Here is a 229684-nt window from a genome sequence, read left to right as displayed (position 1 = left end):
ACATGTACGGCACGTGGCTGGAAGAAATGACGGCGATGACGATGGAAGATGTGCTGTCCAGCCAGATCGACCCGAGCTTCAACAACGTGCGCGACAGCCGTTTTCCGGCCTGGCTGCAAAGTTCCTACAACTGTTCGCTGACGGCGTTCGACCCGTCGCTCTCGTCGTCGTGCCCGGGGTATCCGATCTCGGGCAGCCTGGGTGGCTTCCTGCTGCGCCAGTACGGCGTACCGTACTACAAGAACCTGCTGCAGAACTTCTCGTCAACGGATTCGGCCACGGTGCTGAGCAGCGCCATCCAGGCCGGTGGCGGCACGGGCCTGGGCGATGCGCTGGGTCGTTGGGGGACGGCGGTGGCACTGCTGCCGGTGCCGGGCAGCCCGGCAGGTTTTGCGTATCCGGCGCGTTCGGACACCGGTTTCTCGATCCCTGCCGTCAATGGCCAGAACTACAGCAGCCAGCGCTCGATGCCGAGCTCCGTGCCGGCCACGCTGCAGGGCTTTGGCCAGTTCCCGGTGGGGCGCGGTTTCAAGACCGGTACGTATAGCGAGACGATTACGGTGCCGGCCAATTCGACGGTGTCGATCATCGCGAACTAAGCGCGCTTGGCGGTGCCAGCTGGTGCCGCCAGTCCCCCTGCGATGCAGGCGCTCAGCCGGCGCATCGCAGCGGAAATCGGCGCAATGATCGGTACGTCGAATCGCTGCGCCAGATGCACGGCGGCCTGCCCCAACGGCCCGCCGCCGATGATCACGGCCTGCGCGCCATCCTTAAGGCAGGCGCGCACGGCATCACTCAGTGCTTCCTCCAACGCCCCAGCATCGGCTGCCAGCCCACGTGGCTCACCGGGCGTGAGTTGCACACCGGTATAGAGCGCGCCCAGCCCAAGCGCATGCGCCTTGGCATCAATCGCGGCCACCAGATCGGGCGTGACCGTGGCTACACCAAAGCGGCGTCCGCCTTCCGATGCCTCCAGCATCGACGCCTCACAAATGCCGACCACCGGTATGGGCCGGCTTGCCTCGCGAACCTGCATCACGCCGGGGTCGCCAAAGGCGCTGATGATCACGCCCGCGTGCGGCACCTGCGTGCTACGCCAGGTGGCCTCCACCTCGGTGGCCGCTGCGGCCAGCTCCACCTCGTTGATGATCATCGACGGCCCATTCGCAGCCGTGGCACCCACAACCGTATAGCCGGCGGGTGCGTGCTCCTGTGCGATGCGCACCATCATGTCGGTGGTGGCCCGGGACGAATTCGGGTTGATCAGAAGAATGTTGGGCATGCGGATGCGGCGTCAGAACAAGTCTGCGCACAGCGTACCCCACGCGGGCACGCCATCGGCAATGCGCTACTTGTTGATCGCGGCAGAAAGAATCCGCCCGCTGCGTGCATCGAGCCGCACATCGAAAATCCGGCCAGCCTTGACCACCGTGACGTCGTAAATCAAGCCCGATGCCGAGCGATCGAGCCCCGCCCGGATCGCCTTGCCATGCAGGTAGTTTTCTGCCGTGTCCACGGCCGATGCAAGCGGCCCATTGGCAAGCGTCGGGCGGATGGCCGGCCCACCCGGGCGGCGGGCGATGAGGACGGCCGCAACGGCCATCAGAACCGCCAGCGTGAGGAAGGTGAGTGTGCGACGTCGGCGCATGCCATGTCTTGGAAAACCGAAGAGATCGCAAGACTAGACGGCTGGACTTAGCGAGCGCTGAGAGCGGTTGATCCGAGGGGTGTGATGCGCGCGCATCAAATGTCTTCAGCGGTGCAAACGGTGGCTCGGGTATCTCCGGAAGCGCTGCACGCGGGCCAATCACAGGCCAATCCTGGGGCTGAGATAATGGGCGCCTTCTGGATTTCCTGCCGATTCCCATGCCCTCCGCTGCGCCCCTGCCGTCACGTATCAGCCCCCTTTTCGAGCTCATGCCTTTCCTGCGCCCGTACGCGCGGCGCTGGGCGGTTGCGTTCCTGGCGCTGGTGATTGCGGCTGTTGCAACGCTGGCGCTGCCGGTGGCCTTCAAGTTTCTGATCGACCGTGGATTCGCCAGCGGCGAGCGGTCGCACATCGACCGCTACTTCATCGCCCTGTTCGTCCTTTCGCTGGTGCTCGCCGGTGCCACGGCGCTGCGCTTCTATTGCGTCTCGTGGCTGGGCGAGCGCGTAACGGCCGATCTGCGGCGCGCTGTGTACCGGCACATCGTCGGCTTGAGCCCGGAGTTTTTCGAGACGACACAAACGGGTGAGGTGCTGTCGCGGCTCACGACCGACACGACGTTGATCCAGGCCGTGGTGGGGACCAGTCTGTCGCTCGGGTTGCGCAACACGCTGCTGACGGTCGGCGGGGTGGTGATGCTGGTCGTGACGAGCCCGGTGCTCTCGGGCTACATCATCGCCACGCTGATCGTGGTGGTTGCGCCCATCGTCATCTTTGGGCGTCGCGTGCGGCGGCTCTCGCGTGACAGTCAAGACAAGGTGGCAAGCGCAAGCGCGCTGGCCGGCGAGGTGCTCAATGCCATGCCGACCGTGCAGTCGTACACGCAGGAAGCGCATGAAGCGAAGCGTTTCAGCGCCGCCGTGGAAACGGCGTTTGACACCGCACTCACGCGCATCCGGGCCCGTGCCCAGTTGACCGCGGTAGTCATCGTCTTTGTATTCGCTGCGATCGTGTTTGTGCTCTGGCTCGGCGCAAAGGCCGTGCTGGCTGGCGAGATGACGGCGGGCCAGTTGTCCCAGTTCATCCTCTACGCGGTGTTCACCGCGGGCGCGGTCGGTGCAATTGCGGAAGTGTGGGGAGACCTGCAAAGAGCCGCCGGTGCCACGGAGCGCCTGCTGCAACTGCTGGCAACCCGCTCCCCCATTGCGGAACCGGACACTCCTGTGGCGCTGCCCGCGCATGCCGAAGGGATCCGCTTCGACAATGTCACCTTCCACTATCCGTCGCGTCCGGGTGCCGCTGCGCTCTCCCACTTCACGCTCGATGTTGCGCCCGGGGAGCACGTTGCGTTGGTGGGGCCTTCCGGTGCCGGCAAGACGACGCTGTTTCAACTGCTGCTGCGCTTTTACGAACCGCAGTCCGGAAGCATCCTGATCAGCGGCGTCCCAACGCGGCAAGTCTCACTCGCAGCGCTGCGACAGGCCATTGGCGTCGTGCTGCAAGAATCGGTGATCTTTTCAGGGAGCGTGCTCGACAACATCCGCTATGGCACGCCCGACGCCACGCTCGCGCAGGTTCAGCGCGCCGCCGAGATGGCTGCCGCTGCCGACTTCATCAACGAACTACCGCAGGGCTACGACACGCAGCTGGGCGAGCGTGGCGTCAGGCTGTCGGGTGGGCAGCGCCAGCGGATCGCCATTGCGCGGGCCATTCTCAAAGACCCGCCCATCCTGCTGCTGGATGAAGCCACCAGCGCACTCGATGCCGCAAGCGAGCGGCTGGTGCAGACTGCCCTGAACAATGCCGCGCGAAACCGCACCACGCTGGTCATCGCGCACCGCCTTGCCACCGTGCAGCAGGCCGACCGGATCGTTGTGCTTGAGCAAGGCCGTATCGTTGCGCAAGGCCGCCATGCTGAGCTTTTGCAGCGTTCGCCGCTTTATGCACGTCTTGCGGCGCTGCAGTTTGGTGGGGTGTCTATGGAGACCGAAGGGCTCGGTGCGCCATCCGAACTGACAACAGGAAGTGCCGACAGATCACATTGAAACCCGCACCCGACGCGGTTCGGGTTGATGCTGCATAATTTCGAACGTTTTTTTGAACGGGTGTTGAACACCCCCGCTTTGCTATGCCGTACGTCGTCACCGAATCCTGCATCCAGTGCAAGTACACGGACTGTGTTGCCGTCTGCCCGATGGACTGCTTTCACGCCGGCCCGAACTTCCTGGTGATTGATCCGGATGAATGCATCGACTGCTCGATCTGCGTGCCGGAGTGCCCGGTGGGGGCGATCTACCCCGCCGCCGAGGTGCCGGCCGATCAGCAGGACTTCATTGCACTGAACGCGCAGCTCTCGCGCCGTGCAGATTGGCCGCGCCTGACCCAAGTGCAGGCCCCGCTGGCCGACCACGCCCATTGGGCGCAAGTCAAAGACAAGCGCGATGCATTGCGCATCGCGCCCGAGTCACCACCGTCAACCTGACGACACGGCTGCCACGGCGCTGGGTTTCAATCAGCGCCTGCAGCACGTGGCGTCAAGTCAACCGGGCTTAGATCGACATCACCGCGTTCACGAACCAGCCGCGATACCGGTATCCAGGCTTGGCCATGTCGTCACTGAACCTGGTGAAGTTGTAGCCCACGCCCAGGCGGACATGCTTGGCAACGTCGTAGTCGAGGCTGGCCAGCCAGCCCTGCCGGGTCCCGCCATCGGTTGCGCGCAGCACGCGGTACTCGCCCATCGCGCTCAGGCCGCCGTAGACGTAGCGCCGCACCTGCCCTGCCATCAACGTTGCGCGGTTGCTGTACCAATCGCCGCTGCCACGATCCAGGCGGGCTTCACCGGTTCGGGTGGCGAGCTTGGCGGCAAATTCCCAGTTGGCATCCAGCCGGTAGATCCCTTCCAGCGACCAGATCGAGGAGCGCTGATCAGGCAACAGGCCCGCACCCGTGCTGCCGTCCACCTGCCCCGCCGAGGCAAGGTTGTACAGGTACGTGTACTTGCCGATGACCGTCCAACGCGCGCTGTTCCACGGCCGCCAGGCGAAGCCGAGGCTGGCTTCGGTGTAGCGCGCATCGTTGACCGGCTGATTGGCATCGCTGGTGTTGGCCCAGTTGAAGCGTCCGCCCAGGCGCAATGACTCGTTGATCTCGTAGCCGACGCGGTTGGCAGAAACCCACTGCCGGCGCTGTTCGGCACCCTCGTCACTGCGGTATTCCAGCTTGCTGGCCCAGGTGGTGCCGGGCTGGGTCAGGCCCACGTTCACGCTGGCGGCTTGCCGATGTACCTTGCCCGCGCCGCTTACGGCATCGAGTTCTGCCTGCTGCAGGCTGAAGCCCGTCGTCCAGCCGCGTGCGGGGTAGAAGTCCATACCAAATGTATGCCCCACGCCCGTGCTGGGCCCGCTCTTCAGGCTTTGCGTCTCGTTGTAGAGATTGGTCGTGTTGGAGATGCGCCAGCGCTGACCCAGCGTAATGCTGCTGGGCGCCTGCGAAAGCAGCGGCGACTGGTCGTACACACCGGTCGAGTCGATCAGGCGGGTGTAGTTGCCGTACAGCGAGTGATCGGGGCTCATCCGGTATTCACCCGTGAGCTTGGCCGCGTTGCCCCGATTGCCCGCCGTGTATTCGGCGCCGGCCGAAGACTGATTGGCAAACTGGTACTTCGCACCCACGGTGGCGGCGTTGTTGCGCGGGTAAGCGCCGCCATCATCATCGAGCGTGATCTGCCCGGTGCCGTACACGTCAAGCGTGCCGATCAGGCGGCGGGTGTAACCCAGCGCCGCCAGCGTTCCGGTGCCGCTGTTCCCCTGATACGTCTCGGTGACGCGGCGGATCTCGGCAATCAGGTCGGAGTGCTCTGCCAGGCGCCAGTCGATCTGCGCCTGCGCCTGCTCCAGGGCATCCGTGCCGCGCTCGGATTTGCTGTAGCGGCCGGCGATCCGAATGTCTTCGCGCACCTGGCCGGCATATTCGAAGCCGTATTCACGGACGGGGTAGCCCAGGTCGGCACGCGCCACGGAATACCCCGAGCTCACGTCCCGCCACCAGGCACCGACGGTCCAGTCGCGTGACGTCCACCCCAGCTCGCGCAGGTTGGCACGACCTTCGATGGCGGTGGCGTTACCGCTGCGATTGGTCTGCGTTTGCGGGTTGATCTGCATGAAGCTCAGACCACCGTTGTCGGAGTAGAAAATGGGCGCCATCGCAGCCTGCGTCTGCGAGTGCTCCATCTTGAGGTAAGTCCCGCGTCCGGCCTGCAGCGTCGCGTCCACCCCCTTCATGGTGTACGCCTGGTCCGAGCGCCCTTCGTTCACGTAGGTGCCGCCCACGGCAACGTGCTCGCCAAACCAGTGCTTGGCGCGCACGCCACCCGCGACGTTGTTGCTGTCGAATCCGCTCGGCACGTATTCGTAGTCCGCCAGCAGGTGGTTTTCGTAGCCACCGGTCGGGCGATCACGGAACAGCGTGCTGGTGTTCTGGTCGGCAATCTGGGCAAGCGGCTTCGTCATCATGATCCGCCCCTGCATCTCGTTGATGTCGTAGTCAATGCCGCGCACCAGCGAGATGCGATTGACCACGCTCCCCGTGGAGGGATCGCGCACCTCCAGCACGAGCTGATCGGAGCCCGGCAGCAGATCGGTATGGCGCAGGTAGTACAAGCTGCCGCCCGTGCCGAGGAATTCCGAGTGCCCCGCCACCGTTTGCGCCTGCGAGGCAAACACCTTCACCTGCGTGCTCGGATCGCCCAGCGGCGTGCTGGAGCGGCTGCGCCAGTCGATCGCAGCGCCGTACAGACTGCGCACGTATTGCGCGTACTGCGTGCCCGTGAAGCCGGTCTGGTAGTTGCCCCACAGCGCCTGGCTCTTGTCCCAATCCACCCGCAGGTACAGCTTGCCCTGCGTGTCGATGTCGCGGTACGTCGTGGAGTCATCGCCGTACACCGGGTAGTACATGTTCGGGTCCAGGCGACGGAAGACGTCGCGCGGGTCCGCCTTGAACAGTCCGTCAAAGAGGTTGCCGACGTTGCGTTCGGTCGTATCGGCCTGGGCGGTGAACAGGTAGCGCCCATCCACCTTGCCCTTGGTGTAGAAGGCCAGCCGCCCCTCGTCGAGGAAGCCGTTGCGATAGCGGTCGTCCACGGTCAGTCCCGATGCACCGTCGCCGCTGATCGAACTCTTGGACATCGTCAGATCGGCAATGGCGACGACGAACAGGTAGTTCTCGCGCACATTGATGTTCAGCGGGTAGCTGGTGCCCTCTCCGTTGGGGCCTTTCACGTCGACAGCAAACCGATGCATGCCGGTCGGCAACAGATACTCGGCCACGAACTTGCCGCGCTGGTCGACGGGTACGGTCTGACCGTCGATGGTCAGGCCATAGCCCTCGGGCACGTTCTGCCCGAACACACGCACCCGCGACCCGCGGATGATGATGTTCTGCTGGCGTAGCGCGTTGTTGCCGAACGTGCTGTCGAGCAGCGCGCGCGACTCCAGCTCGCTGGCGCTCAGCGCGCGCAGTGGGCCGCTGGCGTTCTGGTGCATCTGGTCAAGAATGCGCTGCCGGTCTGCCGGCGCCACCAGCAGCAGACTGCGCGGATAGGTCTCGTCGACACTGCCATCGGCCGCCGTGGCGCGCAGGATGTAGGTGAGCCGATCCCCGGGGCGCACACGCGTGCCATCGGGCAGGCTGCCGTCCCACGTTGCCTGGACCACGCCACCGGGCGCAATGTCCACTGTCGCCAGCGGCGTCACCAGGTCCGTGTCTTCGGCGCGGTAGATGCTGATCTGCATCCGCTTGATGAAGGCGGCGTAGTTGCTATAGACCTGCAGCTTGACCGGCTCGACGATGCGGCCACCCTCGACCGCCGCTTCGGACCCGGCCTGCACGCTCAGTACGGGCGTCGTCTGCGCGGGGTCTTCGGTTGCCCAGACCATCCCGCCGTTGGGCAGGTCGATGCTGAAATGGGTGGCCACGGCTTCTTGTCCGATGACCGCGGGTTGTTTGTCGGCAGACAGTGTCTGTGCCGAGGCGGGCATCCCATAGCCCACGAAAAGGATGCCGGCAATGGCTGCATCCAGCGTTTTGAGTCGCATGGTCTTGGTGGCCTTCGAGCGGGTTCGGGACAAGGTTTGGGAGGCGAGACGCGTGTTCATTGCTGTCCCTCCTTGCCACCGGTGCCCTGCACCGCTGCGCCCGCTTGGGCAGGTGCAGCCGTCGGCAGCCTGACGCCGAAGTCAAAGCGCGCCGGCACACCCTGCGTGATCCGCTTGACCAGCGGATTGGCCGTGGTGAACTCGCTGCGTGGCGGCAGCGTTGCCGGGTCCACCTTCATGATGAAGTTGCGACCGCGTGCGATGTTCGCAACGTCGATGCCCTCCAGGTGATATCGCCCGTAGGCATCCGTCTCGATGATGTTGCCCTCGACCGTCGCGATGCGGACACCAGGAATGCCGCGCTCTTCCAGGCCACTGTTGACGATGATGTAGTCGACGCGCAGCGTGCCGCCGTCTTCCTTCGTGACTTGGCGCTCAACGTTCAAGGCTTGTGACGAGAGCTGCTTCGCCACATCGCCGCTGGGCGTGCTTTCCGTTCGGCCGTCTGCGTAGAGGCGAACCTTGCTGCCTTCTGCCGTCGTCAACGTGAAGTCGTCGTTAAAGGCGGCGTCGCGCAGGCGCTGCGAAATGACGATGCGATGCTTGTTCACGGGCTGCGCCATGCTCAGGCGCCCTGACAAGCTGCCCAGTGAGATGCCGTGCAGCAGCGGTGCGCTGGCGTCGGGCTCGGGGCGCGGGCCATCGCCACGGTCCACCGTGGTGGAACCCGGTACATAGGCGTCCGGATTGAAGCCACCCTGTACGCGCAGGCTGGTCGCATTGGCGCTGGCTTGCCAGCCATCACCGTTGCGGTCATCGAACACGGTGCCAAAGACGCGGGTTTCTTCGAACAGCGGATCGGCATCGCGGCGCACGGTTGCCTGTGCCTGGTTGCTGACACGCATGCCGTTGAGTTGCATCAGCGCGGTATTGATGTACTCGCCGCGCGCTGATGCCCCTGGCCCCACACGCAGCATGTAGACCACCGTCATCGATGCGCCTGCGGTGAGGTCAATGCCTTCGATCCGGATCGGGCTGGTACCGGCCAGACGGCCATTGCTCCCTGTCACCGTGAGCGAGTTGGCGATCAGGCTAAAGCCGACCGGCGGCGTATCCACCAGAACAGCGCCCTGGATGTTGGTCTTGCTGGGGTTCTGCACCGTCAGCGTGTAGCGCACGACATCGCCCACGTTCACCTTCTGCGGTGCCGCCTGCTTGTTCACACGCAGCAGCGCGTCATCGCTCACGGCAAAGCGGATCGCGGCGTCGCTGCAGTTTGTCGGCGCCATCCGGTCGCAGATGCGATAGCGCAAGGTGTAGCTGCCGCCGGGCGTGCCCGGGGGCACGATCACGGTACCGTCCGGACGGAGCGACAGCCCCGGCAGGCCGCCGTTGTCGAGCAGCGTCACGTTGATGTTGCTCGGGTTGGTGATCGGCTTGCCGCCCTGGGTGTCGTTGCCCAGGACGATCCCGATCGGGCCGCCGGTCGCGCCGTTCACCGGAGTCTGGCGGTAGTCGTCATCGGTCGCCTGCAGCGGCTGCGATGTCACCGTCACCGAAACGCTGGCCGTGGCGCAGTTGGCCGGGTTCAGCTTCTCGCAAATCTGATAGCCGATCGTGTAGGTGCCAGCCGGCGTGCCCGGGGCCACGGATACCAAGCCGGTATTCGGGTCGAGGCTCACCTTCGGGTTGCTCGACGGCGTCGTCACATTCACGTTGACGTTGCCCGGCGTTGCCTTCGCGCCGTTGAGCGTGTCGTTGTCCAGCACATTGCCGACCTGCTGGTTGCCACCCGAGCCATCGACGCCGGTGTAGCTGTCATTGCCCGCCGCGATCTTGCCCGGCGCCACCGTGACCGTTGCAGTCGCGTTTGCGCAGTTGCTTGCGTTCAGCTTCTCGCAGATCTGGTAGCCAATCGTGTACGTGCCCGCCGGCGTGCCCGGTGCCACCGACACCAGACCGGTGTTCGGGTCTAACGTCACCTTCGGGTTGCTCGACGGCGTCGTCACGCTCACGTTGACGGTGCCCGGCGCCGTCTTCGTGCCATTCAGCGTGTCGTTGTCCAACACGTTGCCCACGCTGCTGTTGCCCGCGTTGCCGTCGATGCCGGTGTAGGTGTCGTTGTTGGCAACGATCTTGCCCGGCACCACCGTCACGGTTTCCGTGGCGTTTGCGCAGTTGGTCGGGTTCAGCTTCTCGCAGATCTGGTAGCCGATCGTGTACGTGCCCGCCGGCGTGCCCGGCGCCACCGACACCACGCCGGTGCTCGGGTCCAGCGTCACCTTCGGGTTGCTCGATGGCGTCGTCACGCTCACGTTGACGGTGCCCGGCGTGACCTTGGTGCCGTTGAGCGTGTCGTTGTTCAGCGCGTTGCCAACGTTGCTGTTGCCCGCGTTGCCGTCAATGCCGGTGTAGGTGTCGTTGCCGGCAATGATCTTGCCCGGCGCCACCGTCACCGTGGTCGTGGTGTTGGCGCAGTTGGTCGGGTTCAGCTTCTCGCAGATCTGGTAGCCGATGGTGTACGTGCCCGCCGGCGTGCCCGGTGCCACTGCCACCAAACCGGTGTTCGGGTCCAGCGTTACCTTCGGGTTGCTCGACGGCGAGGTCACGCTCACGTTGACGGTGCCCGTTGTCGCCTTGCTGCCGTTGAGCGTGTCGTTGTCCAGCACATTGCCGACGCTGCCGTTGCCGGCATTGCCATCGATACCGGTATAACTATCGCTACCCGCGGTAATCGGGCCCGTCACCACCGTCACCGACGCGGTAGCGTTTGCGCAGTTGGTCGGGTTCAGCTTCTCGCAGATCTGGTAGCCGATGGTGTACGTGCCTGCCGGGGTGCCCGGTGCCACTGCCACCAAACCGGTCGTCGGATCCAGCGTCACCTTCGGGTTGCTCGACGGCGAGGTCACGCTCACGTTGACGGTGCCCGGCGTTGCCTTCGTACCGTTGAGCGTGTCGTTGTCCAGCACGTTGCCGACCTGCGGGTTGCCGGTGGCGCCGTTCGTCCCGGTGAAGGTGTCATTGCTTGCAATGATCTTGCCGGGTGCCACCGTCACGGTGGCCGTGGCGCTCGCACAGTTTGTCGGGTTCAGCTTCTCGCAGATCTGGTAGCCAATGCTGTACGTGCCCGCCGGCGTGCCCGGTACCACCGACACCAGACCGGTGTTAGGGTCAAGGCTCACCTTCGGGTTGCTCGACGGCACGGTCACGCTGATGTTGACCGTGCCCGTTGTCGCCTTGGCGCCGTTGAGCGTGTCGTTGTCCAGCACGTTACCGACACTGCTGTTGCCTGCAGTGCCGTCAATGCCGGTATAGGTGTCGTTGCTGGCCGCAATGGGCGCCGCGCCCACCACAATGGTGGCCGTCGCCGAGGCGCAATTGGTCGGGTGCACGGCGTCGCACACCGTGTACGGAATCTTGTACGTACCAGCAGGCGTGCCCGGCTTGACCGTGATCGTGCCGTCAGGATTGAGCGTGAAGCCCCCGGTCGACGGCGTGGGCGTGGTGCTGCCCCAGGTCAACGTCACGTTGCCCTTGCCGGTTCCGCTCGTCGGACCATTCGCGCTGCCCAGCGTGTCGTTGACAAGCACGCTGCCAAGCGAGCCCCCTGCCGCGCCGCTGGGCACGGTGTAGTTATCGTTGCTGGCAGCGATCTTCGGGTCGCCAATCGGCGTATCAACAACGCCCGTCGATGTGACGGGGCTACCGCCGCCCGAGGGCGTGGCCGTAACGGTCGCAACGTTGTGGATCGGCACGCCGGCATCCACGTCAGCCTGCGTCACCGTATAGGTAAAGCTGCCGCAGTTGGCGGAGCCACCCGGGTTGATCGTTGTGGGCGTACACGCCAGTGCGGTACTACCGGCTTTCGGGTCCGACACCGTCAGGCCAGTCAGCACGATGCTGCCGCTGTTGACGGCGGTGATGCTGTAGCCGATGGTTTCGCCTACATCCGCCTTGCCGTTGCCATTGGCGTCATTGAGCGTGGCCGTCTTGGTGACCGACATGGCTGGCGTGCCCTGCACGGTGGTCGATGCCGTTGCGCTGTTGTTGCCCGTTGAGGGTTCCGCCACCGTGGTATCGGTGGTGGCCAACTGCACGGTCGCGGTGTTGCTGATGTTTCCAGCCGCGCCCGGGGCGTTCACATTGATGGTGATCTGTACGCTGCTGCCGGCCGGCAGGCTCTGCACCGCACCGGTAATCACGTACCCCGCGGCATCGCTGCCCGTAACGCTGGTACCCAGCGCCCCGCAGATTGCACCGCCGGTCGGGTTGCCGCAGCTCACGTTGCCGGCAGTGACACCCGTGATGCCCACGGGCATCGTGTCCTTGAAGGTGGCGCCAGTGGCGGGGTATGCGCCGGTGTTGGTGATGGTCAGCGTGTAGGTCATCGGCTGACCTGCCTGCACCGTGGCAGGCCCTACCTTGGTGATGCCCAGATCTACCACACGCGGGATGTTCGTGAGCGTGCAGTCCACCCGGTCGGCCAGTTGCAGCAGGTTCAGCGTCGGCGGATTGGCGGGATCGAACGAGCCGCTGGGCAGCACCGTGCTCGAAGCCGCATTGCCGTTGGTACAGGCAATCGTTCTGTCGTACTGCGCCAGCGTGTAGCGGCTGCCCGGCGCCATCTGCTCGATCAGGGTGAGCACGTTGCCCGGCATGACAGCCTGGCCGCTGATGTACGGATAGTTGCCGGTACCGGTGCCCGATGTGGAGGTGTTAATGACCTCGCTACCCTTGGCATTCAGCACGCGGTAGGTAAATTGATCCGATGGGTCCAGCCGGCCGCTCGGCAGCGCCTTGCGCAGTCGCACCCCGCCCCAACGCACGCCAAACGCCATGCCTTGCAGGCTGGAGCTGTTGGTGTGGACTTGCCCCATCACGGTAAACGGGGAGCCGGTGCGCGTGGTGGAGAACACCGCGGCGTTGGCGGTGCCGGATTTGCCCACCAGCCGCTGGCAGTCGGGCATGCCAGAGCAAGCCGATACCGGCGAGGCCGGGATCGACCCCGAGCCTGGCTGGCCATAGTTGAGGTTGTTGCTTGGCGACGCGCCCAGCCACTCCACCAGATGGAGCGCGCTTCCCCCGGACACCACCCCGAAATCCAGGTTTTCGCCGCTGTTCGTGCTCTCACCGTCCGCCAGCACCATTTCGAAGCTGTTGGTCGCTTCCTGGCCCGCCGGGTTGTAGATGTGAATGTCCTGCAGCGTGACCGTGGTGTGGTTCGCGACGCTGCCGTTGTTGGTATAGAGCGCGGCCTTGTTAGGCTGGTAGATGGTGTAGTAGCCGCTGGAGCCGCTGAACTGAGACCCGGTCCAGGAGGGCGCCTGTACGCCGCTCAAGCCCGAACTCGTCCCGATGTTGCTCACGACCGCCGTCAGGGTCAGGGTCGAGCCATCCGGCAGATCAAACGTGAGCGGCGTTGAGCCGTTCGACGTCAGCGATACGCCGTCGAGTTGCAGCCAGCAGATCTCGTCAACGTGCACGCCCTTCGAGTTCGGGTCGGCCATTCGACACAGATTGTTGGCAAATGCCGGCAATGCCAATAACCAACCCAGTGTTATCAGCAGCAGCTGGTTACAACGTCTCCACCACGCACGACTAGAAACACCAGGCGTGCGGCAGCCTCGGTCCAGAAAACCCATTTTTGGAACGCCCCTTAATCAACAGACGACAACGTGCCGCCGGCAATGCGCCGGCCAGACCCGCTTGTTCGGTAATGGATGTCGCTACCGCACATGCGCATGCGGCAACGAGCAAGGCGGAAAGACAGGAGGAAAAACGCGGATATTCAGAAAACTAGGGACGAGCGAAGCCAGCACGGTAAACCGTGGCGACAAAACCCATTAAGCGGTTTAGATAGCGGCGAATGGTCATTGCACTTTGCGTGCAGACCGCATGTAAACCCGACCGGCTGGAGTAGAACACCCACAGCAACGGCAAGTTCAACCTAGAACGCCCCCGCTCATTGACCCACTGCCTGATCCCGCAACATCAATGGCCTGGTAATACGCGGCGAATCACTCTGTTTGCCGCGCCCCGACTTGCTCCACGACCGCACCACCACAGCATGCGACGCATGGAACAAAGCAAGAGATTCCCAGCCCCCCCTGACTACCGCCAATCTTCTATTTAATTCAATGGCTTATGTAAAACGCGATACCCATGGCACTTTGCGCCGCACGGTCGCGGCAGCGCCTTATTCGTCATCGTCGGCACGTAATGTGCCTCTTCTTGCGAGGGCGGATCATAGCGCATTCACATTGTGCATTCAACAGTGAATTATTTAAAACACACCAAACACCGTTTCGACATCATCCGCCCATGGATAACCAATATCCCAGGCCAGAAAAACACCCCCTTTCGTTTTCATTTTTTTAACATTGGGTGCCGGCAATGTGCTTAGAAAAATGTCCCGCAAGCAAAACAAATAAGCATTCATTCAAACATGCAATGCAGTTTAGAGCCGCTCATAATCAATAGACGTCTCGCGAGCAATTCCATCTGATGGTTTAAACCATTCGTGCACGCAACCCAGCCAAAAGAAGCTCCCTCGACTTACCGACGGCCCATGGCCACCTTCCGCCCGCAGTGGCAGGGGCGATAAGATGCGGCAGACCCCGACACCCGACATCCCCGCCATGACAGAACGCATCCTCCTCAGCATCGACGCCGGCGTGGCCGAAGTCCGGCTCAACCGGCCCGAGAAGATGAACGCCATCGACCCGGCCATGTTCGAGGCCCTGGTCGCAACCGGTGAACGCCTGATGAATGAACCAGACTTGCGCGCCGTGGTGTTGTCCGGCGAAGGTCGCGCGTTCTGCGCCGGGTTGGACATGGGCAGCATGGCAAGCCTCGGCAAGGGCGACAGCGGATCAGACATTGGCGCTGGCCGGTTGGCTCGGCGCACGCATGGATCGGCCAACCTGCCGCAGTACGCCTGTACGGTCTGGCGCGAACTGCCAGTGCCGGTGCTGGCGGCAGTGCATGGCGTCGCTTACGGCGGTGGGCTGCAGATTGCGCTGGGTGCAGACGTCCGCTACGTGCGCGCCGACACGCGCATGTCAATCATGGAAGTCAAATGGGGCCTGGTGCCCGACATGGGCGGCATGGCCCTCACGCGTGGCCTCGTGCGGCCCGACCGGCTGCGCGAGCTGATCTATAGCGGGCGCGTTGTCAACGGTGACGAAGCCTGCGCCCTGGGTCTGGCAACCCACGTGGTCGACGACCCGCATGCGGCAGCCCTGGCGGCAGCGCGAGAAATTGCGCATAAGAGCCCAGACGCCATCCGTGCAGCCAAGCGCCTGATGCGCGTTGTGGAGGATGGCGATACCGCTGCCATCCTGCTGGCGGAATCGATTGAGCAGGACCGCCTGATCGGCGCGGCTAACCAGCGTGAGGCGGTGCTCGCCGGCATGGAAAATCGCGCACCGGCGTTTCAGCCGGCCGCGAAGCACTCGAACAGCTAGTTCAACGGAAGCGATGCACTCAGGCGGCGACGGGCTTGCCGCCGAGCGCCGCACGCATGGCGCGCGAACGGCTGACCACCTCGTCACGCAGCGGCGCGCGCAGGCCCATCGCAAAGGCGGTCTCGGCCACCAGAAACAACGGGCCAACCACCAGCCCGACCAAGTCATCGACAAAGGCCGGTTTGCGCCCTTCGTAGTAGTGGCCGACAAACTGGATGATCCAGCCGATCACAAACGCGCCGATGCCCGCTGACAGCCAAGCCGCCACGGAATGCCCGGCCACCTGCTGGCCAACCCACACGCACAGGCCGATCAGCACAAACATCACCACGCCAAACGCCACATCCAGGCGCAGGTAGAACACCGTGACGGCCGCAAGTAGGAACAGCGCCGGCGTTACAGCCACCCCGCCGGGCAATGCTGCAAACACGGGGCGGGACAGCAGAATCGCCACCGCCAGCACAATGGCCGGGATGCCGACAAAGTGCGTGGCGATATTCCGGCCGTCCTGGTGGTAGGCCGCGTAATTGGAAAGGTGGTCTGACAGGCTGCGCATTGTGGTCTCCGGTTTTGTGCGTTTGCAGCATGGACGCTGCAGTTGCCCCCTCGTTATCATCCTTTCATCTTAGTCAGCAGATGGAACGGCGCTCTGTCACATAGCCGACAAATTCGCCTTGTCCGTTGCCCCTCCACTGCCGGCCCTATGGACCGCTCCGCTCCCCTTCACCCACCCGCAGATGCTGCGTCGTACCGTGAACGCCTGCATGCCAGCAGCTGGTTCGGCGCGCTCGACGTATCGCTACAAGACGCGTTGATTGGCATTGCCGCCGTGCGCCGCTTGGGCGCGGGCGATGTGCTGTTCCGGCGCGGCGATCCACCCGACGGGTTGTATTGCGTGGTGGAGGGCACGATCTGCATCGGCGCCACCAGCGCAGAGGGGCGCGAAGCCCTGTTGGCGGTGCTGGAACCCGTCAACTGGTTTGGCGAAATTGGTGTTTTCGACCGCCAGCCGCGCACCCATGACGCCCGCGCCGACGCCAGTACCACGTTGCTGCACATGCCGCAGGCTGCGCTGATCGCCCTGCTGGACAGCACCCCGGCCCTGCTGCATGCCTTCGCCCTGCTGCTCACGCACAAGCTACGGCTGACCTTCACCGTGCTGGAAGAAACCGCCCTGCTGCCCGCCTCCGTGCGCGTGGCCCGGCGCTTGCTGTTGATGGCCGACGGTTACGGCGACCTGCGTCTGGGCACCCGCCGCGTGCTGCGGGTGCCGCAGGAGCAGCTTGCACAGTTGCTGGCGCTGTCCCGCCAGACCGTCAATCAGGTGCTCAAAGACCTGCAGGCACGCGGGATACTCAAGGTGGCTTACGGCGAGATTGAACTGCTGGACTTCGCCGGATTGCGTGATCTAGCCCGGGGTGAGGGTTGAATCACCAACCAATGCCCCTACATGCGGTCAGATAGGACCGATCCTATAATGTGTTCCCACTCGCACATTCGCCCTTCGCATGGTGTGGAGGGCGTGAAGCGAGACTTTCTCCAAGAGATCCATCATGCCCCGCCAGACCCCCATCGAGCGCTATCGCAACATCGGCATCTCAGCGCACATCGACGCCGGCAAAACCACCACGACCGAGCGCATCCTGTTCTACACCGGGGTCAATCACAAGATTGGCGAGGTGCATGACGGCGCGGCCACGATGGACTGGATGGAGCAGGAGCAAGAGCGCGGCATCACCATCACGTCCGCCGCCACCCACTGCATGTGGAAAGGCATGGCGGGTAACTACCCCGAGCACCGCATCAACATCATCGACACCCCCGGGCACGTCGATTTCACCATCGAGGTGGAACGCTCTATGCGCGTGCTGGATGGCGCGTGCATGGTCTACGACTCCGTGGGCGGCGTGCAGCCGCAGTCGGAAACCGTCTGGCGCCAGGCCAACAAGTACAAGGTGCCGCGCATCGCGTTCGTCAACAAGATGGACCGCATCGGCGCGGATTTCTTCCGCGTTGAGCGCCAGATGCGCGAGCGCCTGAAGGGCAACCCAGTGCCGATCCAGATTCCCGTTGGCGCGGAAGACGGTTTCCGTGGCGTGGTCGACCTCGTCAAGATGAAAGAGATCCTGTGGGACGATGCCTCGCAGGGCGTGAAGTTCGAGTACGTCGACATCGACCCGGCGCTGCTGCCCATCGCCCAGGAATGGCGCGAAAAGATGGTCGAAGCCGCAGCCGAGGCGAGTGAAGAGCTGCTCAACAAATACCTCGGCGGCGAAGAGCTGACCGAGGAAGAGATCAAGCGCGCCCTGCGCAAACGCACCATCGCCGGCGAAATCCAGCCGATGCTGTGCGGCTCCGCGTTCAAGAACAAGGGCGTGCAAGCGATGCTCGATGCGGTGGTTGACTACCTGCCCTCGCCGGTGGACATTCCCGCCATTGAAGGCCACGGCGAAAAGGACGAGCCGCTGGAGCGCCATCCGAGCGACAGCGAGCCGTTCTCCGCGCTCGCCTTCAAGATCATGACCGACCCGTTTGTCGGCCAGCTCGCGTTCTTCCGCGTGTACTCGGGCAAGATCAACTCGGGCGATACGGTCTACAACTCGGTCAAGCAGAAGAAGGAGCGCCTGGGCCGCATCCTGCAGATGCACGCCAACCAGCGCGAAGAGATCAAGGAAGTGCTGGCCGGCGACATTGCCGCCGCCGTGGGCCTGAAAGACGTGACGACCGGCGAGACGCTGTGCGACCCCGAAAACGTGATCGTGCTGGAGCGCATGGAATTCCCCGAGCCCGTCATCAGCCAGGCCGTGGAACCCAAGACCAAGGCTGACCAGGAAAAGATGGGCATCGCCCTGAACCGCCTGGCACAGGAAGACCCGTCGTTCCGCGTGAAGACGGATGAGGAATCGGGCCAGACCATCATTTCCGGCATGGGCGAGCTGCACCTGGAAATCCTGGTCGACCGCATGAAGCGCGAGTTTGGCGTGGAAGCGACCGTCGGCAAGCCGCAGGTGGCGTACCGCGAAACCATCAAGAAGGCCGCCGAAGACGTCGAAGGCAAGTTCGTCAAGCAGTCGGGCGGGCGCGGCCAATACGGCCATGCGGTCATCACGCTGGAGCCGAACGAGGGCAAGGGCTACGAGTTCGTCGACGAGATCAAGGGCGGTGTGATCCCGCGCGAGTTCATCCCGGCGGTGGACAAGGGCATCCGCGACACGCTCAACACGGGCGTGCTGGCCGGCTACCCGGTGGTGGATGTGAAGGTGCGCCTGACCTTCGGCTCGTACCACGATGTCGACTCGAACGAAAACGCGTTCCGCATGGCCGGTTCGATGGCCTTCAAAGACGCGATGCGCAAGGCCGGCCCCATCCTGCTCGAACCGATGATGGCCGTGGAAGTGGAAACGCCCGAAGACTACATGGGCAACGTGATGGGCGATCTCTCTTCACGGCGCGGTATGGTGCAAGGCACGGAAGACATCGCGGGTGGCGGCGGCAAGATCGTCAAGGCCGAGGTGCCGCTGGCCGAGATGTTCGGGTACTCCACCGCGCTGCGCTCCGCCACACAGGGCCGCGCGACGTACACGATGGAGTTCAAGCACTACGCGGAAGCCCCGCGCAATGTGTCTGAAGCGGTGATCTCGGCCAAGAAGGTCTAAGGCTGTTTTGCTTCATCCGCTGCGGCCGCCTCGTGCGGCCGCAGTGCTTTGCGGGCTAACCCGCGGGCAGGTTCTCAACACAGAAATCGATGAACGCATGCACCTTGGCCGGCAGGTGGCGCCGCGATGGGTACAGCGCGTACAAGGCAAAGCGTTCGTCCGGCCAGTCGGGGAACAGGTCGACCAGTTGGCCGCTGCGCCGCAGGTCTTCCGTACCCAGCGCCATCACCTGGGCAATGCCCGCCCCCGCCACGCACGCCGCGTGCATCGTGCGCACGTCCGACACCATCAACCGCCCGGCGGGCCGGATCTCGATGCGCTCGTCCTTGCGCCAGAACTCCCACTCGTAGGGGCGCCCCGTGACCGGGTTGTAGAACAGGATGCGCTCGTGTGACGGCACATCGCGCGGGTGCGCGGGTTTTCCGTGACGGGCGATGTAACCCGGCGACGCCACGGTCACGATGCGCGTGTCGATCAATTTGCGCGCCACGAACGAGCCCACCGGCGGTGGCCCGAATCGGATCGCCAGATCAAACCCATCGGCCACCAGATCGCCCACGTCGTCACGCATGATGAGCTCCAGCGACAGATCAGGATGGCGCTCCAGGAAACCTGCCACCGGCGTCGCCAACGCCATCCGCGAGAAAAACGGATCGACGTTCACCCGCAGTCGGCCCTGCACAGCGCCCGCTGCGCCCGAAGCCATGGCAGCGGCCTCGGCGATACCCGTCAGGTGCGGGCTGACTTGCTCGTAGAGGCGTCGGCCCTCATCAGTCAACGTAAGCGAACGCGTAGTCCGCTCGATCAGGCGCACGCCAATGCGCGCCTCCAGCCGACTGACCGCACGGCTCACCCCGGACGGCGACAACCCCAGCGCATCGGCCGCACGTACGAAGCTGCCGCTTTCTGCCACGGCTGCCAGCAGCGTGATGCCAGAGAACAATTGCCCATCGAACGTCATGCAAACCCCTTCTGCCCGTCGTCATTACGTGATTTTTTTCACGAATAATTTGCATGTTACGCACTTTATTCAAAGCTGAGTGATCGGCACCATGGCGGCCTGTTCACCCGTTGGTCCCTCCGTTCACTCATCAAGCAACCCAAGGAGCCGCACATGCAGCACGCATTGAAGACGCAAGGTGTTTCCATCCCCCGGCTGGGGCTCGGCACATTCCGCGTGCCCAATGAAGATTGCCAGCCTGTGGTCGAAAGCGCGCTGGCGCTTGGCTATCGGCACATCGACACCGCCGCGATGTATGCCAACGAGGCCGCCGTGGGCGCGGCCATCGCAGCCTCGGGTCTGCCACGCGACGAGATCTTCGTCACCACCAAGGTCTGGCATGACCAACTCGCGCCGCAGGCCGTCCCGCAGGCGCTCGAACAGAGCCTCGCCAGGTTGAAGCTGGATTACGCCGATCTGTATCTCGTCCATTGGCCGGCACCAGGCATGGACATGGCGGCCACCATGGAAGCCATGATGGCGCTACGTGAGAGCGGCCGCGTGCGTGCCATCGGCGTGTGCAACTTCAACCTGCCGATGCTCAAGACCGCCATTGACACCATCGGTGCGCCGCTGGCCTGCGTGCAGGTGGAATACCACCCGTTTCTGGATCAGTCGGCGCTGCTGGCTTATCTGGGTGGCAGGGGAATTCCGCTCACTGCCTACGCTCCGCTGGCACAAGGGCGCGTGGCGGAGGATGCCATGTTGCAGGCCATCGGCCGCAAGCATGGCGCGTCGGCAGCCCAGGTGGCCATTGCATGGCTGATGGATCAGCCCAACGTGATGGCCATCCCCAAGGCCCAGCGGCGCGAAAGCCAGCAGGCGAACCTCGACGCATTGAACCTGCGCCTGGACGACGCAGACCGCGCCGCCATTGCCGCCCTGCCCAAGACGCTGCGCTACGTGCAGCCAACCTTCGCGCCGGATTGGAATGCGGTGTCCGCCTAACGCTTCAGCGTAACCAAGTCAGCCACGCGTACACGGCCCCCGCCGCAACCACCAGGAACGGGATCGAGTACGCGTGGAATGCCAGCCAGGCACGCCGATCCCCCGCCATGCGCAGCGCGATCAGGTTGGCCAGCGAGCCAATGAGCGTGCCAAACCCGCCCACGCTCACCGCAAAGGCAATCAACGGCCAATCGTGCGAATACTCGGCCAGCAGGATCGCGGCCGGCACGTTGCTGATGACCTGCGACACGCCAATGCCGGCCCAGTACAAATGCATCGGATTGGCCAACGCCAATGCATCCAGCGTCTGCCGTACCACGCCAAGCTGAGCCACCAGACGCAGGTCGATGAACATCAACACGAACACCAGCAACAGGCCCCAGTCCACCCGCGCCAGCACGTAGCGCGCGCCAATAAGGTAGAGCACGACCAGTCCGGCCAGCGCTGCAAGCGGATACCCCAGGTCAGTCAGCACCAGAAACGGCACGTACAGCGCCAGCGCTGGCAGCAGCAGGCGCTTGTGCACTTCCACATCACCCGTTTCGGCGTGCAGATGGATTTCGTGCGATGGAAACGCCAGCCACGTGGCCACCAGCAGCAGCACAGTCAGCAAGGCGACCATCGGCGCCATCTGCCAGACAAACGCCCCGAAGGACAACCCAGACTGGTGCCATAGGAAGAGGTTTTGCGGATTGCCGATCGGTGTGAGCGCCGAGCCTGCATTGACAGCCAGCGCCTCAAAAATAACCAACCGCGTGACCGGCAACTTCGCCACCTGCCGTAAGCCGACGGTCAACGGCACGATCACGAACAATGCGACATCGTTGGTCAGCAACGTCGACAACGCCGCCGACGCGCCCACCAGGCTGAGCGCGAGCACGCGTTCGCTGCTGACGGCATCAACCAGACGCACGCCAAGCAATTGCAGCATGCCGCTGGACTCAACCGCCTTGGTCAGGATCAGCAAGCCGGCCAGCGCAGCAATCGTGTGCCAGTCGACCAACGATGGATAGTCGGCCACGCGCTGCGGCGACACGATCGAAAACGCACCGCAGACGAGCAGCAGCAGCCAGAAGAAAACGTCGCGTTTGAGGTGGTGCCAGAACGGCGGGTGATGCTGCGCGGCAGAGGCCGGATGGGGCGCCGGCATGGCTTGTGCCACGCGCGTACGAGACGGACTGCCGTGCATACGAAAAAACGGAAAGGGAAACGTTGGCGCAGATGCGCACAAACCAACCGGGCGTGGTTTGCCCGGCCGATTGTACGTGCAGCAGCCTCAGTCGCTCAACGCAAGCGCGCAGCCGCAGACCGGGCGCGCGGGGCGCACCCGATCAAGGCTTGCCAGCTCGCTTACGACTCGCGCGAGCCGCCCGGACGATCCGAGCCGCCAGACGAACCCGTACCGCCAGCGCTCGGGCGATCGCTCGTGCCGCTGGCGCCACTCGGGTGGTAGGCCGCCTGCGGGGTACGCTCCGGACCGCGATACTGGCCTGCCAGGCCGTGACCGCCGGTCGAGCCGCCCATCGAACCGGACTGGCTGGCCTCGGTGCTCGACACACCGCCTTGCAGCGGCTGGGTCGGATGGCTGGCAATCACGCGCTCGATCTCGGCAACCGCCTCGCGCGGGGCCAGCACGACTTCCAGCCCCAGCGCGCCGGCCACGGCCATCAGCGTCGACAGGCGCGGGTCGGCGCGACCGGATTCCGCGCGCAAATACGCTTCGCGGGAGATGCCGGCCATCTTGGCGACGTCTTCCTGTTTGAGCTTGCGCGACTTGCGCAGACTGTGTAACTGCTTGAAGGGCTGTTCCATCTGTTCGCTCCTGCACCTGAGATGGGAAACACCGCCGGGCCGGGGGGACCCGCACGATGGGCTGAAAACAAAGCGAATGTCGGGTGCGCTGCACCTTGATTCGCGGTCGTACACATGTGTGCGGTCGGTGTCGTCGTTCTATTGCACACCGTTGCACACGCTTTGGGTGGCGGCCTCCGCGATGTGTTTTCTACAGAGTAGACGTAATTTCGACTGCACCCAACATTGACGCGTGATGAAAGCGCATCCCGTCATCTGTGTTTACCGTGACAAGCCCGGTAAGGGGTCGGTTCCCTCGCAGATGCTGTTTTCTTCGCTTGGTGTGTCACATTTGTGACGCCTCATGCGCAAATCCTTGCACTCACACCACGTTTCGTCGATCCGCGCTTGCCCTATCCACCAATTGGAGGGGTCTCGGGTGGGCGCCTGAAATCGGCAACCCCGGCGTCACGGGCGCATCTTGGGAGCGGGCGGCACACGCCTTTCGTCACGCAATTGCCGTGCCGGAAGGTGACTCGGCGGTCAGTTGGCGTTGGGGGAATCAACCGGCGGGTGCCGGTTCAGTGGAAATCGCGGCTGGAGGTGGCCAGACGCCCCAGAAGTGGCGTCAGATCAACCAGGTGCTGGGCGACCAAGTGCCGCGTCTCGCGCTCACACTGCCATGTGCCGTAAACGCCCAGGAGTTGGGCGTTCAGCACCTCGCGGCGCTGGCGCTCGATCAGGCGCGGCCAGAGCACGACATTGATCGTGCCGGTCTCGTCTTCAATGGAGACGAAGATGGTGCCCTTGGCCGTGCCCGGCCGCTGGCGCACCGTGACGATGCCGCAGGCGCGTGCGAGCTGTCCGTTGCGATACCCCGCCAGCGTGGCGGCGGTAACAAAGCGCATGTCGTCAAGCCGGGGCCGCAGCAAGCTGATGGGGTGACGCTGCAATGACAGACCCAGGCTGCTGTAATCGGCCACCACCTCCTCACCGATGGGCGGGGCGGGCAGCACAAGCGAAGCTTCCACCGGACGCGCTTGGCGCAGTAGCGCATGGTCATGCCCGGGCTCCTGCAGTGCGAGCGTCTGCCACAACGCTTGGCGGCGATGGCCAGCCAGCGGCTTGAGCGCGTTGGCGGCGGCGAGCACATTCAGGTCGTGGCGATCCAGTTCCGCGCGATATGCCAGGTCGTCCACGCTGGTGAATGGGGCCTGTGCCCGGGCCGCTTCGATGCGCTGGGCGGCCGGTTGGCGCATACCACGGATGCGGTTGAAACCGAGGCGGATATCCGGTTGCGCCCTCTCCTCGCCTGCCGCGCCCGGACGTTCGTGCAACGTGCTGTCCCACACGCTGGCCGTCACGTCCACCGGCAGCACGCGTACCCGGCTGCGCCGTGCCTCCTGCACCAACTGTGACGGCGAGTAGAACCCCATCGGCTGGCTGTTAAGAAGCGCGGCAAAGAACGCCGCCGGCTCATGACACTTCAAGTAACTGCTGATGTAAGCCAACTTGGCGAAACCCGCCGCGTGGCTTTCGGGGAAGCCGTATTCGGCAAAGCCCTCCATCTGACTGCACAGCGCATCTACGAAAGCCGGGTCGTAGTTCCGCTCTTCCACCATCACCTGTTTCAGCCGCACCTGATGCTGCACCAGATTGCCCTTGCGCTTCCAGGCAGCCATGTCGCGTCGCAGGCGGTCAGCCTCGTCGGGCGTGAAATCCGCAGCATCAATGGCGATCTGCATGACCTGCTCCTGGAAAATCGGCACGCCGAGCGTGCGCTTCAACACGCCCTCCACTTCCTTGCCGGGATACGTCACGCAATCGGTGTTGCCGTTGCGCATGGCCTCGCGCCGCTGCAGATATGGATGGACCATGCCGCCCTGGATCGGCCCCGGACGCACGATGGCCACCTGGATCACCAGGTCGTAATACTTGCGCGGGCGCAGGCGCGGCAGCATCGATTGCTGTGCGCGCGATTCGATCTGGAACACGCCGATGGTCTCGGCACGGCAGATCATGTCGTAGGCTTCTTCGTCGCCCTCTGGCAGGTCTTGCATGGCGAGCTTGTCAGCCGTCTTGTAATACGCACGACGACCGGGCAGCGCGTCGACCATATCGAGCGTGCGGCGAATGGCCGTCAGCATGCCCAGCGCCAGCACGTCCACCTTCAGCAAGCGCAGCGATTCGAGGTCATCCTTGTCCCACTGGATGACGCGGCGGTTCTCCATGGCCGCGTTCTCGATCGGTACCAGGCGCGAGAGTTTGTGCTGCGCGATCACGAACCCGCCCACATGCTGCGACAAGTGGCGCGGAAAACCGCGCAACTCGCTCACCAGTTCAGCCCAGCGCTGCACCAGCGGGGATTCCGGGTCCAACCCCTGCTGACCAGCGCGCTCGGCAAACTCCTTGCGGCTATCCCACCACGCCTGCCCCTTGGCGACCTGCTCGATGATGCCGAGATCGATGCCGAGCGCGCGCCCAACGTCACGCAACGCACTGCGCGTGCGGTACGTGATGAGCGATGCGGCCAGCGCGGTGCGTGTCACGCCGTATTTTTTGTAGATGTACTGGATGACCTCTTCGCGGCGCTGATGCTCGAAGTCGACGTCGATGTCAGGTGGCTCGCTGCGTGCGCGTGAAAGAAAGCGTGCGAACAACGCATTGCCACTGTCCGGGTCCACCTCGGTGATCCCCAGGCAGTAGCACACCGCAGAATTGGCCGCCGAGCCACGCCCCTGGCAAAGGATGTCTTGGCTGCGAGCAAATTTCACCACGTCGTAAACGGTCAGGAAGAACGGCTCGTAGCCGAGATCGGCAATCAGATCGAGCTCCATGCCGATCTGCTTGAGCACCTTCTCGGGTGTGCCTTGTGGGTAGCGCCGCTTGGCACCGGCGTGGACCTCGGCGAGCAGGTACTCGGCAGGCGTCATGCCCTCTGGCACGACCTCGCTCGGGTATTCATATTCGATTTCATCGAGCGAGAATTTGCACAAGCCGGCCAGCTCCACACTGCGTTGCAGAGCACGCTTGCCACGCTCGCCCTGGTAGAGAAACGCGAGCTGCATGCGCGTGCGCATGGCTTGCTCGGCGCTGGGTGACAGCTCCAATCCACACTCGGCAATCGGCTTGGACAGGCGAATGGCCGTCAGCACATCGTGCAATGGCTTGCGCTGCCGCGTGTGCATCTGTACGCCGCCGGTGGCAACCATGGGCACATCGAGCTGCTCAGAGACTGCCGCCACCGTGCCGCGATGGCGGTCATCCGCATGCCGCAACGGCAACTCCAGCGCAATCGATAGCCGATCGCCAAATACGCCCCGGCACCACAACGCCTGCATGCGTAGTTGTTGCGGATCGGCGTCATAGTCGGGCAGCAGAATCGCCAGGCAGTCAGGCACACCGCGCAGGTGGGCCAGCTCACCCTTGGGCGCAGCCAAGTCATCGGCCAGCAGGCGGTATTCCCCTTTGGGCGCCGCCAGCCGCGCGTGTGTGATGACCTCGCTCAGGTTGCCGTAGCCCTCGATGTTCTGCGCCAACAGCACCAACCGCAGCCAGGGCTCGCCCTGTGCATTGCGCACGGTAAAGCGGCTACCGATGATGAGTTTGAAGTCCTGCTCCTTAGCCGCCACAAGCGCACGCGCGGTGCCGGCCACGGAGCATTCGTCGGTCAACGCCAAGGCCTGATAGCCGTATTGCTTGGCGCGCTCCACCAATTCTTTTGGATGCGACGCGCCCGTCAGGAACGTGAAGTTGCTGATGCAATGCAGCTCGGCATAGTCAGGCAGGCCGATGGAGGGCAATGTGCTTGTCGCCATGGCACGCTTAGCCGAACAGGCCGTGCAGATACCAGCGGGCGTCTTCCTCGCTGGCCGATGCCGAAACACGCTCGCGGTAGACCCAGTAGCGCACGGCGCCATCGTCACCCCGGCCTTCTGCGATGAAGTAGTCGCGCTTGATGAGGGCGTCGTCCCACCAGCCGGATTCAATGCGTTCGGGCAAGGACACCAGCCGTAGCAGTCCGCGGTAGTACGGATAGTGCTGGCGCGTCAGCAGCGGGATGGGTTTCTCCAGCAGCCACAGCGGCCGCTCGGGCTGCTGCGCGTGCCATTGCGCCAGCGCCTGACGCACAGCGGCGCGGCTATGCGCGGTGGTAGCAGCGTTCACCTCAACCCAGTGGTTGGCACGTTCGGGGCGGTGGTCAGCGCATGGCTGCGGGTGGCGCACGTTGTCTGCACCCAGCCGGGCGATGAGCGTGTCGATCAGGCGGGCTGCATCTTCCGCGCGGCCGCCCGGCTCGGGAAACAAGGATTCGGTGGGCGGCGCCAGCGGTGTGGCGTCTGTCACCGTCAGGCGCAGCTCGACCACCGGAGCGATCAGCGTGAGCCGGTGCACACGCTCGTGCAGCACGCGTGACAGATGCGCCAGCGTACGGACCGGCTGCGCCAGTGCGATCTCCACCGGCGTGGAAGACACGGCATCGTCACTGCTCCGGCCGCGCCGCCGCTCGTGCTCCAGCGTGAGCCGGTAGGTCTTGGCGCCCAGTTGATGCGCCGACAGCCAGCCGACCAGTTGCAGCAGCAGTTGCTCAGACGCCGCTAGCACGCCTTCGGCGCTGTCGATACGACCGGGCAGCTCCAGCGGCACATCAAAGCGCAGCGGCGCAGCAAACCATGTGAAGCTCTCGTGCCCATCGCCATAGGCCGCGTCGAGCGTATCAACCAGCAATGGCCCGCAGCGGCGGCGCAGGCCCGCACGTGGCAGCCCGCGCAAGTCGGCCAGCCTGCGGCAACCGAGGCCCTCAAGCCAGTCCGGGCGTGTCAGGCGAACCACGGCATCGATCGACAATGCATCCAGCAACGTCGACATGCGTTCCAGTCGCACCGCCCGTCGTACGCCACCTTGCAGGCCGCCTGAAGTTGCGGTGCGACGCCCGCGCACCGGTCGCGTGCTCGCCAGCCATGCGGCGCCGCGCGCCGTCGGTCCGGCGCCGAGCACGGGCACGGCACCTAACCGGTACGCGCAATACTTCACCGCCCGACACAGTGCGCGATGCCCGCCGAACAGGCGCAGGCTTGCCTCCACCTCCAGCAGCACGGTTGCCTCGTCGGCCACATCCAGCGTCACGTGTGGTGTGAATGCCAGCAGCGCCAGCGCCAGCGATTGCATCAGCCGTGCTTCAGCCGCCGGATCACGCTCAAGCTGTACAGCGTGCGGTACCAGCGCCTGCGCACCCGCCCGGCGTAGGCCCGCATGCACGCCTTCCCGCACCGCCAGACGGTTGGCCGATACCACGCGCTCCTGCTCCAGCACCACCACCGGCAGGGGCAGCGCGGCCCGGTCAGACCACCGGGGTCGAAGCGCGTCCAGCGGCAGTCGGGGCAGATGCACCGCGATCCAGAACGGCATGATCAGAAGCGTCCGACAGAGCATCGAACGCAGAAGAAGACGACAGCGCGGCCAGCAGCGACGCGGTGGCCGGGTCCATGGTGAAGGGCTCGGCGGGTTGTGTTGGCAACGCACGAACGGAAGCGCGCCCCGCCTGCAACGGATCCGCCAACGGCAGCAGCAACGGCGTGTCACGCAACGGCCCGCGCCGCTTGTGAAAGACGATGGACAACGCATCGCCACCCGCCGGCACCAGCCCAAGGCGCAGCACCGCCGGCGACGACTCGCGCAACGCCTGCGCCGGCCGGAACACCCAGATGGCGCTCTCGCCTGCTTGTGCCAGCACCTGCAGCCGGCGCAGTGCTCCAGGGCGCGCCTGGTTCAGCCAGATCAGCACGCCGCCGAATGCTTGGCTGCGCACGATCTGCTCGGCGGCCCACAGCAGGTCAGCAGGCTTGTCGGCACGCACCCAGACGATCTGTTCAGGAGAAAAATCCCAGCCGACCAGCCGCACGGCGTTGGGTAGATGTGGAGGGCCGACTAGCGCAATCCGTCCACCACTCAGCCCTGCCCCCGCGCACAGTGTGGACAGCGCCGGGCGCAGCAAACGACACTCACCGATACCGGGCTGAGGACACAGCAACTCGGTCAGCCCGCCCAGCGGCCAGCCGCCACCGGGCAATTCGGTGTTCAGCGTGTCATAACCGGTGGCCAGAACGCGGCCACTGGCGCGTGCCAGGCTGCCTGCACGCCACAGCGCCGGGTGCAGCGTCTCGGGCGCTGGTACTATCCGGGCTCTTTGCGCAGGCAGGCGCGACGCACACACCGCCGGCCCAGTGGCGACAGGGTGTTCCGCGACACCTTCAGCGGGAAAAAGAGACGGGGACGGCGCAAACATGGAAAGCGCGGGAGAAAATCGCGAATACTGTATGGATATACAGTATCACAACTTTCGCTCTGCGCTAGCCTGTTTCTAACCGTCCTTGCCGTTGCCCCATCTTGTCGCCCCATCCCACCTTGCCACCAACGGTGCGCAACCGAACCCATCCGGAGAAAACCGTGTTCACTTGCAAAAACCAGAGCTGCGGCACGCAGTGGGAACTGTCCGAAGTCGTTATCAAGGACGAAGGCCAAGGGCCGCTGTTCCGCTGCACGCTCTGTGGCGCGCGCAACTACGTCGAGCGTTTCGAAGCCGACGACGGCACGGTCGTCTACGAGCAAATCGAAGGCCGGCCGCTCAATTGAATTGACCCGACGCAACAACATGACCACCGAACCGACCGCCACACCTTTCAGCACCCTTGCGCTCGCCCCCGCCGTGCTCGCGAATCTCGCGCAGCTCGGCTACACCGACATGACGCCGATCCAGGCCGCGAGCCTGCCGATCACGCTCGCGGGCCACGACCTGATCGCACAGGCGAAAACCGGCAGCGGCAAGACCGCCGCGTTCTCGCTCCCACTGCTCACGCGACTCGACGCACGCAGCTTTGACGTGCAGGCGATGGTGCTGTGCCCGACGCGCGAACTCGCCGATCAGGTCACGCAGGAAATCCGCCGCCTCGCGCGCGCCGAAGAGAACGTGAAGGTGCTGACGCTCTGCGGCGGCACGCCGATGCGTCCGCAGGCGGAGAGCCTCGAGCACGGCGCGCATATCGTCGTCGGCACACCGGGTCGAATCATGGACCACCTCGAGCGCGGCAATCTCACGCTCGGCGCGCTGAAGACGCTCGTGCTCGACGAAGCGGACCGGATGCTCGACATGGGCTTCTTCGACGACATCGCCACGGTTGTGCGCCAGTGCCCGACCGACCGGCAGACGCTGCTGTTCTCGGCGACCTACCCGGACGGCATCGCCAAGCTGTGCCGCCAGATCCTGCGCAATCCGAAAGAGGTGAAGCTCGAAGAGCGCCACGACGACAGCAAGATCCGCCAGCGCTTCTACGAGGTAACGGATAACGAGCGACTGCATGCGGTCGGGCGATTGCTGAAGCACTATCGGCCGGTCAGCACGCTCGCGTTCTGCAACACGAAGCAGCAATGCCGCGACCTGCTCGACGTGCTGCGCGCGCAAGGCATCCACGCACTCGCGCTGCATGGCGAGTTGGAGCAGCGCGAACGCGATCAGGTGCTGATCCAGTTCGCGAACCGCAGTTGCTCGGTGCTCGTCGCAACCGACGTTGCCGCGCGCGGGCTCGACATCGCGCAGCTCGAAGCGGTCATCAACGTTGACGTAACGCCTGACCCCGAAGTGCACGTGCACCGGATCGGCCGCACGGGCCGCGCCGACCAGGACGGCTGGGCGCTGAGCCTGGCGAGCATGGATGAGATGGGGCGTGTCGGCAATATCGAGGAGGTGCTCGGGCGCGAGGTCGAATGGCACAAGCTTGCCGAGCTCGACAGCGGCAGCGAAGCGCCGCTGCTGCCGCCGATGGAGACCCTGCAGATTCTCGGCGGACGCAAGGACAAGATCCGCCCCGGCGATGTCCTCGGTGCACTGACCGGCGACGCGGGCTTTCGCGCTGACCAGATCGGCAAGATCAACGTGACCGAATTCTCGACCTACGTTGCCGTCGAGCGCGGCATCGCACGCGACGCGCTACGCAAGCTCAACGGGGGCACGGTAAAGGGCAAGAAGGTTCGGGTTCGGTTGATGGACGAATGACGCCTGCGCCGTCCTCAAGGCTCAAGGCCGCACTGTCAGTGCTTGGCTGGCGCCTTGCACAACCCCTGGTTGTAGAGGATGGCCTTGCTGGTGGAGGCGTAGTTGTCGGCGTCGCACGGCGGCAGGAAGCTTGAGCTGTCGCCCTGCATGCGTACGGCCACGGTGTCGGACAACGCCGTCAGACACTGTTGGTTGTCGCCACGGTGGTATTCCGTTACGGCCAGGTCGCTACGCGCCTTGTCGCGCTCGATCCAGTCCATGAAGGTGTCGCATTCGGAGAGCAGTGCACGCAGCGTCGTGCGGGCGCCGTCATAGTCCTTGGCAGCGTATTGCTTGTGCGCCTGGCCGATGCGGACCGTACGTTGGCGATCAGTGCACGCAGCGGGTGGACGGCGATACTCGCCATCGAACCCGGCGCGCATGCCGCAGAAGTCACGGCAAGCTTCCTGCGTGGCGGACGTATCGAGCTTGAGCACGCCGTTATCGCCCGACACCGCGATGCGGCATGCATCGGCCACGCCGGTGCGGCCCTTGAACGTACCGCTGACGGCGCAGGTATGGCAGTTCGCGCCCATGGTTTCGATGTTGAAGCGGTTGCCCTTGACCGACATTGCGCCGTGGCTGCTGCCGCCTTCCACATAGATGTACTCGCCCGGCTCAACTGCCGGGCCAGCTGCCATCGCCAGCACGCTGGCCGACAAGCCCAGGATTGCCACTGCGCGCCGTATCCACATTCCGCGTGTCATGGTGTTCGTATCCAGTTTCGGGAGGCGGGCTGCCTCCTGCACGGGCGACATTCTGGCGGCAGCGCACATGGCGGCGCAACCACCGCATGATGAACGGATGAACGATTGCGCTGGTCTAGATGTGCAACACCGCCAGCACGGCCAACACACCACCCAGCCCACCCACACCATACGAGATCACCTGCAGCCAGCGCCGGCGCGACAGCAACGTGATGGCCGCCAGCGCAATCGACACCTGCATCGCCACCACCGCCTGTGCCCAGCGATGGTGGTGATGCACGGCGCGCTCGCTGGCTTCGTCGGCTTCCTTGGCCAAGCGTTCCTGCTCTTCAGCCTGGCGGCGGATGTCTTCCTTTTCGGTGGCGTAGCGCTGGGCTTCGCGCTTGGCGGCCGCCTGATCGGCGCCGGGCAGTTGTGCGGTCAGCTCGGCAATCGCCTGCTTCTGGCCCTTGGCCTGGTAGTAGGCCCAGCGGTTGGCGGCTTCCGTCTTGTGGATGGCGGCTTCATTCTTGGCAAGCAACGCTTCGTTTTGTGTGGCACCACCCTGGTAGCCGAAGATGGCGCCGGCGGTCGACAGAATGGCCGTCATGACGGCGATGCGGCCGGCAAAGCTGTCGGCGTGGCCGGTTTCTGCGGCGTGTTCCAGCACATGGTCGTGTGCGCCGTGTACGTGAAATCCTTCAGACATCGTTGCTCCCCGTTTTGGTCTTGTGTGGTCATGCGCCCCGTCAGGCGCGGGCCTCACAATGCATGGACTTGTACGGAAACGCAACGCCCGGCAGTGCAGGTATCCAACGGCATGGGACACCCTTCCCTAAGGTATCCGTCTGGGTGTCAGGTCAGATTTCCGCGACGATTTCGTGGCGCAGGCCAACGAAACCGGGCGGACCTGATCGTGTTTGTGCCGCCGAAAGCACGGTTCGCAAGACCAGCCAAACTTGTGCTGATGGTTCGCAGCCAGGTTGAGGAGGAACGGGGGCGATATTTGCCCCCTAAGTTACCCCCTTAAGTTACCCCCTAAGGCGCCACGATCGACACCCCATACCGGGCAAAAATGCGCTGCAATTCACCGCTCTCGCGCAGGGCTTGCAGTGCACTTTCCAGCGCCTGCGCCAGCGCGCGCTGATCCTCCTTGACCGCCATGCCAATGGCCCAGCCACGCGGAGGCAGAACGGGCGACTCAAGTTCAGTGACGAGGAAGCGTGCGGCAGACTTGCCCTGCGTTTTCAACGCGCTTTCGTACTGCGAGCGCGTCACCATCACCGCGGCGATTTCGCCGGAGAACAAAGCGCGCAATGCCGCGTCAGCTTCAGCGTAGATCTTCACCTTGTCGCGCAGCGCGCCTTGGGCGCCCGAGAGCAAGGCATTGGCACCTGCCGACCCCTGTTCCGCACCGGTCGGCTGGCCGGCCAAGTCCTCGAAGCGGCTGACCTGATGGATACGGTCATGATCGTAGGCCAGCACGAACCCCTCACGGTGATACGGCGCGAAGATCAGCACCTGGTGGTTCTGGCGTATGAACGCGGGGTCAACCGGCACGTGCAGCATGACGTCGGCCGGGCCGTACCCCAGGTAGTGCCCCTTCCAAACCATGTTGCGCAGGTCGCCCGACATGCCGTCGTCGTCGGCATCGAACGGCAGCAGCGCGGCAGACAACCCCATCTGCTTGCTGAGTGCGTTCGCCAGCGCAACGTCGATGCCGGTGAACTGGCCGCCAACGTTGTCTGAGAATGGCGGCAGGCCTTTGTACAGCGCGACCTTCAGGCTGCCGCTCTGACGAATCTTTGCCATGTCGGCATGCGCCGGTGCGGCGCCCACCCAAATGACTGCCGCAGCAACTAGGAAGCTGGCAAGGCTCCGGCCAAGACGACAAAAGAACCGAGCCGTGTCCAACCGAAGACGGGCGTTCATGAGACCTCTCCTGGCGGATAGATAGACGAGCCGACGCAGCACGCAGACTGGGACAGCGCCGGCTCGCGAAACTGCAAACAACGGGACGGCCGCTTAATCCTGCACGCGGCGCGACTCCAGATAGGTCTTGATCGCCCAGACGGCTTCCTGGCTCAGCACGCCGTCAAACGGCGGCATGTAGACGCGGCCGTCACGCGTACGGCCATGGCGCACGGTGCTCGTCATGTACTGCGAGACCTCTGCGAAACAAGCGTCCTTCTTCTTCCCGTCGGCCAGCGACATGCAGTCGGTATCGAGCTTGCGCAGGTCAGGCGCAATCCCACCGGAGATGGCTTCCAGCCCGTGGCAGCGCGCGCAGTTCTGGTTGTACGCCGAGGCCCCGATGCGCAATGCCTCGTCATGTGCAGGGCCTGCGCGGTATGGATTGTCCTGACGCCAATCGGCGCCCAGTTGCGGTAAGGTGTGCGTGTCCACGGCCTGCGGCGTGACATCGCCATGCGCGGTTGCGGTGGCGGGCAATCCCCCAGCCAGAAGTGCGCAGGCAGAAAGCAGCGCGAACAAGTTGCGAGGCGTTTTCAAGAGTTGTCTCCTTAGTGTCGTTAAAACGATTTTTGGAGACCTTTCTGCAAGACCCATACCAAGGCGATAAAGCGACCGGCAAATCGGGGAACATCCGCGAAGCGGTCTGGAGATCCGGCGCGTGGATTGGCAACAGGTGCTCAGGAATGCAACACCCTGGCAAGGGTCTTGCTTCATGGCGCAACACTTCCGGCTTGTTCCTGGCGATCGCGACCAGGGCGAGCCGGGCGACCCGCACACAGATTGCGGGCGAGTTTAAGGAGACCGACCATGATCCCTCACGCGGCAGCCGACTCGCGCGGTTCCGAAAGTGCTCTGGCAGATCAGCCCGAGCTGATCGCGCAATCGCACGAACGATCCAAGTCCTATGGCTTGCGGCCCTATGAGTCGCCCGACTTCTGCCCGGTGCTGCAAAGCGAGCTGAAAACCGAGATCGAGCGCAGCCAATCCTTGTTTGCGCATGCACTGCCCGTGATGGAGACGCTCTACAGCCAGATCGTCAACACGCAGAGCATGGTGATCCTGACCGACACGTCGGGCCTGATCCTGCATTCGCTGGGCGATGACGATTTCCTCGCCCAAGCCAGCAAGGTGGCCTTGCAACCGGGCGCGTCATGGTCGGAGGAAGCCCGGGGCACCAACGCCATCGGCACGGCGCTGGCCGATGCCAAACCCACGCTGGTCCACGGCTCTGAACACTATCTGCAGGCCAACCAGTTCCTCACCTGTTCCTGCGCGCCGATCTTCGATCCGTACGGCGCAACGGTGGGCGCGCTGGACGTGACGGGCGACCACCGCGGCTTCCACAAGCACACCATGGCGCTGGTACGCATGTCTGCGCAAATGATCGAAAACCAGCTGTTTGCCAACACGTTCCAGGACGTGGTGTGCATCCATTTCCACTCACGCCCGGAGTTCATCGGCACGCTGGTCGAAGGCATTGCCGCCTTCACGCCGGCGGGGCGCTTCCTGTCGGCCAACCGCAGCGGCGAATTCCAGCTTGGGTTGTCGAGCCGCTCCCTGCATGCGCATACCTTCTCGTCACTGTTCGGGCTGTCGATGTCGCAACTGATCGACCGGGAGCGCAGCGCGCCGGCGGGCATCGTGCAGTTGCAGTTGCCTAGCGGCGTGAAGGTGTTTGCGCGTGTGGAATGGAAGCGGCCTGCAAACCGCATCGTGGGCGGTGCAATTGGCACAGATATGCCAATCGACCGTGATACGGCGCCGCGTCGCCCTTACATCGAGCCGGCCAGGCAACCCGCCAGCCTGGAGGCGCTGGACACGGGCGATGCCCAGATCAAGACCGTCATCGGCAAGCTGCGCAAGGTGATCGGCAAGGGCATCACCATCATGGTGTTGGGCGAGACCGGCACCGGCAAGGAACTGCTGGCACGCGCCATCCACGCCGACAGCCCGCGCCACGCCGGGCCGTTTGTCGCCGTGAACTGCGCATCGATTCCGGAAGCGCTCATCGAATCGGAGCTTTTCGGCTACGAAGAAGGCGCTTTCACCGGCGCGCGCAAGAAAGGCGGCATCGGCAAGATGGTGCTGGCCAACGGCGGCACGCTGTTCCTCGATGAAATCGGCGACATGCCGCTGCACCTGCAGGCCCGCATGCTGCGCGCGCTGCAGGAGCGTGCGGTGTCGCCGCTGGGCAGCAACAAGCTGATCCAGGTGGATGTGGCGGTGGTGTGTGCGACGCACCGCAATATGCGCGAGATGGTGGCCAGCGGCCAGTTCCGCGAAGACCTGTACTACCGCCTCAACGGCCTCGTCGTGCGCCTGCCAGCATTGCGCGAACGCAGCGACCTCGATGTGGTGGCCAGCAAGCTGCTGCAGCAGGAACAGGCAGACGCGCCACCCATCAGCGAGGCCGTGATGCAGATGTTCCGCAGCTACCACTGGCCCGGCAACATCCGCCAACTCGGCAACCTGCTGCGCACTGCCCGGCTGATGGCCGATGGCGCGCCAGAAATCACGGAAGACCACCTGCCCGACGACTTTCTTGAAGACTGGCAGGCGCGCCATGGCGACCAACCTGCGCCGGTCAGTGCAACGGCTGCGGATGTGCAACCAGCCGCTGTCGCCCCCGGCAACGCTCACCCCAAGCGGCTTGCCGACGTGGAAAGCATGGCCATCATGGCAGCGGTGAAGGCGCACAACGGCAACATCTCGGCTGCCGCCAAGGCGCTCGGCATTTCGCGCAACACCATCTACCGCAGGATCGACGAGGCCGGCGGCCTGCCCTCAGACACCGTCTGACCACGCCGACGCGCGAATGGCGGCGCCCAGCGCCTGCGCCATCTCGCCCTCGGCCAGGTGCCCGCCCTGCACCCACACCAACCGGGCCTGCGGCATCGCTGCAGACAGGCGCAGCGCATTCTCCGGTCGGCAAACGTTGTCTTGCCGGCCATGCAGCAGCGTGACCGGCACCCCACGTGCGCCGATACGTGCAGCCGCCCTCAGCAGCGCAGACTTGCCCAGCCCCGCCCGGCGGTGGAGGTAATGCGCCTGCAGCCGGTATTTGCGCACCAAGCCCATCTGTTGCGGCCACGTTGGGTGCCCCGCCTGCGGCCGTAGCCCCAACAACCGACGCTCTGCGCGCTGCCACTGTGTGGCGATGTTCCATTTCTGAACAGTTGTACCAACCTGCAACAAATCTGTTGCAACGAGCAGGCGCCCACGCCCGCCGGGAAAACCCTCGCCCCGTCGATCAATTCCACGCAACAGATCACGGCCGGCGCCGCGCGCGTTGAACAGCGCCTGCACATCGTCAAAGCCGGTCAGGAAGGTGCCGCGCAACACCAGCGCCGCCACCGCATCGGGAAAGCGGTCCGCATAGGCCAGCGCCAGCGCCGCACCCCATGACCCGCCGACCACGCCCCAGCGCGCGATGCCCAGCGTGGCGCGCAGTTGTTCCAGATCAGCCAGCAGCGCCGTCACCGTATTGCGCCGCAGGGTGCCGGCCGGGCGCGAGCGTCCTGCGCCGCGCTGGTCCGGTAGCACGGCACGATGCCGCAGTGGATCGAACCACGCGGCCATCGAAGGCGAGCAGCCGCTGCCAGGGCCGCCATGCAGCACCAGCCAGGGCTCGCCGCTGTCCGGCCCGCATTGCCGCACATGCAGGACATGACCGTCCGGCGTGCGCAGGTCAAGGCGAACGGAAGTAGCGGGCCAGTCTGGAGTGGGCATGGATGTTGCCTTCATGATGGGCGGCTGCGTTCGGCAAAACGCCTGCGTCAGCTGCAGAACATTGCACTCACTAACTATGCCAACCCTCACGGAGGAGACATGAACTGGACAACGCCCGCCTACACCGAACTGCGACTGGGGTTCGAGATCACCATGTACATCGCGAACCGCTGATGTCGCACGACTGAGCACGCAAAGCCCTCTAAGCCCGCTGGTTTTTCACGGCGGGTTTTTTTTCGCCCGCCGACTTCCTCGTGCATCTTCCTGGCCGAATTCTTGCTCAATCCGCTCAACACGTTGGGCTCGCATCATGACGATACTCAGAGTTCTTGGCTCGGCCGCCGGCGGCGGTTTCCCGCAGTGGAACTGCAACTGCCGCAACTGCGACGGCGTGCGGCGCGGCACCGTGCGCGCCACCCCGCGCACGCAATCTTCCATCGCGCTGGGCGATGGTCTGCACAACTGGATCGTGGTGAATGCCTCGCCGGACATCCTCGCGCAATTGCGCGCATCGCCGGCGCTGCAACCGGCGCGCACGCCGCGCGATACGGGCATCGCGGGCGTGGTGCTGATGGATGCGCAGATCGACCATGTCACGGGTCTGCTGATGCTGCGCGAGCACCGGCAGCCGTTGCCGCTCTATGCCAGCGCGGCAGTGCTGAGCGATCTGTCCACCGCGTTCCCGCTCACACACCTGCTGTCGTATTACTGCGGGCTGGATACCCACACGCTTTCGCTGGACGGCACGGCGTTCTCCGTCCCGCCGCTCGACAATCTGGCACTGACGGCGATCCCGCTGGAGAGCAAGTCGCCGCCGTATTCGCCCAGCCGCAATGCCCACCGCGTGGGCGACAACATAGGCCTGCGCATCGTCGATCGCAAGAGCGGTCGGCGCGCCTTCTATGCACCGGGCCTCGCACGCATCGAACCGCACGTGTTCGACGAGATGGGTGCCGCCGATGTGGTACTGGTCGATGGCACCTGCTGGCGCGATGACGAGATGCTCGCCCTCGGCTTCTCCACCAAGACGGCCGCTGACATGGGACACCTCGCGCAATCCGGCCCTGGCGGCATGATCGAGACGCTCGACCAGTTGCCGGCCGCACGCAAGATCCTCATCCACATCAACAACACCAACCCGATCCTCGACGAAGACTCCCCGCAACGCCGGGAGTTGGATGCGCACGGCATCGAGGTGGCTTACGACGGCATGGAAATCGCGCTATGACACACCCTGTTGCCTGGAACGCCCACGAGTTCGAAGCCCGCCTGCGTGCGAAGCAGGCCGGCTACCACATCCACCACCCGTTCAACCTGCGCATGCGCGCCGGGGAATGCACGCCGGAGGAGATCCGCACCTGGGTTGCCAACCGCTTCTATTACCAGGTCAACATCCCGCTCAAGGATGCGGCCATCCTGTCCAACTGCCCCGACCGGGAAACGCGCCGCGAGTGGATCGTCCGCATTCACGATCACGACGGCGACGATGACCGGCCTGGCGGCATCGAGAGCTGGGTGCGTCTGGGTGAAGCGGTTGGGCTGAAGCGCGACGCGTTGTGGTCGCATCAGCATCTGTTGCCGGGTGTGCGCTTTGCTGTGGACGCGTATGTCAACTTCGCGCGCCGTGCACCGTGGCAGGAGGCCGTGTGTTCTTCCCTCACAGAGATGTTTGCACCGGACATCCACAAGGAGCGGTTGGCCGGCTGGCCCGAGCAGTATCCCTGGGTGCAGCCGGAAGGGCTGGCCTATTTCCGCTCGCGTATTCCGCTGGCCTCGCGCGATGTTGAACACGGCCTGCGCGTGACGCTCGACTACTTCCGCACGCCGGAGCAACAGCAGCGCGCGCTGGACATCCTGCAGTTCAAGCTCGACATCCTCTGGTCGATGCTCGATGCCATTCAACAGGCCCACGCTCATGACGCCATCCCTGCCTGATCCCAGCCACCCCACGCTACACCGGACCTTCCGGCTGCAGTGGGAAGACATGCAGCAGAGCTGGGTGCTGCTCTACCCCGAGGGCATGGTCACGCTCAACGACAGCGCCGCCGCGATCCTGCAGCGCTGCGACGGCGCCCATACCCTCGACATGCTGATCGATGATCTGCAGTCCGCCTTTGGCGTGCAGGGCATCGCGCCGGAGGTCCACGCCTTTGTCAAACATGCATTCGAACGCGGCTGGCTCGTTTGAGGCTGCGCCGCCTCCGCTCCCGGGCCCGCCGCTCTGGCTGCTGGCGGAGTTGACCTATCGCTGCCCGCTGCATTGTCCGTTCTGCTCGAACCCGGTCGACTACACGCAGCACGATCGGGAACTCACCACCGAGCAATGGTGCGATGTCTTCACGCAAGCACGGGCGCTGGGCGCGGTGCAGCTCGGCCTATCCGGTGGCGAACCGCTGATGCGCAAGGACCTCGAAACGCTGGTGTCGCACGCGCACAAGCTCGGGTTCTACGTCAATCTGGTGACCTCGGGCGTGGGCCTGACCGATGAACGGCTCGGCGCATTGCGTGCCGCTGGGCTCGACCACATCCAACTGTCGTTCCAGGATTCCACACGCGAGCTGAACGACTTCCTGTCGAGCACGCGCACCTTTGATCTCAAGCGCCGCGTGGCCGACCTGATCAAGGCGCACGGCTATCCGATGGTGATGAACTGCGTGATGCACCGGCACAACCTGCCGCACGTGGGCGCCATCATCGACATGGCGCTGGAGATTGGCGCCGAGTACCTGGAACTCGCCAACACGCAGTACTACGGCTGGGCATGGGAGAACCGCCTGGCGCTGATGCCGACGTTCGAGCAGCTGCGCGACGCCGAAGCCGTGGTGAACGAGTACCGCACTCGCATCGGCAAACGCTGTCAACTACTCTACGTGGTGCCGGATTATTTCGAAGACCGTGCCAAGAAGTGCATGAACGGCTGGGGCACGACATTCCTTGGCATCGCGCCCGATGGTATGGCCCTGCCATGCCATTCGGCGCGCATGCTGCCGGGCTTGGAGTTGCCCAACGTCCTCAACCAGCCGCTGCGCGAGATCTGGCAGACCAGCGATGCCTTCCAGCGCTTCCGTGGCACGCATTGGATGCCCGAGCCGTGCCAGTCGTGCGAATCGCGTGAGCAAGATGCCGGCGGTTGCCGCTGCCAGGCCTATCTGCTAACCGGCGATGCCACACGCGCCGACCCGGCATGCGGCCGCTCGCCCGATCACGGGACCTTGCAGACCGTCGTGCTGCAAGGCCGGATGGCTGCGATGAACGGCTTCGGGAAGATGCGCGACACCCGCACCGGCGAAGTGCCCATCGTGTTCCGGACCGATGCCAATTCGCGCCACCTCACACCGTCATAGCGGGTAGCCATGAAGAAGGGCCGGACAATGCCGGCCCTCTTCCTTCGCAAGCAACGCAGAAAATCAGGAGCCTGCGCTCAGCACCCAGGCCACCAGTTGCTTCGCCTCGTCTTCATTGAGGTTGGGGTGCGGCGGCATCGGAATGCGGCCCCACACACCCTTGCCGCCTTCACGTACCTTCTTGGCCAGCTTGGCGGGCGCGTCTGCGTCGCCCTTGTATTTCGCAGCCACATCGACGAAGGCCGGCCCGACAATCTTGGTCTGCACGCTGTGGCACGAGAAGCAGCCGCTCTTGTCAGCCAGGGCCTGCATATCGGGGGCGGCATGCGCACCAGCCGCGCAGAATGCTGTTGACGCAAGGGCCAACAGCGAAACAACTCCATTGCGCATCATCACGTTCTCAACTCCATGACGCTGTAAATCGGCCGCGCTGCGCTGTGCACTGTTGGGAGCGCACAGCACACCGCGGACTCGCTTAGTTCTTGTGCAGCTTGAACACCCAGACCGAACCGCCCTGCTCCAGGAAATTCACGCGCTTGGCCACCTCACCGCCCCACAGCGGCACGGCGCCACCCCAGCCCGACACGACGGCGACGAACTGCTCGCCGTTGTCTTCCCAGGTGACCGGCGGCGCGACGATGCCGCTGCCGGTCTGGAATTCCCACAGTTCCTTGCCGGTCTTGGCATCGGCCGCCTTCAGGTAGCCCTCGGGCGTGCCCCAGAACACCAGGCCGCCGGCGGTGGTCATCACACCACCCCACAGCGGCGCGTTGTTCTTGATCTGCCACTCGATCTTGCCGGTCTTCGGATTGATCGCGCGCAGGGCGCCGATGTAATCCTCATTGAGCGGCTTGATGGTGAAGCCGGCACCCAGGTAAGCGGCGCCCTTTTTGTAGCTGATCGGCTCGTTCCAGATGTCCATGCCCCACTCGTTGGCAGGCACGTAGAACAGGCCGGTCTGCGGGCTATACGCCATGGGCATCTGGTTCTTGCCGCCCAGGAAGCCCGGCTCGGCAAACACCGACTTGCCCTTCTTGTCCTCACCTGTAGCCTCGGACGGGTCGCCCGGACGGTGGTCCGGTGCGTAGTTCGGCCGGCCGGTCTTGAGGTCAATGCTGGTGGCCCAGTTGACCTTCACGAACGGGAACGCGTTGAGCAGCTTGCCGGTCTTCGCGTCGTTCACATAGAAGAAGCCGTTGCGATCAGCCTTGCCGCCCACGCGCTTGCCGTCCATGTCGAACGTGACGAACTCGTTCACGCCGTCGAAATCCCAGCCGTCGTTCGGGGTGTTCTGGTAGTGCCAGACGATCTTGCCGGTGTTCGGGTCGATGGCCAGCGTCGACGACGAATACAGGTTGTCGCCCTTGCGGATGTGGCTGTTCCACGGCCCCGGGTTGCCGGTACCGAAGTAGGCCAGGCCGGTCTGTGCGTCGTACGTGCCGCCCAGCCACGTCGATGCGCCACCGGTCTTCCACGTCTCGCCGGGCCAACTCGCGTTGAGCGTGCCGGTCATGCCGTTCTCGGTCTTGTTGCCGTCTTTGTCGTACTTGTAGCCCATGTGGCCTTCGACGGTCGGACGGGTCCAGATCAGGTTGCCGGTCTTGGCATCGCGCGCTTCCACACGGCCCACCACGCCGAACTCGCCGCCTGATACGCCGGTCAGCACCATGCCTTTGACGATCAACGGTGCGGCGGTGCTTGAGTACCCTGCGGCGTAATCGTCGATCTTCTCTTTCCAGACGATCTTGCCGGTGTCCTGGTTGAGCGCGATCAACTGTGCATCGAGCGTGGAGAAGATGACCAGGTTGTCATACAGCGCCGCGCCGCGGTTGACGACGTCGCAGCAGGGCATGATGCCTTCGGGCAGGCGCTGCTCGTACTTCCAGAGCTTCTTGCCGGTCTTCAGGTCGATCGCGTAGATGCGCGAGTACGACGCCGTGACGAACATCTTGCCGTTGTAGATCAGCGGCTGGGCTTCCTGCCCGCGCTGCTTCTCACCGCCAAACGAGAACGACCAGGCCGGCACGAGCTGGCTGACGTTCTTCGTGTTGATCTTGGTGAGCGTCGAAAAGCGCTGCCCTTGCGTGCCCATGCCCCAGGTCAGCACGTCGCCCGCCGATTTGGCGTCGTTGTCGATCATGGCGTCGGTGACGGGGGGCGTTGCCGCGTGCACGGCAACACTTGCTGCCGCCATGGCAGCCGCAAGTGCAATCACTCGTAGTGTCCTCATTCTTATCTCCTCTACCTCTGTCTTTATGGTCCGGGTCTGGCAGTGTGATGTCACACCGGAGGGACCCAGGGCAAATCCCGTGCCATCGGAAAACGCCGTGAAACTGCGGTTTCACACGGGGCGAACCGCCACGGTGCGTGCCATACCGGAACACATCGTGTGTTCTGTTGCGAAATGGAACAGCGCAACCGAACCAGGGTTCTTCATCGATACCTCGGCCTACAGGGTGGGGGCGCCACGACCGGGCAACATGCGCTGCACGCAGCGCTGCGCATCGAACCACTGATGCTTGATCACCCCAGAAACGTGGAACACAACCAAACCGAGCAGCAGATAGGCAGTCATGCCATGCAGCGTGGTGAACAGGTGCTGCAGTGCGCTATCGACCCAACCCCAGCGCGGCAGCGGCACACCCCAGAAGCGTGTTCCGTACTGGTTGAACGAAGAGCCCAGGTAGCCGGAGAGCGGCATCACGACCATGCACATGTAAAGCAGACGGTGGGTGATGCGCGCCAGCTCCGTCTCCCAACAATGCAGGCCGGGAATCGGTGGCGGTGTGGACTGGCGCATGCGCGCGATCACGCGCCACGCAATCACCAGTGCGGCCGTCAACCCGAGCGACTTATGCAGATTCACCAACGCCGCTTTTCCAGGGGCACCCTTCGCCAGACTGGTCATGTAGTAGCCCAGTGGAAACAGCGCGAACAGCAGCAAGGCGCTGGCCCAATGCAATGTGATCTGGAGGCCCGCATAGGTTGTGGCAGCGCCTCGCATCAGCGGGCCAGCGGGTCGGTTAGCGCGGCGCATCGAGGCTTCCGACCGAGGTTGGATAGGTCACCACACCCCATGGCAGCTTGTAGCCGGGGAGCGTATCGACGACCTCGCACTTCTGCGGGTCGATCACCTGCACGCTGTTCGATCGGCCGCAGGCCAGCAGTAGCTTCTGTGCATCGGGCGTGAAGCTGAAGTGCCAGCAGCGTTTGCCGACCGGAATGGCGGCCACCGGCGCAAAGGTGCGCGCATCGAACACCTGCAGCTGATCCGCACGGCTGGCCGCCACCCAGAGGTATCGGCCCTCGCGATCGAACGCCACACCATAAGGGCCCTGCCCGGTCGGCACCGCCCGGATCGGCTTGAAGCCGGCATCGAGCAACAGCAGGTTGTTCGAGTTTTCCAGCGTCACCACGTAGGTTTTGCCATCCGGCGCGATCTTGATGCCGCGCGGCCGATTGCCGAACGATGAGACATCCACCGACTGCATCTGCTTGAGCGTAGACAAGTCGTACACGCCGACCGTGTTGTCGCCCTCGTTGGCCACCAGCAGCAACTTGCCGTCCGGCGAGAACTCGATGGCCTCTGTTTCCTGCGCCGCCTTGATACGGCCAACGACGGCCCATTGACTGAGATCGATGATGGCCACTTCGGCCGGGGCGTCATCCTTGTCGTCTTTCTTCGCCTGATCGCTCTTGCCAGGCGGCCCGCCTTCCGACGAGGGCTCGTAGGTCACGAACGCCCGGAGGCCATCTGGCGAGATACGCATGAACTCCACATTCCGGCCGACCGCGATGCGCTTGATTTCCTTGCGCGTGCCGGTATCGACCACGGACACGTCCGCGCTGCCCTGATTGGCCGTCAGCAACCAGCGGCCATCCGGAGTTACGGCAAGCCCGCGCGGGTCCTTGCCCACGGCAATCTCGGCAACGGGCTTGAGCGTGCGGGCATTCAGCATGGTCACGCCACCCCCTTGGTTCGTGACATAGGCGACGGGATCGGGCACCTCTGCAACGGCTTGGACAGTGGACAGCAAGCCTACGCAGATCAACGTGGCTATCTGAACGGTGTACGTGCGTGTTTTCATGATCGTGTCTTCTTCAATGCGTTCAGTCCTTGTCCGCGCTGGAAGCCTTGCCGCCAAACGAGTAGGTCAGTCCAATCCAGACCGCACGCGGGGGTGCTGGCGTCATGAACTGCTGCGTCGCCAGCGTGTAGATGCTCGTGGTGCCCGACAGGCCATACGTGGAGTAGCGCTTGTTGAACACGTTGTTGATGTAGGCCGAAATCTCGAGGTTCTTCATCGGCTTGTAGTGCACGTTCAGATTGACGAGACCGTAGCCAGCCACCACGCCATTCGGGTCCGCATTGCTTTCGTTGCCATGGGCAAATTGCTTGCTGACCAGCATCACGTTCCCGCCCACCGAGAAGCTGGGGCTGAACGCATACGACGCCCCCAGCTTGAGCGTCTTGGCGGGGATGCCGGGGATCTTGTTGCCGCTGACCACGTTCTGTCCGCTGGCGGTGGTGAATGCCGACTTGTAGATCGCATCGACGTAGCCGAAGTTGGCCGACAGGCTCAACTTGTCGATCGTCGTGCTGGCGCCCACCTCGAAACCACGCCGTTCGGTCTTGCCAACGTTGGCGAAGTAGCCGTACGTGTTCGACGTGGCAATGAACTGGATGTCGTTGCTGAGCCGCGAGTCGTAGACTGACGCGCTCCAGTAGGTGGACTTGCCCACCTTTCCACGCCCGCCGAACTCGATGGTTTTAGCCACCACGGCCTTCAGGTCAGGGTCGCCATTGAAGCCGGTAGGCAGCGAACACGGGCTGTTCGGATCGGCGCACGAGAGCTCGATCGAGGTCGGGGCCCGCATCGATTCGCTGTAGCTGCCGAAGATGCCCTGCCCTTTGCCAAGGTCGTAGTTGAACCCCAGTGCCGGGTTGAACCGTTGATAGTGGTGCGAACCGGCAAGGCCGTTGGTTTCCGGCCCCGCCACCGACCCCGCCGGAACGCCATTCGGGCTGGATGCGACACCCGACCCCGAGTTCGCATACCGATAAGCGCCCAGGTAGTCGGGGTTGTAGTACGACGTGCCCGATATGCTGTCCGTCCAGGTGTAGCCGCCGTCTTCGTTCAGGAATTTGCGGTTTGCACCGCCCTGGTTGAGCACGGTGTAGTTGAAGCTGCCGGACGCGGTCACGCTCAGCTTTTCCGTCACGCTGAACGTATCGGTGAAGTACGCGCTGAAGTTGTTGACGTTGGACGTCAGGTTCACCGCCCCGATGACGTTGCTGCCGGTAAACGACGCGGGGTTCGATGCGGACGGTGCCAACCCATTGGCGGTGAAGCCGTATTCCTGATTGGGGATCACCACCGTCTGGTAGTTGATCAACCGGGCCAGGTAGGTGGTCTGGTCATAGGTGATGCGCGAATGGTCAAACGCGCCGCCCAGCGTGAACGCGTTCTTGTGCCCTGCCAGGTTATCGAAATTCGACCACTGGAGGGACGAGCCCACCGTGTCCTCATGCGTGGCGGAATCGACCAGGCTGGTATTGATGGAACTGGTCCAGCGGCCATAGCCCAGCGCCAGCGCTCTGGCACCCGTCACGGAATTCACGGCGGTGCCATTCGGCGCCTTGTTCGCGCATTTGTAGGTGGTGGCGCCGCGGGCCGTGGTCGTTGCCAGCGAGCCATCGTCGTTGAAACAGCCGTCGTCCAACTGCGCGTTGCTGTTGACGTTGTGCAGGTTGGCTTTGCGGTAGTAGAGGCTGCCGGCAAGCTGATTGTTGTCGTTCAGCCAATGGCTGCCTTTCAGGTTCAGCAGCGCCATCCGGTTTGAGATGGTGTCCGGCCAGGTATAGGCGGCGCTGCGGTTCGACATCATGTCTGCTGGCAGCGACTGCGTGCCGTTCAGCGACGTGTCCGCCAGCGCCGCAGACAGCTCCAGTTGGGTCGCGCCTTCATTGCCGCGCCACCGTGCCTTGCCGAACAGTTGCTTGACCTCCGAACCAGAGTGGTCGCGAAAGCCGTCCTGCTTATCGAAGTTGCCGGCCGCGAAATAGTCGAGGTTGTGCGCCTCGTCGACACCGCCGGTCTCGAAGCTCACGGCTTTGCGGCCGAACGATCCGCCAAGCACGTCGATCGACGTTCCAGGGTAGTCCTTTCCATTCTTCGTATTGACGACGAGTGCCCCGCCCAGGGTATTGAGCCCGAACATCGGGTTAGAGCCCGGCAGGATGTTGACGCTGGACATCGCGTTCATAGGAATGAGATCCCAATTCACGATCGAACCGAAGGGCTCGTTCATCCGCACGCCGTCAAAGTAGACCGATACTCCGATCGGCACGCCCAGCAGCGACGACACCTGGAACCCACGGTAGTTGACGTCGTTCTGGTACGGGTTGCCGGATCCGTTGCTGACGCTGACCTGGCCAAGGTTGTCGTTCAGCGCGTCTGCCAGATTCGAGCTGCGTTGCTCGCGGATGTCCTTTGCGCTGATGCGCTGCGCGTTGGCCGGAAACTGCGACAGCGGGACGCCAATGCTGTCGATCGGCGTCGAGCCAACGACCTCGGCCGTTGGCAAGGCCACGGCAATGATCCGGTCCTCGGCCAATGCCGGCGAATGCAGCCCGGCAGCGGCGAGCGCCAACACCACACCGCTCGCGCGGGGTGCGGCTTGGCACAGATGGCGAGTGCTTGAATGCACAGCGTGTCTCCCTGGTTTTTCTCTTTCGCCGTGCCCTGGGTGTGCAAGCGGACATCCCAAAGGAAAAGAAAGGCGTGGCGATGGCGATCCCTGATCAGGAATCAATGGCAACAGGCAGACACCCGCCGTCACGCGACAGCGTGTGTGATTGGCGCATGGCCCTGTCTCCTCTTCTCTTGTATTTGCCTGCGAAGTCATTGCCCCGCAGGTCAGCGGCAGGCGCGCGGGTGTCGATGACCGCGCGCCTGCCTGTTCCTGCTAACTACCCGCTGCTACACCATCAGAAGAAGCCCAGCGGCTTGGTGTCGTAGCTCACCAGCAGGTTCTTGGTCTGCTGGTAGTGGTCGAGCATCATCTTGTGGGTCTCGCGGCCCACGCCCGACTTCTTGTAGCCACCGAAGGCCGCATGCGCCGGATACAGGTGATAGCAGTTCGTCCACACGCGCCCGGCCTTGATGGCGCGGCCCACGCGGTAGGCGCGGTTGATGTCGCGCGTCCACAGGCCGGCGCCCAGGCCGAACTCCGTGTCGTTGGCGATCTGCACGGCCTGCGCTTCGTCCTTGAAGGTCGTCACGGCAATCACCGGGCCGAAGATTTCTTCCTGGAACACGCGCATGCTGTTGTCGCCCTTGAGCAGCGTCGGCTTGATGTAGTAGCCCTTGGCGAGGTTGCCGGGCAGCACTTCCACATCGCCGCCGACCAGGCATTCGGCGCCTTCTTCCTGCGCGATTTCCAGGTAGCTGCGGATCTTGTAGAACTGCTGCTCCGAGGCTTGCGCGCCAACCATCGTTTCCGTATCGAGCGGGTCGCCGCGCTTGATGGCAGCCACCTTGGTCATCACCGCATCCATGAAGCGGCTGTAGATCGATTCCTGCACCAGCGCGCGCGACGGGCACGTGCACACTTCGCCCTGGTTGAAGAAGCCAAGCACCAGGCCTTCGGCGGCCTTTTCGATGAAGCTCGGCTCGGCCTGCATGATGTCTTCAAAGTAGATGTTGGGCGACTTGCCGCCCAGCTCCACCGTCGACGGGATGATGTTGTCGGCTGCGCACTTCATGATGTACGAGCCCACCGGCGTCGACCCCGTGAAGGCGATCTTGGCGATGCGCTTGCTGGTGGCCAGCGCCTCGCCGGCTTCCTTGCCGTAGCCGTGCACAACGTTCAGCACGCCGGCCGGCAGCAGGTCGCCGATGATTTCCAGCAGCACGCAGATGCCCAGCGGCGTCTGCTCAGCCGGCTTGAGCACGACGCAGTTGCCGGCGGCCAGCGCGGGGGCCAGCTTCCAGGCGGCCATCAGCAGCGGGAAGTTCCACGGGATGATCTGGCCGACCACGCCCAGCGGCTCGTGGATGTGATACGCCACGGTGAATTCGTTGATCTCCGCCGCCGAACCTTCCTGCGCACGGATGCAACCGGCGAAGTAGCGGAAGTGGTCGGCCGCCAGCGGGATGTCGGCGTTCAGCGTTTCGCGCACGGGCTTGCCGTTGTCCCACGTCTCGGTCACGGCCAGCAGCTCGAGGTTCTGCTCGATGCGGTCGGCAATCTTCAGCAGGATCAGCGAGCGGTCCTGCACCGAGGTGCGGCCCCAGGCGTCGGCCGCAGCATGCGCGGCGTCGAGCGCGAGGTTGATGTCTTCAGCGGTCGAGCGCGGGAATTCGGCAATCGCTTCGCCCGTCACCGGGGTGGTGTTGGTGAAGTACTGGCCCTTGACCGGCGCGACGAACTCGCCGCCGATGAAGTTGCCGTAACGCGACTTGAACGAAACGATGGCGCCGGGGGTACCGGGATGGGCGTAACGCATGGGTTGTCTCCTGATGTTTGAGTGATGACCGCAGCGTCATGTCTGCGCTGTGTCCGGTCGTCATCTGCAAAACCCGGGCCACCCCCTGCGACAGATGTTTCATCCCCCCGGCATCGGCTGTTCTGCGTTGTCCGCCCGTGGGATTGCTCCAGAATGGAACACCGGGTGTTGCAAAGCTCAACGCCCCATCGCCTGAACACCCAATGCAGCCGCATGTGAGCACCCCGGGCGCATGGCATGACTTTCGCAATCCCAGCCGTTCATCCGAACCCTCAAGGCAAACGATGAGAACGGCTCCACTCCTTGTCGCCGCCGCGCTGCTCCTTGTGTGTCAGTCCTGGCCGGTACGGGCTGATACGAACACCGACCCTGCAGGCTCACCGCTCTGGCCATTGATTCATCAGCAGATGTTCGGCGCCGCGCGGGCCACGTTCGACAACCGCATCAAGATCACCGGGCCCGCGTTTGCAGAAGACCCGATGCAGGTGCCCATTGCGTTTGACGCATCTGCGCTGGGCTCGGTCGAACGCGTTGTTGTCGTCGTGGATCGCAACCCGATCCGCAAGGTGCTGGAGTTCGAACCGATGCGCGTGCGCCCGGCGCTGTCGTTCCGGTTCAAGCTGCAGGAGGCATCGCCGGTGCGCGTGGCGGCACGCACGCCGGATGGCGTCTGGCATGTCGGCACCTTCTTGGTGGATGCCACCGGCGGCGGCTGCACACTGCCCGGCGCCACCCGCAAGGATGCGACCTGGAGCACCACGCTGAACCAGGTCGAGTCGCGCGTGTTTCCGGGCTTCAACGGCGCGGGCAGCCGCATCCGCCTGCGCGTGATGCATCCGATGGACACGGGGTTGGTGGCGGGCATCCCGTCCTTCCACATCGAACAACTCGACCTGCTCGATGCACGGCGCCAGCCCATGCTTCGGCTGGCGCTGTACGAGCCCGTGGCCGAGAACCCGATCTTCTCCTTCGATCTGGACGGCCCCGTTGAGCACGGCATCAGCGTGGCCGGCGTCGACAACAACGGCAACCGCATCCGCGCACAGGTGACACGATGAGCTGGCTGAACCAACGGTTGGGCATCCTGCTATGTCTGGCGATGTTGATGACCAACGCATACGCGCAAGGGCTCGACTACCACCTCGTACCGCGCGCGGTTGCGCCCGATATCTGGGTGCTGGAAGGTGCCAATGCGGACTTCTCCGTGCGCAACGGCTGCAACATCATCAACACCGGCTTCATCGATACCGGTGAAGGCGTGCTCGTCATCAACACGGGGCCGTCCGTGCTGTATGGCGAGCAGCAGCGGCAGGCCATCCGCCAGGTCACATCGGCACCCGTGCGCTGGGTGTTCAACCTGAACCTGCACCCCGACTATTTCTTCGGCAACCAGGCCTATGCCGATGTCGGCGCGCAGGCGCTGCCAGGCACCATCGCCGGTGCACAACGCGAGGGCGAAGCCTATGCGGACAATCTCTACCGCCTTTGTGGTGACTGGATGCGGAACACGGCGTCGACACCGCCCAGCCAGCCGTTGACGCCGGGCGAGCGCGCCCTGGGCCGCCACCGCATTGACCTCATCCGGCTCGAAGGGCATACCGGCGACGACCTCGTTCTGGTGGACCGGACGCGCGGTGTGGTCTTCGCGGGCGGCCTGGCGTTCCGCGACCGGATTCCCACCACGCCGCACGCCGACATTCCACATTGGCTGGCCAGTCTCGATCGGCTTCAGGCCATCGTTGCCGAGAGCGGCGCGCGCATCTTGATCCCCAGCCACGGCCCGGCGCTCGGCCAGGCAGACGCCATCGCACAAACGCGGCAATACCTGCTCTGGCTGGACGCACGCATGCGGCATGCGGCGCAGGAGGGGCGCGATCTGGCCGAAGTCATCACGATGCCGGTGGACACGCCCTATGCGCAATGGGGCGGCATGCCCGCGGAGTACGTGCGTAACGTCACCCGCTTCTATCCGCGCTATGAGAACGCCGCGCTGGCGCCCTGACATGGCGCCAGACCCTGCCCGGCGACGCTGGATGCGCCTGATGCTCGCGACCCTGATCAACCCGGCCCTGGCTGCGTCCGCAACGCCCGCGCGTGTCACGCTGTTGCGCCTGCAGGACGGCCTGTACGCCGCGCGGGCCGACAACGCCGAAGCCTCGCGCGCCAACGCCGGTGAAGTCGTGCCGACGCTGGTGCACGTCACCGGCAACGGCGTGCTGGTGGTTGACCCCGGCCCGCATGCGCGATGGGGCGATCGATTGATTACCGCCATCCGGCACGTCACCGCGGAGCCCATCCGTTGGGTGGTCAACACGCACGCGCACCCCGAACACGTGTTGGCCAACGCGGCCTTCGCGCAACTGCAGCCGCGCCCCGCGTTTCTCGCCTCGGCTGCCACCGCCAGCCTGATGCGGCAGCGCTGCGAGACCTGTCTGGCCAGGTTGACCGCCATGCTGGGCGAGCGCGTCATGCGTGAGACGCAGATCGTCTATCCCGAGCCCGCACTGCGCGATGGCGATTGGCTGCACACCGGCAAGACGGCGTGGCAAGTTCTCGTCTACGCGGCGGCGCATAGCGCGTCAGACACGGTGTTGTATGCCCCGCAGCGGCGCGTGCTCTGCGTGGGCGGCCTGGCCTATCGGCAGCGCATTCCAGACCTGCAGGAAGGCTCGCTGGTGGGATGGCAACACGCGTTGCGTGCCTTGATCCCGCTGCCCGCCGGCATCGTCGTCGGCACGGCCATCGGCACCCCGGCGCAGATGCTCCACCCCACGCTGTCCTATCTCGACATGCTGGATGGCGCGGTCACCCAGGCCATCGAGGCCGGCGCAGACGCGGCCCGCGCGCTCGACTACGTGCCGGGTGATGCGTATCGCGACTGGCGCCACTTTCATCCTCGACACGCATTCAACGTGGCGCGCGCCTGGCGCGAACTGGAAGACCGCTGGATGCAGAACGCGCCCGCGGTCTGATCAAGCCCGCTCCATTGCTGAACAAACGCAGCACAGGTGTTGCACCGACTGTCCCGCCACGCCACAGCACCCATCCAGCGCTCAGCACCCGCAAACGTTGCCCACCCGCTTGCAATGCACCGCAAACGGCCGCATGCGCGTTGGTACGCGTATTGCAAAAGCCCCCGCCGGCGTTGAGCGCGCTTCGCGCAATTGGCGTCCATCCCAATGCGTCCGAGCCGAATCCTTAGGCGCATCACACAAAGACAATACGGAGACAACATGCAGAACAAACGCGTTCGCCAATGCGCCCTGGCGGCCCTGGCAACCGCCCTCGGCAGCGCTGCGAGTGGGGCTATCGCACAATCGTCCGTCACGATCTACGGCACGGTCGACGCCGGCTTGCAATACCAGAACCGGAGCGCAGCCGGCGGCAGCATCACAGAGTTGCATTCGGGCGGTATCAGCCCAAGCATCTGGGGCCTCAAGGGCGTGGAAGACCTGGGCGGTGGCCTGAAGGCCAGCTTCAACCTCGAAAGCCATTTCAGCAGCGACACCGGCACGCTCACCACCGGCCCCGGCTTCAGTTCAGAACTCTTCCGCCGGCAGGCGAACGTTGGCCTCAGCGGCAACTGGGGCGCGATCACGCTGGGTCGCCAATACAGCCCGGCACTCATCGGTACGATCGGCACCGAAGCACGCGGGTTCAAGGAGCAGTTCTCGAACCTGTACGGCTGGGCCTACAACCAGCTCCCCGCCCCAGGCAACGCGATGGGCGCCGGCACGAACCCCGGCAACGATGTGGGCGTGTTCATCGGCAACGCCGTGCAGTACGCCAACAACTTCGGCCCTGTGTGGCTGGGTGTCGCGTATTCGTTGGGTGAGACGGCAGGCAGCTTCAAGCGCGGCAACGAGCTCTCGCTGGGGGCCACCTATACGGGCCCGGTGACGGTCGGCCTCGGCTATCAATCCACGTCGGACAGCGGCACCGGCCAAACACTGAGCCGGCTGTGGAGCGCGGGCGTAGCGGTGCCGTTCGACGCCTTCACAGGCAGGGTGAACTACATCGGCGTCACCAACAATGCACCCACGGGCGCACGCGTGTCGGACGTCAAATCGCTCGGCGTCGGGCTCGACTACAGGTGGAGCCCCGCCAATACCGCCACGCTGGCCGGCTACTACAGCAAATACGAAAGCAGCACGCACGACAGTTCCACCAAATCGGTCGTGCTGAGCAACGACTACTCGTTCTCCAAGCGCACCACGCTGTATGTGCAACTCGTGTATGTGGACGCCGGCGCCGTGGGTACGGCAGATCCGCTCGAAAGCATCAAGACGTCGATTGTTGCCGGAGGCACCGCCCCCGGTGCGAAAACGGTGCTGGCTGGGGTTGGCCTGAAACACGCATTCTGATCAGTTAAGCGCGCGCCCCCTCTTCCGCGGCGAATGGGCGGGTCAGGAATGACCTTGCCTGAAGGAAGAGGGGCGGCAGGCTGAAAAGCACTGCCGCCGCCCGCTCAACCGCGTCCCCGCACGCATCGGGCACCGTGCTGGGCAGCAACCCACTCCTCGTTGGTCGGCTCCACCGCCACGCGAATCCGGCTGGCCGAACTGGAGAGGATGGCGGCATGCGCCTGGTTGGCCGCGTCATTCAAATCCGCGCCCAGATAGCCGAGCGCACGCACGATGCGCTCACGCAGCACGGCGTTGTGTTCGCCAATCCCCGCCGTGAAAACCAGCAGGTCCAAACCGCCCAGAACAGCCACCAGGGCTCCGATCTCGCGGACGATGCGCCGCACGTAGAGTGCCAGCGCCGCCTGCACACGCGGGTTGTCGGCTTCCTGCGCCAATAGGTCGCGCGGGTCAGATGACACCCCCGACACGCCCAGCAGACCGGATTCGTGATACAGCACATGCCCCACCTGCGCCGGAGAAAGATGCTCCGTCTCCATCAGGTAAAGCACCGCACCTGGGTCCAGCGCGCCGCAGCGTGTGCCCATCATCAGGCCGTCGAGCGCGGAAAACCCCATCGTGGTCGCCACGCTCTCCAGCCCGCGCATGGCACATAGGCTGGCACCGCTGCCAAGGTGCGCGACGATGGTCCGCCCACGGGCAATATCGCCATGTCGCTCGGGCAAGACGATCGACATGTACTCGTACGACAGCCCGTGAAAGCCGTAGCGCCGCAATCCGCGCTCCCACGCCGCATACGGTAGCGGCAGCATCATTTCAACTTGCGGCAGCGTGTGGTGGAACGCTGTATCAAAGCACGCGACCTGCGGCACTTCGGGCAGCTCTGACAGAAGCGCCTCGATGGCCTCCAGCGCAAATGGCTGGTGCAGCGGCGCAAGCGGGATGTAGCTGCGCAGATCAGCAAGCACCTCCGCGTCCACACGCACGGGTGCGAAGTACTTGGCGCCGCCGTGCACCACCCGGTGCGCCACGGCAACCAGACGACGGTTGCCGAGCATGTGCTCGACACGCTGGCGAATGTGCAGCAGCGCCGCGTGATACGGCTGCGCGGTGTCAAGTTCCACAGCCTGTGCTGGCGCCCCGGCTTCTGTCGCCGTGGGATGAGCGGTGCCGATGCCCTCCACCTTCCCGCTCCACACGGGGGTACGGGGCAACGGAAGCTGCGCGGCATCGAACAGCGCAAACTTGATGCTCGACGAGCCGCAGTTCAGTACGACGATGCAATCGGTCATGGCGGCAGGATGCGGTAACGGTGTGCCAGCAACGTGGCGATGGCACATGAGGCAATGCGTGATTCGCGTGAATCAGCACGGCTGGTCAAGACGATGGGCACGCGGGCGCCGAGCACAATGCCAGCGCTGGCGGCTCCGCCAAGGTACTCCAACTGCTTGGCGAGCATGTTGCCACTTTCCAGATCCGGCACCACCAGCACATCGGCCTGCCCCGCCACCTCAGAAACGATGCCCTTGATGCGCGCAGCAGCGGCCGATACCGCGTTGTCGAAGGCCAGCGGCCCGTCCAGCACACCCCCTTCGATCTGGCCGCGGTCGGCCATCTTGCATAGCGCCGCCGCGTCGAGCGTGGCGGGCATGTGCGGGTTCACGGTCTCGACGGCCGCCAGGATCGCCACGCGCGGTCGCGCCACGCCAATCGCATGGGCCAGATCAATGGCGTTGCGGATGATGTCGGCCTTCTGATCCAGGGTCGGTGCAATGTTGATGGCGGCATCCGTCACGATAAACGGGCGCGGATACGCTGGCGTCTGCATGACGAAGCAATGGCTGATCCGGCGCTTGGTGCGCAGCCCGGCTTCAGCGCGCACCACGGCCGCCATCAGTTCATCGGTATGCAGGCTGCCCTTCATGAGCGCCTCGGCCTTACCCTGCGTTACGAGCTCCACGGCGCGCGTGGCCGCGGCGCTGCTGTGCGGCACGTCTTCGATTTCCATGCCGCTCAGGTCAAGCCCGGCCTCAGCAGCGACGCGCATCAACTTGTCGCGCGGTGCGACCAAGCACGGCACGATGAGCCCTTCTGCACGCGCATCCAGCGCGGCGGACAGGCTCAGCGCGTCGCACGGGTGCACGACCGCCATGCGGATCGCCCCCAGGGGCCGCACGTGGTCGAGCAGCCGGTGGATTCCATTGCCACCGGTGGTGATGCGTACATCGGGCAGCGTGGTGCGTGGCCGCTCGATCCGTTCGGTGGGCGCGATGACTTCGGCCTCCCCCGTGATGGCGACGGTGCCACTGTCGTTCGTGCAGGAGCACGCCAGCTTGAGCCGTTTCCTTTCGTCGTCCTTGCTGGTCACCGTCACGCGGATGGTCAACGTATCGCCAATGCGCACCGGCGCATGAAACTGCAGTGTCTGCCCAAGGTAGACCGTGCCGGGCCCAGGCAGGCGCGTTCCGAGCACGGCGGAAATCAACGCGCCGCCCAGCATGCCGTGGGCAATCACGCCGTGAAAGCGCGTGGATGCCGCAAACTCGGGGTCCAGGTGCTGCGGGTTGACATCGCCCGACAGCACGGCAAAGAGCTGGATGTCCTCCGCTGTCAGCGTGCGCAGGATGGCGGCGGCATCACCAACGGCGATTTCGTCGAACGTGCGATTGCGCACCACGCTCAGATCGCCACCCGGCAGTGATGCCGGCGGAGCCGGCAGATGATCGGGGCCCATGCGCGCTCCTCAGGAAGCCGTACGAAGTTGACCGTTACCCTTGACGCGCGCGGGTGCCGTGCTTGGCGACACCGTTGCCGCACGGATGAACACATCGGCCGGCGCCCCCAACGACGACAGCATGCCCTGCAGCGCCGTATGCACCGGCATGGCATTGCCAGCCGCGCTCAGCGCCTGCACCGAAGCTTGTTGCCATTCCAGCATGGCGCGCTGGTAGTCCGTGGCAAAGCTGGCTTGATTGGCCATGGCGGTCTGCATCACGCCCTGCAGCACATTCATTGCGCGCTGGTTGGCCTGCCAGAAGGCGTTCGGCAGCCCTGCTGCCAATGCGCTCCAGTCTTCAACGCCTTGCAGATCGGTCAGCGCAGATTCTGTGCGAGCGACGTCTTCGGCCAGCAATTCTGCACCCAGTGCATACCAGCGCTGGCGCGCTGTCTTGAGCAAGCCCAGCGTTTGCAGCCCGAGTGCGGCTTGCGCCTTGAAAAGCGCGAGAGGAAGGTTGGCAGGTGTGTCCATATTGGCTCCTTAGGCCATCTCTTAGGCCATCTGACTGATGGTTTTGCGAAAGCGCGTCAATGATGCGACAAACAGTACGGCGCCGATTGCGCAGATGGCCAGGCACTGCGGCCACACCACGGACAATCCTGCGCCCCGATAAAGAATCGCTTGTGACGCAGATACAAAATGCGTGGTCGGCGCGGCCAGCATGATGTCCTGCACGAAAGCGGGCATGCTCTCGCGCGGGGTGGTACCGCCCGAGAGCAACTGCAGCGGCAGCAGCACCAACACCAGCAGCATGCCGAATTGCGGCATGGACCGCGCCACCGTCGCAAGGAAAATGCCCATGGAGGTGGTGGCAAACAGGTGCAGCGTGGCCACCAGCATGAACAGCAGGATCGAGCCTTCAATGGGCACATGCAGGGCGCCTTGCACCACGAACACCAGTGCCACCAGCGCGGCCAGCACCACCACCAGCCCCATCGACCACACCTTGGCCGTCATGATCTCGAACGGCGTGACGGGCATCACCAGCAGGTGCTCGATGGTGCCGTGCTCGCGCTCGCGGATGAGCGCGGCGCCCGTCAGGATGATCGACAGCATGGTCACGTTGTTGATGATCTCCATCAGCGAGCCGAACCACGTCTGTTCCAGGTTGGGGTTGAAGCGCGTGCGCATCACCAGATCGACTGGCGCGGTGGGTGCGGCACGGTGGCGCTGCAGGAACTCGTTCACCTCGCCCGAGACGATCTGCTGGATGTAGCCGTTGCCCGTAAAGGCCTGGCTCATGCGGGTGGCGTCTATATTGAGCTGGATGGCCGGTGCGCGCCCCGCCAGCACGTCTCGCTGGAAGTTGGGCGGGATGTCGAGCACAAAGGTGTAGCGCCCGCTGTCCATGCCGGCATCCATCTCGGTGAGCGGAATGAGCGCGGGCGTACGGAAATGCGGTGGATAGAAACTCGAGACAATGCGCGCCGACAGCGGCGAGCTGTCTTCATCCACGATGGCGATCGAGGCGTTGTGCAGACTCTCCGGCATGGCGGTGGCTGCCACGTAGATCGACAGCGTGAAGGTGTAGGCGATCAGCACCAGCATCATCGGGTCGCGCACCAGGCTCCACAGCTCCTTGACGCCCAGGCGGAAGATGTTGCGCAGGCGGGCTGCGCGGCGATCTGTCGGATGGTCTGACATGGCGGCCCCCTACCGATCCTGCTTGCGCAGCATCAACAGCGTGGCGGCCAGGATGACTGGCACCGCCGCCAGCAGCGGCCAGAAGGCGCTACCCAATGCGCTCACATCCAGCGCCTTGCTGAACACGCCCCGGCTGATGGTCAGGAAATGGGTGGCCGGGTACACGCGCCCGATCATGGCCCCCACACCCTCCAGCGACGACACGGGGTTGAGCAAGCCCGCAAACTGCACACAGGGGATGATCGTGCCGATCATGGTGACGAACATGGCGGCAATCTGGCTTTGCGTGAACGTTGACGCAAACAACCCGAAACCCGTCGAGCACGTCACGAAGATCAACGCCCCCAGCGCGAGCGTCGCAAAGCTGCCCTTGATCGGCACACCGAACACCGTCACCGCCAGCAACGCCAGCAGCAGGAAGTTCAACATCGCCAGCACGATGTACGGCGCCTGCTTGCCCAGCACGAATTCCGCGCGGGTGACCGGTGTCACATAGAAATTGATGATGGAGCCCAGTTCCTTTTCGCGCACCACCGACAACGCCGCCAGCATGGCGGGAATCATCATCAGCAGCATCGGGATCACGGCGGGCACCATGGCGGGCAGGCTTCTCACGTCGGGGTTGTAGCGATAGCGCGTCTCAATCGTGCTGGGCATCGCAAGCCGCATCCCCAGCCGGTGCACGGCGGCATCTGCCAGCCAGAGCTGGTGGATGGCCTGCACGTAGCCGCGTACGGTTTCTGCACGGGTGGGCATGGCACCGTCCACCCAGGCGCCAATCTGTACGACCGCGCCGCGCTCCACATCGCGCGCGAAGCCTGGGGGAATTTCAATCGCCAGCGACAGCTCGCCGTTACGCATGCGACGGTCCAACTCAGCGTAGTCGCGAATCGGGGGTTTTTCGATGAAATACCGCGAGCCGGCCAGATTGAGCGTGTAATCACGCGAGATGGCGGTCTGGTCGCGGTCGAGCACCGCGTAGGTGAGGTTCTCCACATCCAGGCTGATGCCGTATCCGATGATGAACATCAGGATGGCCGTGCCCAGCAGGGCCAGCGTGGCGCGCACCGGGTCGCGGCGCAGTTCCAGCGCCTCGCGTTGCGAGTAGCTCAGGGCACGCGCAAGGCTGAAGTGACGGCGGGCAGACGTGCCGGTTGATGCGGCGGTGGTTGCTGCGGGTGCAGGTGCCGGCGCGGCAATCTCAGTGGCACCGGGAGCCACGTCGGACACCGTTTCAGACGCCTCCCGCAGATAGGCAATGAACGCCTGCTCCAGCGTCTGCGTGCCGCGCATACGTACCAGCGCGGCAGGCGCATCGCTCACCAGAACACGACCGGCATGCATGAGCGAGATGCGATCGCAGCGCTCGGCCTCGTTCATGAAGTGCGTGGAGATGAAGATGGTCACGCGGTCCTGCCGTGCGAGGTCGACCATCAGGCGCCAGAACATGTCACGCGCGACCGGGTCCACGCCGGAGGTAGGCTCATCCAGGATCAGCAGCTCCGGCTTGTGCACCATCGCCACGGCCAGTGACAGGCGCTGCCGCATGCCCAGCGGCAGGCTCTCGGGCAGGCTGTCGGCCACCTCCTGGAGCCCGAAACGGGCGAGCATCTCTACCGCACGCGGTTGCACCTCGGGTTCGGGCAACTGGAACAGGCGCGCATGCAGTACGAGGTTCTGGCGCACGGTCAACTCGCCGTACAACGAGAACGCCTGCGACATGTAGCCCACGCGCCGGCGCGTGTCGATGTCCTTCGGGTTGACCGGATGGCCGAACAACCACGCCTGGCCCTCGCTGGCGGGCAGCAGGCCGGTGAGCATCTTCATGGTGGTCGACTTGCCGCAGCCGTTGGAGCCGAGAAAGCCGAAGATCTCTCCACGGCGGATGCGGAAGTCGACGTGGTCGACCGCCACAAAGTCGCCAAAACGCATGGTCAGCCCGCTCGCCTGCACGGCCACATCGTCGTCCGCGCCGGCCACCAGCGGCGGCACCACCACGGCTTGGTGCCCCTGCCGGCGTGCAGGCGGCAGCAGCGCAATGAACGCGGCCTCCAATGAATCGGTGCCCGTGCGGCTGCGCAGGGCGGCCGGCGTGCCGGTGGCAAGCACCTGCCCAGCGTCCATGGCGACCAGCCAATCGAAGCGCTCGGCCTCTTCCATGTACGCGGTGGCCACGATCACGCTCATGCCCGGGCGCTCGGCCCGAATGCTGGCAATCAAATCCCAAAACTGGCTGCGCGAGAGCGGGTCGACGCCCGTGGTCGGCTCATCGAGAATCAGCAGATCGGGGTCATGGATCAGCGCGCAGCACAGCGCCAGCTTCTGTTTCATACCGCCCGACAGCTTGCCCGCCGGCCGCGAGAGGAATGGCCGCAGGCCGGTGCTGGCTGTGAGCGCATCAATGCGGCGGCGGCGCTCCGCTGCGTTGTGACCGAATAGGCGGCCGAAGAACTGCAGGTTCTCTTCGATCGATAGCGTGGGGTACAGATTGCGCCCCAGGCCTTGCGGCATGTAGGCAATACGCGGGCCGACCGCGGCACGTGCGCGGCGGTCGGCCATGTCGCTGCCCAGCACATGCACGGCCCCATCCTGCAGGGCCCGCGCACCCGCCATCAATGACAGCAGGCTCGACTTGCCTACGCCGTCGGGCCCGATCAGGCCCACCATGCAACCGGCCGGCAGGTCCAGCGTGACGCCATCCAGCGCCAGTGTCTTGCGGTAACGCAGGCGCACGCCGGCCAGGCTGACGACGGGTGGACCAAGCGGCGGCCCAAGCTGGGCATCGTGCTGGGTAAGCGGATTGGCGAACTGGGTCACTGCGGAACCTTGATCGCCAGTTTGGCCGGCCATTCGGCTTGGCCGTCGAGCTTGAGCCACGCCATGCCGGGCAGACCGGTCTTCACCAGCTTGAGGTGCTTGCGCAGCAGATCACGATCAATCTGCGCCTTGACACGGAACATCAGCTTCTGGCGCTCGGTGGCCGTTTCCACGGTCTTGGGCGTGAACTGCGCGGTGCTGGCCACGAATGACACGCGGGCCGGAATCACGTACTGCGGCGCGGCGTCCAGCACGATGCGCACCTCGCTGCCCATGGCAATGCGCCCGGCGTCCGTCTCTGGCACGAAGAAGGTCATGTAGACGTCGGACAGATCCACCAGGTTGAGCAACCGCCCGCCACCGGCCAGCACCTCGCCGGGCTGAGCGATGCGGTATTGCACACGGGCATCTCGCGGGGCGGCCAGGGCGCTGTCGTCGATATCCGCCTTCACACGCGACACCGTCGCGTCTGCGGCTTTGACGGTGGCATTGGCGCCGGCCACCTGCGTGCGGGCTGCGGCCACAGCGGCCTGCGCCGCTTCCGCCTGGGCGCGCGCGGCCACCAGTGCAGCCTTGGCGCCACGCACGCGGGCACGGTCGTCATCCAACTCCTGCATGGACGACGCCCCCTCGTGCGACAGGGTTTCAGAACGCGCCAGCCTGCGCTGTGCGGCATCCAGGTCGCTCTCACGCAGGGCGATCTGCGCCAGGGCCGCCTGCCGGTCTGCCTCTCGCACGGCCACTTGGGCCTGCGCGCTGGCCACGGCGGAGACGGACTGCTGCTGCCGCGCCTGGGCCTCGTCGCGCTGGGCCTCCAGCGTCTGTATCTGCATGTGCGCCAGCGGCTGACCGGCAGTCACGAAGTCCCCCTCATCCACCAGGATGTCCTGCACGCGGCCGGGGAGCTTGGTCGCCACGTCGATCTCAGTGGCCTCGATGCGGCCGTTACCGCTGGCAAAGCCCTTGCCGGGGCCGTCCTGCCGCAAGGCCTTCCATGCAAATGCACCACCGGCAATCACCAGGGCGGCAGCGAGCAATGCAATCCATCGTTGTTGGGGCGTTGTTGTCATGGTGTTGTTTCTCCCGATGCGCGCGCAGTGGGCGTCAGGCTCAGATGGGTATGGGGATCGGATGCGGATTCGACGGCCTGCGTGCCGCCGCCCAGCGCTGCGTATAGGCCAACACGGCTGGACAGCAGCGCGCGGCGCACCTGCACCAGTTGCTGCTGCGCGGCCAGCAGATCGCGCTGCGCGTCGAGCACCTCCAAAAACGTCGAGGCCCCCGCATCGAAGCGCAGTTGCGACAGCCGTGCACGCTCGGTCTGCGCCGCCAGTGCGGCCTGCGCAATGTCGAGCTGCTCGGCCAGCCACTTGCGCGCGGAGAGCGCATCGGACACATCGCGGAACGCGCTTTGTACGGTCTTCTCGTAGCCAGCCACGGCAAGATCACGGCGGGCTTCCGCCAGGTCGAGATTGCTGCGCAGCTTGCCGCCTTCGAACAGCGGGAGGGTCACGCTCGGCGCAAAGACCCAGGCGCGCGTGCCCGGTGCAAACAGGTTGCCGAGTTCGGGGCTGACCGTGCCGTACGCGCCAGTCAATGCCACGCGTGGGAAGAACGCCGCGCGTGCTGCGCCGATGCTGGCATGCGCGGCACGCAGCCGGTGTTCTGCAGCAGCAATGTCCGGGCGTTGCGTCAGCAGGTCGGAGGGCAGCCCTGCACGCAGTTCAGCCAGCATCCGGCGCTCATCGAGCGGCTCGGCCACCGGCGGCAGGTCGATCGGCTTGCCCACGAGCAGCGCCAGACCGTGTGCCTGTGCGTCGCGTGCCTGCTGTAGTTGCGTCAGTAATGCCTGCGCCTGGGTCAGCAGGGTCTCGACCTGGGTCTGGTTCAACCGCGATGTCGCCCCCACCGCCACGCGGCGCGAGAAGATGCGCAGGGTCTCGGTGCGGCTGTCCACGGTCTGCTGCGCCAGCGCGATGCGCTCATCCAGTTCACGCAAAACCAGATAGCTGTCGGCCACCTGTGCAATCAGCCCGAGTGCGACTGCACGGCGCGCCGCATCTGACGCCACGTAGCTTTCCAGCGCGGCGTCATTGAGATTGCGCACGCGGCCCCAGAAATCGATCTCCCAGCTGGAGACACCAGCGCCCACCTGGTACTGGCTCACCCGCATGGGCATGCCGAAGGGGCTCAGGTCTGCCGGAATGCTCAGGCGGTTGATGCCGGCCTGCGCATTGAGGTGCGGAAACGTTTCCGCCCGCTGGATGCCGAACGCCGCGCGTGCTTCTTCCACACGCAGCACGGCAGTCCGCAAGTCGCGGTTGTTTTCCAGCGCCTGGGCGATCAATGCCTGCAGACGTGTGTCCGTAAAGTAGGCTTGCCAGCCGACGGCAGCGGCGGACAGGCCATCACGGCCATCGTCGGCGTCATAGTGCTGGGCCACGGGCAGCGCGGGGGCTTGGTAAGGCGGTGCCATCGAGATACAGCCCGACAGCGCCAGTACGGCTGTGGCTGCGGCTATTGCGGCAAGGGTGGCCATACGCGTGCCGGCGTACCAGCCGCACGCCAAGGGTTGTTTCTGCACACGCATTTATTTCTCCAGCACGTAGGTGCCAGGCGCATCGCCCACAGGCGGCAGGCCTGGAGCGCCCATCTTGGGTGGCTTGACGGGTGTGGTACTGGATGCATGCGCCATCAGCCATGCCTGCCATGCTGGCCACCATGAACCGTCCGTTGTGGGGGCGGATGCCAGCCAGTCATCGGGCGCTGCAGAAACCGCGCCTGCGTGACGTGTCTGCATCTGGAAGCGCCGATGCGAGTTTGCCGGCAGGCTGACGATGCCGGCGTTGTGGCCGCCGCTGGTCAGTACGAACGTCAGTTCCGCCTCGGTCAGGTGATGCAGCTTGTAGACCGAGCGCCACGGCGCCACGTGATCCGTCAGCGTGCCCACCACGAAGATCGGCAGGTCCAGGTCGTTCAGAACCACGGGCTTGCCGTTGACGGGGTAGCGGCCCTCGCTCAGATCGTCATTCAGGAACAGGCGCCGCAGGTACTGGCTGTGCATGCGCGCGGGCATGCGCGTGGCATCGGCGTTCCAGGCCATCAGGTCATTCATGGGCGCGCGATCGCCCAGCAGGTATTCGCCCACCACGCGAGACCACAGCAAGTCGTACGACCGCAGCATCTGGAAGGCGCCAGCCATCTGGCTTGCACGCAGATAGCCGGTCTGCGCCATCTGCGCTTCAAGCAGACTGACCTGCGCTTCGTCAATGAACAAGCCCAGTTCGCCCGGTTCACAAAAGTCTGTCTGTGCGGCAAAGAGCGTCATGGACGCCAGCCGCGCATCGCCATCGCGTGCCATGGCTGCTGCGGCGATGGCCAGCAGCGTGCCGCCCAGGCAGTAGCCGGTGGCATGCACGCGCTGATTCGGCACGATGGCATTGACCGCATCGAGCGCGGCAAAGACGCCGAGCTTGAGGTAATCATCCATGTCGAGATCGCGGTCCGCCTCGTCAGGGTTCTTCCAGGAGATGCAGAACACGGTGTGGCCCTGCTCCACCAGATAGCGGATCAGCGAGTTCTGCGGGGACAGATCCAGGATGTAGTACTTCATGATCCACGCCGGCACGATCAGGATGGGCTCGGCCTGGACCTTGGGCATGACAGACGTGATGGGGGTGTACTGGATCAGTTCCATCAGGCGATTACGCAGCACGACCTTGCCGGGCGTCACCGCCACGTCGCGCCCCACCACGAAACACTCGGTGCCAGCGGCCGGCGCACCGCTCATGGCGCGCTCCAGATCGTCAAGCGCATTGAGCGCGCCCCGCACGAGATTCGTACCGTGCTGCGCAACGGTCTGACGCAGGACGACAGGGTTCGTCGCCAGCTGGTTGCCCGGCGACATCATGTCGAGCCACTGCCGCGCGGCAAAGGCCACCACGTCTTCATGGTGCCTGGCGACACCCCACACGCCGCGCGTGGCTGCCTCCCACCATTGTTCGGTCAGCAGAAAGGATTGGTGCAGGACGTTGAACGGCCACAAGCGCCACTCGTCGGCCGCAAAGCGACGGTCGTGTGCCGGCGGCAGAACGCAAAGCCCCGCCTGCTGGGGGCCAGCTGCCATGCAGTTCTGGATGTAGCGCCCGAGCTGTTCGGCCTGGGTCAGCGCCAGGCGGCACAGGTCGAGCCGCTTGCCGGGCGATACCGCCAGATGCAGGGCCCAATCGAGCAACGCCAGTTGCATCGATACCAATGACAACGAATTCGACGTACGAGCAAGGGCGGCGTGAAACGGCGGATCAATCAGCTCGGCGGCTGGGGAAGACGGCACGGGGGCGGTGCGCATGGTCGGGGGCGTCAAACGGTTACAAATATGCAACCCATTAGATGCCAGCTGCCGCGGCAGGAACTTGATGCATCTCAAACCGAGACAAGAGTGCCGACTCTAGATGCCCGTCACAGACATGACATGCAGCCTGGCGGATTGCGTGAGCGATTTGCCTGCTCGGCAGGTAAGGATGCATGGTGCCCGTCGGCCACGCGCTTCAGGCTGCAAGGCTTGACGCAGCAGGAGACCACCGCCCATCGTTCAGTGCCCTTGCTGACAAGCCGGTAGTACAGGCGAGTACACGCCAGCATGCTCAATTGGGGTTAGAGATACCGCCGAGTGCATCCGCGCATAGGCTGAGGAATACTCCAGCTCGCCCGACGCCTGGGCGTGAATGGCAAAGAGCGGCTGCCCCGCCTGAACCTGATCATGCAACCTCGCGTGCATTTCCACACCGGCCACTTGGCGTACCGGTGCACCGGCAAGCTTGGCGATACGGGCGAGATGCCGGTTGTCGATCTCGGTCACGATGCCATCCTGCTCAGCAACAACATCGTGACGGAAGATCGCTTCGCCCGGTACGCGCAGCCCGCCTTGCGCTTCGCAGATCTCCTCGAACTTGCGCCACGCAGCGCCACTGTCAAGCAAGCCCGTCGCCAGTTGAAGCCCCGCACCCTGCTCTGCCGCCTCACAGAACTCCAGCAGCACCGCGGCCAGCAGCAATGACCGTTCCCGCAAGTCAAACGGTGCCGTTGGCGAGCGCTGCAGCACGGCCAGAACGTCTCGCGCTTCAAGCGCCGGGCCAATGCCACGCCCTACGGGTTGAGCGCCATCGGTACGCACGATCATGACATGCACGCCAAACGCTCGCGCTACGCGTTCGAGCAGCATGCGCAAACGCTCCAGATCCTGCAGGCGGCGCACCTTGGCCGTTGGCCCCACCGGCACGTCGATCAGCACGTGGGTCGACCCAGCCGCGATCTTCTTCGACAGGATGGAGGCCACCAGTTGGGCATCGCTGTCGACATCCAGCGCCCGCTCCACGCGGATCAGCACATCGTCTGCGGGGCTCAGGCTCAGCGCACCGCCCCACGCCAGTGAAGCCCCCACCCGATCAACGACGCGCCGCAACTCCGTGGCGCTCAACGCTACGCGGGTGAGGGTTTCCATCGTATCGGCGGTGCCGGCAGGCGAGGTGATCGCGCGTGAAGACGTCTTGGGCAGCAGCAAACCCGCCGCCGCCGCAATGGCCACTACGATTGGGCTCGTGCGGTTGCCGGGCAGGCCGCCCACGCAATGCTTGTCCGCCACGATGGCGCGGTCCCATTTGAGACGCTCACCCGTGTCGACCATGGCCTGCGTCAGGTCGATGGTCTCTTTGACGCTCATGCGCTCGCCGCCGCAAGCGCTCAGGAATGCTGCGATGTGGACATCGGCATAGCGCTCCTTGGCGATATCGCTCACGACGCTTGCCAGTTGGTGCGTATCCAGATGCGCCCCGTAAATCTTGGCGCGCACCGCCCGCAACGACTCCAGCGCGGGGGCGTGGCTGACCGTCACCACATCACCAGGCCTTGCCATCAGCGACTCGCCGGCACTGACGGACAGGCTGACCTCGCACATCTCCAGCAGCCCTGAACCGACCATATTGAGCGTGGCAATCAAGGACCGCTGACCAATCCGTACCTCTACCCGCGCCTGCGCGGTGAACCCTTCCGACCGGCAGATCGCACAGTCCGGATGCATATAGATGACATGCTCCTGCCAGGTGTCGATGCCCAGGGGCTTGAAGGTCAGCCGGTCCGGCAGCGCCGCTACCTCAGGCGGAACAAGCATGGCGATGGCTCGTAATCGGCTTAGCGGCGCTTAGAGGCGAAAGCGGAAGTGGCCGCTGTGCAGGGTGATCTGTTTGGACCCGGTCATCTCAAACATGGCCCGTGCAACGGCCTCGATATCGTTGCGGTGGCCGGAGAAAGCCTGCACGAGATCTTCTGAACGGCACGACCGCGCGCCAAAGTGGTCTTCGAGTGCTTCTGCGGTAATGGCATAGGTGGCGTTATTGCCATCCACCGAGGCGCCGCACAGCAACGTTGGGCCCGCCGCGCAGTAGATTGGCTCGCAAGCCTGGAATTCGATCTGTTTCATGGTGCATCTCACACAGGGTTGGGGTCTTGCCTTCGTCAGGGTAGGACCCTGCCACTACCGTACAAGGCACCGCGTAGCGGTGGGCAGAGGTAGATCAAACATGTTTGAAATCGCCACGACAATGGGTTCCGTCAGCTCGATGCGGTTGGTGGGGTGGGCGATGGTGTCGCAGGTAACCACATCGGCTGCCACGGCACTCAGCTCGCTGTAGGCATCGGCGGAAAACACGGCGTGGACGGCTACGCATATGGGGTGCGGCAGCCCTGCCCTGCGTAACTGGTTGGCCGCTGCAATCATGGTGCGGCCGGTGGAGATGATGTCGTCGACCAATACAGGCGTGCGCTCCGCCTGCAAATCGGATCGGACTGCCGACACCTCCACGCGCCAGGCGCTGTGGCGCGTCTTGCTCAGAACCGTCCAGGGCGCACCGCAGAGGTTGGCCACGTGTTCAACCCATTGTCGGCTTTCCTCATCTGGCCCAACCAGCAGTGGTTTGGTGACGTGGGCCTGCACCCACGCAGCCACGGCGGGTGCCGCCTGCACTGCGGCAGCGGGCACACCATAGATGTCCGACAGGTTCGGAATGCGATGCAGGTGAGGGTCGACTGCGACCAACCAATCGAAATAGCGCGTCAGCAACTCGGCAAAATGCTGTGCCGCGCAGATCTCCCCCGGCTGGAAGATGGCGTCTTGCCGCATATAGGCCAAATACGGTGCGACCAGTCCAACACGGGCTGCCCCACCCTGGTGGGCGGCAATGGCAAGCCACAGCAGTGCCATGACCTTGTCGTCCGGCCTATCCAGCGTGCAGACGATGACCACGTCAGCGTCGCTCACGGGCGTTTGCAGCCTCACGTGGAATTCACCATCCGGAAAGCGTTTCAGCTCGGCGTGTCCGATTTCGGCTGCCAGCGGCACGGCGAGCCTGGCGGCTGCGGCCTGATTGCCTGGCAAAGCCAGTACGACGCGCCTTTGCGGCTTGCCCGAGAACGTACGAAGTGACGTAAGGGGTTCCATGATCAACTCAGCGCATAGGACTGCCGGTACTCCGGCATGCACACCGGCCATTGCAGTTCGCGTTCGATCCGCTGGCGCAAGGCGTCACTGGCGGCCGGCTCGCCATGGACGATGAATGTCTGCTGCGGTGCGCGAGAAAATCCACGCAGCCAGGTCATCAACTCGTTGGCATCGGCGTGGGCGGAAAGATTGGCGATCTGCTCAACCGTCGCACGGATGGCAACATCGCGGCCATGCACGCGCAACTGCCGCTGCCCGGCCAGCAGCGCCGCCCCACGCGTGCCGGCAGCCTGGAACCCTGACATCAGAATGGCATTGCGCTTGCCGCCGCCGAAGCTCTTCAGGTGATGCAAGACGCGGCCGCCAGTGGCCATGCCGCTGGCGGCGAGGATGATCTTCGGCGCGCTGTCGTTCGACAGATGCATCGACTGCTGCGGGCTTTGCACTGGAATCGCCAGTGCACAGGCCGCCTGGCAATCCACGGCATCGATATGCAGCTCGTCAACGTGGCGGGCAAACACCTCGGTGGCCCGCTCGGCCATCGGGCTGTCGAGATAAATCGGCACATGCGGAATCCGATGCGCCTGGATCAGCTTGTAGAGGCAGTACAGCAACGCTTGCGTGCGACCGACCGCAAATGCGGGAATCAGCAGCGTGCCGCCCTGCGCCAGGGTCCTGTGCACGATGCGCTCAAGTTCGTCGAGTGGATCGCCGGATGGATGCAGCCGGTCCCCATAGGTGGATTCCACCAGTAAGGTATCGGCCTCTGCCACCGCCTCTGGCGGACGCATCACCGGATCAGCCTGCCGCCCCAAGTCGCCCGAGAACACGATGCGCCGGCCTTCCGTCAGCACCGTCACGGTGGAGGCGCCGATGATGTGTCCGGCACGGTGGAACTCGGCCTCAACCCCATCGGCGACAGGAAAGCGTTCCCCATAGTTCATCGGATGCAACCTGCGCAACGCTTTGGCAGCGTCCTGCTCGTCGTAGAGCGGTAACGCAGGATGGTGACGCGAGAAACCCTGCGCATTGGCGTACTGCGCATCTTCAACGGCAAGCCGTGCACTATCGGGTAGCAGGATGTTGCACAGCTCGGCCGTGCCCTTCGTGCAGTAGACGGGGCCGCGAAACCCATTGCGGACCAGCAGCGGCAAGTAGCCGCTGTGGTCGATGTGGGCATGGGTGAGGACGACAGCGTCGATGTGGTGCGGATTGACGGCGAGCGCGTCCCAGTTCCGCAGTCGCAAGGACTTGTAGCCCTGGAACAGCCCGCAATCGACCATGACGCGATGCCCGCCTGTTTCCAGCACGTACTTCGAGCCGGTCACCGTGTCGGTGGCTCCGAGAAACTGCAATCGCATGCGCTGCTCCCGCACTTAACGAATCGTGATGCGTTGCTGCGGCGAAGCTTCCTTCTTGGGCAGCGTCACGCGCAGCAGCCCGTTCTCGTAAGTGGCTTCCACCTTGCCTTCGTCGATGGCGGCATCCAGCGTGAACATGCGCTGCATCGATCCGCTGTAACGCTCGCTGCGGATGACGCGCTCGCCCTCCTTCTTCTCGGACTGACGCTCCACCTTGGCAGAGAGCATGACCGTACCGCGGTCGACGGTCACGTCAATGTCTTCCTTCTTCGCGCCCGGGATTTCCGCAACGACGTTGTACGCGGTGTCGGATTCCGTCACGTCGACTTTGAACGGCAGCCCGCCGTCCACGCCACCGCGGAACGAACGCAGAAGCCCTTGAAACATGTCGCCCACCGGTTCGATGGCGAATGGGTCGTAACGCCTGAGTTGGCTCATGACAGCCTCCTGATGGATGGCCCCATCACGGGCGGGGCCGACACATTCATCGTGGCACGGCGGGTCTGGCGCGTTTTGCGGCAGATCAACACGTGGCGTCGTCATCCGGCGAGCGTGCACCATCATCGACGGGGCCGGCCAAGATCCCTTCTGGGTGCACCGCCTGAAGGCGTGTTCACGCGTCGTCTCACCAGGGCAATGGCCTCCCTGGGCAATGGCGCCGGCAGATCAGCCTGCGCGTGGGATCGCCCACACGGGCTTGCCGGCACAGTCTTGCGACACCACGTGCCACGTCGTGGGCATGGCCCGTGCGTGGTGCTCCCGCCGGGGCTGACGTGCATGACCCTCCGTGGCCGTTGTCACCTGGGTGCCCTAGGCGGCGATGATGACCTTGAGTGCATGTGACTCCCCCGCGTTGCGGAAGGTGTCGTAGGCGGAGAGGATGTCTTCCAGCGTGAACCGGTGCGTGATGAGTTGGCCCGGTTGGAGCTTGCCTGAGCGCACCGTCTTCAGCAGCATCGGCGTGCTGACCGTATCGACCAGCCGTGTGGTGATGGCGATGTTCTGGCTCCACAGTGTCTCCAGATGCAGATCCGCCTTCACGCCGTGCACGCCGATATTGGCAATCACGCCACCCGGTGCAACAAGGTCCTGACACAGCTCGAACGTGGCAGGCACGCCTACCGCTTCGATTACGCAATCCACGCCCACGCCATCGGTCAGCTTCTTTACTGCGGCAACCGCATCTTCATTGGTGACGTTGATGCACGCACTGGCGCCCAGCCGGCTCGCCACCTCCAGGCGGGCGGCGTTGGTATCGATCAGGATGATCTGGGCAGGCGAGTAGAACTGGGCGGTCAGCAGCGAGGCCAACCCGATGGGCCCGGCGCCGACAATCGCCACGGTGCTGCCCGGCTGCACGCGGCCATTCAGGACGCCGCATTCGAAGCCGGTCGGCAAGATGTCTGACAGCATGACCAGCGCCTCTTCGTCGATACCTGGCGGCAGCTTGTAGAGACTGGTTTCTGCGTGCGGTATCCGGACGTACTCTGCCTGCACGCCATCGATGCGGTTCCCCAGGATCCAGCCTCCCGTCTCGCAATGCGAGTACATGCCCCGTCGGCAGTTCGCGCATTTTCCGCATGAAGAGATGCACGAGATCAACACATGGTCACCCGGCTTGAGCGACGTCACGGCGGCGCCGACGGACTCGACGACCCCGACACCCTCATGCCCCAGCGTACGCCCGGGTTCGCAGGTGGGCACATCGCCCTTGATGATGTGCAGATCGGTCCCGCAGATTGTCGTCAACGTTACGCGGACCACGGCATCGCTGGGCGCCTGCAACTCGGGCTTCGGCTTGTCTGCCAGCGAGATCTTGCCGGCGCCGTCATAGACCAGTGCTTTCATGGAAATCATCCGTTGGAGTAGAGATTCCATGCTAGGCAACTGCCGCGCCCGACCATTGATCTGCATCAGCGGACCGTTACGCACGTTGATGTGCCGCAGAGGCGGCGCACGTCTTGCGCGTGGATGCGCTACAGGATGTCGTCGTCCGAGAACAGGCGATGGCGTATCGCGTAGCGCACCAGCGCGGCGTCGCTGGACACCTGCAGCTTGTCCATCAGGCGCATCTTGTAAGTGCTGATGGTCTTGGCGCTCACGCACAGGCTGGTGGCAATTTCCGTGAGCGGTTCTCCGCGTACCAGCCGGCGGTAGACCTCCATCTCCCGGTCGGACAGGCGGGTGTGGGCAGCCTCTTCGTTGGCTTCGCCCAGGCTGTGTGCAAGTTTTTCGGCCATGGGCGGACTGACATACGTGCCGCCGCGCGCCACTTTTTGCAACGCCGTCACCAATTCGGTCGCGGCGCTTTCCTTGGTCAGATAGGCCGCAGCCCCCGCGCGAAAGGCGCGCGCCACATACTGCTCCTCTGCGTGCATGGTCAGCACCAGCACCCGTACGGTCGGGTGATCGTCATGCAGCTGGCGCAGCAGCTCCAGCCCACTGCGCCCCGGCATCGACAGGTCAAGCACGATCACCTGCGGCTGGTACTCGCGCACGAGCTGCAGCACCTGGGTGCCGTCGGACGCCTCGCAGGCAACCTCGAAATCTCCAGCACGCTCCAGGATATGGCGTACGCCGTCGCGCATGACAGCGTGATCGTCGGCAATCATCACGCGGATCATCGTCCGGTCTCCTCGGTCACTTCGTGGGCAGCAGGAAAACGCACGCTCAACCGAAAGCCGCTGTTGGGCGTATGCGTGATGGAGGCCTGACCGCCCAGCAGACGCGCACGCTCGCGAATGCCGAGCAGCCCCAGCGGCTTGCGCTCACCCGCCGTGGGCGGCACCCCGCTCCAGCCACGGCCGTTGTCCTGGATCGTGAGTTCAAGCATGTCGCCTTGCTGCGCTAACCCGATATCAACGCGGGTCGCATCAGCATGGCGCACCACGTTGTTGAGCGCCTCCTGCACAATCCGGAACACCGAGATTGCCGCACGCTCCTGCAGCGCAGTCTCCTGGGCGTGTACGTTGACGATCAGCCCAAAGCGCTGACGGAAGTTCTTGGCGATCCACTCGATGGCCGGCACCAGCCCGAGTTCATCGAGCAGCGGCGGACGAAGATCCGCAGAAATCTGTCGGACTGCCGCAATGGTCTCGTCAATCACGCGTTGCATGGCCTCTGTCTGGGAGATCAGCGCCCTGTCACTTCCCCCGGCCTGCAGGTCCGTTGCCAGCAACGAGATATCCATCTTGAGCGCACTCAGGCGCTGCCCAAGGTCATCGTGCAGCTCCCGCGCGATGCGATGCCGCTCTTCCTCCCGCGACGCCAGAATGCTGTCCGACAGGTGCTGCAACTCTTCCTGCGAGCGCCGCAGCGCCGCTTCCGCCCGCACGCGCTCCGTGGTGTCGCGCAACATCACGGTAAAAAGCTTGCCACCATTCACCTCGACCTGCGAGATCGACGCCTCGATGGGGAATTCACGGCCGTCGGCATGCAGCGCGAACAACGGGCGCTGCTTGCCCATCTGGCGCTCGGATACGCCTGTCACGCCAAAGCGCCGCACGTGTGCCTCGTGTGCACCGCGAAACCGTTCCGGCATGAAATCGGACAGCGGACGGCCGATGGCATGCTTGGCCGGGCAACCGAACAGGGTTTCCGCCATGGGATTGAACAGAACGATGCGCTGCGCATCGTCCACGGAAATGATGGCCTCCATGGAGGAGCGGATGATGCCCGCCAACCGGGCCTCGCTCTTCTCCAGATCGGTCAGATCCTTGGCCACCGCCGCACGCAGCACGCGAAGTCGCAACCAATAGAAGACGAGCGCCAGGACGGCCGCCATGCTTGCCAGGGCCAACCATACAAACGGCGCATCCCGCGCCTGAATCGCCATGGCAAGCCAGGCGACCGACGCAGCCAGCAGCAGAATGGCCAACCCGCCCGCCACCAGTTCAGCCAGTGTGGAACGCGATAGCAACAGGCGCCTGCGCGACGCCTTTAAGGAATGGCTGTCTTGCTCCACCACAAATGCCACCAAAAAAGGCCGGGATGCACACAACATAGCCCATCCGGATGGCGGGAGATACTAGCCAAGTGATGGATGCGCCTCTGGAAAAGCCCATCGTCGCTGTCAGGGATGCCTGACAACATCGCAGCCTATGCCGACACACATCTCAGCGCCGCCTGATTTCGCGCAAACGCTGCGCCTCCGATACTGAACATACGGACACCGAACTGTGGCTGCATGCGGTGGCCGATGCTGCCTCGCCCAACCAGGCGCGAGACCACATACAGCGCGTGCCCTCCGGAGGCCCCCATGATTCCGAGCGCTCTCCAAGCCCAGACGTCCGTGGACGTTGTCCGCCCTACGCCCCTTCCCCAGCTCAAGCTGATCCGCGATGCAACACAGCGCTGCCAAACGGCTGGCCCGGCGCCGAGCAGCCGGTGCGCCGGCTGCATGATGCATTGGGCGTGTATCACCGCAGCCGTACCATCCGCGCTACAAGAACGGCTGGACCGGTTGGTGCATACCTGGCGCAAGGTCGGCAAAGGTGAATCGCTGTTCCGTGCTGGCGACACCTTTCATGCGCTGTATGCCATCCGCTCCGGCTCTTTCAAGACGGTCGTATCCCACCCCAATGGCACGAACCACGTGACAGGCTTCCAGTTGGCTGGAGAAACCCTTGGTCTCGATGGCATTGCCGCAGATCGTCATACGTGCGACGCCATTGCCCTGGAAGACAGCACCGTCTGCTCGATGCCCTTCCACTGTGTTGAAGACCTGTGCCAGGACATTCGCCCACTGCAGCGCCGGCTCCACCAACTGATGGCGGAGGAAATCGTGCGCGAATCCGGGTTGATACTGCTGCTGGCCGGGCTGACAGCAGAGGCGCGCGTCGCCACCTTCCTGCTCAATCTGTCCACACGCATGCAAGACCGGGGCTACTCCGGGTCCAGCTTTACGCTGCGGATGACGCGCGAAGAGATCGGCAGCTATCTGGGCATGCAACTGGAAACCGTCAGCCGCGCGCTGTCTCGGTTCCAGCGCGAAGGCTGGATCGCGGTGAGCGGCAAGCAGATTGCCATTGCCAACAAATCGGCGCTCAGTGAACTGTAGCCGCGCGATAACGGGCAACTACCGCCGTGACAGGGGCAGGCTGTGCTGCCCTGCCATCAAGTGGCGAGCGGCATCCACACCCACGCCTGCTGCATCCACCGCGGGCTCCCAGGGCGGCTCGTCATTGAGGTCTTGCTTGATACGCAAGTCGCAAGTCGTGAGTCAATTTTCATACCTCACGCCTACTGTGCTTGGGTTGCCCCCTAACCCCACTTGCGCTCTCGCAGTGCCTGGCAGCTCAGGCACCGCAGCGCAGTTGGTTGGGCTTGCAGGCGCAAGAAGGGAATCGCCTCGCCACAATCCACACAGATACCGTACTGCTGCTCCTGCATGCGTTGTCGTGCCGCATCGACCTGCGCGAGCTCGTTTCGGTAGTGAACGAGCATGATGTCGCTCGTCTGGTCTCCCGCTTCCTGTTCCGCCAGGGTTGCATGCTCGACTGGCGCCTCGCGAGAGGCGGGTTGAGTCGCGGCGCGCAGTGTTACCAGCTGACGCTGTGTGCGCGCCTCTTGTTCATCAAGCAATGTGTTGAGTCGCGTCCATTGCGCCTCGGTAAAGCGGTCCATGCACACTCTCCTGCCGTCGATCTGATGCGCAATCCCTACGCAGGTTTCAGGCCTCGGTCGGTGACAGCCATGCCGGCCGGCGCTTGGACTGGTCCCATTTGCCAGCGGTCTGTACTTGCTCGATAAAGCCCGAGATCTCTTGTTGAGAAAGACCACTGAGCACATCGCGCTGGCAAAGTGCCAGGACCGGGGCCGGATTGGTGGCGGTGATGCGCGCGACTTCTTCGATGGCGCTGAATGCCCCACGCGACGCCATGACGCAAATCACCGACAGGTTTGCCGAGAACGGCGATTGATCCGCCAGGAAATCCCGCATCGGCGAAGCCAGATGCCCCATCCAGATTGGCGCCAGCACAACAACCTGGTCGACCTCATCCAGTGGCGGTCCGGCGTAGTGATACTTGGCACGCTTGTGGAATAGCGTTTCGATCACGCAGCGCAGATCGCCAAGAAAGCCGGCACGCGGATACGCATCCGAAACCTCGGCAAGCTGCCAACCGCTTTGCGCCGCCATCAGTTCAGCCACCTGGCGTGCCGTGCCGGTGCGCGAGTAGTAAACGATCAGGTTTTTTTCCATGGCAGATGTCCGGAATGGAGACGGTTGGGCGGTGCGCCGCCGTAGGTCAGGTGCCCACCCAAAGATGGTCGATCACAGCACGGACACCTGGCGCGTCCATGGCGGCCTCCCGCGCGGCACGGCACTCATGCAGATTGCGCAAGGGCCCGTACAGCGTGACGGTGCCATCCGCCACCACCACATTGATCCGTGCGGCGTCGAGAACAGCCTGGCGCTGCAGTGCCTTGACGATGCGCTCAGACAGGTCTGCCGGGCCAGCGGCCTCCCGAAGGGTCAGCGCGTTGGCAATCGATGTCACCCCGCGCACGCGCTGTACGGCATCCAATGCCGCACGGCGCTGGAAATCCTGATCAACCTGACCCCGCAAGGTCACCGCACCATCCTCGACCGTGACGCGAATGGCGTCTGCTGGCACGGCAGTGTTCCAATGGAGGGCATGGCCGATGGCCTGGGCAATCTCCTCGTCCGGGCGCCGCATATCGGGCGGCACGCGCACCTGCACGTGCACAACGAGCGCGGTCACACCGGCAACCCGGCAGATGGCTTCCTCCGCGGCATGCTTGTCCGCAAAGCTGTCGGCGCTGCCAGAAATCGTCACGACGCCGTTCTTGACGCGAATGGCAAACCGGTCGGCATCCACCGCCGGATCCCATTGCAGTTCGTCTTCCACATCGCCCTTGAGCTGGATGTCGTTCTTCATGGTGGCCTCCTGGAACAACGTCCGGACTCAGTGAGACAGCAGGACGGGTACGGTCATGGTGTTGAGCAGCGTGCGCGTCACCCCACCCAGCACGAGCTCACGCAAACGGCTGTGCCCGTAGCCCCCCATCACGATCAGGTCAGCGCCGAAATCGGCGGCGCGCGATAGCAGCATCTCGCCAATTGCGATGTCGGAATCCACACAGCGCGCTTCCTCAACCGTGGGTTCAATCCCATGTGCCAACAGCGCGCGGGCGACTTGGCCAACCGTCGTGTCCTCCGCCCAATGTCGCGGGCGGTCACCCGTCATCTGCAGCACCCGTACGGTGTTTCCGGACATCAGCGGCATGGCATCGTGCAGCGCACGTGCCGACTCTCGGCCGCCGCTCCACGCCACCAGCACCCTCTGCGCCACGCTCGTAAAACGGCCTGCATACGGCACGACCAGTACCGGCCGGCCTGACTCAAGGATCAGTGTTTCAACAAAATCGGGGGCAACAAAACTCTCGGCGTCGCTGCCATCTTCCTGCCCGACAACGAGCAGGTCCGCCTCGCGCGCCTGACGCAACACCTCCGCCAGCGGATCACCGTCGACGGCCCGCCATTCCGTCTCAACAGGAACGGACTGCATCGCCTCACGAAAACGCGCGTGTACAACGTCCCGAACACGGTCGCGCCGATTGCGGTCCTCGTCCAGGTAATGGGCGGCGCCTTCCATCCGGTAAAACCAGTTCGGGCTTGGCGCAAAGCTTGCGTAGACAGCGATGAGCGTTGCGTGGTGCGCCTGCGCGTAGCGCGCGGCAAGACTGAGGCGGTGCATCGCACGCTCGCTGGCATCGAGGTGCACCATCACGCTGGCATAAGTCATGATCGAACCTTGTTCTGAGTCAGAAGAAGAACGCACTACGCAATGGCAATGTTCGTCAGCGGTTCTGTAACGGCGTGCTTGGTTTCGGTCGGAACGGCCCGCACCAGCAGCACCGGCAGCGTGCTTTGTCGCGTGACACTCTCTGCCACGCTGCCGAGCAATATCCGCCGAAAGCCGCGTCGACCATGCGTTCCAAGCACCAGCAGCTTGGCGTCGGCGTCGCGCGCAGCCTGCTCGATTGCATAGCCCACATCGAACGCACCAAGCGGGTCGTTGACGAGTGCCGTCTTGACGCGCGCGCCTGCCTTCTCTGCCTTGGCTTTTGCGCTCGCGACGATCTGCTTGCCGGACTCAATCAGCATTTCAGTGAATCCAGCCACGTCGATGTAGCCAACGTCGTACCTCAGGTAGTTGTTGTCGATCACGTGCGCAATGATCAGCTCTGCGTCGAGCTTCAGGGCGAGCTGAATGGCTTCGTCCAAAGCGCGATCTGCCGTTGGACTGCCATCTACCGCAACCAGGATCCTGTCGTACATGGTGTGCCTCCATATGGAATCGGCCCGAGCGCCCGAACACGGGCTGACGTGATTCCATGTTGGACCACCGGAGGGATTGCCCCTTGATTTACATCAGCGTTTTTCCACACGCAAAGAGATCAAGGCTGCTTGATCTACCTCAAGGGTGTTGACGCCCTTTTCTCTAGACTTTTTTGTCACCCGCGGCCACCCACACCCGCAATCGAGGGCGACAACATCTTGTGCAGGATCAACTTCCGGAACCTGTCCGTTCTTATAGTGAGTACGTACGCGTATCGGAGGTCAGCATGAGGGTCAGTGAGATTTGCTCCCGCCGCATCGTCCACGTTCCGGTATCCGCAACGCTGCAGACGGCCGCGCGCCTGATGCGAGACCAATGCCTGCGGGCGTTGTTCGTGACTGAGCACGGCGTAACAGGAATGCGGGTTGTCGGCATCGTGACCGACCGCGACATGGTGGTACACGGCATCGCCAGCCAGACCCATTGCGCGCAAACCTCCGTATCCGAAGTCATGACGCGCGGCGTGCTGACCATTCAGGGGCATGCGGTCATGAGCGAAGCCCTGCGCACCATGCTCGGTCACGGCCTGCACCGCCTTGCGGTGATTGACGATCAGCAGCTGCTTATCGGCATGCTGACACTGGACGACACCATCCGCGCAATCGGCGGTGAATGGACGCTGCTGGCCGGCATCCTCGGCCGCGACCGGTGCAGCGACGACGGTTTCGACACCCGATCTCCGTTAAGCGCTTCGGACGTGCGCCCGATTTCATGTCATCCGTAGGAGTGCTGCCATGTTTCCCAACGTAGGAACAGCCGACCGCATCGTTCGCATCCTGATCGGCCTCGTGATGATTCTGCTGGCGCTCTTCAGCAAGGTACCGGCCTGGGTTGGATGGCTTGGTCTGGTACCTCTGGTCACCGGCCTCATCCGCATGTGTCCGGTCTATTGGATGATGGGCATCGGCCGAGATTGAACGCTCCGCGTCATCCATACTGAACAGGTGCGTGCGTTTGGAGGTGCCGATGCCAGAATCCATGCGAGCCATGGTCCACGAAAGCGCGGGGGCGCCACTGCAGTGGCGAGAGGTGCCTGCGCCGATTCCCGGGCCGGGCGAAGTCCGGATTGCTGTGTCCGTGTGTGGCGTCTGTCGCACCGATTTGCACATCGTGGATGGTGAGCTTCCACATCCCAAGGCATCGCTCATTCCCGGCCACGAGATCGTGGGCGTGGTCGAGTCCTGTGGCCCTGGCGTTCCTTCGCCAGCGCTGGGCGAGCGAGTTGGCGTGCCCTGGCTTGGCTGGACATGCGGAGCCTGCCCGTTCTGCTTGAGCGGGCACGAGAACCTGTGTGACCACCCCGCCTTCACGGGCTACACGCGTGATGGCGGCTATGCCGAGTACGTGGTCTGCGATGCCCGATACTGCCTGCCCATTCCAGAGCGGTATGACGATGCGCATGCGGCGCCGCTGCTGTGCGCTGGCCTGATCGGCTATCGCACGCTGCGCATGGCTGGAGATGCGCGTCGAATCGGCATCTATGGCTTTGGTGCGGCAGCCCACTTGGTCACCCAGATTGCCTTAGCGGAGCAGCGCAAAGTCTTTGCCTTCACACGTGCCGGAGACACTGCCGCACAGCAACTTGCCCTGCAGACCGGCGCCAGTTGGGCGGGATCAAGCGATCAATCTGCGCCAGAGCTGCTGGACGCGGCCTTGATCTTTGCTCCGGTTGGGGCGCTGATACCACGCGCCCTGCCGGCCGTGGCCAAGGGTGGTGCCGTGGTCTGTGGCGGCATTCACATGAGCGATATTCCGTCGTTCCCGTACCGGCTGTTGTGGGAAGAACGCAAACTCATGTCGGTTGCCAACCTGACACGCGCGGATGGCCTTGCGCTGATGCGTGTGGCATCGGCAATCCCGCTGAAGGTTCATGTCACGCCGTACCGGCTGCAGGATGCCAACACCGCCTTGGATGACCTGCGCGCTGGGCGCGTTGCCGGCGCGGCAGTACTGAGGGTCAATGCCTGATCAGCGTTGATGTGGGTCAATGGGGCGCCCTCCATGCGGCCTACGCTGGTGACACGCGGCACCATTTCGCGTGATCCCATTGGAGACCACCATGTACCAACGCATCCTGCTCGCTATCGACGGAAGTCATGCATCGCTCCTCGCATTGCATCAGGCCATCGTCGTAGGCAAAGCCACCGGCGCAGAGGTCGAAGCCCTGTTTGTGGCCGACAGTTCAGACTTGACCTTCGACATGGTCGGCTGCGACTCGGTTGCCTACGCAAAGCGCGTGCTCGAGTTGGGCCGGGAAACCCTGGCCAGCGCAGCGACCAAGCTGGGGGCGGCTGGCGTCAAACACTCGACCAAATTGTTGGAAAGGGGGATCGAACCCGGCCAGATCTCGGCAACGATCGTGGCGGAAGCCAACGAAAACGGAGCGGACCTGATTGTGCTTGGTACGCACGGCCGGAGTGGGCTCAGCCATCTGGTGCTGGGCAGTGTGGCCGAAGGCGTGGTTCGCAAGACCAACAAACCTGTGCTGATGGTGCGCAGCGAAGCTGAGGAGTAAAGGGCGCTATCCGTCCTTTACCCGATGCAGGGCAAGGAACCGCTGCAGTGTGTTGCCCTCGCGCAGGGCATTTGCCGATGCTTGCGTCAATGCACGCGGATCAGCTTTGGCCGCGCCGCCATTGGCCCACGGCCCTGCACGGTCACCTTGCCGAACCCGGGAATGATGGCATCCCCCCGTTCAACGTCGCCCCTCCTACTTGCGCTGTATCCACGATGGTTTAGCGCCGTTTGATTTTTGTCATCCGGTGCTTCTAACTCACCCCTCAATTTCAGTCACCAGACGCAAAAGAACCGGTGCGATTTACATCGCGTACCGGTATATCATCCGGGGCGTTGCTTCTACGGAAAACCCGCTACAACAAGCGACATCCAAGCTAAAAGGGTTTTCGCGATAAGGCACATCGTTTGTTATCAAAACAAAATAAAACAATACGCGCGAGTCAGGTCCATGAATACCAACCATAAACCTTCGGCACCGTTGCCCGAAGAGGAACAACATCCCGTCATCGTCCGCGTGGCTGACGCCACGATCCGCGATGCCAACACGCTGCTGCACTCCAGCGGTGGCATGGTTTTCGGCCGCGGCATGATCGGCACCGTCCTGGCACTGGTGCTGGGCTTCCTCTGCCTGCTGGGCGTGCTGGCGTTTCATTTTCCGCAGTACATGACCACGCCGGAATTACGGCGTGCGTACTCTGTGGACGTGATTCGGCAGATCCTGTTTTTCTCGTTGCTGATCTCGGGCGGGCTGTCGCTGGCGAATATCGTGCTGGATAACCGTCGCCGCCTCAATTGCCTGGCGTTTGTGTTCGTGGTGATCGCAGTGGCACTGGGCGGCTCGCGGGTGCCGGTGGGCGACTTTCCAGACCATACGCCGTATATCGGCATGGACTGGTTCATTCTCGATCTGCTCGGCTCGACGGCCATTTTCGTGCTGCTCGAAAAGCTGTTCCCGCTCTACAAGAAGCAGCCGGTGTTCCGCGCCGAGTGGCAGACCGACATGGCGCACTTTGCGGTCAACCACTTCATCGTGGGGCTGGTGCTGCTGGTGGTGAACTTCCTGATCCACCGCGTATTCGGGTGGATGGTCCACGCAGACTTCCAGCAGATGGTGCAGCACATCTGGTTCATTCCGCAGTTGCTGCTGTGCATGCTGGTGGCCGATCTGATGGAGTACGTCACGCACCGCGCGTATCACGAGGTGCCGTTCCTGTGGCGCTTTCATGCCGTGCATCACAGCGTGAAGACGATGGATTGGCTGGCCGGCTCGCGCCAGCACATTCTTGAATTGATCGTGACGCGCGTGGCTGTATTGGGGCCGCTGTTCGTGCTGGGTTTCGACAAGGCCGTGGTCGACATCTACATCATCATCGTGGGCTTCCAGGCGGTGTTCAACCACGCCAACGTGCACCTGCCGTGGGGGCCGCTGAAGTACATCTTCGTGACGCCGGATTTCCACCACTGGCACCACTCGTCGGAAGACGAGGCCATCGACAAGAACTACGCTGCGCACTTCGCCTTCATCGACTACCTGTTCGGCACGGCGGTGAAATCGAAGAAGGCGTTTCCGGAAAAATACGGCGTGGTGGGCGACTACATGCCTGACGGCTTCATCAACCAGCAGCGCTTTCCGTTCCAGCGTCAGAAAGACTGAGCCGCAGAGGCCTCATCATCATGCCGATTGCACCCGCTGCGTTGCACCTCATCCGCCGGCTCGGTCTTGAGCCGCACCCGGAAGGCGGCTTCTACCGCGAGACCTATCGCAGCGAGGAACGCGTCCAGCGCGGCCGAATCGATGGCCGGGCCGCTGAACGTGCGGCTGCCACCGCGATCTACTACCTGCTGGCGGATGATGCATATTCCGCCTGGCATCGGATCCAGTCAGACGAGCTCTGGCATTTCCATACGGGTGATGCGCTAGACGTGCATGTATTGGAAGACGACGGTACGGTGCACACGCATCGCCTGGGCCATGCGGCCGAGGACGAGATGGCGGTGTACCAGGCGGTGGTGCCGGCAGGCCGCTGGTTTGCTGCAGAGCGTGTGGCCGGTGCACATGGCTACACGCTGGTTGGCTGCACGGTCGCGCCGGGCTTCGAGTTCAGTGAATTCGAATTGGCCGACCGCGCAATGGGCCGTGTGCTGTTGGAGCGTCATGCGGCACAGGATGATGTGATCCGCCGGTTGCTGCCGAAGTTGCCCGCTGAGCCACCGGCGCGCTAGTCAGCACCACACCACGCTTTCATAGCCGACTGTGCGGCGATAGACACTCATACCGCGCCAGGTGCTGTACTCCATGTACGCACATGTCAGGACGACGATCCAATTGGCTGCTGTGGCTGTGGCTGTGGTGGACATATCCCCTCCCATCTCTGCCGTGCCGATAGCTGTCTTATCGGCACGGATTCAGCTTATGAGAGGGCAGCAAAAAGCCATTGCACGAGCAATGACGGTTCTTGGGGCCAATTCTCAGTGGGATCTTTTGCATCACGCCACCTGGATGTGACGCGCGATTGACACCCAGCGCGGTGAGCTTGGCGCGCAGTCTGCGCAACTCGACCTGCAAGTGCGCAGACCCTGTCTTGATCAGCATACCTTGGCTGAAATCCAGGGTCTCTTGCCCTCGCAGAACGCCAATCACGCGTTGGCAGCGGAGGGCACATCACGCCCTAGCGTCTGCGCACGCGGCCTGACCAGCGTCCAAAGCAACGCCATGCCAATCAGGTCTCCGCAACCGAGTGCCACGAAGAACGGCGTGTAGCCGATACTGCTGACCAGCCAGCCAATCATCAGCGTAAAGCCGAGGTTGCCGAGGCCGGCCACAAAGCTGGCCATGCCGGTCACCGTCGCCACTTCATTCTTGGGGAACAGGTCCGCCGACAGCGAGATCACCGAGATCGACAACGTCTGGTGCGCAAAGCCGCCCAGGCACAGCAGGAAGATGGCCACGGCCGGATCCTTGACGAAGCCGACGCCCGCCATGCCGATCATCAGCACCGCACCCAGCGAGAATGCCACGCGCTTGCCGTCGACGATGAGGATACCGAAGCGCTTGTTCAGATAGGCCGAGATGGTGCCGCCCATCATGCAGCCGAAATCCGCCGCCACAAACGGCAGCCACGCGGTCAGCGCGATGGTCTTGAGATCGAACCCGCGCGCCTGGTACAGGTACAGCGGCATCCAGTAGACCAGCGTGCCCCACACCGGATCGGCAAAGAAGCGCGGCAGCGCGATGCCCCAGAAATTGCGCTGCGACAGGATCTGCCGGATGGGCGGCCTGCCGCCTTCCCTGGCCGGCCCTGCCCGCTCGCTGCCAGCGAATTTCTGGTCCTGCTCCTGCCCGGTTGCGATGTAGTCGGCCTCTTCCTGCGTGAGTGCGGGGTGCTCATCAGGGTGGCGATAGAAGATCAGCCACAACCCCGCCCAGCCCAGGCTCAACGCGCCGGCAATGATGAACGCGGTCTCCCAGTCGTACTTGAGGATCGACCATGCGATCAACGGTGGCGCCAGGATGGCACCGACCGATGCGCCCAGGTTGAACGTGCCGGCCGCAAAGCCCCGCTCGCGTGCGGGAAACCAATAGGCCGTGGCCCGCATGCCGGCAGGAATGAATGCCCCCTCCACCAGCCCCAGCAGGCCGCGCAGGATGAACAGGCCAACCCAGCCGCTCACGAACCCGTGCGCCATGCAGATCAGCGACCATGCCACCCCGCACAGCAAGAAGCCGAAGCGCAAGCCGATACGGTCCATCAGGTAGCCGGTCAGCGGTGCGCCAATCGGATACATGACCAGGAAGGCGCCCGTGATCCACCCATAGTGCTGCGTGGTGATGTGCAGGCTCTGCATGACCGTGGGTGCGGCCACGCCGAGCGAGCTGCGCGCCAGATAGTTCATGACCGTGCCGAGCGTCAGCAGGCCGATCATCCACCAGCGCAGTCCCTTGATTTTCATTGTCATTGCGGTCTCCCTAGGCCGGGAACAAAGTGCGCGCAACCGGCGTGGCATCCAGCCCAACCGATACGGCGCGGAATTGCGGATCCAGATGCGAGGCGATCCGGTAGAGGTCGGCAGCCTCGTTGCGTTGCCAAAGGCCTGCGTAGCCTTTCACGTTGGCAGCAGCACGACGCGCATCGAACTTGACGGTGCTGTGCACGAACTCCTCGTGCTGCCGCTCGCCGCGCGCAAAGGGGGCAAGCCAGTTCAGTGCGCTCGCCAGCCGGCCGCGAATCTCGGGCGCGCCATACCAATCGTGCCCATGCGCGGCCGCCATCGACGCCGCCATCAACAGCGGCTCGAGGTTGAAGACCACGTAGTGCATGGCATCGCGTTGGGCGAAATCGTAGGTGCTGCCGTCATCGCGCACGTTCTGTCGCACGTGGCCGATGAAGGCGGCGCGCGCAGCGTCGATCCAGCGCCTGTCTCCGCTCAGGTAGGCACCGGCGGTCGCCAGCTTGACGCGATGGCTCTGCCAGTTGTTGAGCAGGGTGCTGTCGTCGCCCACGCGCCGCGCGGGCGTCAGGTAAGCCTCGGCCAGTTGCGCGCCGAAGGCAGGAATGCGGGCAGTCAGTTCGGCCGACACATGCTCGCGCACCAGATCCAGCCCAAACAGGAATTGCACCAGCCCCGCCTCGTCCACCGGGTTGGAGGATGACCGGTACGCCGGCAGCCAGCCGGCGATGTACGCCACCGCCTTGTCGGCATAGGCGGACGTACTGGACACACGAAACGCCAGCGCCTGCACCAGCGTCTGCTGCCAGTCCTGCTGCGCCAGCACGCTCGCATCGCGGTCGCCTTCATGCGGCAACAGGCCCTGCGTATGCACAATGTCGCGCACGTGCAGCTCACGCGTCAGCCCGGCCTGTGCCAGCGAGATCAGTTGCGCAGCCACGGCAGGCGGCACGTTGCCCGCCAACGCCTCTGCACGCTGCGTTGAAAACAGTGCATAGGTGGCAGCAGGCGTGGCACTGGTTTTGGCGACGGCACCGTCTGCCCACGTGGTGCGATAGGCGCCTGCCACCGCCGTCAGCGGTGCCGCAAACATGCCCCGCAGCAGCAGGCGACGGCCCTGGAAGTGCCGGCCGGAAACGTCTTCGCAGCTCATAGCACCCCCGCGTATTCCGCCTCGGCCAACCCTCCCACGCCTGGGCGGACGGCGAAGACATGCCCGTCGTGCTCAGTGGCACCGGTGGCCGGGCGGATTGACGTGATGAACAGCGTGTCGAGATCGGTCCCGCCGAATGCACACATGGCCGGCTTGATGGCCGGCAGATCGATCCTGCGATCCAGCACACCCTGCGGCGTGAAGCGCAGCACCGCGCCGGCATCGTTCGCGCAGATCCAATAACAGCCATCGGCATCAACCGCGGCGCCATCGGGGCGCCCTACGTAGCTATGCAGATCGGCAAAGACGCGGCGGCGGCTGGGCGTGCCGGTCTCGGTGTCGTAGTCGAACGCCCAGATCAGCCGGCGCTGCGGGTGCGAATCGGACAGATACATCGTCGTGCCATCGGGCGACCACGCCAGCCCGTTCTGCACAATCAACTGATCAACCACGGGCGCCGACAACCGCCCCTGCGTGTCCAGGCAGAACAGTGCGCCGGCCGGGTTGGCGGCAGCCATGTCCTGCACCATCGTGCCCGACCAGAAGCGGCCCTGGCGATCACAGCGGCCGTCGTTGAAGCGCATGCCCGGCACGGGGAACACCGGTGCGGCAAGCTTGCGTGCGTAGGCCGGCGTTGCGCCATCGGCAGGCGCCGGTTCTGGCAACGCGACGGCAAACAGGCCCGTCTCCAATCCGGCCACCAACCCGCCATGGCGGCAGAACGCAAAACACGCAACCTTCTCCGGCAGCGCCCACTCCGTGCGCACTCCCAAGGCCACGTGCTGCCGCACGATGCGCTGCGCGGGAATATCGACCCAGTACAGCGCGTCTTCCTGGGCACGCCAGACCGGGCTCTCACCGACCGTGGCTGGTGCGTACCCCTCGTCAATGCGCTCGATACGTGCTTGCGAAACCACGTGCATCACTTTGGCTCCATCGGCCCGGCGAGCACGAACGGTCCGCCCTGAAAACGCTGCGTCGGGTCGTCGAGATCGGTGGTGGGTGCAACGGCCGGGAACAGATGTTCGAACTGGGCTGAGCTGTCCTGCGGGCGGAAGCCCAGAAAACCGGCCTTGGTGTTGTCCCCCCACTTGATGCGGTTGTCCGACACGCCATACACGATGGCATGGCCGACACGGTTGGTGAACAACGAACAGCGCACCAGCTCAATGAAATCGCGATAGCTCAGGTAGGTGACCAGCATGCGCGGGTTCTTCGGCGCCTCGAACGACGAGCCGATGCGCAGGCACACGGTCTCCAGGCCGAAGCGATCGAAGTAGTAGCGCGACAGCGCTTCGCCAAAGCACTTGGTCACGCCGTACAGGCAATCGGGGCGCAGCGGCGCATCGATATCCAGCACGGAGGTGACGGGATGGAAGCCCATCGCATGGTTCGAGCTGGCGTAGACAACGCGCTTCACGCCTTGCTTTTGCGCAGCCGCATACAGGTTGTACAGACCGAGGATGTTGGCCTGCATCAGATCATCGAACGGCGCCTCGACCGAGATACCGCCCAGGTGCACGACTGCATCCACGCCTTCGAGCAGGGCGAGCACGGCTTGACGGTCCGCCAGGTCGACGACCGCGCCCTCTTCGTGCGCAGCCAGCTCGCCCAGCGGGGCAATGTCGCTCACGCGAACCACATCTGCCCAGGCTGCCAGTGCGCCGCGCAGTTGCCGGCCGAGATTGCCGGCAGCGCCGGTCAGCAGCAGCCGCTTGAATGGCTTGCCTTGTGCGGCCGTGCCGCCTGCTTTGTCGTTGATTCCCATGCTTGAATGGTGTGGTTAGCGTTGATGTGACCGTGCCTGCTTGAGTGCCGCCTCGGCACCGCTGCGCATCAGGCTGATGTCGGTGGCCACGGCCACGTAGTCGAAGCCGTCGGCGATATAGCGGGCATTCAGCTCCGGATCGGCCATCAGGATGCCGATCGGCTTGCCGCAACGGTGAGCGCGCTCGCGGGCGTCATGGATGGCAGCCTGCACTGCCGCATGCCGGACGTTACCCAGGTGCCCCATCGTGGCGGCCAGGTCGGCCGGCCCGACGAAGATGCCGTCGATGCCGTCCACCGCGGCGATGGACTCGAGGTTCTCCAGGGCCTTGGGTGTCTCCAGTTGCACGAGCAGGCAGACCTCCTCGTTGGCGCGCTGGCCGTAGTCGGCATCGCGCCCGTAGCGGTTGGCGCGTGTGGCCAGCGACACCCCCCGAATGCCCAGCGGCGGATAGCGCACTGCCGCAGCGGCGCGCCGTGCGTCGTCCGCCGTATCCACCATGGGCACCAGCACCGTCTGCGCGCCAATGTCGAGCAGGCGCTTGAGCACTACCGCATCGTTCGTGTTCGGCCGGACCACTGCCGACATCGTCGTCTGGGCCACCGTGCGCAACTGGTCCAGCACCATCGGCACCTCGTTGGGTGCGTGCTCGGTGTCGAGGAGAATCCAGTCGTAGTCAGACTGCGTCAGGACTTCAACGACATTGCTGGAGGCCAGCATGCTCCAGATGCCGAGTTGCTGCTTGCGGGCGAGCAACTGTGCCTTGAACCGGTTGCGCTGCATGGAAAAGCCCCACCGAAGGTTAGAAGGAGTGGCGGATACCCAGACCCACACCGATTGGCGACCCGCCCGGTGTACGGCTTGCCACCGCAGTGACAACCGGGTTCACGTCATAGTCATAGGTGGCAAACGAGCCGTTGTGAATGCGGCTGACGTAGGCCTGCAACATGGTGCGCTGCGACAGCCAGTAGTGGTAAGCAAACACCATCTGCTGGGCGCCAGTGTGCTCACGCTGCGCATCCGAGCACTGGCCGAACTGCGCCGCGCCAGAGCATTTAAGCGGGCGCGCCACCGAGTAGCTGAAGATGAAATCCTGCGCGCCGACCTTCTGCATGACCGACACGCTGAAGGCGTCACGGTAGGTCTCACCGCTGCCAGTGGATGCGCCCGTGCCAAAGATGCCCTTGGAGCCCAGCCGATCCCAGCCCACCGAAAAGTTGGTCGAGCCTGCTGACAGCCACTTCGCTTCGTAGCGTACGGCCACGCGGTGTTCGTAATCGTTCGAGTAGCCTGCTGCGGCGACCCCCATGCCTGCGCTGGCTGCACCCGAGAGGCCTGCGCCCGCGCCCAGCAATGCCTGGCCACGTCGCGTTTCGTAAGCATAGGCCGCGTAGATCGGGCCGTTCGCGTACTGCGTCCCGGCGCCCCATGCATACATGCCGTTGATCGGCTTGCCCGCGCTGCCACCCACACTGCTGTTGGTGGGGCCGACGCCGCCCTCGCCCGGCGAATACACCACCTGCGCGCTCAATCCGCCCAGTATGTCGGGCGTGGTGTATTCAATGGTGTTGGCCAGGCGCGCGTTCAGGTTGGTTTGCGTGCCGTTGAGCGTAGTCATGATGCCAATGTTGTTGGCAATCGACGTGCTGCCCGGAATAAAGTTGAGCTTGCCGCCCAGGCCGCGCATCGGCGTTGTCATCAGACCCATCTGTACCGTGCCGAGCTTATCGCTGCGCAGGCCGACGAACTGGTCACGCCCGCTGGGGCCGGAACCCGTGTCGGCATTGAAGCCGTATTCAATCTGGAAGATGGCCGACAGACCGTTACCCAGATCCTCATTGCCGCGCAGGCCCCACAGCGAGCTGTTGCTGGAATCCTTCACCGCCATCGGCACGTTGCCGCCCACCTTGTTGGCGCCCGTGGTGCGAACAGCCTCGACCGTGTTGTCGATCACCCCATACAGCGTCACCGAACTCTGTGCATGCACGTTGACGGTCGCACACATCGCCGCCACCGCGCCCGCTGCGCAAGAGAGTTTCGTCTTCAAACCCATTTCCTTTCTCCTTGTGGATCTCTGTCTTCTTTGTGATTGCGTTGTGGTTTTCACCCGTGGCAGATCCACTGCGGGAAACCGGTCTCTCAGTTCAACCGCAGTTCAGTCGTGCGATCGAACAGATGCAAATGCGCCGCCGGAATGCTGAGACTGGCTTGCGCGCCGTGCTGCAGGCCATAGGCCTGGCGGTCGCGCCCGGTTGCGGCAAGTGCGCCGACCGGGGTGTCACAGACGAGCAGCGTCTCGGCGCCGTAAAACTCGCCGCTCTTCACGCGGGCGTTCACCCGGATGTCCTGCGCCCCATCGTCCGCACCAATGCGGATGTGCTCGGGGCGGACGCCACAGACGATCTCCTGGCCATCGTGCACGGGGGCGCGGTCCGGCAGTGCAATCTCGATGCCCTCCGCGCAGCGGATGGCGGCCTGGTCACCACGCACCTTGGCCACGCCCTCGAAAAAGTTGATGGCCGGTGAGCCGATGAACTGCGCGACGAACCGGTTCACCGGGCGGTCATACAGCTCGACCGGCGTGCCGACCTGCTCGACACGGCCATCGCGCAACACGACGATGCGGTCGGCCAGCGTCATGGCCTCGACCTGGTCGTGCGTCACATACACACAGGTGGTGCGCATGCGCTCGTACATCTCGCGGATCTCCGCACGCACGTGGTGACGCAGCGCGGCATCCAGGTTGGAGAGCGGCTCGTCGAACAGGAACACCGACGGCTTACGCACAATGGCGCGCCCCATGGCCACGCGCTGGCGCTGTCCGCCAGAGAGCTGGCGCGGATAGCGGTCCAGCAACTTGTCGAGCGCCAGCGAACGCGCGATCTCATTCACGATGGCATCGATCTCTGCTTTCGGCCGCTTGGCGAGCTTCAGGCTGAAGCCCATGTTCTCGCGCACGGTCAGTTGCGGATACAGCGCGTAGCTCTGGAAGACCATCGCGATGTCACGCTCCTTCGGGTGCAGTTGCGTGACGTCACGCCCGCCGATGCGCACGGTGCCGCCCGACACTTCCTCCAGGCCGGCGATGATGCGCAACAGCGTCGACTTGCCCGAGCCGCTCGGGCCCACGAGCACGCAGAATTCACCGTCGCGGATGTCTACCGAGACGTTCTTGATGATGTGCTGGTCACCAAAACGCTTGTCGATTGCGTCCAGGGTCACGGAAGCCATGGTTCGCTCCTCTTTCTGTTCTGATCGGTTACCGGGTTCAGCCTCAGCCCTTCAACGCGCCGGACGTCAGCCCGCGCTGGAAGTGCTTCTGAAGGCCAAGGTAGAGCCCCACGCTGGGAATCATTGCCAGCAGCGTGACGGCGATGAAGACGTTGGGCGAAATGTGTTCGTCCGTGCGCAGCGAGGCCAGCACCACGGGCAGCGTGTACAGCGTCTCGCGGTTGACCACGATGAGCGGCAGCAGGTATTGGTCCCAGATCATCAGGAAACCGAAGATGGCCGTGGTGCCCAGTGCCGGCTTGACCAGCGGCAGCACAACGTTGAAGAAGATCTGCCACTCGCTTGCGCCGTCGATGCGCGCGGCCTCTTCCAGCTCCATCGGCACGGCCTTCATGAACTCGGTCAGCACGAAGATCGAGAACGCCCAGCCGGCCACCGGCAGGATCATCCCGAGGTAGGAGTTCAACAGGCTCGCGTGCACCACCGGCAGCTTGCCGAGCACGAGGTACAACGGAATGGCGATGACCTCTTCCGGCAGCATCATGGTCGACAGGAACAACAGGCTCACGATGCCCGCGCCGACAAACTTCTTGCGGGCCAGTGCATAGGCCGCCAACGCGCTGACGGTCATCTGCAATGCCAGGCCGCCCACCACCACCACGCAAGAATTCAGCAGATTGCGCCACGCGCCAGCCTCGCTCCACGCATAGACGAAATGCTTGAGCGACGGGTGCGACGGCCACAACTGGAGCTGGCCCGGCTGCACGGTATCGGCATTGAAAGCGGTGGCGATCATTGCCCAGTACGGGCCGGCAAACACAGCCACGACCACTGCGTACAGCAGCCAGCGGACAGCCGTACCGGCCACCCCCGAAAGCCGAACGCCGGATTGCGCAGGCGCCATGGCAACGGGTTGCCCGGAAACGATCGGTTTAGCGCTCATGACGTTTGCTCCGCTGCCGCAGGGCCAAGTAGGTGACGGTGGTCACCGCCGTGAAGAGGAACAGCAGGCACGACACGGCAGAGGCATAGCCGTAGTCGAACTGCACGAAGCCGGCCTTGTAGACGTACGTCATGACGACTTCGGTAGCGCCGCCAGGGCCGCCGCCCGTGCTCGAATACACCTCGGTAAACACGCGCACACCGCGAATGAAACCGAGCACGCCCACGATCACGAAGGTGTGGCGGATGGCAGGCAGCGTCACGTACCACAGGCGGTGGTGCCAACGTGCGCCATCCACGGCGGCCGCGTCGTACAGCTCGCGGTTCACGCCGGTCAGGCCCGCGATGAAGATCATCATGTCGTAGGGCACGGTCTTCCAGATCTGCATGGCGATGAGCGAGCCGAGAGCGAGATCGGGGTCGGAGAAGAAGCCTGCGGGTGCCACGCCAAACCAGCCGAGGATCGTGTTGCCGATGCCCTCCGGCGTGGGCGCCAGCAGGATCTGCCAGATCTGCGCGACCACGGCAGCGCTCGTCACGGCCGGCAGGAACATCGCCGTGCGGATGATGCGCAAATGGCGCGCCGGGCCTTCCAGTGCCAGCGCCAGGAAGAAGGCGATCGCGGCGGAGGCGATGACCGACACCGCCACATACAGCGCCGTCTGCACCACAGCCGCATGCAGATCGGAGTCGGCAAAGGCGCGCTCGAAGTTCTCGAGCCCCACCCACTGCCAATCCGAGCCGAAGTGCACCTGGTAGAAGCTCATCTCCAGCCCACGCAGCATCGGCACGAACTTGAACGTGACAAACACCGCAATGGCCGGCAACAGGAAGAGCCACGGCACGATCGGATGGCGTGTGGCCAGCCCGCGCGCGTTGCGTTTCATGGTGAGTCGCATGACAAGCCCGCCATCAGTTTGCAGCCACGCGCTGGCGGGCCAGTTCCTGGTTGACCTTCTTGTTCAGGTCTTTCAGGCCGGCATCGATATCGCTGCTGCAGTTGGCCAGGATGCGGTTCAGGCCGTCGGCCGTGAGCTGGCGCATGCTCATCCAGTCAGGAATGGCAGGTGCGTAGTGCGCGCTCTTCTCGTACACGGTTTCGACCGTCTGCCAGCGCGGGTCGTTGTAGACCTTGCCGGCATCAACCGTCTTGTTGACCGGCAGGCGCACCACCGGAAAACCGCCCGGATGCATGCCCAACTTCTGCCCTTCCGGCGACGTGAGGAACGCGATGTATGACAGCGCCGCCTGCTTGTTGGCCGAACGCGTGACATACGCCAACTCGCCTTCGCCCAGGCTGTCCGCTTTGCCGGCCGGGCCCGGCGGCGGTGCAACCACCTCGATCTTGTCGCGGCCCGGCTCCTGATCCACGACTGCGATGTGATACGGGCCACTGAAGAAGATGCCCGTCTGGCCGGAACGGAAGCTGGCGATGGCATCGGCCGTGGTGGCGTTGATGGCGCCCGGCTGCGTCACCTTGTCGGTGCACAGCATCTGGCGGAAGTAGGCGACGGTCTTGGCGGCGGCGGGCTCATCCAGCGCGCCGCGGAACTTGCCCTTGCCATCCGGGCGGATGAAATCGCCACCCGCCTGCCACAGGAAACTGCTCATGAACCACGTGGTGTAACCACGCGTGGCCGAGGCGGGGAACGTAAAGCCGTAGACCGGTTTGCCGGCGCCTGCCGGTTGCATCGTGGTGAAGGCCTTGGCCAGCTTCGCCATGTCATCCCACGACTTCGGCTGCGGCAAGCCGAGCTTCTCGCGCCAGTCCTTGCGGATGAAGAACACGAACGACTGCACCGACACCGGCACCGCGTAGTACTTGCCGTTGTAGCCCTGCGCGCCCTGCCAGGCACGGTCCTGGATATCGGCGCCGCCGGGGAAGCCCGCCCGGTCGATCTCGGTAGCCACACCGGTCTTCATCATCAGACCCAGCGACGAGCTGTCGTTGATGATGACGTCGGGCAAGTCATTGCCGGCAATGGCGCGCGACAGACGCTGCTCGTAGTCCGTCATCGCATTGAAGTACTCGACCTTGATGCCGGTCTTCTTGGTGAACGCGGCTGCGATGTTGTCGTAGGTCGTGCGCGCATCCGGGTTGGAGCGCGTCCAGACACGCAGCGTGGTCTGCGCCTGCACGTGCGATGCGAATCCGAGCAGTGCCGCGCATGCCGCGCCAGATGCCATCAGCCGCGCAAACAGGCGCGTGCGTTCCCTGGTGATCTTCATCTTGTCTCCTGCTTGTTCTGTCGGCCCGGCGTCCAACGTATGTGGCGCCGTGCTCGTTCATCAACTTCCACGCCCCGGCTCGGGCAAGCCGCGCCAGCCCTGCACTGCCCCTTACCCTTACGCGGTGGCGGGCATCCGCAACTGCGCGAGCAGGCCGCCATCAACGGGCAACACATGCCCGGTGATGAACGACGCTGCGCTGGACGCCAGAAACAGCACCGGCCGCGCAGCCTCTTCCGCCAACCCATGACGGGGCAGCGGCAAGCCGCGTGCGGCAGCCGGGTCGACGTTCTTCGTGTGGGAATGCGGAATCTGTGCCGGCGCAATCGCGTTCACGCGAATACCGTGGTGGCCGAAGTCCACTGCCAGACAGCGCGTCATGGCATCCACGCCGCCCTTGCTGATGTCGTAGATTGCGTTGTTGCGGTGCGCACGCTGCGCCCCCGGCGACGACACGTTCACCACGACCCCCGGATGCGCGCGCCCGATCCAGCCGCGGATCACATCCAGGCTGAGCGCGTACATGGCACGGAGGTTGACGGAGACGATCTCGTCGAAATCCGTGAGCGTGCCGTCTGCCGTTGGCCTCTTGGTCTGGGTCATGCCGGCGTTGTTGACCAGCACGTCGATGCCGCCACGCTCTGCCGAGCGGTCGATGATGGCCTGGCGATGCGCACCATCCGCCATGTCACCCATGACGATGTCGCAGCGCTCACCCAGGCTCTTGCTCAGGGCATCGAGTGCTTGGCGATTGCGGCCGGTGGCGACCACGTGCGCGCCGGCACGGTGGAATTCGCGCGCGATGGCTGCGCCGATCGCGCCGCTGGCGCCGGTCACGACAGCCAACTTGCCGTGGAAATCGAACTGAGTGTGCATAGCGAGGAAGCGGTTGAAAGAGAACTTCTTGGAAAACGGTTTCCAAACTATAGGGACCGACCAAAATCAAGTCAACCGTTTTCCTAAATTTCCGCATTCGTGAAAACCCGCATCCGTCGTCAGAGGGCTTCCCCAAAGCGATTCGCTCGCCACCTTTCCGCTCATACCAACCGGAACGTACCGCCATCCTTGCATCACCACTCAGTCAAAGATGGCTTAGATACGCAAAAATTCTGTTTTCTCCTTCCCGCTTTCTGCCGAACTCAGCCTCTGTACTTTCTTTGCAAGCCAGGCAGCTGACCCCTCGGTTTACGCCTTCAGGAAAATTGTTTACGATAGGAAAACGTTACCCTAATATTCCTAGCGGCAGACCAGCCGCCCCATCCGCAACAGGAAGCCCGCCATGAAGATCACCGCCGTCCGCGTCACTCCCATCGCCATCAGCGATCCGCCTCTGCTCAACGCCAGCGGCGTGCACGAGCCGTTTGCACTGCGCTCCATCATCGAGGTGGAGACTGACAACGGGCTCGTCGGCCTGGGCGAAACCTACGGCGACAAGCCGGTGCTCGAAGGCCTGCTGCGCGTGAAGGATTCCCTCATCGGACTGAGCCCGTTTGACCTGAACGGTCTGTGGCAGCGTGTGGCGGCGGCAGGTGCTCCGGTGTCGCAGGGCGTCGAACTGGACGTCGCGCCGGGCTCCGCGGCCAGCAAGGGGGATCGCAAGGTGTTCGGCGGGTTCGAGGTGGCGTTCGTGGATCTGCAAGCGCGCTCGCTCGGCATTCCCGTGCACGCGCTGCTGGGTGGCGCCGTGCGTCGCAAGGTGCCGTTTTCCGCCTACCTGTTCTTCAAGTTCGCCAGCGATGTCGACCCGTCGTACAAGCCCGACGCGTGGGGCCCCGCGCTCAACGCCGAGCAGATGGTCGAACAGGCCCGCAAGATGATCGACGAGTACGGTTTCGGCAGCATCAAGCTCAAGGCCGGCGCGCTGGAGCCCGAGGTGGAGGTGGCGTGCCTGAAGGCGCTCAAGCGCGCCTTCCCCAACCACCCGCTGCGTATCGACCCGAACGCCAACTGGTCATTGGAGACGGCCAGCCGCATGGCCGAGCTTCTGCAGGGCGACCTGGAGTATTACGAAGACCCCACCCCGGGCCTGGAGGGCATGGCTGCACTGCACAAGGCCACCGGCCTGCCGCTGGCAACCAACATGGTGGTGACCGACATGGACGAGTTCCGCCGCAACGTGTCACGCAATGGTGTGCAGATCGTGCTGTCTGACCACCACTACTGGGGCGGCCTGCGCGCCACGCAGACGCTGGCGGCGATGTGCGAGACCTTCGGACTGGGCCTGTCGATGCACTCCAACTCGCACCTGGGCATCAGCCTGATGGCGATGACGCATCTGGCCGCCGCCGTACCCAATCTGACCTACGCTTGTGACACGCACTACCCGTGGCAGGACGACGAAGTGCTCAAGGGCGGCAAGATCGCCATTGAGGGTGGTTGCGTGAGCGTGACCGACGCGCCGGGCCTGGGCGTCGAGATTGACCAGGATGCGCTGGCCACCCTGCACGAGCAGTACCTGCGCTGCGGCATCACCAACCGCGACGATGTCTCGCAGATGCGCAAGTTCCGCCCCGACTGGACACGCAAAAAGCCGCGCTACTGATGCCACACTACGAATCCTCACCAACGCTGCACTGAACAACACGGAAGAACATCATGGCAACCATCGGTTTCATCGGTCTGGGCATCATGGGCGCCCATATGGCCCGCAACCTGCTCAAGGGCGATCACACGCTTGTCGTCAGTGGCAAACACTCGGTGCCCGATGACCTGCGTGCACGCGCCACGGTCGTCGCCAATTCCGCGGCTGTCGCCCAGGCGGCGGACATCATCATCGCCATGGTGCCGGATACGCAGGACGTGGCCAACGTGCTGTTTGGCGAAGATGGCGTGGCCCAGGGCCTGACCGCCGGCAAGCTGTTCATCGACATGAGCTCGATCTCGCCGATCGAGACGCAGGCCTTCGCCAAGCGCATCGAAGCGCTCGGTGCCGACTACCTGGATGCCCCTGTGTCGGGCGGTGAAGTTGGCGCACGCGATGCCACGCTCACCATCATGGTGGGCGGCAAGGCGGCGGCGTTTGAACGCGCCAAGCCGCTGTTTGCACTGATGGGCAAGAACATCACGCTGGTGGGCGAATCCGGCGCCGGACAAACCTGCAAGGTGGCCAACCAGATCATCGTGGCACTGACCATCGAGGCGGTGGGCGAAGCGCTGCTGTTCGCGTCCAAGGCCGGCGCCGACCCTGCGCGCGTGCGCGAGGCGCTGATGGGCGGCTTTGCCTCGTCGCGCATCCTGGAGGTGCATGGCGAGCGCATGATCAAGCGCACGTTCGACCCGGGCTTCCGCATCGAACTGCACCAGAAAGACCTGAACCTGGCGTTGGACGGCGCGCGCAAGCTCGGCATCGCCCTGCCCAACACCGCCAGTGCACAACAGCTCTTCAGCGTGTGCGCGGCCAACGGCGGTAAGGCATGGGACCACTCCGCCATGGTGCGCGCGCTCGAACTGATGGCGGACCACACCGTCGCCTGAGGGTACTGGCGCAGCACGGTGCGCCATCCACGCCATCCACGCCAATGCGCACCGGTGGAAAACGTTCTCCACCTATAATTCCACACCATTGGCCGCTGCCGTTTTCGTGCAGCGGCCTACTCTCTCGCCCCTCCCCTGCACGTACGTGCCACCCGATGAAAAAGAGCTCTCCGACCATTCGAGACGTTGCAGCCGCTGCCGAGGTATCCGTGGCCACCGTGTCGAAGTATATGAACGGCGCGCAGCGTTTTTCCGCGCCGGTGGAAGCCAAGCTCAAGGCCGCCATCGAACAGCTCGGCTACCGCTCCAACCCGCTCGCGCGCTCGATGATCACGGGCAAGACACGCACCATCGGCCTGGCCATCCTCGACATCCGCAATCCGCACTTCACCAACATCGTGAAAGGCGCCAACCGGATTGCCCTGCAGAATGACTACACGCTGCTGCTGGTGGATACGGAAGAAAGCCAGGAGCGCGAGCGACAGTTGATCGAAGCGCTTGCACAGCGCGTGGACGGCATGATCGTCAGCTCGCGCATGCCGGAAGAAGCGATTCAGTGGATGGTCGAGTTGAACAAGCCGGTGGTGCTGTTTGGCCGCACACGTGAACTGCAGATTCCCAGCGTCGGCTCAGACAGCCATCTGGCAGCCTACATGCTGGCGAAACACTTGCTGAACGAAGGCCACCGCCAGGTGGCTTACCTGGGCTTCGGCCAGTCACGCTGGAATGCAGAGCGCATTCGCGGGGTATCGGAGTGCTTTCAGGAGGCCGGCCTTACCGTCGACATTCACGACGCGCACGCCCCCTCGGCACAGGCCGGCGAACAGGCCTGTTCTGCCATCATGCTTGCGCCCAAACGCCCGCAGGCGGTGATCTGCTACAACGACTTGATCGCACTCGGCTTCATGAAGGAAGCGCGCGCACTCGGGTTCAACTTGCCTGATGACGTATCGGTGGTGGGCTTCGACAACGTGCCCTATGGGGAGTACTCCTCCCCCGCGCTCACCACGATGGACTTGCAGAGCGAGCGCATGGGTGAGGTGGCCATGCAGAAACTGCTCGACCTGCTGGCCGGCCAGGATGGCGATGGCGAATATGCGCTGCTCGAACCGCGCCTGGTTGTGCGTGAATCCACCCGGCGCCGCGAAGCGGTGGCAAACGCCATGCCGCTGCCTGCCGCCAAATCACGGCGCAAGGCCTAGAGAGCGCGCGGCGCCGCACCGCTAGACGACAGTCTGGCAGCGCGGCACCGCGTCAGACCATCAGAACGAGTGATGCACCCCGGTGCTGACAACGATCTGACTACGATTGGCCGACACGCCCACGCCGTTGATCGCCGCCGATTGCGCATCGCCTGAGGCGCGCTGATACGTACCCTGCAAATACACTTGCGTCCGCTTGGAGAACGCATACACATTGCCCACGCTGAACTGGTTCCAGCGTGCGCTTTCGTACTTGCTGAACGTGTAGCCGACATTGAGCGTATTCGCAGCGGTGTAGTGCCACGCCGTGCCCAGGTCGACGTTCTGCGAGCGGGCATTGGCGCCGCCCAGCGTGATGCGCGTCTGCGTGTAGACCGCGTTGATCTGCACCGGCAGGCTGCTGAACTGGTACAGCGTGCCCGCACCAAACGACTTGACCGAGCTCATCGGCGTCATCACGCCCGGCACCAGCGTCGTGCCCAGCGTGTTGGTGATCCCCAGACGACCGGCAATGTCCAGCGCGCGGTCGTTCGAGGCCGTGTACGCCGCTGCCGCACGGAAGCCGCCGTTGCTGTAGTACGCGCCCAGGCTGTAGCTGCGGCTCTTCGAGGGCGAACCCGGCACCTCGCCAAAACCGTACATGCCGCCCAGTTGCAGCCCGCCGAAGATGGGCGAGACATAGCGCACGGCGTTGTCGATCTGGAACTGGTTGGCCAGGTTGTCGAAGTTGCCCGGGTGGAACAGGTAGAAGTTGGTGAGCTGGAAGCCGTTGCTCAGGCGGCCCAGGTAGTCGAACATGAAGTCCGCCTGATGGCCGAGTTGGATGTTGCCCAGGCGCTCATTCGACAGGCCGACCCATGCGGCGCGGTTGAACAGCTTGCCCGCCACCACGCTGTTGCCGGTGTCGCCCAGAAAGCCCGATTCCAACTGGAAGATGGCTTGCGTGCCGCCACCCAGATCTTCCGAGCCACGGAAACCGAAACGGTCCGGCTGCATCGTGCCCGGGTCCACGCGCATGGCAGAGCCGCTGGTCGCACCGCTTTTCAGGTTGTTGATGTAGGCCACGCCCTGGTCGATGCTGCCATACAGCGTCACGTTGCTCTGCGCGGCAGCCGTACCGGCCAGGCTCATCGCCGCCACGGCGAACAGTGTCTTCCTCATTTTTGCTTCCTCCGTTGGCCGGGGTGTCGGGCCCCGCCAGTTGTTATCGCCCGCCTATTGGCAGACCGTTATCGATCGTTCCACCTATGAAACGATGTTTAAGAAATTGGCACCGTAAAAAAAGAGAGCGCGCGGCTGGTCAGGCCGGCGCTCAACTGCTTAAAGATCAACCACCAGCCGCTTACCCTTGCAGCCGGATACGCAGACCATCATGGTCTGGTTAGAGGCACGCTCGCTCTTGGAGAGCACGCTGTCCCGATGCTCGGGTTCCCCCTCCAGCACGCGCGTCTCGCACGAGCCGCACACGCCTTCCTTGCAGCTGTATTCCACCTCCACGCCCACTTCCAGCAGCGCATCCAGCAGTGACTTGCCGGCGGGCACACACAACTCCGAGCCGGTGCGCGCCAGCTTGACCGTGTACTCCCCCTCCTGCACCGACGACACTTCCGCATCCGCGGCAAAGCGTTCGATGTGGACATTGGTGTAGCCCAGCGCTTCGCATGCGGCCTCGAAGGCGCGCAGCATCGGGCCGGGGCCGCAGCAGTAGAAATGCGTCTCCGCCGGATGGCCTGCGAGCAGGGCCTTCAGATCCGGCGGGCCGCCGGCGTCTGCGTCAAAGTGAAAGCGCACGGCATCGCCATGTGCCGCCAGATCGTCAGCAAAAGCGGCTTCGGTGCGTGAGCGGGCGCAGTAGAGCATCGAGAATGTCTTGCCCTGCTCTGCCAGCCGGCGCGCCATGCACACGATAGGCGTCACGCCAATCCCACCGGCCACCAGCACCGTGCGCGGCGCGGCTTCATCCAGCGCGAAGTTGTTGCGCGGGCCGCCAATCTTGAGCGTCGAGCCCACACGCAGTTGCTCATGCACGTAGCGCGAGCCACCACGGCTGTTGCGGTCGAGCAGCACGCCGACCACATAACGGTCACGCACCTCCGGCGCACCGCACAGCGAGTAGCTGCGCACCAGGCCATTGCCCAGGTGCAAGTCGATATGCGCGCCCGGTGCGTACTCGGGCAGGGTCTTGCCGTCCACATCGCGCAGCTCCACGCTCACGATGCCCTGGGCTTCGTAGCGCATGGCATGCACGCGCAGGTTGAGGGGGGGATTCGTACTCATGACTGACACGTCTCTCAACTTCAGTTCAGCGCTTCTCGGTGAGGAACTTGCCCTCAACCTTGCCGGCATCCTTCTGCCGGCGCGTATTGCCGTCGATGCCGCCGTCGATAGCCCATTCGGCAAACACGGTCGGACCGGGCTCGAAATCGCGCGGCTGCCATTCGCCATTCAGTTGGTCTTCATCGGCGTAGTACTCGATCAGGCCGCCGGCGGGGTTCTTGAAGTACCAGAAGTACGCCGACGAGATCGGGTGACGACCTGGACCGAGCTGTGTATCCCAGCCGCAGCGCGACACATGCATGCCGCCGCCAAACACTTCGTGGATATCGCGCACGGTAAAGGCGACGTGGTTCAGCCCGCTCTTGGCCTGCGGCAGTTGCAGCAGGAACAGATCATGGTGGCCGCCTTCCGGCTCGCAGCGCAGGAAGGCGCCGCGGCCCGGATAGTGATCCGACGGTACGAAGCCGAGCTTCTCGATGTAGAAGCGCTCGGTGGTCTCCACGTCCTTCACGAAGAACACCACGTGCCCCACTTCGATGGGCGTAGCGCGTTCATAGATGGGGCTGGGTTGATTGAGGCGTGGCTTGTCTGTCCACGTGTTCATCGCGGCGCATTGCACATCGATGTCGTGCTTGGCGGTCAGTTGCACCCGCACAGCCAGGCCGTTGGGGTCGATACAGCCAACACGGCCATCCGCATGGATGTAGCCCGGCTGATCTGCCAGCTTGTCGGCCAGACGATCCAGCACGGCTTGCGAATCCGCACCCCAGATCACTTCGCGCAGCGTGGGGCCAGCCTCCATGGCCGGCGGCAGCGTGGCATCGTCGCTGCGCTTGACGCGTACGCGGCAACCGTTGAGTGTTTCGAACAGCAAGCCACTGGCGTCTTCTGCCTTCAGCGTGAGGCCCCAGTCCTGGAAGAACTGCTTACAGGCGGCAAGGTCGTCGGCACCGTAGACGATTTCGTCGATGCCTCGAATGGTATTCATCTTCATCTCCTGCTTGGCGCCGCGTGGCCTCGGGTGGCCGGCGAGCGCTGTGATTCGTTGCGGGTTGTCAGTGCGCGGCGTCCGGGACGGCACGCGTGACCGCCTCACCATTGCGCAGCAGAGCCAGGCCGCACAGCAACACGATCAGTTGGGTGCCCACCAGGCTGCCGAAACCGGCAGCAAGCCCACCGCCGCCCCCCAACCCGATCACAACCCCCATGATGGCCGGCATGAACCCCGCCACCAGGCTGCCCACACCATTGGTGACACCAAACGCGCACGCAACATGTTCTGACTTGGCGTTGAATTGCACGGTGCTGGGGATGGCCGGGCTCTGCAGGCCCCAGCACAGGCTGGCAGCAGTCAGCCAGTAAGCGGCGGCATAGCGATCGGTGCTATTGATGGCCAGCAGTACTGCCACCGCCACGCCCAGACTGCCAAACACAAAGATCAGCGGAATGCGACGGCGCGGAATGAGATCCAGCAACAGCCCGCCCAGCAGCACACCGAGCACCGCCGCGTATTGCGGCATCGATGCCATCCAGCCCATCTCGCGCAGGGAGAAACCACGCGCTTCCTTCAGGTAGGTCGGCAACCAGTTGCTGCTGCCCCACAGGTAGGAAAGGAAGGCGGCGGTCAGCACCGTCATGGTCAGGATATGGCGCGTGTGGAAGGCACCGCGAAACATCTCGCCAACCGTGCTCAGCGCTGCAGGGAGTGACTCCGGCTTGGGGATGGCCGCGTATCGAGCCGGCATGCGCACGAACGCCAGCACCAGCGGAATGCCCAAGAGCAGATTAAGGAGGCCGAGCAGATGGAACGACGCTTCCCAGTCGGCGCTGGCAATGGCGTAGCCCACCAGGGGATAGCCCACCGCCAAGCCGACACCTGTGCCCATATTGAAAATCGCGTTGGGCTTGCCGCTTTCCCGGCTGTCGAAATGGGCCTTGATGTAAGACGCGCCCAGCGAGAAGAGTGGCCCTTCGGCAAAGCCAAGCACGAAGCGGGACGTCAACAGCTCCATGTAGCTGTTGAACCAAGGCGAAACCATGGTGATGGCACCCCACAACGCCAACCCATAGATCAGGCTACGGCGTACGCCAAACAGCGCTGCACAAAACGGCGTAAACACAATGGCGGACAAGCCATAACCCGCCATGAACGCCGTTGCCAGCAGCCCTTGGCCGCTGCGGTCGTTGGCGGCAAGGCCGACATGCTGCAAAAAATCATGCTGCGTGATCAGCACCGCAATATTGATGCGATCGATGTACGAAATGGCGACGACCAGGAACAACACGACCACGCCAAACCAGCGTTGCGCACTTGAGTTCATTGCGAGCTCCTTTGCGCGTTGCGTTGATGCGATTTCATTCTTTTGTCTCCTCACACCTGCCCGGCTTCAATTCTTCAATTGGCCCAGGCCAGCGGTTGTTCGTTCAGGCCCCAGTAGAGGCTCTTTTGCTCCATGTACTGCAGGATGCCCAGGCGACCCTTCTCGCGGCCCAGGCCGCTATCGCGCCAGCCGCCAAACGGCGTCGAGATGGAGAACTGCTTGTACGTGTTGATCCACACGTTGCCGGCCTGCACCGCACGGCCAATGCGCCAGGCGCGCTTGTAGTCACGCGTCCAGATGCCGGCGGCCAATGCGTACACGCTGTCATTGGCCTGTTCGATGAGTTCCTCTTCATCATCGAACGGCATGGCGACGAGCACCGGGCCGAAGATCTCTTCCTGGCAGATGCGCGCGCTGTTGGTCAGGCCTTCGATGATGGTGGGCGTGTAGAAGTAGCCCGACTCACAACCGGAGATTTCCGGGCGCAGACCGCCGGTGCGCAGGTGGCCGCCCTCTTCCACGCCCATCGCCACGTACGACTCGATGGTCTCGCGATGGCGATCGGTGATCAGCGGCCCCATCTGCGTGGACTCATCCGCCGGGTTGCCGACACGCAGGCGTGCTGCGGCAGCCGCCAGGCGGTCCATGAACGGCTCATACAGCGAGCGCGCCACAAACAAACGCGAACCCGCGATGCACGATTCGCCCGATGAGCTGAAGATGCCGTACAGCACACCGTTGACCGCGTGGTCGAGATCGGCGTCTTCAAACACCATGGTCGGCGACTTGCCACCCAGCTCCAGCGACACCGGCATCATCTTGTCAGCCGCGATATGTGCGATATGGCGGCCAGTGTTCGTGCCGCCCGTGAACGACACGCGGCGCACCAGCGGATGCTTGGTAATCGCATCGCCAATAACCGAACCCTTGCCCGGCAGCACGCTGATCATGCCCTTGGGCACACCCGCCTCTTCGCAGATGGCGGCCAGTTCCAGCGCCATCAGCGGCGTGACTTCAGCAGGTTTGACGACGACGGCGTTGCCGGCGGCCAGCGCAGGCGCCATCTTCTGCGCCTCGCTGGCGATGGGGGAGTTCCACGGCGTGATGGCCGCCACCACGCCCATAGGCTCGTGCACGCTCATCGTCAGGCAATCGCCACGCGCAGGCGTCAGCGATTCTTCCAGCGTCTCGCAGGCAGCGCCGAAGAATTGGAACGTCGCGGCGGCACTCGCCACCAGGGCGCGCGTTTCGTTGATCGGCTTGCCGTTGTCCAGGCGCTGGCGCTGGGCCAGAGCTTCGCTGCGCGAGCGGATCAGCTCGGCCACGCGGTACAGCACAGCCGCACGCTCATGCGGCTTACGCTGTGCCCAGCCGCTGGAGAGGAAGGCACGGTAGGCACCGGCCACGGCCTCTTCCACATCGGCCACACTGGCAGCGTTGAGTTCAGCCACGACTTCGCCCGTGGCGGGGTACCGCGTGACATAGCGCTCGCCGGTGCCGAGGCGCCATTCGCCTGCAATGCAGATCGGCAGCAAAGCGGTTGCGGTTGGATTCAGGGTGGAGACAGTCATGGCGCAGTGGCCTCACTCAAATCGAAACGGCGTGCGCGCGGTTGCCCAGCGCACGCACCACGCTGAACACCGTCAGCGCAGAAGTCTTGGGATTGGCTGCCAGTGGCTTGCCGCGCATCGTCAATTCGAAGCCACCAAAGGCGCCGCGCGCCTCCACGTGATGGACGTTCTCGTCAACAGTCGGATCGGCCAGCAACTTCACATGCGTGTGATCGAGCCCCAGGCCAGCCAGCGACAGCGTGGCGGCCACGTTGGCGTTCTTCGGGAACAAGCGCGCAGCTTCGCGGGCGTTACCCTCAAAGATCACGGTCGGCTCACGCAGTGCGTCGAGGTCGAATTGCAGCTCGGCCGGCGTGTCCTTCCAGGCGCGCGGTGGTTTGCGGCCGGTGTAGATCACAGCATCCAACCCACCAACACGCGCCGCAGCCAGCGCATCAATGGCACCGATGGCACCCGACAGCAATTGCACCTGCGCATTACCGCGACGGGCCGCTGCTTCCAGCCGCTCGGCGACACCGGGCTCGGACAGCGCACCGACGGACACCACCAGGCAGTCGATACCTTGCTCCAGTGCAGGCAGCACATGCTCTTCGAGCGCGTCATGGCCAGCGCACTCGACCAACAGATCTGGATGCGCATCTGCCGACAGATGCGTCGTCACGCGCGCGTTCGGGGCAAACGGGGCGATGGCCTCGCGCGCCTTGTCCATTGCGTGCTCGGGCACGATCACGGCGTCGAAGCAGACGTCCGGATCGCTCTTGAGCAGCTCCAGCACGCCCTGCCCGATCGCTCCGCAACCGACCATCGATACATGCAGCATGTCCGGCTCCTTGGGTTGGCTCGGTTGCGGGCTCACGCCACCACCGTGGTGCGCTCGGCTGCGCGTTCGCCCTGACCGTCCTTGGCTTGCTGGTTGACCGGCGGGCCCGCAAAGATGGTCTTGAAGCTGCCGATGGAGAGCATGTCGATCTCCAACAGGAACGGGCCTTCGCCCGATGCTGCCTCGTTCAGTGCATTGCCCACGTCGGCCAGATCCGACACGCGGCGATGACGCAGTTGCAGGGATTGCGAGAGCGCCGCGTAGTCCGGCGTATGCAGATCCACGTAATGACGGCGGCCGCCGTACTGCGCGTCCTGGATGTTCTTGATGACGCCGTAGCCCTTGTCGTTCATCAGCACGATGACGAGGTTGGCACGCTCCTGCACGGCCGTTGCCAGCTCACCCAGGTTCAGGATGAAGCCGCCGTCGCCAGCCAGGCAGAAGGTGGTCTTGCCCGATGCGGTTGCCGCGGCACCAATGGCGGCGCCAATGCCCATCGCCAGGCCCTGGCCGATGCCGCCGCCCAGCGCATGCACGCCGGCACGCGAATCGAAAATGCGCAGGTGACGGTTGCCCCAGGTGCTGTTGGAAACGGTCACATCACGCACCCAGTTGAACTCACGGCCCACAGCAGCCTGCAGCGCTTCGACCAGCTTCGAGTACGGGCCGAGGCCATCGACCAATGCGCCAACTGCCGTCTCATGGGCACCACGCAGGTCGCCGGCAAATGCCGCATCGATCTGCATCTTCTTCTCCAGCCGGTCGGCCAGACCGTCCAGTGCGAGGGCTGAGTCGCCGCAGACGAAGTAGTCGCTGGCGTAGCAGCGGCCTTCTGCCGACGCATCTGCATCAATGCGGTACAGCGGACGCGGCAGCTTCAGTTCGTACTTGAGCGTTTCGTTGCCGCGCAGGCGCGAGCCGACCACGAGCATGGCGTCGCACGTCTGATAGAACGCTTCGACCGGCTTGTGCAGGTTGAAGGCACCGAGCGAGCGCGGATCGTCTTCCGGCACGATGCCGCGACCCTGTGTGCTGGTGACCACGCCAAAGCCCAGATCCATCAGGCGCTTGACCTGCTTTGCGGCATGGCGGGCACCACCGCCCAGCCACAGCATCGGACGGCGCACACGCGACAGGCGCTCGGCCAACTCATCCAGTGCATGCGCCGACGGCACATGCTGCGGCACGAGCAGCGGGCGCAGGTCGGTCGGCATCGGGATCAGCGCGGCCTGGATGTCGATGGGGATCTCCACGCTCACCGGGCCGGTCGGGGCCGTCAGCGCGGTCTGCACAGCCAGCTTCATCGTGCTGATGGCAGTGTCTGCGCTGCGGATGCGGAAAGCCGCCTTCGACACCGACTTGAGCATCGTGAGCTGGTCCGGCGCTTCGTGGATGTACGCGAGGCTTTGGTCCAGATACGGTGTTTCGATCTGGCCGGTGATGTGCAGCAGCGGCGTGCCGGCGGTCAGGGCTTCGACCATTGCGCCGGCGGCATTGCCCGCCGCCGTACCGGTGCTGGTCAGGCACACGCCCAGGCCACCCGTGGTGCGGGCATAGGCATCGGCCATGTTGGTGCCGCCTGCTTCGCCGCGCGCCATGATGAAGCGGATCTTGCCGCGCTCGCCCATCGCATCGAGGATGGGCATGTTGTGGATGGAGATCACGCCAAAGGCGGCCTTCACCTCGCAGGATTCCAGGAAGGCTGCAATCGCGTGGCCCACCGTGACCAGTTGTTGTTCCTGTTGTTGTCGTTTAAGCATGACGGGAGTGTCCTCCGGAGATATCGATGTGGCTGCCCGTGGTGTACGAAGACAACGGCGAGGCAAGGAACAGAATGGCGCGGGCTGCCTCTTCCGGCAGGCCCAGGCGGCCAAGGGGAATATGTTTTTGCGTGGCCAGGCGGCGCGTCCACGCGGCCCAGTCGAGGTGGCGATCCTCTTCAGCGCGTGCTTCGAAACGGCGGCGCCACTGGCCGGACTCAACCAGGCCGATCAGGATGCCGTTGACGCGCACGCCCTTCGGCGCGAACTCGGTGGCCATCGAGCGCACCAGGTTCAGCACGCCCGCCCGCGCCGCCGACGTGGCGACCATGTGCGGCTCAGGCTGCTGCGCGAGCAGCGAATTCACGCAGACGATCGCACCGTGCGCCGAGCGCTCCAGTTGCGGCATGAACGCACGCGTCGGGTGGATGACGGAGAAGAACTTGAGATGCAGCTCCTGCGTCCACGCGGCATCGTCGGTGTCGGCAAACGTCGAGACACGGCCCTGACCGGCGTTGTTGACCAGCATGTCGATGGGGCCAAGCTCTTGCTCCACCGCGTCGGCAAACGCGGTCATCTGCGCGGCATCGAGCACGTCGCAGGTTGCGGCGAACAACTTCGCGCTCGGGAATCGGTTACGCAGGTGTTGTTCAGCTTGTGCAAGACGTTCCGCATTGCGACCGCACAGCGCCACAGCAGCACCGGCTTCCAGCAGCAGTTCAACGGTGGCTAGGCCGATGCCCGAGGAGCCCCCGGTCACCACAGCGGTCTTGCCTGTCAGGTCAATCATCGGCATGGTCATTCCCGGAACAGGTTGACGACCTTGCCGCTGGCGGGGCGGTAGTCCAGCAGGTACGACAACTCACCGGCGGCGGCACGCACCTTGTCGATCATCGTGTCCAACTGGGCGGGCTCGATGCGCGGCGACGGGATCGTCGTGCCGAGCGCGGCGACCACCTTGCCGCCGCGGTCCAGCACGGGTGCGGCGATTGTGGAGATGTTGGCTTCGAAGAAGCCCTCTTGCAGTACGTAGCCGTGGTCACGGTCGCGCTGGACCATCTCGAACAGCTCTTCCACCGTGCGCGGCGTGTTGGCAGAAAACACTTCCAGCTGCGGCTCTGGATAGAGCTGGCGCAACTCAGCCAGTGACAGATCCGCCAGCAGCACGCGGCCCAGCACGGTGGCATGCGCAGGCAGGCGCGTGCCGACATTGACGGAGCTCGTGAACGGCGTGGGCGCCACCGATTTCGCCACATAGACGATCGAGCGGCCATCGCGCACCACGAGGTTGCACGGGTAGTGGATTTCATCGCGCAGGCGATCGAGCAGCGGACGGCCCAGCTCGGTCAGCTCCAGCGAGGCAAGGTACTCAAAGCCCAGGCGCAGCACCGCCATGCCGAGGCGGAAATCACGGCCACCGTCGACACGCTCCACAAAGCCCATGACTTCGAGCGTGGTGAGCAAACGGAACACAGTCGAGCGCGGCACCTTCAGCCGGCGCGCCAGTTCCGGTGCAGACAGCACGCGATCTTTGTGGCTGAACTCGCACAGCAGGCGCAGGCCCCGTTCGAGCCCGGGGACGATGTACTTTTCCTGCACGTCTTCGGAGATGAGGTCGTTGCTCATACGTGTTGGCGCTTACGCGTTTCGGGATTGAGAGAGGACGGCTTGTTCGATCCAGCCTGCAACCGCTTCAGGTGCATCGATATAGGAAGCGTGTCCGGCAGACGGCACGAGCGCGAACGGCAGATCGAACGTCTCGGCCAAGGCTTCGCAGCCTTGCGGCGGCGTGATGCTGTCAACATCACCACAGGCCACGCGAGCGAGTGTCGATGCCGGGCGCTTGCGCAGATAGGCGCCAATGTCGTCGCCGCTGAGCATGGCCACTGCCTGGCGGTAGCCCCCATCGTTCAGGCGCTTCATGTTCCAGCGCACCCAGGCGCGCTCTTCGTTGCTGGCATCGGGGCGAAGCAGATGCGCGTGGCGCGATTCCGCCATGCCGTCGATGCCCAATTGATCGAGCGTTGCAAGACGTTGAGCCTGCACAGTGCGGGACGCCTGTTCCTGCCCCGGCTGGCCGTAGCCCTGTGCCGGGTTCAGGAGCAACAAGCACTTCGGCTGCATCGCCGCCGGTGCATTGGCTGCATACGCAGATGCCATCAACGCGCCCAACGAATGTCCGACCATCACATCCGGCTTCACATGCAGGGCGGCCAGCCATGCGCGCAAGCGCACCGCATAGTCAGCCGCGCGGGGTGCCGGCGCTTGCAGCGATGTCGAATTGCCGTAGCCCGGCGCATCCCACGCGAACACGCGCGTGGTTTGCGAAAGGACTTGCGCGCAAGGCAGCCATGACGCGGCGCTGGAACTGATGCCATGCAACAGCACCACCACCGGCCCGCGCTCACCCCATTGCCGAAAGCCAATGCGATCGCCTTGCTCGTTGATCGCGACGGTGTGTTCGGCAAACTCGGCGCCGAGCACGGCAAGTGCATCAGCAACACGGAACGGGTGGGAGGACATGACAGCCTGCGTGCTCATGGCATCAACGCTTGATCTTGGTGAGCGGATGCTCGGGCGGATACGTCGGCGTGATCGGCTTCTTGGCGCCGAGCATCACGCACATCAGCGCGTCTTCATCACCGATGTTGATTTCTTCGCGATACACACCGGGCGGCACCGAGACGAGATCGCGATCGGTCAAGATGGTTTCGAAGCGCTCGCCGTCCTTCTCCAGCACCAGCTTGAGCTTGCCGCGGATGACGAAGAACACCTCTTCCACATCAGTGTGCAGGTGCGACGGACCTTCGTGGCCGGCCGGGATGACCATGGTCGAAAACGTGAAGTGCTCCGACGGCACCGTGTTGGTGTCCGCCGCAACGCCCGTGCCGCCCGTGCCCACGTAGCGCATCTGCGCACGGCGGTACTTCGGGTCGTAGTCGGCCTGGAATTTGAGGGCATCCCAGTCGTACCGGCGAGTGGCAAAGCGCGCCACGCGGCTGTTCATCCAGTCTTCAAACGACGCCCCTTCCGGGCGGTCCCAGGTGCGCTGCACTTGCTGTTGTTCGGAGAGATCGCTCATCGAATGCCTCTTCTGAATGGTGTGTGGTTGCAGAATGTGCTTGCGTTACTGCATGACAAAACCGCCGTTGACGGCCAGTGTCTGGCCCGTCACGAATCGGGAAAGATCGGACAGCGCGAACAGCACGGCGCCGCAGACATCGCCGGGCACTTGGTCGCGCGAGATGGCGCGCTGGTCGCGATACAGCGCGTGACGATGCGCCGGCACGTATTCGGTGGCTTCCACCAGCGTCAGTCCCGGCGCGATGGCGTTGACGGTGATGCCGTCTGCGCCGCATTCACGCGCCAATGACTTGGTCATGCCGATGACCGCGCTCTTGCTGGCCACATAGGCCAGCAGGTTCGGCGCGCCCCACAGCGGCGTGTCTGACGATAGGTTGACGATCGCGCCACGGCCCGACGCCTTGAGCGCCGGCAGGCAGGCCGTCGTCATCAGCCAGGTGCCGCGCACGTTGACGTTCATCACGCGGTCCCAGGTGTCGACGTCGATGGACGATGCATCGCGCCCGCCCGAGTTGGTGATGGCCGCGTTGTTGACCAGGCCGTCCAACCCGCCCAGTGCCTGTGCAGCCGCAGCAGCACAAGCCTGGATGGAAGCGGGGTCACCCAAGTCCAGCGTGAAGCCATGGGCTTCGAAGCCGGCCGCACGCAATGCTGCGGCCTCTTCCTGCACACGCTCGCCCAGAATGTCTGCCAGCGCGACCGCGCCACCCGCTTCGGCGATGGACTTGGCGAACGCCAGACCCAACCCACGCGCGGCGCCCGTGACAAGCACCTTGCGGCCGGCCAGCAGTCCGGTGGCTGGATTGCGCTCAGGCATGTTGGGCTTCCGAAGCAATGGGCTTGAGCATGGCGACCGGCGCATCGGCCAGTTCGGCGGCAGCGCGGCGCGCCAGCAGGCGGCGGATACGCGTGATGCCGATGTCGTGCTGATACAGCGTTTCGTGGTCGCGCGCCTCTGGCGCCATCGATTCGAGCACCACACGGTCCTGCTCGAGCACGTCCCAGTGCAGGCCTTCCAGGCGATTGCGATACAGGAAGCGCCACACGTCGCGCTCCCAGCCTTGCACGTGACGCGTGCGCCAGAAGTAGACGATGCAGTGTTCTTCATCCACCGGCGTGGTAATGCCGATGATGGTGAACGGGCCACCGGGGCCCACCTTCGGCTGATACGGAATCGACAGGCGCAGCCACATCGTGCCGGTCTCGCCAAACTCGGTCCAATCGAAGTTCACGCCGCGCTGGCCGGTCTTCTGGAACATGATCCCGTGCTCGGTTTCGACCACTTCCATCACGGCTTTCTTCTCGCCGCTGGCCATCGAGTGCGACACCGCATGCAGGTACGCGCCGTGCATCGGGTCCATGACGTTGTCGATGGCATAGCGGTAGTTGACGTTCCAGTGCGCGAAGCAGAGGAAGTGGCTGTGCTCTTCGTTGGTCAGCTCTTCCGGCAAACGCAGCGTGCCGACAGCATCGTCGTATTCCGACGGCGCCTTGTCGCCAAACCACAGGAAGATGGCGCCGGCACGTTCCTGCACCGGGTAGCTGCGCACGCAGGTCTTGCCTTCCATCGGGCAAGCATCGACAGCCGGCACGCTCGTGACCGTGCCTTGGCCGTTCACTTCAACGCCGTGGTACCAGCAGGCTACGTGGTCGCCCAGGTTCCAGCCCATCGACAGGCGTGCACCACGGTGCGGGCAGCGGTCTTCCAGTGCATGCACCTGACCAGCGGTATCACGCCACAGCACGATGTTCTGGCTCAGGCGGGTGATGCCCACCGGTGCGTTCTTCACGTTCCACGACGCCGCCACCGGATACCAGTAGTTGCGCAGACCGGTGTTGATGCGCGCTTCCTTCTGCGCTTCCTTGTTGCCTTCCATTGCTTGCCTCGCTTGATGGGGTTGCGCCGGCTGCCTCTGCGGGCAGTACGGCGTCGAATCGTGTGTGATCAGACCGGGCTGAACTCAGGCGCCCAGGCGGCGCATTTCGGCCAGGAACGCGTCTTCCGTCCAGGCCTCACCGCCAGCGGCGTTGCGCGGGCCACGTTCGTTCAGCACGACGACGATGTCGGCCGGCGTTTGCGCGCCACCCAGGAACGCCGCCTCCAGCGAATCGGCCAGTTGGTTCTCATAGGGCGTCGGCTCAGCAGCACGCGTCTGCCACACCAGATTGGCGACGTGGCCCGGGCGCTCAACACGGCCCTTGCCAGCGACGTTGTTTGGAGAAATCGGCTCCCACGGAGCGAGGTCGGGGTTGAATTGCGGCTGCATATTTGTCGACTCCATCACGTTTCACTTGTTTTACCTATGAAACGTCTGTTAATATCTGGAACACAGGTGCAACTATAGACCGCGTCTTCGAAATCGCAGATGCGGGAATACCCTATGGTTTTGTGAAAAGTTGGTGCGCCAGAAGCCGGCCGATCGGCCGGATGGCGCGCGGGGCGCTGGTCTTGGCGAGGTCGGCCAGCCCTGCATCAATCGACAGCGCCCCTCCTTCCTCTCCTACCCAAGACGCCGGCGCCAAAACCGGCAGCCATCTCCATCAATACCCGTACGCAGTAGCCGGTGTAGCCGGAAAGATGCGGCGCGCAGGCCCTCCCTCTTTCGAGGGACGTCTCTTCAGATATGCAACTGGTTGCCGTATCTCTATTCGTCGCACACAAGGGGCGGCTGGCTGGCGGCTGGCCGAAATGCGACGGAGACACGCACGAGACAACAACAACCACATGAAACGACTGACCTTGAACGCCAAGCTGTACGCGACGCTTGCGCTGCTGTGGGTAAGCCTGAGCGCGCTGCTGGCGATCGGCCTGCTGGCCAACCGCACCACCATGCTGAACGAGAAACGGCTGGACCTGCAGCACCAGATCGAAAGCGCCACGGCCGTCATCAAGTCGTACCAGGATCGCGCCGCCAAGCAGACCATGCCGGTGGACGACGCCAAACGCGCCGCGCTGGAAGCGCTGCGCCCCATCCGCTTCGGCAAGAACGGATACATCGGCGTGATGACGTCGGGGCAGATCATTCTGCTGTTGCCGGTCAAGCCGACCTCAGAGAATCAACACGTCGATAGCCTGAACGACCCGGCCGGCGTGCAGGCGGTCAAGCGCATCATCGGGGTCGGCACAGGCTTCATCGAATATGAATTTCCGCGCCCGGGCACGGAAAAACCGGTTCCCAAACTCACGTACGCGCAGTACCTGTCCGACTGGGATTGGCACGTCTATACCGGCGCCTATATCGACGACATCGACGCCATACTGCGCGACAACGCAATCAAGGGCACGGCCATCGTGCTGACCATCGGCCTGCTGCTGACGCTGCTGATGCTGGCGCTGATCCGCAACATCCAGCGCAGCCTGGGCGGCGAGCCCGGCTATGCCGCCGCCGTGTGCACGCAGATTGCCGACGGCGACCTGAGCGTGCCGGTTGCGCTGCGTGCAAATGACCGGTCAAGCCTGCTGCACGCCATGCATACGATGCAATCCACGCTGACTGGCACGGTGGCGCGCATCCAGTCCGGCATCGAGCAGATCAACGTGGCTTCCAAGCAGATTGCGGCAGGCAATGCAGACTTGTCGCAACGTACGGAAGAACAGGCTTCATCGCTGGAAGAAACCGCATCGAGCATGGAGCAGCTCACGGGCATCGTGCGTCAGAACGCCGATAACGCCCGCCACGCCAGCGCGCTTGCGGGCGATGCGTCCAGCACGGCCAGCCAGGGCGGCGAGGTGGTGGCGCGTGTGGTGTCCACCATGGGCGAGATCAGCGACAGCAGCCGCAAGATCGTCGACATCATCGGCGTGATTGAAGGGATTGCGTTCCAGACCAACATCCTCGCGCTCAACGCGGCAGTCGAAGCAGCACGTGCTGGCGAACAAGGCCGCGGCTTTGCCGTGGTGGCGGGCGAGGTGCGCACGCTGGCGCAGCGTTCCGCAGCGGCGGCCAAGGAGATCAAGGCGCTGATTGGTGAATCCGCCGAGCGCGTGGCGACGGGTTCCACGCTGGTGAGCGAAGCGGGCGCCACGATGGAGCGCATCGTGCAAGCGATCGCGCGCGTCACGCAGATCATGGACGAGATCAGTGCCGCCTCGGCCGAACAGAGCAGCGGTATCGAGCAGGTCAACCAGGCCGTCACGCAGATGGACCAGGTGACGCAGCAGAACGCCGCGCTGGTCGAACAGGCCGCGGCCGCGGCGGAATCGCTGGAAGAGCAGGCGCAGGAGCTGGCGCGGGCGGTCAGCGTGTTCCGCGTGGCGGGCTAGCGCGCGAGCGTTACAGAAACTTGCGGTAGACCACAAAGCCCGATTTTTCCGCGACCGTGTCGTAGAGCTTCATCGCCGTCGCGTTGGTCTCATGCGTCTGCCAGTAAACGCGCGGCAGGCCGGCCTCTGCTGCGCGGCGATAGACGGCTTCGATCAGTGCACGCCCCACGCCCTGCCCGCGTGCCGCCTCTACGGTGAACAGATCCTGCAGATAGCAGGTCATCTGCACCTGCGTCGTGCTGCGATGGAAGAGGAAATGCACGATGCCGAGCAACACGCCATCGCGCTCGGCAACCATGGCGTAGACGGGTTCGTGCTCGTCAAAGAAACGTTGCCACGTCGTCTGCGTGACGAAGTCGGGCAAGGCGGTTTCCCCGGCCCGGCCGTAGAAGGCGTTGTAGCCGTCCCAGAGGGGTTTCCAGGCGTCGTAGTCGTCTTGGCGGATGGGGCGGATCAGCAGTTCGGCAGATGCGGGCATGGTGGGCAGTCCGTGTGATGAGGCTGCCATTCTGCCGCACGGGGGCACGCACATGCGGGTAAGTCCTGAGCGCCTCCGAAAGTTTGACGAAAGCCGACGGGTCATACAGTGCAATCACTGCTTGGCGACGAACTCCGCCAGTGTGCAAGGTGGAGGCGGTCGGGTGTCAGGTAGGGCGCGTCGGGCAGCAATGCTTGGCAAGGATGGGCTTGCAGCGTGATTGGGGAATCCGCGCTGCGCGTTCAACCGAAGGTTGCCGAGTCAGTGTTGTCATGTGCGATTGGGTTGGTGACGTTGCGATTGAGACATGCGCATACCGCCAACCTGCGTGTCACACCGATTTTGGTCGGTCTTTCCTGCTGTCAACTTTCGGCCCACCGTCCTCCCGGTGGGCCGATTTCTTTTTCAGTCAGGGCTGCAGCGCATCCGGCAGCACCAGGCGTTGCGTCAGGCGCTGCACGGTGGGCGCGGCGATCAGCACGATGGTGAATGCTGCCGGCCAGGCCAGCACGAAAGCATGCGCCCAGCGGGCGACGAAGTCTGCGCTGAAGCCGGCGTTGATCCAGCCAATCCAGCCCGTCATCAACAGCGACATCAGGCCAGACATCAACCAGGCAAACGTGACACGGAGGCGCGTAGGTAGCGAAACAAGCATCGACATGGCGGTTCTCCTTGCAAGCCATCAAATGTGATTGACGGTATGCTAGACAACCGCGTTTCAAGAAACTATAGATGTTTATTGAAACTTAAATTCCAAAAATGGAATCATGCTTGACGACCTTGCCCTCTTCGTTTCCATCGTGGACCACGGCAGCCTGCAGGCAGCAGCACGCCAGGCCAACCTGCCTGCAGCTACCCTGACGCGGCGCCTGCAGAAGCTGGAGGCCACCCTCGGCTGCCAGCTCCTGCTGCGCAGCGCCCGCAGCCTGAAGCCCACGCCGGAAGGCCTGCTCTATTACGAGCAGTGCCGCCCGCTGCTGACCGCGCTCACGCAAGCCACCGCAACACTCGACGACGACCTCAACCAGATCAAGGGCACCCTGCGCGTGCTGGCGCCGCTGAACCTGTCACGCGGGCTGCTGGGGCCGGCCTATGCGAGCTTCATGGCGGCGTGGCCGGAGATCCGGCTGGAGCTGTCGCTGAGCAATCGCAATGAAGATGTCTGGCGGCATGGTGCGGACCTGGCCATCCGTGTCGGGCCGCAGGATGACCCCAAGCTGCGGCAGCGCCGGCTGGGGGTCATCGGGATCGTGCTGGTGGCCTCGCCCGCCTATCTGGCCGAGCACGGCGCACCGGCGCATCCGCACGAGTTGGAAACGCATCGTCTGATAGTGGCATCGCCCATTTCCACCTGGCGCTTCACCTCGCCGGATGGCAAGGAGACCATCGAGATGCAACCGCAAGGGCAATGCGACGTGAACGATATCGAGTTGGCGGCTTCGCTGGCAGAGGCGGGACAGGGACTGCTGTATTGCCCGCGCACGCTGTGTCATGCGGCGTTGGAAGCCGGCCGCCTGGTACGCGTGCTGCCGGAATGGCAAACGCCGCAGCGCACCATCTATGCGGTGTGGCCGCAGCAGCAATTGCCGCGCAAGGTGCGCGCACTGCTGGAGCATCTGGCTGAATTCGCAGCGGCCAACCCGCTGTTGCAAGACGCGCTGTTGCAAGACGGGCCGGAGTTGCCCGTCTGACCCTCACATCTGGAAGGTCGACACCGCACGGCGCTTGCGGCGGCCAATCACGATGTGCACCCACAAGGCGATGCCCACCACCGCCCCGGCCACCCAGTGCAGGATCTCCGCACCCTGGCGCGGCAGCTCGCCGTTGACGTAGTACAGCGCATAGCCCGTCACCACCAGCACGGCAGTCAGCGTGCCGAACACCGCGCCCGCCGCGCGATTGCGCCGTCGCACCCATGCATTGCGGATATGCGGGCCCCACAGCATGCCGAACAGATACAAACCCGCCATGGCCGCCGCGCCATGGAGCTTCATGCTCCACGCCAGCGCCAGCATGCCGCCCTCGCTGCCGTCATCCAGAAAATGCAGCGCCAGCCAGACCAGCCCTGTCACCAGCAGCACCGCAAACACGCCATACACCATCCAGCGCCGACGGCGGCTGAGGCGGAAGGCGCTTTCACGCAGATGGTGGGTAAAACGGGGAGAGGCGGACATGACGGACTGGGCAACCGGTTAACCCGGCGAGTATACGGCCACCGTCGCGCCGTACTGATTCAGAAGCGGATGCGTGACATCACCTGTGGCGAGCACGATCTTGGTCAACGCATCAGCCAGCATGCAGGTAGGTGCCTGCACGGTTGCCCCGGCAAGCGCTGGGAGATGAGTTCGATCGGCATCGTGAATGCGTGACACGCTGCCAGCATGCGCACCCAAACCACCCGCAGTGGAACTGGCGAGCGCCGCATTGTCGAGCATTACCGTCGTGGCCACATGCGCCGCATTGCGCGGGTCGCGCACCTGCACCGCCATCGGCCGTACACCGCAGTGGCGCAAGTCACCACCGGCATTGACGACTGCGCGTTCAATGGCATGCGCCAGCATCACCTCGATGGCGCGATCGACGGCATAGCCCTTGGCGATGCCACCCAAGTCCATCGATGCGCCAGTCTGTTTGATGAGCATGTCGCCCTCGAAGGCAACAGGAAAACGCGTGTCGGCCAACTGTTCAGGTGTGCCGACACGGCAGTCGAACGCGCGCGCCGATGCGTCATACAGCGCGGCGGCAAGGCGCAGCACCGTGACCGTTCGTTGATCAACGTGCAGCCGTGCGCCGGGCGCCGCACGGTTGATCAACTGCAGCTCGCTGTTCGGTGCATGAAAGCTCAGCAGCGTGTGCACGGCGGCAATCTCTTCGAATGCCACCGCCACGGCCGCCGGCGCGCCTGCCCCTTCGGCCTGCACATCAACCAACGTGCCCAGCAGCGGCCGCGCGCGCCGGCAGACTACCGGCTCCATCGCGGGCTCAGCCCTTGACCAGCGCCAGCTGCGCCATCACTGCAATGCGCCGGATGCCGTCGGTCAGGTGCGTGCACGACAGTGTCGCTCCGCTGATGTTGTTGATGTCATCCCCAACACGCAGCGCCGACTTGGCCGACTTGCCCAGGAACTGCGCACGCCACGGCTTGTTGCGGACTTCATAGCCGTGGCTTTCGCGATAGGTGAGGATTTCGACACCGCTGATCTCGCCCGCCGGGTTCAGGCCCACGGCGTAGTTGATCAGCTCGAACTTGCCGATGACAGCGTCGGTGACGACGTAGCCGACCGCCTTGTCGCCCTGCTTGGCCTGCCAGACGCGCCAAGCGCCGGGCTTGGCCGGGCCACCCGCGCGATCGGCCAACTGCTTGAGCTGGTCGACAGACAGAGCAAGCGCCACCGGCTCAAAGCTGGTGGCATCGGGAAAGATCGATTTCTGGGCCTCTGCAGCAGTCATATAGTCTGCGGCAAAGGCGTTCGTGACGACCACCCCCGGCGCACCGATGGCGGCGGCACACACGAGAACGATGGGCACTGGCTGATAACGCATGGCTTGCGCCTCCTTCGGTTCACTCAAAAAAATGGGGCGACTCAGAACCTGTTCACGATCCGTAGCGAGCGGCCCGAGGTTGGCCCGAGGTTGGCCCGAGAAGCGCAACCGCACATGGGTACGGTGAGCATTGCAGGGCCAAGATCGGGCCGCGCAGTAGGATCGTGAGCAGGTTCTTAGAACGACACGCCCAGGCCCAGGTCCACGCGCGAGAAATCGCGGTTCTTGGTGAAGCGCTGGTAGTCGACCTTGAACACCACGTTCGGGTTCAGGTAGAAGTTCGCGCCCACGGTGTAGACCGTGTCAGACAGCGACGGCCAGCCTGCCGGTGCCACAAAGCCCGGCACCAAGCCTGCGTACTTCTCTCCCATGTTGTAGCGCTCGTAACGCACGAACGGCGTGACACGGTAATCGCCTTTTTGCCACACGTTGTAAGCGCCTTGCACGAACCAGCCGTAGAACGCCGACGGCATCGGGTTGGCCGCGCCCGGGTTCAACTGGTTGGCCGCAGCCGTGTTGCTGATCATGCCGCGCGCATACAGGGCAGACAGGTCCCACTTGCCCGGCGTCCAGCGAGCGTGCGCCTCGTACAGTGTGGCGCGCTGTTCAGGCAGCGGGGCATCGGTGCTCGCACGGCTGCTCTTGCCTGTGAAGACCGAGCCGCCCAGCGTCACACCCGGAATACCCGAGTAATTGAGCGCCACGTACTGCGACAGGTTCTTCGCGTTGGCCAGCCCCAGTTCCTGGTGCGTCTGCTGCATCGGGCCCGCGCCGTTGTTCTGCATCTCCAGCGCGGAGTTGAACAGCGGGTTCTCCGGGTTGAAGTTCCACTTGGCCAGGTTCAGGCCCGTCGTCAGGCCCACGTTCCAATTCAGGCCGAAGTCGGTATCGCCGTACAACGACAGGCCACCCTCGCGCCATGTGCTCGGGATGATCAGCGTCTCGACAAAATTGCGATGCACGCCGTAGTAGTTGGTCGGCTCGTGGTTGCGGTTGATGAAGCCCGCCGGGATCAGGAACAGGCCGGCGTTCAAGCCGATCTTGTCGGTCAGCTTGTGGTCAATGTAGAACTGCTCGACCTCGAATTCGCCCGAATCGGACGACGATGCAATCGCGTGCTCAACTTCAAACTCGGAGTTGAAGCGAGTCTTGTCGTTGAACTTGTAGCCGATGCCGAACACCGCGCGCGACAAGTCCATCTTGGTGTCTTCGGAGCGGCGGGTCGGGCGGCTGTAGTTGATCTCGCCGTAGCCCCACAGCGTGAGGTTGTCCAGCGGCGAAGGTTTGGTCGATGCCAACTGCGCCGTCTGCACGGTTTGCTGCACGTCTTGCAGGGCTGCGGTCTGCTGTGCCTGGGCCTTGGCTTGCGTCTGCTGCTGCGTGGCCAGCGTCGCGTTCTGCGACTTCACTTCCTTCAACTCGGCCTTGAGCGCTTCGATCTGCGCGGCCATCGCATCGAGCTTTTGTTCAAGTTGCGCAGTAGTGGCGGCATTGGCTGCGCCAGCCCCCATCATCGCAATGGCGGCGGCGGCCGGAATGGCAGCCCGGGCGATTCGTTTCATGCTGTGACGCTCCCTGGTCTTTGAATCGATTTATTTGTTGATTGCCGTCTTGACCAGCGTGGCTCCGCTGGCAGAAACGGTCTGGATACGTGCTGCGCCCACGCTGGTCGCGGTGGAGCCGCATTGCGCCGGCACGTTGTAGGCCGACGGATTGGCCGGATCAAACCCATCGGTGAGCGTGCACAGGAAATGCACGAGATCGCTCATCTCCTGGTTCGTCATCGATGGCGCCTTGGCCGGGTTGTAAGGCACTTCCGCCACGTTCACGTTGCCGTCAAAGGCAACCGGCAGATCGTTGTAGGGCACGTCGGGCGTGCCGTCGGCCTTGACGTACCAGCGGCCGGGATCGGTATCGCGCGTGACGTACCAGGCGACCACTTGATCCAGCGTCTGGAACACGCCGTTGTGGAAGTACGGTGCCGTCAGCGCGATGTTGCGCAGCGTGGGCACCTTGAACTTGCCGCAGGTCGAGCCACCCACGCGGAAGTCCGTGCGCAGCGGGCCACAGATGCCGAGGTCGTAATAGCTGTAGTTCGGATCACCCAGCGCCGCACCGTTCTTCGGCACGTAAGGCAGCGTCGTGCCTTCCTGGTTGGCGGCAATGCTCCAGTTGCGCGGGATGCCGACGTTGTCGTAGGTGAAGTCAGTGAACAGCGCGGGCGTGGTCCCCGTTCTCGACGAAAGGTGGCACGCAGTGCAGTTGCCCTTGGTCGGGTTGTTGAACAGCAGCAGGCCACGCGTTTCCGAATCCGAGAGCGTGGTCTTGCCCGCGAGGTAGGCGTCGTATTTGCTGTCGAACGTATGGAAGCTGGGGTCTTCGGACTGGTACGCCGCCAATGCCCGTCCAATGCTCTGCATGGCTGTCGCGCTGTCCTGAATGCCGGCCTTGGTGAACACCGCGGTCAGTTGGTCGAGGTACGGGCGCGTCAGCAGCGTCTTGAATACGTCGTCAGCCGAAGCGTTCGCCATCTCGAACGGGTTGGTGAACGGCTGCTGCGCCTGGTCTGCCAAGGACGGCGAACGTCCATCACGGAAAAAGCCGCCAGACGCCTTGCCGGTCGCATCGATCTTGAAGTTGGGCGTGTACGACGCGTAGTTCAGCGACGGCGCATTGCGCAGGCCCGGCAGATCATGGTTCGGGCCGCCAAACGAGACCGCCAGGTTGTTCGGATCGGTAAACCCGCGCGCGGCATCGTGGCACGACGCGCACGACTGCTTGCCCGAGGCAGAGAGCGCCTGATCAAAGAAAATCTGCTTGCCCACCTGCGCCATCGGCGACAAGGCGCTGGCTGAGGGTGTGCTCGACGACGTTGTGCTGCTCCCGCCATCTCCGCCACCGCAGGCCGTCACCAGCACGGTGCAGGCTGCCATCCACATTGCACGCCACGACGCGCGCGCCAACAGACGAGTGCGCGCGCCGTCTCCTCCGCGTTCTTTTTTTTCTTGCATTTCCCTGATCTCGGCGGCTTGTAGGCTCACTCAGGCCGCTCAATTAATGGTAATAGGAACAATTCGCGTTCGCATTCTATGGAACTTTTTCACGAAAAGCTACGTTCTTTGTGGCGGTGCATCGATGCAACGTTAGTGAAGTTGCGCATTGCCAAACCGAGATAGCGGCGCCACCATGCCATCGATCAATGTCACCTTTGATCGACATGGAGACCCGCCGATGGCCACGCCTACCGCTCCCGCGCCCCCTGATGCGCATCCGGATTCGCGCCAACCGCGCGGCCTTCCCCAGCCCATCCAGCAGTCTTCCCATGTCGTCCGCTCGGGCGGCGTGCGCCTGCATGCGCGCCTGACCCAGCCCAGGGATGAGGCTGCGCGGCTGCGACCGGCGGTCGTCCTGGTCCATGGCTATCCGGATGACAGTTCGGTCTGGGATGGCGTGCGCGATGCGCTGGCGCGCCATAGCCGCGTCATCACCTTCGATGTGCGCGGCGCAGGCCTGTCCGACGCCCCCGCCGACACCACCGGTTACCGTATCCCGCAGTTCGTCGATGACCTCGCCGCGGTGGCGGATGCGCTGCTGCCGGGAGAACCGTTCCACCTGGTCGGGCACGACTGGGGCTCGATCCACAGCTGGGAATCAGTCACCACGAACAAGCTACGCGGACGCATCGCTTCGTACACGTCAATTTCGGGGCCGTGCCTCGATCACGTCGGCCACTGGATGCAGGCACAGCTCAACACCGGCACCTGGGCGGCCAAGCGCGCGGTGTGGAAGCAGCGGCTGCAGTCGTGGTATGTGGGGGTTTTCCACCTGCCGCTGGTGCCGGAATGGTCCTGGCGATTGTGGATGGCGCGCGCATGGCCGTGGTGGCTGCGCAAGACGGAGGGCATCCGCGGTGCGGCGCAACGGCCATCGCTGGTGCGCGACGCATGCAATGGTGTGCGGATGTACCGCGCCAATTTTCGCGAGCGGCTGGCCCGTCCGCAGGCACGTGCGCCGCATGCCCCCGTGCAGTTGATCGTGCCGACGCGGGATCGCTACGTGAGCCCCGCCGTCACCCGTGCGGTGGAGGCCTGGGTATCACACTACTGGCGGCACGAGATCGATGCCGGCCACTGGCTGCCGCTACGCCGGCCCGACTGGGTAGCAGACTGCATCCGCCGCTTTGCCGACTATGTGGAATCGGGCAACGAACCCGCTGCACTGCAACGGGCCCGTGTGGCCGGCACGTTGGCGCCGGCCTGATCATGCAAACGCGTTAATTGCCGCCCTCATCCTGCCAGCGCTGGTGATACTCCTCCAGCAAGCGCTGCAGCGTTGCGCCAATGCGGATGTAGTCCGGCTCGTTCAAGTTGGCCAGCGACACGCGCACCGATGGGTTGAGTGCGCCGAAGCCGTTGCCGGGCAGCAGCACCACACCGCTCTCCTTGGCCAGGCGGAACAGCACATCCGCCGGTTTGGTCTTGGTCTTGAACCACTGCACGAACGCCTCGCCATAGGTCTTGCGTCCAACGACTTCGGCATCGAGGATGTTGTAGTACGCGACGTCGTTCTCGTCTGCATCGCACTCGATACCGAGGGCCTGGTACAGGGCAGCCTTGCGCCCGCGCACCAGGCGTTTGACCGCGGCCTTGTAGGCATCCGGCTGATCCATGAGCGCGTACAGCGAGAACAGCGCCATCTGCACCTGCTGTGGCGTCGACAAGCCTGCCGTGTGGTTCAGCGCCACGGTACGGCTGTCCGCCACCAGGCGATCAATGAACTTGAGTTGATCGGGTTCGGTCGTGATGGACGCATAGCGCTGGTGCAGGATCTTGCGCTTGTCCTCAGGCAGTGCGGCCAGCTTATCGTCCAGCACGTTCTTCTCATGCGTGGCGATGGTGCCCAGGCGCCAACCCGTCGCACCGAAGTACTTGGAGTACGAATACACGAGGATCGTGTTGTACGGCGCCACCGCAAACAGCGAGACAAAGTCATCCGCAAACGTGCCGTACACGTCGTCGGTCAGGATGATGAGATCGTTACCGGCCTTGTGGCGCTCATCAATGATGGCCTTGAGCTTCTTTAAGCCGTCTTTGGAGATCTTGACCGACGGCGGGTTGCTGGGGTTGACCAGGAAGAACGCCTTCACGCTCGGGTCGCGCAGCTTGTCGAGCTCTTCGTCGGTGTATTGCCAGCCATTGAATGGGTCTGCATTGAGCTTGACCTCGACAAGCTGGAAGCTGTTGAGCTCCGGAATCTCGATGTAAGGCGTGAAGATCGGCATGCCCAGCGCAATCTTGTCGCCGGCATTGAGCAGGAAGTTCTCCTTGAGCGTGCTGAACAGATACGTCATCGCCGCCGTACCGCCTTCGACGGCAAACAGATCAAACTGGCCGACGAATGGCGCACTGCCGATCATTTCCTGCTTCAGGTACCGCGCGGCAATCTGCTCACTGATCTTCAGCATGCGGTCAGGCACCGGATAGTTGCAACCGAGAATGCCGTTCACCATCTCCGCCAGAAAGTCCTCGGCGGAAAGGCCAAGTTGATCGCGTACGTACGACACAGCGTGATGCAGAAACTTCACGCCAGGCACATCGGCATTGCGGCGTGCAAAGCTTTCAAAGCGCGCCTCAAAGCCTTGCTTGGTCGGGATGCCGCCAATCTTCTCGGCCAGGAACGAGAACGAGCGCTCGGACTCCTCCAGCGCGAACAGGCCAAGCTGGAAGAAACCGTGGCGTGGCTCCAATGCCAGGAAGTTTGGATTGCCGCGCCCGGCATTGAGCATGATGCGTTGCGAATCGCTCTGCGCGAGCTGGATCAGCACGTCCTTCAGTTCAAACGGGCTCAGTTGCCCAAGGGCTTCCAGCTCCTTGGATTTTTGCGTCGGATTGGTAGTCATCGCAGGTTCCCGTGGATGCGGCGTTGGCGAAGGGCAGCCCACCACGCCGGTGGCGGGCCGAGGAGACGCTCAGGCGAAGGCGATGACAAGCGGACCCAGCAGGGTCAGCAGCACGTTCGCCAGCGCGTAGGTAATGGCAAAGGGGATGGTCGGCACACTGCTCTCGGCTTTCTCCAGCACGCCGCCAAACGCAGGGTTGGCCGAACGCGCGCCTGACAGTGCACCCGCCAGCACGGCAACGTTGTCGTAGCGGAGCACATAACGGCCGAACAGGTAGGTCAGGATCAACGGCACCATCGTGACGATCACGCCGGCAATGAAGATCGACACGCCGCTCTTCTGCAGCGTCGCCCACGCCTGCGCGCCAGAGCCCAGCCCCACGCATGCGACGAATGCGGCCAAGCCCATGTCCTTGAGGATTTGCGATGCCGCGTTCGGCAACTGGCCAAAGGTCGGGTGCTTGCCGCGCAGCCAGCCAAACACCAGCCCCGAAAGCAGCGCCCCGCCGCCACTGCCCAGCGTGAGCGGAATGCCGCCCACCTTTGCCACCAGCGTGCCAATCAGCAGGCCGACGAGCACACCCAGGCCGAGATAAACAAAGTCCGTCTTGTCACCAGGCGGCACGGGATAGCCGACTTCGACAGACGCGCGCTTGATGTCGGACGGTGCGCCGTGCAGCGTGACGACATCACCGTGCAGCAGGATGGTGCCGTCCAGCAGCGGCACGGCCTTGCCCATGCGCGTAATGCGTGCGATGTACACGCCATGCTTCATGTCGCGCGTGGCCTGCGCTTTGAGTTCGCCCAGCGTCTTGTGGCTTGCGCCCTTGCGCGTGAACACGACGTCGCGCACCTGCAGCGGCTGGTCCATGTCGGAAGACATCGCAGACTCGTCACCCAGCAGCGTCCAGGCTTTGGCAGCGGCTTCCCGGCGGCCGATCAGCAGGACGCGATCGGCATGTTGCAGCGTCAGATTCGGCGCGATGGCGATTTCCTCGCCGTTGCGCAGGACGCGTTCGATGGTGATACCGTCATCCAACGTGGTTTCGACTTCCGCCACGGTCTTGCCCGCACCCGTGGTCACGTCGTACACGCGCCCGACCAGCGCCGGCAGCGACGCCACCTCGCCCTGCTCCAGCGGACGCTTGCCGCCGGCCATTTCAAGCTCGGCTTTCTTGGCATCGTCGCGCAGCTCACGCCCCATCAGGCGCGGCAGAATATTCACGCACATGATGATGGCGCCCAGGCTGCCGAACACGTACGTCACCGCATAGCCGATGGCCACGTTCGACTGCAGGCGTGCCACCTCATCGGCCGGCAAGCCCATGCGTGACAGGGCATCGCCCGCCGTGCCGATCACAGCCGACTGCGTCATGCCGCCCGCCGCAATGCCTGCAGTCAGCCCCTTGTCGAAGCCGAACAGCTTGCCGCAGACAAGAATGGTGACCAGGCCGCTCACCGCAAGAAACACCGCCATGGCGATCTCGCGCAGCGTGCTGCGATTGAGGGAGCTAAAGAACTGCGGCCCGCTTTCGTAGCCAACCGCATAGATGAAGAGCGCGAACATGATGCTCTTCACGCCAGAATCGATCGTCACGCCAAACTGGCTGATCAGCACCGCGGCAATCAGCGATCCGCCCACACCGCCGATCTGAAACTTGCCGAAATTGATCTTGCCGACCGCATAGCCAATGGCAAGCGACAGAAAGAGCGCCGTCTCCGGCACGCTCTTGAACACGGTGTGAATCCAATCCATGGGCAGCGACTCTCCGGAAGGTCTTACGGGCTTGTCTGCTTGACCAAACAAACAGACATCACATCAGGCGCCAAGTCATGCGGCGCACAACACGCCCGTGGACCTTAGAAGCTACACATCGGCGATGTCAATTTCACAAAATTTAACTGCTACGGCACATATTTAATGTTTTGCATTAGAAGATTGCGCCCAACGCAAACGTTGACGTGCCTGCATCTCACTGCAATCATCGTCCGCCAATAACACCGCTGACGGCCCGCCATGACCTGGCGCCCGGACAGCCCGAGCCGCCGGCCTCGTGCAAACCGCGACGCCCGGTCATCGATACAAAGACAGGGACAATACGATGAAAAGCAAAGTGGTGGTCTACGGACCGCTCTACGGGAAGTGGTACGCGATTCTGGTCAACGACGGCGTGGCCGAAGAATCGAGTCAGTTCGGATCGTACGAAGCCGCCATGGGCTTCGCCTCAAACCGATATCCGGAGCTTGAGCAGGAGCGACAGCCCTATGCGCGGGGCCGCGAGGAAGAAATACAGGTCTGAGGCAGCGCATCAAACGCTGCCTGTGCGCTTTCGCGTATCAGTGCGGCTGCACTGAGCAGAATCGCCCGGCAATCCAGTCAAACACGCTGCCCGCGTGAAGCGAGCGGCTTTGCGCATCTTCGCCATAGCGGATCTGGTAGAGCGGGTTACCGCTGGCGTTGCGTGTGCGATAGAGCGTCTGCGCAATCACCGTGTAGGTGCGCTGCGCGCAGTCGAGCACCACCTGCTTGACCGACGAACGGATCGGTTGGCCGTCCGACGTCTTGATCGTGAAATCGGGCAGGACGTTGCGCAACAGATTGAAGTGCACGGTGGGTGTGCCGGCTTGCGCCTCCACCTGCGGCTGGACGGATTGCTTGTCGACGTACGACACCACGCCGGTGGCGCCGACGAAGCGGCGCCAGCGAGTATCGTCGCTGGCACGCTCGGGCGTTGTGGATGCGGCGGGGGTTGCCGGGGTTGCGGACATGGCCGGCGCAGCCGCCGACGTAGATATGGTTTGAGCAAACGCGGGCATTGCTGCCCACTGCGCAACAACCAAGAGGGTTGCCGCGATGGCGCTTTGCGGGCGCCAGCCTCCTGTTTTCATGGGTGGTCTCGCCTTGCTGCAAAAACTGAGCGAGCGATTCTACCGCGTAGGCTCAACCGTTCTCGTCACATCTGGTCGACCGGTTCGGCAGCGTCAATACCGGCAAACCGCAGATACAGCGCGCGCAATGCCTGCGTCAGCGGGCCGGGCTGGCCATTCCCGATCTTCACACCGTCAATGGCCGCCACGGGCATCACAAACGTTGATGCGCTGGTGTAAAACGCCTCGGCCGCCTGTTGGGCTTCCTGCACGGTGAAGGTGCGCTCCTCCAGCGTCAGACCATGCTCGCGCGCCAGCGCCAGGATCGACACACGCGTGATGCCCGGCAGTACAGCGTTCGACAGCGGGCGCGTAATCAGTCGCTTGTCTGCCGTGATGATGAAGGCGGTGGACGACGCGCCTTCGGTCACACGGTCGCCATCGGTCATCCAGGCCTCGTTCGCGCCCGCGGCGGCGGCCATCTGCTTGGCCATCACCTGCGGCAGCAGACCGACACTCTTGATATCGCAACGCTTCCAGCGCAGGTCGGGCACCGTCACAACGGTCGCGCCCTTGCGTGCAAGCGGGCTGTCGACAATGGTCTTGACCTGCGTGAAGGCCACGGCTGTCGGCGTGATTTGCGCAGGAATGCCAAAGTCGCGCTCGGCCACGCCACGCGTGACCTGCATGTAGACGACACCCTCTTCCAGGCCGTTGCGCGCCACCAGTTCTTCGCACACGCGCGTCCATTCGGCTTCGCTGTATGGGTTCTCGATGTCGATGGCAGACAGCGAGCGCGTCAGGCGCGCGAGGTGCGCATCGCTGTCGACGAGCTTGCCGCGCGCCACGGCGGTCACTTCGTAAATGCCATCGGCAAAGGTGAAGCCACGGTCCATGATGGAGACGGTGGCTTCGGCGGCGGGCACATATTGGCCGTTCAGGAAGACGATTCGGGACATGCTGGGCGGGAGAGATTCGAGGCGGGCGGGACTGCCCTGCCAAGGAATCCAAAGGATACGTGGACTGCACCGCGAATAGCGTTGTGCGCCCGGGTTATGCGCAAACGGCATGAGGCGCCGGGACCGTCCGGTAGACTTGCGGGTTTTCCGGAGGCTTCCCGCCACCCTTGCCCGCCATGTCCGACCTCATCATCCGACCTGTTGCCGATACCGATCTGCCTGGCATTCTGGCCGTGCAGCAGGCGTGTTACGGCGATGGGTTCCTGGAATCCGGCGATGCGCTTGCCAGCCGCTGGGCACGCAGCCCGGCCATGTGCCTGGTCGCGCTGGATGGCGCCGCGGTGGTCGGCTACCTGCTCTCGCATGCGTGGCATGCATGGGCGCCACCCAAACTGCACGTCCCCCTGCCGGCGACAGATGCAGCGGACGTACTCTGGTTCGTGCATGACATGGCCATTGCGCCGGCAGGCCGCGGCCAGCGCCTGGGCGAGCGACTGTACGCAACCGCGTGCGCCAGCGCCCGGGCACAGGGCCTGCGCCAATCGCGGCTGGTGGCAGTGCAAGGTGCCGATGCCTTCTGGCGCCGCCTCGGCTACCAGTCCACCCACATGGAAAGCACGCAGTTGACGGCGCTGCGCAGCGTCTACGGCGACGACGCTGAGCTGATGGAACGCCCATTGCGCTGAGCGCTCGCCGCATCACTCCATTACAATTCGTAACACCCGTATATCTTCTGTAAGACTGCGCACGCCCCGTTCCACTACAGTGCGGCCGTAGCGAGGATTTCCATCATGCAAAAGAACCTAGCGCTGTGCGCGCTGGCCGCCATTGCGGCGCTGTCGTCCCAGGCTGCCCTGGCCCGAGTGAATGTTGATATCGGCATTGGTGTGCCGGGACCGGTGTATGTCGCGCCTGCGCCGGTCTATGCGCCTGCCCCCGTCTACGCACCGCCTCCGCCGCCCGCTTACTACGCGCCGCCTGTCTATGTTGCACCGCAGCCGGTGGTGGTTGCGCCGCCCGGCTACTACGAAGACCCGCGTGCCCGCGCATGGCAGGAACAGCAGTGGCGCGAGCAGCGCTGGCGTGAGCGCGAATGGCGCAAGCACCATCGTCGCGACGACTACGACGATTGATCCCGCGCCCGGCAGCACTCAGGCTGCCTTCTTTGCCAGGCCCAGGTAGGTCTCGATCACGCGCGGGTTGACGGCCAGTTCCTGCGCTGGGCCTTCGAGCGTCATGTCCCCGGTTTCCAGCACATAGCCGTAGTCGGCCACCTGCAGGGCGGCGCGCGCGTTCTGTTCGATCAGCAGCGTCGCCACGCCGGTTTTGCGCAGGTCACTGATGATGTGGAAGATCTCTTTCACGATCAGCGGCGCTAGGCCAAGACTCGGCTCGTCCAGCATCAGCAACTGCGGTTTGGCCATCAACGCACGGCCCACGGCCAGCATCTGCCGCTCGCCGCCGGAGAGCGTGCCGGCTTCCTGCACGCGACGCTCCTTCAGGCGCGGGAACAGGTCGTAGACCACGTCCATCTGGTCCAGATAGTTGCGCTCACCCGCGCGCTTGCGACGGTAGGCGCCGAGCACGAGGTTGTCTTCCACGCTCATGGTGGCGAACAGCTCGCGCTTTTCCGGCACCAGGCACATGCCGCGCGCCACACGCTTTTCCACTGGCAGCCCGGTCAGGTTGTGACCGAGATACGAGACCACGCCATTGGCCGAACCGGTGGTCGGCAGCGCGCCCATGATGGCGCCCAGCATGGTCGACTTGCCCGCGCCGTTCGGGCCGATGACGGTGACGATCTGCCCGGTCTCCACCTTCAAGTTGGCGCCGTGCAGCGCTTCCACCTTGCCGTAGCGGACATGCAGGTCCTTCACTTCGAGAATGATCGACATGCGCCCTCTCCTTATTCCACGCCGCCCAGATAGGCTTCCAGCACGGCCGGGTTCTGCTGCACTTCCTGCGGCAAACCTTCGGCGATCTTGGTGCCGAATTCCATCACGACAAGCCGATCGGTCAGGTTCATGACGAAATCCATGTCGTGCTCGACCAGTAGCACGCTCATGCCTTCGGCCTTGAGCTTGGTGAGCAGCGCGGCCAGGGCCTGCTTCTCCTTGTAACGTAGGCCGGCGGCGGGTTCGTCCAGCAACAGCAGTGCCGGGTCGCAGCACAGCGCACGGGCGATTTCCAGAATCCGTTGCTGGCCAAGCGCCAGGCTGCCGGCTTCCTGATACATGCAATCGGCCAGGCCAACGCGTTCCAGCTGGCGGCGTGCCTCGAACAGCAGCTTTTGCTCTTCCGCTTGATTCATGCGCACCACGCTGGCGAGCACCCCGCCCTGCGCCGCAAAATCGCCACGCAGGTGGGCACCGATGGCCACGTTCTCCAGCACCGTCATACCCGACAGCAGTTGCACGTGCTGGAAAGTCCGGCCGATGCCGCGCTTGACGATCTCGCGCGAGGGCTTACCGCTGATCTGCTCGCCTCGGTAAAGCACCTCGCCGCGCGTGACCGGCAGCACGCCGGTGACGAGGTTGAAGGTGGTCGATTTGCCGGCGCCGTTGGGGCCGATCAGACCGATGATCTCGCCGGCTTTCACCTGGAAGCTGACGTCGTTCACCGCCACCAAGCCACCAAACTCCTTGCGTGCAGCACGCACGTCAAGGATCAACTCGCCAGCCTGCGGTTTCTCGCGCTGCTTGAGCGCGGGCGCATCTTCCGGCGCGCGGGCCGTCGGTGCCGACGGAAACAGCTTGCGGATGAAGGGCCATACGCCATCGCGCGCGTGCTGCAACAACAGCACCAGCAGCACACCGAACACGATGATCTCGAAGTTGCCGTTGGAGCCCAGCAGCTTCGGCAGGATGCTCTGCAGGCTGTCCTTCAGGATGGTCAGCAAGCCCGCGCCCAGCACCGCACCCCACACATGGCCCACGCCACCGACCACCGCCATGAACAGATATTCGATGCCGTAATTCAGGCCAAACGGCGTCGGGTTGACCGCGCGCTGCAAGTGCGCATAGAGAAAGCCCGAGATGCACGCCAGCACGGCCGCAAACACGAAGATCACCACCTTCATCCACGCCGTGTTCACGCCCATCGCCTCGGCCATCGTGCCGCCGCCCTTGAGTGCGCGGATGGCGCGGCCTGGGCGCGAGTTCAGCAGGTTCTGCACCGCCAGCACGGCCACCACCACCACGGCCCAGATCAGGTAGAACATCTCGCGCCCGGTCTGCAAAGGCTTGCCAAGCACGTTCAGCACGGGAATGCCGTTCAGCCCGTCGTACTTGCCCAGAAACTCCAGATTGCCGAACAGGAAGAACAACGAAAGGCCCCAGGCAATCGTCGCCAGCGGCAGGTAGTGGCCCGACATGCGCATCGTGATGAGTCCGATCACATAAGCGCAGACCATCGTGATGACCAGCCCGGCGAGCAAGCCGAGCCACGGAGACAGCCCGTACTGCGTCGTCAAATAGGCGGTGCTGTATGCACCCAGGCCAACAAACGCCGCCTGCCCAAACGAGGTCAGCCCGCCCACACCCGTGAGCAGCACAAGACCCAGCGCGACAAGGCTATAGAGCCCGATGTAATTCAACAGCGTGATCCAGAACTCGGGCGTCGGCACCACCGGCACCAGCGCCAGCACGATCACGAAGAGAGCCGTCAACACGCGGTTACGCGAGAACCAGCCGCGCTGGCCGGTCTGGTCAGAAGATTTGGTGAGCGTGTTCATCGGCTTATTCCTCTTCTTCGACGTGCTTGGTGGTGAGCGACCGCCACAGCAGCACCGGGATGATGAGCGTGAATACGATCACCTCCTTGAACGCCGACGCCCAGAACGATGAATACGACTCCAGCAGCCCCACCAGCAGCGCGCCCAGGGCAGCCACCGGATAGCTGACCAGCCCCCCGACGATGGCCCCCACGAAACCCTTCAGGCCGATCAGGAAACCGGATTCGTAGTACACCGTGGTGAGGGGCGCGATCAGGATGCCGCACAGCGCGCCCAGCGCCGCGGCCAGCGTAAAGGCCAAGCGCCCGGCTTGCGTAGTGCCGATACCGACGAGACGTGCACCGAGGCGGTTCACCGCCGTGGCGCGAAGCGCCTTGCCTGACACCGTACGACCAAAGTAGAAGTACAGCGCCACAATCATCAGCACCGACACCGCTACCACCCACAGGCTCTGGCCCGACACCGAGAGCGCGCCCAGATCAAAGCGCGCGTCGGAAAACGCATCGGTGCGCGAGCCTTCTGCGCCGAACATCACGAGGCCCAGCCCCACCATCGCAAAGTGCACGCCCACCGAGACGATCAGCAGCACCAGCGTGCTCGCTTCGGCCAGGGGCTCGTAGGCCAGGCGGTAGATCATCGGCCCCATCGGAATGACGATCAGCAGTGCGAGCGCCACCTGTACGGCCATTGGCAGCGTCATCGGCGCGAGCATGCTGGCCGCGGCGTACACCGCCAGCGGAAAGACAAGGTACTTGCCCGCGTAGATGGCGCCCGTGCGCAACGCATGCAAGCGCAACTCGGGCTGCAGCAGCGTGCGGCCCATCTCGACGAGGAAGGTCAGCACGCCAAGGGCAACCAGCATCGACGCCGATAGCGGCGCCTTGTTGGCCTGAATGGCTGCCAGCGTGAGCGCGCCATAGGCGACGAACTCCCCCTGCGGGATGAAGATCACACGCGTGACCGAAAACACCAGCACGAGCGCCAATGCCAGGAGCGCGTAGATCGCGCCTGATGTCACGCCGTCCTGCGCCAGGATGGCGGCAATCGACAAGTCCATGAGTCTCCTCGTTCTTGTAGTCGTGGGATTCGCGTGGAAGCACAAAAAGCGCGAGGGGGCGCCACGAGTTACGAGATAGTAAATTTCTTACGAAAGGATAAAATTGGCGAGAACCCTAAGAACCGCTAACGCGTCGCACGGGCTCGACGGGCGCCCGCCTTGGCCGGTTCCGGTGCCGGCACCCGCAGCATGGCAGAAAGCTGTGTCACGAAGGCCCGCAGCGTGGCTTCCAGTTCGCCGCCGCGTTCCGCATGAAAGAGCGGCTGCAGGTTCAGCGCGATGAGTACCAGCTCCAGTTGCCCACGCTCGCCAAACACCGGTAATGACAGCGCGCTCACCCCGGGCAACAGGCTGCCCGAGACCCACGACGCGCCTTCCCGGCGAATGTCTTCGCATAAACGGTAGTAGTCCGTCAGCGAGCGCGGCAGGCCCGGCAGATCATCGCTGGCGCGCTCGTGCAGTTCGCGCTCGACCAGCGGCAGTGTCTGCTCGATCGGCAGATACGCACCGAACAGGCGCCCAGTCGCGGAATTGAGCATCGGCATGACGTCACCGATGCGCAGGTTCACCCCAGGTGCGCCACCGGCCTTTTCCCAGTGCACGACGGTTGGGCCGCGATCGCTCCACACAGCAATGCCGATGGTGTGGCCGGTCTGGTCACGCATGCCAGCCAGCAAAGGCCGTGTGCGGACGATGGCATCGGTGCGGTTCAGACTCGCCAACCCCAGACGCAGCGCAAAGGGCCCAAGCTCATAACGGCCGGTGAGCGGGTCTTGCGAGACAGCACCCACGCGTTGCAGGCTCACCAGATAGCGATGCGCCTTGGACGGATGCATGCCCGCTGCACGTGCCAGATCACCCAGCGCCATCGCGCGCATGGCGTGCGTCAGCGCAACCAGCAATTGCGTGCCGACCTCGATGGACTGGATGCCAGAACGGTCGCGATTTGCGCGCGCATCGTCAGCATCGCCATCGGGTGGCAGATCGTCTTCGACTTCAGTGGTCTCCATGTCCTCGTGGGGGGCGCAAGTTGGGGTGCACCGGGCGGTGCCGGAGGCGACAAGTGCTGCGAGCGTAGCATGCGGACCGCCGCCGCTAACGGTGTTTTAATTTTTACGCATTGTAGAAACAATGCTTCCAATCATAATCAACGTATACCCTAGGCGCGCCACCCAACCGTGCGGTCTATGATGGCCAACGTTCGGTCTTGCCTGACATCTGCGTGCCCCCAACCGCGCTTTCACGGCAACTTCGCCACCGAAAGAAATTCCCCCAACCGTAATTCACTACGACAGGAGTGACAGAATGGCCAAAGCCTTCGCCTCGCAAGCCGACCTCGAGGCCAAACAAGTCACCTTCACCCAGCTCTCTCCCAACGCCTACGCCTACACCGCCGAGGGCGACCCAAACTCGGGCGTCATCATCGGCGACGACTCGGTGCTGATCGTCGACACCACCGCCACCCCGGCGATGGCCCAAGACCTGATCGCACGCATCCGCGCCATCACCGACAAGCCAATCAAGCACGTAGTGCTGTCGCACTACCACGCGGTGCGCGTGCTGGGCGCATCGGCCTACTTTGCTGAAGGCGCACAGAACATCATCGCCAGCCGCGGCACGTACGAGATGATCGTCGAGCGTGGTGAGGCGGATATGAAGTCGGAAATCGAACGCTTCCCGCGCCTGTTCGCGGGTGTCGAAACCGTGCCTGGCCTGACCTGGCCGACGCTGGTGTTCGAGCGCGAACTCACACTGTTCCTCGGCAAGCTGGAAGTGAAGATCCTGCACCTGGGCGCCGGCCACACGAAGGGCGACACGGTGGTGTGGATTCCGTCGCAGAAGGTGCTGTTCTCGGGCGACCTGGTTGAATACGACGCCGCCTGCTACTGCGGTGACGCGCAACTCGAAGAGTGGCCCGCCACGCTGGATGCGCTGCGTGCACTAGGTGCCGACAAACTGGTGCCCGGCCGCGGCCCGGCGCTGCTCAACCCCGCCGAAGTCGACAAGGGCCTCGCCTACACCCGCGATTTCGTCTCGACGCTGCTCGAGCGCGGCCGCGAAGCCGTGGCGCAGAAGATGGACCTCAAGGCCGCCATGGCGCACACCCGCGCCGCGATGGACCCGAAGTTCGGCCACGTCTTCATCTACGAACACTGCCTGCCGTTTGACGTGACGCGCGCCTTTGACGAAGCCAGCGGCATCAAGCACCCGCGCATCTGGACCGCCCAGCGCGATCAGGAAATGTGGGCCGCACTGCAGAACTGACATAGCAGCACTTCTGCCGTGAACGGATTCCACCAACAAAGCGACGGCCACGACCGTCGCGGGTGCGAGCGAGACATGAACCCCGATTTCCAGAACCGCGTTTTTGCGTACGCGCCGTGCGCTGAACAACAGCCTGGCGCGGCGACCGAGCCCCGCCCCGTCGTGATCGTCGGCGCGGGGCCCGTTGGCCTCGCCACGGCCATCGACCTGGCGCAGCAGGGCGTGCCCGTTGTGGTCGTGGATGACGACTGCACGCTGTCCACCGGCTCGCGTGCCATCTGCTTTTCCAAGCGCTCACTGGAGATCTTCGACCGCCTTGGCTGCGGCGACCGCATGGTCGACAAGGGCGTGAGCTGGAACGTTGGCAAGGTCTACCTCAAGAACGAACTGCTCTACAGCTTCGACCTGCTGCCCGAAGCCGGCCACCATCGCCCCGCGTTCATCAACCTGCAGCAGTACTACGTCGAAGGCTTTCTCGCTGAACGCGCCCAGGCGCTGCCCAACATCGCGCTGCGCTGGAAGAACAAGGTGACGGGCATCACGCAGGATGCCGATGGCGTGACGCTCACCATCGAGACGCCCGACGGCACCTACACGCAGCGTGCACAGTATGTGGTCGCCGCCGATGGCTCGCGCAGCCCGGTACGCCACATGATGGGCCTGGAAGCGCATGGCCAGACGTTCAAGGATCGCTTCCTGATCGCCGATGTGCGCATGGACGCGCCGTTCCCAAGCGAGCGTTGGTTCTGGTTCGATCCGCCGTTCCACCCGAACCAGTCTGTGCTGCTGCACCACCAGCCCGACAACGTCTGGCGCATCGACTTCCAGCTCGGCTGGGACGCTGATCCGGTGGCCGAGAAGCAACCCGAGCGCGTCATCCCGCGTGTGCGTGCATTGCTGGGCGAAGGCGTCGACTTTGAACTGGAATGGGTCAGCGTCTATACGTTCTCATGTGAGCGCATGGACCGCTTCCGCCATGGCCGCGTGCTGTTCATCGGCGATGCGGCGCATCGTGTGTCGCCCTTCGGCGCGCGTGGTGCCAACAGCGGCCTGCAAGATGCCGAGAACCTCGCGTGGAAGCTGCGCATGGTCCTCAATGGCGACGCCCCCGCCGCGCTGCTCGACACCTATGCAAGCGAGCGCGAATTCGCCGCCGACGACAACATCCGTCACTCCACGCGTTCGACCGATTTCATCACTCCAAAGAGCGCCGTCAGCCGACTCTTTCGCGATGCCACGCTGCGGCTGGCCAAGCACTATCCGTTTGCGCGCACGCTGGTCAACAGCGGGCGGCTGTCGATGCCGACGGTGCTCGTAGACTCGCCGCTGCTGACACCTGATGATGCACCGTTCGCCAGCGCGCTGGTGCCAGGTGCGGTCGCTCTGGACGCGCCGGTACGCAGTGCCGATGGCCATGCTGACTGGCTGCTCTCCCATATGCGCGACGGCTTTACCGTGCTGCGCTTCTGCGGTGCCGGCGAGCATGTGGATGCGCTACCGCTGCCTACGCTGGCGATCTTCCCTTCCGGTGGCAAAGGCACGGTTTCGGCCAACGTGACCGCGCTCGAAGACGTCGATGGCCTTGTCGCACAACGCTATGACGCGCGGCCCGGCACGACCTACCTGATCCGCCCGGACCAGCACGTCTGCGCACGCTGGCGCGCGCTCGACCCTGCCAAGCTGACGGCTGCCGTGCTTCGCGCATGCGGCCACGCGGCATCCACCGCAACGCCGCGCGCCACCGCGATCGTCTGAACCCAGCGCCTGAGCGCAACGCCGACCACCATGCCGCTGAACACTCAACCCAACCTGCCCCGCCCCGACGACTTCTACGAGGCGTTGATCGACACGCACCGCAACCTGAGCGACGAGCAAAGCGCGATGCTCAACGCACAGCTCATCCTGCTGCTCGCCAACCATATCGGCGACATGGTCGTGCTGCGCGAGGCGTTGGCGGCGGCGCGGCTGGCATTGCCCGCAAGCACCGCGTAAGTCAGCGCCATCGCGTTTCAACAATCCAACACTCGCACGGCATCGCACTTGCGACCGCGCAAAGTGCGGTGCTAGTATCCGCTCCGCTTACCGATCAACCAATTTGCACAGGAGGAAAAAAAATCATGCGTCACCTTGCTTTCCCCTTTGCAGGCCCTTGCCTGGGTTGATCGAATCTCTCGCGCTGTAACTCACAGCGTCTTCGCATTGCCCCGGGCCCCGGCCTGCCACATCAGACGTTTTTTTCAGACCTGATATGGAACACTCATGGGCAATTGCATCTTGCATTTGTTCGATGGCGGCACCCTGATCGCCTCGGACGACACCTGGATCGAAGGCGATGCGATCCGACAACTTCAAACCACCAAAGCACTCGACGGCATGCGCCATGTGGCTGGCATGCCCGACCTGCATCCGGGCCGCGGCTACCCCGTGGGCGCGGCGTTCTTCTCAGTCGGCCGCCTGTATCCGGCGCTGATCGGTGGTGACATCGGCTGCGGCATGACGCTGTGGGCAACGGATATCGATGCCAACAAGGTCAGCCTGGACAAGCTCGACAAGCGACTTGGCAACATCGATACGCCGCTCGACGAAAGCTGGCGTGAACTGGCAGCGGCATTGGCTCCCCCGGACACCGGCTTTGACGCCGCACTGGGCACCATCGGTGGTGGCAACCACTTTGCCGAACTGCTGCGCGTGGATGACATCTACGACGAAGCGGGTGGCATTTCCTTGAACCCGCGTCAGCTTCTGCTGCTGGCACACAGCGGCTCGCGCGGGCTGGGCCAGGCGATTCTGGAGGAACAAGTTCGTGCGCATGGCCACAGCGGGCTGTCGCAGGACGACCCGGCGTGTGCAGCCTACCTGCAACGCCATGACACAGCGCTGCACTTTGCCAAGGCCAACCGCGAACTGATCGCGCGCCGCATGCTGGACCGCCTGCACGCGCAAGGCAAACCCCTGCTCGATGTACACCACAACTTTGTCGCACCGGCCACGGTCCATGGCGAACGTGGCTGGCTGCACCGCAAGGGCGCAACGCCGTCAGATGCGGGTGTGGTCGTCATCCCCGGTTCGCGTGGGGACTACAGCTACCTCGTCGCCCCGCTGCCGAGCGAGCACGGTCTGTTCTCGCTCGCGCACGGCGCAGGCCGCAAGTGGATGCGCAGCGACTGCAAGGATCGCCTCGTGCGCCGCTTCACGCCAGCGCAACTGAACCGGACCAAGCTCGGCAGCCACGTCATCTGCGAAGACAAGCAGTTGATCTACGAAGAGGCACCCGAAGCCTACAAGTCGATCGACAGCGTGATTGCACCGCTGGTGGACGCTGGCCTGGTGAAGGTGCTCGCGCGCCTGCGCCCGGTGCTGACCTACAAGACGCGTGGGGAGTGCTGCTGATGGTGCTACTGCAATTGTCTTCTGCGCAGGGGCCGGCGGAATGCGAACTGGCTGTGGCGAAAGCACTGATGCGCCTGCAATGCGAATCCGCAGACGCAGGCGTTCAACTCGAACTGGTGGAACAGGAGGACGGCGAACGTGCCGGCACGCTGCGTTCCGCGCTGGTCAGCCTGGAGGGCGATGCCGAAGACGCCGTGGCGCGCGCATGGGAGGGCACGATGCAATGGACGTGCCCCAGCCCCTATCGCGCAAACGGCACACGGCACGCACGCAAGAACTGGTTCTTCGGCGTGGCACGTTGCGCGGCGCCATCGGAAACGCTACCCGGCGAGATCCGCTTTGAGACCACGCGCTCGTCCGGCCCGGGTGGGCAACACGTGAACAAGACGGAATCCGCCGTGCGCGCCACGCACATCGCCACGGGCATCAGCGTGAAGGTGCAGACCGAGCGCAGCCAGCACGCCAACAAGCGGCTGGCCGTGCTGCTGCTCGCACACAAACTGGCGGACCATGATGCGGCGACGCATGCCGCGCAACGTGCGGACCGGCGCGCGCTTCATCACCAGGTGGCGCGCGGCAACCCGCGCCGTGTGTTCAAGGGCGAACGGTTCGAGCCTGCGTCCGGTGCTTAGCGACCGGCCTGCCGCGTGCCGGCAAGCTGGCCGCGCCGGTATTCACCCTGGCGCTCCAGCATCCAGCCGGGGTACTCGGCGGGGAGTTTGCTCAGACCATCGAGCTGCGCCAGCTCTTGCGCCGTCAGCTCAACCTGGGTGGCGGCGATGTTGTCGTCAAGTTGCTCGACCTTTTTGGCACCGACGATCACGCTGGTCACCACGCGCTGGTGCAGCAGCCAAGCCAGCGCAATCTGCGCGACCGACACGCCGCGCGCATCAGCCATGACGCGCATGGCATCGATGCAGGTATAGGCGCGCTCGCGGTCCACCGGCGGGAAATCGAACGTCGTGCGGCGGCTGCCCTGCTCGCCCTGTTGCTCACGGGTGTACTTGCCGCTGAGCAGGCCACCGGCCAACGGGCTCCACACCATCAGACCCAGACCTTCGCTCTGGAGCATCGGCACCAGCTCGCGCTCCAGGTCACGGCCGGCGATGGTGTAGTACGCCTGCAGGCTTTCGAAGCGCGCACAACCCAGGCGCTCAGCAATGCCCAGCGCCTTGACGATCTGCCAGGCCGCCCAGTTCGATACACCGACATAGCGCACATGCCCCTGCTGCACCAGCGTGTCGAGCGCACGCACCGTTTCTTCAATGGGCGTGGCCGGGTCAAAGCCGTGGATCTGATACAGGTCGATATGGTCGAGCTGCAGGCGCGCCAGGCTTGCCTTCACCCCATCCATGATGTGATAGCGCGACGCACCACGTGCGTTTGCGCCCTCGCCGGTCTGGCCGAACACCTTGGTGGCAACGACCACGCTGTCGCGCGACACCTTCAGGTTCTTGAGCGCCTGCCCGGTGATCTTCTCCGACACGCCGTTCGCGTACACATCCGCGGTATCGATGAAATTGATCCCGGCCTCAAGCGAGCGGCCAATCAGCCGTTCGGCGTCCGCCTGCTGCAAATCCCCGATGTGTTGCCAGATGCCATCATTGCCACCGAACGTCATCGTCCCAAGGCACAGTTCCGACACAAACAGGCCTGTCCGTCCCAACATGTTGTAGCGCATGTGATCCACTCCGGTACATGGTGATTGAATGCCGAGCACAGGCTCGCGCATTGGAAACAGCGCAGAGGATAGGACGGATTGGTCAACCGTGCAGGGCACATCATTCTGGTAGGTCTTGGGGGCTCGCCGCGCGATGCTTGCAAACCAACGCGTGGCGGCGAGTCGTGCTCTGTAAGTACCCGATCGGGAAGCTTGACGCTCCAACAAGCGCCCCTCCTGCACACCTTGTGAAAACCCAGTGCGATAATTCCTCGCGATTGTTGATCGGCGCGATGCGCACCCGTTTCACAATCGCCCCCTCCATCAGAACAAACAGCGATGAAAAAGAGACAACTGATGTCACTGGCTGCGGCATTGGCCTGCGCCACCACCGCATTCGCACAGCCCACCAAAGCGGCCAACGCCGATAGCGCCTTGCTCCAAGCCGCGCAACAGCGCAAAGATGCCTTCGTCAAAGACCTGGCCACGCTGGTCAATATCGACACGGGCACCGACGATGCCAATGGGCTGGCGAAAGTCGAGGCGATCCTCGCACAACATCTGAAAGACCTCGGCGCCAGCGTCGAGATCGTTGCCGCGCCGCCGGCCGCAGGCAAGGCCGTGATTGGCAAGCTGCAAGGCACCGGCACGCAGAACATCATGTTGATGATTCACTACGACACCGTCTTCGGTGTCGGCGAGGCCGCCAAGCGTCCGTTCAAGATCACCGGCAACAAGGCCACCGGCCCCGGCGTGGCCGATGCCAAGGGCGGTGCGCTGATGATCCTCTACGCGCTGGAGATCGCCCGCGCGCGCGGCTTCAAGGACTACAAAACGCTGACCGTACTGTTCAACCCCGATGAGGAAAAAAGCTCGCTCGGCTCACGCAGCCTGATCAGCAAGCTGTCAGCCGATCAGGATTACGTGCTGGTGTATGAACCGCCCGAGGCCGACGTGGTGACGGTGGCCACCAACGGCATCGCCTATGTGCATCTGGACGTCAAGGGCCGTGCATCGCACGCAGGCTCCGCGCCGGAAGCCGGCCGCAACGCCGCACTGGAACTATCCAACCAGATCGTGCAGCTCAAGGATCTGGGCGACCCGGCCAAGGGCACCACGGTCAACTGGACGGTGGTGCGCTCGGGCGATCGCGTCAACATCATCCCCGAGGCGGCCTCCGCCACCGCTGACATGCGCATGGCCGACGTGGCCGAAGTGCAGCGCGTGCAGGCCGATGCCGACAAGATCATCCAGAAAAAGCTGATTGCCGACACCGAGGTCAAGGTCAAGGTGGAGAACCGCCGCCCGCCGTTCAGCCGGAATGCCGACAGCGACCGCTTGGCCGCTGCTGCCGATGGCATCTACAAGGAGTTGGGCAAGTCGATCAAGCCGGTGGCCATGCGCTACGGCACCGATGCCGGCTTCGCCTACCACCCGAACAGCGGCAAGCCCGTCGTGCTGGACGGCATGGGCATCGTTGGCGATCGGCTGCACTCGTCAGACGAATGGGCCGACCTCGACAGCGTGGTGCCTCGCCTGTACCTGACGGTGCGCATGCTGGAGGTCATGGGCAAGGGCAAGCTCGCCGATTGATTCGGCCCGCCGAGTCATCTCCATGGATGCGGAGATGACTCGCGTTACCCCTCCAATTCTGCAAACTGCTGCGCAACCAGATTGCGCAACCACTGGTTGCCGGCATCCTGGTGGAAGCGCCGGTGCCAGAACACGTTGGTTTGCAGCGCCGGCAACCTGAGCGGCGGCGCCACAAACTGCAGCCCGAACGGCGGCGCGGCACGCTCGGCCAGCTTGCGCGGCACCGTCACCACCAGGTCTGTGGTGCTGACGATGTATGGCACCGCCACGAAGTGCGGCACCGAAAAGCGCGCGGATTGCGTGATCCCCGCCTTGTCCAGCAACGGCCCAATGGCGTTGTACGGACTAGCTGAGCTCGCCACCACTAGGTGTGATGCCGTGCGAAAGCGCTCCAGCGTCAACTCGCCCGCCCCCAATGGATGGCCGCGCCGGAACATCGTCACGTAGTCCTGCTGGAACAGGCGACGCTGGAACACGCTCTCGCCCGACAGATCATCGAACGCGCCGATGGCCAGGTCGATGGCACCCGCTTCCATCTCCGCCTTCATGTCGAACCCGCCGGCGCGCCGGGTGTCGATACGCACGCCGGGCGCCTGCTCGGCACACAGCTGCGCCAGCACGGGCATGAAATACACCTCGCCGACGTCGCTCATGGCAATGGTGAAGGTGCGCGTGGAGCTGGCCGCCTCAAAGTGCGTGCGCTGGCCCAGTGCCCGCTGCAAGGTGTCCAGCGCCGTGGCCACCGGTTCTGCCAATTGCTCGGCAAGTGCGGTTGGCATCATGCCGCGCGGGGTGCGCACGAACAGCTCATCGTCGAAGGTCTGCCGCAGCCGGGCCAGAGCATTGCTCACCGCCGGCTGCGACAGGCCGAGCCGGTCCGCCGCCACAGAAATGCGCTTCTCACGCAGGATTTCCTGAAAGACCACCAGCAGGTTCAGGTCCACATCGCGCAGATTGAGCATTCGACGCCTCAATATTCACAATATCAATAGCATGCATTCTCGCATTGATATTCCAAATTTTCACGCAATCCGGACAATACGCGCATACCTAGAAAGCCAAAACAGAGCGGCAACGCCGCCACCGGAGACCACCATGCGCCCTGCCCCCGCTGCGCCATCCGCCTCATCCGCCTCAATTGACCTCGCCCGCCTGATCGACCAAGGCAAAGTCGGCGGCTTCCAGATACTGCTGCTCGCCATCTGCGGGCTGTGCCTGATCATCGACGGCTTTGACGTGCAGGCCATGGGCTACGTGGCGCCGGCCATCATCAAGGATTGGGGGATCACCAAGGCGAGCCTCGGGCCAGTCTTCGGCGCGGGGCTGTTCGGCATGCTGGTCGGCTCGCTCGTGTTTGGCGTGCTGGGCGACCGCTTCGGACGTCGGCCGGTGCTGATCATCGCCACATTCTTCTTTGCAGCCTGCATGCTGGCCACCACGCAGGTGGAGACGGTACAGGCGCTGCTTGTTCTTCGCTTCATCACCGGCCTGGGGCTGGGCTGCATCATGCCCAACGCGATGGCGCTGGCCGGCGAATTCAGCCCGGCGCGCTCGCGCGTGACGTGGATGATGCTGGTGTCGTGCGGCTTTACCGTGGGCGCGGCGCTAGGCGGGTTCGTCAGTGCGGCGCTGCTGTCGCGCTTTGGGTGGCACGCGGTGTTTCTGGTGGGTGGGCTGGTGCCGCTCGCCATTGGCGTGATGATGGTGCTGTGGCTGCCAGAATCCCTGCAATATCTCGTTCTCAAGGGCGACCCGCAAACGCGACATCAGCGCCTCGCACGCTGGCTGGGCAAGCTCGCCCCGCAATTGCAAGTGAATGCGCAGACGCAGTTCGTGGTGCCGGAAGCGCCGGCACGTAGCATGCCGGTCTCAGCACTCTTCACCGAAGGTCGCGCCAAGGTCACGCTGGTGCTGTGGGTCATCAATTTCATGAACCTGATCGACCTGTATTTCCTGTCGAACTGGCTGCCGACGCTGATTCGAGATGCGGGCTACCCGACGGATACCGCCGTGCTGGTGGCGACCGCGCTGCAGGTCGGCGGTGTGATCGGCACGCTTACGCTGGGCCGCATGATCGACCGGCTGGGCTTTGTGCGCGTGCTGGCCGTGTGCTTCCTGATTGCCTGCGCCACCGTTGCGCTGATCGGCCATGTGGCGGCGCTGCTGCCGATGCTGGTAGCGGTGGTGTTTGTCGCCGGCTTCTGCATCGTCGGCGGGCAACCGGCCGTGAATGCGCTGGCCGCCACGTATTACCCGACCACACTGCGCGCCACTGGCATCGGCTGGAGCCTGGGCGTGGGCCGTATCGGCTCGGTCATCGGCCCGGTCATCGGCGGGCAACTGATTGCCATGCAGTGGAGCGGCCCGGCGCTGTTCTCGGCAGCGGCGGTGCCGGCACTGGTGTCGTTCGGCATGGTGCTGGCGTTGACGCTGGCCGCCAGTGGCCGGGACGCCGCACGCTTTGCCGCGCGCAAACCCGCCTGATGACGCTGTAACGACTACGCTTTCTTCTGACGCATCCCTCCAACTGAGGACTTCAACCATGAACATGCTCGCCCCGACGGCCAAGAACGCATTTACCCCCGCGTCGCTGGACCGGCCCGCTTACCAAAGCGGCTTCGGCAACGAGTTCGCCACCGAAGCCCTGCCGGGTGCACTGCCGCACGGCCAGAACTCGCCGCAGAAGGCGCCGTACGGCCTGTATGCCGAGCAGATCTCCGGCACGGCCTTCACCGCACCGCGTGCGCACAACCGCCGCTCGTGGCTGTACCGCATTCGCCCGGGCGCCGTGCATCTGCCGTTCGAGGCGATCGCACAGCAGCGCTTTCATAGCAACTTCAACGAGGTGCCGCCCTCGCCCAACCAGTTGCGCTGGGACCCACTACCCGCACCCGCTGCCGGCACAGATTTCGTTGACGGCATCGTCACGTTCGCCGGCAACGGCGGCCCCGATGCGCAAACCGGCTGCGGCATCCACCTGTACGCCGCCAACGCGGACATGACTGACCGCTTCTTCTACAACGCCGACGGTGAACTGCTGATCGTGCCGCAGCAAGGCCGCCTGCGCCTGCTGACGGAGATGGGCGTGGTCGACGTCGAACCGCTGGAGATTGCCGTCGTCCCACGCGGCGTGCGCTTCCGCGTCGAGCTGCCGGATAACGAAGCTCGCGGCTACATCTGCGAAAACTTCGGCGCGCTCTTCCGCCTGCCCGACCTGGGCGTGATCGGTTCCAACGGCCTGGCCAACCCACGTGACTTCCTCACGCCGCACGCCTGGTACGAAGACCGCGAAGGCGACTTTGAACTCGTCGCCAAATTCCAGGGCAACCTGTGGAGCGCCAAGATCGGCCACTCGCCGCTGGACGTGGTGGCCTGGCACGGCAACTTCGCGCCGTACAAGTACGACCTGCGCCTGTTCAACACCATCGGCTCGATCAGCTACGACCATCCGGACCCGTCGATCTTCCTGGTGCTGCAGAGCCCCTCCGACACGCCGGGCGTGGACACCATCGACTTCGTGATCTTCCCGCCACGCTGGCTGGCCGCCGAAAACACCTTCCGCCCGCCCTGGTTCCACCGCAACGTCGCCAGCGAATTCATGGGCCTGATCCAAGGCGTGTACGACGCCAAAGCCGAAGGCTTCGTACCCGGCGGCGCCAGCCTGCACAACTGCATGAGCGGCCATGGCCCCGATGCCGACACGTTCGAGAAAGCCAGCAACGGCGACACCACCAAGCCCCACAAGGTGGACGCGACGATGGCCTTCATGTTCGAAACGCCGGCGGTGATCCGCCCGACACGCTTCGCAGCCGAATCCGCACAACTGCAAGCCAAGTACTTCGAATGCTGGCAAGGCCTGAAGAAGCATTTCGACCCAACCAAGCGTTAAGCGCCCACGATCCACCGCATTCGCTTTGGCGCCAAGGCAAGCACCCAGAAGGTGTGGCCGTACCTGCCCTAGATGGCGCCTTGAATTTCTGTTGCAGAGAGGAAAAAGGAAGGGGAACTGTCTGAGCGCAGCGAGTTTTCCCCTTCCCCTCTCTGCGACATAAATTCAAGGGGAAGTCGCCATCTCGGGCGCGCCTTTCTTTGCTTACTTTCTTTGGCAAGACAAAGAAAGTGAGTCGCCCCCGGCAGGGGGTGAAACAGAGGATGCACCGACAGCGTCAACGCACAACTGACAACCAAACAAAAAACCGCCCCCATCATGACCAAACGCCAACTCAGCTGGCTCGAATCCGCCAACACCCCCGACACCCACTTCCCGCTGGAAAACCTGCCCTTCGGCATCTTCTCCACCAAAGAGAACCCCTCACCGCGCGCCGGCGTAGCCCTGGGCGACCAAGTCATCGACCTAGGCGCACTGGATGACGCCGACCTGCTGCCCGCCTCCACGCGCGGCACCTTCAGCACCGGCACGCTCAACACCTTCATCGCCCTAGGCAAGCCCGTGTGGGCAGAAACCCGCAAGAAGCTGCAAGCGCTGTTCAGCGTGAATGACACCCACGTGCGCGACAACGCCACCCTGCACGCCCGCGCGCTGGTGCCGCAATCCCACGCCGTGATGCACCTGCCCATCGACATCCCCGGCTACACGGATTTCTATTCCTCCAAGGAACACGCCACCAACGTCGGCCGCATGTTCCGCGACCCGGAAAACGCGCTGCTGCCCAACTGGCTGGAAATCCCCATCGGCTACAACGGCCGCGCCAGTTCGGTGGTGGTGAGCGGCACGCCGCTGCACCGCCCGATGGGCCAGATCAAGCTGCCGGACCAGCCGCGCCCGATCTTCACCGCCTGCCGAAAGCTGGATTACGAACTGGAGATGGCCTTCGTGGTCGGCAAGCCCAGCGCGCTGGGCGAGCCGGTGTCCGTTGACGCCGCACCGGACCACATGTTCGGCGTGGTGCTGCTCAACGACTGGAGCGCACGCGATATCCAGCAATGGGAATACGTGCCGCTGGGCCCGTTCAACTCGAAGGGGTTCGGCACGTCGATCTCGCCGTGGATCGTGACGATGGAAGCGCTGGAGCCGTTCCGCGTGGCCAACCCGGCGCAGTCGCCCGAGCCGCTGGAGTACCTGCGCCAGAGCCAGCCGAACGCTTACGACATCGCACTGGAAACGGCGCTGCGTCCGCATGGTGGCCAGCGCACCACCATCGCCCGCACGAACTTCCGCGCGATGTACTGGACGATGGCGCAGCAACTGGCGCACCACACCGTGTCCGGCTGCAACGTGCGCGTGGGCGATCTGATGGGCTCCGGCACCATCAGCGGCACCACGCCCGATTCGTACGGCAGCCTGCTGGAGCTGACCCTCAACGGCAAGCAGCCGCTTGACCTCGCGGATGGGACACCCCAGGGCACCACGCGCACGTTCCTGGAAGACGGCGACGAAGTCACCATGACCGGCTGGTGTCAGGGCGATGGCTATCGCGTGGGCTTTGGTGAAGTGCGCGGAGAAATCCTGCCGGCGCGCGGCGGAAAGTAATACCGCCAGGGCAACGGATTAAGCGTCCGTTGCCCGACGCCTTCTTACTCCGCCTTGTTGGCAGCGCAGGCCAGCATTGCGTCGCTAATCACGCGCTCACCGTTGGCCTTGAGCGCCTCGCCAGCGCCAACAATATCCCGCTTCTCCTTGTTCTGGCTCAGCTTGAGCTTGCCTTCGATGCGCGTGATCTCGATCTCAATGCCGACGATCATCTTGAGCAGCGCGTCGGTGTAGTCGGCCGGGGCATCGGACATCTTCCACGGCGTGGGCTGCGATGCTTCATGCGCGCGCGTCAGGCGCGCCACCACGCCGCGGACGAAACGCTCATCGTCACGCACCGTGATGCGGCCATGCGCATGCGCCACGCGGTAGTTCCACGTCGGCACCTGCTTGTGGGCTTCATGCTTGCTCGGATACCACGTCGGCGAGATATACGCATCGCCCGCGCGGAAGATGACCATCACCTGATCGCTGTTGGCCACGTCCTGCCAGACCGGGTTAGCGCGCGCCACGTGCGCGTGCAGCGTGCCCAGCTTGCCTTCTTCGGGCAGCAGCAGAAACGGAATGTGGTTCGCATCGAGCCCGCTCTTGCCGTGCGTGATCAGCGAGCCAAACGGGTTCTGCGCAATCAGGTCGTGCAATGCCTCGGTGCGCGATTCATCAAAGTGGGCGGGAACGTACATGGCAACTCCGGCAACAGCCGTACAAATCAAGTAGGAACCCGCCCATTCTGAACCAAAGCGTGGCTCCAATACAGAGCCAGCTTTGGGAGCATTCCTGGAGCCAACTCAGTCGCGCAATAGGTTTTTGGCGATGATGAGTTGCTGGATCTGCGTCGTGCCCTCGTAGAGGCGCAGCAGGCGCACGTCGCGGTAGAAGCGCTCGGCCTTGTACTCGGCGATATAGCCCGCGCCACCGTGAATCTGCACAGCGCGATCCGCCACGCGGCCGACCATTTCCGTACAGAACATCTTGGTGCACGAGGCCAGCATGCTGACTTCGTGATCCTGCTTGCCGACGGGCTTGGCGTCATAACGGCGCGCGCAGTCGCGCACCATCGACATGCCGGCGTACAGCTCGGCCTGGCTGTCGGCCAACATAGCTTGAATGAGTTGGAAGTCTGCGATCGGTTGGCCGAACTGCTTGCGTTCCTTGGCGTAGGCCACGGCATCCGTGATGAGCCGATGCGCCATTCCGCATGCGAGCGAGGAGATATGCAGGCGGCCCCGGTCCAACACCTTCATCGCCGTCTTGAAACCCTGCCCCGCCACGCCGCCGATGATGTTGGCAGCAGGCACCCGCACGTTGTCGAGCACCACATCGCACGTCTTGGTGCCGCGCTGGCCCATCTTCTTGTCGGGCTTGCCCAACGTGATGCCGGGCGTATCGGCCGGCACGATGAAGGCGGAAATGCCGCCTGCACCCTCACCACCCGTGCGCGCCATCAGCGTGAAGGCCCCCGCGCGCGGCGCATTGGTAATGAAGCGCTTGGTGCCATTGATGACGTAGTGATCACCATCCAGCGTGGCGCGCGTCTGTAGCGATGCCGCATCCGAACCGGCACCCGGCTCCGTCAGCGCAAACGAGATGATCAGTTCGCCGCTGGCGATGCGCGGCAGGTAGTCAGCCTTCTGTGCATCTGTACCGTCCATCAGGATGCCCTGCGAGCCGATGCCGACGTTGGTGCCAAACACCGAGCGGAACGCCAGCGCCGTGTGGCCCAGGTCGTACCCCACCTCGCATTCCTGCGCCATCGACAGGCCAATGCCGCCGTGCTCTTCCGGAATCGACAGGCCGAACAGGCCCATCTCCTTCATGTCGGCGACGATCTCGGCCGGCACGTCGTCCTCCTCTTCGAGGAAGTTTTCCGCCGGCACGAGCCGTTCTTGAATGAAGCGCTGCACCGATTGCTGCAGCAGACCGAAGGATTCGTCGTCGAGTGCCATGTCGCTTGGCTCCTGTTGGATATTCCAGAAGATGGTACCCGGTTGGCGCGTTTTGACAATCAGGCCGTACATCAACAGAATGTCGAGTTAAATTCATCAATACGGCCCACCGGGATGGATCCGCTATGGACCTGAATGCACTCAAGCTGTTCGTGGAAATCGTCGATGCGGGCAACCTGTCGGCGGCGGCGCGCAAGCTGCAGACCACGCGCTCGAACGTGAGCCATCGGCTGAAGGCCTTCGAGCGGGCGCTGGGCGTGCAACTGCTGCGCCGGACCACCCGACGCGTGGAGCCGACCGAAGTCGGTGCCGGCATCTACGAGCACGGTCGCAGCATCCTGCGCGAGATGGCGGCGGCGGATGCGCTGGTCTCGTCGCTGGGCAAATCGCTGCAGGGCAGCGTGCGACTTTCGGTGCCGACGGGATTGGGGCATCTGCTGGTGTCACCGCTGCTGGTGGCGTTCAAGCGCGCTTATCCGGACATCCGGCTGGATGTGCGCTTTGACAACCGCGTGTCGGACCTGATTGGCGAAGACGTGGACGTGGCGCTGCGCATCGTCTCGAACCCGCCCGAGTCGCTGGTCGCCACGCTGCTCGATGAGGTGGACTGGGTGCTGTGCGCCGCGCCGGATTACCTGGCCGTGCATGGCACGCCGAAGACGCTTGATGCGCTGGCCGAACACACCATTGTCAGTGCACCAGCGGTTGGGCAGCCGCTGCGCCTATCCGCGCAACTGGCCGATGAGCGCACGCACGTGACACTCGACCCCGGCGTTTCGTCCGACAACTATCTGTTCCTGCAAGCCTCCGTGCGCGCCGGCAACGGGCTGGGCATCCTGCCCTACTACGCCGCCGCCGATGATTTGCGCGAGGGCCACGTCAAACGCGTGCTGCCGGGGTATCGGTTCAGTGTGTTCGGCAGCCGGCTCTACATGCTGGCCATGCCGAGCCGCTATCGAACACTAGCGACGCGGCATTTGCTGGATTTTCTGAAAACGGGTTTGCAGGACAAGCTGCCTCGCCTGCCCCAGACAGAACGCGCCTGACTACGCCTCCAACGGCATCAACCCCGGCAACTGCGCAAAGCAAATCGACTTGGCCGTCTCAATAAAGTCCTGCGCAAACGGCGCCTGCGCATAGTCGCGCGTCATGGCGGCGTAGAGGTCGCTCCACACGCCCTCCTTGCCGACGCGCTTGGCGACCACGTATTCGTAGTCAACGTAATTCTTGATACCCCAGCTGGGCAGTGCTGCCAGCCCACGGCGACTGGCGACAAGCTGCAGCACGGCAATGGTCAGCTCCGCCGTGCGGCGATTGAATACGATGCCGGCAGGCGTCAGCACCTGCCGGATCAGGTCGATGCGCTCTTCCGGCACGGGGTAAGTGATGAGCGTCTGGTCAGTAAAGTCCTTCGCTTCCAGCCACTTCTTGTTGCGCAGCGGATGATCCACCGGCAGCACGGCCAGGATCTCGAAGCGGAACAGCGGCGCAAACACCACGCCCCGGCGCATCTTGGCGTCGGAGCCGATGATGACGTCGGCGCGGCCATCTTTGAGCAGCGCGAGCGGATCGGTATGAAAACCGGAGACGAGGTCCATTTCCACCTCGGGCCAACGCTGGCGGAAGGCATCCATCACCGGCATCAGCCAATCAAAACAGGTGTGGCATTCCAGCGCAATGCGCAGCGTGCCGGCGGCACGGCCCTTGATGCGCTCCAGGTCGCGCTCGGCGGTCTGGATGTCGGCGACGACTTTCTGAGCCAGCTCCAACAGGCGCTCGCCGGCTTCGCTCAGTTCCACGGTCTGCCCCTTGCGGCGTACGACGGCCAGCCCGTAGTGCGATTCCAGCGCACGTAACTGGTGCGACAGCGCCGATTGCGTCAGGTGCAGCCGTTCGGCCGCCCGCGATACCGAGCCGCCATCGGCCAGGGCAATCAAGGTACGTAGATGACGGATTTCCAGCATGGCCGTGCAATTCCCAAAATATGAATTTAATTCAACGAATACGAAAATAATATCATTTGATTCATGTGATGTCGTCGCCCATCATCGCAGGACTCGAAAATCGACCTGCACATTGGCGCCCGCATCTCCTATGACGACCATCCATACCCTCGGCTACCCGCGCATCGGCGCACAGCGTGAGTTGAAGTTCGCACTCGAATCATTCTGGAAAGGCGCCTCAGCGGAAGACGACCTGCGCGCCACCGGCCGCGCATTGCGCCAGCGCCACTGGGCAGCCCAGCGCGACGCCGGGCTGGATTTCGTGACCGTGGGCGATTTCGCCTGGTACGACCAGGTGCTGCAGACAGCCGCCCTGCTGGGCGCCGTTCCCACGCGCTTTGGCTTTGACGCGGCACAACTGACGCTGGCGCAATCGTTCGTGCTCGCACGCGGCAATGCCGACCACGCCGCCATGGAAATGACCAAGTGGTTCGACACCAACTATCACTACCTCGTGCCGGAGCTCACGCCCGACCTGCAGTTCGGGCCCGGGGCCGAATGGCTGTTCGACGAGGTGCGCGAAGCACAGGCCGCCGGCCACCGCGTGAAGGTGGCACTGATCGGGCCGGTCACGTTCCTGCATCTGTCCAAAGCACGCAATGGTCTGACCGACAAACTCGCGCTGCTGCCGCAAGTGCTGCAGGCCTACACCACCGTGCTCCAGCGCCTGGCCTCGTTGAACGTGGAATGGGTGCAGATCGACGAACCCGCCTTGGTGCTCGATCTGCCACAGGCTTGGGTCGGCGCGTTTGGCCCGGCCTATCAAACGCTGGCAGCAGCCAACGGCCCGAAGTTGCTGCTGGCCACGTACTTTGAAGCCGCTTCACACCACGCCGCGCTGATCAAGTCACTGCCGGTGGCGGGTGTGCATCTGGATATCGTGCGCGCACCGGAGCAACTTGCCGCCTTTGCACCGTGGCCGGCCGACAAGGTGCTGTCCGTTGGCGTGATCGATGGCCGCAACATCTGGCGTACGGACCTGGCGCGCGTGCTGGAACGCGTGGCGCCGCTGGCCGAAGCCTTTGGCGAACGCCTGTGGATTGCGCCGAGCTGCTCGCTGCTGCACGTACCGGTGGACCTGTCCGCAGAAACCCGGCTCGACGACGAACTCCAGGGCTGGTTGGCCTTCGCGCGCCAAAAGCTGGACGAACTGGCCGTGATCAAGCTTGCGCTGGTCGAAGGCCAAGCTGCCGTGCAAGGTGCGCTCGATGACAACCGCGCCGCCATCGCCACGCGCACACAATCGCGCCGCGTACACAACGCCAGCGTCAAACGACGCGTGGCTGCCATCGGCGCACAAGATGCAGCACGCGCTGCGCCCTACCCCACGCGCGCGCAAGCACAGCAAGCGCGGCTGAACCTGCCGCTGCTGCCGACCACCACCATCGGCTCGTTCCCGCAAACGGCCGAGATTCGCCAAGCGCGTGCCCAGAACAAGCGAGGCGAGTTGCCTGCGCTGGACTACCTCGAACGCATGCGCGCCGAGATCGCCAACGTCGTGCGCCGCCAGGAAGCCCTGGGCCTGGACATGCTCGTGCACGGTGAAGCCGAACGCAACGACATGGTCGAGTACTTTGGCGAACTGCTGTGGGGCTACGCCTTTACCGCCAACGGCTGGGTGCAGAGCTACGGCTCGCGCTGCGTGAAGCCGCCCATCATCTACGGCGATGTGTACCGCCCCGAGCCGATGACAGTCGAGTGGTCCAAGTACGCGCAAAGTCTGACCTCCAAGCCGATGAAGGGCATGCTGACGGGTCCGGTGACGATGTTGCAATGGTCCTTCGTGCGCGATGACCAGCCTCGTGAGCAAACCGCACTGCAGATCGCCCTGGCGTTGCGCGATGAGGTATGCGATCTGGAAACCGCGGGTATTGCGGCCATCCAGATCGACGAACCGGCGTTCCGCGAAGGGCTTCCGTTGCGAGCAGCCGACGTGCCGGGCTACCTGGAATGGGCCGCGCGTGCGTTCCGCGTGTCGGCTTCAGGCGTGCGCAACGACACGCAGATCCACACGCACATGTGCTATTCGGAATTCAACGACATCCTGCCGGCCATCGCGTCGATGGATGCCGATGTGATCACCATCGAGACCTCGCGCTCGAACATGGAGTTGTTGGACGCATTTGGCGAATTTGCCTACCCGAACGAGATCGGCCCGGGCGTGTACGACATCCACTCGCCGCGCGTGCCGCGTGTGGAAGAAATGGAAACGCTGCTCGACAAGGCTGCCCAGGTGGTGCCCGTGCAGCGCCTGTGGGTGAACCCAGATTGCGGCCTGAAGACGCGTGGCTGGCCAGAAGTGGAAGCGGCGCTGCACGGCATGGTGAAGGCCACGCGCCGCCTGCGTGCCAAGCATGCCAAGGCGCTGCATGCCGGCAGCAAGGCTGCGCAAGCGGAGGCGGCTACGGCTTAAGCAGCGCCAATACCAAAGAAAAACGCCAACCGACGCAAGCCGATTGGCGTTTTTTTCATACGCGCTCAGGTTGCCGTGTCTGGTTGCCCGTGCCGGCCTGCCCCGCCGGCAAATCGTGCCGCGCCAGCCGCGCCTTCGGCAAACACCATCGGCGTACCGCGTGCGCCCTCCTCACGCAGCGCGTTGGCCAGCGGCTGATCCCACTGCGCATAGGCCGATGCCCGATCGGCCAGCATGCACTGCTGCGGAAACGCGGCAATCTCGCGGGCGAGCTGTTGCGCGGCGGCCAGCGATTCACTGGGATCGACCACGCGATTGGCAAGGCCCATGGCGAGTGCCTCTTCGGCGTGCACAGCGCGGCCGGTCAGGATCATGTCCAGCGCCCACCCCATGCCGACGATACGCGGCAGACGCACCGTACCGCCATCGATGAGCGGCACACCCCAGCGGCGGCAGAACACACCGAACACGGCATCGCGCTCGACCACGCGCATATCCGCCAGCAACGCCAGCTCAAGGCCACCTGCCACGGCATAGCCACTCACGGCTGCAATCAGCGGCTTGGACAACACTATGCGTGACGGTCCCATTGGGCCAGGCGCCCCGCCCTCTGGGTCGAGATGATTGCGTCTAGAAGGGTCGCCAACAGCGGTGAGATCCGCCCCGGCGCAAAAGTGCCCACCGGTGCCGCCAAGCACCGCAACGCGCAACGCATCATCGGCTTCAAAGCGCTCGAACGCGGCGAGCAGCGCGGCGGCGGTCGGCCCATCTACCGCGTTACGGCACTCGGGCCGGTTGAGCAGGATCGTACAGACAGGGCCATTGGTCTGGAACAGCACGGCGTCGGACATGGGCGGTCTCCACGGCTTGGGACCGCCCGATGCTACACCTAGCGCGGGCCGTGCTCCGACGCCGGCTCGCCCTCGTGCCCATGGTGGCGCGCGCTGCGGAACTTGCGCAGCATCCACTCCTTGAGGTCATCCACCTTTTCGAACACCACCGGCACCACCAGCAGGCTCAGCAGCGTGGAGGTCAGCAGGCCACCGATCACCGCCACCGCCATCGGCGCGCGAAAGCCCGCATCCCCTTCCAGGCCGAGCGCCATCGGCACCATGCCGGCCGTCATCGCCACGGTGGTCATGACGATGGGGCGAGCGCGCTTGTGGCACGCATCGATGATGGCGTCGGTGCGCGACATGCCCATGTCACGCCGCGCCACGATGGCGTATTCCACCAGCAGGATCGAGTTCTTGGTCACGATGCCCATCAGCATCAGCAAGCCGATCAGCGCAGGCAACGACAAGCTGAAGCCAAACAACGCCAGCAACCCGAAGGCACCGCCCACCGACAGCGGCAGCGCCGCCAGAATCGTCACCGGCTGCGTAAAGTCGTGGAACAGCAGCACCAGCACCGCATACACGCACAGCACACCGGCAAACATGGCGAGGAAGAAGCTGCTGAACAACTCCTGCATGCCCTCCACATCGCCCGAGGCAATGCGGCGCACGCCCTGCGGCAGGTTCTTGATGGACGGCAGTGCCTCCACCGCCATGTTGGTCTCGCCCAGCGCACGCCCCTCCAGCCCTACGCTGATGGTGATGTTGCGGCTGCGGTCATAGCGGTCGATCTGCGCGGGGCCACTGGCGATGGAGATGTCGGCAATGTTCTCCAGCGGTACCGCGCCATTGCGTCCGGTCACGCGCAACTGACGAATCGTCTCGATCTGGTTACGCGACTTCGGGTCTAGTTCTACACGGATGTACACCTGCCGCTCGGGCAGGTTCAGCTTGGGCAGGTTGACGTCATAGTCACCGGCCGTCGCCACGCGCACGGCCTGGCCAATGGCGGCAGCGGTCACGCCTTGCTGCGCGGCACGCGCAAAGTCCGGGCGGATGATGATCTCGGGCCGCAGCAGGCTCGCTGAAGACGTGATCGCACCCAGGCCCGGCACGGTGCGCAGATCGCGCATCACATCGCGGGCGGACTGCTGCAACGTGGTGGGGTCATCACCGGTCAGCACCACCTGCAGTTGCTCACCCGAGCCCACGGCGCCAAACGAAATACGCACGCCCGGCACACCCTCCAACATCTCGCGCAACTGGCGCTGCACCGCTTGCTGTTTGATGCTGCGGTCATGCCTGTCCGTGAGCGAGATGGTCAGCGTGCCGTTGCGTACCTCACCGCCGCTGGAGCCTGGCACACCGGCCATCACGCCCGAGCCGATGGCCGTATAGACGTGGCGGACCTCCTTGTGCTGCATCACGATCTTGCGCACGCGCTCAGTGTTCTCGCGCGTCTGGGCGATGGTGCTGCCGGGCGGGCTTTCCACCGTCATCTGCAGTTGCGCCCAGTCTTCCGGCGGCAGGAACGTGGCGGGAATCAACCCGATGATGGCGACCGACACAACAAAGAATGCCGCTGCCATGCCGCCCGTCTTCCACGGGTGCACCAGGCACCAGCGCGCCGCCTGCAGGTAGCGCGTCATGATCCAGCTGTCGCGGTTGGGCTCATCCTGCGGCTTGAGCATGTAGGCCGCCATCATGGGCGTCAGCAACCGCGCCACCAGCAGCGATGCCAGCACCGCCAGCGAGGCCGTCCACCCGAACTGCTTGAAGAACTTGCCCGAGATGCCGCCCATGAAAGCCGTCGGCAGGAACACCGCCACCAGCGTGAGCGAGGTGGCGATCACCGCCAGGCCAATCTCCTGCGCGGCCTCCATCGCCGCCTCCAGCGGTTTCTTGCCGTCGCGCAGGTGGCGCACGATGTTCTCCACCTCCACGATGGCATCGTCGACAAGAATCCCGACCACCAGCGTGAGCGCCAACAGCGTGATGCCGTTGAGTGTGAAATCCAGCAACTGCATGGCGGCAAACGTGGGGATGATCGACAGCGGCAACGCCACCGCCGACACGAACGTCGCCCGCCAGTCGCGCAGGAACAGCCACACCACCAGCACGGCCAGGATGGCGCCTTCGTACAGCGCATCCATCGATGCCTTGTACGAGTCCGCCACCGGCTTGACCATGTTGAAGACCTCGGTCACATGCACATTGGGGCGCTCAGCCTGCAGCTTGGCAATGGCCTCGCGCACGCCCTTGGCCACCGAGACCTCACTGGCGCCGCGCGAGCGGAACACCTGGAAGCTCACCACGGGCTTGCCGTCGAACAGTGCCATCTGACGCGGCTCGGCAGCGGTGTCGCGCACGTCGGCCACGTCTGACAGGCGGACGCGTCGTCCATCGGACAGCGGAATGTCCATCTGCGCCAGCTCACGTGCGCTCTTCACGGTGCCGAGCGTGCGTACGGCCTGCTCTTGCCCGCCGATGTTGCCGCGGCCACCCGGCGCCTCCTGCTGCATGCCGCGCACCTGCGTGCTGATGTCGGCCGCCGTCACGTTCAGCGCTTGCAGGCGCACGGGGTCGAGCTGCACGCGCACCTCGCGGTCCACCCCGCCCTGGCGCGTGACCTTGGCCACGCCGCGCACGGACAGCAACCGCTTGTTGACGATGTTGTCGACAAACCAGGAGAGATCCTCCGCATCCATGTCCGACGCTTCCACGGCGTACGTCAACACCGGCAGGCTGGCAAACGTCACGCGCGAGATCACCGGCTCCTGCACGTCGGACGGCAACTGCGCGCGGATGCGGCTGACTGAGTCGCGCACGTCGTTCACCGCTTCCTGCACGTCCTTCTCCAGCTGGAACTCAACCATCGTGGTCGAGCTGCCGTCGTTGATGGTGGACGTGATGTGCTTGATCGCGCCAATGCTGGCGATACTGTCTTCGATCTTGCGGGTGACCTCGGTCTCCATCTGCGTGGGCGTGGCGCCCGGCAGGCTGGCCGTCACGGACACGGCGGGGAAGTCGATGTCCGGAAAGTTCTGGATCGACAGCATCTTGAACGACACCAGCCCCGCCACCGTGATCAGGATGAACAGCAGGATCGACGGAATGGGCTTGCGGATCGCCCAGGCAGAGAAGTTCATGGCTTGGCTCCTGCTGCTGCGGTCGCCGATGCTGATGCCGCCGGCACAGACGCGGGTGCTCCAGCTGCAGTCACGCGCACCAGATCGCCATCACTCAGGAACGCCGCACCTGCGGCAACCACCGCGTCGTTCGGGCCAATGCCTTGCGTGACCTCCACCTGACCACCCTGACGACGACCGAGCACGACCTTGGTCTGGCGCACGCGGTTCTGTGGGCCGACCACCATCGTGTAGTCGTAACCATCGCGCGAGAACACCGCAGTCTCGGGCAGCGTTTTTGCCGGTGCATCGCCCAGCAGCACATCACCCGACAGATACATACCCGCCTTCACACCCGTGCTGCCGGCTTCTGGTGGCAGATCGACGTAGACGAGGCCATTGCGCGTGTTCGCATCCACCGTCGGGGCAATCTGGCGCACGCGTCCATTGACGATGCCACCATCCATGCGGCGCAGGCGCACGGCCTGGCCGGGCTGCACGCGCGGCAGTACATCCCCGTGCATCTCGGCGCGCCACTCCAGGCGGTTCTTGCGGATCAGCTTGAAGAGTTCGGTGCCGGACGACACCACCGCGCCCACCGTGGCCGAACGCGCGCTGATCACGCCGTCATCCGGCGCCACCACGCGCGTATAGCGCAACCGCAGTTGCTGGCCGTCAAACTGCGCGCGCGCAGACGCGAGCTTGGCCGCAGCCGTCTTGGCCTGCGTGTCGTACTGCACCAGATCCTGCTGGCTGATCGCGCCGCTCTTGTCGAGCTCGTGCGCGCGGCGGGCTTCACCTGCGGCCTGCGCCGCGGAGGCTTCGGCCTCTGCCAGTGCGGCGCGTTGCGCGGCAACGTCGGCACGTACCGTCTCGTCCGACAGGCGCGCCAGCAGTTGCCCCTGCTTGACGACATCCCCCACGTTGACAAGCACCTCTGCCAGCTTCAACCCGCCGACTTCAGCACCGATGCTGGCCTCCTGCCACGCCTGCACCGCACCGCTGGCCGTGGCTGCACGCGGCCACATCTGCTGCGCCAGATGCGCAACGTTCACGGTCAGCGCAGGCTTGACCGCCGGCTGTTCCTTGCCCGATTGCTGACCCTCGGGTGCAGCCTTGCCACACGCCGCAAGCACACCGGCCAGCACCAGGGCCGACATAATCGACGCGGCCGTCCAAACACGTTGTCCTGTCATGAAGCGTTTCCGTTGTGCGCTGGGGCCAGAGCGGCCGGCGCGGCAGCCTTGGAAGAATTCGATTGGGCGTTGTTGGTAGCGCCGGCTTCGTCCACGTGCCAGCCGCCACCCGCGGCCTTGTACAGCGCGACCCATGCCTGCGCGCGTTCGAGCTTCACAGCCGCCAGTGACTGCGATGCCTGCAGCGTCGTGCGTCGCACGTCCTCAAGCTGCAGCAGGCTGCCGGCACCCAGGCGATAGCGTGCGTTGGCCGCCTCCAGCACCTTCGTGTATTGCGCGTCAGCCGTGGTGGCAGCGTCGAGGCGGCGGTCTGCGGCATCGAGACGCACCAGCGCATCTTCAACTTCCTGCACAGCCTGGCGCACCTTGCCGCGATACGCTGCCAGCGCTTGGTCATAGCGCGCACGTGCGGTTTCCACACGTGCCGCGCCCGCACCGCCTTCGAAAATCGGCAGCGACAGCGAGGGACCAAACGACCACGACTTGCTCGTCAACGACTGCCCGCTCACGCGGTATGCGTTGATACCGATGGAACCCACCAACGTGAGCGACGGCAACCGGCTTGCCACCGCCACGCCAATGTCCGCACTGGCCGACGCCACCGCACGTTCCGACGACGACACATCGGGCCGCTGCGACAGCACCTGCGCCGGCACATCGGGCACGCCGGCATCGGGCGGCGCGGGGATCTGCGCGCTCGCCTTGGCCAGCAGGGTATTCAGCGCATCGTGGTTCAGGCCGGTGAGCGTGACGAGCTTGTCAATGCCCTGCGCGCATTGCGCCCGCTGGCTTTCCAGCGCGTTGACGGCATCGGCCACGGTGGCCTGCGCCTGCGCATAGTCAGCCGGCGCGACAAAACCCGCGCGGAATTTGCGCTCGGTCAGCATGAGGGTTTCCTGCCGCGAAGTCAGCGTCGTCGCACCGATATCGACCAGCGCTTCGCACTCGCGCTGCTGCAGGTAGGTGTTGGCGACTTCTGCCGCGAGCGTCACGCGGGCATCGTGCCAATCGGCCTCGCTGGCGGTCAGCCGTGCGTCGGCACCTTCCAGGCTGCGGCGCTTGCCGCCAAACAGGTCGACCTCCCAAGATGCATCGGCCTGCGCCGCCAGCGTGGTGATGGTGCCCAGCCCCAGCGTCGGGCTCACCGTGCCACCAGGCAATCCGCCAAAGCCCGATCCACCCGCGAACCCGCTGCTGCCGAACCCGCCCTGCCGTGATGCCGAACCGCTGCCTTTCAGTTGCGGAAGAAACGCCGCCCGGCTGGTAGCGACACTTGCGCGCGCCTCGCGCATGCGCCCCACCGCCTGGGCGATGGTGGGGCTGGTGGTATCGGCGTGCTCGACGAGCTGTGTCAGCACGGGGTCGTGAAACTGCTCCCACCAGCGTGCGAGCGCCATGCGGCTGCCGTGGTGCGGCAATGTGGCGTGCCAGCCTTGCGGCGCTTCGGCGCCCTTCAGCTGCGGCGTGCGGTAGTCGGGGCCGACAGCGCAGCCGGCCAGTAGCATCGCCAGCATCAGGGGGGCATGTCGGGCACTGCGGACACAACGTTGGGCAAGACCGCCGGAGGGCATGCCCCCAGCGCGTCGACCTGTTTTCATGAATGTTGTCCTTCGGGAATGCAGCCGGGATTATGCCTAGTCAAGCGTCTGCGAGACACCCACACCTGCGGCACGCTCAGCTAACCCGCGAAAAGCGGTCAGGCGATGCTCAGCGAGAAGTGCGCGCCTGCGCTTGCGTTGCCCATCACTCGGCCCACCCCACTTTCCTGCACGCGCATTGGTGGTTGAGGGACAATCACGGCGGTTAATTGCGAATATGAAGAGACGGCGGGCTTATGATCCGCCCGTTCTGACGCGGGGTCCAGGTATGTCCTCTTTAGCAATCGAAGCACCCGTTTCCATCGGCTGGATTGGCGCCGGGCGGTTGGCGCGGGCGTTGGCCACGCGCGCACACCGCGCTGGCGTACACAGCGCTGCGGTGGCCAGTCGCACGCACGCCAATGCTGCGTGGCTGGCGCAGGCAACGGGTGCCAGGGCGCTCGATGCGCAAGGTGTGGCCGATGCGGCGGACTGGGTCTTCATCACTGTGCCGGATGACGCGATTGCCCGCGTCACGGCAAGCGTGCGCTGGCGCCCTGGGCAGCTTGTGGTCCATTGCAGCGGCGCGGGCGAGCGCGATCTGCTGGACGCCGCCCGCCAGGCCGGTGCGGATACCGCCAGCTTTCACCCCCTTTTCCTCTTTGCCGGTTTGCCGGACGACGCGGAGCGCCTGGGCGGCGCATCCATTGCCATCGAGGCAGACGCCCCGCACGACGCAGCACTGGCGAACCTCGCCCAACGGCTCGGCTGCACGCCGCTGAAGGTGCGGCCCGGACAACGCGCGCTGTATCACGCCGGTGCCAACTACGCGGCCAGCTTCCTGCTGTGCGCGCTGCATGAGGCGGCCACACTGTGGCAGGCGGCGGGCATCAATCGCGACGCCGCCGTCGAGGCCATGTGGCCGCTGGTGGACGGCACCCTGGCCGCCGCCCGTGCACGCGGCCTGGCGGGCGCACTGGCCGGCCCAGTCTCACGCGGCGATGGCGGCGTCATCGACAAGCACCTCCAAGCACTCGACGCGCTCGGCGCCGATCACGCAACGCTATACACCGCACTCACGCGGCGCGCACTGGCCCTGGCAACCGAACGCGGCGCGCCGTCCGCCGATGTGCTGGCCGACCTCGCCAAACGCCTCGACCGCGCGCAATAACAGCAACATCATCATTGGGATCGGGCGGCGCGCATGCACCAATCCGGCGCGCGCCCTACAATCGGCAGCTTGCCCGCACGCCTGTCCTGCCATGTCCCAATCACCGCATTCGCCGCAATCGCCTCCCGCCACGCATAACGCCACCGTGCACAACTCGGCCGGCGCACTGATCCTGCTCGTGGTCGGGCTGGTGCTGGTGGGGGTGAACCTGCGACCTGCGTTGTCCAGCCTGTCACCTGTGCTCAAACAGGTAGCCGCTGGCACGGGGTTGTCTGGCGCCACGGCGGGCTTGCTGACGACATTGCCCGTGCTGTGCCTGGGCCTCTTCGCGCCGGCGGCCGCAGTGCTAGCCCGACGCTTCGGCGCGGAACGTGCGGTGGGCGGTTTGCTGATTGCGTTGGCAGCCGGCATTGCCTTGCGCAGCGCGGGTGGTGTCGCACCGCTCTTCATCGGCACGCTGGCGGCGGGTGCCTGCATTGGCGTGACGGGCATCCTGCTGCCGGGCATCGTCAAGCGTGACTTCGGGCGGCAGGCGGATCTGATGACCGGCGTCTACACGATGGCGCTGTGCTTTGGCGCGGCAGTGGCGGCCGGCGCCAGCGCACCACTTTCCGCATGGCTGGGTGGGTGGCAACCGGCGCTGGCATTCTGGGCGTTGCCGGCGCTGCTGGCCTTTGTCGGCTGGTGGCCGCACATGCGGCACGCACACGGCAAGGGGTCGGCTGCGCGACTCGAACGCGTGTCGCTCTGGAACAAGCCGATCGCCTGGCAGGTGACGTTGCACATGGGTCTGCAATCGTCGCTGGCGTATTGCGTGTTCGGCTGGCTGCCGGTGATCCTGCAAGACCGCGGGCTGTCTGCCGTGCAATCGGGCGTGGTGGTGGCGGTGTCGATTCTTGTGCAGCTCATCACCGCGCTGGGCGGGCCGTTTGTGGCGCGGCTCGGGCGGGACCAGCGCCCCGCCGTCGTGCTGATGATGCTGATGTGCTGGGCCGGCCTGATCGGCTGCCTGTACGCGCCGCTCTCGACGCTGTGGTGGTGGGCGGTACTGCTGGGGTTGGGCCAGGGTGGCAACTTCAGCGTGGCGCTGTCGCTGATCGTGCTGCGCTCAGCCGATGCGCGGGTGGCGGCCAGCCTGTCAGCCATGACGCAAGGCATCGGCTACACCATGGCCGCTGCGGGGCCGTATCTGATGGGGGTGTTGCACGACCTGACCGGCAGTTGGGCCGTGATCGGCTGGCTATTCAGCGCGATTGCGCTGGCGTCGATCGTGATGGGGTCGCTCGCCGGGCGCAACCGTACGCTGCGCGCCGGCGAGTGAACAACATCCAGGCCGAGCTCAAGCTTTGTGCTTGGTCGTCCAATTGGCGAGCGCCTGCATCTGTTCGGTGATCAGGCCGGCAATGCGTTCGTCCGTCAGATCGCCGTCCGGCGTAAAGCCACCGGCAAACGCGTTCGCAAACACTTCCGGCTTGTTCAGCGGATGCAGGTCCAGGTACACGCATACCTGACGCAGGTGGTATTGCGCGCGGGACGTGCCCATGCCACCGCCCGCCCCCAGGATCGCCACCGGCTTGCCGGCCAGCAGCGCGTTGTTGGGCTCGCGCGAGGCCCAATCGAGAATGTTCTTCAGCGCCGGCGCCAGTGAATAGTTGTATTCAGGGCAAGCCAGTACGAGTGCATCGGCGCGCTCCAACTGCTGAAACACGCGCTGTACCGAAGCCGGTTTGTCCGTCAGATCCGCGTTATAGAACGGCACATCACGCAGATCGGCCAGTTCCATTTCAACGCCTTCAGGCAGGCGTGTGGATGCCGCACGCAGCAGCCCCTGGTTGGTGGATTTGCGGCGCAGGCTGCCGGCAATGCCGAGAAAGGTCAGCGACATGAAGAACGACTCCGTCAGTGTTGGGATTGGCGAGAATAGCGGACATTCGCCCGATCAAGAAGAGGTGACAGCCTGGGCAACCTGCGCTTGTTTGCGATACCAGACGCTGTACACCACCGCCAGCGCGATCATGAAGGGCACGCCGCACAGCAGGGTCATCCGGAACTCCGCCGTGAAGTAGGTCGTGACCAGTGCCGCCGCCATCAGCGCCGCGCCCAGCAACGACGTGACGGGAAACCCCCACATGCGGAATGCGAGCACCTGACCGCGATGCTGGCGGCGGAAGAACAGATGCGTGACGAAGATCATCAGCCACGTAAACATCGCGCCAAACATCGACACCGACATCATCAGCAGGAAGGCGCTCTCCGGGTACAGCGCGTCGAGCACGGTCGCCACGGCAATGCCCACCGCCGACAGCAGCAATGCCCCGGTCGGCACACCGCTCGCGTTCAGACGGCCCAGCGCTTGGGGCGCGTAACCGGCGCGCGACAGGCTGAACATCATGCGCGTGGTGATGTAGAGCTGGCTGTTCATGGCCGACAGCGCGGCCACCAGGATCACGAAATTGAACACCCCGGCGGCGCCCGGCACGGACGTGGCTGCCATCACTTTCACGAACGGGCTCTCGTTACCACCGGCGGCCGTCCACGGCACGATGGCCAGCATCAGCGCGAGCGTCAGCAGGTAGAAGACCACAAGCCGGATCATCGTGGCGCGGAAGGCGCTCGTGATGGCCTTGTGCGGGTCACGCGCCTCACCGGCGGCCACGGCGATCATCTCGATGCTCAGGTAGCTGAAGATCGACACGATCACGGCCACCCATGTGCCCCACGCGCCTTTCGGGAAGAAACCGCCCTGCACCTGGTAGTTCGCCAGGCCAATGCCCGCGCTGGCCGGTGCGCTGAACACCACGTACGCCCCCAGCAGGATGAAGCCGACGATGGCCGCAATCTTGAGCATCGAAAACACGTATTCGACCGCGCCGAACACCTTCACGCTGACCACGTTCACGCCGATGAGCGCCGCCGAAAACCCGACGATCCAGTACCAGCCCGGCACCGCTGGAAACCAGTACTTCATGTACACGGCGATGGCCGTCACCTCCGCGCCCACCGCCAGCACGATCGACGACCAGTACGCATAGCGGACGAGGAAGCCCGCCCACGGCCCAATGTAGTGCTCGGCGTACGCGCCGAACGAACCGGACGTGGGGTGGGCGACCGTCATCTCGGCCAGGCAGCCCATCAGGAGCAAGGCGATCAGCGCACCAATGGCATAGCTCACCAGCACGCTGGGCCCAGCAAAGCCGATGGCGAACCCGCTGCCCAGGAACAGGCCCGTGCCGATGGCGCCGCCAATGGCAATCATCGAAAGCTGCGCGGTGGACAGGCCCCGCTGCAGCCCCTTCTCCCGCTCGACGATCGTGTCGAATCCGTGTTGTTGCCTCACGGCATGTCTCCTTGCTGCAGCCGGCACCGCGTAGGTGCGGCTGCTTGTTTGTAGTGGGATTGCCGACCTGTCCGACGCCGAGGCTCAGGTCACGGACTTGCGCGTACGGAATTCCGGGGTGTTCCACGCGCCGGTCGCAATGATGTCCTTGAGCGCGGCGATGGTGTCCCAGATGTCGACATAGCGGACGTAGAGCGGCGCGAAGCCGAAGCGCAGGATGTCGGGTGCACGGAAGTCGCCGATCACGTTGCGGTCGATCAGCGCCTGCATGATCGCGTAGCCCTCTTCGTGCGTGAGCGAGACCTGGCTGCCGCGTTGGTCCGCATCACGCGGCGAGGCCAGCCCACAACCCAGCCCGGCGAGTTCCTGATCGGCCAGCTTGATGAACAAGTCGCCCAGCGCAACGCTCTTCTCGCGCAGCGTGTCGAGGTTCACGCCTTCGAAGGCATCAAGCGCGCTCTCCAGCGCAATCACACCGAGCTGCGGTGCAGTGCCCGTCAGCATGCGGTCGATGGCCGGATGCGGCGCGTAGTCGTGCGTGAACTCGAACGGCTTGGCGTGGCCGTGCCAACCCGTCAGCGGTTGACGGATTGCCGCCAGGTGGCGCGACGCAACGAACACGAAGGCCGGTGCGCCCGGGCCGCCGTTCAGGTACTTGTAGCCGCAGCCCACGGCGAAATCGGCTTCACATGCGTTCAAGTGCACGGGCATGGCGCCGGCTGTGTGGCACAAGTCCCAGACGATCAGCGCGCCGACTGCGTGCGCGCGGCGCGTCACGGCTTCCATGTCGTAACGTTTACCGGTCTTGTAGTTCACGTGCGTGAGCGACACGATGGCGACGGTCTCGTCGATAGCGGCCAGCACCTCGTCGGGATCGACGCAGCGTAGCTCGCAACCGGTCATCTCGGCAGCGCTGCTGGCGATGTACACATCGGTCGGGAAGTTCGTGCGCTCGGCCAGGATCACGCGGCGGCCCGGCTGCATGCGGGTGGCGGCCACCAGCACCTTGAACAGGTTCACCGAGGTGGAATCCGCGACGATGACTTCGCCCTGCCCCGCGCCGATCAGCTTGGCGATCTTGTCGCCGGTGCGCTGTGGTGCGGGGTACCAGTCGGCATCGTTCCACGAGCGGATGAGGCCGTGGGCCCACTCCTGCTCCAGCGCCTGCTTCATGCGGGCGGGCACGTTGGCGGGCATCGCGCCCAGCGAATTGCCGTCGAGGTAGATCGTGTCTGCAGGCAGGTTGAAGCGTGCGCGGCAATGGGCCAGCGTGTCGGCTGCGTCCAGTGCGGCGCAGGCCTCCCGAGTGATCGTCGAAGTCATGGTGTGTTGCTGTGTGTTGAAAGGTTCGGGGAGCTGCCGTTCAGGCGGCTTCGGGAAGATCGAAGAAGCGCGCTGCGTTGCCGCCCAGGATCTTGGCCTTGGCGGTGTCGCTCAGCTCCGCATGGTTGGCCACCAGGTCGCCGATCTTCTGTTCGCCCAGCGGGAACGGATAGTCGGAGCCCAGCAGCACGCGGTCTTCGCCCATGGTGTCGACCAGCAGGCTCAATGCGCGCGGATCGAACACGGCACTGTCCACGTAGAAGCGGTCGAGGTACGAGGTGGGCGGATTCGGGCAGTCTTCACGCACGATGTCGCGCTGCTCCCAGGCGTTCTGCACGCGGCCGAGCAGGAACGCGAAGCTGCCGCCGCCATGCGCAAAGCACAGCTTGAGCGACTTGGGAATCCGCTCGAACGCGCCGGAGAGGATCAGCGAGACCATGCTCAGTTGCGTCTCGGCCGGCATGGCCACCAGCCAAGGCAGCATCCACTTCTTCATGCGGCCGTCGGTCATCATGTCCCACGGGTGCACGAGCACGGGAATGCCGTCGTTGGCGCAGTGCGTGAGGAAGGTGACGAGGTGCGCGTCGTCCAGGTCGCGCGGCCCCAGGTGGTTGCCGATCTGCACGCCGTGGTGGCCTGAGCGATGCGCACGGGTGGCCTCACGGCATGCCAGGTCAATGTCCTGCAGCGGCACCTGCGCCAGCGCCTTCAAGCGCTTGGGCGCATGCGCGCAAAGTTCGAGCGCGCGGTCGTTCATGCGTATGGCCCAGTCGTGCGCAGCGGCACCGTCGTAGCCGTAGCCGAACATCACCGGCGTGGCGCAGACGAGCTGTACGTCCACGCCAAGCGCGTCCATCTCTTCGATGCGCTTGGCCGGGTCCCACAGGGCGCGGTAGACCGGGCGGAACGCGCGTTCACCGGCCATGATCATGCCGCGCTCGCCGTCGGCGTCGATGCGCAGCCACGGGGCTTGTTCTGCATCGAGGCTTGCCGCCTCTTCCTGCGTGATGGGCGGGAAGAAGTGCGAATGCATGTCGATTCGAAGTGTCATCGTCAATTGCAATTGCTTGTGAGGGAACGCCAGACCGTCAGGCGGCCTTGCCTGGGTGGATGTGGCCGCACTGCGGGCAGCGGCGTTTGTCTTCCGATGCGTAGAACGCTTCGAACAGCGGCGGCAAATCGCGCACGATGCTCTTGAGCTGCACCTCGACGCGGTGGACAAGGTGGCCGCAGGCATCGCAGTACCACTCGAAACCATCGAGCAGCCCCGCCGGGCGCTGGCGCTCGATCACCAGGCAAACACTGCCCGCCTCGGGCCGCTGCGGCGAGTGCCGTACGTGCGGCGGCAGCAGGAAGACATCGCCCTCCTTCAAAGCCACACGGTCCTGCTTGCCGTCGATCCACAGGTTCAGATACGCATTGCCGCGCAGTTGATAGAAAAACTCTTCGAGCGGATCGTCGTGGTAATCGGTGCGGTGGTTCGGCCCACCCACCACGGTCACGATGAAATCGCTGTCCTGCCACACCTGCTGATTGCCGACTGGCGGCTTGAGCAGATGGGCGTGTTCATCGATCCACTTCTGGAAGTTGAATGGCTTTCCGTACGTCAGCATGTCTCGCTCCTTGCAACCTGGCGTTGTTCTTGTTGTCGGGCGTTATCGCTTCGGCGCGTAGGCAATCGCCTTCATCTCGATCACCAGATGCGGATGCGGCAACTGGTGCACCGCCACCGTCGTGCGGGTCGGGCCGGTCTCATCAAAGTATTCCCCATACACCGCGTTGTATCCGGCGAAGTCGTTCATGTTGACCAGGAACGAGGTGATCTCGACCAGGTTGGACAGATCCGCACCTTCGCTGCGCAGGATGTCGCGGATGTTCTCGATCACCACGCGGGTCTGCTCGCGAATATCGAGTTGCGTCGTGCCCAGTGCATCAGCCGAAGCGCCAGCAATGGTGTTGTCCGGACGGCGCGAACTGGTGCCCGAGACGAACAGGAAATCGCCCGCACGGGTGATGTGCGGAAAGCGGCCGCGCGGTTTGGCTTTACCGGCGACGAGGCGTCCTTGCGGATTGGTTTCAGTGGTCATGTCGATGACGCTCAGTAGGTAGTGAATTCCGTGGTGCCAAATCCGTTGACCACGCACTGCACGTGCGCGCCGCGCGGCAGCGCTTCGGCTGCCGTGGCCGCGCCGGCCATGATGAGTGAGCCCGCTGGCAGCACCAGCCCGCTCTGCGAGATCAGGCGCGAGGCCTGCACAACCGAGCGCAGCGGGTCACCCAGAATTGCGGCGGTCGAGCCCACCTGCACCGCGCGGCCGTTCATGCGCATCAGCACCCCCGCGTTGCGCAACCCGTCAAAGCGGCGCGTCCACGGCCCGATGACGAGGCCGGCCGACGAGCAGTTGTCGGCCACCACGTCTTCCAGCGTGAACTTGAAGTTGCGGTAGCGCGAATCGATGATCTCCATGGCGGGCGCCACGGCGTCCAGATAGCTCGCGGCTTCGAGCAGCGTGAGCGGGCGGTCAATCTCGCGGCTGGTCAGGAAGCAGACCTCGGGCTCAACACGCGGATGGATGAAGCGATCCAGCGGCACGCGCCCACCGTCTTCTTCGAGCATCGTGTCGGTCAACCAGCCCCAGATCAGGCTGTCGACGCCCATCTGCACCATCTTGGCCCGGCTGGTGAAGCCCAGCTTGACGCCGACCATGCTCTCACCGCGATGGATACGGCGCTCAATCGACGCGCGTTGGATATCGTAGGCTTCGTCCAGCGAGAAACCTGCGTCTTCGGTCAACTGGGCGATCGGCTCTGCGTAGCGCGCGGCATCATCCACGCGTGCGGCAACGGCGTTGAGATCGGTCATGCAGCCTCCTTGCTCGGCGATTGCTGGGCCGACTCATGGTCCGACGCACGGGCCTTCAGCATGTCGAGCGCCACGTCGACGATCATGTCTTCCTGACCGCCCACCATGCGGCGGCGGCCCAGCTCGACCATGATGTCGAACGCAGACAAGCCGTACTTGGCCGCCGCCGCTTCGGTATGCCGCAGGAAGCTGGAATACACGCCGGCGTAACCCAGCGCGAGCGTTTCGCGGTCCACTCGCACGGGGCGCTCTTGCAGCGGGCGCACGATGTCTTCTGCGGCGTCGATCAGCTTCTTCACGTCGCAGCCGTGGTTCAGGCCCATGCGGTCCACCGCGGCAATGAACGCCTCAAGCGGTGCATTGCCGGCGCCCGCCCCCATGCCGGTCAGCGAGGCATCCACGCGGTCGCACCCATGCTCTAGCGCAACGATGGAGTTCGCCACCCCCAGCGAGAGGTTGTGGTGCGCGTGCATGCCGGTTTGCGTGGCGGGGTCGAGCACGCCCTTGAGTGCATCGAAACGCTCAGCCACATCGCGCATGCTCAGGGCGCCGCCGGAGTCCACCACGTAGACGCATTGCGCACCGTAGCTTTCCATCAGCTTGGCCTGTACGCCCAGTGCCTGCGGCGTGGTCATGTGCGACATCATCAGGAAGCCCACGGTGTCCATGCCGAGCGAGCGCGCGTACTCGATGTGCTGCTTCGAGATGTCGGCCTCGGTGCAGTGGGTGGCAATGCGCACGACGCGGGCGCCCGCATCGTAGGCGGCACGCAGGTCATGCACAGTGCCGATGCCGGGCAGCAGCAGCGTTGCCACGCGGGCCCGCTTGACGGTGCCGGCAACGGCGGCAATCCACTCCAGGTCGGTATGCGCGCCGAAGCCGTAGTTGAAGCTCGAGCCGGACAGCCCGTCGCCGTGCGCCACTTCAATGCTGTCGACACCCGCATCGTCCAGCGCGCGGGCAATGGCAACGGCATGCTCCAGCGAATACTGATGACGGATCGCGTGCATACCGTCGCGCAGCGTCACGTCTGAGACGTAGATCTTCTTGGTGTTATTGGTCATGGCCGATCTCCCATCAGGCGGCTGCGCGGCTTGCCGCGATCTGCTCGGCGGCGGCCAGCGCTGCCGAGGTCATGATGTCCAGGTTGCCTGCGTACGACGGCAGGTAGTGCGCGGCGCCCTCCACTTCCAGGAAGACGCTCACCTTCAGCCCCGCGCGGCGGTCGTTCGCATGTAGCGCGAGCGGGCTGTCGGCGGTGTAGCGGTCAAACTGCACGGCCTGTTTGAGCCGATAGCCCGGCACATAGCTGGCGACAGCGGCCACCATGGCTTCGATCGAATCGGCAATGGCGGTGGTGTCGGCGTCTTCGTCGGTCAGGCAGTACACGGTGTCGCGCATCATCAGCGGCGGCTCGGCTGGGTTCAGCACGATGATCGCCTTGCCGCGTGCAGCACCGCCCACCGTTTCGATGGCTTTGGAGGTGGTCTCCGTGAACTCGTCAATGTTGGCGCGTGTGCCAGGCCCGGCAGAGCGGCTGGCGATGGAGGCAACGATCTCTGCGTAATGCACGGGTGCCACGCGTGAGACCGCATACACGATAGGAATCGTCGCCTGGCCGCCGCACGTGACCATGTTCACGTTGGGGGCCTCCACGTGCTCGAACAGGTTCACGACTGGCACGACAAAGGGGCCGATGGCTGCCGGTGTCAGATCAATCACCTGCACGCCATGCTGACGCAGCACCTCTGCATGGTGGGCATGCGCGCCAGCGGAGGTCGCGTCAAACGCGATACGGATGTCGCCAAAGTTGGGCATGGCGACCAGCCCTTCGATGCCCTTGGCCGTGGTCGGCACGCCCAGCCGGGCGGCGCGTGCCAGCCCGTCGGAGTTGGGGTCGATGCCGACCATCGCGCCCATCTCCAGATGCAGGGCGCTGCGTAGCACCTTGATCATCAGATCAGTGCCGATATTGCCGGAGCCGATGATGGCGACGGCCTGCTTTTTGTTGCCCTTCATTGTGCGGAATCCGGTTGGGTGGAGAAACAGGCGCTCACGCTGCCGAGGCCTTCGATATGCGCAGTGAAGACATCGCCGGGCGCCACGCCGACCATCGGCCCGAGCGCGCCCGTCAGCACGATGTCGCCGGCTTTGAGCGGCGCGTTCACGCGGGTCATGGTGTTGGCCAGCCACAGTGCGGCGTGCAGCGGGTTGCCGAGGCACGCCGCCCCCGCACCGACGCTGACCTGATCACCGCGGCGCTCCATCACCATGCCGCACTGGATGGCGTCAAACGCATCGAGCTTGACCGGCCGGTTGCCCAGCACGAACAGGCCGCTCGACGCGTTGTCGGCCACGGTGTCGGTCAGGCGGATATCCCAGTTGGCGATGCGGCTGCCCACGATCTCGATGGCGGGCAACGCGTAGGCGGTGGCACGAATCAGGTCGGCAATGGTGTGGCGCTCGTACGGCAGGTCGTGTTCCAACACGAGGGCGATCTCGGCTTCGACCTTTGGCTGCAGCGTGCGCGACAGGGCGATCTCTTCGCCGTCGGCAATCGCCATGTCGTCGAACAGCATGCCGAAGTCGGGTTGGTCGACGCCGAGCTGCGCCTGCACAGCCTTCGACGTCAAGCCGATCTTGCGGCCGACCAGGCGACGGCCGCTGGCCAGCTTGCGCTCCGTGTTGACGCGCTGCACAGCGTAGGCCGCTTCCAGCGGATCGCCGCCAAGTGCGGCAATGGCGTCACGCACCGGCGCACGCGGTGTGCGGTCTTGCTCGGCCTGCCACAGATCGTGGGCCAGCGCGATGGCCGCGTTCATATCAATGGCGCTCATGCGACCCTCACGCAGACGTTGGTCAGTTCGGAATAGAAGTCCAGGGAATGGCGCCCGCCTTCACGGCCGATACCGGAGAGCTTGGCGCCGCCAAACGGCGTACGCAGGTCTCGCACAAACCACGCGTTGACCCAAACGATGCCCGTTTCGATCTGCTTGGCCACACGATGGCCGCGTGCGAGCTGCGTGGTCCAGATGCTGGCGGCCAGACCATAGGCGCTGTCGTTCACGCGGCGGATCACTTCTTCTTCCGTGTCGAACGGGGCGATATGGCACACCGGGCCGAAGATCTCTTCTTTCACACAGCGTGCGGTATCGGGCAGGCCGGTCCAGATGGTCGGCTGCACGAAGGCGCCGTCATCGCGTGCATCGCCAAACTGCGGCACGCCGCCGCCGGTGACGACCGTCGCCCCCTCTTCCACCGCCAGGCGGAAGTACGACAACACCTTCTCGCGATGGCCGCGCGAAATGAGCGGACCCATGGTGGTGGCCGGGTCGTCCGGCGCGCCGACGCACAGCGTTTCCGTGCGTGCTTTGAGTGCCGCGACAAAGCGGTCGAAGATCGGCCGCTCGACATACACGCGCTCGCTGCACAGGCACACCTGCCCGGCATTGGTGAAGCTGGATTTGACGACGCCCTCCACTGCCGCATCGAAATCCGCATCCGCAAACACCACGGCGGCATTCTTGCCGCCCAGCTCGAACGAGATCTCCTTCACGCCGTCGGCTACGGTCTTCATGATCGTGCTGCCGGTGCGCGATTCGCCCGTGAAGGTGATGGCGCTGATGTCCGGATGGCGCGTCAGGAATTCCCCCGCCGCGTTCGGCCCGTGGCCGTGGATCAGGTTGAACACGCCCGGCGGCAGGCCCACGTCGTGCATGACCTCGGCCAGCAGCGTGGCGGAGCCCGGTGTCTCTTCCGAGGGCTTGGCGACCACGCAGTTGCCCATGGCCAATGCTGGCGCCACCTTCCACGTGAACAGCAGCAGTGGCAGGTTCCACGGCGAGATGATGCCGATCACGCCCAGCGGCTTGCGGCGCACGTAGTTGATGAACTCGCTGCCGTCCGGCGTGTGCGTCTCGAAGAATTCGCTGTTGGCCGTGCGGATCAGGTCGGCAAAGGTGCGGAAGTTGGCGATGCCGCGTGCCACATCCAGCGTGCGGGCCTGCGTGAGCGGGCGGCCGGTGTCGGCCACTTCGGCGGCAACGAATTCGTCAAACCGCGCCTGGATGCCATCGGCAATGCGGTGCAGCCAGTCGGCGCGCTGGGCGGGGGTGGTGTCGCGCCAGCCTGCCGCTTGCGCCGCACGTGCAGCGCGCACGGCCTGGTCCACAGCGGCCGCATCAGCCTCGCAGACCTGGGCGACCAGCGTGCCGTCGACGGGGCTGACATCGGCAAAAGTGGTGGCGCTCGCCACGAATTCGCCGTTGATGTAATGCCGTAAAAGCCGCGGGGTGCGTGCGGCGTCAGCCGATTCCTGATTCACAGCGTCTCCTGCTCTTGTTGAAGGTTTTGCAGGAGTCTAGGGACGCGCGGCAGAGATGAACAATGAAACATTCGGCGCTGAGTATCCCAAACCGGAATACCAGCGCAAGCCTTGCCCCGCTTGGGTTTCGGGGCTACGCGCCGGTATCGGGCGCGGTGGCTTGTGCGGCTTCTCGCAGGCATTCGATAAAAACCCGGCACGCAGCGCTCTGCTCCTTGTGCGAGCGCAGCGAGAAACCGACGGTGCCGAATGCTGCCGTCTCAGGCAGATCGAGAATGCGCAGCAGGCCTGCATCCGTGAACTGCCGAGCCGCCACGCGCGGCATCAGCGCAATGCGCGGTGTCTCCAGCAGCAGGCCGATATTGGTCAGCAGTGAGAGCGATTCGACAATATCGGTCGGCAGCGGCAACCCGGCTGAACGAAACAGATGCTCGGCGGCCAGCCGCGCAGGAGAATCCGGCGTCGGCAGAATCCAGGGCGAATCGGCCAGCTCCGACAGATGCGCCACACGTTCAGGCAACGCGCCATAACCCTTGCCCACCACCGCGCACAGTGACTCGTCGAACAGCACTTCGTGCGTGAGCGGAAACGCGCTGGCAATCGGCAGTTCCCGCTCGGGCAGGCGACCGACGACGATATCCAGATCGCCCGTCGCCAGTGCTGGGAACAGGTGCGCCGTGGTACCTTCCCGCACGGTGACGAGTACGTTGGGTGTGCGCGCCTTGAGCGTGGCGATGGCGCGCGGCAGCAACCGCGCCGATGCCGAGATCAACGTGCCGACAATGACGTGCCCGCTGGTACCGAGCCGGAAATCGTTCAACTCGTCGGTCATGTAGCGCAGTTCGGCCATCAACGACTTCACGCGCCGGCCCAGCAGCAGCCCCAGTTCCGTCGGCACCACGCCGCGGTTGGAGCGCGAGAACAGCGCGCCGTCAAAGCACGATTCCAGCTCGTGGATGACCTTGGTCACCGCCGGCTGGGTCAACCGCATCTCGTTGGCGGCACGCACGACCGAGCGCGTTTCCAGCACACGCTCGAAGATCATCAGTTGATTCAGTTTCAGCCGGCGGATCAGGGAGATCTCGCTGAGCGGATTAGCTTGCATATCAGTGTGCATTCAGGGCGGGCGATGCGCGATCGTAGCAGCCGCCCGCCCCGAGCAGAACCCACGATCCGGTCAGAACACCCCCATCATGCGCGACAGCTCCGACACGTATTCGCCGTAACGCGGGTCGCGTTTGATCTCGTCCGGCTGGCGGGGGCGCGGCAGGTCGATCTTCACGTCGTGCTGCACGCGGCCCGGCCGTGGCGACATGACGAGCACACGGTCGGACAGGAACACTGCCTCGTGAATGCTGTGCGTAACCAGCAGCACCGTCAGCGTGCTCTGCTGCCAGATGCGCAGCAGCTCGACGTTGAGCTTGTCGCGCGTGAGCGCATCCAGCGCGCCGAATGGCTCGTCCATCAGCATCACGCGCGGCTCCAGCAGCAGAATCTGGCCGATGGCGGCGCGCTGCCGCATGCCGCCCGACAGCTCGTGCGGGTAGCGGTCGACAAACTGCGTGAGGCCCAGCGTGTCGAGCAGGCCCGGCAGGCGCGCCTCGGTCTTCACGGTCGGCAGGTTGCGCAGTTTGGCGCCCAGGCGGATGTTGTCGCCCACCGTGAGCCAGGGCAGCATGTTGCTGGTCTGGAACACCACGCCGATCTCGGGGACTGGCGCGGTAATCGACCGGCCATCGACACGGATCTCACCCGCATCGCACGGCACCAGCCCCGATACCATGCGCAGCAGCGTGCTCTTGCCGCAGCCGCTGGGCCCCAGGATGGACACGAACTCGCGCTGCCGCACCTGCATCGACACATCTTCGAGCGCATTGAAGGCCGCAGCATCACCACGCGCGGCAAAGCGCTTGCCGACGTTGTCGACATCGATCATCACGCGAGCCTCCGCGTCCTGAGGCGCAGGGTTGGCGGCGGCGGAAAGCACTGCCGTTTCGCGCGGCACAACGCGCGACAGATTGACGATTCCCATCAGACCGTGACTCCTCTCCACCAGACAGCACGCGAGACCCCATCCACTGCGGCGTAGAACACCATCGCCAGCGCCGTCACCATCAGGATGGCCGCAAAGCACAGCGGCGTTTGCGCGTTCGACGTTGCGAACACGATCAGATGCCCAAGCCCCGATTCCGAGCCGATGAACTCACCCACGATCGCGCCGATCACCGCCAGCGGCATGGCGATCTTCAAGCCGTCCATGAGCGCAGGCATGGCAGCGGGCAGGCGCAGGTGCCAGAACGTGCGCGATGCTGATGCCCCCAGCGCGCGGAAGTGTTCATCCAGGTTCTGCGGCACACCGGCCAGGCCGCCCATGGTGGCCACCACGATCGGGAAGAACGCAAACAGCACCGCAGCCGCCAGCTTGGAGGCAAAGCCGTAGCCGAACCAAACAATCAACAGCGGCGCCAGTGCGATCTTCGGCATGCTCTGCAGCGCCGTCACCAGCGGAAACAGCGTGCGGCGAGCGATGGCCGATGTGCTGGCCAGCAACCCCAGCGCCAGCCCGCTCACCAGCGCGAGCATGAAGCCGGCAAAGACCTCCCCTGCAGTGGTGACGGTGTCGCTAAGCAGCTGCGCACGCATCTCCCAGCCGGCAGCCAGCACCGACGACAGCGACGGCCACACATATTCCGGCGCGCCGCTCCAGCGCACGCCAAACTCCCACACCAGCCCGACAACGATCCAGAACGCGACGGTTTCAAGCGCACGCCTCATGACTTGTCTCCGGGCTTCTCTTTATCGGCAGATTCCGCCTGGGGTGCCGCTCCACCGGACTTCTGTGCAACGAGGTGCGGCGGCGGCGGCACGACAAAGCGCTCGAAGCGATATTGGTCGAACGACTCGATGCTGCGCTCCCACACCTGCGCCTCGCGCGGGTCGCGCTCGCCAATCTGCTCCATGTTGCAGTAGACCTCGACGTTGTTGCCGTCCGGGTCCTTGAAGACGAGGAAGTAGTTGTCGCCGGGGCCGTGTCGGCCAATGCCGCGCACGATCTCCACGCCGTGCTCCTGCAGCACCTTGACCGAGCGCTCCATCTCTTCAACGCTGTCGATCAGGTAAGAGAAGTGCTCCAGCCCCGGGCGCGAGTAGCGCGGCAGGTCGTTGAAGTCGGGCGAATCCTTCGGCAACTGGGACAGCGCCAGGTCATGGTGGTCGGTGCCGGCGCGCAGAAAGACCATCTGGTCGCCAATCCAGTCCGACACCTTCAGGCCCAGGACTTCGGTGTAGAACTTGGCCGAGCGCTGGATGTCCCGCACCATCAAAACCATGTGTCCAAGCCGCTTGGGACGCAAGCTGTTCATGTGTCTCACTCCAATGTGCCCATACATGGTGGGCGGGTTGGGCCGTAGCCCCGGATTCATTGCACGCTCATTCGACGAAGCGGTTCGTGTACAGATCGCCAGGCTTGACCTTGCCGCCCAGGTCAAACGCGCGCGACAGGAACTCGACCGTCCCGTTGATGCGTTCAGGGCGCAGCCAGCCGATCTTGTGCTTGTCCGGTTCGTCCGAGATCAGGTTGTTGGTTTCCGCAATCTGCTGCTGCAGGATGGCACGGTCGAGCAGCGGCTGCTGCGCGACGATCGCGTCCACCGCGGCCTTGGGCTGGTCACGCATGAAGGCGTAGCCGCGGTACGTGGCCTCGACAAAGCGCTTGACCACATCCGGATGCTGCGCGATGTAGCCGTCGGTGGTGACGATGCCGCTGCCCATCATGTCGAGGCCGAAATCGCGGTAGTACACCTTGCCCAGCTTCTGGCCCGCACGCTGCGCGAACGCCTGCTGCACCGGCAGGCTGGCGCCCTCCCAACATTCGGACAAGTCGATGCGCTTCTGCAGCAGCGCGGTGTTGATCACCGCCGGGTCCAGCCGCACCAGCTTGATGGCGTCGGGTGCCATGCCGTTCTGCTTGAGCCAGGCCGGCACGATGTTCTGCACCGCCGATGCACCGCCCCCGCCCAGCGTCATGCCGGCCAGATCCTTGAGTGAAGTCACCTTGAAGCCGGGCCGCTCCACATAGCACATGGCACCCGGCCAGCGCGTGTTGATCGCGCCCACCATCACCGTGTGCCCGCCGTGCGCGCGGTTGAGCGCCACGCTCACCGGGTCGCCGTAACCGAACTCGAAGAGCCCGGCGTCGACCTCGTTGACGGTGCGCTGCCCGCCGTAGCCGCGCATGACCGTCACGTCCAGCCCGGCTTCCTTGTAGTAGCCCTTGGCCTGTGCAACCAGGATGCCACCCGTGCTGCCCTGCGGCAGCCACGCCAGGTTGACGCGTACAGTGTCAGCCGCATGCACCACTGACACCAGCCCTGCTCCAAGCCCTGCCGCGAACACCAGCCCGCGTATCAAGGCACATACCCGCTCCAGCATGTCTTCTCCCGTCAAGATGTACTCTGGCCGGACCACACATGTGTCACCCCTGCACCAGCGGATTCTCGATCGAGCCGATGCCGTCGATGGACGCCACCATCACGTCGCCCGGCTTCAGGTAGATACCGCGGCCCATGCCGACCCCCGTCGGCGTGCCCGTCGCAATCATATCGCCCGGCTGCAGTGTCAGGATCGACGACAGATAGTGAATCTGCTCGGCCACGCTGAAGATCATTTCCGACGTGTTGCCGTCCTGCATGGTCTCGCCGTTCACCGTCAGCCGCATGCGCAAATTTTGCGGCTCGGCAATGCACGCGCGGGGCACCAGCCACGGCCCCAGGGGCCCGAAGGTATCGAAACTCTTGCCGCGAAACCAGTCGTGTTTGAACGGATAGTCCGTCCGCCGGTTGAGATCGCGCGCGCTCACGTCATTCAGCACGGTGTAGCCCGCCACGTAGTCCAGCGCATCTTCAAGGGCGATATGGCGGCCTGGCTTGCCGATCACTACAGCCAGCTCCACCTCCCAGTCCACGCGCTCGGCCTGGGGCGGAATGCGCACTTCAGCCAGCGTCGGCACCACGCTGGTCTCGGCCTTCATGAACATGTACGGCGTGCTTTCCTCGCGCGGGGCCAGCTCGGTGCCCATCTCGCGGGCGTGCTCGTAGTAGTTGGAGGCCGCGGCAAAGATGCGGCGCGGCGTGAACGGCACGCGCAGCCGGTAGCCGGTGAGCGGCTTGGCATCAATGGTGCCGTCGGCAATGGCGCGTGCGGCGGTCTCGAACTGCTTCACAGCGGCCGCACCGTTCTGGTCCCAGCCCCGAACGAGGGCGTCAACGTCCACCGGCGCTGCATCTCCCGTGGCCTGCTTCAACACGGTCTGCATGTCGTACAACGCGTCGCCAACGCTCAAACCCGCGGCAACGCGGCCATTCAATTCATAGCTTGCAATCCCGAACCTGATCACTTGTGTCCCCACTGTCGTGATGAGTGAATTTGTTTTGTATACATATACCAATCTATGTATTCAACATGTAACTAGCGTATACTCCCATTCCAGAAAAACCGGCGCACTGCGGGCCTTCGCAGGCACGTCGTTGATGCCGATACAGCACGTGCGACGCATCGCATCGGGTTGCCCTGGGGGGCGGCTGGCGCATAATGCGACGCACATCTGCCGCAGACGCCGTTGCGCCCAACCCCACCGCTGACACGATGACGACGCTCTCTTCCAAAATCTATCGACTGCTGTGCGACGAGATCATTGACGGCACGCTTGAGCCCGGTCAGAAGCTCGAAGAAGCGGCGCTGGCCGAGCGCTTCAACGCCTCGCGCACGCCCATCCGCGAAGCCCTGCGCGAGCTGGCCGTCCGTGGGCTGGTAGAGCTCACGCCGCGCAAGGGCGTGGTGGTGGCGCAGTTCAGCATCGAAGAGCTGGCCGACATGCTCGAAGCCATGTGCGAACTTGAAGCGCTCTGCTGCCGCCTGAGCGCGCAGCGCATGAGCGTGGTCGAGAAGAAGCAGCTCGAAGTGCTCCAGAGCGACATGAACGAGGCCATCGCGCAAGGCGACGAGGCTGGTTATTTCGAGCTCAACCGCGAGTTTCACGAGCTGATCTGCAAGGGCGCGCAGAGCAAGTCGCTGGCGTCGATCATTGCGGTGCAGCGCCAGCGCCTGGCAGGCTTCCGCGCCGCGCAGCCGGCAACACCCTCGCGCTTTGAGGCCGCCACTGACGAGCACCGCGAAATCGTCTCCGCCATCCTCGACGCCGATCCGGAGCGCGCCTACAACGCGATGCGCGACCACACGGCGCGCCTGTCGATCGTCGTGCTGGGCCGCCTGAAGAAGCAGCAGCACGCGAACCGCGCCAGCGCCTGACGCCTCTTCCGGCACAAACCACACGCTCATGCCGCCACCTGATCGACCGGCGGCATCGAGAACCCCAATGCATCGAGCTGCGCGAGCAGCGCATTCGCCTGCTCTGCGTTGAACGCCGTCAAGGGCGGGCGCACGCGGCTCCAGCCGGCGTGCTGCATGTGGTGTCCCACCACGGCCTTGAGCGCCGGGATCATCGGCAGCGCCTGCACGACCGTGCGCAACCCCGTCACCTTTGCTTCCCAGACTGCACGGTCCTCGGCCGTGGTTGCCGCCAACAGGCGGGCAATCGCATGCGGCTGCAGGTTGGCCGTGGCAGAGATGCAGCCCGCCGCGCCCAGCGGCAGCGCTTTGCCCAGCAACGCTTCAGATGCCGGAAACACGGCAAACCCGGGAAAGCGCTTGAGCATCGCCTCGGTATTCGCCCAATCGCCTGAGCTGTCCTTGATGCCGACCACGGTGTTCGGATACGCAGCAATCAATCGCTCGATCAGCGCGTGCGAGATCGGCACGCCCGTGAATTGCGGGATGTGATACAGCAGCACGCGCAGTGCGTCCGACCCCACGGCCTGGATGACCTCGGAGTAGTACGCAAACAGGCCGTCGTCGCTTACGCCCTGGTAGTAGAACGGCGGCAGCATGAGCACGCCCGCGCAGCGGCCAGCCACCGCGTGGCGCGTCAACTCGATCGCCTCCGTCAGCGCGCAGGCACCGGCGCCAGGCAGCAGTTGCGCGCGGTCGATGTCGGCGGCAAACACGGCGTCCAGCACGGCACGGCGTTCGGCCAGGCTCAGCGAATTCGCCTCGCTGTTGGTGCCGAACACGGCCAAGCCTGCGCCCTGCCCAACCAGCCAGCGGCAGAACGCGACAAAGCGCGGTGTATCGACACTCAGGTCAGAGCGAAACGGCGTGACGACAGGCACGAATACGCGCGGCTTGCCAAATGCGGACATGCGGGTCTCCTATGGGGATAAGCGATGAGCGGAACGGCGAGCCGTCACGCGCGGAAGAAGTCGCGCATCGCGTCGCCAAGCAGCGTCTCGCCGGAATCGAAATGCGCGACCACCGAGGTGTGGTTGTGCCGGAGCATCTGCACGAAGCGCGGCGCCCGTGCGGGGCGACCAGTGCGCTGGCGTGCCTGGGCCACGCGCTCGAAGAACGCCGCGCCATAGGCGTCGAGGTACGGGTTCTCGTGCTCGGCCACGACCACCATCAGCGGCACGTCGATGTGTTCTGCGTGGGTCAGCGGTGAGCGCTCTGCGTACAACGCGGCGTCATCCCCGAAATACGCGCGCACGCCAGCGGCGTTGGGGTTGTCGGGCAGTACGTCGGCAACCACGCGGGCGCTGATCAGCACCGCGCCTGCGACGGGCGTGCTGCGCCGCGCGGCCAATGCCGGATCGGCGAGATACGTGGCGACATGCGCCCCACCCGCCGAATGGCCCACCAGAAAGATCCGCTGTGGACTGCCGCCCAGTTCTACGGCATGCGTGCGCACCCAATCGAGTGCGGCGGCCACGTCCTCGGCACCGGCGGGATACGGTGCCTGTGGTGCGAGCCGGTATTCCACGTTGACCGCCACGCACCCCTGCCGCGCAAACCAGCGCGACACGTTGTCGTAAATCAGCCCGTTGAAGCTCTTGCTGCCGCGCAGGAACGCGCCACCGTGCACGAACACCACCACATCGGCCGAACCGGCCTCACGCGTTGCGGTGTGGACGAACACATCCAGGCGCTGGCGCTCATGCGGCCCGTATGACACCTCGCGCTGGACTTCGCATCCATCGGCCACGTCATTGGCAGCAGTCGCCACCAACGGGGTATACGCATTGACCACCAGATCGCGGTGCGCATTGATGTCGCGTCCCCATACGGCGCCGATCTGCGCAAAGCGCTGCCTCAGCTCGGCGGAAAGATTGCCGAGCGGTTCCTGCAAAACTTGCATCTACAGCCTCCTGCGTAGCGCCCGAAAACAAGGTCCGAGACGAAGCACACCGGCTCCAACTCCATCGGACGGCGACTGGAAGCTATTCTGGTATATAAATTCATCTTTGTGTATACACAACGTATAAGTAGTATACCTAGTGAAGCCTCCAGGGAACTTGCGGCACAGTCGTGCCCACCTTCCATCACGGCACACGCCGCCACGCTTTGAGGACACACCATGGACAAACTCCGCCACATCGCGCTTTCCGTTGAGGACCCGGAAGCCGCCGCCCAATTCTTTGAGAAAGCCTTCGGCATGCGCCGCGCGGGCAATGCCATGCGCGGCATCTATATGACGGACGGCACGATGAACGTCGCGCTCCTCAACTTCAAGGACGAGACCGTGCCGGGCTACGCAGGCCTGAAGGATGTGCGCGGCGTGATCCACTTCGGCATGTGGGTCGACAGCGTGGAAGAGACCGCAGCGCGCGTCGTCGCCGCGGGCGGCACCTACCTGACGGGGCGCCACGAAAAAGACCCGAACGTGTTCTACGAGGTGAAGTACCGCATGCCCGATGGCACGGTCTTCGACATCACGGAGAACGGCTGGAAAGGCGCAGTGAAAGAAGTCGCGCCCACGCAGTCATGAGCACCCATGCACCGCCCGCGGTGCTCGCGCTGATTGCGCTGCCGGAATCGACGCTCGATGCGCTGCGCAAGCAGTACACGCTGCACCATTACCCAGACGGCATGCCTCACGACGTGCCGGACGCCGCACTGATCCGGGCCGTTGTCACCAACGGCTCAACGGGGTTGTCCGATGCGCAGATGGCGCGGTTGCCGGCGTTGGAGATCATCTGCGCGTTTGGTGCGGGCTATGAAAACGTCGACGTGGCAGCGGCAACGCGACGCGGCATCGTGGTCACGCATGCGCCGGGCACCAATGCCGATACCGTGGCCGACCACGCGTTCGGCATGCTGCTGGCACTGGCGCGCGGCTATGCACCGCTCACCGCCGCCGTGCAGCAAGGGCGATGGCAGCAATCACGCCAGGCCCGGCCGACGTTGACGGGGGCAACGCTCGGCATCGTTGGCATGGGCCGTATCGGCCGGTTGATTGCTGCCCGCGCGCAAGGCTTTGCGATGACGATCGGCTATCACGGCCGTCGCGCGCAAGACGATGCGCCGGGCCGCTACTACGCCAGCCCGGAAGCGCTGGCTGCAGCGAGCGACTTTCTGGTCATCGCATGCAACGGCGGTCCGGAAACACGGCATCTGATCGATCGCGCCGTGCTCCAGGCGCTCGGCAAGTCGGGCTACGTCGTCAACGTGTCGCGCGGCTCGGTGCTGGATACCGGCGCGCTGCTCGATGCGTTGGATGCGGGCGAGATTGCCGGCGCCGGGCTCGACGTGATCGAGAACGAGCCCGAAGTACCGGCCGCGCTCTTCGGCCACCGCGATGTTCTGATCACGCCGCACATGGCTGGCCGCTCGCCCGCGTCGTGGCTGGCGCAGCGGGATGCACTGCTCGCCAGTTTGTCGCAGCACTTCGCGCGCACCCGCGTGGACCTCGCAGTACCCACTGCTTGAAACCCGCCGGCGCGGCCGACACAACGTCTGCCGCGTCTTTCCGCCCACTCCCAAACCCTTGGGGGATCTTCATGCACGTTCGCTCGTTGCCGGCGCTGGCCCTTTGCGTGGCCGGCCTGTCGGTGTCGCACTGCGCCTGGGCGCAGACCCCTGTCACGTTGTACGGCCTGGTCGGGCTCGACATGGCGAGTTCAAAACGCAGCGGCGGCCCGCCCGCAACGCTCATGCAGCAAGCCCCGGGGCTGACCGCACCCTATTGGGGCATCAAGACCACCGAAGACCTGGGCGGCGGCACCCGCGCCATCGCCGTGCTGGAAAGCTTCTTCCAGCCGGATACCGGCGGCACGGGCCGCACATCGGCTGACCCGTTCTGGGGCCGCAACAGTTACGTCGGTCTGGAGGGCGATTTCGGCAAGCTGACGTTCGGCAGGCACACCAACCTGATGTATCTGGGCGAACAAGCGGTCAACCCGTTCCAGGCGTCCATCCTGTTCTCGCCCTTGGTGATGCAAACATTCGTCACCTCATACGGCGGCGCCATTGCAGGCGATACGGTCTGGAACGACGGCATTCAATACAGCAGCCCCAACCTGAATGGGCTGAAGGCCACCGCCGTGTATGCGCCGGGTGGCATGGCGGGGGCATCGGGCGTGTACAACGCTGCCGCGTCGTTGCACTACACAGCAGGCCCGTTCACCGCCGTCGCAACCGTGCAACGCAACCGCATCGTTACAGGGGCGGCGGCGCCCAGCCAGGACGCCTACCTTGCCGGGGCAACCTATGACTTTGCCTGGTTGAAGCTGTACGGCGCCATACAGGGCACGCGCACAAATACAACAGGCATCGGCTCGCACACGTACCAGGCTGGGCTTTCCGTGCCGCTTACCGCACAGCTGTCGCTGCTGGGCGAATGGGCATACACGCGCCGGACTGCGCCACGCAACGTTGCCAGCGCCCGCAACACCGGCGCGGCAGGGCTCGATTACGCCCTCTCCAAACGCACGGATGTCTATGCCCTTACGGTCTACGACCGCCAGAGCGGCTATGGCGCAGCCATGACCTATGCCGTCGGTATCCGGCACCTGTTCTGATGCATCGTGGCTATTCGGGTCAACCCGCTATAACCAAACCGTCGTTTTGTATAAAAAAATAGTGCTCTTAATTCAAATGCTTCTCTACGTATAATTTTTTACGTCTGTGTATACACAAGAACGTAAATACAGACAGGAAGGGCCGTTCAGCCCAGCCATGCGAGCGAAAAGCGGACACCACGATCTGCCGCAGCGTGCGCTGCCCTCCCTGCAGCAAATACACAAAAACTCGGAGACCCAATGAAAAGGAACCTCATCGCCGCCGGCGCCCTGCTGTGCGTGTGCGCCTCTGCGCAGGCTGACTCGCGTGTCTGGCTGTCCGGCTACGTCGACATGAACATCGAGCACCTGACCTCTTCCGGCAACGGCACCTTGACGCGCATGTCCAGCGGCGGCCTGAACAACTCGCGCTTCAACATCAGCGGCGTGGAAGATCTGGGCGACGGCAACAAGGCCGTGTTCACGGTCGAGCCGATGTTCACCGCCAATGACGGCAAGCAATCGACGCAGTTCCGTCAATCCTTCGTGGGTCTCAAGAGCGACACCTTGGGCGAAGTCACACTCGGCCGCCAGTTCACGCCGTCGTACTGGATTGCCGGCTATGCCGACCCGAGCTGGGCGGCCGACTTCAGCATGGTCAACAACATGGAGTTCTTCTACGCCTCGTACCGCGTGGACAATGCCATCCAGTACAAGACACCCACCTTCTACAACTTCACCGGCCGCGTCATGTATGCCACCGGCCTGGAAGACACCACGCGCGCCGGGCGCTTCCTGAGCACGAGCCTGGAATACCGCAACGGCCCGATCTTCCTGGGTGCCGTGAGCGAGCTGCAGTACACGCGCGACATCTTCAACAGCGCACGCATCAACTCGTCGCGCGACAACTACTTCTCGGCTGTCTACAAGATCGGCGGCTTCGAGCCCACGGCCATCTTCCACACGTACAACGGTTACTACGCCTACCCGCCGTACGTCGCGTTCAACTCGCGCGGCTGGGATGCACAGCTCGGTGCGCGCTGGAACATCGATGGCCACAACCGCCTCTACGCCAGCGCCGTGTATCGTCACGACGACAACAACACCAAGATCTCCAACGCTGTCGGCTTTGTGGCGGGTTACATCTACGGGCTGTCCAAGCGGACTGACCTGTACGCGACCGTGGCGCACATCAAGCTGAAGAACAACGTATCGATCCCGTACCCGGTGACGTGGCAGGCCTACCCGAACGCTGGCCAGAGCCCGACCGGCTACCAGATCGGCATCCGCCACGCATTCTGATCCGTCTTCATTCCAAGGAGGAACCCCATGCTTCGATCGCGACATCAGCGTCTGAAAACCGCCCTGACCCAGGGCGCGACGCTCGCGTTCATTCTCGCCACGGCATCGTCGCTGGCGACGGCGTCTGGCCCCGCCCCCACGGGTGAGGCGGCCGCCAGCCAGGCACCGGCAGTGGCACCGTCCGGTACGCCAGGCACGCCCAACGTGAAAGACCCGTACCTGGCCGACTGGCTGCGCCTGACGCCCGACCGCAAACCCGCGCCGCTCAAGGCCGGCGTCGACTACGGCATGGACCCGGCCACCGGCAAGTTCATCTGGCCGAAGGCCACGCCGGAAGTGCATGAAGGCAAGCGCTTCCCCGGTGAGATGACCGCGTGGGACAAGAACGTCTACGCCAAGAACGTCAAGGTGCTGGCGTTCTATCCGGGTGTCGATTCGCCCTTCCATGCGTGGAACAACATCGCCGACTTCCAGGGCAAGCGCTACCTGTACATCCACGACCGCGACTACCTGCGCATCATGGACGTGACCGATCCGGCCAACGGCAAGGTCGTGTTCTCCAAGGGCGGCGTGTGGGGCCCGAAAGGTTCGAGCGAAAAGTACGACCCGAACACCGTGCAGGACTACCTGGGCGGCGCCACGATTGCGTGGAGCAAGAAGCTCGGCAAGCCGGTGCTGGTTGCCTCGTTCGAAATCGGCCGCTACGGGCTGATGACCGAGAAGATCGATCAGCCCGACAAGGTGGCCGCCCAGCGCAACTACAACTCGCTCAAGGGCTTCAAGGTGTTCGAGATGGACGGCCCGCTGCCGGATCAGTGGAAGCTGATCGCCACCCGCACCACCGACTACCAGCACCCCGATGCGCCGATCGGTCAGCAGCAGGGTTCAGGCTCGCTGGACGCGCCCGAGTACTACGGCGGCAAGTACATGATCCTGTCTTCCGCGCCCAACGACAGCTACGCGCTGACCGAGTACCCGAACTATCTGTACTCGCCGGGCTACCAGGTGTGGGACATGTCCGATCCTGCCGATCCGAAGTTCGTCTCGCAGATTGCCGTGCCGGGCCAGATCCTGGGCAATGCCGAGCACGAGCAGTCGTATCTGATGAACCCCCGCGCGGGCAACCGCACATCGTGGATGGGCTCTCGCAACCCGATCTTCCTGCCCAAGCCGCTGGAAGCCGGCGGCAAGATCGGCTTTGGCGCGATGGGTGGTCTGGGGCTGTACTCGTTCGACCTGTCGGACCCGGCCAAGCCGAAGATGCTCAGCAACGTGAACACGCCGCCGAGCTTTGCCGGTACCGAATACGACAACGCCGACGTGAGCCAGTACGCGCGCACCGGCTACGTGTTCACCAACGGCTACCCGATGAACCGCGATTGCTATGAGCCTTACAAGGACATCTTCGTGGTCGATGCGCGTGATCCGAAGCATCTGAAGATCGCGACCAAGCTGCCGGAACCGGAGATTCCGCCGGGCGCGCCGTTCACCCACTTCTGCCAACGCGGTGGCAACTACGGCCCTAAGCGTGCCAACGCCATCGGCCAGCCGGGCGGCTGGAAACAGGGCATCGTGCCGTACTCGTTCTACAACGCGGGCGTGCAGATCTATGACGTGAAAGACCCGGCGCATCCGTCCATCGCGGGCTACTTCATCCCCGCGCTGGCGGACGAAACGCAACTGCCGTCGTACACGCTGGGCAAGGGTGTGTTTGCGATCTACACCGAGTACGACCGCAACATCATCTGGGCCTTTACCGAAGATGGCGCCTACGCCCTGTCGACGCCGCTGCTGGGTGAGCCAGTGTTGGGCGCGCCGAGCAAGCCCTGGCCGCGTCGTTAATCACGTGTAGCAGTACACAGCCAAATCGCGGCGCCCGCCTGTGCAGGCTTGCAGCAGGCGCCCGTACAAGAACAGAACTGAATTCCATGACGTTGATGAAATCGGCAGTGCTCTCCATGTTTGCGGCGTTGTCCGGCATGCTGGTTGTGCCCGGGCACGCCGCCTCTTCTTCTCACGAAGACACCTGCCGTGCGTGCCACACGATGGACACGACCAAAGTCGGCCCGCCGTTCCGCTCGATTGCCGAGCGCTACAAGAATGATCCGGACGCGATTGCCAAACTGAAGAAGAGCATGCTGGAAGGCAGCAGCGGCAAATGGGGCGCAGGCACCATGCCACCGAATGCGATCACACCGGAAGAGGCCGACCGCTTTGCGCACTGGGTCATGCAGCTCAAGCCGGTTGCTGCCAAGTAGTTACTGGGCCTTGCCGGCACGGAAGCAGCCTGCCCGGTTATCGGCGCAATGCACTCGCACGCCAGCGATGATCCGCATGCAACCCATGCAGATAGGGTTCCGTGCGGATCGGCAAGGCGTATTTCAGCAACCTGTTACTGCAGCACTGCAGCGTACGTCGTCGTTAGCGAGAAAGGCGTGTTTCCCGTGCCGGGGGGGGCTGATGTCAATGGCGTGAGCGCGCCGTTGGCGCCGATGGCGTATTGCGACACGGTTTTGCTGCCCCGGTTCGTCGCATAGACATACTTGCCAGAGACATCGACTGCGACACTCCAAGGCGAGTTGCCCGCATTGACGGTGGCTGTTGCCATCGGTGTCAGCGAGCCATCTGCGCCGATCGTGTATTGCGAAATGGTGCTGGCACCGTAGTTTGCCACGTAGGCATATTTGCCCGAGGGGTCGACTGCGACACCATTGGCTTCCGCTCCTGCAGCAACGGTGGCCGTTGCCATGGGCGAGAGCGAACCGTCGGCGCCGATCGTGTACTGCGAGACATTGTTGCTGTTCCGGTTGGCCACGTAGGCATACTTGCCAGACGGGTCGACAGTGACGGAGTAGTCGCCGTTGCCTGCATTGACAGCGGCCGTTGCCATGGGTGTGAGCGAGCCATCGGCACCAACCGTGTATTGCGAAACCGTGCCCACGTAGTAGTTTGGCACGTAGACGTACTTGCCCGAGGGGTGAATCGCAAGGGAAGACCCTCCGCTCCCTGCAGGGACGGAAGCCGTTGCCATGGGTGTGAGCGAACCGTTAGCGCCGACGGTGTATTGCCAGACGGCAGTCGTGTTCGCAGCTGCCACGTAGGCATACTTGCCGGACGGGGCGATTGCGACAAAATTCGCACCGCCCCCCGAGGCAACGCTCGCGGTTGCCATCGGAGTGAGCGAACCGTCAGGGCCGATGGTGTATTGCGAGACGTTGTTCGAGCCGTTGTTTGCCACATAGGCAAATCTGCCCGAAGGATCGACCGCGACACCAACAGGATTGGACCCAGCATTGACGGCCGCTGTTGCCATGGCCGTGAGCGAGCCGTCGGCGCCGATGGTGTACTGCGAGACGCTATTCGAGCTGAAATTTGTCACATAGGCATATGCACTTCGCGAGCACGCAATGGCAATGCCTGTCACATCGCTGGCGCCCACCGTGCCGGAACCACTTGAGACCTTGCAATTCTGCCCGGCAGGCGGCATACCGATGCTCACACTGTAGCCTTTGCCTGACAGCAGGTGCGTCGGGAAGCTGAACGTACCGTTGGCGTTGACAGTAAGTGTATCGCCACCATTGTTCAAGAGCGTGACCTGCACACCGGCACCCAGACCGGACACTGTTCCGGTAATGGCATAGGTCGCTGCGGGCGTGGTGGGCGTTGTCGGACTTGTTGGCGTGGTCGGGCTCGTGGACGGCGGCGTCGAGGCGGTGGTGGTCGGCGTACTGTCATCTCCACCGCCGCATGCGGCAAGAATGAAGAGGGATGAAACGCCGGCCAGAAGCCCGAGCGAGCGGAACGTGTATGCGGTATTTTTTTCATGCTGACTGCCCCGTGAATACTGGTTGTTTGCGAGACGGAGCACAGACTCTGCACCGCCTCCGCGCCTTGCGTGCGTGCGTTGCCCGTTGCAATCGCCCCCTGCACACGCAGAACCGGGCTGCAATTTACTGTGCGCCTTGGCCGATAGACGGGCGGGGCTTTTGCGTGAGCGCTGAACTGCTTTGCCGCAAGGAAAAATATTTCTGGCGAGTCGTCGTTTAGGAGAGAGCGCCACTGGCGCCCCCAACGAAGGTGGGGTACGCCTGCTGCCGGTTTCGCGTGCTGAACCGCTTCTCGCATGCGCCAATCGCGCACCATCACAAGCAACCCGACTTCTCTCGATTCCGGATCCGCTGCGTGGCCAGCGCATCCTTGTCGTTGATGACGTGAAAGCGGGCCATATGCTGTTGGTGGATGTTCTCCGGTCGCGGGGCTGCTGCAGCTATATCGCCATGGATGGCCGCGATGCCGTCCAGAAGGCGCAGAGCGCGCAGCCGGACCTGCGTGTGACGGTGTTCGATTTTCTGCGTGAGCAGCGCATAAAGGAGGTGCGCGGCATGCTGTCCGAGACCTCGCTCGAAGTCCAGACTGCCCCGCGTGAAGCTGCCGATGCTGGAATACACGACAGGCCGGCGCGATCTCGAAGCCGCCATGGCAAAACCCAACTGGCAGCATGTTCCGGGTGGGAATCTGAACCTGGGCTACACGGCGCCGTCAGTATGGCTGCGCGGATCGCCATACAACTGCAGTGCACACGCGATCACGCGCAAGGTGCAACAGTTGGCCAGCCTCGGAGACCTTGCAGAACTGACAAAGCTCTGCAGCTAAGCCCGGTCGATGCGTTCGCCGTCGCTAGCGCTTGGCCGCGCAAAAGCAGCCAGCTTCGTGATCATCGACCATGCCGGTTGCCTGCATGAAGGCGTAGCAGATGGTAGGGCCCACGAACTTGAAACCGCGCTTGACCAGCGCCTTGCTCATCGCCTTGGACGCATCGGTGGCGGTGGGTGCATCGCGGTAGCTGTTCCAGCGGTTGACGATGGTTTTTCCATCGACGAAGGCCCACAGGAAGGCATCGAGCGAACCCACTTCTTCCTGCAACTCCAGCACCTTGCGCGCGTTGATGACGGCGCCTTCCACCTTGGCACGGTTACGCACGATGCCGGGATCGGCCAGCAGCTTTTCGATGCGCGCCGGCGTGAAGCGCGCCACGCGTGCCGCGTCAAACCCCTCGAACACCTCCTGGTAGCGTGCCCGCTTGCGCAGGATGGTCTGCCACGACAACCCGGCCTGCGCGCCCTCCAGGATGAGCATCTCGTAGAGGTGACGATCATCATGCGAGGGCACGCCCCACTCGGTGTCGTGATACGCGATCATCTGCGGGTCTTCACCCGCCCAGCAGCAGCGCGCCTTCGTCATTTCGCGTCTCCTAGATCCAGCCTGATTTGCGCAGCTTGCGATACAGCCACACGCACGCCGTGGCCGTGCACGCCAGCACGATGGGATAGCCGGCTGGGTGCTCCAGCTCCGGCATGCCCTTGAAGTTCATGCCGTAGTTGCTGAACACCACGGTCGGAATAGCGAGAATAGCGCCCCACCCCGCCAGCCGCTTGACGATATCGTTCTGCGTGACGGACACCAGCGCCACGTTCACGGAGATGGCCGTCGTCAGCATTTCGCGAATCACGTCGAGCGCGCCCACCACGCGGTGCGCATGATCGGCAATGTCGCGAAAGTACGCGCGCAGCTCCTTGGGCACCACGTCTTCATGCAGGCGCACGAGCTGGCCGGCAATGTCTTCTACTGGCAGGGCTGCGCCGCGCAGGCGTAGAAGCTGGCGCTTGAGCGTGTAGAGCCGCTCGATGGCCGCGCGGTCAAACGTGTCGCCAAAGATCTGGCTCTCGATGTGCTCGAACTCCTCCTGCATGCGCTCGAGCACGGGCTGGTAGTTGTCGACCACAAAGTCCATCACCGCATACAGCGCAAACGGTGCGCCCTTGGCCAGCAGCTGCGGCGTGCGCTCACAGCGCTCGCGCACGGGGGAATACGACGCCGACGGCCCGTGCCGCACAGAGACGAGAAAGTCCTTGCCGACAAACACGTGCGTCTCGCCAAAGACGACGTTGCCGTTTTCCATCTGCGCGGTATTCAGCACGATGAACAGCGTGTCGCCATACACCTCCAGCTTGGGGCGCTGGTGGGCGTTGCGCGCATCTTCAATGGCGAGGTCGTGCAGGGCAAACTCCTCCTGCACTTGCTTGAGCATGGCGTTGTCCGGCTCATGCAGGCCGAGCCAGACAAAGGAGCCGGGCGTGTGCAGGACGTCGCTGATGTCTTCGACCGAGAGGTCGCGTTCGCGCTTACCGTTGCGGTACAACGCGCTGTTGATCACCATGGGCATGGCGTGTCTCCGGGCGCAGTCCGAACGCTTTAGCGTTCTTCGGGCTGAGCGGCGTTCTTGGTGCCTGTCTCGCTGGACAGCATGGGCACATCGGCCAGGCGCGTCTCGATCTGCGCCAGCGCTTCAGACAGCGCATGGACGAGATCATCGGGCAGCCCGTCCAGCGTGGCATTGATGAAGGCGATGCGGCGCGGCATGCATTCGAGCACGACGGCCACGCCAGCGTCCGAGAGCGACACGTTGGTCAGGCGGTTGTCCCGTGCGTCGGTGGTGCGTTCGATCCAGCCGAGCTGGTCAAGCACCTTGAGCTGACGGGTGAGCGCGCCGGGGTCCATCTGCAGACGCTCGGCAAGCTGCTTCTGGGCAAGGCCGCCGCCCGTGTTGTCGTGCAGCGCGAGCAGGATGCGCCAGCGCGGCATCGGCTGGCCGACATGCGCCTCGAAGGCAGCCATGAATGCACGGTAGGTGCGGCCAAACTGGTGCATGACGGCGAAGCGTTCGCGTTCAGAGGTCATCGATCAGGCATGAAATTGCGGGAATGCGCGCATCGTAACCGCTAAGTGGCACAAGCTGCGTACAAACGCCTTAGAGCCGCTAACAAAACTGTCCTGGCTAGGCGTGCCGACGCAGACAGTACAAGTAGTACGGCAAGGAGACGCAACGACGCCAGGGCGGTTTTGTTAGCGGCTCTTATTCCGTGTGTTGCACGGGTTCCACGTGATGCAGCACCACCGGTGGCACCCGGCGTACGCGCCACAGGCCAATGGCCGCCACCACCGTCGCGGCGATCAGGCCAATATGGATTGCGCCCACCAGCACATGCCGTGCGGCTTCCAGCAGTGCCGCGCCATCATGGCCCGCAGCGTGCATCTGCGTGAGCAAGGCAGTTTGTGCGTCGTGGTCGATCAGGATTTCCGGGTCAGCCAGCTTGTGCAGCCATTGGGTGGCGTTGTCTGCGCGCAAAGCGTCACCTACGCCGGAGGCATAGCGCTCGCTGACCATCGTACCCACCAGCGCCGTGCCCACCATGCCACCCACCATGCGCAGCGACTGCAGCAGCGCCGTGGCAATGCCCAGATGCGCCCGCCCAGCGGTCTGCTGGGCAAACACGGTCAGGTTGGGCAGCACGAAACCAAGCCCCAGGCCTGCCAGCAACATCAACCCGGCCAGCACCACATGCGGCATTGTCTTGGACGACACCGCCATGCCCGCCAGCGCCAGCGTGAACAGCGCAAACCCGGCATACAGCATGGCATTCGGATTGGGAATACGCGTAACGATGCGCCCATTGATGATGCTGCCCAGCGTGATGCACACCACCAGCGGTGTGATGACCAGCCCCGCCTCCTGCGGCGACATGCCGAAACCACCCTGGAACAGCAGCGGTGCATAGAACAGCACCGCAAACATGGAGAAGCCCGACAGCATGGCCAGCACGAACAGCGTGGCCAGAGCGGGGTTGCGCAGCATGTCGAACGGCAGCAGCGGCTGTTCGGCGCGTTGCTCCCACCACCACAGCCCCACGAACGCCGCCACCGACAGCACCAGCCAGCCCAGCAATGGCAGCGATAGGCCTTGCCGCGGAAGCAGCTCGACAAAGAACTGCAGCGCCCCCAGCGCCGCGGTAATCAGCGCCGCGCCCTGCCAGTCCAAGCGAATGCGCCCCGTGTGCACGTTCTGGCGCAGGTGCGGCAGAAAGCGCCACGCAAACCACAGGCTCAGCACACCAAACGGAATGTTCACGTAGAACACCGAGCGCCAACCGAACGCCTGCGTCATCCACCCGCCCAGTGTCGGGCCGATGGCGTTGGCGATACCGAACGAGGCACTCAGCATCACCTGCCAGCGCAAACGTACACGTGCATCGGGAAACAAGTCGGGAATGCATGCGTAGGCCGTGCCGACCAGCATGCCGCCGCCAATGCCCTGCAGCGCACGCGACCACACCAGGAAGCTCATGCTGCCCGCCATGCCGCACATGATGGAGGCCAGCGTGAACACCACGATGGACGCAATCACAAACGGCTTGCGACCGTAGAAGTCTCCAAGTCGGCCGAAGATCGGCACCGTCACCACGGAGGTCAACAGATACGACGTTGCCACCCACGCATACAGCTCAAAGCCCTTGAGCTCTGCCACCACTGTCGGAAGTGCGGTACCGACCACAGTCTGATCCAGCGCTACCAGCACGACGACGAAGCAGATGCCGATCATCGCCAGCAGCGATTCCTTGAACGGCAAGACTTGGGTATGGGAGTGCGGTAGCGCGGTGTGGACGGCCATGATGGAAGATGGACAAGACAAATGATACATCAATGATTGATGCGTCAATTATTAGTGTAGCGGAATCTCGTGGAGTGTGCTGCCGGTTGCCCCGTGCGTTCATGATCGGTGCGATGCGCGCTCCCGGGACATCACCATGCCCACCGGGGCGCGCCGGAAGAGGGTCTGATAGTCGAAGGCTGGCATCGGCGTCTGTACGGTCCAACTTAAGCGTGGAATGGCGCCGGCCCCAATTCCATTCAGCCATGGCTGAACACACTTGGGACCGGTCTGCCTAGTGGGGCCGCGGCGGCCACATCGGCGCTGGCTTACGGGCAGTTGCCGATGACGTAGTAGCCGGCTGCTGTCTGCGCAAGTGTGTTCGTATAGAACACGTTGTCCAGACCCATGCTTTGGTTGGAGCCGTTGGCATAGGCGATGCCGCCGCTGTCGTGCGCTCGACCAGCCTGCACGTGTGCGTAATTGCTGGCCGTGGTGGCCGTGCAGGCAAAGCTCGATTGCGTCTTGGCTGACACCGCGGACGACTGCGCGCTTTCACCTGCCGTCGGGTCGATCTCGGTTACGGTGTAGCTGTAGGTGGTACCAGCAATCAGGCCGGTGTCGGTATAGGTCGTGGATGTGGATGACCCAACCTTGCTGCCGTTGCGGTAGACGTTGTAGCTGGTCGCGTTGGTTACCGCATTCCACGACAGTGAAACGCTCGTGGTGGTGGTGCCCGTCACCGTCAGCCCGGTGGGCGTGCCGCCCGACTGCACCGGCCCACTGCCCGCACGCAGGTTGTTCTTCACCCAGTAGTCCATGACAAACGCCGGGTAGTTGATATGCGTGGCATCAACGTAGTTGGTGTTGTCGCCACCGGTACCAGCCGGCCAGGCGTGCGCCATGCCGGAGACCGAAATCTCATGCGTGCGAAGCTTGCCGTTGCTATCGGTGTAAGGCGTGTTGGTGCCACCACCCGAGATCGACACCTGTGCGCCCTGCGTGAAGGTGCCGCCGTAGATCTGACGGAATGCTGCGGTGTCCATCGGGCCGTACGCCTGCGCCACGGTGTAGTCCGACGTCCCCCACACGGCGCCGGCGATCTGCGTATTGAAGCTGCTCGCGTTCGAGCCCGCCCATGCCTTGCAGTTGTTGGCCGCCGTGGTCGCGGTATAGCCGGACGGTACGACACCGATCTGCGACGTGGTAGTGCCCGGCGGCGGGCCAGCGTTGATGCCGATGCCCGCAAAGATGTCCGGCGCGATACAGCCCAGCACCATGGTCATGCCACCGCCGGAGGACAGGCCGGCCACGTACACCTGGTTCGGGTCGATCGCGTATTGCGAGTTGGTGACGAAGCGGTTGACCAAGTCGAGCAGCACGCCCACATGCCCGCTCGTGCGGCTGGGCGACGTGTTGGCGTAGTCCCAGCAGTGGTTGCTGTAGACGTTGCCGGTCGCATTGGGCGCCAGGACGACTGCGCCATATTGCTCGGCAATGGTCTTCCAGTTGAAGCCGGCACCGTTGGCGTTGTCGATCACGTCACCGGACGCCGTTTGCAGGCAACCATGCAGCACCAGCACCAAGGCGCGTTTGCCGTTGGGTGTGGTCGGCTGGCTGGCGGGCCAATAGAAATAGCCGGTCAGGTTGCCGCCGTTGACCGTGTCTGCAGCCCAGGTTTGCTGGCTGCTCCACGCGCCGGGCCCGGCGGTGACCGCCGCATGGGCCGAGAACGTTGCCAGCGCGGTCATCAATGTGACGACCAGCGCGTAAAGCCAATGCCATCGATATCCGTATGGGTGTTTCATGGTGTCTCTCTCCTATTGAGGTGGGATTGCTTTGCTGCCTTCACTGCAACGACAACCGACGTGCGGCGGGGTACCACTCAATCGCGTCGCGGTAGCACGCTTTTGATATGACACATGATTCATGTTTCAGCATATGAGCGTGCGGGATACCGCATGGATCAGAGTTGAAAAATCGGTGGGGAAGTGCCCTAAGCGCAGGTGTATCCAGCGCTCAGGGCAGCATCAGGGCGGCCTCCGCAATGGAGCGCCCTGCGTCGGATCGGGCTCAGTTGGGCACAGACACAGTTGCTACCCCACCCGAGACACTGACTGAGATACGGTCGGCTACTGCGGGCGTATTCGTGAAGTTCGGCACATTGGTGGCCGCAATGGCCGGTGCCGAGCCCGCCGTACCTCCACGCGGCGTCGTACGCACCACCTGCGAGGGCGGCAGCGGCGTGCCGTTCTTCAGGTTGGCGTACACCGCATCCAGCGCGCGCTGCTCATACAGCACCAGCGGCACGAACAGGGTGTCGTAACCGGGCACGAGGTCGATAAAGCCATCGAAGTGCTGCGCGTTGGTCACCTCGATATACGACAGCTTGCTGCTCGTATCAACCTGCGCATTGAGGCCGAGGTAAGGCCGCGCGCCGTGATTGACCGGTAGCAGCGCGTCGTTGCGGCCCTGCACGATCAGGGCTGGCCTGCCGCCCAGGTTGCCGGTACGCAATGTCTGCGAAATGCCAAGCTGCAGCGCTTGCGAAGCAGCATCTGCACCGGTCAACAGCTTGCGCAAGCACAGCGCGCCGTCCAGGTTGGCCGCCTGCGTACCTGAGGAATCGACTGATTGTTTGCTCTGCGTGGCACCGCCCTGTGCAAGGTTGTTGATCAACTGGACACCGGTGGTGGGCGGAATGCCGTTGCCGGTGGAAGCAAGTTGCGCAAGAGCCGTGGCGTTGACCGTAGTCGGGTGAAACGAGGTATCCACCGCGGCAAAACTGAAGTTGCACAGGTTATCGAGCACGCTGGCGCGCGCCAACGCGTTGCCGAAGGTGGTCGCGACCGACGGATCAATCTCGAAATACGCCATCGAAGCGTGCACGAGATCCGATTCGGGTTCCCAACCGTAGGTGCGCATCTTCTGCAACGCTTCGTCTGCTTGCGCGGCGGTGGTGGTGGACGACAGCAGGCCATTGGCGTGCAGTGCTGCACAGCGGTTGGCTTGCACGCTGGCCGGCCAGCCAATATTGCCCGCAAAGAACGACTGCGTGGGTGCGCCCGACACGCTGGACGACAACGCGGCGCACAGACGGAACGCGTTGGCATAGCTCACGTAGTCGAACAGCGGCTTGCCAGTGACGGGCAGCGTCACGCCACCACGTTGCACCTGTACGTTGGCCGATGCCGGCAGGTTCAGCCCAGGCTCGCCCACGGCCACGCCGTCGATCAGGTGCGTGGTGTCCTGCTCGGCTGCCGCAATGGCCGCGCCACCGCCATTGGACACGCTGGAGGCAATGACGATGGTGTTGTCGGGGCGCACCGCCAGCGCGCTGCCATTAGGCGCGCTGCCGCCGCTGAGCTTGTCATTGATCGCCCAGAACGCAAACTGCACGGCTTGCAGCGTGAAGCGGCCCCAATCCTTCTCAGGGTTGCGCTGTGAATGTGCATGCTTGAATGCCAGCCGGTTTGGCGTCGCAAGGTTGAACGCGGCAAGCTGGGTGTCGGTCAGCGGCGCGGCGAATTGCGCCTTGCTGCCAGCAGCCGCGCGCGTGGTGCGCGTGCCGTCCTGCAGCGGCACGGTATCGGTCGCCAGGTCGTGCGGGCCGGCACCGGTTCCCTTGTCGGTATAGGCGACGGCGCATTTGCGCTTGAGGCCCCATTCGCCGGTGGAGATCGCGCCGTAAATGCCACGCGAGCCCGACGACGTGGCGGTGATGATGCACGGGTTGGCTGCGTCGAAAGCGTCCGGAATCTGCACCAGCAACACCACGTTCTGCTGGCCGGAGCCGTCGTCGGAATAGGCGACGTATTCCACGCCCGGCACCATGCCGCTGCCCGAGGTGACGTTGCCGCTGGCATCAACGTTCGGGCCGTAGAGCGTGCCGTAACCGCCCTTGGCGTTGGTATCGACCAGCGCTCGGTAGTTGTTGTAGATAGCCAGGCGGCGCAGCTCGGCTGCCGTCGGCGCGGTGGCGTTGGCCACGGTGGGGGCCGTGGCCGATGCCAACCCGGCCGCACCCAACCCGGCCGTCAGCAGATCGTCGCTCACACCGTCGAAATGCGTGACCGTTACAGTGCCGACAAACGACGGCTTCACGTTGGTCGGCGTCGTGGTGGTGGTGTTGTCGTTGCTACCGCCGCAACCTGCCAGACCAATCGCTCCGGATGCGGCCATCGTCACCAGCAGTGCGCCGCGCAATCGGCGGCCACTGCCCTTCCCTTGCATCGTCTTCATTGTGCCTCCCTGTTGTTGATGTTTCGCTTGAAGCATCCTTCTGCAACGAGACTGCTCACGTCGAGCTATGCGGCGATTTCGGTACGCTTGTCTTCGAGGTTGCGCACCAGCACCAGCGCCTCGCCTTGCACCACGATCCGGCCGTCGGCGCCGTGCACGTCGGCAGCAAGATTGACCAGTTCCTTGTCGGCACGCAGCCGCACGATGTGCACCGACGCGGTGAGCGGCTCGCCCACACGCGCGGCAGAACACAGGCGCAGCGCCTGCTTCATCCAGCCGGTCCCGCGCCCGGGCAAGCGCGTGCCAAGCAAGTCGGAAAACATGCCGCCCAGCAGTGGCAGCGGCACGAGCGTGCCGTCGAAGCCACGCGAGCGTGCAAATGCGGTGTCGGTAAAGAACGGATTGCCGTCACCCGACAGCGCGGCGTATTCGTCAATGTCTGGCGTCGTAAAAGCGCGGGTTGTCCGCGCGGACTGACCCACGCGTAAGCGGTACAGCGCAGCATCGCCCGGAGGCTGCACGGCATCTGCGGCAAACATCGAAGCGCGCGAATCCGCCAACCCAGCGGCGGTTGCGTCGAGCAGCACGTGTGCCTGGCCGTGCGCCGTGACCTGCACAGCGGGGTCGCTCAGCGCATCACCGGTGCACTGCAGGCAGCGGACTTGGGTCTCGAGTGCGACGGCTCCCGGGCCCGGCGAGGGCTGCAGCGCCAGTGCTGCCACCACGCCGTCGGCGACAAACGTGGGGCGCGGAAACATCAACGTCTGCGTGATTGGCAACACGGGCTGCGCAAAGCTGCGCGTGATCTGTGCACTCAACAGCGAGAACAGGAACATGCCGTGCGCAACGGTCGCGCCAAAGTGGGTGGTCTTGGCGAACGCGGGATCGCAATGGATCGGATTGTCGTCGTGCGAGAGCGCGGCAAAGCGGTTGAAGTCCAACTGCGTGAGCACGCGCACACTGGAGGGTGGCATGGATGACGCTCCGGATACGTTGAAGGCTCGCAGCCTCAGTGCGCCGCGAACTGCGCACGCAGCTTGTGCTTTTCCACCTTGCCGGACGGCGTGCGTGGCAGCGCGTCGATAAAGCGCACGTGGTGCGGGACCTTGTAGCCAGCCAGCTGCGTCTTGCAGTGGGTGATGACGCTGTCTGCATCGAGCGCGGCGCCGGCGCGTACCACCACCATCGCCACCCCGACCTCGCCCCAACGCGTGTCCGGCGCGCCAATGACTGCGGCCTCGGCAATCGCAGGAAGCTGGAACAGCACGTTCTCCACTTCGGCGGGGTACACGTTTTCGCCGCCAGAGATGAACATGTCCTTCGCGCGATCGACGATGTAGTAATCGCCATCGCTGTCGGTGTAGGCGATGTCGCCGGAGTACAGCCAGCCATCCCGGATGGCTGCGGCGGTGGCCTCGGGCATGTTCCAGTAGCCGGGGGTGATGCCTGGGCCCTTGATCAGCAACTCGCCTCGCTCACCGGGGGCAACGTCATGGCCCAATGGGTCGACCACACGCGTAAGCATCGAGCCGACCGGCTTGCCGATGGTGCCGATCTTGCGGCGCGCCGTGGCTTCATCGCAAACGAACACGGTGGGGCCGGTTTCTGTCATGCCAAAGCCGAAGCAGATGGTCACGCCCTTATCCAGGTACGCCCGCAGCAGCGGTTGCGGCACCGGCGAGCCACCGGCAGCCATACTGCGGACGGTTGAAAAATCCGCCCCCGCAAAACCGGGATGCTGGCTCAGGAACAAGTACACCGACGGCACGGCGAAGAACATCGTAATGCCCTCGCCCGAGCGGCGGTCGAGCTTGTCGAGCGTCACCTGCGCATCGAATTGCCGCAGGATGTGCACCGTGCCGCCCGCGTGCAGCACGGGATTGGCGTACAGGTTCAGCCCGCCCGTATGAAAAAACGGCAGCACGTTGAGGAACACGTCATCGCGCGTGATCTTGTTGGCGAGCATGGCATTGACGGCGTTGAAGAACACCATGCCGTAGGTCTGGATCACACCCTTGGGGCGGCCGGTCGTGCCGGAGGTATAGAGCAGGTGCCAGACGTCGTGCTCGTCGCGGCATGGCATGTCGATGACGTTGCCAGATGCACCGGCCAGCGCAGTCTCGAATTCGATCCAACCCCTCGGGACGTCGATGGGCTGCCCATCTGTGAGATACAGCACACGCACGGGCAGCGCGCGCTGCAAGTCTGCGGCCACGTCGACGAAACCGTCGCCTGCTACAAGCACGTCCGGCGTGCAGTCCTGCAGGATCGGCAGCAGCTCCGGCACCGGCAGGCGCCAGTTCAGGCACACCATCACCATGCCGGCTTTAGCACAGCCGTACAGCATCTCGAAATACGCGGCGCTGTTGTGTGCCAGCACGGCCACCCGCGCTCCGGGCGCCAGCTTCAGCTGTTGTATCAGCACCTCGGCAAACCGGCTCGCCCGTTCGTCGAACTGTCGATAGGTCACGCGGCGGCCGGCGTCGACGTCCACCAACGCCACCTTGTCGGGCGTGTGCTGGGCGTTCTTGTGTAGCCAATCGACGACGATCATATCGGGGGCTCCGTTATGACGCGATCTCGTGTGTGTCGTGGCTGCTCGAGTGACCACGCAGCCGCCCCACCACGCCCTGCGGAAAGTAGTACACGCTCAGGATGAACAGCAGGCCGAGCCACAGCAGCCAGCGATCCGGATGCAGCAGGTTCGAGAGCAGCGGCACGGCGGCGGTCGCATCGCTGGCCAGCTTCATCACGTCCTGCAGATAGGTCTGCGCGAGCAGAAACAGCGTCGTACCGATGACCGAGCCGTACAGCGTGCCCATGCCGCCAATCACCACGATCAGCAGGATGTCGACCATGATCTCGAACGACAGCGAGGTATCGGGCCCGTTGTAGCGCAGCCAGAGCGCCATCAGCACACCAGCCAGCGTCGCAAATACGGCGGACAGTACGGTCGACACAGTGCGGTAGACCACGGTGCGATAGCCGATGGCCTCGGCGCGAAAGTCGTTCTCGCGAATGGCCTGCAGCACGCGTCCGAACGGCGAATTCACCAGCCGCAGCAGCATCAGGAACAACACCACCGCACACACCAGCACGAAGTAGTACGACAGCAACTTGCCGTTAAGCGGCACGCCAAACCATTCGGTATCGCCCAATGCAAAGCCCGGCGTGAACACTTCGGGCACCTTGAAGGTCAGACCGTCCTCACCGCCCGTCCAGTCGGAGAGTTGCGAGACCAGCGTGGCAAACGCCGTGGCCACCGCCAGCGTAATCATGGCAAAGAAGATTGCCCGCACACGCAGCGAGAACAGCCCGATCACAAAAGCCAGCACCGCCGATACCACCACCGCGCCCAGCGTGCCCACTGCCAGCGCACCCCACCCCGGCGCCATGTTGGACATGGCAATCGCCACGCCATAGCCGCCGATGCCGAAGAACATCGTGTGTGCAAACGAGACCACGCCGGTATAGCCGAGCAGCAAGTCGTAGCTCGCAACCAGCACGACGAAGACGCAGATCTTGGCTGCCATGTTGAGCGCCCTCGCGCCCGGAAACACAAACGGCGCGCAAAGCAGCGCCAGCAGGATGACAGCCAGCAACGCGGTCAGCACGCGGCTGCGGGGCAAATCACCAGAAAGCATTCGGATCATGGTGCCGCCCTCCTCAACGCTTGGCCACCGGATACAGACCGTGCGGCCGCCACAGCAGGATCAGCATCATCAGCAGGATGTTCGAGAACAGCGCCACCTTCGGGAACAGGAACCCCGTGTAGTTGGCCATCAGCCCCACCAGCACCGCGCCGATGAAGCAACCGGTGGTCGACCCCAGCCCGCCGATGATGATGACGATGAAGATCAACACATTGACCTGCGCGCCAATCGCCGCCGTGATGTTCTGCTGATACAGCCCCCACAGCACACCGCCCAGGCCCGCCAGCGCCGCCCCCACCACAAACACGCCAATGAACAGCCGGCGGATACGGTAGCCGAGCGACTCCACCATCTCGCGGTTTTCCACCCCGGCGCGGATCAGCAGGCCGACACGCGTGCGGTTGAGCACCAGCAACATCGCCACGAAGATCACCAGCCCCAGCACCACTGCGATGAGACGGAACTTCTCAATGGCCGCATCGCCCAGCAGCACGGCACCACGGAAGGTTGCGGGCACCTGCAGGGCGATCGTCTCGGGGCCCCAGATGGCCTTGATGAGCTGCTCGGCGACGATCATGCCGCCCATGGTGATGAGGATCTGCTTGAGGTGCTGGCCATAGACCGGGCGCACCACCACGCGCTCGAAGAACAGGCCGACCGCGCCAGCTGCCACCACGGCCGCCGCAATGGCCAGTGCAAACACGCCCAGGTTGAGCAGGAGGCTGTCAGCCTCCACCCATGCCTGCATCGGCAACAGCACTGAGGCGGCGACATACGCGCCCAGCGCAATGAACGCGCCGTGCCCGAAATTGAGTACATCCATCAGGCCAAAAACAAGCGTCAGGCCCGACGACACCACGAAGACGATCATGCCCATCGCCAGCCCCGCCACGGTGAGCGTGAGCCATGTCGACGTACTGCCCACCATCGGTAGCGCCGCTAACATCAGCAGTGGCACCAGTACCAGCGGCACCCAGTCGAGCCGGACCTTGGGCAGGTTGGCCGGCGCGGCGGCAGTGCTTGGCAAGGCAGTGGAAGTCGTCATCGGTGTCGGCTCCGCAGAGCTCTGTGGTTCCATGGCAAGGCCGCTCATTGATGCGCCGCCAGTGACAGGCCGAGCAGCCGCTGCTGCAACGCCTCGTCTTCAGCCAGTGCGGCCATGCGGCCGGCGTGCACGATCCTGCCGTTGTCCATCACGGCCACCGTGTCACCAACTGACTTCGCCATGTGAAAGTTCTGTTCCACCAGCAGGATGGAAACATCGGTCTGCTTCAGCTCTCTGAACACGGCGATCATGTTCTGAATGATGGCCGGCGCCAGCCCCTTGGTGGGCTCGTCAACGATCAGCAGCTTGCGCGGCTCGATGATGGCGCGCGCCACCGACAGCATCTGCTTCTGCCCGCCGGACAGCACGCCCGCGCGCTGGTGCCAGAAAATCTTGAGTGCCGGAAACATGCGAAAGACCCACTCGAGCCGTTGCGCGTCGACAGAGCCGCCGCGCGCGGCCAGCCGCATGTTTTCAGCGACGGTCAGATCGGCAAACACCCCCATGTTCTCCGGCACATACGCAATGTCAAGCTGGGCAATGGCCGGCGTGTGCCGCTTCGTGATGTCCACCCCATCGAATTCAAGCTTGCCCGCGCTGGCCTGCCACAAACCCATGATGGTGCGCAGCGTGGTGGTCTTGCCCGCGCCGTTACGGCCGAGCAGCATCGTCACGCCGCCGCGCGGCACCTCAAGATTCACGCCGTGCAAGATGTGATACGGCCCGATATGGGTCTGCACGTCAGCTAGGCGCAAGATCGGTTGGCGCTGGGTATCAGCCATGGGCCACCTCCGCCACGGCTTCCGTTATCACTTCGGCCGTACCCAGATACGCCTGCTGCACGATGGGCGATGCAATCACCTCGGCCGGGTCGCCATCGGCCATCAGCGTACCGTTGTGCAGCACGATGATGCGGTCGGCCAATGAGCGCACCACATCCATCTTGTGTTCCACCAGCAGCACGGTCTTGCTCTTGTCCTGCTTAATCTCGTGGATCAGATCGAGAATCACCGGTACTTCGTCCACGCTCATCCCTGCAGTCGGCTCGTCGAACATGAAGATGCGCGGCTTGAGCGCAAGCAGGATGGCCACCTCCAGCTTGCGCTGGTCCCCGTGCGACAGCGAGGCCACCGGCTGATTGCGCTTGTCGGTCAAGGCCACGCGCTCCAGGCAAGCCAGCGCTTCTTCGCGAATGGCGCGGTGGCTGCTCCACACCGAGAACAGATCCAGCCCGCGATGCTGATGTGCCTGGACGGCCAGCCGCACGTTCTCCAGCACCGGCAAGTTCGGGAACAGGCTCGTGAGCTGGAATGCGCGGCCGATACCGCGACGCGTCTTGGCTGACACTGGCATGCGCGTCACGTCTTCACCATTGAGCAGGATCTGCCCCGCCGTGGGCGGCAACTGTCCGGAGATCAGGTTGAAGTACGTGGTCTTGCCCGCGCCGTTCGGGCCGACGATGCACGTCAGCTCGCCCGGCTGGAACGCGCACGACACGGCGTTGACGGCCACATGACCGCCAAAGCGGATCGTCAGCCCACGCGTCTCCAGCGCGGGCGTGGGGTTGGCATGTTCGCGCATCAGCGGCGATTGCGGATCGGCACGTTCATCTCTTCGGGCTTGATCTCCCGCACCAGCTCGGGCACGCCCCACGCAAACGCCGGATCCACCTTGATCTTGAAGTGGTACATCGACTGCATGGCCTGATGGTCTTCCTTGCGGAAGGTCATCTTGCCCTTGGGCGTGTCGAACGACATGCCCTCCATGGTGGAGATCAGCTTTTCGGTATTGGTGTCACCGCCCGTCTTCTTGAGCGCCTCTACCAATGCAATGCCGGCTGCCATGCCACCCGCCGTAAAGAAGTCGGGCGGGGTCTTGAACTTGGCGTAGTGCGTCGACACCAGCCACTCGTTGACCTTGTTCTTGGGAATGCCAAAGTAGTAGTACGTCGCGCCTTCCATGCCCGGCAGGTTCTTGTAGGCCGTCATGGCTGGCAGGATGTTGCCGCCGCTAGCGATCTCGATGCCGTAGCGCTTCGGGTCCAGGTCGGCAATCTTGAACGGGTTGCCCGCACCCGCCCAGATGATGAAGATGATCTTGCGGCCCGGCTTGTCCTTGAGCGAATCGAACAAGCGCTGTGCGCCGGCGGTGAAGTCGGTGGTGTTGGTCGGCAGGTATTCCTCATGCACGACCTTGGCGTTCTTGAGGGCGCCCTTGAAGGCCTTCACGCCATCGCGGCCGAATGCGTAATCCTGTGCCAGCGTTGCGATCTGCACGCCCGGCTTGTCCAGCGCCACCGCGTTGGCAATCGCATCCTGCGACGAGTTACGGCCTGTGCGGAAGATGTAGCGGTTCCACTTGTCGCCCGTAATCGAATCGGCCACGGCCGGCTCCACCAGCAAGACCTTCTTGTACTCCTCTGCGACCGGCAGCATGGCCAGTGCCGTGCCGGAAGACGTGGGGCCGACGGCAATGTCGGCGCGGTCGTCACTGTACGCAGCGGCCAACTGGGCCTTGGCTACGTCGGGCTTGCCCTGGGTGTCCTTTTCGACCACCACCAGCTTGTTGCCGTTCACGGTCATCGTGCCGCCGGTGGCGTACTCCAAGCCCATCATCAGGCCGGTCTGCGTCTGCTTGGCGTAGGCCTCCAGCGCGCCGGTCTTGTCATAGACGTGGGCGATCTTGATGTCTTTAGCCAATGCGCCGGCAGCTGCCAGCAGGCCGACTGCGAGTGCCAGTACACGGATGGCCGTGCGGTTGCGTTGCATCGTTGTCTCCTTCCTTGAGTGGTTCGGCCCCGCTACATTCTGGGTGGCGGTGGCCGTCTTTCGTCTATGTCGTCATCGCGCCGCGAGCCCGTGCGTGATCAAGTCGTGTGCGGCCGCAACCACCTTGTCCATCGATGCAGGCTTTTCCCACAACGCGTATTGCATGCCGAGAAAATTGCTGATGCCGATCAGGCACCAGGCACGGACCTCGGAGTCGCCCGGCGCAAGCTCGCCCTGCGCCACCGCGTCGTCAAGGCGATGCTTGTACAGATCAGCAAACACCTGGAAGTAGCCGCGATAAATGCTCTCATCCACCGAATACGAATCCAGCACGATGCGGTACAGGTTCTTATGGCGAGAGACGAATGACAGAAACGCCTTCAGGCCCAGTTGTTCCGCTTCCATCTGTGACGTGGCCGCAGCAACATGCTTGCGCAGGTGCGTGCGCACCAGTTGCAGCATGTGCGCCACCAGCGCACGAAACACGTCTTCCTTGTCCTTGAAGTACAGGTAGAACGTGCCCATGGCGACATCGGCCTCCTGCGTGATCTCGGAGATCGATGCGGTGTAGTACCCCTTCTCGCCAAACACCTTCTCAGACGCGCGCAGCAATGCCTCGCGCGTCTTTTGGCCGCGTGCGGTCTTGGGTTGCGTTACGTCGGCTTCTACTTGGGACATCCCTACCTCGCTGCACGGGCATCACCACGAAACTGCGCCCGCAAAACATGATGACTGATTCATGTTTCATGATATAAACGCCAGAATCCGGATGTCAATAGATGACTTTCCCGCACGGCAACGCCGAACCCTGTCCTTTTCGAGGAACTGCCGGTGAATGTTCTGCCCTCGGTGCTCGCTTGCGGCACTCCGCCTGCCTTCGTAGAACACGCCGCTTGCGCGGGCCTCCCTGGCTGGCGCGAGGCTGGCAGCGGACGACCGGTGCTGTTGCTACATGGCTGGTCCGTATCAGGCGAGACGTTTGACGGGCAGCGCGCGCTGACAACGCAGGGCTACCGCCTCATCGCGCCGGACCATGCGGGCCACGGCTTGTCTGCAGCACTACGGCCTTCTGGCGCAACCATCGCCGGGCTTGCGATGGATGTGGCGGCGTTGATACGCCATCTTTCACTCGACGAAGTGATTGTGATCGGCTGGTCAATGGGAGCCATGGTTGCGTGGGAGTTGATGCGTAGCCAACCCGATTTGCCCATCACCATGATCGGCAGCATCGACATGACGCCAAAGCTCGTTACCAGCCCGGACTGGCCACATGGACTGCACGGCCGCTATGACATGTTGCAAGCCAAGCAGATGACCGCCCGGATTCAGCAACGTTGGGAAAGTTTGCACGCGCCCGTGGCCGCGGGCCTATGGGCGAAGGGAGCGCAACCAACTCTGGAGCAGTCATGCAACGTGATACGCATGATGCGCCAGTGTGCGCCGCACACCCTCGCTGCGCTCTGGGAAGATATGGCCAAACAGGACTTTCGCGTGGTGTTGCAAGAGGCACGCTGGCCCCTGTTTCACGTGTACGGCCAGCACAGCCGCCTCTATGCATCGTCCGTATCACGCGCCACGCAGGCACTGCATCCCGCAGCGCGGTTGGCGACGATTTCCGGTGCTGGACACGCGCCCCATCTGGAACATCCGGATCGCACCAACGCAGCGCTGCTGCAAATGCTACTCGCCGTGGATCACAGGAACGGCTCGACAGTGATGTAGACAGAATGCGGCCATGCCTGAAAGAGGCCAGCACCCGCACACCCGCAGTGATACCAAAGGCTCAGCGCGCCAAGGCTTGTGACACCCAACCTCAACAGACCATTGCTAGATTTTGCACGGTCCATGGCGTTAAATTGAGGGGGCCCGACGGACATGTTGCCCTTTTTATTGGCACCGCGACCCTTTATCAATCAAAGGGTTATAAGCCTCCTTTTCAACGGACTTCTTTTTTCCGGATCACTGCGCGCACAGAACGCTCAATGCCGCTCAGCAACGGAACGCCAGCGGCGCGGTATCGCCTCGGTCAATCTCGCGCATGAAGAACAATCGTCACCCGCATGGAAGCAGGTGCGCGGCCTAGACGGCGGCGGGGCGTTGACACCACGTCAACGCCTGGCCCTCGCCTGCACCTTGTGGCCGCCCTCCTCCGTCATGTACTCGGCAGCATCCGCCAGACGGCGGCGCATGCCTTCGGGCGCCGCGGGGCCTGAGGCAATGACAAAGCGCTCGAAGTCCAGCGGCTTGCCACTTTTTGCGTCAACAAGCAGAGGCTCCGCGCGTTTTCGTGTTTCTCTGTCCACAAGCTGCGCACTGATGCCTTCGGGCGCAAAGTGCTTATTCCCCCACGCCAGCAAGGACAGCAGAACAGGCTGGAAATCGTGGCCGCATTCGGTCAACACGTATTCGAAACGCGGCGGTTTCTCCGAATACTGGCGACGCTCCAGCAGCCCCTCTTCGACCAGCCCATTGAGGCGACGTGTCAGCATGTTCGGTGCGATATCCAGATTCTTCTGGAACGTATCGAAGCGCGTCGCCCCATAAAACGCTTCGCGCAGGATCAGAATGCTCCACCACTCACCTACCCGCTCCAGGCTGCGTGCGATCGGGCATGGCATGTCGCGGAAGGTCTTTCTCTGCATGGCGTACTCTCTGGGTAGGTAACTATCGTTATGCTAGCCGAATAGCGGCAACGCAAGTCATCAAAGGGTTTCAATCGCCAGCGCGATGCCTTGCCCACCGCCAATGCAGAGGGTCACGATGCCGCGTTGAATCCCGTCTGCGCGCATCGAATACAGAAGCCGCGCTGTCAAAACGGCTCCGGTCGCACCGATGGGGTGACCATGCGCGATGGCTCCGCCGTCCACATTGATGATGTCCTCCGGCAACCCGAGTTCGGCAGCCACCGCCAGCGGAACGGCCGCGAATGCCTCATTGATTTCGATGCGCTCGACGTCGCCCAGCGTCCACTGCGCACGCTGCAATGCCTGGCGTACCGCGGGCACGGGCCCCAGACCAAACAGGCCCGGCTCGACGGCGCCCACGCCATAAGCCGTCAGCCGCGCCATCGGTACCAAGCCATGGCGCTCGGCAAATGCACGTTCTGCCACCAGCACGGCTGCCGCACCACTGTTGATGCCCGGCGCATTGCCAGCGGTGATGGTGCCGTCCTTGCGAAATGCCGGCTTCAAGCGAGCGAGCCCTTCAAGCGTGGTATCGGGCCGATTCGCCTCATCGACCTTGAATGCAGCCGAACCATTCTTCACCTTCACCGGCACCTCAACGATCTGCTCTACAAACCGCCCTTGTTGCTGCGCGCGGGCAAAGCGGCTTTGCGATCGTTCTGCCCAACGATCCTGCTCTTCTCGGCTCAGCTTGTAGCGGGTGACTAGGTCTTCCGTATGCCAACCGGAATGCTCTGCGGAGAATGCATCCAGCAAGCCGTCCAGCAGCACGCTGTCGTGGAGTGCGGCGTCCCCCATCCGATTGCCCCAACGACCGGATGGCAACAGGTAGGGCGCACGGTCCATGTTCTCCATGCCCCCGGCGATGGCCGCATCAAGGTAGCCGAGCCTGATTTCATCAGCGGCTGTCGCGATGGCCTGGGCACCGGATCCGCACACCCGATTGACGGTCATGGCGGGTACCGATACCGGCAAGCCCGCTCCGATGGCCGCCTGGCGCGCCGGATTCATTTTGTTGCCGGCTTGGATGACGTTACCGAATACGACACTGCCGATCAGGCCGGCATCAACACCTGAGCGCCGCAACGATTCAGCGATCACCACAGCGCCCAGGTCTACTGCCGCCGTGCCTTTCAGTGCGCCATTGAATGCGCCGATGGCCGTACGGACCGGATGGCACAACACAACTTCTCTCGTGTTCATGATTTCTGTCCTCCTAGCTGAAGCCGTAAGAATTGCGTTTAGATGAACCCAGGTTCGCCCCACCGTCGGCACATGAACGGGTCATGGTGAAAGCACCTCGGATTTCGATGGAATGGCGTCGACTTCCAGCAAGGCAATCGCCCGCTCCATCAAGCCTCCGAGGACCATCATTCGTCGGCGCCCCAAAGCCGTGGTCAGCACAGGCGGCAGGCCAGCCGTTCTGGATTCGACCGTTTGGTAAAGCGCGAAGCCCGCATCGCTGAGTTGCAGCAGCGCGTTGCGTCGGTCTTGAGAAGCCCTGTCGGTCATGATCAGCTTTCGAAGCCTGAGCTGGTGGATGACACGCGACAGCGAACCTGCGTCATAGCCGAGCAACCGCGAGAAATGCGTCAGCGTCCCACCCTCGTTCCGCGCCAGTCCCGACAGAACCAGCCATTGCGGCACGCTCAGGCGCTCTCTTTCCAGTTCGAGCTCGAGCGTGCGCCACAAGGCTTTCTTCAAGCGATTCGTCAAGAGCAATATCTCGCGGTCTGCATGCGACGGTGTCGTCTGCACCGACGGATTGCGCCATGTCGTCGATTCGATCGTCATCATGATCTCTAGTGCGCTTGCAGCGCCTTGCCGGCACAGTCATCGCAACCGGCGGCCTGCTGGATCAAGACCATCCGCCACCAAGTGAACGGAAGGCGGCCACCGCGGCGCGGGCATTGTCGGTACGCACACGTGCTTGCTGATCGCGAGCAGCCAGTAACTGGCGATCCTGTTCCAGCACTTCATATAGGCTGACCGCCCCGCCCTTGTATGCCTCTTCAGACGCGTTCCGCGCACGCGCATGTGCGTCGATCTCGGTAGCGAGCTCGCGGCTTTGTACATCCAGTTGGGTCAGTGAGATCAACGCGTCTTCGACATCCTGAGTGGCGCGCAGCATGGACTTGCGATAGTCGGCCAAAGCTTCAGCGTAGGCTCCCTTGGCGTGCGCCACTTCGGCATCCACGCGCCCGAAGTCAAATAGCCTCCAACGCAAACCAGCCACACCTGTCGGCTGGAAGGCCTGTGCGGTGAACAGCTTGCCGACGGACAAACTTTCGAAGCCGAGCAACGCGGAGAGCGACAACTTCGGGTAGTACTCAGCGGTCGCGACGCCGATTCTGGCGTTGGACGCGGCGAGCTTGCGCTCCGCGGCAATCACGTCTGGACGACGCTGCAGCAGATTGGCTGGCCCCTGCGCCAAAGCAATCTGCGGGACAACGATGGAATTGGCGGGTTGATCGAGCTCCGCAGCGTACGTCCCCGGCTGGGCCCCCATCAGTACGTCGAGCCGGTTGAGTTGGGTTTCCAATTCGATCTGGAGCGGCGGGATGGTTACGCGCGTCTGGGCCAGTTGGGCCTCCGCCTCCGCTCGTTCACGTTCCGCGCCAATGCCATCTGCAAGGCGCAGACGGACCAATTCAAGAAGTTGCCGGCTGGTGGTTTCCTGCTGGCGTGCAATCGCGATCCTGTCCTGAGCGCCACGCACACGAAAATAGGCGTCCGCAGCCTCGGCGGCAACCAGGATCCGCACGCCAACGTGGCCGGCTTCCGCCGCCTCCAGTTCCGCATCGGCGGCTTCTGCACCGCGCCTCAGTCCGCCTGCAATGTCGATCTCCCAACTTGCACTGCCCCCTACCGAATACGACGTCTTATCTCGGTCGTATCCCGGCAGCGCGCTTGCAAGACGGCCCAGCGCGCTTTGCGTGGACTGGCGCTGCTTGCTTACGTTGGCACCCACGCTGCCTTCGGGCAGCAACTGTGCCCCCGCGTGGGCTGCGGCGGCGCGTGCCTGGTCGACCCGTGCAATCGAGGCGGCGAGGTCGAGGTTCTGATCCAGAGCACGCTGGATGATCCTCGTGAGCGCCGGATCCTTGAAGCCATCCCACCACGTATCGAGCGAGACCGGTTCGCGCGAAGCGTTCAACGTTTCCAGCGCCGCGGCATGCGGATAAGCAACCGGCATTGCACTCTCCGGCTTGCGGTAATCCGGCCCCACCGCGCAGGCGACAAGACCGCTCGCAATGAACACCAGCGCCGCGGAAGAAGCGGCACGCCGAGCGATAACGCGCGCGCCCCAGGTTGGAAACGATTCCTGATCCATGACGAGTCCTTTCGATGAAAGTGGCATCGCGCTTATTTGCTTGCATGATGATAGTTACTACTCTAGACTAACTTTCATCGTGATAGCAACTTGTTTTTGGCAGGGACCGCTATATGCGCCGCACATCACACAAAGGAACGCTTTGCCCCATCGCACGAGGCATGGAACACGTTGGTGACAGTTGGACCGTGCTGATCCTGAGAGAGGCCTTCTACGGCACAACGCGCTTTGACGACTTCCAAAAGCGGCTGGGCATTGCGCCCAACATGCTGGCTCAGCGTTTGCACAGGCTCGTGCACGACGGCATGCTCGCCCGCCGCCAATACAACAATCACCCTCCGCGCTCCGAATACATCCTCACCGACCTCGGTCGTGAATTCCGGCCTGTCCTGCTGATGCTGATTGCGTGGGGCAACCGGCATTTCTCGCCGGAGGGCGCGATGGTCCAACTCGTGGAGCGCGCGTCCGGACGCGTTGTTCAGCCCCTCGTCGTCGATGCGCTCACCCGCGAGCCCATCACCACTGACGACCACCGTCTCGCACCCGGACCAGCCGCCAGCGAAGCACTCCGCATTCAGCTTGAACGGCATTCGGAAGATGCCCACCCAACCGAACTCGCCCTAACCGAACTCGCCCTTTCGGCGACGGAAGACCTTTGACTCAGGAGAGATGTCATGACCAGCACCGCAACCGCCGAACGCGTCACGTCCGAACCCCCGGCCGTCAAACCGAAGCGCGCCAGGAAACCACTGCTCATCCGCGGAGGCATTGCCCTAGCGGCGCTTGTCGCTCTGGGTTATGGCTATCACTGGTGGACCGATGCGCGATTCGTCCAGAGCACTGACGACGCCTATGTGGGCGGCGACGTGACGTTGATTGCCGCGAAAGTACCCGGCTATATCACCGAGGTTGCCGTAACCGACAACCAGCAAGTCCATGCCGGTGATGTGTTGGTACGCATCGACAACCGCGACTATCGCGCCGCACTGGCGAAGGCAGAGGGGGCCGTGGCGGCCCAGCAGGCACTGCTCGCCAATCTGGACGCGCGCCAGAGTCTGCAGCTAGCAACGATTGCGGAAGCCAAGGCTGCCGCAGCGGCGGTCAACGCAGATACGGTGCGAGCTCACGACGATCAAGTGCGTTACGCCAACCTGGTCGCCAAATCGGCCGTGTCGATCCAGAGTTCGCAGAAGGCCGATGCTGACTACAAGCAATCGGTGGCCAATGGTGAAAGGGCCAAGGCTGGTGTGCTGGCTGCCGAGCGCCAACTGGACGTCATTGCCACGCAAAAACAGCAAGCCCAGGCCGCGCTGGCCCAGGCCATTGCCGAGCGGGACCTCGCCAGCATCAACCTCGGCCACACGGAACTCGTGGCTCCGGTTGACGGCACCATTGGGAACCGGCGGGCACGCGTTGGCGCATTTGCCGCAGGTGGCGGTCAACTGCTGTCGATCGTGCCCTCCAAAGGCCTCTGGATCGACGCGAACTTCAAGGAAGGCCAACTGGCAAAAATGAAGCCCGGGATGCGGGCCACCATCGTCGCCGACGTATTGCCGGGCAAGGTCTTCCATGGTCGCGTTGACAGTCTTTCCCCCGCCACCGGCGCGCAGTTCAGCGTGCTGCCGCCGGAAAACGCCACCGGCAACTTCACCAAGATTGTTCAGCGCGTGCCAGTCCGCATCGTCCTCGATGCGGAAGACGCCAAGCTCGGCGTTCTTCGCCCCGGCCTGTCCGTAGAAGCTGAAATCGATACGCATGCGGTTGAACAGGTGAAATCATGAGTGCCGCCGCAGCCACCGTCCCGGCCTCTACCGCCACGGGTGCGCCCCCGTCGGCCCTTGTGTTGCCCAGCGAATTGCCAATGTCGACCAAGGTCTTCGCATTCGCGACGATGTGCGTGGGGATGTTCATTGCCCTGCTCGACATACAGATCGTTTCGGCATCGCTGCGTGACATTGGCGGCGGCCTCTCTGCCGGGGCCGACGAAACGGTTTGGGTGCAGACTGCCTATCTCATCGCAGAGATCATCGTCATCCCGCTGTCCGGCTGGCTGGCTCGGGTCATGTCAACGCGCTGGCTGTTTGCGGTGTCGGCGGCGGGCTTTACGGCTACGAGCCTGCTCTGCGGCATCGCGTGGAACATTCAGAGCATGATCGCGTTCCGGGCCGCGCAGGGCTTTCTGGGCGGCTCAATGATCCCGATGGTGTTCACCACGGCGTTCGCCTTTTTCGCAGGGCGCCAACGCGTATTGGCTGCGGCAATCATCGGCGGACTCGCCTCCCTCGCTCCGACCCTTGGCCCCACCATCGGCGGCTGGATCACCGACAACTTCTCGTGGCACTGGTTGTTCTTCATCAACCTTGTGCCTGGAATCTTCATCACGATCGCGGTGCCGATGCTGGTGAAGGTGGATAAACCCGACTGGTCCCTGCTGCGTGGCGCTGACTATGTGGGCATGGTGCTCATGGCGCTATTTCTCGGCTGCCTGGAGTACACGCTGGAAGAAGGCCCGCGCTGGGATTGGTTCGGCGACGACACCATCCTGGCGACGGCATGGATTTCAGGCCTCGCAGGGATCGCTTTCCTCTGGCGATCGCTCACCTATGCCAATCCGGTCGTCGATCTACACGCGCTCAAAGACCGCAATTTCGCCCTGGGATGCTTCTTCTCCTTCGTTACCGGCATCGGCATCTTTGCAACGATCTACCTGACGCCCCTCTTTCTGGGCCAGGTGCGCGGCCTCAGCGCCTTGCAAATCGGGCTTGCGATCTTTTCGACGGGCCTGTTCCAGGTGGCATCCATTCCGCTCTATGCGTTCCTGGCAAACCGCGTGGATTTGCGTTGGCTGCTGATGATTGGGCTCAGCCTGTTTGCCGTTTCGATGTGGAATTTCGCGCCAATCACGCATGACTGGGGGGCCGCTGAGCTCATGCTGCCTCAAGCGTTGCGCGGCATGGCGCAGCAATTCGCCGTCGCCCCGACCGTCACGCTCACGTTGGGCAGCTTGCCGCCCGCCAAATTGAAGCTCGCCTCAGGGCTGTTCAATCTGATGCGCAACCTCGGTGGCGCCATCGGTATCGCGGCCTGCGCCACGATCCTCAATGACCGCACCAACCTGCACTTCCTGCGCCTGGCCGAGCACCTGAATATTCGCAACGAGTCGATGGCTACGCTGCTGCAGACAATCAGCGCCAACGCGGTCGCGCTTGGCAATGACATGAGTGGCGCCGACGCCGCAGCCCTCAAGCAATTGTCGGCATTGGTCATGCGAGAGGCACACACGCTGACCTTCTCCGACGCATTCCTTGTGATACTCGTCTGCTTCGCCATTGCCACCCCGATGGTATTGCTGATGCGCAAGGTAGCGCCGCCCGCCGCACCTTCGGCCGACGCTCACTGAAGCTGAACGATGCCTGTTCTCGCACGGCCACGCATTGGAGCCACATAGCATGGACCGCCTTGCCGCAATGAACGCGTTGGCCCGGGTGGTCGAAGCCCGAACATGGGGCAACGGTGCGTCATCACGTGGCTACGTCATGCACGATGGTTCCGGCCGCGAGCGTATTCATAGCGCCGATCTCGAAATCCATGAGGATTCGGCTGCGCTCTGGCGACATCACGACGGCCAGGTACTGAACAGGCCGCTTCTGCTCGTCATAGATCAATCGGTTGATGCGCATGAGCGGCTGCCCCGGCGGCACCTGGAGCAATCGGGCCTGTAGCGGCGACGCGGCGATGGCTGTGTATTCCTGCACCACGCGGTCGAACCGAACACCGCGCTGCATCAGCAACTCAAAGAGCGGTTGCGCTTCCAGGTCAGCCTGATTGACTTCGCCTATATAGGCCTCCGGCACCCAGGCTTCCGTAATCATCACGGGCACCGCAGCCTTTCGCCGCAAACGCGTGACATGCAACAGGCGCGAATCGTCATCGACGTTCAGAAGTTGTGCGATGTCGCCGCCCGCCACGGGGTGCTCCAGGCTGAGCACTTCCACCTGGGTATCGCCAGAAATCTGTCGCAGCGATTCGATGAACCCCAGCGTTGCCATCGGGCGCATTGCGGGTAGCTCAAGCCGGACGAACGTGCCTTTTCCCTGCCGTTTTTCCACCAGCCCCTCGGCTTCCAGATCGGCCAACGCGCGTCGCACTGTGATGCGCGATACGTCAAACAGCGCGCACAGCTCTTCTTCCTTCGGAAGCATCGTTCCCGAGCGGTACTGACCGCGGACGATCTGATCACGCAGCACGGTGAACATCTGGCGATGCAAAGACGTGCCCGGGCTACGTTTCAGTGCAGTTGAATTCACATTTGAGGTCATCTTTAGCGCATCTCCCTTGACGGCCGGAGCTTAGCCGAACTTTCCCTTGCGGTGTTATGTGTATCACATCATAATGACATGACAACATAAACTGTGGTGACGGCCTGACCCGGATAGCCACATCGATACACGGAGACACCATGACCCATCAGACGCTGTCGGCAATGCGGGAGACGCAGGTCTCCAGCGCCCGCCTCACTGCCGGCGAGTTGGCCGCACGCATCGACCGCCTTCCGGCGACGCGCAGCATCTGGAGCTTGGTGTTGTTGTTGTCGTTGGGTGCCTACTTTGAGTTCTACGAACTCTTCTCCACGGCCTATGTGCTGCCCGGGATCATCAAGAGCGGCGTGCTGAGCGCCACCACCGAGGGGTTCTTTGCCTTCAACGGCGCAGCGAGCTATATCGCGGCGACATTTCTTGGCTTGTTGATCGGCGTGCTGGCCTTCGGCTCCGTCGCTGACCGGCTTGGGCGACGTTCCGTGTTCACGGTCGCGCTGCTCTGGTACTCGGTGTCGGCCGTGTGTATGGCGTTCCAGCACGATGCGGTGGGGCTCAACTTCTGGCGGCTGATGACCGGCATTGGCCTTGGCGTCGAACTCGTCACGATCGATGCCTACCTGAGTGAGCTGGTGCCCGCGCGCATCCGCGGCCGGGCATTTGCGGTGAGCACGGTGATCTCCTATCTCGCAGTGCCTTCCGTTGCACTGGTCGCCTGGTTGCTCGTGCCACGCTCGGTATTTGGCCTGGAAGGCTGGCGCGTTGTGATCCTGCTTGGCGGCGCCGGAGCATTGCTGGTTTGGCTGCTGCGCCTGGGGCTGCCGGAAAGCCCGCGCTGGTTGGCCAGCCATGGCCACTTGGAGCAAGCAACCGCCGTGGTGGAACGCATGGAAGCAAAAGCGCTTCAACAGAGCGGCCGCTCCTTGCCGATTCCTCAGCCACCCCGTGCGGTTGCGGTGGGCGAGCGAGCCTCCTTCCGCGAGATCTGGCAAACACCGTACCGACGCAGAACCGTGATGCTGGTGATCTTCCACGCCGCCCAGGCGATTGGCCTCTATGGCTTTTCCAACTGGATGCCGACCTTCCTGGTGCACCGCGGCGTGGGGCTGTCATCGAGTCTGGAATACGGGCTGATGGTCTCGTTTGTGGCGCCGCTCGGCCCGCTGCTGGCGGTGAGCTTTGCCGACCGTGTCGAGCGCAAGTGGCTGATTGTGGCCGCAGCGTTGGTGATGTCCGCCGCCGGCGTGATGTTCATCAATCTCGACAGCGGGCTCGCCATTCTCATCACGGGTGCTTTGCTGACGCTCTGCGGAACCTTGATCTCGCTGGGTTTCCATGCGTACCAGGCCGAGTTGTACCCGACACGCAGCCGGGCAATGGCGATCGGCTTTGTCTACTCGATCAGCCGTGTCTCTGGCGCGTTGAGCGGGTTTCTCATCGCGGCCTGTCTGAAGTATGCCGGTGTGCCCGGTGCGGTCGGACTGATCGTCGGCTGCATGCTGATCGTCGCCTTGAGCATTGGCTTGCTCGGCCCCCGTACCGCAGGACGCTCGCTCGAAGACATCAGCCGGTAATGCGACCCGGCCGCACCATCTGCGCGGGCTTCCAGTGCCCGCCTTTCAAGAACCACGCCAGGAGTTATCCATGAACGCTGCAACCCAATTACGCCAACTGCTCGCTCGGCCAGAAATCGTGGTCGCCCCAGGAGCCTACGATGGACTGACCGCACGCCTGATCCAGCAGGCAGGATTCGCTGCCGTCTACATGACCGGCGCCGGTACCGCCGCCGCGCGCGGGTTCCCCGACTTCGGCCTGCTCGGCATGAGTGAGATGGTCGACAACGCCGCCGTGATCGCGCGCTCGGTGGACATTCCCCTCATCGCCGATGCGGACACCGGCTATGGCAATGAACTGAACGTCACGCGCACCGTACGCGAGTTCGAAGCGCGCAACGTTGCAGCTATCCATCTGGAAGACCAGGTTTTCTCCAAGCGCTGCGGCCATCTGGATGGCAAGGAGATCGTCGAGCGCGATGAATACATCGCCAAGATCCGGGCGGCTGTCGCCGCGCGGCGCAATCCGGATTTCACGATCATCGCCCGTACCGACGCACGCGCCGTCGTCAGCCTCGACGAGGCCATCGAGCGCGCCAATCTGGCCATTGAAGCGGGCGCGGATATGGCGTTTGTCGAAGCGCCTCGCACGCTGGAGGAAGTCGCGGTCATTCCGCGCGAGGTGAAGGGGCCCTGCCTGCTCAACCTGGTGCCCGCGGGGCGCACGCCGCTGCTGCCGTTTGCCCAGGCGCAGGACTTGGGCTACCGCATGGTCATCCTTCCTGGCCTGCTGTTGAAGGCAACCATGGAAGCGGGTGATGCCGTTCTGCGAGATGTCCGGCAAACCGGCCAGATGCCACCGCTCAAGATCGACGCGAGCGTCGCTGAGTTCTTCCGCCGCTTTGGCTCGGACGAATGGAGCGCACTGCGGCAACGCTTCCAACAAAACCATCAAGGGTGAGCCATGGGACGTACGCTTTTCGACAAAGTATGGGATTCCCATGTCATCAAGGACCTGGGCGACGGATGGGCTCTGCTGCATATCGATCGGCACCTGCTGCACGACCTTTCGGGGGCACCCGCACTCGGCGAGCTGGCCAAGCGATCGCTGCCGCCGCATAGCCCGGAGCTGTGCTTTGCAACGCCGGACCACGTGGTCTCCAGCGCGCCGGGCCGCACCGAGAAGACCTACCCCCTCGGCGGCATGCTCTGGGCCGGCCTGAAGCAGGGAAGCCAGAACGGACACATCCGCTTGTTCGATCTGGGGCAGCCCGGCCAGGGCATCGTTCACGTCATGGCGCCCGAACTGGGGATCGCCCTGCCCGGCACCACGCTGGTGTGCGGTGATAGCCATACCTGCACCAACGGCGGCCTGGGTGCGCTGGCATTCGGTATCGGCTCGTCCGAGATCGTGCACGTGCTCGCTACCCAGACGTTGCGCCAGCAGAAGCCGCTACGCATGCGCGTGCGCGTGGAAGGAACTCTGCCGGTAGGCGTGACGCCCAAAGACCTTGCACTGCACCTCATCGCCAAGCTCGGCGCGTCGGCGGGCGTCGGATATGCCGTGGAGTTCGCGGGGCAGACCATTGAGGACATGTCTATCGAAGGCCGTCTGACGCTGTGCAATCTGGCCGTCGAGCTGGGTGCCAAATACGCGCAGATCGCGCCGGACGACACGACGTTCACCTACTTGCGCGATCGGCCCTTCGCACCGCAAGGCGAGTTGTTCGAGCGTGCCGCGCAGGACTGGCGCGCGTTGTCCAGCGATGCCGATGCGGTGTTCGATTGCGAAGTGCAGTGCGATGCAAAGAAGGTGCCCCCAACCGTGACGTGGGGCACAAGCCCAGATCAAGCCATGTCGATCGATGGCCGCATCCCAGACCCGGAAACGGCTGAGGACGCAGCGCGCGCAGAAGCGTGGCGCACCGCGCTGGAGTACATGGGGTTGGACGCAGGCCAGCCATTGGCAGGCACGCCGGTGGATTGGGTCTTCATCGGGTCCTGCGCCAATTCGCGCCTATCGGATCTGCGTGATGCGGCTAGTGTGGTCCGGGGCAAGAAGGTGGCGCCCGGCGTGACGGCCTGGGTGGTCCCGGGCTCCGAGCTGGTCAAGCGCGCCGCCGAGGCCGAAGGGCTCGACGTGGTGTTCAAGAACGCCGGGTTCGAATGGCGTGAACCGGGCTGCAGCATGTGCGTTGCCGCCAATGGCGAACGCGTTCCATCCGGTGCCCGAGCCGTCTCTACGTCCAACCGCAATTTCGTTGGCCGCCAAGGGCCGGGCGCGCGCACCCACCTGGCAAGCCCTGCGATGGCCGCCGCCGCTGCCATCGCCGGCGCCCTGATCGATATCCGGAGTCTCTGACCATGCAACCTTTCAAAACGCTCGTCGGTTTGGCGGCGCCGTTGCCACGCGCCAACCTGGACACCGACGTCATCATCCGCATCGAACGGTTGACCACGGTGCCCCAAAACGAGCTGGGCCAGTATGCCTTTGAGGCAATCCGGTACCTCGCCGACGGCACCCCTGATCCGGAGTTTCTTCCGGCGCGGCCCGAATTCAACGGCGCGTCCATTCTTGTCAGCGGCGCCAATTTCGGTTGCGGCTCCTCGCGCGAAAGTGCCGTTTGGGCCCTGCTCTCCATGGGGTATCGCTGCGTGATCGCCCCGAGCTTCGGGAGCATCTTCTACAACAACTGCTTTCAGAACGGCGTCCTGCCGCTCACGCTGGACGAAGCACAAGTCAACGCGCTGACAGCGCTTGCGCGTCAAGCCAAACCGTTCACAGTCGACCTTGAACGCCAGGTCATCGAGGTCGACGGCCGGAGTTGGAACTTCGAGATCGACGCGTTGCGCAGAGACATGCTCCTGCAAGGGCTGGACGAAGTGGGCGGCACCCTGCTGGAAGACGACTTGATTCGCGCATGGCAGGCAGCCGATCGGGAGCGTCGGCCGTGGGTGTGGAATCTCTCGGGTGTCCAGTTCGACGGGCGAGGCAAGTCATGCTAGGCCGCGTCTTGGGGCGTTTGCTCAAAGGGCGACGGGCCGGTGAAGACCGCCTGGCCTGGTATCACCCAGCCGTCTCATCGGCACCAGCGCTGCTGGAATTGCGCAGCGAGAGCTTCAGCGAAGGACAGTCGATTCCCATCGCGCATGCCGGCCACGGTGTGGGTGCAAACCGATCGCCCGGCCTTTCATGGCACAACGTCCCGCCCGGCACCCAGGAACTGATCCTGATTGTCGAGGATGCCGACGCGCCTCTGCCCCGGCCGTTTGTGCATCTGGTCGCCACTGGCATCCGGCCGACATCGGTTGGGCTGCCTGAGAGCGCACTGAATGCCGCAACGAACACCTACGCATCGCTGGGGCGCAACAGCTTTGGCAAGGCGATCTACGCGGGCCCGCGAGCCCTGCCCGGACACGGCCCACATCGATACAGCTTTCAACTGCTGGCCCTGAACCGGGCACTGCTGTTTTCCGAGCCGCCGCGGCTGCGGGACGTGCTCGACCGCCTGGATGGGGCGGTGCTGGCACGAGGCCGCCTGAATGGTGTCTTCGAACGGTTTTGAACCACATGGAAAACAAGATGAACGTACATGCTCCACGCCAGGCCAGCGACCCGACAGGGCCGACCGGGCAACTCGCCACATGGCTGGCCAACTTCACACTGAGCACGGTGCCCGAGGCCGTGCTCGAACGCGCACGGTTGCTGCTGCTGGACGGCGTCGGTTGCGCGCTGGTCGGCGCGCAGTTGCCGTGGTCGCGCATTGCCGTCGAGTCGGTCCTTGGGCTGGAAGCCGAAGGGCCATGCAATGTCATCGGCTGGGGCCGCAAGACCACGGCGCCTGTCGCAGCGTTGCTGAATGGCACCTTCATCCAGGGTTTCGAGCTGGATGACTTCCACCCGCTCGCGCCGTTGCACAGCGCATCCCTGGTGTTGCCCTCGTTGCTGGCCACGGCGGAAAAGCTGGGCGGTGTGAGTGGTGAGCGCTTGCTGGCCGCCGCGATTGCCGGATTCGAGGTGGGGCCACGTGTGGGCCTGGCGCTGCATGGCGGCCAGATGCTCTCGCGCGGCTGGCATTCGGGGGCTGTCTTTGGCACGCATGCGTCCGCGGCCGCATGCGGCGTGTTGCTCCAACTGGACGCCGCAGCATTTGAGGATGCGCTTGGACTGGCCGCAACGCAGTCTGCGGGGTTGATGGCGGCGCAATACGAAGCGATGTCCAAGCGCATGCACCACGGCTTTGCCGCACGCAACGGGCTCTACGCAGCGCACCTGGCGGCGAGCGGGTACACCGGCATCCAGCGCGTGTTCGAGCGTGATTACGGCGGCTTCCTCTCAACCTTTGGTGAGGGGCACGCGCCCGATGCCACGCAGATCGCGCATGGCCTTGGCGAACACTGGGAAACGCCGACCATCGTGCTCAAGGCCCACGCTGCCATGGGCGGATTGCACTCGGGGCTCGATGCGCTGTTTGATCTCATCGCCAAGCATCAGCTACGTCCCGATCAGATCGACAGCATCGATGTCGATCTGTCTCACGCCGTCTACCACCACGGCTGGTGGGAGCTCGAGCGGCCGATTACGCCCATTGCGGCGCAGATGAACATTGCCTATGCGCTTGCGGTTGCCCTCCTCGATGGCGAAGCCATGGTCCGGCAGTTCGCTCCGGAGCGCATTGATCGTGACGATGTCTGGGCGCTCATTCCACGGATTCGCGCCCACCACGACAGCGCGTTCGACAGCGCCGGCCCGCTGGGTCGCGGCCGAACCCGCCTGCGTATCCGTCTGCGTGACGGCACCGCGCTGCAGGCCGAGCAACCGGCACCGAAGTCTGCGTTGCAGCCAATGCGCCGTGACCAGGTGGTAACGAAATACCGCCGGCTCACTGACGGCCTGCTGCCAGCACCGCGTCAGCGCGCCATCGAGACTTGTCTGCTGGAGCTGGAGAGCCTTGAGGACTCCGCCACGCTCAGTGAGCTTCTGGCCTGGCCAGTGGCATCGGCTTTTTCTTGACGTCATCGGAAAGCAAACCCAGCAGTTGCTTTAGAACGGCCACCTAAAAAAACGAGGAGACAACACAGCATGAAATTGAAGACCATCGCCGCCGCGTCGCTGGCGACCTGCGCAGGTGCCGCGCTCGCGCAATCCAGTGTCACGCTCTACGGCGTGCTCGACACCAACATTGAGTATGTCAACAATATGTCGTCAATTGCACCGGGGAGCGCGGGGTATCCTGGGCCAGCTGCCAGCCGAGTGGCGTTGAGTTCGGGTGCGCTCTCCGGATCGCGCTGGGGGTTGCGCGGAGAAGAAGATCTTAGCGGCGGAAACAAAGCCCTCTTTGTGCTGGAGAGCGGTTTCGGCGTCGATGACGGCAAGCTCCAGCAGGGCGGTCGGCTCTTCGGCCGGCAAGCGTTTGTCGGCCTGGACACCGGTTTCGGCAAGTTCACCTTCGGTCGGCAGTACACCGCGATCTTCGATACGCTGGCCAACTTTTCGCCAACCGCCTATGCCACCCAGTACGAGCCCGTCGTGGCCATGACTGGGCTGAACTTCCGGTCAGACAACACAGCCAAGTACACCGGCACGTTTGGTAGCGTCACCGCGATTGCCCACTGGTCTTTCGGCAACGGCGTCTTTGGTGCGGGTGAGGTGCCAGGGCAGTTCAAGCGTGACAGCGGTTACGGTGCGGGGCTGAACTACGCAGGCAATGCGTTCGGTGCTGCGCTGGCCTACGACGCCTACAACCCATCGCTCGCACCGTTCGGGGACACCGGCTACGGCAGCTCGAAGAAGCTCGCCGCCGCTGCGAGCTACCTCGTGGGTCCAGCCAAGTTGATTGCCGGGTACCGCTGGGGACGGACCGATTTCTCCAATAGCGCCACGCTCATTCGGGACGATTTGTGGTGGGCCGGCATCAACTACCAGGTGACGTCTGCGCTCATGATCACGGTGGAGTACGACTACGACCAGGTCAAGAGCCTGCAATTGTCGAAGGCCGGAAAACCATTGAGTCAATCCAACCCTTGGCAAATCAGTTTCATCGCTGACTACAACCTCTCGAAGCGCACCGATGTCTACCTGACGACCGCCTATGTCAGAAATGCCGGGTTGAATTTCGATACTTCAGCGGTGGGCTTCGTCAACGGCTACTACCCGGGTGCTGGCCAGACCAGCATGGTGGGTGTGGCTGTCGGCATGCGCCACAAGTTCTGAGGACCGCGTCAACGAAAGTCTGTCGAGGTGCTCTACGTGGCACCCGAACACCGTAAAGCGCGCGTACGCCAGTCAATTCTGCAGACGAAGGCCACCAGCCAGGGCAGCGGTGCTTGTGGCCTCTTGCCGCAAAGCCGCTGCATCTCGAACGCCAGGCCCTGCTCTGCACGGCAGGACGGCTCAACTGAAGTTTCTGACCTCGACGATCATACGAAAGCGCCGCAAGCTCTCGAAAGGATCCATAAGCGCCTCATGACCGATGCACATGTCTCACGCGTATTGGTTTTGCGTCAGAAAATCTGCAACAGAGAACGTTTTGGCGATTGTTGGCACGGTAACCTAGAACAGGTAGGCACCCTACCGGGAACGTCGTTGTTGCGACGCCGACGTCGCTGCCCTGTTTCAGCTGGCTCCATGCGTTGGTGCATTCATTAAGAACGCGCGCCGACCGGTTCCATAGAACCACGCCTGCTCCACTGCGCAGGGCAATCGCAGAAGATTCATCTCTCACTGGGCCATCACATTGCGGCGCAAATGCACCCGTCAGATTTGATCATCTCAACATCTAAAGGTTTGTACTGTCCGCAAGGTGATGTCTTTATCGACCCATGGAGACCGGTAGATCGCGCGATCATTACGCACGCGCATAGCGACCACGCTCGCATCGGCCATCAGCACTATCTTGCCGCCGCACCCGGTGCGGGTGTATTGCGCGCTCGCCTGGGCGACGATCTCCCTCTGCAGACGCTGCCGTATGGCGAGTCCATCGTCCACAACGGTGTCCGGGTGAGCTTTCATCCGGCGGGGCATGTTCTTGGGTCAGCACAGGTCCGGCTGGAATACGGCAATGCGGTCTGGGTCGTTTCCGGTGACTACAAAGTCGAGGCAGATCGCACCTGCGCACCGTTTGAACCGGTGCGCTGCGACACCTTTATCACTGAATCCACCTTCGGGCTGCCGATCTATCACTGGCGGCCTCAGGCCGAAATCTTTGCGCAACTCAATGCCTGGTGGCACAGCAATGCTGAGGCGGGCCGCACCAGCGTCGTGTTTTGCTACGCGTTTGGCAAGGCACAACGCATTCTTGCTGGACTCGATGCCGGTATCGGGCCGATTGTTTCGCACGGTGCCATGCTGCAAATCGATGCGGCGTATCGGGAAGCCGGCGTTGCGCTACCCCAGACGCAGCTTGCGACCGAGGTGGATCGTGCTGATCTGCGCCGGGCCCTGGTGCTGGCGCCACCATCCGCGCAGCGCACGCCGTGGATGCGCAGGTTTGGCGACTACGCAGATGCCTTTGCCAGTGGCTGGATGCAGCTTCGCGGCGCACGGCGGCGGCGCGGTGTCGACCGGGGCATTGTGCTGTCGGACCATGCTGACTGGCCTGGCCTGCTGCAGGCCATTGAAGCCACGGGTGCCGGACGTGTCTACGTTACGCATGGGCAGGTTGCGCCGATGGTGCGCTGGTTGTGTGAAGGCGGACTGGACGCCCGCGCCTTCGCCACCGAATATGGCGACGAGGACGATGCAGCTGAAGCGCGCGACGCTACTGCGCCATCGGAACCGCTGGAACACCCTCGGCCATGAGAGCGTTTGCCGATCTCTATGCGCAGCTCGATGCAACCACATCGAGCAACGCCAAACTCGCCGCACTGGTGAAGTATCTGCGCGCTGCCCCGGACGCTGACGCCGCATGGGCGGTGTACTTCTTGGCGGGAGGCAAACCTCGACAGCTTGTGCCCGTGCGTGTGCTGGCCAGCTTCGCCCAAACTGCGTCTGGCTTGCCAGCATGGTTGTTCGACGAGTGTTATCAAGCGGTGGGCGATCTGGCTGAAACCATCGCCCTGGTGCTTCCGGAGCCCAACCTTGAGGACGACGCCAGCCTAGCCGAATGGGTGGAAACCAGACTGCTTCCACTGCGCGGCCAAGCGCCCGAACTGGTGCTCCCGCGCCTGACCGCGTTGTGCCGGGGCCTGCCATTGCATGCCCGACTGGTGCTCATGAAGCTCATCACCGGCGCGTTCCGGGTGGGCGTATCGAAACTGCTGGTGACACGGGCGCTGGCGGAAGTTGGCGACACCGACCCGAAGCATGTGGCGCAGCGGTTGATGGGCTATACCGACATCGGCCAGCCGCCCACTGCCGAGCGTTACCGCGCCTTGTTGGCCGATGCGAGCGTCGACGGCCATACGCTCGACGCCGGGCATCCGTATCCGTTTTTTCTTGCGCACCCGTTGCAGGCAGCGTTGGAGGCGTTCGACGCGCTGCTCGGTCCGCCCAGCGAATGGCAGGTCGAATGGAAATGGGATGGCATCCGCGCGCAACTCGTGCGTCGCGCCAACAGCACCTGGGTATGGTCGCGTGGCGAAGAGCTCATCACGGACCGCTTTCCGGAACTGTCGACCATGGCGGACACCTTGCCTGCGGGTACGGTACTCGACGGCGAGATCGTGGTCTGGCACGAAGGCCGCGTGCAGCCGTTTGCACTGCTCCAGCAACGCATCGGCCGAAAAACGCTGAACGCGCGGGTGTTGCGCGATGCGCCTGCCGTGCTGCTGGCCTATGACCTCCTTGAATGGCAGGGGCAGGATTGGCGTGAGCGGACGCAAGGCGAGCGGCGCGCGCAACTTGAACGCGTGATCGCCGAGTTTGCTCACCCGGCGCTGAAACTCTCGCCACTGCTGCAGGGTGACGATTGGTTGCACCTTGCGCGCCAGCGTGAAGCCTCGCGTGAGCTCGGTGTAGAGGGGCTGATGCTCAAACGGCGCGACGCACGCTACGGCGTAGGCCGCACCAAAGACGTGGGCGTGTGGTGGAAGTGGAAGATCGATCCGTTCTCGGTCGATGCGGTGCTGATCTACGCGCAGCGCGGCCACGGGCGCCGTGCCAGTCTGTTCACCGACTACACCTTTGCCGTATGGGATGCCCCGCCTGAAGCGCCCGCGCGCAAACTGGTGCCCTTTGCCAAGGCGTACTCGGGCTTGAGCGATGCGGAGATCCGTGAGGTCGACGCCCTCATTCGCAAAACCACGGTGGAGAGCTTCGGTCCCGTGCGCAGTGTGGCCCCGACGCTGGTATTCGAACTCGGCTTTGAAGGCATTGCCCGCAGCGCCCGCCACAAGAGCGGCATTGCGGTGCGGTTTCCGCGCATGCTGCGCTGGCGGCACGACAAGCCGGTCGCAGAAGCGGATACGCTGCAGACGCTGGAAAGCCTGCTGCCCCCGCCATGAGCGAGCCCGACCTGCCCGACCTCGATGCGTGGTTTGCCGCGCGCGGCTGGACGCCGATGCCGTTCCAGCGCCAGGTATGGTCTGCCATGGCGCGCGGTGAATCGGGTCTGCTGCACGCGACCACCGGCGCGGGCAAGACCTACGCCGTCTGGTTGGGGGCACTGCAGCGGCTGGCGCAGGTGCGCGGGCGTGGCGGGGCACCGCCGCTGTCGGTGCTATGGCTCACGCCCATGCGCGCGCTGGCCGCTGACACCACGCGCGCACTGACGGATGCGGCACAGGCACTGGCACCCCACTGGACATTGGGCCTGCGCACCGGCGACACCAGCAGCGCCGAGCGTGCCGCCCAGTCGCGCCGCTTGCCCACCGCGCTGGTCACCACGCCAGAAAGCCTCTCATTGCTGCTCACGCGTGCCGATGCGCGTGATGCGTTGGGCTCGGTACGCGTGGTGGTCGTCGATGAATGGCACGAACTGGTGGGCAACAAGCGCGGCGTGCAGGTGCAGCTTGCACTGGCCCGCCTACGAACGTGGTCGCCCGAGCTGGTCGTGTGGGGCCTGTCGGCCACGCTCGGCAATCTGGCACAGACCATGGATGCACTGAGCGATGCCCGCGCGCCCTCCACCGGCACGCTGGTTCAGGGCCACCTGCCCAAGCGCATGGAAATCGACACGTTGCTGCCTGACGGCGTGGGACGGTTTCCTTGGGCGGGCCACCTGGGCATGGCAATGCTGCCGCATGTGGTCCAAGAGTTGGAAAGCGCTCGCACCGCATTGGTGTTTCTCAACACGCGGTCGCAAGCAGAGCTTTGGTATCAGGCAGTCATCAATGCCCGACCGGAATGGGCAGGGTTGATCGCGCTGCATCATGGCTCATTGGATCGTGCGACGCGGGACTGGGTCGAGACCGGGCTCAAGCAGGGCTTGCTCAAGGCCGTGTTCTGCACATCGAGCCTGGACTTGGGCGTGGATTTCCTCCCCGTTGAACGCGTGCTGCAGATCGGCTCCCCCAAGGGCGTAGCGCGGCTGCTGCAGCGGGCGGGACGATCGGGCCACGCGCCAGGCAGGCATTCGCGCGTGACCGTGGTACCCACGCATAGCCTGGAACTCGTGGAGGGAGCTGCCGCGCGCGCGGCGGCCATGTCCGGCCGTGTTGAAGCCCGCACGTCGCCTCACAAGCCACTGGACGTGCTCGTCCAGCACCTGGTGACAGTGGCGCTGGGCGGCGGCTTCGTGCCCGATGCGTTGCTTCAGGAAGTGCGCCGCGCATGGGCTTACCGCGATCTGCGCGATGACGAATGGCAATGGACGCTCGACTTCGTACGCCAGGGCGGCCACTCGCTCACGGCGTATCCGGACTACCACCGCGTCACCCCCGATGAGCTCGGCGTCTGGCGCGTGCCCGATGCGCGGCTCGCACGGCGCCACCGCATGAGCATCGGCACCATTGTCAGCGATGCCACGATGAACGTGCGCTGGTGGCGTGCTGCCGGTGGCAGTGCGTTGGGGTCGATCGAGGAAGGGTTCATCGCGCGACTGCGCCCGGGCGACAACTTCCTGTTCGCCGGCCGGCTGCTGGAACTGGTGCGCGTGCAGGACATGACTGCCTATGTGCGCCGTGCCAGCGGCAAACGCGCAGCGGTGCCGCGCTGGAACGGCGGCCGCATGCCGCTTTCTACCGAGCTGGCGCACGCCGTGGTCGCACAATTGGATGCAGCGGCGCACGGGCGCTTCGAGAGCCCCGAGATGGAAGCCGCGCGCCCGCTGCTGGAACTGCAGGCGCGCTGGTCTGCGCTGCCCAGCACGACCACGCTCGTGGCCGAAACCCTGCATTCGCGCGAAGGCTGGCACCTCTTCCTGTATCCATTTGCCGGGCGGCATGCACATCTGGGGCTGGCGAGCTTGCTTGCCTGGCGGGCGGCCAACCGCGCGCCCAGCACGTTCTCGGTAGCGTTCAATGACTACGGCCTTGAGCTCCTGTCGGCCACGCGCATTGACTGGCCCGCGCTGCTCGCCAACGGTGACCTGTTTGCCACGCACACGCTCATGCAGGACGTGTTCGCCAGCCTCAATGCCGGTGAGCTTGTCCAACGTCGCTTTCGCGAGATTGCGCGTGTTTCCGGCCTGGTGTTTCAGGGGTACCCTGGCGCGCACAAGAGCACTCGCCAGTTGCAGGCGTCTTCCGGCCTGTTCTATGAGGTATTCCGGCGCCATGACCCGGGCAACCTCCTGCTCACGCAGGCGGAAACCGAAGTGCTGCGCCAGGAGCTGGTTCTCGATCGCATCGAAGCCACCCTCGTGCGTATGCACGGCCTGCGCCTGCAGGTGTGCGAGCTGAAGCACCCTTCCCCATTTGCCTTTCCATTGATGGTGGAGCGCTTTCGGGAGCAGCTATCCACCGAGAAACTGGCCGATCGCCTCGCCCGCATGCTGGCCGATGCCGAACATGCCGCCGGACCCGAGCCGACCGATCCGGACGCGGCAGAGCGGCCGGTGATCGACACCGACGTGCAGGCCGCGCTACGAATGACCGCATCTGCGGATGATGCCGGCAAGCGCAGCCGGCGACATACCCGCCGACCGCGCAAGGCGTCAA

203 protein-coding genes (2 of these 203 cut by a window edge) are annotated in these 229684 nt (G+C 64.0%); 70 read left to right on the top strand and 133 right to left on the bottom strand.

What is annotated here, in order from left to right:
• Nucleotides 1–599, top strand: the 3' end of a protein-coding gene (locus tag F7R11_RS23710; protein WP_064807298.1) for a M30 family zinc metallopeptidase. It extends 1141 nt beyond the left edge of the window; 599 of the gene's 1740 nt are visible here — the last part of the coding sequence; the start codon falls outside the window, past its left edge; its stop codon occupies nucleotides 597–599.
• On the opposite strand, the gene F7R11_RS23705 is transcribed toward F7R11_RS23710, so the two are convergent.
• Nucleotides 596–1282 (bottom strand): aspartate/glutamate racemase family protein, encoded by a 687-nt coding sequence (locus F7R11_RS23705; protein WP_064807300.1) that lies wholly within the window; start codon nucleotides 1280–1282, stop codon nucleotides 596–598. The two genes, F7R11_RS23710 and F7R11_RS23705, sit on opposite strands and share 4 nt — an antisense overlap.
• 66 nt (nucleotides 1283–1348) lie before the next feature.
• On the bottom strand, nucleotides 1349–1648 hold the full coding sequence (locus F7R11_RS23700) for a PepSY domain-containing protein (RefSeq protein WP_064807302.1): 300 nt from the start codon (nucleotides 1646–1648) through the stop codon (nucleotides 1349–1351).
• 218 nt (nucleotides 1649–1866) lie between these two features.
• Between F7R11_RS23700 and F7R11_RS23695 the strand changes: the two genes are divergently transcribed.
• Together F7R11_RS23695 and fdxA are read left to right on the top strand one after the other, a co-directional pair.
• Complete coding sequence (locus F7R11_RS23695) at nucleotides 1867–3693, top strand: ABC transporter transmembrane domain-containing protein (RefSeq protein WP_064807304.1); 1827 nt, start codon at nucleotides 1867–1869, stop codon at nucleotides 3691–3693.
• 83 nt (nucleotides 3694–3776) lie between these two features.
• Nucleotides 3777–4130 carry a ferredoxin FdxA gene (gene fdxA / locus F7R11_RS23690; protein WP_064807306.1) on the top strand — a complete coding sequence of 118 codons (354 nt, stop codon included), beginning with the start codon at nucleotides 3777–3779 and terminating at the stop codon, nucleotides 4128–4130.
• Nucleotides 4131–4197: 67 nt separating this feature from the next.
• Here fdxA and F7R11_RS23685 read toward each other — a convergent pair whose 3' ends face one another.
• Together F7R11_RS23685 and F7R11_RS23680 are read right to left on the bottom strand one after the other, a co-directional pair.
• Nucleotides 4198–7803: a hypothetical protein gene (locus F7R11_RS23685; protein ID WP_064807308.1), complete on the bottom strand. Its 3606-nt coding sequence runs from the start codon at nucleotides 7801–7803 to the stop codon at nucleotides 4198–4200.
• Nucleotides 7800–13250 (bottom strand): beta strand repeat-containing protein, encoded by a 5451-nt coding sequence (locus F7R11_RS23680; RefSeq protein ID WP_064807310.1) that lies wholly within the window; start codon nucleotides 13248–13250, stop codon nucleotides 7800–7802. Before F7R11_RS23680 ends, F7R11_RS23685 begins: the two co-directional genes overlap by 4 nt.
• A 1131-nt stretch (nucleotides 13251–14381) precedes the next feature.
• On the opposite strand from F7R11_RS23680, the gene F7R11_RS23675 reads away from it, so the two are divergent.
• Nucleotides 14382–15209: a crotonase/enoyl-CoA hydratase family protein gene (locus F7R11_RS23675; RefSeq protein ID WP_064807312.1), complete on the top strand. Its 828-nt coding sequence runs from the start codon at nucleotides 14382–14384 to the stop codon at nucleotides 15207–15209.
• Between the two features lie 19 nt (nucleotides 15210–15228).
• On the opposite strand, the gene F7R11_RS23670 is transcribed toward F7R11_RS23675, so the two are convergent.
• Nucleotides 15229–15765, bottom strand: coding sequence for an Mpo1 family 2-hydroxy fatty acid dioxygenase (locus F7R11_RS23670; RefSeq protein WP_021194037.1), 537 nt, complete (start codon nucleotides 15763–15765; stop codon nucleotides 15229–15231).
• 147 nt (nucleotides 15766–15912) lie between these two features.
• Between F7R11_RS23670 and F7R11_RS23665 the strand changes: the two genes are divergently transcribed.
• Together F7R11_RS23665 and fusA are read left to right on the top strand one after the other, a co-directional pair.
• Nucleotides 15913–16638, top strand: coding sequence for a Crp/Fnr family transcriptional regulator (locus F7R11_RS23665; RefSeq protein WP_064807314.1), 726 nt, complete (start codon nucleotides 15913–15915; stop codon nucleotides 16636–16638).
• A 124-nt stretch (nucleotides 16639–16762) separates the two neighbouring features.
• Entirely contained in the window at nucleotides 16763–18865 is a 2103-nt protein-coding gene (fusA, locus tag F7R11_RS23660) for an elongation factor G (protein ID WP_064807316.1), read from the top strand.
• Nucleotides 18866–18920: 55 nt separating this feature from the next.
• Here the strand turns inward: fusA and F7R11_RS23655 are convergent, their stop codons facing one another.
• Nucleotides 18921–19826 (bottom strand): LysR family transcriptional regulator, encoded by a 906-nt coding sequence (locus F7R11_RS23655; protein WP_064807318.1) that lies wholly within the window; start codon nucleotides 19824–19826, stop codon nucleotides 18921–18923.
• A 153-nt stretch (nucleotides 19827–19979) separates the two neighbouring features.
• On the opposite strand from F7R11_RS23655, the gene F7R11_RS23650 reads away from it, so the two are divergent.
• Complete coding sequence (locus tag F7R11_RS23650; protein ID WP_064807320.1) at nucleotides 19980–20813, top strand: aldo/keto reductase; 834 nt, start codon at nucleotides 19980–19982, stop codon at nucleotides 20811–20813.
• Between the two features lie 4 nt (nucleotides 20814–20817).
• On the opposite strand, the gene F7R11_RS23645 is transcribed toward F7R11_RS23650, so the two are convergent.
• The 5 genes from F7R11_RS23645 to imuA all read right to left on the bottom strand — a co-directional run bounded on the left by F7R11_RS23645 (nucleotide 20818) and on the right by imuA (nucleotide 28890).
• Complete coding sequence (locus F7R11_RS23645) at nucleotides 20818–22002, bottom strand: anion transporter (RefSeq protein ID WP_064807322.1); 1185 nt, start codon at nucleotides 22000–22002, stop codon at nucleotides 20818–20820.
• Between the two features lie 161 nt (nucleotides 22003–22163).
• Nucleotides 22164–22625 (bottom strand): helix-turn-helix transcriptional regulator, encoded by a 462-nt coding sequence (locus F7R11_RS23640; protein WP_064807324.1) that lies wholly within the window; start codon nucleotides 22623–22625, stop codon nucleotides 22164–22166.
• Between the two features lie 560 nt (nucleotides 22626–23185).
• Nucleotides 23186–26422: an error-prone DNA polymerase gene (locus tag F7R11_RS23635; protein ID WP_064807326.1), complete on the bottom strand. Its 3237-nt coding sequence runs from the start codon at nucleotides 26420–26422 to the stop codon at nucleotides 23186–23188.
• Nucleotides 26423–26429: 7 nt separating this feature from the next.
• Nucleotides 26430–28013, bottom strand: a complete 1584-nt coding sequence (locus F7R11_RS23630; protein WP_064807328.1) for a Y-family DNA polymerase — start codon at nucleotides 28011–28013, stop codon at nucleotides 26430–26432.
• A complete protein-coding gene (imuA, locus tag F7R11_RS23625; RefSeq protein WP_031329105.1) occupies nucleotides 27946–28890 on the bottom strand; it encodes a translesion DNA synthesis-associated protein ImuA in 945 nt (314 codons plus the stop codon). Before imuA ends, F7R11_RS23630 begins: the two co-directional genes overlap by 68 nt.
• A gap of 161 nt (nucleotides 28891–29051) precedes the next feature.
• Here imuA and F7R11_RS23620 point away from each other — a divergent pair, with 161 nt between their 5' ends.
• Together F7R11_RS23620 and dbpA are read left to right on the top strand one after the other, a co-directional pair.
• Nucleotides 29052–29237, top strand: a complete 186-nt coding sequence (locus tag F7R11_RS23620) for a hypothetical protein (RefSeq protein ID WP_021194013.1) — start codon at nucleotides 29052–29054, stop codon at nucleotides 29235–29237.
• Between the two features lie 19 nt (nucleotides 29238–29256).
• The gene (gene dbpA, locus F7R11_RS23615; RefSeq protein ID WP_064809045.1) at nucleotides 29257–30654 is read left to right on the top strand and encodes an ATP-dependent RNA helicase DbpA; all 1398 of its coding nucleotides are present in this window, start codon (nucleotides 29257–29259) and stop codon (nucleotides 30652–30654) included.
• Between the two features lie 35 nt (nucleotides 30655–30689).
• Here the strand turns inward: dbpA and F7R11_RS23610 are convergent, their stop codons facing one another.
• From F7R11_RS23610 to pedF, 4 genes are all read right to left on the bottom strand, one after another.
• Nucleotides 30690–31400 carry a hypothetical protein gene (locus tag F7R11_RS23610; protein ID WP_064809046.1) on the bottom strand — a complete coding sequence of 237 codons (711 nt, stop codon included), beginning with the start codon at nucleotides 31398–31400 and terminating at the stop codon, nucleotides 30690–30692.
• Between the two features lie 115 nt (nucleotides 31401–31515).
• Nucleotides 31516–32088 (bottom strand): DUF4337 domain-containing protein, encoded by a 573-nt coding sequence (locus tag F7R11_RS23605; protein ID WP_064807330.1) that lies wholly within the window; start codon nucleotides 32086–32088, stop codon nucleotides 31516–31518.
• 329 nt (nucleotides 32089–32417) lie between these two features.
• Complete coding sequence (locus F7R11_RS23600) at nucleotides 32418–33311, bottom strand: substrate-binding periplasmic protein (RefSeq protein WP_064807332.1); 894 nt, start codon at nucleotides 33309–33311, stop codon at nucleotides 32418–32420.
• A gap of 93 nt (nucleotides 33312–33404) precedes the next feature.
• Nucleotides 33405–33890: a cytochrome c-550 PedF gene (gene pedF / locus F7R11_RS23595; RefSeq protein WP_064807334.1), complete on the bottom strand. Its 486-nt coding sequence runs from the start codon at nucleotides 33888–33890 to the stop codon at nucleotides 33405–33407.
• Between the two features lie 270 nt (nucleotides 33891–34160).
• On the opposite strand from pedF, the gene F7R11_RS23590 reads away from it, so the two are divergent.
• A complete protein-coding gene (locus F7R11_RS23590; protein WP_064807336.1) occupies nucleotides 34161–36152 on the top strand; it encodes a sigma-54-dependent Fis family transcriptional regulator in 1992 nt (663 codons plus the stop codon).
• On the opposite strand, the gene F7R11_RS23585 is transcribed toward F7R11_RS23590, so the two are convergent.
• Nucleotides 36138–37082: an alpha/beta fold hydrolase gene (locus tag F7R11_RS23585; RefSeq protein WP_064807338.1), complete on the bottom strand. Its 945-nt coding sequence runs from the start codon at nucleotides 37080–37082 to the stop codon at nucleotides 36138–36140. The genes F7R11_RS23590 and F7R11_RS23585 overlap by 15 nt on opposite strands.
• A gap of 99 nt (nucleotides 37083–37181) precedes the next feature.
• Between F7R11_RS23585 and pqqA the strand changes: the two genes are divergently transcribed.
• The 5 genes from pqqA to pqqE all read left to right on the top strand — a co-directional run bounded on the left by pqqA (nucleotide 37182) and on the right by pqqE (nucleotide 40426).
• Nucleotides 37182–37256 carry a pyrroloquinoline quinone precursor peptide PqqA gene (pqqA, locus tag F7R11_RS23580; protein ID WP_009277446.1) on the top strand — a complete coding sequence of 25 codons (75 nt, stop codon included), beginning with the start codon at nucleotides 37182–37184 and terminating at the stop codon, nucleotides 37254–37256.
• A 136-nt stretch (nucleotides 37257–37392) separates the two neighbouring features.
• Nucleotides 37393–38310 carry a pyrroloquinoline quinone biosynthesis protein PqqB gene (gene pqqB, locus F7R11_RS23575; protein ID WP_064807340.1) on the top strand — a complete coding sequence of 306 codons (918 nt, stop codon included), beginning with the start codon at nucleotides 37393–37395 and terminating at the stop codon, nucleotides 38308–38310.
• Nucleotides 38307–39017 (top strand): pyrroloquinoline-quinone synthase PqqC, encoded by a 711-nt coding sequence (pqqC, locus tag F7R11_RS23570; RefSeq protein ID WP_064807342.1) that lies wholly within the window; start codon nucleotides 38307–38309, stop codon nucleotides 39015–39017. Before pqqB ends, pqqC begins: the two co-directional genes overlap by 4 nt.
• Nucleotides 38998–39270: a pyrroloquinoline quinone biosynthesis peptide chaperone PqqD gene (pqqD, locus tag F7R11_RS23565; protein WP_048932035.1), complete on the top strand. Its 273-nt coding sequence runs from the start codon at nucleotides 38998–39000 to the stop codon at nucleotides 39268–39270. The genes pqqC and pqqD overlap by 20 nt, the downstream gene beginning before the upstream one ends.
• Nucleotides 39242–40426 (top strand): pyrroloquinoline quinone biosynthesis protein PqqE, encoded by a 1185-nt coding sequence (pqqE, locus tag F7R11_RS23560; protein WP_064807344.1) that lies wholly within the window; start codon nucleotides 39242–39244, stop codon nucleotides 40424–40426. Before pqqD ends, pqqE begins: the two co-directional genes overlap by 29 nt.
• A gap of 63 nt (nucleotides 40427–40489) precedes the next feature.
• On the opposite strand, the gene F7R11_RS23555 is transcribed toward pqqE, so the two are convergent.
• From F7R11_RS23555 to exaC, 6 genes are all read right to left on the bottom strand, one after another.
• A complete protein-coding gene (locus tag F7R11_RS23555; protein ID WP_197495071.1) occupies nucleotides 40490–40816 on the bottom strand; it encodes a c-type cytochrome in 327 nt (108 codons plus the stop codon).
• An 85-nt stretch (nucleotides 40817–40901) separates the two neighbouring features.
• On the bottom strand, nucleotides 40902–42656 hold the full coding sequence (locus F7R11_RS23550) for a PQQ-dependent methanol/ethanol family dehydrogenase (RefSeq protein WP_064807348.1): 1755 nt from the start codon (nucleotides 42654–42656) through the stop codon (nucleotides 40902–40904).
• Between the two features lie 219 nt (nucleotides 42657–42875).
• Nucleotides 42876–43463 carry a cytochrome b gene (locus F7R11_RS23545; protein WP_064807350.1) on the bottom strand — a complete coding sequence of 196 codons (588 nt, stop codon included), beginning with the start codon at nucleotides 43461–43463 and terminating at the stop codon, nucleotides 42876–42878.
• Entirely contained in the window at nucleotides 43450–44514 is a 1065-nt protein-coding gene (locus F7R11_RS23540; RefSeq protein WP_064807352.1) for a beta-propeller fold lactonase family protein, read from the bottom strand. The genes F7R11_RS23545 and F7R11_RS23540 overlap by 14 nt, the downstream gene beginning before the upstream one ends.
• Before the next feature lie 22 nt (nucleotides 44515–44536).
• Complete coding sequence (locus tag F7R11_RS23535; protein WP_064807354.1) at nucleotides 44537–47137, bottom strand: TonB-dependent receptor family protein; 2601 nt, start codon at nucleotides 47135–47137, stop codon at nucleotides 44537–44539.
• 280 nt (nucleotides 47138–47417) lie between these two features.
• Nucleotides 47418–48938, bottom strand: coding sequence for an acetaldehyde dehydrogenase ExaC (exaC, locus tag F7R11_RS23530; RefSeq protein WP_064807356.1), 1521 nt, complete (start codon nucleotides 48936–48938; stop codon nucleotides 47418–47420).
• A 284-nt stretch (nucleotides 48939–49222) separates the two neighbouring features.
• Here exaC and F7R11_RS23525 point away from each other — a divergent pair, with 284 nt between their 5' ends.
• From F7R11_RS23525 to F7R11_RS23510, 4 genes are all read left to right on the top strand, one after another.
• Nucleotides 49223–49996, top strand: coding sequence for a quinoprotein dehydrogenase-associated SoxYZ-like carrier (locus F7R11_RS23525; protein WP_064807358.1), 774 nt, complete (start codon nucleotides 49223–49225; stop codon nucleotides 49994–49996).
• A complete protein-coding gene (locus tag F7R11_RS23520) occupies nucleotides 49993–50940 on the top strand; it encodes a quinoprotein relay system zinc metallohydrolase 1 (protein WP_064807360.1) in 948 nt (315 codons plus the stop codon). Before F7R11_RS23525 ends, F7R11_RS23520 begins: the two co-directional genes overlap by 4 nt.
• Nucleotides 50941–50980: 40 nt before the next feature.
• Nucleotides 50981–51910, top strand: coding sequence for an MBL fold metallo-hydrolase (locus tag F7R11_RS23515; protein ID WP_064809047.1), 930 nt, complete (start codon nucleotides 50981–50983; stop codon nucleotides 51908–51910).
• Between the two features lie 261 nt (nucleotides 51911–52171).
• On the top strand, nucleotides 52172–53302 hold the full coding sequence (locus F7R11_RS23510) for a porin (RefSeq protein WP_064807362.1): 1131 nt from the start codon (nucleotides 52172–52174) through the stop codon (nucleotides 53300–53302).
• A gap of 104 nt (nucleotides 53303–53406) precedes the next feature.
• On the opposite strand, the gene F7R11_RS23505 is transcribed toward F7R11_RS23510, so the two are convergent.
• From F7R11_RS23505 to F7R11_RS23430, 16 genes are all read right to left on the bottom strand, one after another.
• Complete coding sequence (locus F7R11_RS23505; RefSeq protein ID WP_064807364.1) at nucleotides 53407–54594, bottom strand: acetate/propionate family kinase; 1188 nt, start codon at nucleotides 54592–54594, stop codon at nucleotides 53407–53409.
• Nucleotides 54591–56036 (bottom strand): bifunctional enoyl-CoA hydratase/phosphate acetyltransferase, encoded by a 1446-nt coding sequence (locus tag F7R11_RS23500; RefSeq protein ID WP_064807366.1) that lies wholly within the window; start codon nucleotides 56034–56036, stop codon nucleotides 54591–54593. The genes F7R11_RS23505 and F7R11_RS23500 overlap by 4 nt, the downstream gene beginning before the upstream one ends.
• A 9-nt stretch (nucleotides 56037–56045) precedes the next feature.
• Nucleotides 56046–56552 carry a hypothetical protein gene (locus tag F7R11_RS23495; RefSeq protein WP_064807368.1) on the bottom strand — a complete coding sequence of 169 codons (507 nt, stop codon included), beginning with the start codon at nucleotides 56550–56552 and terminating at the stop codon, nucleotides 56046–56048.
• A gap of 21 nt (nucleotides 56553–56573) precedes the next feature.
• The gene (locus tag F7R11_RS23490; protein WP_064807370.1) at nucleotides 56574–57725 is read right to left on the bottom strand and encodes an ABC transporter permease; all 1152 of its coding nucleotides are present in this window, start codon (nucleotides 57723–57725) and stop codon (nucleotides 56574–56576) included.
• Between the two features lie 9 nt (nucleotides 57726–57734).
• Nucleotides 57735–60575, bottom strand: coding sequence for a ribosome-associated ATPase/putative transporter RbbA (rbbA, locus tag F7R11_RS23485; protein WP_082932923.1), 2841 nt, complete (start codon nucleotides 60573–60575; stop codon nucleotides 57735–57737).
• A complete protein-coding gene (locus tag F7R11_RS23480) occupies nucleotides 60539–61612 on the bottom strand; it encodes an HlyD family secretion protein (protein ID WP_064807372.1) in 1074 nt (357 codons plus the stop codon). The genes rbbA and F7R11_RS23480 overlap by 37 nt, the downstream gene beginning before the upstream one ends.
• Nucleotides 61609–63081 (bottom strand): efflux transporter outer membrane subunit, encoded by a 1473-nt coding sequence (locus F7R11_RS23475; protein WP_064809049.1) that lies wholly within the window; start codon nucleotides 63079–63081, stop codon nucleotides 61609–61611. The genes F7R11_RS23480 and F7R11_RS23475 overlap by 4 nt, the downstream gene beginning before the upstream one ends.
• Before the next feature lie 51 nt (nucleotides 63082–63132).
• On the bottom strand, nucleotides 63133–64890 hold the full coding sequence (locus tag F7R11_RS23470) for a PHA/PHB synthase family protein (protein ID WP_064807375.1): 1758 nt from the start codon (nucleotides 64888–64890) through the stop codon (nucleotides 63133–63135).
• Between the two features lie 243 nt (nucleotides 64891–65133).
• Nucleotides 65134–66708, bottom strand: a complete 1575-nt coding sequence (locus F7R11_RS23465) for a thymidine phosphorylase family protein (RefSeq protein ID WP_064807378.1) — start codon at nucleotides 66706–66708, stop codon at nucleotides 65134–65136.
• Nucleotides 66709–66738: 30 nt separating this feature from the next.
• The gene (locus F7R11_RS23460; protein WP_021193982.1) at nucleotides 66739–67017 is read right to left on the bottom strand and encodes a DUF1488 family protein; all 279 of its coding nucleotides are present in this window, start codon (nucleotides 67015–67017) and stop codon (nucleotides 66739–66741) included.
• Nucleotides 67018–67071: 54 nt separating this feature from the next.
• Nucleotides 67072–68034: a ribose-phosphate pyrophosphokinase gene (locus tag F7R11_RS23455; RefSeq protein WP_064807380.1), complete on the bottom strand. Its 963-nt coding sequence runs from the start codon at nucleotides 68032–68034 to the stop codon at nucleotides 67072–67074.
• Between the two features lie 2 nt (nucleotides 68035–68036).
• Nucleotides 68037–69395: an MBL fold metallo-hydrolase RNA specificity domain-containing protein gene (locus F7R11_RS23450; RefSeq protein WP_064807382.1), complete on the bottom strand. Its 1359-nt coding sequence runs from the start codon at nucleotides 69393–69395 to the stop codon at nucleotides 68037–68039.
• Nucleotides 69396–69410: 15 nt separating this feature from the next.
• Nucleotides 69411–69833: an Hsp20/alpha crystallin family protein gene (locus tag F7R11_RS23445; RefSeq protein ID WP_064807384.1), complete on the bottom strand. Its 423-nt coding sequence runs from the start codon at nucleotides 69831–69833 to the stop codon at nucleotides 69411–69413.
• A gap of 372 nt (nucleotides 69834–70205) precedes the next feature.
• Entirely contained in the window at nucleotides 70206–71243 is a 1038-nt protein-coding gene (locus F7R11_RS23440) for a zinc-dependent alcohol dehydrogenase family protein (RefSeq protein ID WP_064807386.1), read from the bottom strand.
• A gap of 128 nt (nucleotides 71244–71371) precedes the next feature.
• Nucleotides 71372–72019 carry a response regulator gene (locus tag F7R11_RS23435; protein ID WP_021193977.1) on the bottom strand — a complete coding sequence of 216 codons (648 nt, stop codon included), beginning with the start codon at nucleotides 72017–72019 and terminating at the stop codon, nucleotides 71372–71374.
• Complete coding sequence (locus F7R11_RS23430; RefSeq protein WP_104577716.1) at nucleotides 72016–73398, bottom strand: PAS domain-containing sensor histidine kinase; 1383 nt, start codon at nucleotides 73396–73398, stop codon at nucleotides 72016–72018. The genes F7R11_RS23435 and F7R11_RS23430 overlap by 4 nt, the downstream gene beginning before the upstream one ends.
• Nucleotides 73399–73653: 255 nt before the next feature.
• Here F7R11_RS23430 and F7R11_RS23425 point away from each other — a divergent pair, with 255 nt between their 5' ends.
• Nucleotides 73654–74454: a helix-turn-helix domain-containing protein gene (locus F7R11_RS23425; RefSeq protein ID WP_064807388.1), complete on the top strand. Its 801-nt coding sequence runs from the start codon at nucleotides 73654–73656 to the stop codon at nucleotides 74452–74454.
• A 203-nt stretch (nucleotides 74455–74657) separates the two neighbouring features.
• Here the strand turns inward: F7R11_RS23425 and F7R11_RS23415 are convergent, their stop codons facing one another.
• From F7R11_RS23415 to F7R11_RS23395, 5 genes are read right to left on the bottom strand one after another with little or no spacing between them, the layout of a single operon-like run.
• Nucleotides 74658–75020 carry a TraR/DksA family transcriptional regulator gene (locus tag F7R11_RS23415; RefSeq protein ID WP_021193974.1) on the bottom strand — a complete coding sequence of 121 codons (363 nt, stop codon included), beginning with the start codon at nucleotides 75018–75020 and terminating at the stop codon, nucleotides 74658–74660.
• Nucleotides 75021–75066: 46 nt separating this feature from the next.
• Nucleotides 75067–75597, bottom strand: coding sequence for a flavodoxin family protein (locus tag F7R11_RS23410; RefSeq protein WP_064807390.1), 531 nt, complete (start codon nucleotides 75595–75597; stop codon nucleotides 75067–75069).
• A gap of 46 nt (nucleotides 75598–75643) precedes the next feature.
• Nucleotides 75644–76297: a BON domain-containing protein gene (locus tag F7R11_RS23405; RefSeq protein ID WP_021193972.1), complete on the bottom strand. Its 654-nt coding sequence runs from the start codon at nucleotides 76295–76297 to the stop codon at nucleotides 75644–75646.
• A 27-nt stretch (nucleotides 76298–76324) separates the two neighbouring features.
• Nucleotides 76325–77164, bottom strand: a complete 840-nt coding sequence (locus F7R11_RS23400; RefSeq protein WP_064807392.1) for a universal stress protein — start codon at nucleotides 77162–77164, stop codon at nucleotides 76325–76327.
• A gap of 35 nt (nucleotides 77165–77199) precedes the next feature.
• Nucleotides 77200–77700, bottom strand: coding sequence for a universal stress protein (locus tag F7R11_RS23395; RefSeq protein WP_064807394.1), 501 nt, complete (start codon nucleotides 77698–77700; stop codon nucleotides 77200–77202).
• Nucleotides 77701–77987: 287 nt separating this feature from the next.
• Here F7R11_RS23395 and F7R11_RS23390 point away from each other — a divergent pair, with 287 nt between their 5' ends.
• From F7R11_RS23390 to F7R11_RS23365, 6 genes are all read left to right on the top strand, one after another.
• Entirely contained in the window at nucleotides 77988–78485 is a 498-nt protein-coding gene (locus F7R11_RS23390; protein ID WP_064807396.1) for a CBS domain-containing protein, read from the top strand.
• Between the two features lie 10 nt (nucleotides 78486–78495).
• Entirely contained in the window at nucleotides 78496–78678 is a 183-nt protein-coding gene (locus F7R11_RS23385) for a YgaP family membrane protein (RefSeq protein ID WP_064807398.1), read from the top strand.
• Nucleotides 78679–78727: 49 nt separating this feature from the next.
• Nucleotides 78728–79729 (top strand): zinc-dependent alcohol dehydrogenase family protein, encoded by a 1002-nt coding sequence (locus tag F7R11_RS23380; RefSeq protein ID WP_064807401.1) that lies wholly within the window; start codon nucleotides 78728–78730, stop codon nucleotides 79727–79729.
• Between the two features lie 91 nt (nucleotides 79730–79820).
• Nucleotides 79821–80276, top strand: a complete 456-nt coding sequence (locus tag F7R11_RS23375) for a universal stress protein (protein ID WP_064807403.1) — start codon at nucleotides 79821–79823, stop codon at nucleotides 80274–80276.
• Nucleotides 80277–80726: 450 nt separating this feature from the next.
• Nucleotides 80727–81932, top strand: a complete 1206-nt coding sequence (locus F7R11_RS23370) for a sterol desaturase family protein (protein ID WP_021193965.1) — start codon at nucleotides 80727–80729, stop codon at nucleotides 81930–81932.
• 20 nt (nucleotides 81933–81952) lie between these two features.
• Nucleotides 81953–82501 carry a cupin domain-containing protein gene (locus F7R11_RS23365; protein WP_064807405.1) on the top strand — a complete coding sequence of 183 codons (549 nt, stop codon included), beginning with the start codon at nucleotides 81953–81955 and terminating at the stop codon, nucleotides 82499–82501.
• Here the strand turns inward: F7R11_RS23365 and F7R11_RS27450 are convergent, their stop codons facing one another.
• From F7R11_RS27450 to F7R11_RS23305, 12 genes are all read right to left on the bottom strand, one after another.
• Nucleotides 82502–82636 (bottom strand): hypothetical protein, encoded by a 135-nt coding sequence (locus F7R11_RS27450; RefSeq protein ID WP_257784474.1) that lies wholly within the window; start codon nucleotides 82634–82636, stop codon nucleotides 82502–82504.
• Nucleotides 82637–82915: 279 nt separating this feature from the next.
• Complete coding sequence (locus F7R11_RS23355) at nucleotides 82916–84235, bottom strand: MFS transporter (protein WP_082932924.1); 1320 nt, start codon at nucleotides 84233–84235, stop codon at nucleotides 82916–82918.
• A 10-nt stretch (nucleotides 84236–84245) separates the two neighbouring features.
• Complete coding sequence (locus F7R11_RS23350) at nucleotides 84246–85379, bottom strand: alginate lyase family protein (RefSeq protein WP_064807409.1); 1134 nt, start codon at nucleotides 85377–85379, stop codon at nucleotides 84246–84248.
• Complete coding sequence (locus F7R11_RS23345) at nucleotides 85376–86302, bottom strand: SMP-30/gluconolactonase/LRE family protein (protein ID WP_064807411.1); 927 nt, start codon at nucleotides 86300–86302, stop codon at nucleotides 85376–85378. The genes F7R11_RS23350 and F7R11_RS23345 overlap by 4 nt, the downstream gene beginning before the upstream one ends.
• On the bottom strand, nucleotides 86302–87147 hold the full coding sequence (locus F7R11_RS23340; RefSeq protein ID WP_064807413.1) for an NAD-dependent epimerase/dehydratase family protein: 846 nt from the start codon (nucleotides 87145–87147) through the stop codon (nucleotides 86302–86304). The genes F7R11_RS23345 and F7R11_RS23340 overlap by 1 nt, the downstream gene beginning before the upstream one ends.
• Before the next feature lie 15 nt (nucleotides 87148–87162).
• A complete protein-coding gene (locus F7R11_RS23335) occupies nucleotides 87163–87930 on the bottom strand; it encodes an HpcH/HpaI aldolase family protein (protein WP_064807416.1) in 768 nt (255 codons plus the stop codon).
• A 19-nt stretch (nucleotides 87931–87949) separates the two neighbouring features.
• On the bottom strand, nucleotides 87950–89194 hold the full coding sequence (locus F7R11_RS23330) for a porin (protein WP_167317207.1): 1245 nt from the start codon (nucleotides 89192–89194) through the stop codon (nucleotides 87950–87952).
• 92 nt (nucleotides 89195–89286) lie between these two features.
• A complete protein-coding gene (locus tag F7R11_RS23325; RefSeq protein ID WP_064807420.1) occupies nucleotides 89287–90378 on the bottom strand; it encodes an ABC transporter ATP-binding protein in 1092 nt (363 codons plus the stop codon).
• A gap of 43 nt (nucleotides 90379–90421) precedes the next feature.
• Nucleotides 90422–91321, bottom strand: a complete 900-nt coding sequence (locus tag F7R11_RS23320) for a carbohydrate ABC transporter permease (protein WP_197495063.1) — start codon at nucleotides 91319–91321, stop codon at nucleotides 90422–90424.
• Nucleotides 91311–92207: a carbohydrate ABC transporter permease gene (locus F7R11_RS23315; protein ID WP_021193954.1), complete on the bottom strand. Its 897-nt coding sequence runs from the start codon at nucleotides 92205–92207 to the stop codon at nucleotides 91311–91313. The genes F7R11_RS23320 and F7R11_RS23315 overlap by 11 nt, the downstream gene beginning before the upstream one ends.
• 25 nt (nucleotides 92208–92232) lie before the next feature.
• Nucleotides 92233–93549, bottom strand: a complete 1317-nt coding sequence (locus F7R11_RS23310; RefSeq protein ID WP_064807423.1) for an ABC transporter substrate-binding protein — start codon at nucleotides 93547–93549, stop codon at nucleotides 92233–92235.
• 117 nt (nucleotides 93550–93666) lie between these two features.
• Nucleotides 93667–94425: an SDR family NAD(P)-dependent oxidoreductase gene (locus F7R11_RS23305; RefSeq protein ID WP_021193952.1), complete on the bottom strand. Its 759-nt coding sequence runs from the start codon at nucleotides 94423–94425 to the stop codon at nucleotides 93667–93669.
• A 403-nt stretch (nucleotides 94426–94828) separates the two neighbouring features.
• Between F7R11_RS23305 and F7R11_RS23300 the strand changes: the two genes are divergently transcribed.
• From F7R11_RS23300 to F7R11_RS23290, 3 genes are all read left to right on the top strand, one after another.
• Nucleotides 94829–96091, top strand: coding sequence for a glucarate dehydratase family protein (locus tag F7R11_RS23300; protein WP_064807426.1), 1263 nt, complete (start codon nucleotides 94829–94831; stop codon nucleotides 96089–96091).
• A 53-nt stretch (nucleotides 96092–96144) separates the two neighbouring features.
• On the top strand, nucleotides 96145–97023 hold the full coding sequence (locus F7R11_RS23295; protein ID WP_064807428.1) for a 2-hydroxy-3-oxopropionate reductase: 879 nt from the start codon (nucleotides 96145–96147) through the stop codon (nucleotides 97021–97023).
• A 155-nt stretch (nucleotides 97024–97178) separates the two neighbouring features.
• Nucleotides 97179–98225 carry a LacI family DNA-binding transcriptional regulator gene (locus F7R11_RS23290; protein WP_064807431.1) on the top strand — a complete coding sequence of 349 codons (1047 nt, stop codon included), beginning with the start codon at nucleotides 97179–97181 and terminating at the stop codon, nucleotides 98223–98225.
• 60 nt (nucleotides 98226–98285) lie between these two features.
• Here F7R11_RS23290 and F7R11_RS23285 read toward each other — a convergent pair whose 3' ends face one another.
• The 14 genes from F7R11_RS23285 to F7R11_RS23220 form a co-directional block, all read right to left on the bottom strand.
• Entirely contained in the window at nucleotides 98286–99386 is a 1101-nt protein-coding gene (locus F7R11_RS23285; RefSeq protein WP_064807433.1) for a porin, read from the bottom strand.
• Between the two features lie 159 nt (nucleotides 99387–99545).
• A complete protein-coding gene (locus F7R11_RS23280) occupies nucleotides 99546–100502 on the bottom strand; it encodes a PDR/VanB family oxidoreductase (RefSeq protein WP_064807449.1) in 957 nt (318 codons plus the stop codon).
• Between the two features lie 25 nt (nucleotides 100503–100527).
• On the bottom strand, nucleotides 100528–101490 hold the full coding sequence (locus F7R11_RS23275; RefSeq protein WP_064807451.1) for a VOC family protein: 963 nt from the start codon (nucleotides 101488–101490) through the stop codon (nucleotides 100528–100530).
• A gap of 67 nt (nucleotides 101491–101557) precedes the next feature.
• The gene (locus F7R11_RS23270; RefSeq protein ID WP_064807454.1) at nucleotides 101558–102823 is read right to left on the bottom strand and encodes an MFS transporter; all 1266 of its coding nucleotides are present in this window, start codon (nucleotides 102821–102823) and stop codon (nucleotides 101558–101560) included.
• Nucleotides 102824–102897: 74 nt separating this feature from the next.
• Entirely contained in the window at nucleotides 102898–104394 is a 1497-nt protein-coding gene (locus tag F7R11_RS23265) for an aldehyde dehydrogenase (RefSeq protein ID WP_064807457.1), read from the bottom strand.
• Between the two features lie 16 nt (nucleotides 104395–104410).
• A complete protein-coding gene (locus F7R11_RS23260) occupies nucleotides 104411–105214 on the bottom strand; it encodes an aspartate dehydrogenase (RefSeq protein ID WP_064807459.1) in 804 nt (267 codons plus the stop codon).
• Between the two features lie 32 nt (nucleotides 105215–105246).
• Nucleotides 105247–106974 carry a thiamine pyrophosphate-binding protein gene (locus F7R11_RS23255; protein WP_064807460.1) on the bottom strand — a complete coding sequence of 576 codons (1728 nt, stop codon included), beginning with the start codon at nucleotides 106972–106974 and terminating at the stop codon, nucleotides 105247–105249.
• Nucleotides 106967–107770: an SDR family oxidoreductase gene (locus tag F7R11_RS23250; protein ID WP_064809051.1), complete on the bottom strand. Its 804-nt coding sequence runs from the start codon at nucleotides 107768–107770 to the stop codon at nucleotides 106967–106969. The genes F7R11_RS23255 and F7R11_RS23250 overlap by 8 nt, the downstream gene beginning before the upstream one ends.
• A gap of 2 nt (nucleotides 107771–107772) precedes the next feature.
• Nucleotides 107773–108600, bottom strand: coding sequence for an IclR family transcriptional regulator (locus tag F7R11_RS23245; RefSeq protein ID WP_021193940.1), 828 nt, complete (start codon nucleotides 108598–108600; stop codon nucleotides 107773–107775).
• A 12-nt stretch (nucleotides 108601–108612) separates the two neighbouring features.
• Complete coding sequence (locus F7R11_RS23240; protein ID WP_064807462.1) at nucleotides 108613–109515, bottom strand: alpha/beta fold hydrolase; 903 nt, start codon at nucleotides 109513–109515, stop codon at nucleotides 108613–108615.
• Nucleotides 109516–109519: 4 nt separating this feature from the next.
• Nucleotides 109520–110056, bottom strand: a complete 537-nt coding sequence (locus F7R11_RS23235) for a cupin domain-containing protein (RefSeq protein ID WP_064807464.1) — start codon at nucleotides 110054–110056, stop codon at nucleotides 109520–109522.
• 45 nt (nucleotides 110057–110101) lie between these two features.
• Nucleotides 110102–110875 carry an SDR family oxidoreductase gene (locus F7R11_RS23230; RefSeq protein ID WP_064807465.1) on the bottom strand — a complete coding sequence of 258 codons (774 nt, stop codon included), beginning with the start codon at nucleotides 110873–110875 and terminating at the stop codon, nucleotides 110102–110104.
• Nucleotides 110868–111935, bottom strand: a complete 1068-nt coding sequence (locus F7R11_RS23225) for an aromatic ring-hydroxylating oxygenase subunit alpha (protein WP_064807466.1) — start codon at nucleotides 111933–111935, stop codon at nucleotides 110868–110870. The genes F7R11_RS23230 and F7R11_RS23225 overlap by 8 nt, the downstream gene beginning before the upstream one ends.
• Before the next feature lie 84 nt (nucleotides 111936–112019).
• A complete protein-coding gene (locus F7R11_RS23220) occupies nucleotides 112020–112325 on the bottom strand; it encodes a recombinase-like helix-turn-helix domain-containing protein (RefSeq protein WP_082932925.1) in 306 nt (101 codons plus the stop codon).
• Between the two features lie 458 nt (nucleotides 112326–112783).
• Between F7R11_RS23220 and F7R11_RS23215 the strand changes: the two genes are divergently transcribed.
• Nucleotides 112784–114322: a methyl-accepting chemotaxis protein gene (locus tag F7R11_RS23215; protein WP_064807470.1), complete on the top strand. Its 1539-nt coding sequence runs from the start codon at nucleotides 112784–112786 to the stop codon at nucleotides 114320–114322.
• A gap of 10 nt (nucleotides 114323–114332) precedes the next feature.
• On the opposite strand, the gene F7R11_RS23210 is transcribed toward F7R11_RS23215, so the two are convergent.
• Together F7R11_RS23210 and F7R11_RS23205 are read right to left on the bottom strand one after the other, a co-directional pair.
• The gene (locus F7R11_RS23210) at nucleotides 114333–114800 is read right to left on the bottom strand and encodes a GNAT family N-acetyltransferase (protein ID WP_064807473.1); all 468 of its coding nucleotides are present in this window, start codon (nucleotides 114798–114800) and stop codon (nucleotides 114333–114335) included.
• 409 nt (nucleotides 114801–115209) lie between these two features.
• Entirely contained in the window at nucleotides 115210–115461 is a 252-nt protein-coding gene (locus tag F7R11_RS23205; protein WP_064807475.1) for a DUF2798 domain-containing protein, read from the bottom strand.
• Between the two features lie 106 nt (nucleotides 115462–115567).
• Here F7R11_RS23205 and F7R11_RS23200 point away from each other — a divergent pair, with 106 nt between their 5' ends.
• Nucleotides 115568–116491: a LysR family transcriptional regulator gene (locus tag F7R11_RS23200; protein WP_064807477.1), complete on the top strand. Its 924-nt coding sequence runs from the start codon at nucleotides 115568–115570 to the stop codon at nucleotides 116489–116491.
• A gap of 3 nt (nucleotides 116492–116494) precedes the next feature.
• Here the strand turns inward: F7R11_RS23200 and F7R11_RS23195 are convergent, their stop codons facing one another.
• From F7R11_RS23195 to F7R11_RS23175, 5 genes are all read right to left on the bottom strand, one after another.
• The gene (locus F7R11_RS23195; RefSeq protein WP_064807479.1) at nucleotides 116495–116974 is read right to left on the bottom strand and encodes a hypothetical protein; all 480 of its coding nucleotides are present in this window, start codon (nucleotides 116972–116974) and stop codon (nucleotides 116495–116497) included.
• An 18-nt stretch (nucleotides 116975–116992) separates the two neighbouring features.
• The gene (locus tag F7R11_RS23190) at nucleotides 116993–117775 is read right to left on the bottom strand and encodes an FAD:protein FMN transferase (RefSeq protein WP_064807481.1); all 783 of its coding nucleotides are present in this window, start codon (nucleotides 117773–117775) and stop codon (nucleotides 116993–116995) included.
• Between the two features lie 7 nt (nucleotides 117776–117782).
• Nucleotides 117783–118343 (bottom strand): FMN-binding protein, encoded by a 561-nt coding sequence (locus F7R11_RS23185; protein WP_021193928.1) that lies wholly within the window; start codon nucleotides 118341–118343, stop codon nucleotides 117783–117785.
• Nucleotides 118344–118519: 176 nt separating this feature from the next.
• Nucleotides 118520–119905, bottom strand: a complete 1386-nt coding sequence (locus F7R11_RS23180) for a porin (RefSeq protein ID WP_021193927.1) — start codon at nucleotides 119903–119905, stop codon at nucleotides 118520–118522.
• 30 nt (nucleotides 119906–119935) lie between these two features.
• On the bottom strand, nucleotides 119936–121276 hold the full coding sequence (locus F7R11_RS23175; RefSeq protein WP_390624404.1) for a cytochrome-c peroxidase: 1341 nt from the start codon (nucleotides 121274–121276) through the stop codon (nucleotides 119936–119938).
• 298 nt (nucleotides 121277–121574) lie between these two features.
• Here F7R11_RS23175 and F7R11_RS23170 point away from each other — a divergent pair, with 298 nt between their 5' ends.
• Nucleotides 121575–122603 (top strand): alpha/beta fold hydrolase, encoded by a 1029-nt coding sequence (locus F7R11_RS23170; RefSeq protein ID WP_082932926.1) that lies wholly within the window; start codon nucleotides 121575–121577, stop codon nucleotides 122601–122603.
• A gap of 13 nt (nucleotides 122604–122616) precedes the next feature.
• Here F7R11_RS23170 and F7R11_RS23165 read toward each other — a convergent pair whose 3' ends face one another.
• Both F7R11_RS23165 and aspT read right to left on the bottom strand, forming a co-directional pair.
• Nucleotides 122617–124242 carry a bifunctional aspartate transaminase/aspartate 4-decarboxylase gene (locus F7R11_RS23165; RefSeq protein ID WP_064807483.1) on the bottom strand — a complete coding sequence of 542 codons (1626 nt, stop codon included), beginning with the start codon at nucleotides 124240–124242 and terminating at the stop codon, nucleotides 122617–122619.
• Nucleotides 124243–124311: 69 nt separating this feature from the next.
• A complete protein-coding gene (gene aspT, locus F7R11_RS23160) occupies nucleotides 124312–125997 on the bottom strand; it encodes an aspartate-alanine antiporter (RefSeq protein ID WP_064807485.1) in 1686 nt (561 codons plus the stop codon).
• 346 nt (nucleotides 125998–126343) lie between these two features.
• On the opposite strand from aspT, the gene F7R11_RS23155 reads away from it, so the two are divergent.
• Nucleotides 126344–126541 carry a hypothetical protein gene (locus tag F7R11_RS23155; RefSeq protein ID WP_064809054.1) on the top strand — a complete coding sequence of 66 codons (198 nt, stop codon included), beginning with the start codon at nucleotides 126344–126346 and terminating at the stop codon, nucleotides 126539–126541.
• 37 nt (nucleotides 126542–126578) lie between these two features.
• Here F7R11_RS23155 and F7R11_RS23150 read toward each other — a convergent pair whose 3' ends face one another.
• The gene (locus F7R11_RS23150) at nucleotides 126579–127130 is read right to left on the bottom strand and encodes a surface-adhesin E family protein (protein ID WP_064807487.1); all 552 of its coding nucleotides are present in this window, start codon (nucleotides 127128–127130) and stop codon (nucleotides 126579–126581) included.
• A gap of 65 nt (nucleotides 127131–127195) precedes the next feature.
• Nucleotides 127196–128068: a D-amino-acid transaminase gene (locus F7R11_RS23145; protein WP_064807490.1), complete on the bottom strand. Its 873-nt coding sequence runs from the start codon at nucleotides 128066–128068 to the stop codon at nucleotides 127196–127198.
• Nucleotides 128069–128244: 176 nt separating this feature from the next.
• On the opposite strand from F7R11_RS23145, the gene F7R11_RS23140 reads away from it, so the two are divergent.
• Together F7R11_RS23140 and F7R11_RS23135 are read left to right on the top strand one after the other, a co-directional pair.
• The gene (locus tag F7R11_RS23140; protein ID WP_064807492.1) at nucleotides 128245–128754 is read left to right on the top strand and encodes a GNAT family N-acetyltransferase; all 510 of its coding nucleotides are present in this window, start codon (nucleotides 128245–128247) and stop codon (nucleotides 128752–128754) included.
• A gap of 105 nt (nucleotides 128755–128859) precedes the next feature.
• On the top strand, nucleotides 128860–129201 hold the full coding sequence (locus tag F7R11_RS23135; RefSeq protein ID WP_021193917.1) for a hypothetical protein: 342 nt from the start codon (nucleotides 128860–128862) through the stop codon (nucleotides 129199–129201).
• 18 nt (nucleotides 129202–129219) lie between these two features.
• On the opposite strand, the gene F7R11_RS23130 is transcribed toward F7R11_RS23135, so the two are convergent.
• From F7R11_RS23130 to F7R11_RS23115, 4 genes are all read right to left on the bottom strand, one after another.
• Nucleotides 129220–129963 carry an ABC transporter ATP-binding protein gene (locus F7R11_RS23130; protein ID WP_064807494.1) on the bottom strand — a complete coding sequence of 248 codons (744 nt, stop codon included), beginning with the start codon at nucleotides 129961–129963 and terminating at the stop codon, nucleotides 129220–129222.
• Between the two features lie 11 nt (nucleotides 129964–129974).
• Nucleotides 129975–131801, bottom strand: coding sequence for a branched-chain amino acid ABC transporter ATP-binding protein/permease (locus tag F7R11_RS23125; RefSeq protein ID WP_064807496.1), 1827 nt, complete (start codon nucleotides 131799–131801; stop codon nucleotides 129975–129977).
• 4 nt (nucleotides 131802–131805) lie between these two features.
• The gene (locus F7R11_RS23120; protein WP_064807498.1) at nucleotides 131806–132858 is read right to left on the bottom strand and encodes a branched-chain amino acid ABC transporter permease; all 1053 of its coding nucleotides are present in this window, start codon (nucleotides 132856–132858) and stop codon (nucleotides 131806–131808) included.
• Between the two features lie 125 nt (nucleotides 132859–132983).
• Nucleotides 132984–133868: an IclR family transcriptional regulator gene (locus F7R11_RS23115; RefSeq protein ID WP_021193913.1), complete on the bottom strand. Its 885-nt coding sequence runs from the start codon at nucleotides 133866–133868 to the stop codon at nucleotides 132984–132986.
• 295 nt (nucleotides 133869–134163) lie between these two features.
• On the opposite strand from F7R11_RS23115, the gene F7R11_RS23110 reads away from it, so the two are divergent.
• From F7R11_RS23110 to prfH, 5 genes are all read left to right on the top strand, one after another.
• A complete protein-coding gene (locus F7R11_RS23110) occupies nucleotides 134164–135123 on the top strand; it encodes an MBL fold metallo-hydrolase (RefSeq protein WP_021193912.1) in 960 nt (319 codons plus the stop codon).
• Between the two features lie 75 nt (nucleotides 135124–135198).
• Nucleotides 135199–136878 (top strand): FAD-dependent oxidoreductase, encoded by a 1680-nt coding sequence (locus F7R11_RS23105; protein ID WP_064807500.1) that lies wholly within the window; start codon nucleotides 135199–135201, stop codon nucleotides 136876–136878.
• A 30-nt stretch (nucleotides 136879–136908) separates the two neighbouring features.
• Nucleotides 136909–137115 carry a DUF2783 domain-containing protein gene (locus F7R11_RS23100; RefSeq protein ID WP_064807503.1) on the top strand — a complete coding sequence of 69 codons (207 nt, stop codon included), beginning with the start codon at nucleotides 136909–136911 and terminating at the stop codon, nucleotides 137113–137115.
• Nucleotides 137116–137382: 267 nt separating this feature from the next.
• A complete protein-coding gene (locus F7R11_RS23095) occupies nucleotides 137383–138513 on the top strand; it encodes an RNA ligase RtcB family protein (RefSeq protein WP_064807505.1) in 1131 nt (376 codons plus the stop codon).
• Entirely contained in the window at nucleotides 138513–139145 is a 633-nt protein-coding gene (gene prfH / locus F7R11_RS23090; protein WP_064807508.1) for a peptide chain release factor H, read from the top strand. The genes F7R11_RS23095 and prfH overlap by 1 nt, the downstream gene beginning before the upstream one ends.
• Here the strand turns inward: prfH and F7R11_RS23085 are convergent.
• Nucleotides 139142–140194, bottom strand: a complete 1053-nt coding sequence (locus F7R11_RS23085; protein WP_021193907.1) for an aldo/keto reductase — start codon at nucleotides 140192–140194, stop codon at nucleotides 139142–139144. The two genes, prfH and F7R11_RS23085, sit on opposite strands and share 4 nt — an antisense overlap.
• A 318-nt stretch (nucleotides 140195–140512) precedes the next feature.
• Here F7R11_RS23085 and F7R11_RS23080 point away from each other — a divergent pair, with 318 nt between their 5' ends.
• The gene (locus F7R11_RS23080) at nucleotides 140513–141766 is read left to right on the top strand and encodes a glutamate carboxypeptidase (RefSeq protein ID WP_064807510.1); all 1254 of its coding nucleotides are present in this window, start codon (nucleotides 140513–140515) and stop codon (nucleotides 141764–141766) included.
• Between the two features lie 44 nt (nucleotides 141767–141810).
• Here the strand turns inward: F7R11_RS23080 and F7R11_RS23075 are convergent, their stop codons facing one another.
• Nucleotides 141811–142728 (bottom strand): LysR family transcriptional regulator, encoded by a 918-nt coding sequence (locus tag F7R11_RS23075; RefSeq protein WP_064807512.1) that lies wholly within the window; start codon nucleotides 142726–142728, stop codon nucleotides 141811–141813.
• Between the two features lie 133 nt (nucleotides 142729–142861).
• On the opposite strand from F7R11_RS23075, the gene F7R11_RS23070 reads away from it, so the two are divergent.
• From F7R11_RS23070 to fahA, 3 genes are all read left to right on the top strand, one after another.
• A complete protein-coding gene (locus tag F7R11_RS23070; RefSeq protein WP_064807514.1) occupies nucleotides 142862–144250 on the top strand; it encodes an MFS transporter in 1389 nt (462 codons plus the stop codon).
• Between the two features lie 58 nt (nucleotides 144251–144308).
• Complete coding sequence (gene hmgA / locus F7R11_RS23065; protein ID WP_064807516.1) at nucleotides 144309–145655, top strand: homogentisate 1,2-dioxygenase; 1347 nt, start codon at nucleotides 144309–144311, stop codon at nucleotides 145653–145655.
• Between the two features lie 318 nt (nucleotides 145656–145973).
• On the top strand, nucleotides 145974–147257 hold the full coding sequence (gene fahA / locus F7R11_RS23055) for a fumarylacetoacetase (RefSeq protein ID WP_064807518.1): 1284 nt from the start codon (nucleotides 145974–145976) through the stop codon (nucleotides 147255–147257).
• Between the two features lie 44 nt (nucleotides 147258–147301).
• On the opposite strand, the gene F7R11_RS23050 is transcribed toward fahA, so the two are convergent.
• Nucleotides 147302–147940 (bottom strand): FMN-binding negative transcriptional regulator, encoded by a 639-nt coding sequence (locus F7R11_RS23050; protein WP_064807520.1) that lies wholly within the window; start codon nucleotides 147938–147940, stop codon nucleotides 147302–147304.
• A 105-nt stretch (nucleotides 147941–148045) separates the two neighbouring features.
• On the bottom strand, nucleotides 148046–149203 hold the full coding sequence (locus F7R11_RS23045) for an acyl-CoA dehydrogenase family protein (protein ID WP_064809055.1): 1158 nt from the start codon (nucleotides 149201–149203) through the stop codon (nucleotides 148046–148048).
• A gap of 125 nt (nucleotides 149204–149328) precedes the next feature.
• On the opposite strand from F7R11_RS23045, the gene F7R11_RS23040 reads away from it, so the two are divergent.
• The gene (locus F7R11_RS23040) at nucleotides 149329–150249 is read left to right on the top strand and encodes a LysR family transcriptional regulator (RefSeq protein WP_064807522.1); all 921 of its coding nucleotides are present in this window, start codon (nucleotides 149329–149331) and stop codon (nucleotides 150247–150249) included.
• On the opposite strand, the gene F7R11_RS23035 is transcribed toward F7R11_RS23040, so the two are convergent.
• Entirely contained in the window at nucleotides 150250–151167 is a 918-nt protein-coding gene (locus tag F7R11_RS23035; protein WP_021193898.1) for a LysR family transcriptional regulator, read from the bottom strand.
• A gap of 130 nt (nucleotides 151168–151297) precedes the next feature.
• Here F7R11_RS23035 and metE point away from each other — a divergent pair, with 130 nt between their 5' ends.
• Nucleotides 151298–153619: a 5-methyltetrahydropteroyltriglutamate--homocysteine S-methyltransferase gene (gene metE / locus F7R11_RS23030; protein ID WP_064807525.1), complete on the top strand. Its 2322-nt coding sequence runs from the start codon at nucleotides 151298–151300 to the stop codon at nucleotides 153617–153619.
• A 65-nt stretch (nucleotides 153620–153684) separates the two neighbouring features.
• Here the strand turns inward: metE and F7R11_RS23025 are convergent, their stop codons facing one another.
• Genes F7R11_RS23025 through F7R11_RS23010 form a run of 4 tightly spaced genes read right to left on the bottom strand, consistent with a single transcriptional unit; the run spans nucleotide 153685 to nucleotide 160377 of the window.
• The gene (locus F7R11_RS23025) at nucleotides 153685–154470 is read right to left on the bottom strand and encodes a crotonase/enoyl-CoA hydratase family protein (RefSeq protein WP_064807527.1); all 786 of its coding nucleotides are present in this window, start codon (nucleotides 154468–154470) and stop codon (nucleotides 153685–153687) included.
• Nucleotides 154471–154508: 38 nt separating this feature from the next.
• Nucleotides 154509–157604 (bottom strand): efflux RND transporter permease subunit, encoded by a 3096-nt coding sequence (locus F7R11_RS23020; protein WP_064807529.1) that lies wholly within the window; start codon nucleotides 157602–157604, stop codon nucleotides 154509–154511.
• On the bottom strand, nucleotides 157601–158779 hold the full coding sequence (locus F7R11_RS23015) for an efflux RND transporter periplasmic adaptor subunit (RefSeq protein WP_064807531.1): 1179 nt from the start codon (nucleotides 158777–158779) through the stop codon (nucleotides 157601–157603). The genes F7R11_RS23020 and F7R11_RS23015 overlap by 4 nt, the downstream gene beginning before the upstream one ends.
• Nucleotides 158776–160377: an efflux transporter outer membrane subunit gene (locus tag F7R11_RS23010; RefSeq protein WP_064807533.1), complete on the bottom strand. Its 1602-nt coding sequence runs from the start codon at nucleotides 160375–160377 to the stop codon at nucleotides 158776–158778. Before F7R11_RS23010 ends, F7R11_RS23015 begins: the two co-directional genes overlap by 4 nt.
• A 268-nt stretch (nucleotides 160378–160645) precedes the next feature.
• On the opposite strand from F7R11_RS23010, the gene F7R11_RS23005 reads away from it, so the two are divergent.
• Nucleotides 160646–161527, top strand: a complete 882-nt coding sequence (locus F7R11_RS23005) for a Rossmann-like and DUF2520 domain-containing protein (protein ID WP_064807537.1) — start codon at nucleotides 160646–160648, stop codon at nucleotides 161525–161527.
• Between the two features lie 91 nt (nucleotides 161528–161618).
• Nucleotides 161619–162848 carry a CynX/NimT family MFS transporter gene (locus F7R11_RS23000; protein WP_064809056.1) on the top strand — a complete coding sequence of 410 codons (1230 nt, stop codon included), beginning with the start codon at nucleotides 161619–161621 and terminating at the stop codon, nucleotides 162846–162848.
• Between the two features lie 18 nt (nucleotides 162849–162866).
• On the opposite strand, the gene F7R11_RS22995 is transcribed toward F7R11_RS23000, so the two are convergent.
• The 17 genes from F7R11_RS22995 to F7R11_RS22915 all read right to left on the bottom strand — a co-directional run bounded on the left by F7R11_RS22995 (nucleotide 162867) and on the right by F7R11_RS22915 (nucleotide 178769).
• Complete coding sequence (locus tag F7R11_RS22995) at nucleotides 162867–163412, bottom strand: NADPH-dependent FMN reductase (protein ID WP_021193890.1); 546 nt, start codon at nucleotides 163410–163412, stop codon at nucleotides 162867–162869.
• Between the two features lie 54 nt (nucleotides 163413–163466).
• On the bottom strand, nucleotides 163467–164864 hold the full coding sequence (locus tag F7R11_RS22990) for an amino acid permease (protein ID WP_064807540.1): 1398 nt from the start codon (nucleotides 164862–164864) through the stop codon (nucleotides 163467–163469).
• An 84-nt stretch (nucleotides 164865–164948) separates the two neighbouring features.
• Nucleotides 164949–166187: a kynureninase gene (gene kynU / locus F7R11_RS22985; protein WP_064807542.1), complete on the bottom strand. Its 1239-nt coding sequence runs from the start codon at nucleotides 166185–166187 to the stop codon at nucleotides 164949–164951.
• Nucleotides 166188–166227: 40 nt separating this feature from the next.
• Nucleotides 166228–167238, bottom strand: coding sequence for an amidohydrolase family protein (locus F7R11_RS22980; protein ID WP_064807544.1), 1011 nt, complete (start codon nucleotides 167236–167238; stop codon nucleotides 166228–166230).
• Nucleotides 167239–167275: 37 nt separating this feature from the next.
• Nucleotides 167276–167800, bottom strand: a complete 525-nt coding sequence (locus F7R11_RS22975) for a 3-hydroxyanthranilate 3,4-dioxygenase (RefSeq protein ID WP_064807546.1) — start codon at nucleotides 167798–167800, stop codon at nucleotides 167276–167278.
• Between the two features lie 42 nt (nucleotides 167801–167842).
• Nucleotides 167843–168274 (bottom strand): RidA family protein, encoded by a 432-nt coding sequence (locus F7R11_RS22970; protein WP_064807548.1) that lies wholly within the window; start codon nucleotides 168272–168274, stop codon nucleotides 167843–167845.
• An 11-nt stretch (nucleotides 168275–168285) separates the two neighbouring features.
• Nucleotides 168286–169050: a 2-keto-4-pentenoate hydratase gene (locus F7R11_RS22965; protein ID WP_064807550.1), complete on the bottom strand. Its 765-nt coding sequence runs from the start codon at nucleotides 169048–169050 to the stop codon at nucleotides 168286–168288.
• Complete coding sequence (gene dmpG / locus F7R11_RS22960; RefSeq protein WP_064807552.1) at nucleotides 169047–170114, bottom strand: 4-hydroxy-2-oxovalerate aldolase; 1068 nt, start codon at nucleotides 170112–170114, stop codon at nucleotides 169047–169049. The genes F7R11_RS22965 and dmpG overlap by 4 nt, the downstream gene beginning before the upstream one ends.
• Nucleotides 170115–170127: 13 nt before the next feature.
• A complete protein-coding gene (locus tag F7R11_RS22955) occupies nucleotides 170128–171069 on the bottom strand; it encodes an acetaldehyde dehydrogenase (acetylating) (protein WP_021193882.1) in 942 nt (313 codons plus the stop codon).
• On the bottom strand, nucleotides 171066–171887 hold the full coding sequence (locus F7R11_RS22950; protein WP_104577727.1) for a fumarylacetoacetate hydrolase family protein: 822 nt from the start codon (nucleotides 171885–171887) through the stop codon (nucleotides 171066–171068). The genes F7R11_RS22955 and F7R11_RS22950 overlap by 4 nt, the downstream gene beginning before the upstream one ends.
• Nucleotides 171884–173374 carry a 2-hydroxymuconic semialdehyde dehydrogenase gene (locus tag F7R11_RS22945; RefSeq protein WP_064807555.1) on the bottom strand — a complete coding sequence of 497 codons (1491 nt, stop codon included), beginning with the start codon at nucleotides 173372–173374 and terminating at the stop codon, nucleotides 171884–171886. Before F7R11_RS22945 ends, F7R11_RS22950 begins: the two co-directional genes overlap by 4 nt.
• A 133-nt stretch (nucleotides 173375–173507) precedes the next feature.
• Nucleotides 173508–174479, bottom strand: coding sequence for a LysR substrate-binding domain-containing protein (locus F7R11_RS22940; RefSeq protein ID WP_064807556.1), 972 nt, complete (start codon nucleotides 174477–174479; stop codon nucleotides 173508–173510).
• Nucleotides 174480–174551: 72 nt separating this feature from the next.
• On the bottom strand, nucleotides 174552–175406 hold the full coding sequence (locus F7R11_RS22935; RefSeq protein ID WP_064807558.1) for an ABC transporter ATP-binding protein: 855 nt from the start codon (nucleotides 175404–175406) through the stop codon (nucleotides 174552–174554).
• A complete protein-coding gene (locus F7R11_RS22930; protein WP_064807560.1) occupies nucleotides 175406–176149 on the bottom strand; it encodes an ABC transporter permease in 744 nt (247 codons plus the stop codon). Before F7R11_RS22930 ends, F7R11_RS22935 begins: the two co-directional genes overlap by 1 nt.
• On the bottom strand, nucleotides 176146–176736 hold the full coding sequence (locus tag F7R11_RS22925) for a VOC family protein (protein WP_021193876.1): 591 nt from the start codon (nucleotides 176734–176736) through the stop codon (nucleotides 176146–176148). The genes F7R11_RS22930 and F7R11_RS22925 overlap by 4 nt, the downstream gene beginning before the upstream one ends.
• A 67-nt stretch (nucleotides 176737–176803) precedes the next feature.
• A complete protein-coding gene (locus tag F7R11_RS22920) occupies nucleotides 176804–177805 on the bottom strand; it encodes an ABC transporter substrate-binding protein (RefSeq protein ID WP_031329057.1) in 1002 nt (333 codons plus the stop codon).
• Nucleotides 177806–177848: 43 nt separating this feature from the next.
• The gene (locus F7R11_RS22915; protein WP_064807563.1) at nucleotides 177849–178769 is read right to left on the bottom strand and encodes a fumarylacetoacetate hydrolase family protein; all 921 of its coding nucleotides are present in this window, start codon (nucleotides 178767–178769) and stop codon (nucleotides 177849–177851) included.
• Nucleotides 178770–178963: 194 nt separating this feature from the next.
• On the opposite strand from F7R11_RS22915, the gene F7R11_RS22910 reads away from it, so the two are divergent.
• Complete coding sequence (locus F7R11_RS22910; RefSeq protein ID WP_231973373.1) at nucleotides 178964–179680, top strand: GntR family transcriptional regulator; 717 nt, start codon at nucleotides 178964–178966, stop codon at nucleotides 179678–179680.
• Nucleotides 179681–179706: 26 nt separating this feature from the next.
• Here the strand turns inward: F7R11_RS22910 and F7R11_RS22905 are convergent, their stop codons facing one another.
• Together F7R11_RS22905 and F7R11_RS22900 are read right to left on the bottom strand one after the other, a co-directional pair.
• Nucleotides 179707–180630: a dihydrodipicolinate synthase family protein gene (locus F7R11_RS22905; protein WP_064807566.1), complete on the bottom strand. Its 924-nt coding sequence runs from the start codon at nucleotides 180628–180630 to the stop codon at nucleotides 179707–179709.
• A gap of 44 nt (nucleotides 180631–180674) precedes the next feature.
• Entirely contained in the window at nucleotides 180675–181622 is a 948-nt protein-coding gene (locus tag F7R11_RS22900; RefSeq protein ID WP_064807568.1) for an alpha/beta hydrolase, read from the bottom strand.
• A 219-nt stretch (nucleotides 181623–181841) separates the two neighbouring features.
• Here F7R11_RS22900 and F7R11_RS22895 point away from each other — a divergent pair, with 219 nt between their 5' ends.
• The 6 genes from F7R11_RS22895 to F7R11_RS22870 all read left to right on the top strand — a co-directional run bounded on the left by F7R11_RS22895 (nucleotide 181842) and on the right by F7R11_RS22870 (nucleotide 187823).
• Entirely contained in the window at nucleotides 181842–182252 is a 411-nt protein-coding gene (locus F7R11_RS22895) for a VOC family protein (RefSeq protein WP_021193870.1), read from the top strand.
• A complete protein-coding gene (locus F7R11_RS22890; RefSeq protein ID WP_064807570.1) occupies nucleotides 182249–183193 on the top strand; it encodes a 2-hydroxyacid dehydrogenase in 945 nt (314 codons plus the stop codon). The genes F7R11_RS22895 and F7R11_RS22890 overlap by 4 nt, the downstream gene beginning before the upstream one ends.
• A 71-nt stretch (nucleotides 183194–183264) precedes the next feature.
• Nucleotides 183265–184284 carry a porin gene (locus F7R11_RS22885; protein WP_064807573.1) on the top strand — a complete coding sequence of 340 codons (1020 nt, stop codon included), beginning with the start codon at nucleotides 183265–183267 and terminating at the stop codon, nucleotides 184282–184284.
• A gap of 240 nt (nucleotides 184285–184524) precedes the next feature.
• Complete coding sequence (locus F7R11_RS22880; protein ID WP_064807575.1) at nucleotides 184525–185565, top strand: porin; 1041 nt, start codon at nucleotides 184525–184527, stop codon at nucleotides 185563–185565.
• A 27-nt stretch (nucleotides 185566–185592) separates the two neighbouring features.
• Nucleotides 185593–187407, top strand: coding sequence for an LVIVD repeat-containing protein (locus F7R11_RS22875; protein ID WP_064807577.1), 1815 nt, complete (start codon nucleotides 185593–185595; stop codon nucleotides 187405–187407).
• A gap of 86 nt (nucleotides 187408–187493) precedes the next feature.
• Complete coding sequence (locus F7R11_RS22870; protein WP_021193865.1) at nucleotides 187494–187823, top strand: c-type cytochrome; 330 nt, start codon at nucleotides 187494–187496, stop codon at nucleotides 187821–187823.
• A gap of 134 nt (nucleotides 187824–187957) precedes the next feature.
• Here the strand turns inward: F7R11_RS22870 and F7R11_RS22865 are convergent, their stop codons facing one another.
• The gene (locus tag F7R11_RS22865; protein ID WP_170288736.1) at nucleotides 187958–189433 is read right to left on the bottom strand and encodes a lactonase family protein; all 1476 of its coding nucleotides are present in this window, start codon (nucleotides 189431–189433) and stop codon (nucleotides 187958–187960) included.
• A gap of 274 nt (nucleotides 189434–189707) precedes the next feature.
• A complete protein-coding gene (locus F7R11_RS22860; RefSeq protein WP_064807581.1) occupies nucleotides 189708–190013 on the bottom strand; it encodes a hypothetical protein in 306 nt (101 codons plus the stop codon).
• On the opposite strand from F7R11_RS22860, the gene F7R11_RS22855 reads away from it, so the two are divergent.
• Entirely contained in the window at nucleotides 190000–190218 is a 219-nt protein-coding gene (locus F7R11_RS22855; RefSeq protein ID WP_064807584.1) for a 7TM-DISM domain-containing protein, read from the top strand. The two genes, F7R11_RS22860 and F7R11_RS22855, sit on opposite strands and share 14 nt — an antisense overlap.
• Before the next feature lie 24 nt (nucleotides 190219–190242).
• Here F7R11_RS22855 and F7R11_RS22850 read toward each other — a convergent pair whose 3' ends face one another.
• The 14 genes from F7R11_RS22850 to F7R11_RS22785 form a co-directional block, all read right to left on the bottom strand.
• Nucleotides 190243–190806, bottom strand: coding sequence for a DNA-3-methyladenine glycosylase I (locus tag F7R11_RS22850; protein WP_064807585.1), 564 nt, complete (start codon nucleotides 190804–190806; stop codon nucleotides 190243–190245).
• A gap of 10 nt (nucleotides 190807–190816) precedes the next feature.
• The gene (locus F7R11_RS22845) at nucleotides 190817–191788 is read right to left on the bottom strand and encodes a magnesium and cobalt transport protein CorA (RefSeq protein WP_021193863.1); all 972 of its coding nucleotides are present in this window, start codon (nucleotides 191786–191788) and stop codon (nucleotides 190817–190819) included.
• A 29-nt stretch (nucleotides 191789–191817) separates the two neighbouring features.
• Complete coding sequence (locus F7R11_RS22840) at nucleotides 191818–192303, bottom strand: MarR family winged helix-turn-helix transcriptional regulator (protein ID WP_021193862.1); 486 nt, start codon at nucleotides 192301–192303, stop codon at nucleotides 191818–191820.
• A 175-nt stretch (nucleotides 192304–192478) separates the two neighbouring features.
• Entirely contained in the window at nucleotides 192479–194071 is a 1593-nt protein-coding gene (locus F7R11_RS22835; protein ID WP_064807587.1) for an MFS transporter, read from the bottom strand.
• A 308-nt stretch (nucleotides 194072–194379) separates the two neighbouring features.
• Nucleotides 194380–195858, bottom strand: coding sequence for an extracellular catalytic domain type 1 short-chain-length polyhydroxyalkanoate depolymerase (locus F7R11_RS22830; RefSeq protein WP_064807589.1), 1479 nt, complete (start codon nucleotides 195856–195858; stop codon nucleotides 194380–194382).
• 265 nt (nucleotides 195859–196123) lie between these two features.
• Nucleotides 196124–198283: a 3-hydroxybutyrate oligomer hydrolase family protein gene (locus F7R11_RS22825; protein WP_064809059.1), complete on the bottom strand. Its 2160-nt coding sequence runs from the start codon at nucleotides 198281–198283 to the stop codon at nucleotides 196124–196126.
• 74 nt (nucleotides 198284–198357) lie between these two features.
• Entirely contained in the window at nucleotides 198358–199266 is a 909-nt protein-coding gene (locus F7R11_RS22820) for a MaoC/PaaZ C-terminal domain-containing protein (protein ID WP_064807591.1), read from the bottom strand.
• Between the two features lie 35 nt (nucleotides 199267–199301).
• Nucleotides 199302–200846 carry an acyl-CoA synthetase gene (locus tag F7R11_RS22815; RefSeq protein ID WP_064807593.1) on the bottom strand — a complete coding sequence of 515 codons (1545 nt, stop codon included), beginning with the start codon at nucleotides 200844–200846 and terminating at the stop codon, nucleotides 199302–199304.
• 13 nt (nucleotides 200847–200859) lie between these two features.
• Nucleotides 200860–201945 (bottom strand): branched-chain amino acid ABC transporter permease, encoded by a 1086-nt coding sequence (locus F7R11_RS22810; protein WP_064807595.1) that lies wholly within the window; start codon nucleotides 201943–201945, stop codon nucleotides 200860–200862.
• Nucleotides 201946–201958: 13 nt separating this feature from the next.
• The gene (locus F7R11_RS22805; RefSeq protein WP_064809060.1) at nucleotides 201959–202990 is read right to left on the bottom strand and encodes a branched-chain amino acid ABC transporter permease; all 1032 of its coding nucleotides are present in this window, start codon (nucleotides 202988–202990) and stop codon (nucleotides 201959–201961) included.
• A 44-nt stretch (nucleotides 202991–203034) separates the two neighbouring features.
• On the bottom strand, nucleotides 203035–203772 hold the full coding sequence (locus tag F7R11_RS22800) for an ABC transporter ATP-binding protein (RefSeq protein ID WP_064807597.1): 738 nt from the start codon (nucleotides 203770–203772) through the stop codon (nucleotides 203035–203037).
• Nucleotides 203765–204571 carry an ABC transporter ATP-binding protein gene (locus F7R11_RS22795; RefSeq protein WP_064807599.1) on the bottom strand — a complete coding sequence of 269 codons (807 nt, stop codon included), beginning with the start codon at nucleotides 204569–204571 and terminating at the stop codon, nucleotides 203765–203767. The genes F7R11_RS22800 and F7R11_RS22795 overlap by 8 nt, the downstream gene beginning before the upstream one ends.
• Complete coding sequence (locus tag F7R11_RS22790) at nucleotides 204571–205758, bottom strand: substrate-binding domain-containing protein (protein WP_048931416.1); 1188 nt, start codon at nucleotides 205756–205758, stop codon at nucleotides 204571–204573. The genes F7R11_RS22795 and F7R11_RS22790 overlap by 1 nt, the downstream gene beginning before the upstream one ends.
• Before the next feature lie 72 nt (nucleotides 205759–205830).
• Nucleotides 205831–206436, bottom strand: coding sequence for a TetR/AcrR family transcriptional regulator (locus F7R11_RS22785; RefSeq protein WP_048931417.1), 606 nt, complete (start codon nucleotides 206434–206436; stop codon nucleotides 205831–205833).
• A 261-nt stretch (nucleotides 206437–206697) separates the two neighbouring features.
• On the opposite strand from F7R11_RS22785, the gene F7R11_RS22780 reads away from it, so the two are divergent.
• Nucleotides 206698–207480, top strand: a complete 783-nt coding sequence (locus F7R11_RS22780; protein ID WP_231973375.1) for an alpha/beta fold hydrolase — start codon at nucleotides 206698–206700, stop codon at nucleotides 207478–207480.
• Nucleotides 207481–207866: 386 nt separating this feature from the next.
• On the opposite strand, the gene F7R11_RS22775 is transcribed toward F7R11_RS22780, so the two are convergent.
• The 4 genes from F7R11_RS22775 to F7R11_RS22760 form a co-directional block, all read right to left on the bottom strand.
• Nucleotides 207867–208400: a winged helix-turn-helix transcriptional regulator gene (locus F7R11_RS22775; RefSeq protein ID WP_064807601.1), complete on the bottom strand. Its 534-nt coding sequence runs from the start codon at nucleotides 208398–208400 to the stop codon at nucleotides 207867–207869.
• Between the two features lie 60 nt (nucleotides 208401–208460).
• The gene (locus F7R11_RS22770) at nucleotides 208461–209645 is read right to left on the bottom strand and encodes a thiolase family protein (RefSeq protein WP_064807603.1); all 1185 of its coding nucleotides are present in this window, start codon (nucleotides 209643–209645) and stop codon (nucleotides 208461–208463) included.
• Nucleotides 209646–209726: 81 nt separating this feature from the next.
• Nucleotides 209727–210239 (bottom strand): MarR family winged helix-turn-helix transcriptional regulator, encoded by a 513-nt coding sequence (locus F7R11_RS22765; protein WP_064807606.1) that lies wholly within the window; start codon nucleotides 210237–210239, stop codon nucleotides 209727–209729.
• Between the two features lie 61 nt (nucleotides 210240–210300).
• Nucleotides 210301–211776, bottom strand: a complete 1476-nt coding sequence (locus tag F7R11_RS22760) for an efflux transporter outer membrane subunit (protein ID WP_082932928.1) — start codon at nucleotides 211774–211776, stop codon at nucleotides 210301–210303.
• Nucleotides 211777–211937: 161 nt separating this feature from the next.
• On the opposite strand from F7R11_RS22760, the gene F7R11_RS22755 reads away from it, so the two are divergent.
• Genes F7R11_RS22755 through F7R11_RS22745 form a run of 3 tightly spaced genes read left to right on the top strand, consistent with a single transcriptional unit; the run spans nucleotide 211938 to nucleotide 215176 of the window.
• Nucleotides 211938–212435 (top strand): winged helix-turn-helix transcriptional regulator, encoded by a 498-nt coding sequence (locus F7R11_RS22755; protein WP_064807608.1) that lies wholly within the window; start codon nucleotides 211938–211940, stop codon nucleotides 212433–212435.
• A 15-nt stretch (nucleotides 212436–212450) separates the two neighbouring features.
• Nucleotides 212451–213557, top strand: a complete 1107-nt coding sequence (locus tag F7R11_RS22750) for an HlyD family secretion protein (RefSeq protein ID WP_064807610.1) — start codon at nucleotides 212451–212453, stop codon at nucleotides 213555–213557.
• A complete protein-coding gene (locus tag F7R11_RS22745) occupies nucleotides 213554–215176 on the top strand; it encodes a DHA2 family efflux MFS transporter permease subunit (RefSeq protein WP_064807612.1) in 1623 nt (540 codons plus the stop codon). Before F7R11_RS22750 ends, F7R11_RS22745 begins: the two co-directional genes overlap by 4 nt.
• 121 nt (nucleotides 215177–215297) lie before the next feature.
• Here F7R11_RS22745 and F7R11_RS22740 read toward each other — a convergent pair whose 3' ends face one another.
• Nucleotides 215298–216032, bottom strand: coding sequence for a GntR family transcriptional regulator (locus tag F7R11_RS22740; RefSeq protein WP_021193780.1), 735 nt, complete (start codon nucleotides 216030–216032; stop codon nucleotides 215298–215300).
• Between the two features lie 203 nt (nucleotides 216033–216235).
• Here F7R11_RS22740 and F7R11_RS22735 point away from each other — a divergent pair, with 203 nt between their 5' ends.
• The 10 genes from F7R11_RS22735 to F7R11_RS22690 form a co-directional block, all read left to right on the top strand.
• Nucleotides 216236–217666, top strand: a complete 1431-nt coding sequence (locus F7R11_RS22735; RefSeq protein ID WP_064807614.1) for an MFS transporter — start codon at nucleotides 216236–216238, stop codon at nucleotides 217664–217666.
• Nucleotides 217667–217736: 70 nt separating this feature from the next.
• Nucleotides 217737–218606, top strand: a complete 870-nt coding sequence (locus tag F7R11_RS22730; protein ID WP_064807616.1) for an isocitrate lyase/PEP mutase family protein — start codon at nucleotides 217737–217739, stop codon at nucleotides 218604–218606.
• A 3-nt stretch (nucleotides 218607–218609) separates the two neighbouring features.
• Complete coding sequence (gene leuC / locus F7R11_RS22725) at nucleotides 218610–220007, top strand: 3-isopropylmalate dehydratase large subunit (protein WP_064807618.1); 1398 nt, start codon at nucleotides 218610–218612, stop codon at nucleotides 220005–220007.
• Between the two features lie 2 nt (nucleotides 220008–220009).
• Nucleotides 220010–220651, top strand: coding sequence for a 3-isopropylmalate dehydratase small subunit (gene leuD, locus F7R11_RS22720; protein WP_064807620.1), 642 nt, complete (start codon nucleotides 220010–220012; stop codon nucleotides 220649–220651).
• An 8-nt stretch (nucleotides 220652–220659) separates the two neighbouring features.
• On the top strand, nucleotides 220660–221211 hold the full coding sequence (locus F7R11_RS22715; RefSeq protein WP_231973377.1) for a YbhB/YbcL family Raf kinase inhibitor-like protein: 552 nt from the start codon (nucleotides 220660–220662) through the stop codon (nucleotides 221209–221211).
• Between the two features lie 17 nt (nucleotides 221212–221228).
• Entirely contained in the window at nucleotides 221229–222659 is a 1431-nt protein-coding gene (locus F7R11_RS22710) for an MmgE/PrpD family protein (RefSeq protein WP_064809063.1), read from the top strand.
• 69 nt (nucleotides 222660–222728) lie between these two features.
• A complete protein-coding gene (locus tag F7R11_RS22705) occupies nucleotides 222729–223859 on the top strand; it encodes a porin (protein ID WP_064807622.1) in 1131 nt (376 codons plus the stop codon).
• A 534-nt stretch (nucleotides 223860–224393) separates the two neighbouring features.
• The gene (locus F7R11_RS22700; protein WP_064807624.1) at nucleotides 224394–225446 is read left to right on the top strand and encodes a ligase-associated DNA damage response exonuclease; all 1053 of its coding nucleotides are present in this window, start codon (nucleotides 224394–224396) and stop codon (nucleotides 225444–225446) included.
• Complete coding sequence (locus F7R11_RS22695) at nucleotides 225443–227089, top strand: ATP-dependent DNA ligase (protein ID WP_064807626.1); 1647 nt, start codon at nucleotides 225443–225445, stop codon at nucleotides 227087–227089. The genes F7R11_RS22700 and F7R11_RS22695 overlap by 4 nt, the downstream gene beginning before the upstream one ends.
• Nucleotides 227086–229684: the 5' portion of a ligase-associated DNA damage response DEXH box helicase gene (locus F7R11_RS22690; RefSeq protein ID WP_064807628.1), read on the top strand. 20 nt of this gene lie beyond the right edge of the window; 2599 of the gene's 2619 nt are visible here — the first part of the coding sequence; it begins with the start codon at nucleotides 227086–227088; its stop codon lies off the right edge, out of view. Before F7R11_RS22695 ends, F7R11_RS22690 begins: the two co-directional genes overlap by 4 nt.

The sequence above is a fragment of the Ralstonia insidiosa genome (genome assembly GCF_008801405.1).
Lineage (GTDB): Bacteria > Pseudomonadota > Gammaproteobacteria > Burkholderiales > Burkholderiaceae > Ralstonia > Ralstonia insidiosa.
Note: the sequence above shows the minus strand (reverse complement) of the source record. Positions and strands in the feature narration are given on the sequence as shown.

What these genes read in the sequence shown, in the direction of transcription:
- F7R11_RS23705 (WP_064807300.1), bottom strand. Translation starts at nt 1,282, where the DNA reads ATGCCCAACATTCTTCTGATCAACCCGAATTCGTCCCGGGCCACCACC.
- F7R11_RS23700 (WP_064807302.1), bottom strand. Translation starts at nt 1,648, where the DNA reads ATGCGCCGACGTCGCACACTCACCTTCCTCACGCTGGCGGTTCTGATG.
- F7R11_RS23695 (WP_064807304.1), top strand. Translation starts at nt 1,867, where the DNA reads ATGCCCTCCGCTGCGCCCCTGCCGTCACGTATCAGCCCCCTTTTCGAG.
- fdxA (WP_064807306.1), top strand. Translation starts at nt 3,777, where the DNA reads ATGCCGTACGTCGTCACCGAATCCTGCATCCAGTGCAAGTACACGGAC.
- F7R11_RS23685 (WP_064807308.1), bottom strand. Translation starts at nt 7,803, where the DNA reads ATGAACACGCGTCTCGCCTCCCAAACCTTGTCCCGAACCCGCTCGAAG.
- F7R11_RS23680 (WP_064807310.1), bottom strand. Translation starts at nt 13,250, where the DNA reads ATGGCCGACCCGAACTCGAAGGGCGTGCACGTTGACGAGATCTGCTGG.
- F7R11_RS23675 (WP_064807312.1), top strand. Translation starts at nt 14,382, where the DNA reads ATGACAGAACGCATCCTCCTCAGCATCGACGCCGGCGTGGCCGAAGTC.
- F7R11_RS23670 (WP_021194037.1), bottom strand. Translation starts at nt 15,765, where the DNA reads ATGCGCAGCCTGTCAGACCACCTTTCCAATTACGCGGCCTACCACCAG.
- F7R11_RS23665 (WP_064807314.1), top strand. Translation starts at nt 15,913, where the DNA reads ATGGACCGCTCCGCTCCCCTTCACCCACCCGCAGATGCTGCGTCGTAC.
- fusA (WP_064807316.1), top strand. Translation starts at nt 16,763, where the DNA reads ATGCCCCGCCAGACCCCCATCGAGCGCTATCGCAACATCGGCATCTCA.
- F7R11_RS23655 (WP_064807318.1), bottom strand. Translation starts at nt 19,826, where the DNA reads ATGACGTTCGATGGGCAATTGTTCTCTGGCATCACGCTGCTGGCAGCC.
- F7R11_RS23650 (WP_064807320.1), top strand. Translation starts at nt 19,980, where the DNA reads ATGCAGCACGCATTGAAGACGCAAGGTGTTTCCATCCCCCGGCTGGGG.
- F7R11_RS23645 (WP_064807322.1), bottom strand. Translation starts at nt 22,002, where the DNA reads ATGCACGGCAGTCCGTCTCGTACGCGCGTGGCACAAGCCATGCCGGCG.
- F7R11_RS23640 (WP_064807324.1), bottom strand. Translation starts at nt 22,625, where the DNA reads ATGGAACAGCCCTTCAAGCAGTTACACAGTCTGCGCAAGTCGCGCAAG.
- F7R11_RS23635 (WP_064807326.1), bottom strand. Translation starts at nt 26,422, where the DNA reads ATGGCGACAAGCACATTGCCCTCCATCGGCCTGCCTGACTATGCCGAG.
- F7R11_RS23630 (WP_064807328.1), bottom strand. Translation starts at nt 28,013, where the DNA reads ATGCCGTTCTGGATCGCGGTGCATCTGCCCCGACTGCCGCTGGACGCG.
- imuA (WP_031329105.1), bottom strand. Translation starts at nt 28,890, where the DNA reads ATGTTTGCGCCGTCCCCGTCTCTTTTTCCCGCTGAAGGTGTCGCGGAA.
- dbpA (WP_064809045.1), top strand. Translation starts at nt 29,257, where the DNA reads ATGACCACCGAACCGACCGCCACACCTTTCAGCACCCTTGCGCTCGCC.
- F7R11_RS23610 (WP_064809046.1), bottom strand. Translation starts at nt 31,400, where the DNA reads ATGACACGCGGAATGTGGATACGGCGCGCAGTGGCAATCCTGGGCTTG.
- F7R11_RS23605 (WP_064807330.1), bottom strand. Translation starts at nt 32,088, where the DNA reads ATGTCTGAAGGATTTCACGTACACGGCGCACACGACCATGTGCTGGAA.
- F7R11_RS23600 (WP_064807332.1), bottom strand. Translation starts at nt 33,311, where the DNA reads ATGAACGCCCGTCTTCGGTTGGACACGGCTCGGTTCTTTTGTCGTCTT.
- F7R11_RS23590 (WP_064807336.1), top strand. Translation starts at nt 34,161, where the DNA reads ATGATCCCTCACGCGGCAGCCGACTCGCGCGGTTCCGAAAGTGCTCTG.
- F7R11_RS23585 (WP_064807338.1), bottom strand. Translation starts at nt 37,082, where the DNA reads ATGCCCACTCCAGACTGGCCCGCTACTTCCGTTCGCCTTGACCTGCGC.
- pqqB (WP_064807340.1), top strand. Translation starts at nt 37,393, where the DNA reads ATGACGATACTCAGAGTTCTTGGCTCGGCCGCCGGCGGCGGTTTCCCG.
- pqqC (WP_064807342.1), top strand. Translation starts at nt 38,307, where the DNA reads ATGACACACCCTGTTGCCTGGAACGCCCACGAGTTCGAAGCCCGCCTG.
- pqqD (WP_048932035.1), top strand. Translation starts at nt 38,998, where the DNA reads ATGACGCCATCCCTGCCTGATCCCAGCCACCCCACGCTACACCGGACC.
- pqqE (WP_064807344.1), top strand. Translation starts at nt 39,242, where the DNA reads ATGCATTCGAACGCGGCTGGCTCGTTTGAGGCTGCGCCGCCTCCGCTC.
- F7R11_RS23555 (WP_197495071.1), bottom strand. Translation starts at nt 40,816, where the DNA reads ATGCGCAATGGAGTTGTTTCGCTGTTGGCCCTTGCGTCAACAGCATTC.
- F7R11_RS23550 (WP_064807348.1), bottom strand. Translation starts at nt 42,656, where the DNA reads ATGAGGACACTACGAGTGATTGCACTTGCGGCTGCCATGGCGGCAGCA.
- F7R11_RS23545 (WP_064807350.1), bottom strand. Translation starts at nt 43,463, where the DNA reads ATGCGCCGCGCTAACCGACCCGCTGGCCCGCTGATGCGAGGCGCTGCC.
- F7R11_RS23540 (WP_064807352.1), bottom strand. Translation starts at nt 44,514, where the DNA reads ATGAAAACACGCACGTACACCGTTCAGATAGCCACGTTGATCTGCGTA.
- exaC (WP_064807356.1), bottom strand. Translation starts at nt 48,938, where the DNA reads ATGCGTTACGCCCATCCCGGTACCCCCGGCGCCATCGTTTCGTTCAAG.
- F7R11_RS23525 (WP_064807358.1), top strand. Translation starts at nt 49,223, where the DNA reads ATGAGAACGGCTCCACTCCTTGTCGCCGCCGCGCTGCTCCTTGTGTGT.
- F7R11_RS23520 (WP_064807360.1), top strand. Translation starts at nt 49,993, where the DNA reads ATGAGCTGGCTGAACCAACGGTTGGGCATCCTGCTATGTCTGGCGATG.
- F7R11_RS23515 (WP_064809047.1), top strand. Translation starts at nt 50,981, where the DNA reads ATGCTCGCGACCCTGATCAACCCGGCCCTGGCTGCGTCCGCAACGCCC.
- F7R11_RS23510 (WP_064807362.1), top strand. Translation starts at nt 52,172, where the DNA reads ATGCAGAACAAACGCGTTCGCCAATGCGCCCTGGCGGCCCTGGCAACC.
- F7R11_RS23505 (WP_064807364.1), bottom strand. Translation starts at nt 54,594, where the DNA reads ATGACCGATTGCATCGTCGTACTGAACTGCGGCTCGTCGAGCATCAAG.
- F7R11_RS23500 (WP_064807366.1), bottom strand. Translation starts at nt 56,036, where the DNA reads ATGGGCCCCGATCATCTGCCGGCTCCGCCGGCATCACTGCCGGGTGGC.
- F7R11_RS23495 (WP_064807368.1), bottom strand. Translation starts at nt 56,552, where the DNA reads ATGGACACACCTGCCAACCTTCCTCTCGCGCTTTTCAAGGCGCAAGCC.
- F7R11_RS23490 (WP_064807370.1), bottom strand. Translation starts at nt 57,725, where the DNA reads ATGTCAGACCATCCGACAGATCGCCGCGCAGCCCGCCTGCGCAACATC.
- rbbA (WP_082932923.1), bottom strand. Translation starts at nt 60,575, where the DNA reads ATGGCCGGCCAAACTGGCGATCAAGGTTCCGCAGTGACCCAGTTCGCC.
- F7R11_RS23480 (WP_064807372.1), bottom strand. Translation starts at nt 61,612, where the DNA reads ATGACAACAACGCCCCAACAACGATGGATTGCATTGCTCGCTGCCGCC.
- F7R11_RS23475 (WP_064809049.1), bottom strand. Translation starts at nt 63,081, where the DNA reads ATGGCCACCCTTGCCGCAATAGCCGCAGCCACAGCCGTACTGGCGCTG.
- F7R11_RS23470 (WP_064807375.1), bottom strand. Translation starts at nt 64,890, where the DNA reads ATGCGCACCGCCCCCGTGCCGTCTTCCCCAGCCGCCGAGCTGATTGAT.
- F7R11_RS23465 (WP_064807378.1), bottom strand. Translation starts at nt 66,708, where the DNA reads ATGCTTGTTCCGCCTGAGGTAGCGGCGCTGCCGGACCGGCTGACCTTC.
- F7R11_RS23460 (WP_021193982.1), bottom strand. Translation starts at nt 67,017, where the DNA reads ATGAAACAGATCGAATTCCAGGCTTGCGAGCCAATCTACTGCGCGGCG.
- F7R11_RS23455 (WP_064807380.1), bottom strand. Translation starts at nt 68,034, where the DNA reads ATGGAACCCCTTACGTCACTTCGTACGTTCTCGGGCAAGCCGCAAAGG.
- F7R11_RS23450 (WP_064807382.1), bottom strand. Translation starts at nt 69,395, where the DNA reads ATGCGATTGCAGTTTCTCGGAGCCACCGACACGGTGACCGGCTCGAAG.
- F7R11_RS23445 (WP_064807384.1), bottom strand. Translation starts at nt 69,833, where the DNA reads ATGAGCCAACTCAGGCGTTACGACCCATTCGCCATCGAACCGGTGGGC.
- F7R11_RS23440 (WP_064807386.1), bottom strand. Translation starts at nt 71,243, where the DNA reads ATGAAAGCACTGGTCTATGACGGCGCCGGCAAGATCTCGCTGGCAGAC.
- F7R11_RS23435 (WP_021193977.1), bottom strand. Translation starts at nt 72,019, where the DNA reads ATGATCCGCGTGATGATTGCCGACGATCACGCTGTCATGCGCGACGGC.
- F7R11_RS23430 (WP_104577716.1), bottom strand. Translation starts at nt 73,398, where the DNA reads ATGTTGTGTGCATCCCGGCCTTTTTTGGTGGCATTTGTGGTGGAGCAA.
- F7R11_RS23425 (WP_064807388.1), top strand. Translation starts at nt 73,654, where the DNA reads ATGATTCCGAGCGCTCTCCAAGCCCAGACGTCCGTGGACGTTGTCCGC.
- F7R11_RS23415 (WP_021193974.1), bottom strand. Translation starts at nt 75,020, where the DNA reads ATGGACCGCTTTACCGAGGCGCAATGGACGCGACTCAACACATTGCTT.
- F7R11_RS23410 (WP_064807390.1), bottom strand. Translation starts at nt 75,597, where the DNA reads ATGGAAAAAAACCTGATCGTTTACTACTCGCGCACCGGCACGGCACGC.
- F7R11_RS23405 (WP_021193972.1), bottom strand. Translation starts at nt 76,297, where the DNA reads ATGAAGAACGACATCCAGCTCAAGGGCGATGTGGAAGACGAACTGCAA.
- F7R11_RS23400 (WP_064807392.1), bottom strand. Translation starts at nt 77,164, where the DNA reads ATGACTTATGCCAGCGTGATGGTGCACCTCGATGCCAGCGAGCGTGCG.
- F7R11_RS23395 (WP_064807394.1), bottom strand. Translation starts at nt 77,700, where the DNA reads ATGTACGACAGGATCCTGGTTGCGGTAGATGGCAGTCCAACGGCAGAT.
- F7R11_RS23390 (WP_064807396.1), top strand. Translation starts at nt 77,988, where the DNA reads ATGAGGGTCAGTGAGATTTGCTCCCGCCGCATCGTCCACGTTCCGGTA.
- F7R11_RS23385 (WP_064807398.1), top strand. Translation starts at nt 78,496, where the DNA reads ATGTTTCCCAACGTAGGAACAGCCGACCGCATCGTTCGCATCCTGATC.
- F7R11_RS23380 (WP_064807401.1), top strand. Translation starts at nt 78,728, where the DNA reads ATGCCAGAATCCATGCGAGCCATGGTCCACGAAAGCGCGGGGGCGCCA.
- F7R11_RS23375 (WP_064807403.1), top strand. Translation starts at nt 79,821, where the DNA reads ATGTACCAACGCATCCTGCTCGCTATCGACGGAAGTCATGCATCGCTC.
- F7R11_RS23370 (WP_021193965.1), top strand. Translation starts at nt 80,727, where the DNA reads ATGAATACCAACCATAAACCTTCGGCACCGTTGCCCGAAGAGGAACAA.
- F7R11_RS23365 (WP_064807405.1), top strand. Translation starts at nt 81,953, where the DNA reads ATGCCGATTGCACCCGCTGCGTTGCACCTCATCCGCCGGCTCGGTCTT.
- F7R11_RS27450 (WP_257784474.1), bottom strand. Translation starts at nt 82,636, where the DNA reads ATGTCCACCACAGCCACAGCCACAGCAGCCAATTGGATCGTCGTCCTG.
- F7R11_RS23355 (WP_082932924.1), bottom strand. Translation starts at nt 84,235, where the DNA reads ATGACAATGAAAATCAAGGGACTGCGCTGGTGGATGATCGGCCTGCTG.
- F7R11_RS23350 (WP_064807409.1), bottom strand. Translation starts at nt 85,379, where the DNA reads ATGAGCTGCGAAGACGTTTCCGGCCGGCACTTCCAGGGCCGTCGCCTG.
- F7R11_RS23345 (WP_064807411.1), bottom strand. Translation starts at nt 86,302, where the DNA reads ATGCACGTGGTTTCGCAAGCACGTATCGAGCGCATTGACGAGGGGTAC.
- F7R11_RS23340 (WP_064807413.1), bottom strand. Translation starts at nt 87,147, where the DNA reads ATGGGAATCAACGACAAAGCAGGCGGCACGGCCGCACAAGGCAAGCCA.
- F7R11_RS23335 (WP_064807416.1), bottom strand. Translation starts at nt 87,930, where the DNA reads ATGCAGCGCAACCGGTTCAAGGCACAGTTGCTCGCCCGCAAGCAGCAA.
- F7R11_RS23325 (WP_064807420.1), bottom strand. Translation starts at nt 90,378, where the DNA reads ATGGCTTCCGTGACCCTGGACGCAATCGACAAGCGTTTTGGTGACCAG.
- F7R11_RS23320 (WP_197495063.1), bottom strand. Translation starts at nt 91,321, where the DNA reads ATGAGCGCTAAACCGATCGTTTCCGGGCAACCCGTTGCCATGGCGCCT.
- F7R11_RS23315 (WP_021193954.1), bottom strand. Translation starts at nt 92,207, where the DNA reads ATGAAACGCAACGCGCGCGGGCTGGCCACACGCCATCCGATCGTGCCG.
- F7R11_RS23310 (WP_064807423.1), bottom strand. Translation starts at nt 93,549, where the DNA reads ATGAAGATCACCAGGGAACGCACGCGCCTGTTTGCGCGGCTGATGGCA.
- F7R11_RS23305 (WP_021193952.1), bottom strand. Translation starts at nt 94,425, where the DNA reads ATGCACACTCAGTTCGATTTCCACGGCAAGTTGGCTGTCGTGACCGGC.
- F7R11_RS23300 (WP_064807426.1), top strand. Translation starts at nt 94,829, where the DNA reads ATGAAGATCACCGCCGTCCGCGTCACTCCCATCGCCATCAGCGATCCG.
- F7R11_RS23295 (WP_064807428.1), top strand. Translation starts at nt 96,145, where the DNA reads ATGGCAACCATCGGTTTCATCGGTCTGGGCATCATGGGCGCCCATATG.
- F7R11_RS23290 (WP_064807431.1), top strand. Translation starts at nt 97,179, where the DNA reads ATGAAAAAGAGCTCTCCGACCATTCGAGACGTTGCAGCCGCTGCCGAG.
- F7R11_RS23285 (WP_064807433.1), bottom strand. Translation starts at nt 99,386, where the DNA reads ATGAGGAAGACACTGTTCGCCGTGGCGGCGATGAGCCTGGCCGGTACG.
- F7R11_RS23280 (WP_064807449.1), bottom strand. Translation starts at nt 100,502, where the DNA reads ATGAGTACGAATCCCCCCCTCAACCTGCGCGTGCATGCCATGCGCTAC.
- F7R11_RS23275 (WP_064807451.1), bottom strand. Translation starts at nt 101,490, where the DNA reads ATGAATACCATTCGAGGCATCGACGAAATCGTCTACGGTGCCGACGAC.
- F7R11_RS23270 (WP_064807454.1), bottom strand. Translation starts at nt 102,823, where the DNA reads ATGAACTCAAGTGCGCAACGCTGGTTTGGCGTGGTCGTGTTGTTCCTG.
- F7R11_RS23265 (WP_064807457.1), bottom strand. Translation starts at nt 104,394, where the DNA reads ATGACTGTCTCCACCCTGAATCCAACCGCAACCGCTTTGCTGCCGATC.
- F7R11_RS23260 (WP_064807459.1), bottom strand. Translation starts at nt 105,214, where the DNA reads ATGCTGCATGTATCGATGGTCGGTTGCGGAGCGATCGGGCAGGGCGTG.
- F7R11_RS23255 (WP_064807460.1), bottom strand. Translation starts at nt 106,974, where the DNA reads ATGCTTAAACGACAACAACAGGAACAACAACTGGTCACGGTGGGCCAC.
- F7R11_RS23250 (WP_064809051.1), bottom strand. Translation starts at nt 107,770, where the DNA reads ATGCCGATGATTGACCTGACAGGCAAGACCGCTGTGGTGACCGGGGGC.
- F7R11_RS23245 (WP_021193940.1), bottom strand. Translation starts at nt 108,600, where the DNA reads ATGAGCAACGACCTCATCTCCGAAGACGTGCAGGAAAAGTACATCGTC.
- F7R11_RS23240 (WP_064807462.1), bottom strand. Translation starts at nt 109,515, where the DNA reads ATGAGCACGCAGGCTGTCATGTCCTCCCACCCGTTCCGTGTTGCTGAT.
- F7R11_RS23235 (WP_064807464.1), bottom strand. Translation starts at nt 110,056, where the DNA reads ATGAGCGATCTCTCCGAACAACAGCAAGTGCAGCGCACCTGGGACCGC.
- F7R11_RS23230 (WP_064807465.1), bottom strand. Translation starts at nt 110,875, where the DNA reads ATGCCTGAGCGCAATCCAGCCACCGGACTGCTGGCCGGCCGCAAGGTG.
- F7R11_RS23225 (WP_064807466.1), bottom strand. Translation starts at nt 111,935, where the DNA reads ATGGAAGGCAACAAGGAAGCGCAGAAGGAAGCGCGCATCAACACCGGT.
- F7R11_RS23220 (WP_082932925.1), bottom strand. Translation starts at nt 112,325, where the DNA reads ATGCAGCCGCAATTCAACCCCGACCTCGCTCCGTGGGAGCCGATTTCT.
- F7R11_RS23215 (WP_064807470.1), top strand. Translation starts at nt 112,784, where the DNA reads ATGAAACGACTGACCTTGAACGCCAAGCTGTACGCGACGCTTGCGCTG.
- F7R11_RS23210 (WP_064807473.1), bottom strand. Translation starts at nt 114,800, where the DNA reads ATGCCCGCATCTGCCGAACTGCTGATCCGCCCCATCCGCCAAGACGAC.
- F7R11_RS23205 (WP_064807475.1), bottom strand. Translation starts at nt 115,461, where the DNA reads ATGTCGATGCTTGTTTCGCTACCTACGCGCCTCCGTGTCACGTTTGCC.
- F7R11_RS23200 (WP_064807477.1), top strand. Translation starts at nt 115,568, where the DNA reads ATGCTTGACGACCTTGCCCTCTTCGTTTCCATCGTGGACCACGGCAGC.
- F7R11_RS23195 (WP_064807479.1), bottom strand. Translation starts at nt 116,974, where the DNA reads ATGTCCGCCTCTCCCCGTTTTACCCACCATCTGCGTGAAAGCGCCTTC.
- F7R11_RS23190 (WP_064807481.1), bottom strand. Translation starts at nt 117,775, where the DNA reads ATGGAGCCGGTAGTCTGCCGGCGCGCGCGGCCGCTGCTGGGCACGTTG.
- F7R11_RS23185 (WP_021193928.1), bottom strand. Translation starts at nt 118,343, where the DNA reads ATGCGTTATCAGCCAGTGCCCATCGTTCTCGTGTGTGCCGCCGCCATC.
- F7R11_RS23180 (WP_021193927.1), bottom strand. Translation starts at nt 119,905, where the DNA reads ATGAAACGAATCGCCCGGGCTGCCATTCCGGCCGCCGCCGCCATTGCG.
- F7R11_RS23175 (WP_390624404.1), bottom strand. Translation starts at nt 121,276, where the DNA reads ATGGCAGCCTGCACCGTGCTGGTGACGGCCTGCGGTGGCGGAGATGGC.
- F7R11_RS23170 (WP_082932926.1), top strand. Translation starts at nt 121,575, where the DNA reads ATGGCCACGCCTACCGCTCCCGCGCCCCCTGATGCGCATCCGGATTCG.
- F7R11_RS23165 (WP_064807483.1), bottom strand. Translation starts at nt 124,242, where the DNA reads ATGACTACCAATCCGACGCAAAAATCCAAGGAGCTGGAAGCCCTTGGG.
- aspT (WP_064807485.1), bottom strand. Translation starts at nt 125,997, where the DNA reads ATGGATTGGATTCACACCGTGTTCAAGAGCGTGCCGGAGACGGCGCTC.
- F7R11_RS23155 (WP_064809054.1), top strand. Translation starts at nt 126,344, where the DNA reads ATGAAAAGCAAAGTGGTGGTCTACGGACCGCTCTACGGGAAGTGGTAC.
- F7R11_RS23150 (WP_064807487.1), bottom strand. Translation starts at nt 127,130, where the DNA reads ATGAAAACAGGAGGCTGGCGCCCGCAAAGCGCCATCGCGGCAACCCTC.
- F7R11_RS23145 (WP_064807490.1), bottom strand. Translation starts at nt 128,068, where the DNA reads ATGTCCCGAATCGTCTTCCTGAACGGCCAATATGTGCCCGCCGCCGAA.
- F7R11_RS23140 (WP_064807492.1), top strand. Translation starts at nt 128,245, where the DNA reads ATGTCCGACCTCATCATCCGACCTGTTGCCGATACCGATCTGCCTGGC.
- F7R11_RS23135 (WP_021193917.1), top strand. Translation starts at nt 128,860, where the DNA reads ATGCAAAAGAACCTAGCGCTGTGCGCGCTGGCCGCCATTGCGGCGCTG.
- F7R11_RS23130 (WP_064807494.1), bottom strand. Translation starts at nt 129,963, where the DNA reads ATGTCGATCATTCTCGAAGTGAAGGACCTGCATGTCCGCTACGGCAAG.
- F7R11_RS23125 (WP_064807496.1), bottom strand. Translation starts at nt 131,801, where the DNA reads ATGAACACGCTCACCAAATCTTCTGACCAGACCGGCCAGCGCGGCTGG.
- F7R11_RS23120 (WP_064807498.1), bottom strand. Translation starts at nt 132,858, where the DNA reads ATGGACTTGTCGATTGCCGCCATCCTGGCGCAGGACGGCGTGACATCA.
- F7R11_RS23115 (WP_021193913.1), bottom strand. Translation starts at nt 133,868, where the DNA reads ATGGAGACCACTGAAGTCGAAGACGATCTGCCACCCGATGGCGATGCT.
- F7R11_RS23110 (WP_021193912.1), top strand. Translation starts at nt 134,164, where the DNA reads ATGGCCAAAGCCTTCGCCTCGCAAGCCGACCTCGAGGCCAAACAAGTC.
- F7R11_RS23105 (WP_064807500.1), top strand. Translation starts at nt 135,199, where the DNA reads ATGAACCCCGATTTCCAGAACCGCGTTTTTGCGTACGCGCCGTGCGCT.
- F7R11_RS23100 (WP_064807503.1), top strand. Translation starts at nt 136,909, where the DNA reads ATGCCGCTGAACACTCAACCCAACCTGCCCCGCCCCGACGACTTCTAC.
- F7R11_RS23095 (WP_064807505.1), top strand. Translation starts at nt 137,383, where the DNA reads ATGGGCAATTGCATCTTGCATTTGTTCGATGGCGGCACCCTGATCGCC.
- prfH (WP_064807508.1), top strand. Translation starts at nt 138,513, where the DNA reads ATGGTGCTACTGCAATTGTCTTCTGCGCAGGGGCCGGCGGAATGCGAA.
- F7R11_RS23085 (WP_021193907.1), bottom strand. Translation starts at nt 140,194, where the DNA reads ATGCGCTACAACATGTTGGGACGGACAGGCCTGTTTGTGTCGGAACTG.
- F7R11_RS23080 (WP_064807510.1), top strand. Translation starts at nt 140,513, where the DNA reads ATGAAAAAGAGACAACTGATGTCACTGGCTGCGGCATTGGCCTGCGCC.
- F7R11_RS23075 (WP_064807512.1), bottom strand. Translation starts at nt 142,728, where the DNA reads ATGCTCAATCTGCGCGATGTGGACCTGAACCTGCTGGTGGTCTTTCAG.
- F7R11_RS23070 (WP_064807514.1), top strand. Translation starts at nt 142,862, where the DNA reads ATGCGCCCTGCCCCCGCTGCGCCATCCGCCTCATCCGCCTCAATTGAC.
- hmgA (WP_064807516.1), top strand. Translation starts at nt 144,309, where the DNA reads ATGAACATGCTCGCCCCGACGGCCAAGAACGCATTTACCCCCGCGTCG.
- fahA (WP_064807518.1), top strand. Translation starts at nt 145,974, where the DNA reads ATGACCAAACGCCAACTCAGCTGGCTCGAATCCGCCAACACCCCCGAC.
- F7R11_RS23050 (WP_064807520.1), bottom strand. Translation starts at nt 147,940, where the DNA reads ATGTACGTTCCCGCCCACTTTGATGAATCGCGCACCGAGGCATTGCAC.
- F7R11_RS23045 (WP_064809055.1), bottom strand. Translation starts at nt 149,203, where the DNA reads ATGGCACTCGACGACGAATCCTTCGGTCTGCTGCAGCAATCGGTGCAG.
- F7R11_RS23040 (WP_064807522.1), top strand. Translation starts at nt 149,329, where the DNA reads ATGGACCTGAATGCACTCAAGCTGTTCGTGGAAATCGTCGATGCGGGC.
- F7R11_RS23035 (WP_021193898.1), bottom strand. Translation starts at nt 151,167, where the DNA reads ATGCTGGAAATCCGTCATCTACGTACCTTGATTGCCCTGGCCGATGGC.
- metE (WP_064807525.1), top strand. Translation starts at nt 151,298, where the DNA reads ATGACGACCATCCATACCCTCGGCTACCCGCGCATCGGCGCACAGCGT.
- F7R11_RS23025 (WP_064807527.1), bottom strand. Translation starts at nt 154,470, where the DNA reads ATGTCCGACGCCGTGCTGTTCCAGACCAATGGCCCTGTCTGTACGATC.
- F7R11_RS23020 (WP_064807529.1), bottom strand. Translation starts at nt 157,604, where the DNA reads ATGAACTTCTCTGCCTGGGCGATCCGCAAGCCCATTCCGTCGATCCTG.
- F7R11_RS23015 (WP_064807531.1), bottom strand. Translation starts at nt 158,779, where the DNA reads ATGACAGGACAACGTGTTTGGACGGCCGCGTCGATTATGTCGGCCCTG.
- F7R11_RS23010 (WP_064807533.1), bottom strand. Translation starts at nt 160,377, where the DNA reads ATGAAAACAGGTCGACGCGCTGGGGGCATGCCCTCCGGCGGTCTTGCC.
- F7R11_RS23005 (WP_064807537.1), top strand. Translation starts at nt 160,646, where the DNA reads ATGTCCTCTTTAGCAATCGAAGCACCCGTTTCCATCGGCTGGATTGGC.
- F7R11_RS23000 (WP_064809056.1), top strand. Translation starts at nt 161,619, where the DNA reads ATGTCCCAATCACCGCATTCGCCGCAATCGCCTCCCGCCACGCATAAC.
- F7R11_RS22995 (WP_021193890.1), bottom strand. Translation starts at nt 163,412, where the DNA reads ATGTCGCTGACCTTTCTCGGCATTGCCGGCAGCCTGCGCCGCAAATCC.
- kynU (WP_064807542.1), bottom strand. Translation starts at nt 166,187, where the DNA reads ATGACTTCGACGATCACTCGGGAGGCCTGCGCCGCACTGGACGCAGCC.
- F7R11_RS22980 (WP_064807544.1), bottom strand. Translation starts at nt 167,238, where the DNA reads ATGACACTTCGAATCGACATGCATTCGCACTTCTTCCCGCCCATCACG.
- F7R11_RS22975 (WP_064807546.1), bottom strand. Translation starts at nt 167,800, where the DNA reads ATGCTGACGTACGGAAAGCCATTCAACTTCCAGAAGTGGATCGATGAA.
- F7R11_RS22970 (WP_064807548.1), bottom strand. Translation starts at nt 168,274, where the DNA reads ATGACCACTGAAACCAATCCGCAAGGACGCCTCGTCGCCGGTAAAGCC.
- F7R11_RS22965 (WP_064807550.1), bottom strand. Translation starts at nt 169,050, where the DNA reads ATGACCGATCTCAACGCCGTTGCCGCACGCGTGGATGATGCCGCGCGC.
- dmpG (WP_064807552.1), bottom strand. Translation starts at nt 170,114, where the DNA reads ATGACCAATAACACCAAGAAGATCTACGTCTCAGACGTGACGCTGCGC.
- F7R11_RS22955 (WP_021193882.1), bottom strand. Translation starts at nt 171,069, where the DNA reads ATGAAGGGCAACAAAAAGCAGGCCGTCGCCATCATCGGCTCCGGCAAT.
- F7R11_RS22950 (WP_104577727.1), bottom strand. Translation starts at nt 171,887, where the DNA reads ATGAGCGCCATTGATATGAACGCGGCCATCGCGCTGGCCCACGATCTG.
- F7R11_RS22940 (WP_064807556.1), bottom strand. Translation starts at nt 174,479, where the DNA reads ATGCAAGCTAATCCGCTCAGCGAGATCTCCCTGATCCGCCGGCTGAAA.
- F7R11_RS22935 (WP_064807558.1), bottom strand. Translation starts at nt 175,406, where the DNA reads ATGGGAATCGTCAATCTGTCGCGCGTTGTGCCGCGCGAAACGGCAGTG.
- F7R11_RS22930 (WP_064807560.1), bottom strand. Translation starts at nt 176,149, where the DNA reads ATGAGGCGTGCGCTTGAAACCGTCGCGTTCTGGATCGTTGTCGGGCTG.
- F7R11_RS22925 (WP_021193876.1), bottom strand. Translation starts at nt 176,736, where the DNA reads ATGAACAGCTTGCGTCCCAAGCGGCTTGGACACATGGTTTTGATGGTG.
- F7R11_RS22920 (WP_031329057.1), bottom strand. Translation starts at nt 177,805, where the DNA reads ATGCTGGAGCGGGTATGTGCCTTGATACGCGGGCTGGTGTTCGCGGCA.
- F7R11_RS22910 (WP_231973373.1), top strand. Translation starts at nt 178,964, where the DNA reads ATGCGACGCACATCTGCCGCAGACGCCGTTGCGCCCAACCCCACCGCT.
- F7R11_RS22905 (WP_064807566.1), bottom strand. Translation starts at nt 180,630, where the DNA reads ATGTCCGCATTTGGCAAGCCGCGCGTATTCGTGCCTGTCGTCACGCCG.
- F7R11_RS22900 (WP_064807568.1), bottom strand. Translation starts at nt 181,622, where the DNA reads ATGCAAGTTTTGCAGGAACCGCTCGGCAATCTTTCCGCCGAGCTGAGG.
- F7R11_RS22895 (WP_021193870.1), top strand. Translation starts at nt 181,842, where the DNA reads ATGGACAAACTCCGCCACATCGCGCTTTCCGTTGAGGACCCGGAAGCC.
- F7R11_RS22890 (WP_064807570.1), top strand. Translation starts at nt 182,249, where the DNA reads ATGAGCACCCATGCACCGCCCGCGGTGCTCGCGCTGATTGCGCTGCCG.
- F7R11_RS22885 (WP_064807573.1), top strand. Translation starts at nt 183,265, where the DNA reads ATGCACGTTCGCTCGTTGCCGGCGCTGGCCCTTTGCGTGGCCGGCCTG.
- F7R11_RS22880 (WP_064807575.1), top strand. Translation starts at nt 184,525, where the DNA reads ATGAAAAGGAACCTCATCGCCGCCGGCGCCCTGCTGTGCGTGTGCGCC.
- F7R11_RS22875 (WP_064807577.1), top strand. Translation starts at nt 185,593, where the DNA reads ATGCTTCGATCGCGACATCAGCGTCTGAAAACCGCCCTGACCCAGGGC.
- F7R11_RS22870 (WP_021193865.1), top strand. Translation starts at nt 187,494, where the DNA reads ATGACGTTGATGAAATCGGCAGTGCTCTCCATGTTTGCGGCGTTGTCC.
- F7R11_RS22855 (WP_064807584.1), top strand. Translation starts at nt 190,000, where the DNA reads ATGCTGGAATACACGACAGGCCGGCGCGATCTCGAAGCCGCCATGGCA.
- F7R11_RS22850 (WP_064807585.1), bottom strand. Translation starts at nt 190,806, where the DNA reads ATGACGAAGGCGCGCTGCTGCTGGGCGGGTGAAGACCCGCAGATGATC.
- F7R11_RS22845 (WP_021193863.1), bottom strand. Translation starts at nt 191,788, where the DNA reads ATGCCCATGGTGATCAACAGCGCGTTGTACCGCAACGGTAAGCGCGAA.
- F7R11_RS22840 (WP_021193862.1), bottom strand. Translation starts at nt 192,303, where the DNA reads ATGACCTCTGAACGCGAACGCTTCGCCGTCATGCACCAGTTTGGCCGC.
- F7R11_RS22835 (WP_064807587.1), bottom strand. Translation starts at nt 194,071, where the DNA reads ATGGCCGTCCACACCGCGCTACCGCACTCCCATACCCAAGTCTTGCCG.
- F7R11_RS22830 (WP_064807589.1), bottom strand. Translation starts at nt 195,858, where the DNA reads ATGAAACACCCATACGGATATCGATGGCATTGGCTTTACGCGCTGGTC.
- F7R11_RS22825 (WP_064809059.1), bottom strand. Translation starts at nt 198,283, where the DNA reads ATGCAAGGGAAGGGCAGTGGCCGCCGATTGCGCGGCGCACTGCTGGTG.
- F7R11_RS22820 (WP_064807591.1), bottom strand. Translation starts at nt 199,266, where the DNA reads ATGCCACCCTCCAGTGTGCGCGTGCTCACGCAGTTGGACTTCAACCGC.
- F7R11_RS22815 (WP_064807593.1), bottom strand. Translation starts at nt 200,846, where the DNA reads ATGATCGTCGTCGATTGGCTACACAAGAACGCCCAGCACACGCCCGAC.
- F7R11_RS22810 (WP_064807595.1), bottom strand. Translation starts at nt 201,945, where the DNA reads ATGATCCGAATGCTTTCTGGTGATTTGCCCCGCAGCCGCGTGCTGACC.
- F7R11_RS22805 (WP_064809060.1), bottom strand. Translation starts at nt 202,990, where the DNA reads ATGACGACTTCCACTGCCTTGCCAAGCACTGCCGCCGCGCCGGCCAAC.
- F7R11_RS22800 (WP_064807597.1), bottom strand. Translation starts at nt 203,772, where the DNA reads ATGGCTGATACCCAGCGCCAACCGATCTTGCGCCTAGCTGACGTGCAG.
- F7R11_RS22795 (WP_064807599.1), bottom strand. Translation starts at nt 204,571, where the DNA reads ATGCGCGAACATGCCAACCCCACGCCCGCGCTGGAGACGCGTGGGCTG.
- F7R11_RS22790 (WP_048931416.1), bottom strand. Translation starts at nt 205,758, where the DNA reads ATGCAACGCAACCGCACGGCCATCCGTGTACTGGCACTCGCAGTCGGC.
- F7R11_RS22785 (WP_048931417.1), bottom strand. Translation starts at nt 206,436, where the DNA reads ATGTCCCAAGTAGAAGCCGACGTAACGCAACCCAAGACCGCACGCGGC.
- F7R11_RS22775 (WP_064807601.1), bottom strand. Translation starts at nt 208,400, where the DNA reads ATGCAGAGAAAGACCTTCCGCGACATGCCATGCCCGATCGCACGCAGC.
- F7R11_RS22770 (WP_064807603.1), bottom strand. Translation starts at nt 209,645, where the DNA reads ATGAACACGAGAGAAGTTGTGTTGTGCCATCCGGTCCGTACGGCCATC.
- F7R11_RS22765 (WP_064807606.1), bottom strand. Translation starts at nt 210,239, where the DNA reads ATGATGACGATCGAATCGACGACATGGCGCAATCCGTCGGTGCAGACG.
- F7R11_RS22760 (WP_082932928.1), bottom strand. Translation starts at nt 211,776, where the DNA reads ATGGATCAGGAATCGTTTCCAACCTGGGGCGCGCGCGTTATCGCTCGG.
- F7R11_RS22755 (WP_064807608.1), top strand. Translation starts at nt 211,938, where the DNA reads ATGGAACACGTTGGTGACAGTTGGACCGTGCTGATCCTGAGAGAGGCC.
- F7R11_RS22750 (WP_064807610.1), top strand. Translation starts at nt 212,451, where the DNA reads ATGACCAGCACCGCAACCGCCGAACGCGTCACGTCCGAACCCCCGGCC.
- F7R11_RS22745 (WP_064807612.1), top strand. Translation starts at nt 213,554, where the DNA reads ATGAGTGCCGCCGCAGCCACCGTCCCGGCCTCTACCGCCACGGGTGCG.
- F7R11_RS22740 (WP_021193780.1), bottom strand. Translation starts at nt 216,032, where the DNA reads ATGTTCACCGTGCTGCGTGATCAGATCGTCCGCGGTCAGTACCGCTCG.
- F7R11_RS22735 (WP_064807614.1), top strand. Translation starts at nt 216,236, where the DNA reads ATGACCCATCAGACGCTGTCGGCAATGCGGGAGACGCAGGTCTCCAGC.
- F7R11_RS22730 (WP_064807616.1), top strand. Translation starts at nt 217,737, where the DNA reads ATGAACGCTGCAACCCAATTACGCCAACTGCTCGCTCGGCCAGAAATC.
- leuC (WP_064807618.1), top strand. Translation starts at nt 218,610, where the DNA reads ATGGGACGTACGCTTTTCGACAAAGTATGGGATTCCCATGTCATCAAG.
- leuD (WP_064807620.1), top strand. Translation starts at nt 220,010, where the DNA reads ATGCAACCTTTCAAAACGCTCGTCGGTTTGGCGGCGCCGTTGCCACGC.
- F7R11_RS22710 (WP_064809063.1), top strand. Translation starts at nt 221,229, where the DNA reads ATGAACGTACATGCTCCACGCCAGGCCAGCGACCCGACAGGGCCGACC.
- F7R11_RS22705 (WP_064807622.1), top strand. Translation starts at nt 222,729, where the DNA reads ATGAAATTGAAGACCATCGCCGCCGCGTCGCTGGCGACCTGCGCAGGT.
- F7R11_RS22700 (WP_064807624.1), top strand. Translation starts at nt 224,394, where the DNA reads ATGCACCCGTCAGATTTGATCATCTCAACATCTAAAGGTTTGTACTGT.
- F7R11_RS22695 (WP_064807626.1), top strand. Translation starts at nt 225,443, where the DNA reads ATGAGAGCGTTTGCCGATCTCTATGCGCAGCTCGATGCAACCACATCG.